Source organism: Maricaulis maris MCS10, from assembly GCF_000014745.1.
GTDB classification, from domain to species: Bacteria; Pseudomonadota; Alphaproteobacteria; order Caulobacterales; family Maricaulaceae; genus Maricaulis; species Maricaulis maris_A.
Genome location: NC_008347.1, coordinates 740,976 through 964,353, shown reverse-complemented (window position 1 = coordinate 964,353; position 223,378 = coordinate 740,976). Strand labels below are relative to the sequence as shown.

The window sequence follows — 223,378 nt, the reverse complement described above, 5'->3', positions numbered from 1 at the left end:
ACGACCTGTTGCTGCTGGATCATCTCTTCGATGACACGGCGCGGAATGAAGTCGAGTTCCGCACGGGTCGGCAGGGTCCGAGAGTTGGACAGGGTTTCCAGTGCATCGGCACGCCCCGGGAACTGACCCGAAATCAACGACTGATCGATCATGGCGGCGAATTCGCCGGCCGACTGACGCGCGGCACCGAACAGCTCACCGAACGCACCCTGGCGCTGGCGAAGCTCGGCATCGAGCTCGTCGATACGGACCTGGTTGTTCTCGAAATCAGCCGACAGCTGGGTCGCCTGACGCTCGAGCGAGGCCAGAGTACCGCGTGCGCTGTTCAGCTGGGCCTGCTGGGTGTTGGTGGAGGACTGGAACTCACGCAGGCGGGCCGCATTGTCGGCGCTCGCTTCACGGGCGTCGGAACGCACGCGATTGAGGAGTTCGTTGAGGGATCCGGCGGGCTGGGTCTGGGCCACAGCACCGGCGGAAAGAGCCACGCCAAGAGAAACGGCAGCGGCGAGCATCTTCATTGTGGTTTTCATCTTAACTCTCCGTTCCAAGCCGTTACTGGGCGACCTGCGGGCCAGGCAGCGGCACGAGGAAGATCGACGGCGTCGTCACTTCGTCGGCGATGCGGATGGCACGCGTCACATTGGCAAGATAGCTGCTCGGGAGTGCTTCCCAGTCCGACGAACCGTTGTGCAGGATCGTCATGGAGTTGTCCGGGTAGCGGCGGATCATCGCGACACGACCGATCTGCAGGACTTTCACCTGAACCGGAATGCCGTCTTCCAGCACTTCCTCGTCATACGCGTTCACACCGCGGCCGTAGGAGGCTTCGATGTCATAGGCGTTGAGGATGACGCGGTAGCGCTCAGCCGGGGAGATGTTCGGATTGTCGATCAGCTCGTAGAGACGTTCGATGCGGGCCAGACGGCCGGCTTCGCCTTCGAGGCGGAACGGCAGGTCAAGCGTCACGAACTCTTCGAGAAGCACGACCATTTCGCGCATCATCGGAGCGAGATCACGCTCGATATTGTCAACGCGACCGATCTGCTGCTCGAGCGATGCGATCTCGTTTTCCTGCGAGCGGAGGAAAACCTGCTGCTGCTCGACGAACAGGCGCTGCGACTCGATCTGCTCGAGCAATGCGCGATATTCCAGTTCGATGTCCGTGCGCTGGTCGTCCAGCTGTTCGATGCGCGACTGGGTCTGAGCCCCGTTCGCCGTATCACCACGCGCGACTTCGAGCGTTTGGTTCAGCTGCGCAACGGCGGCCCCCCCAAAGGCGCCCGCCGCCACAGTCGCCATAAGCGACGCGCGAACCAAATTCTTCAAGTTCACCATTTCTCGCCTCACAATGGTCTATGCGGGTTTGTCCCGAAAGACTCCCCGCCCCAAAAAAACTTCGATGCTGAGCCAGCAAAAACCTGCTGGCCTGGCCCCCTACCCTTGGTTCAAGCGGCCGAGCCAAGCCGCCAATGACAGCGACTTAGCGTCCCAAGTCTGCACGAGTGGTTACCGCAACTGCAGACCACCCTATCCGCGACGGTTTTTCCCGCCATCTCGTCGGCACAGGTGTGCCGCTTGAAAATCCGTTGAACGCTAACACCAGCGTTATACTACGATCAATACATCTTTGTGTCCGGAATGCGGCTGGAACTGCGAACAATAAGGCGGGATTCGCCTCTCAGGATCATCCTCGCCGCACAGTTCGCGCAAGGATGGTAATGCCGGCTCCGTAAAGTTGCGTCTGAATACCGGCGGGAAGCCCGTGCTCACGCGTCATCGCCATCCGCTCACAATCGGGTGATCACGGTGTCAGCGCGCTGGCCACAAGCCGCCATAACCGGGCGAATCAATGCGCGCCCTGGGCCGCGGCCGGGTCATGCCCGACGCATATTCCTGGAAAAGATGGCTGGGGCGCCAGGATTCGAACCTGGGAATGCCGATACCAAAAACCGGTGCCTTACCACTTGGCGACGCCCCAACCGGAGCCGTCTAAGACGGCGAGCGGCGTAAATACATAACCCCTGAGAGGGATGCAACGGCCCTGTGCGGTTCATCTCAGTTCAACCCGCAGATTTTGCAGTTGCCGGTCGCTGTCCGGGCCGCCCCCGCCTGCCCGGACAGGCTGTAGATGCAGCCCTCATGCGGCCCACTGTGGACACCTGTCTTTGGCGCGTTGCACGGGACAGAAGAGTTGGCTATAAGCCGCGCCTCGGTTCGGAGTATAGCTCAGCCTGGTAGAGCACCGTCTTCGGGAGGCGGGGGTCGCAAGTTCGAATCTTGCTACTCCGACCAATCTTTTCCCGCCTCATGATTCCCGTCATTGAAGACGTCCACGTCGCCATATATCGCGCGCGGCGGGACCGAGCGACTGCATATCCCTCGCCCCTTTTGCGATTACGCCCTACATAATGACCCGAACAGGACCGCAACTTGCAGGGCCTGCCACATGTCATGAAAGCGCGGGGCGAAAGGGCTCTTATGAAACAGTTCTGGATTACATTCTTCGGGTCCATAGTCGGCGTGGTCGTTGGATCCCTGTTGACCCTGGTACTCGGTGTCTTCCTCATTTTTGCGATGATCGGAGCCCTGGTCGAGGGCGCGCAGACCGAGACCGCCCTGCCCCAGACCGCCATGGTGCTGGAACTGGACCTGCGTGATGGTCGCCTGGACAGCCCGTCGCGATCGCCCTTTGGCTTTTCCGATCCGCTGTCCACGGTCGAACTCGTCCGCACACTCGAGCGGGCTGAGAGCGACGACCGGGTCGCCGGCCTGTTCATCCGCGCCAACGAGTTCGGCATGTCGCCGGGCGCGGCGGAAGAATTGCGCGGTGCCATCGAGGATTTCCGTGCCGCGGGCAAATTCGTCGTCACCCATGCCCAGGGGTTTGAAGGCACCAGCGTGACCGGCTATTTCGCCGTCTCCGGGTCTGACCAGATCTGGCTTCAGGACACGACCAGTTTCACCGCCGCCGGCCTCGCCTCCGAGACCATGTTCCTGGGCGGGCTGTTCGCCCATTTCGATGCCGTCCCGCAATTCGAGCAGTTCCACGAGTACAAGGGCGCCGCCAACACCTACACCCAAAGCGACTTCACCGAGGCGCACCGCGAAGCGACCGAATCCTTCCTGGGATCGATCTACGACACCGCCGTGCTGCGTATCGCCGAAGATCGCGGCCTTCAGGCAGACGCCCTGCGTGCCATGTTCGAATCGGCGCCGCACACGGCCGAGGAAGCCCAGTCGCTGGGTCTGATCGACCAGCTCGGCCAGGTCGTCGAAGCCCGCGAAGCCGTCCGCGCCCGTCTCGACGGCGAGGCCAGCTTTGTCGAGATCGCCCAATACCACGCCCAGGCCGCACCGACCTGGAACAATGGCCCGATCATCGCCCTGATCGAAGGCCAGGGCGCCATTGTCACCGGCACGCCAACGGGCAGCCCGTTCGGCGGTGAGGAAATGATCGGCGGCGACTTCATGTCCGAGGCCATCCTGGCCGCAGCCGATGACAATTCGGTCCGGGCCATTGTGATCCGGGTCGATTCCCCCGGCGGCTCCGCCATTGCCTCTGACCAGGTCTGGCACGCCATCACCCGGGCCCGCGAGGCCGGCAAGCCGGTCATCGTTTCAATGGCCTCGATGGCAGCGTCGGGCGGCTATTACATCGCTGCACCGGCCGATTATGTGCTGGCCCACGAAACCACGCTGACCGGTTCGATCGGGGTGCTCGGCGGCAAGATCGTCCTCGAGGGCACGTTTGATCTCGTCGGCCTGAACGCCGAGACCATTGCTGTCGGCGGCGAATACGCCACCGCCTTCTCGGCCCAGCAGGAATGGACTGACAGCCAACGGGCGGCCTATCGCTCGCAGATGTCGGACATTTATGACGACTTCACCCAGCGCGTGGCCGATGGCCGGGACCTGCCGCTGGAACGTGTCCTGGAAATCGCCCGCGGCCGTATCTGGACCGGGGCCCAGGCGCTGGATCTGGGTCTGGTCGACGAGATTGGTGGCCTGCGCGACGCCATTGGCGCCGCCCGCCAGTTCGCCGGCATCGACGCCGAAGCACGCATCCGCCTGCGTCGCTACCCGGCCCAGCGCTCGCCGATGGAAGCGTTCCAGGAATTGTTCGGTGTCTCCGCCGAAACGGCCCAGTCAGCGGCCCGGCTCAATGCACTGATGGACATGCCGGAAGTGCGCGCCGCCCTGCAAGCTCGTCAGGAGATGAACCAGCCCGGCATGCAGATGCGCTCAAGCACTGCCGTACCGAACTGACACGCGGCTTTGACCGAAACAGCAAAAGGGCCCGCTCCGGCGGGCCCTTTTTTTTGTGCCTGTCACCTTTGTCGCCACGCTTCACGACGTCATCACGCCGACCACAAACAGGCCGGTCAGGGCGAAGCTCAGCAGGAAGAAATAGCCGATATCCAGCATCATCACGCGCAGGATCGAGGTGAAGCGGCCGTGCGAATAGACCGTGCGGTGAAGCCGGTAGAGATACCAGTTCGACCAGATCAGCCCGATGAAAACCGCGATCCAACCCGGAATGATATAGGCGGCCAGCGACAGGCCGCTGAGCAGGAACAGCATGAAGGCGTGGAAGTGCAGCGACACCACGAGGTGGTCATAGAAGAAATAGCCGCGCTTGTAGAAATGCAGGAAGGCCAGCATCAGCGCATAGATCGGCAGCAGGAAGAACATCATCGTCGGTGCCCAGCGCTGCATCGACGCCACCAGCGTGGCGCCATCGCTGTCGATGATGCGATCAACCCTGACCACCAGGGCCTGACGGATTTCCAGCGGCAAATCGCTAATGCCGGCTGCGTCCACCATCACCCCGTCTGCCACATCAATCGGCCCCTCGGCCGGCTCTTCCTCGGCATCGCCATAGATTTCCGGCAACAAGGCGCGACGAAACTCCAGCTTCATCTCCTCGCGCCCCGCCTGGCGTTGCTGGGCCCGAGCCTCTGGCGACAGGTTGGCGTCTGCCAGGGCTTCTGCCTGGGCAAGTCCGGATTCGGCAATTGCGGCGATGCGCTCGCGGTCGACCTCTGGCATGCCCTCCGCGGCGAGGTCCTCGTCGAGCGTTGACAGTTCCGATTCCACCGCGGCCCGCTGCTCATCGGTCAGATCGGACAGGTCCGAGCCATCACCAAAACCGCCGAGCGCAAAGATCAGCAGGAAGAACAGCACACTGGCGGTCAGATAGAGCCGGAAGGGCATGACATAGCGGGCGCGAACGCCGCTGAGATAATCCGCCGTGATCTTGCCGGGCTGCAGCATCAGCGGCGGAATGGTCCGCCACAAACGCCCCTCGAGGCCCAGCAGGCCGTCGAGGACGTCCATCAGCAGATCCCAGATCGGACGGTGGTAGGTGTCGGCGGTCTGACCGCAGCTATGGCAGACCGGACCGGACAGGGGCGTCGAACAATTCGAACACACACCGGCCGGTGTCGGCGCCTCAAAGGCTGTGAATCGCTCACGCTTCTTGCGCTTGGATGCCTGGATCGAGTCGCCCAGCTCGCCACCGACACTGTCGGCGATCACGGCATCGCTGATGGGATCACTACCGGTCATGAAAAAGCCCCGCCCCTGGCATTGTGCGAACACAAGCTAGGTCGGCGGGGCCTCATCTGACAAGCGTTGCGGGTGTTTACTGTTCCGCGGCGTCGGTTTCTTCCAGATCCGCAAAGCACAGATAGCGCGAGCGGTGGATATTGGTGAGATTGTCTACCCAGCCGGTAACGCGCGGGTTCACCAGGCTTTTGTTGACGTAGAAGACGAGCGGGATGATCGGCATGTCGTCGATCAGCATCTGCTCGGCCTCGGCCAGCATCTGCCCGCGCAATTCCTGGTTCAGCTCGCCATTGGCCTCGGTGACCAGGCTGTCGAATTCCGGATTGTTGTAGCGGGCATAATTCATCGGCACCGACCGGTATTCGCCGAGGAAGAGGAAGTTGTAGGGGTCATTATAGTCGGCAATCCAGCCACCATCGGCGACCTGGAAGTCCGAGGCGCGCAGATTGTCGTAATGGATCTGGGTGTCGTTGACGATCAGCTCCGGCTGGACCCATTCGGCAATCGCCGACCAGTCATTTTGCACCACCGGTGCGATCCGCGGATTATCACCCGTGGCGCGGTAGGTGTATTCGAACTCGAACGGATTGTCGGGGCCATAACCAGCCGCCTCCAACAGGGCGCGGGCATTTTCGCGACGCTGTTCGACGGGAATGTCCGCCCATTGTGCCTCGACACCACCCGGATAATTGGCCACGCCCGGCGGGATCATCGAATAGGCCGGCTGCTGACCAGCGCGCAGGATCTCATTGGCGATGAAATCACGGTCGATTGCCATGCCCAGCGCATTGCGGACATTGGCATCGTCAAACTGTTCGAGTGTGGTGTTCACCGAGAAATAGATCGTGCCCATGAAAGGGTGGACGCGGACATAATCGGGAATTTCGCGGCGCAGGAATTCCATCTGCTGGCCGGGGAATTCCATGTTCAGGTCGAGTTCGCCATTGCGGACCCGGCGTCCGGCCGCCGAATTGTCGACGGTCGGGAAGAAGTAGACATCGTCAATGCAGACATTGGCGTTGTCGTAGAAGCGCTCATTGCGCACCAGATGGACGTAGTTGTTCGTCCGCCAGTCTTCCAGCGTGTAGGCGCCGTTGGAGACCATATTGCCCGGACGTACCCATTCATCGCCATAGACCTCAACCACATGCTGCGGCAGCGGGAAGGTGGTGTAATGGCTCAACAGGCCCGGCAGGTAGGGCGCCGGATTGACCAGCTGGATTTCCAGCGTGCTGTCATCAATGGCACGGACGCCGATAGTCGACGGATCGGCCGCTCCGGTTGCGGCTTCTTCGATACCGGCAATCGGATAAAGCAGGGAGACGTATTGCGCGCCGGTGGTCGGGGTTGCGATGCGCTGCCAGGCGAAGACGAAATCGCTCGCCTTGACCGGCTCGCCGTCAGACCAGGTCGCTTCACGCAGGGTGAAGGTCCAGGTCAGGCCGTCCTCCGAGACATCCCAGCTCTCTGCCATGCCGGGGATCGGTGCCCCATCCGGATCATCGGTGAACAGACCGAGGAACATGTCGCCGATGATATTGTTTTCCCAGGTGCCGGAGGCCTTGTGCGGATCCAGCGACAGCGGCTCCGCATTATTGCCCCGGTTCAGGAGAACCCGATCGGAATCGGCGGCGTCATTGGCGCCACAACTGGCCAGGGCCAGCGCCGAGGCTGACATGAGGATGGTATTGAAAATCTTTGTGCGGATCACGGTTTCGGTCTCCCCTCCGAAGCAGCACGACGAGTCAGTGGCCGATGTTCTAGCTGAACATCATCGGCCGGTCGACAGTGGCCGACCGGTCGCGCATAGTCGATCAAGTTATCAGATTTACACGAGTGACCATGAACGCGCGATTACTGATTCTTCTGCCCGCCGCCCTGATATCCGCTCCGGCGCTTGGTCAGGGTGACAGCTCACCGCTGGACCCGTTGTTCACCTGCCGCGACATTGTCGATGACAGCGCCCGCCTGGCCTGTCTGGATGCGGCTGTCGACGCCCTGCGCGGCGACACCGAACGCGGCGATGTGGTCGCGGTCGACCGCGAGCAGATCGAGGCCGCCGAGGAGGCGACCTACGGGCTGAGCATTCCGCAGCTGCGTCTGCCGGGCCTGTCCCTGCCCGGCGGGGGCGAAGATGTCGAGCTGGCAGCCCTGGAAGCCGAAACCGCCTCGCCGGACCGGACAATTATTCGTGATGACAACGGCCAGATCGAGCGCATTGAAGGTCTTCGCGTGGTCGAGATTTCCGAGAACCGCTCCGGCGACCTGATCGTCCGCCTCGCCAATGGCCAGGTCTGGCGCCAGACCGACAACACCCATGTCCAGCTGTCGCGCCGTCGCGGCGTAACCGAATACACAGCGACCATCTCCAACGGAGCCCTGGGCTCCCATTTCATGCGCCTGGACAATGGCGGCCGCCGTTTCCGGGCCGAACGTGTCGAGTAACCAATCGAGGGTCTCATGACAATCTCACGTCACGCGGTGATCGCCGCGCTTCTTCTTTCCACCGCGCTGCCCGCCAGCGCGCTCGGCCAGCAGGCCGATGACGCGGTGGATGGCATCCTCGCCTGCCGCGGCATCACCGAGACCGCAGCCCGGCTGGCCTGTTTCGACGGCGCCGCCGAACGCCTGGCCAGCGACCGCGACAGCGGCGAGCTGATGATGGTGACGCGCAGCGATATTGCCGCCGTCGAGGGTGACAGCTTCGGCTTCTCCATGCCGTCCCTGCCCCGCCTGCGCCTGCCGCGCCTGACAATTGCCGCCGCCGACCGCCAGCACGACGCCCTGGCCGGCGCTGACATGGTCGACCGGACGGACGACGCGCCTGCTGCTGTGGCCGATGCGACGCCGCCGGCAACCGCCCAGGCGCCCGCCTCCGCTTCTGCGTCTGATTCTGCTGCTGCTCCGACACCGGCTCCGGCCCCCGCCGCTCCCGCCGCTCCGGCCGCCGCAGCCACCGAGAGTTCGGTCGCCATCGTCGAGCGGACAGAGGACGGCGACGTCTTCCGGGTCGAGATGCAGATCGAGCGCACCCGCACGGTCGGCTACAACACCACGGTCTTCTACATGACCAATGGCCAGGTCTGGCGCCAGACCGACAGCGGCCGCGTCCGCGTGCCGCGCGGCGACAATCTCACCGCCGAAATCCGCCGCGGCGCGATGACCAGCTACCTGTTGCGCATCAATGGCCAGGGCCGCGCCATCCGGGTCGAGCGCCAACGCTGATCCGGACTACCCGACACAGTACCAACAAGGCCGCCGGAACTGATCCGGCGGCCTTTTTTGTGGGGCGCGCCCAAAAGGGGACAGGTGTAATTAACGCATCGCGACATGGACGATCAGCGCTGACGGGACAGGGCGCTAATTATACCTGTCCCCTTTTGATCACCCGCGGGGATGTAGCGGCGATTCTAAATGGTGCCTGTCACCCTGCGTTCCGTCACGGAGCGTTACCAGCCACGATTACGGCCATGTCCCTGCTTTTCTCTGTCACTTTTCCCTTTAATTTACAAAAACTGCAACACCCGCCAACAATAATACTACAGATAAGACTGCTACAATTCTCTTATCTCTACCAATATAAACGCATGCCGCTGCCCAAACGAATAACAATGAGAAAAATACGTAAGGGAAGAATGAGTTTCCAAATACACCAATTCCCAGAAAAAAAGAAAATATCATGATGAAATCCACCACGGCGAACTTTCTTTTAAAAGGAAGTAACATTATTGGTTCCCAAATTGCCAAAAACCGGTACCGAAACCGGGGACACGTACCGGTTTCTGGCCTGAAAAACGGGACAGACACAATTCCCACCTGAAAAACGGGACAGACACAATTCCCACCCCTCGACGTCCGCGCCTGACGCAAACCGCACCATAAACCGCTTGCCGAGACCTCGCCGTATCCGCTTCTTCAGGTCAAGGGCGGCGCAGCCGCCGCTTCGCGGTTTCACCCTTGAGCTGAAGAAGCGGATACGGCCTGCTGGCTGACAAGCGATCTATGGACAGCCCCGCGCGCGGCGCCCGCGTTGCAGTTGGGATTAATCGGTGCCTGGCACCATTTTTCTGTCGCATCAACGGCTCCGGCCGCCATCCGCGTCGAATGCCAGCGCCAGGGCGAATACACAGGGCAAATTGAAAGGCCGTCGGAGCGATCCGGCGGCCTTTCTTTTTTGTGTGCCTACCCAATGATTGTCATCCCTGATGGACGCCCCGCGCAGGCGGGGCGAAAGTCAGGGACCTAGCTGGTGGCGACCACATGGGTCCCCGCCCTGCGTCCGGCCTTCGCCGGACATCCCGCGGGGATGACAAAAGAGCGTAAGAGCCCTTTGATATCGCTGTCCGGCGCGCCTACCGATCCTTGGGATCGATCGCGTCGCGCAGGCCGTCGCCGATGAAGTTGAGGCAGAACAGGGTCACCATCATGGTCACGGCGGGTCCGATCAGTGTCCAGGGGGCCGGTTCCATGTCCTGGGCGCCGGCCGAGATCAGGCGACCGAGCGAGGTCAGGGGTTCCTGGACACCCAGGCCGAGGAAGCTGAGGAAGCTTTCGGCCAGGATCACGACCGGGATCATCAGCGTGACATAGACCACGACCGGGCCGAGCACGTTGGGGATGATGTGGCGCTGGATGATGTTCGGACGCGAGACACCGGCGGCATGGGCAGCCTCGACGAATTCCATCCCCTTCAGGGCAATGGTCTGGCCGCGCACGATCCGCGCCATGGTCAGCCATTCGACGGCACCGATGGCGACGAAGATGAGGACGATATTGCGCCCGAAGGTGACCATCAAGATGATCACGAAGAAGATGAAGGGCAGCGAGTAGAGGATGTCGACAAAGCGCATCATCAGCTGGTCGACGCGGCCACCGATGAAGCCCGCCGTCGCGCCCCAGGTCACACCGATCACCAGCGACACAAAGGTTGCGACAATGCCGACCATCAGCGACACGCCCAGCCCGACCAGGATGCGCGCGACCATGTCGCGGCCCTGGGCGTCGGTGCCGAGGATGTGCAGGTTTTCCATGGTCGGCCCGATCCACACGCGGTCACGGTAGATGGTGTCGTAATCATGCACCCAGAGCAGCTGGCCAACCGTGGCCAGGAAGACCAGGATGCCCAGAACGATCATCGACGCCACGGCGGCCCGGTTGCGCATCAGGCGCGCGCGCGCATCATCCCAGAGCGAACGGCCCTGGACGGCGGCTTTCTCGAGCAGCTCGGCCTTTTCCTGCGGTGTGGTGAGCATGGTCATGACTCGTATTTCACCTTCGGATTGAGCACGCCGTAAAGCAGGTCAGCGAGCAGGTTCAAAACGATGATCAGGGTCGCATAGACGATGACCACGCCCATCACGACGGTGTAATCGCGCTGCAGGGCGGCGTCGACGAAATGCCGGCCGATGCCCGGCAGCTGGAAGACCAGCTCGATCACCAGCGAGCCGGAAATCACGGCCGCCGAAGCCGGTCCGAGATAGGAGACCAGCGGCAGGATGGCCGAGCGCAGGGCGTGGCGGATGATCACCGCCGGCGCCGACAGGCCCTTGGCCCGGGCAGTGCGGATATAGTTGGAGCGGACAACCTCGATCATCGAGGCCCGCATCAGGCGGGCAATGATGGCGATCTGCGGCAGGGCCAGCGTGATGACCGGCAGGATGAGCCGGTCCGGCGTCATGCCATAGCGCGGATCGAGGCCGCCTGTGGGTACCAGTCCCAGATAGAGACCGAAGACCAGCGCCAGAATGGGACCCATCACAAAGGGCGGAATGGATATCCCGACCATGGCGAAGGTCATCACCGAGAAATCGGTGCCGGTATTCTGCTTCAGGGCGGCGATCGATCCGAGCAGGCTCCCGAGCCCGATGGCCAGCAACATCGAGCACAGGCCGATGGTGGCAGAGACCGGGAAGCCTTCCGCGATGATCTCGGCGACTTGCTTGTCGCGCAGTTTCAATGACGGTCCGAGGTCGCCCTGGAAAAGGTTCCCCATATAGTCAAAATACTGAAAAATCAGCGGCTTATCGAGGCCATAGCTGGCCATGATGACCTGGCGCGTCTCCTCCGGCATCGGACGTTCGAGATCGAACGGTCCGCCCGGGGCGACACGCATCATGAAAAAGGCGACCGTGATGATCACCAGAATCGTGGGGATGGCGACGCTGAAGCGTCTGAGTACAAATCCAAGCATAAATTGTTCGGCTCAGTCCAAGGTTCGCGCAGTTTCTATGCGAGACGCCTGATGTCAATGAAGGGTCTGTTGCTGTAATGCAGCATCATCGGCTGCCAGCGGCGGCAAGGGAGCCGTCCGCGATAGTGTGGGCTCGACTGTCGCCTCACTGATAAAAAACTGGGTCATGATCAGCGCCAACATGAGCCAACCCAGCCGCAAGATGCGCTTGCCTAGAAATCGACCGGCGTTCACATTCCCCTCCCGTGACCAAGACGACACACGCCGGTTACGCAAAATCCGCGCCGTCCGTGATCCGGAGTGAATTGCAAGTGTCCGGCGAATGCCTAGGATGCGGCGCGGTTGCGAGTAGAAAGGCCTATCCATGCACAGTGCGCTGTGGTGGCGAGATTTCGAGTTCCAGGACGGTATCGTCACCGTCAAGAAGACGGGTGCCCGCCTTCCGCTCAAACTGGGACTGATCGGCGAGGTCCTGTCCTGGTTTCCCTTCTACTTCATCGTCGAGGGCTGGCGGATCAAGTCGGCCCTGCGCACCGACGGGCCGAAGATCTGGTTCGCACCGGACCGGCCGCGGCCCTGGTACCTGATCTGGTCCGTCCTGCACGCCGCCGGCGCCCGCATCGCCCGTCAGCCAAGCGAAGCCGACGCGGTCTTCGTGTTCGATGATTCGACCACCTGCCAGCCCTGCCAGGTCCCGCCAGGCGCGCGCGTCATCAATCGCGACTGCCAGAGCATCGAGAAAAGCCATGTGGCGCGCGTGTTCGAGCAATCCTTCGGCTATTCCCTGGCGGTCGACCCGACGAGCTGGACCGGCCCGATGGTGGAGAAGTCCGAGCTCAATGGTGCCCATGACGGCCGTGTGATCCAGGGGCCGATCGAGGCCGCGCGGCCCGGCCAGGTCTACCAGCGCGTGATCGACAACACCGTGCCGGGCGGCATGGTCGAGGACCTGCGCTGCGCCACCATGGACGGTCAGATCCCCATCGTCATCCGCAAGCGCCGCAAGCTTGCCACCCGCTTTTCCAATTCCAATCACGAAATCGAATGCGCCGAGACGAATGACGTCTTCACGGCGCGCGAGCGTGATCAGCTGGCGGCCTTCACGCGCGCCATGGGGCTGGACTGGGGCGGGCTGGACGTGCTCCGCGATCGCGAGGACGGACGGCTTTATGTCGTGGATGTGAACAAAACTGATATGGGTCCGCCGGTCGCAATGCAGTTGGATGACAAGATCAAAGTCACCAGACGGCTGGCCGCGGCATTCCTGGAATTCCTCGGCCACCCCAAACCGGAACCGGCCAAGCAGATCCCATGAGTTCAATTCCCTTCGTACGCGATTTCGACTTCGAATACGGGCGTTGCGACACGCTCTCCCCGCTGATCCGGCGCGTCGTCGCGCCCAATCCCGGCCCCTTCACCTTCACGGGTACCGGTGTTTACATCATCGGGCATGGCTCAGTCGCCGTCATTGACCCCGGCCCGGTCGACCCGGACCACATCGCCGCGCTGGACGCGGCCCTCGAGGGCGAGACTGTCAGCCACGTCTTTGTCACCCATCATCATCTCGATCATTCGCCCCTCGCCCACCCGCTGGCCGAAAAACATGGGGCGAAAGTCTATGGCTTCGGTCCGCAGCAGACGGCACCGGCCGGCGGCGAGGTCCGCCTCGAGGCCGGCGATGATGTCGGTTTCCAGCCGGACATCCAGATTATCGACGGCCAGGTCTTCCAGGGCGAAGGATGGTCCTTGCAGGCCCTGCACACGCCCGGGCACACGTCCAACCATGTCTGCTACGCGCTGCTGGAGGAGAATACGCTGTTTTCCGGCGACCATGTGATGGCCTGGTCGACCAGCGTGATCAGTCCGCCGGACGGGCATATGGGCGATTATCTCTACCAGCTGGGCCGCATGCGGGACCGCGATTTCGATCGCCTTTGGCCGACCCACGGCCCGGCGATCGAGAGTCCCAGCGCCTTCATCCAGGCCTATATCGACCACCGCCTGGCCCGCGAGGACCAGATTCTCGCCTGTCTCGCCGACGGCCATACGACGATCCGCGAGATGGTCGAGGTGATGTATGTCGATGTCGACAAACGCCTCCACCCCGCCGCCGCCCATTCGGTGCTGGCGCATGTGATCCACCTCGTGGAACTGGGCAAGGTCGCCAGCGACACGGCCGACCCGATCGGCCTGACAGCGACGTTCAGATTGGCCGACGCGGCCTAGGCACACCTTGTCATCCCCGCTGGATGTCCGGCGAAGGCCGGACGCAAGGCGGGGACCTAACTGCCCGCAATCACATAGGTCCCTGACTTTTGCCCGGCCTTCGCCGGGCGTCCATCAGGGATGACAAGCGCCGAGCTACCCGGCGTCGCCCTCGCCGCCCATCACGGCCAGGAACCGCTCGACCCGGCGCGCATTGCGGCCGAGATCGTGGACGGGCTGGCGGGCCAGGGAGCGGATGTCGATCTGCGTGCGCCCGTCTTCGAGTTCGCGCACACGCACCGAGATATCGTCCCGAAAACCGTAAACCAGGCCTTCGGCGCCGGCTTCGAACATGCCGGCTGAATCCGAGGCGGTCCCGATCCGCCAGCCACTGTCGCGGGCATAGACCAGGGCTTCGCGGAAGGCGGAGCGGGCGTCCTGTTCGATGATCAGGCTGGTGAGGTGCGGATAATGCTCGGCCTGGACGACAGCCGAGTCCGGATCATAGTCCAGCGAGCGGCGGGCATCGCCGCGGCGCGACGCATAGGCGGCGGTGAAGTGCGGCGGTTCGGCAGCGTCGGTGGTCACGTCCAGCACATAGGGGCGGCTGGCGGTCAGCCCGTCGTAAACATAGCGCCCGGCATAGCCGCCGCCCGCGATCACCAGGGCCAGGATGGGCAGGCTGACCACACCGACCCAGCGCCGCGCCGCAAACCGGTGGGCGACAAGCAGGATGCCCATCAGCACGCCGGCAACAGCACAGGCCAGAACCAGATGCGGCCCGATTTCCAGCGTCATCCAGTCGAGACCGAACTCATAGCCCCAAAAGCCCAGCTTGGTGCCAAGTGCGGCGACCAGGAACCAGAGCGGCGTCGCCAGCACCAGAAGGACCAGGATCCAGCCGAGCGTCTGGATCACCAGGCGCAGAATATTCGTCAAAGCGTCCACAACTCGGGCCCCCTCAGGCATCCGGTTCAGGGATACAACCGGGTTACCGTCCAAGTCGACCCCAAATCCGGCCTGTCAAAAAACATTCTATCATGGAGACGGAAGGGCCGGTCGCGCCAGAACTCGAGGCTCAACGGGCGGATGCGAAAGCCCGACCAGTGCGGCGGCCGTGGCACCTCGCCCAGACCGAAGCGCGCCGCCTCGCGAGCAACCGACTTTTCCAGGGCGAAACGGCTTTCCAGCGGGCGCGACTGTTTCGAGGCCCAGGCGCCGATCCGGCTGTCCCGCGCCCGGGAGGCGAAATAGGCATCGGCCTCCCCGGCGCTAACCGGCTCGACCGCCCCCCTCACCCGCACCTGACGACGCAGGGACTTCCAGTGAAAGCACAGCGCCGCCTGCGGATTGTCCGCCAGCTGCCCGCCCTTGCCGCTTTCCAGATTGGTGTAGAAGACGAAACCGTCGGCATCGACATCCTTCAAAAGCACCATGCGCACATCCGGCAGGCCGGACGCATCCGCCGTCGCCAGCGCCATCGCGTTGGCGTCATTGGGCTCTTTCTTCTTCGCCTCGGTCAGCCAGTCGGCAAACAGGGCAAAGGGCTCATCCCTATCAAAGATCTCCGCGGCATTGGCGTCTGCCGTCTTGGCATAGGCGTCGGCATCGGGTGTGGCGGGAATGAGTTTGTCGTCAGACATGTCGGGCGCTCCTGGAACACGTGCGCCTAGGTAAGCCCATGGCACGCCGCGTCAAGCTTTGGCGGTGCGTCATTCGCCCGCGGACGGGCTGGTGGCTAGAACAGGAGCGCTGCGCGCAGGCCGATCCATAAATCGCTTGTCAGCCAGCAGGCCGTATCCGGTTCTTCAGCTCAAGGGTGAAACCGCGGAGCGGCGCCTGCGGCGCCCTTGACCTGAAGAACCGGATACGGCGAACTCTCGGCAAGCGGTTTATGGTGGGGTTTGCGCTGGGGGCGCGGGGGAGTAGAGGGGCGTTAGTGAAAAACGGTACGTGTCCCCGTTTATTGGAAAGGAATAACCGGGACTGGCACTAATTTCAGTTAGTACAGAAGCGTCATACAGAAGGCGGTACGACGTCAGGTCAGGCGCACCCGCGCGCCTGTTGCACCATAAATCCCTTGCCGGGAGTTCGCCGTATCGGGGTATTGAGCTCAAGGGTGAAACCGCGAAGCGGCGGCTGCGCCGCCCTTGACCTCAATACCCCGATACGGCCCGCTGGCTGACATGGGATTTATGGTTCATCGCGCGCGGGGCGCGCGTGAAATCAGTACGTGTCCCTGTTCTTTCCCGTCTATCCAGGTTTCCCGCCCGTCAACCTTTCAGGAATCTTCTCGTGTTAGATCAAGCTCATGACATCGCGTGTTGTGAGTTTGGATGCGGCTTTCGCTGTCCTGGGCGTCGCCCCGGTGGACGGTGTTGCGGCGGCGCGTGCGGCGTTTCGCAGCCGCGTCAAACGCCTGCATCCCGATGTCACGCCGCCGACTGCTGCGACGCTGGCCGAACTCGCCCGGATTGTCGCCGCCATGGACTATATCCGCGCTTCGGCGCCGGTCTGTCTGGAAATCGAGATCACGGCGGCGCAGGCAGAACGCGGTCTGACCCGCACCCTGCGCCACGGCGACAAATCCCTGCTGGTTCGCATTCCGCCCGGCACACGTGACGGGACAGACCTGGCCGCCGTCGGCGAAGAGCGCATCAGCGTGACGATCCGCGTGCAGTCCGCCGAGGAGGCGCCGGTCGATCCGCGATCCGATTTCCCCGACGCCGCCGACCTCGACGCCTTCATGCACGAATTCTCACGCCCCTCGGTGACCACCCGCCTCGCCCGCTGGGTCCGCAAAGCGCAGTCGGCGGCGTGACGTAGCCACGGCCTGTGTCTAATCTGCCCGCACTCAAGGCGGATACATCATGTCACACAACACGTTCGGACATCTTTTCCGGGTCACCACCTGGGGCGAAAGCCATGGCCCCTCCATCGGCGCGGTCGTCGATGGTTGCCCGGCCGGCATTCCGCTGACCGAAACCGATCTTCAGCCCTTCCTCGACCTGCGCCGTCCGGGCACTTCGCGCCATGTCACGCCGCGCCAGGAACCCGACCAGGTCCGCATCCTGTCCGGCACGTTCGAGGATGACCGCACGGACGGGCCGGTGACGACGGGCGCGCCGATCAGCCTGATGATCGAGAATACCGACCAGCGCTCGAAGGATTACAGCGCCATCCGCGACAAATGGCGTCCCGGCCATGCCGACTACACCTATGACATGAAATACGGCATCCGCGATTATCGCGGCGGTGGCCGTTCCTCGGCCCGTGAGACGGCCATGCGGGTCGCCGCCGGCGGCATTGCCCGCAAGGTGCTGGGCGACGGCATCTCGATCCGCGCCGCGCTGGTGCAAGTGGGTGATCGCGCCATCGACCGTAGCCGCTGGGACTGGGACGAGGTGAGCAACAACCCTTTCTTCTGCCCCGACGCCACAACCGCCGCCCTGTGGGAAGCGGACATGGACGCGCTGCGCCGGGCTGGTTCATCGACCGGCGCCATCGTCGAAGTCGTGGTCTCCGGCGTCCCGGTCGGCTGGGGTGCCCCCGTCTATGCCAAGCTCGACAGTGAGCTGGCCGCCGCCATGATGACCATCAATGCGGTCAAGGGCGTCGAGATCGGGGCCGGGTTCGGCTCGGCCGCGATGCGCGGTGAAGACGCCGCGGACGAGATGCGCATGGGCGAGGACGGGCCGGTCTTTTTGTCCAACCATAATGGCGGCGTGCTGGGCGGCATTTCGACCGGGCAGGACCTGGTGGTCCGCTTTGCCGTCAAACCGACCTCCTCGATCACGGTCGAGCGCAACACGCTGGACCGCAATTTCGAGGAGACCGTGATCGAGACCCGCGGCCGCCATGACCCCTGCGTCGGCATCCGTGCCGTCCCGGTCGGCGAGGCCATGGCAGCGCTGGTCCTGGCCGACCAGAAGCTGCGCCATGCGGGCCAATCGGCGTACTGACCCCAAAGGTGAACCCGGCGTTCATGTTCGGCTCATACGCGAATCTCTAGGCTTGCTGCAGATTGGCCGGGTCTGCCCGGCGACAGCCGGAGAACGCCCCATGCAGCTGCTCAAGCACAAATGGCTTTGCGCCTCGCTCGCCACACTCATCCTCCTGCCGACAGCTTTCGCAACGGCACCGGCCGAGGCCCAGCGCCGCGGCGGTGGCGATGAGGTCCGGCGCTCGGATGGCAATGATTCCGGTCGTGGGGCCCGTCGTGGCGGCAATCCGCAACGCGGCGAAGCGCGGACAGAGCGGACGCGACGCGATGCAGCGACGCGACGCGATGCACCACCGGTCACCCGGCCGACCTCACGCGACCGCCCGGGTCCGACATCCCGTCCGGACCGACCGCGACGCCCTGAATCACGCCCAGGTGGCCGCAGCCCCGACGCCCGTCCGGGTGGTCGCCGTCCGGACGCCCGCCCCGGTGGCCGCGGACCGGACACCCGTCCCGGTCGTCCTGCAACCCGCCCCGGCGGCACGCGCCCCGATACCCGGCCCGGACGTCCGGGTCGCCCGGTCGGTGTGAACCCGAATGACCGCCGCCCGGATGCTCGCCGCCCCGGCGGTACACGCCCCGATACCCGCCCCGGACGTCCAGGTCGCCCGGTCGGTGTGAACCCGAATGACCGCCGCCCGGATGCTCGCCGCCCCGGCGGCACACGCCCCGATACCCGCCCGGGTCGCCCCGGACGCCCCGACACACGCGGGCCCGGCGATCGCCGCCCGGACACGCGGGGCCGTGATGGCCGTCGTCCCGATACGCGGCCAGACCGGCCCCGTCGCCCAGACACCCGCCCGGGCGGCCGTCGACCTGACAGCCGGCCAGGCCGCGGCCACCGGGATACCGGTTGGGATCGTGACCGGCGCCGGCCGGACGCACACCGCCCCGGATACCGACGCGACTGGCGCGAATGGCGTGACCGGGATGACCGTCGTGACCGTCGACGCTGGGAACGCGCGCAGCGGCGTTACAACTTCTATCACGACCAACGTCGACATCAGGCCCAGCGCCGCTGGATCCGCCACATGAACCATGGCTGGTCGAACTCGCGCTATTACGGCAGCTGGGGACCGTCCAGCCGCTGGCGCTACAACACGCGCTATTATGATTACGGCTATTCCAACCGCCAGTTCGCCTATTACGACGGCATTTGCCGCTATAACAACAATGGTGACGGTGCCGTGGTCGGCGCCCTGCTGGGCGCCATCATCGGCGGCGCAGCCGCAGGCGATGACAGTGTCGGTGCCGGCATCCTGCTCGGCGCAGGCTTCGGTGCGGCCCTGGGCAGCACGGTCAGCCGTTTCGATGATTGCGATCGCGCCCAGTATCACTACGCGATGAATTACGCCTTCGAGTACGGACAACCCTATTACTGGGGCAATCCCTATTCCGGCGTGCGCGGTGCGGTGATCATCCGCGAGACCTATTACAATGCCGGCGTCGAATGTCGCTGGGGTGATGCCGAAATCTACATGCCCGACGGCACCTATAATTACGACCGGGTTCGCATGTGCCGGGACGCCTATGGCGACTGGCAGGTCTCGCAATACCAGTAGGCGCAAGCCAGACAGACCGGTGACCCTGTGTGCGTGGGGTCACGAAGGAGAAAGGCCGATCCAGCCGGGTCGGCCTTTTTCTTGCGTATTGTTCATTGTGCCGTTCATGTGCGGCTCATCGACGGCGCGCTAGACCTTGGATCAACACCGGCGACATCCGTCGGGCAGCCCCAAGTCGGAGGTAGAGATGAAACTGCTGACCCCAACGCTTCTCGCCGCAACGGCCCTGAGTGTCGCCCTGCCGTCCATGGCCCAGGCCCAGAGCTATCAGGCCCAGAATTATCAGGCCCAGAATTATCAGGACTGCGAGTCCGAACGCCAGGGCCGTCAGGTCGCCGGCGCCATCATCGGTGGCCTGCTCGGCGCCGTGATCGGTAATGAACTCGCCGATGACAGCAATAATAACCGCCATGGCCGCGACCGCCATTATGGTCGCGGTGGACGCGGTGGGCATGGCAGCTGGGGCCGCGGTCGTGGCAATCGCTATCAACACCGTGATCGCGGCAATGCCGAGGAAGTTGGCACCATTGCCGGCGCCGGTGTCGGCGCGGTGATCGGAGCCGGCATTGCCGGTGGCGGCGACTGCAATGCCGTCCGCGCCAATCCGCAAAACCCTTATCCGGGCAAGCCAGGCGGCTATTACGACAACAGCGCCTACAACCAGAATGATGCGTACTATGACGACCAGTACCAGGCCGGTTATGACGACAGCGCCTATTACGACGACAATGCCTACCACGCCGACAATTACGGCTCGTCAGGTGAATTGCTGGGTGGCGCCGAGCGCGCTGACCAGGCCCGCACCTACAATGCCTCGGCCTATGACGGCCAGTCGCAGAGCAGCGCCGGCTATCAGGTAAACTCGGCCACCGGTGCCTGTCACTGGTCGCAGACCCGCCGCATGGACGCCTACGGCCAGACCGTCACCGACCAGGTCTATATGTGTCAGGGCAACGACGGTATCTGGCGCCCGGCCGACACCTACGGTCAGTAGACCTCACGCCCCAGACAACACGTCACAGGGGATTCAGGTTTGAAGACAGCGGCTGGCGGCGATAAGGTATTCCCTGTTGCCGTCGCCGCCTTCGATCGGACTTTCCATGACCGCGTGTACCGAAAAGCCTTCCAGGCCTTCCAGGCCTGCCCGTACGGCCGCGACCGCGTCATCTCGCGCGCTGTCGCTTTTCACCAGACCGCCCTTGCCGATCAAGGCCTTGCCGACCTCGAACTGGGGTTTGACGAGCGCGATCAGATCGCTCGTCGCGGCACTCAATGCCAGGGGCCGGGCGATGACCTTGAGCAGCGAGATGAAGCTGGCATCGCAGACCACCAGCGAGGGCGGCTCGGAAAACATCTCCCCTGCCAATGACCTGGCATCGGTCGCCTCCAGCGAAGTGACCCGCCGGTCGGCCTGAAGCGAGGCGTGCAACTGGTCCCGCCCGACATCCACGGCATAGACATGCCGCGCCCCGCGCGACAGCAGGACTTCGGTAAAACCACCCGTCGATGAGCCGACATCCAGACAGACCCGGTCCGCCGGATCCACGCCAAACCCGTCCAGCCCCGCCACCAGTTTCAGCGCCGCCCGCGACACCCAGGGATGCGCCGCCTCGGCGATGATCTGCGCCCCGTCCGCGATCTTCTGCGACGGCTTGGACACCTTGATCCCATTCACCGACACCTTCCCCGCCGCAATCGCCGCCTGGGCACGGGCGCGCGTGTCGAAATGACCGTGTTCGACGAGATAGAGGTCTGCACGCATGGGCGAGGTCCGGTTGGGGTTGGTTGGGAGGCCAGTTTAGCGGGGGCCGCGAGGTGGACCAGTATGCGCCGCATGAAAGAGGTCCTTCCCCTTGATGGGGAAGGTGGGCCGGCGCATTGCGCCGGGTCGGATGAGGTGAAACGCGCAGCGTTCCGTCCCCGACCGCCCATCACCCATTCCGTCTGGCCGCTACGCGCCCAGCCACCTCGCCCATCAAGGGCGAGGACCTGTCACCTCCTCCTTCCCGGTTTGCCAAGTCCGTTGTCTGTGCTATCGCCTCGCGCACCGCTGCGGCGTGGCCCTTTGCGGGGCAGCGCTGATCTCACAACGCGTTCCGACCATTTGCGGCTTGGCCGCCAGAACACTGCGCAACGAGCACCCATTGCCCGGATGCCCGCGTGAACGAACGGACACCACCATGCGACTTCCCACACTCGACCCGGCCCTTTTCGATCAGATCCGCCGCACCTGGTTTTTCAACCTGCGCGGTGACGTGCTGGCCGGCATTGTGGTGGCGCTGGCGCTGATCCCGGAAGCGATCGCCTTTTCCATCATCGCCGGGGTCGATCCGCGGGTCGGGCTGTATGCCAGCTTCTCCATCGCGGTGATCATCGCCTTCACCGGCGGCCGTCCGGGCATGATCAGTGCGGCCACCGCGGCGACCGCCGTCCTCATGGTCACCCTGGTGCGCGAACACGGGCTGCAATACCTGCTCGCCGCGACCGTGGTCGCTGGCCTGCTGCAGATCGGCGCCGGTTTCCTCAAGCTGGGCGACCTGATGCGCTTTGTCTCGCGCTCGGTGATCACCGGCTTCGTCAATGCGCTGGCGATCCTGATCTTCATGGCGCAACTGCCGGAGCTGACCAATGTCAGCGCCTTCACCTATGTGCTGGTCGCCGCCGGCCTGGTGATCATTTACGGCTTCCCCTACATCACCAAGGCCATCCCCTCGCCGCTGGTCTGCATTATCGTCCTGACAAGCCTGGCGCTCTTCTTCGGCTGGGACAATGTGCGCACGGTCGGCGACATGGGCGAGCTGCCGACCACGCTGCCGGTCTTCCTGATCCCGGACATCCCGTTCAATCTCGAGACCTTGATGATCATCCTGCCCTACTCGGCCGCCGTGGCCGCCGTGGGTCTGCTGGAATCTCTGATGACGGCCCAGATTGTCGATGATCTCACCGACACGCCCAGCGACCGCAATCGCGAATGTATCGGTCAGGGTATCGCCAATTCGATCACCGGCTTCTTCGGGGGCATGGCCGGTTGCGCCATGATCGGGCAATCGGTGATCAATGTGAAATCAGGCGGCCGCGGTCGACTGTCGGCGCTGACCGCCGGCTCGGTGCTGCTGTTCATGATCCTGGTACTCGGCGATCTGGTCGCACAAATCCCGATGCCGGCCCTGGTGGCGATCATGATCATGGTCTCGGTCGGCACCTTCTCGTGGAGTTCGATCCGCAATCTGCGGGAACACCCCAAGAGCTCCAGCTTCGTCATGGTTGCCACCGTGATCGGCGTCGTTGCCACCCACAATCTGGCCATCGGTGTCGGTGTCGGCGTGCTGCTCAGCGGGCTGTTCTTCGCCTGGCGGATATCCCGCGCCTTCACGGTCACCAGCGAGGTGTCCGCTGACGGGCGGACCCGCACCTATCGCGTCGATGGCCAGCTCTTCTACGCCTCGACCGAGGACTTCCTGCGTGCCTTCGACTTCAAGGATGCGGTCGACACCGTGATCATTGATCTGGGACAGGCGCATGTCTGGGATCTGTCCAGCGTCGCCGCGGTCGACATGGCCGTCCTGAAATTCCGGCGCGAAGGTGCCGAGGTCCAGCTGCTGGGCATGAACGAGGCCAGCAAGACGCTGGTCGACCGCCTGGGCATCCACGATACGCCCGGCGCACTCGACAAGCTGATGGGCCATTAGGAGCGATTGCCATGACCAAACTCATCCTTCTCGTCGACGGTTCGGCCTATGGCGAAAGCGTCTGTGACCACGCCGCCTGGGTCGCCGCGACCATGGGCGCCGAGATCGAACTGCTGCATGTGCTCGGACGCCGCGACACGCAGAGCCTGCCCGCCAACCTGTCCGGATCGCTGGGCTTTGGCGCCAAGCACGACCTGCTGGACAAGCTCGCTGCCCATGACGAGGAACGCGCCAAGCTGGCCAAGGAGCGTGGCCGCGCCATTCTCGATGCGGCGGCAGCCTATCTCACCGACAAGGGCGTGACCGACATCGCCCTCCGCCTGCGGCACGGCGATCTGGTTGAGGCGCTGCAACAGGTGGAGGGTGATGCCGACCTGATCCTGATCGGCAAGCGCGGCGAAGCGGCTGACTTTGCAGCCGAGCATCTCGGCTCGAACCTGGAACGCATTGTCCGCGCCGCCCACAAGCCGGTCATGGTCGCCTCGCGCAAATACGCCCCGGTGACACGGGCGCTGATTGCCTTTGACGGCGGTGCGAGTGCACGCAAAGCCGTCAGCCACATTGCCGGCGGCCAGCTTTTCAAGGGCATCCCGCTGCACCTGCTGACGGTCGGCAAGGACGACACCACTCGCATCGACGCCCTGGAATCCGCCGCCGAGGACCTGCGCGCGGCCGGCCACACCGTCACCACCGCCATTCGCGCCGGCGATCCCGACAAGGTGATTGTCGATTATGTCGAGGACGAAGCCATCTCGCTCCTGGTCATGGGCGCCTACGGCCATTCGCGCATGCGCAACCTGGTCATCGGCTCCACCACCACCGACATGATCCGCAATTGCCACATCCCGGTGATGCTGTTCCGGTGATGCTGTTCCGGTAGGGGTGCGGCGCCGCGGCGCAAGAAAGAGATTTGGATGGCGCTGACGCGCCGCCCCTCATCGGCCCTGCGGGCCACTTCTCCCCGGAAGGGGAGAAGCTGGGTGTGAGGCCGCGCTCATCGCCGGAAACAGGTCCTTCCACTTGATGGGGAAGGTGGCCCGAAGGGCCGGAAGGGGTGAAACGCGCCAGCGTTCCGTCACTGACGGCCCGTCACCCACTCCGCCGCTTCGCGGTCCCCCGCGCCTTGTCTGGGCGAGGACCTTTGAAATCGTGCCGGGCACACAGCGCTTGTCATCCCCGTTGGATGTCCGGCGAAGGCCGGACGCAAGACGGGGACCTCACTGATGGCAACATATTGGTCCCGGACTTTCGCCCCGCCTTCGCGGGGCGTCCATCCGGGATGACAACACTGGATTGGCTGATCTGCGCGAGGCGCACGAAGCCACGGGCTGGTCGCCCCTAACCCGCAATCAACGCCGCCGCGACACGTTCCGCAGCCGCATCATCCTTGCCCATGGCTTCCAGTGCCTTGGCGGCGATGTGGCGGGCGTTGAGGCCGGCGGTTTCGTACATGTCGAACGGGGCTTCCTGGTCCTGGAAGACGTCCGGCAGGGTCAGGGTGCGGATGCGCAGGCCGCGATCAAGGGCGCCCTTGTCGGCCAGCATGTGCAGGACGAAGGCGCCGAAACCGCCGACCGCGCCCTCTTCCACCGTGATCAGGACTTCATGCTCGCGCGCCAGGCGCAGAATGAGATCCTCGTCCAGCGGCTTGGCGAAGCGGGCATCGGCGACGGTGGTCGAGAAACCCTGGGCGGCCAGCGCGTCGGCGGCCTTGAGGCTTTCCTCGAGGCGGGTGCCGAGCGACAGGATGGCGATGCGCGAGCCCTCGCGGACGATACGGCCCTTGCCGATCTCCAGCGGCTCGATCTGGTCGGGAATTTCAATGCCGGTGCCATTGCCGCGCGGATAGCGGAAGGCGGACGGGCCGTCATCGATCAGGGCGGCAGTCTTGACCATGCGCGACAATTCCAGCTCGTCGGCAGCGGCCATCAGCACCATGCCCGGCAAGGCGCCAAGATAGCCGATATCGAAACTGCCGGCATGGGTGGCACCATCGGCACCGACCAGACCGGCCCGGTCGATGGCAAAGCGGACGGGCAGTTTCTGGATCGCCACATCATGCACGACCTGGTCATAGCCGCGCTGCAGGAAGGTCGAATAGATCGCCGCGAAGGGCTTCATGCCATCGGCAGCAAGGCCGGCGGCGAAGGTGACGGCGTGCTGTTCGGCAATGCCGACATCAAACATGCGGTCCGGGAAGCGTTCCCCGAACAGGTCCAGCCCGGTACCGCCCGGCATGGCCGCGGTGACGCCGACAACGCGGCTGTCGGCCTCGGCTTCACGGATCAGCTGCTGGGCGAAGACCTTGGTGTAGGACGGTGCGGCGGCCTTGGACTTTTGCTGCTCGCCGGTGATGACGTTGAATTTGGCGACGCCATGATACTTGTCGTCGGACGCCTCGGCGGGCGCATAGCCCTTGCCCTTCTGGGTCACGACATGGATCAGGACCGGGCCGTTATCGCCATCGCGCACATTGCGCAGGACCGGGACCAGCTGGTCGAGATCATGGCCGTCGATCGGGCCGACATAGCGAAAGCCCATCTCCTCAAACAGCGTGCCGCCCATGGCCATTCCGCGCATGTATTCCTCGGCCCGGCGTGCCGCTTCTTCGACCCGAAGCGCCTTGGCGACACCCTTGCCGAGCTTGCGGATGGAGCGGTAGCGCTGCGAGGAGACCAGGCGGGCGAAATAATGGCTCATCGCGCCGACCGGCGGGGCGATGGACATGTCATTGTCGTTGAGGATGACAATCAGCCGGCCACCGATATGACCGGCATTATTCATCGCTTCATAGGCCATGCCGGCCGACATCGAGCCATCGCCGATGACCGCGATCACATTGCGGTTCTCGTCCTTGAGGTCGCGCCCCACGGCAAAGCCGAGCGCGGCCGAAATGGAGGTCGAGGCATGGGCCGCACCGAACGGGTCGTATTCGCTTTCCGAGCGCTTGGTAAAGCCGGACAGGCCGCCGGGCTGGCGCAAGGTGCGGATACGGTCGCGGCGACCGGTCAGGATCTTGTGCGGATAGCACTGGTGTCCGACATCCCAGATCAGCGTGTCGGTGGGGGTGTCGAAGACGTGGTGGAGCGCCGTGGTCAGCTCGACCACGCCGAGACCGGCACCCAGATGCCCGCCGGTGACCGAGACAGCGTCAATGGTTTCGGCCCGCACTTCATCGGCCAGCGACTTGAGCCGGTCGAGCGGCAGGTTTTTCAGGTCTGCCGGCGAATTGACGGTGTCTAGGATCGGGGTTTTCGGCGTCATGGACATGCGGCCTTTCACGAGCGCCGCGCCAGAATGAAGTCGACGGCCTCTCTCAATACATCTGCCCGCGCACCAAATGGATCAAGGTGTTCCTTGGCCTGTGCGGCCAAGTGCCGCGAACGGTCACGCGCGCCCTCAATGCCCAGAATGGTGACAAAGGTGGCTTTTCCTTGACCGGCATCCTTGCCGACCGCCTTGCCCGCCTCATCCTCATCGCCTGTGGCATCCAGGAGATCATCCGTGATCTGATAGGCCAAGCCGAGATCATGGGCAAACCCTTCCAGCGCCCGGCGTACAGGATCATCAACATCCTTGAGGATGGTGGCGGCTTCGACGGCGTAGGAAATCAGCGCCCCGGTCTTCATGCGATGCATGCGGGTGACCACGGAAATGTCGAACTGCTCGGTCTCGGCGCGGATATCGATCATCTGGCCGCCGACCATGCCATAGGGACCCGAGGCGCGAGACAGGCGCTCGACCAGACGGGCCCGCACACTGCCGCGCTGATGGGTGTCGGGATGGGCGAGGATCTCATAGGCGATCGACTGCAGACCGTCGCCGGCGAGGACCGCAGTGGCCTCGTCATAGGCCTTGTGGACGGTCGGGCGACCGCGACGCATGTCGTCATCATCCATGCAGGGCAGGTCGTCATGGATGAGCGAATAGGCATGGATGCATTCCAGCGCGCAGGCGGCCCGCAGGACGCCGCGCTCATCGGCATGGACAAGATGGCCGGCCTCGATGGTCAGGAAGGGACGCAGGCGCTTGCCCGGCCCCAGGGCCGCATAGCGCATGGCGGAATTGAGATGGGCTTCCGGTCCCTCGGCGCGCGGCAGCAACGCATCAAGCGCGACCGTGACGCGGTCGGCATGCTCATTGAGTCGCTGTTCGAAATTCTCCATTGGCCCTGCCTGTCCTGCCCTGACTGTCCTGTCCCCCGGGTCGCGCCATTGCCAGCGCGGACCCGCTTGCATGCCTAGTGCAGGCGCGAGCCATCCGGCACCGCCTGATCCGGTGCCATCAGCACGATCTCTCCCATGCCATCAGAAACGCCGAGAGTCAGCACTTCAGAGCGCATCGGGCCGATCTGGCGCGGCGGAAAATTCACCACCGCCAGCACCTGGCGGCCGATCAGCGCGTCCGGCGTATAATGAGCCGTGATCTGGGCCGAGGATTTCCTCGTCCCCAGCTCGCCACCGAAATCGATCCACAGGCGGATGGCCGGCTTGCGGGCTTCGGGGAAGTCTTCAGCCCGCACCACGGTGCCGACCCGGATGTCGAGTTTGAGAAAATCCTCGATCGACGCGGTTCCGGGCGCCGTATCCGTCATGCCGGGTCGAGCCCGGCCGGCTCCGTTGCCGGCTGGCCGTCCTCGCCGCGGACAATTTTCTCGACCTTCAGCTCGGCACTTTTCAGCTTGCTGTCGCAATAGGCCCGCAGGGCAGCGCCGCGTTCATAAATCTCGATCGAGCGTTCCAGTTCGACCTCGCCGGACTCAAGCTGGCGGACAATGCCTTCCAGCTCGGCAAGGGCATTTTCAAAGCTCAGGGTCGCAATGTCGGCATGCGGCTCGGACGCCATCCTGTCTCTCCGTCATCGGTCGGGTCGGAATTGGGGGGCCACCATAGAAAGCCCCGTCCGGCGCCGCAATCGCCCGTTCAGTCAGCGCCCCGATCGCCGCGATACTCATAGCGGCGCCAGGACCAGTAACTATCCCCGCCATCGCGCACGCAGACCCAGCCGGCCGCCTTGAGATGGGGCCGCATCATGCGGTTGAACCAGCCATGGGCGCAGCACACCACAGGTCCGCTCTCGGCAGCCTCGATCAGTCGGCCAACAGCGCGGGCGGCGCGCTGGTCGGCTTCGATGCGGCTTTCCCGGCCACGCGACTGGCCCAGCCACCAGGTACAGCGCGCAAACACGCCCCAGGTCTTGGCCATGAAACGCCCGGGCCAGGGCGGCGGCGGCAATTCGGCCTCGACAAAATCGCCCTCGATCACCAGCTCACGGCCCGGCGCGACCGCCTGGGCGGTCTCGATCGCCCGGCGCAGTGTCGAGGCGAATATCGTCCGGGCGCCGACCGCCTGGTCCTTCAGCGGCTCGGGCGCGACCTGGCCTTCAACCAGCGGAGCCGGCTGGTAGATATTGTCCCACCAGTCCTCATAGCCGCGCCAGTCCATCATCGCCTCGCGATTGGCGAGCGGCTGGCCGTGGCGGGCGATGGTGATGTAGCCGCGCCGCGCGGCGCCGGTGGTGTCGATCTCGGTCATGCAATGTCACGGTCACGCGCGGGGGCCAGCGCGGGGCAAGCTCGGCAGCCGGCACGCCCCGTCGCAGCCTGGCAGAATTCGGATCTCACGCCTGGGACAACGCGTCGACAAATGCCGCCGCCGATCGCCCCAGGGCCGGACAGTCGTAGCCACCCTCCAGCACGGAAACAAGCCGCGAGCCGCCAAAATCTCGCGCAATGCCAGCCAGTTGTCCGGCCGCCCAGGCATAGTCATTGCTGCGCAGGCCCCAGCCACCGACCGGATCGTCCGCATGCGCATCAAATCCGGCCGAGACCAGAACCAGTTGCGGCCGCGCCCGGCGCAGCGCCGGAAGGACAGCGGCCTCGAATCGCTGACGCCATTGCTGCCCCGTCACCCCATCCGGCATCGGGCAATTGAGGACATTGCCATTGAGACCGGTCTCGCCCTCGCCGCCCGTCCCGGGATAGAGCGGCGCCTGGTGCAGCGAGGCGAAAAAGACCCGCGCCTCACGCTCGGCCAGACATTGCGTGCCATTGCCGTGATGGACATCGATATCGACAATGGCGACCGAGGTCAGGTCATGCACCTCCAGCGCATGGGCAGCGGCAATGGCGATGGTGTTGAACAGGCAAAAGCCCATCGGCCGGTCAGGCTCGGCGTGGTGGCCGGGCGGACGGGCCAGCACAAAAGCCGCGCCGCCTTCATCGGCGATCACCTGATTGACCGCGGCAACAGCCGCACCGACAGCGCCCAGGGCGGCGGCCGCCGAGCGGTCACAGACCAGCGTGTCCGGGTCCAGCGCCAGCCACTGGCCGGCCGGCGCATCGGCACAGGCGGTCAGGACGCGATCAACATGGGCGGCGCTATGGAAACGGGCCACATCGGTCATCGCCGCCGTCGGCGCCTCGCGCCAGTCACAGCCTGGCAGGGCCAGCAATGCCTCACGCACCGCCTCATAGCGGCCGACATGCTCGGGATGACCGGGCGGGACGAGATGGAGACGGCTGGCGGGACTGTCAAAGATCGTGGTTTTCATGGCGGCCAGTGTGCGGCGGTCACGCCGCGCTGGCCAGTCCCGACACGGCCTGCCTGGCCCACAAATTCAGGCCGCGACAATGGCCGCGCCCGGACGGGCCGAGCTTGGCAGGAGCACGACATTCTCCATGAACTGGCTGTAGTCGCACAGGATTTCCTCTCCCGGCAGGATCTCGCGGCGGGCTTCGCCATTGCCGTCGGCCCGAAAATCGATATTCGGCTCGGCGGCATGATTGAGAAAGCGGGCATGATCGCCATCGAGCAGATAGCCGTTCAGGCTGCGGTCGAAATAGGCATAGCGCTGCATGAACTGACGGTAGATCTGCGGCCGTTCGGCCAGCTGGGCCTCGGTCAGGATCAGGTCGACGGCCGGGTCGAGCACCCAGACCAGCGTGCCGGCGGGGATGGTTTGAGAAGCAAAAACGCCCAGCCCTTCCAGGGGGCTGGGAGCCAGATAGGTGTCCACGAGAAGCATGAATGGGTCACTCCGGCCGGCCGCGTCGACGGCAGGCGAAGGATCAGCGGCAGCTCATCATGTGAGCCCGGCCGCAGAGTGCGACGCTCCAACTCCCATATTGGCGAATTTTGAAAAAGCGCAAGCGGGATTTTCGTGCCGCAATGCGACCCGCGGGTGCCCGTCAGAAACCGTAGGGCGAGCCCCCCTGTATCCAGGCGATCGCGAAGCCGATGGCCACGCCGGCTATCACCACCACACTGATCCAACCACCCCCTGATCGCGTCCGCATTGCTCCGCCCCTCACTGTCCTGTTTTGACAAGGCCGACGCTAATGGTGAATCGGATTCATACAATGTCAAAGTTGTGTTGTGCGGCAAAGACTTACACAGGGTGTGACGACCATCACACCCTGTGCAGAGGCGCCGTCAGGGAGCAGTGGCACCCTCAGTGGCGCCGGAGGACTTGCCCCACCAGTGCCGGGTGTTGATCCCTGCGAAGAGCAGCCAGAACGCCACAACCCATTCAAACAGGGCGCCCGGAATGAAGAACAACATGACGTGCTCCCTCACGGACGGGAACAGGATGATCACACCGGCCAGCGTTCCGATCACGAAATAGGTTAAAACGCCCCAGGCCGCGAGCCAGCGCGGGATGAAGCGCGCCCGGAAAAACAGGGCAAAGTAGAGGACACCGCCAACGGCCATCGGGATCAGCAGCAAATAGATCGTCGACCCGTAGACGTCGCGCAGGAGCGTCACGAGCGCTGACCGCTCCTCACCGGAAAAGCCGGGACTCAGATCGGGATTCACGACCGCCGCAAACGCGGCATATTTGAAGACGATGAAGGTTGCGCCCATCGCGCCTTCGATCAGCCGGCAAAAAGCACCGACCATGGCCGTGCCCTGGCTCACCGACCTCAGCACGGCATACATGGCGGCAGCAGAAACGACGACGAAGATATACATGACCATCTCGGCCAGAAATCCGGTCCGGAACAGGAATTCGTCGCGCTCGGGCGGCGCCTCGCCGCTCAGAAGCGTACTCAGCCCGGGTAGCGGTCCAAAGGTGATGTACAGCCCTGCGAGGGTGTAGATGAGATAGGACAAACCAGCCAGCCGTGCCATGCGGCGAGCTGATTGTTCAGAATGTTGAATTGCAGACATGGCGTGAGCGTCTCCGTCGACCAAGCAGTGAACCAAGCCGGCGCGGTCACCGGCCCCCCGTTGATGCGGGAGGTTGGCCTGCCTGTCGTCCGAATGGGGCCATTCGGACATCGACGTGTGTCAGTGGAGGGCGTTTTCCAGGTCTCGCGGCCCGGCGCTGCGCACCTCGGCCCGATACTGGCTCGGCGGTGCGCCGACATGTTTCTTGAACGCCGCGTTGAAGGTCGACCGGGAGTTGAACCCGACCTCGAAGGCGACTTCCAGCGTATTCAGCTCGGTCTCGCTCAGAAGTCGCTTGGCCTCGTCAGCCCGGTGGCTGTTCACAAAGTCAAAGAAATTGACGCCGAGATGCTGGGATAGCGTCTCGGAGATATGGTTCTTGGTGACGCCCGTGATGTCGGACAGCTTGCGCAGCGACAGATCACTGTCGGCGTAAAGCTTGTCGGCCTCCAGCGCGCCGACCAGTTTCGCGGCCGTCCGGCTCATGCGCTGTTCGGTCAGGATCGGGCGTCTGGCTGACGCGTCGGCTGTGCTCGCCCTGTCCTTGGTATTCCGCTCGGAGGGCAGCTCGGGCTGGTGCACACCGAGATAGGCAAAGGCCGCGATGGCAAGGGTTTCCGTGAAGGCCAAGGCAATGTTGAAGGCCGGGATGGACGTACCGGTGACCCACAGGACCTGCTTGATGGCGAAAAACGTCCAGGCGCCGGCGAATACCAGCAGGATGGTACGCAGCCAGTCGAGGGATTTGCGTTCGACATTCGCAAACTCTTCCAACATGCGCCGCCTGTGACGCACCTGCAGCCTCAGCGCGGCGACGAGGTAGCAACCGGTGAAGGCCAGGAAGATGACCAGCGACGCAGTGCAGGTGTAGAGCGCGATCCGGAAGTGGTCGGGATTTCGGGTCGCCGGGTCGGCCAGGGCGAGCTTCTGTTCGGCGCTCAGGCTGGCGAAGGGCAGGGTCGCGACAAGGACCAGCACCGGGCCGAGCAGCACCAGCCAGTCGAAGCCGCCAAAACGCGGCTTATCCGTCGACATCAGGGCACGGGCGAAGAAGTAGACCGCCGGGCCCAGCACCATCTTGAACACAAGGTCAGCCCCGACCAGGTGCGGCGCATAGCGGTAGGCGCCCGTGACAATGACCAGCTGGCCGAGCACATGTGCCAGCAGCGCGATCAGCGCCAGGCAAAAATACAAGGACCGGTCGCCGCGCTGACCGCCACGGGTCAGCGCGATGGCCAGCGCAAAGCCGATCGATCCGGCGGCGATGGCATAGGCCATGGTGAGGAAAGTGTCGGTCATTGCGTCCGTTTTGCGCCAAATCGGGGCCTGGAGCAATGACCGGGGATTGTCGCGAGCCGGCTCAGTGTGCCGCCGGGATCGCCATGATCTTCACGCCCGGAGGCGCAGCCGGCTCTTCCGGCACGAAGAAGTCGGGCAGGAGCTCGATCGACGGATCGTAGGAATACTTGTCGAGATCGCGCTCGCCCTCATCCCACAGGAAGCTGTCATCGATGATGAAATTGCCGGTGAAGCTCGCCGCCGGCTTGTTGAGGACGGCATAGGCGGTGTCAGCGAGAATTTCCGGCTTGCGGCAACTCTTCATCGCCTCTTCGCCGGCCAAAACGTTCGAGATCGCGGCGGTGGCGACCGCAGTACGCGGCCAGATCGCATTGGCGCCGATCTTGCCCTTGAACTCCTCGCCCCAGCCCAGGATGCACAGGCTCATCTGGTATTTCGCCGAGGTATAGGCGACGTGCGGTCCGAACCACAGGCCGCGCATGTCGAGCGGCGGCGCCAGGGCGATGATGTGCGGGTTTTCCGCCTTCATCAGATGCGGCAGGCATTTCTGCGTGGTCAGGAAAGTGCCGCGGCCATTGACCTGATGCATCAGGTCATAGCGCTTCATCGGTACGTCAGCCGTCGGCCGCGGATAGATGGCGGAGGCATTGTTGATAACGGCGTCGATACCGCCAAAGCGCTCGACCCCGGCCTCCACTGCCGCTTCGACCTGGGCTTCGTCACGGATATCACACTTGACCGCCAGCGCCTGTCCGCCGGCTGCTTCGATCGCCGCGGCGGCAGTGTGGATCGTGCCCTCGAGACGCGGATCGACCGTGTCGGACTTGGCGGCGATGATGATATTGGCGCCATCACGGGCACAGCGCTCGCCAATGGCCAGACCAATCCCGCGCGAAGCGCCGGTGATGAAAATCGTCTTTCCCTTGAGGCTCATGCGCCCTCTCCCCGATTGAGTGATTTGGGAAGAGACTAGAGCGGTGCCGGAGCTGGCGCCAGACTAGTCGCTGACACGACCCAGAATGCGCGCCAGCGGGACCATGCCCGGGCCGCCCGGAGCGCGACTGTCACGAGATTGATCCCGATTGTCGCCAAGCACGAAGACATGGCCCTCCGGCACGGTAACGGGCCAGGTCTGATCCATCGGTCCTTCATCACCCAGCTCGAAAATCTCGTGTGACATGCCACCGGGAAGCGTTTCGCGATATCGGGTCACCTGTTGTGGCCTGCCCCGGGTGACAAGCGTCTCCGGGCCGAGTGCGTCGCGTTGGACATAATCGCCATTGATGACAAGGCGCCCACCATCATAGGCGGCTTCGTCACCCGCCACGGCAGCGACGCGGCTGACAATCGTCCGCGCCGGGCTCTGCGTCGTGTCCAGGAAAACGATGATATCACCGCGCCGCGGCGCCGGTCCGGCAACCAGCCTGTTCGGATCAAGCCGGGTACCGACCAGCGGCAGGCTGACCGTGCTGTAGCCATAGGCCAGCTTGTTGACGATGAAACGCTGTCCGGGCTCGACGGCCGGCATCATGCTCATCGCCTGCGTGGAAAACAGGGCCAGGCTGGAGAACAGGCTGGAGGCTAGGCCGAAAACAATCAGACCCAGACCCGCAACCCAGCGCCACATGGCCTACAGCCCGCCCCAGACCCGGCCGCGCGGGCAATAAAGCCCCTGCTCGCGGCGACAGCTTTCCAGCGTGAACAGGACTGTCTCGGCCCGGCCGACGACATTTTCCAGCGGCACAAAGCCCGGCCCGCCGGAGGCGCGGCTGTCGCTGGAGGCGTCCCGATTGTCGCCCATCACAAAGACAGTCCCCGGACGCACCGTGACCGGCCCGAAATCGTCCAGATGATAATCGTCGGTCCGCTCATAGATCGGATGATCGCGATCGCCCGGCAGGATCTCGGTATAATGGCTTACCGTCACCGGCTGGCCAGTCCGGTCCTCGCGATAGGTGCGGATATCTTCCAGCATGCGCGGCGCGACCTCGCCATTGATGTAGAGACGGCCTTCGCGCACTTCGATCACATCACCGGCCACACCGGTGACGCGCTTGATGAGGTTTCGCGGCGGCGTCTGGTTCTCGTCGCGGAAGACCACGACATCACCACGGCGCGGCTGCGACCAGCCGATGCGGCCATTCCAGCTGTCGGGCAGCACATAGCCAATCCCCAGCGGCAGGGAGTGAACGGAATAGCCATAGGCCCATTTGGACACCAGCACCCGATCGCCGACTTCCAGCGAGGGCTGCATGCTTTCCGACGGGATGTGGAAGGCCGCAAAGCCGAAGGTCACAAGACCCAGCCAGACGGCGACGACACCGCCGATGAACCGCACGGTTTCCATGATTTCATCGGCCGCACGGCCCGCAAGACGCTTCATCAAAGGACTCATTTCAGTTTGACAGCCGTACCGTAGGCGAGGATTTCCGCGGCGCCTTCCATGACCGATGATGTGGTCAGGCGGACGGAGATGATGGCGTCGGCGCCCAGCTCTTCGGCATGTTTCGCCATGCGGTCGAGCGCCTGTTCGCGCGATTCCGAGAGAAGATTGGTGTATTCGGGGACTTCGCCGCCGACCAGATTGCGCAGTCCGGCGATGAAATCACGGCCGAAAAAGCGGGCCCGCACGACATTGCCGCGGGCCAGGCCGACCACTCGGTCGATCTCGCGACCCGGAACGGTCTCACCCATGGTGACGATCAGGCTCATGTCTCTTCCCCTTGCAGGGCAGGTCCATCCGACTGGCCCCGCCAATAAATCAATGCCACGCCCAGTGCCGGGCATCCGGTCGCCGCGAGCCACCAGAAACTGGCCGGATAGGGCAGATGCCAACCGCTCAGTAATCCGATCGCCATAAGGGCCAGATAGGCCAGCAACCCGCCCAGCAGCAAAACCGGGATCAAGATATCGAGTATTCTGCCTAACATTGGCTGAACAGGACCTGACCTGACAAACAAGCCACTTCGATACGTCGAATTCGCGCCATTACCAAGAAGCCCGCCTGCCAATGACGGAATTTTAAGCTGACAGCGTGGCACGCGGGACGCAGGGGATTGACCCGGACGGCTTCCCGCTTGGACCGCAGCTCCCGGTCTGGCAAGTTGGCCGACAAGGAGATTTGCATCATGTCAGAGACGATCATCGAACCCGGCAACAGCCACGCTTCAGACCGCGACGACAAGCTTTTCGCCGGGCTGAACTATGTCCTGTTCCTGATCGGCAACATCATCGGCATCTCCACCATCCTGGCGGTGATCATCGCCTATGCCCGCCGCGAGCGGGCGCCGCACTGGCTGCAATCGCACTACACCTATCAGATCAAGTCATTCTGGACGGCTGTGCTGGGCATCATCGTGTGCACCTTCATGATCATGACCGTGATCCTGTCACCCTTCGGCCTGATCGGCCTGGCCCTGATCTGGCTGTGGGTCCTCGTCCGCGGCGTCGTCGGCCTGATCCGCCTCCTCGACGGACGCGGCCACCCGGACGCCGACGCGATGTTTGTCTGAGGCCCAGATCAAGCTTGTCATCCCCGCTGCATGTCCGGCGAAGGCCGGACGCAAGGCGGGGGCAAGCGCTACGTTTCTCAGCCGTGCCTCTACCGCCTCCGCAATTCAAACCCGTTTTTCCCGGCCGCAGCCCCGCAAAAGCGGGGCGGAGAGCCGGGACCGACTGGCCTGTCTGGCAAGCGATGAGTCTCCCGTCGGTCCCGGATGGCGCGGCGCGCCTCCGGAAAAAATGTAGGGGGATGGAAGGCGATTTTTCTCTCCACCATGCAGGGAGGAAAAGATACGCTCCTAAAGCCCGAACCCGACCTCGTCGATCATGTCGGCGCCCATGGTGATGTCATCGACACGCGAGGGGGCCAGGGTCATCACCGCTTCGGCGTAGAAATTGGCCAGGGCGATGCGCTGGGCGGCGAAGGCCGGATCACCGACATTCTCCTTCTGGCGGCGACGGGCAGAGACGGCACCAACACACAACAGCCAACCGCCGACCGTTTCCCCGGCCAGGGTGAGGAAAGGCGTGGCGCCGGCCAGGCGGTCCTTCATGTCGGCCTCGGCCAGCCAGTCCGCCGCCTCCTGCAGGGCTTCCAGACTGTCGCGCAGACGCTCGCCGAGCGGCGGAAGGTCGGGATGGGAGGATGTCAGGCAGCTTTCGATAGTCTGGTCGATATCGGCGTATAGCTCATCGAAAGCCGCGCCATCGGCCATGGAGAGTTTGCGACCGACCAGGTCGATGGCCTGGATGGCGTTGGTGCCTTCATAGATCGGGGTGATGCGGGCATCGCGCAGGTGCTGGGCGGCGCCGGTTTCCTCGATATAGCCCATCCCGCCATGGACCTGGATATTGGCCGAGGCAACCTCGACACCGACATCCGTCGACCAGGCCTTGGCGATCGGCGTCAGGAGTTCCTCGCGCCGTTTGGCAGCAGCTTTTTCCTCGTCCTCATCGCCATGATAGGCGAGGTCGGCGGCCACCGCGCAGGAGACGCAGATGGCGCGGGCGGCAGCGATCTTGGCCTTCATCAGGGACAGGGTCCGCTTGATGTCGGGATGATGGATGATGGCGTGCGGCGCCGGTCCCTCGGCATCGATGGCACGCCCCTGCTTGCGGTCGGACGCATAGGCCAGTGCCTGCTGGTAGGCGCGCTCGGCAATGCCGACACCCTGGACACCAACATTGAGGCGGGCCGAGTTCATCATCGTGAACATGCAGCGCATGCCGGCATTCTCGCCGCCGATCAGCCAGCCGGTCGCACCGGCATATTCCATGGTGCAAGTCGGCGAACCATGAATGCCCAGCTTGTGTTCCAGGCCAATCGCCTTGAGCGAATTGGCCGAACCGTCGGGCAGGACTTTCGGCACGATGAAGAGCGAGATGCCCTTGGTGCCGTCCGGCGAGCCCGGCGTGCGGGCCAGCACCAGGTGGATGATGTTCTCGGCGCAGTCGTGATCGCCCCAGGTGATGAAGATCTTCTGGCCGGAGATGGCCCAGCTGCCATCCGGATTGGGTTCGGCCTTGGTGCGCAATGCGCCGACATCGGAACCCGCCGACGGCTCGGTCAAGTTCATTGTGCCCGACCACTCGCCGGTGATCAGCTTGGGCAGATACATCGCCTTTTGCTCATCGGTGCCGTGCTCGATCAGCGCCTCGATGGCGCCATAGGTCAGCATCGGGCCGAGGCCGAAGGACAGGTTGGATCCCTGGATCATTTCCAGCACCGTCACGCCCAGCGCCCGCGGCAAGCCCATGCCGCCATTGTCGGTCGAGAATTGCAGACCCTGCCAGCCACCTTCAACGAATTGCGCGTAGGCCTCGGGAAAGCCGGTCGGCGTGGTCACCTTGTCATCGGCCAGCTTGCAGTGTTCGGCGTCACCGACCTTGTTGAGCGGCGCCAATACATTCTCGGCCAGCTTCGCCGCTTCATCGAGGATCGCGACAGTCAGATCGGCGGAAAAATCCGGAAAGGCGCCAGTCGCCTTCAGGCCTTCAACGGCAGCCACTTCTTCCAGTGTGAAACGCATCTCATCGAGCGGGGCGCGATAGGACATGACCAACCTCCTTGTGACTGCCTGTTCGGCATTTCTTGTGCGGAGGGGAACATAGCGTCTCGCCCGCATGATGCGAATCCGGAAACAGTGAAATGCCCATCCCGGCGCAAGGTGTGGCTTTATCGCGACGGCCAATGCCGTCATATGGTGGCAATGATGACCCGTCTGCTCCGCCTCCTGGCCCCGATGACTGCCCTTTTGCTGGCATCCTGCCTGACGCCGACAACCGACCCGCAGCGCCTGCCCGCCGGGCAATGGTCGCTCGATCCGGGTCATGCCAGCCTCACCTGGCAGGTGCAGCATATGGGGCTGAGCTGGTATACGGGCCGCTTCGATGACTTCGACGCGACGCTGGATTTCGATCCGGCGGCGCCCGGGACTGCCCGGATGACGGCAATCATCGAGACGGCGTCCGTCTCCACCGGCGATCCGGACTTCGACGCCGATCTGGCGTCCGACTGGCTGAATGCCGGCCAGCATCCACAGATCCTGTTCCGCACAACGCAGATCGACGTGACGGGTGAGACTACCGGCCAGGTCACGGGTGAGCTGACCCTGAATGGGGTCACCAATCCGGTCACGCTCAACGTCACCTTCAATGGCGGGCTGACCAACTGGCTTGAAGGGCGCCCGGCTCTGGGTTTCAGCGCCGACGGACACCTGGACCGCGACATGTTCAATGTCGGCAATTTGCCACACAGCATTGTCGGCCCGACCGTGCGTATCCTGATCGAAGCCGAATTCCTGAGAGAGGAAGACTGAGATGAGCACCACCACACGCTACACAGGCGTCGCTATCGCCCTGCACTGGGTCATCGCGGCGATGTTGATCGGCATGGTCTTCTATGCCTGGCACATGGAAGATCTCAAACACGCCCTGTTTGCGGGCGAGGATGTCTCGATTGGTGAGGTCCAGTTCGCCTATAACGCCCACAAGACGACCGGCCTGTTGGTCCTGTTTCTGTCGCTGGCCCGCCTCGCCTGGCGGCTCACCCATCCGGGGCCCGGCCTGCCCGACGGCATGACGCGCTGGGAACAACTGGCCGCGACCGGGACCCATTGGGCGTTCTACGCCATCATGATCGGCATGCCGCTGGGCGGCCTGATCGCCGCCTCGGCCGCTGAGCCACCGACCCTGTTGTTCAACAATCCCGATCTCGTCCTGCCCAAACTCCCGGTCCCGCAGACCGAAGGTTTCCAGTCCATCTCCGCCAGCCTGCACGGGGCCGGTGGCTGGGCCATTTTCGTGCTGACCGGCCTGCACGTCGCCGCAGCCCTTAAGCACCAGTTCATCAACAAGGATGGATTGATGGCCCGCATGATCCCCTTCCTGAAAGGCTGACGTCCATGTTGCGTACAACCCTCATTGCCCTGACCGCGCTGGCCGCCCTCACCGTGCCGGCAATGGCCCAGGACTGGACCATCGACCCTGACGTCTCATCGGTCGGTTTCGAGACCACCGTCTCCGGCGGTTCGGTGTCAGGCGAATTCGACAGCTGGACGGCCGAGATCACGCTCGATCCGGCCGATCTCGACGCAGCCCGCATCATTGCCAGCGTGACGACGGCCAGTGGCTCGACCGGCAATCGCCAGATGGATGACAGCATGCTGTCCAATGCCGGTCTCAACCCGACCGACTACGAGACGGCGAGCTTTGTCTCCGACGATATCCGCGCCACCGATACCGGCTATGAGGCCCATGGCGTGATGACCATACGGGGCACCGAGCGTGAACTGGTGATGCCCTTCACGCTCGACATCGCCGACGGCCGCGCCGTCGCCGATGCCAGCTTCGTCATCATCCGCTCCGAGTTCGGCGTGGGTGGATCGAGCTGGGGCTCGGCCGCCGCCGAAGTTTCGATGGTTCTCCATATTGAAGCGGATGCGGCGGACTGACTTGCGGCTTGGGCTTGCATGACAGGCGAATTGGGGAGTAGCTCATCGCCATGAGCGCCCCCATGCAACCCGCCTTGAGCAAACCCGCCCCGATCAAACCGGCCAGCGATCCGGCCGTGATAGAGGAGGCCGTGGCCATCCTCAAGGCCGGCGGCCTTGTCGCCATGCCGACCGAGACGGTCTATGGCCTCGCCGCCGATGCCGGCAATGCTGATGCCGTGGCGCGCCTGTATGCAGCGAAGGGACGGCCGCGCTTCAACCCGCTGATCGCCCATGTTGCCGGCCCCAACATGGCCTGGCGGCTGGCCGGCTGGCCCGATCTGGCCGACCAGCTGGCCGAAAGCTTCTGGCCCGGCCCGCTGACCCTTGTCCTGCCCAAACGCCCGGACGCGCCGATCGCCGACATCGCCAATGCCGGCCTCGACTCGATCGCGCTGCGCGCGCCGCGCCATGCCGCCGCCCAGGCCCTGATCCGGGCCTTTGACGGCCCCCTTGTCGCCCCCAGCGCCAACCCGTCCGGCGCTGTCAGCCCGACCACCGCCGCCCATGTCGCCGAAGGCCTGGGTGACCGGATTGACCTCATCCTCGATGGCGGCGCCTGCCCGGTCGGGCTGGAATCAACCGTCATCGCCCTCCTGGGCGGCACGCCGACCTTGTTGCGGCCGGGCGGGCTGGCCCGGCGCCAGATCGAGGCCATTACCGGCCGGCTGGCCGATGCCGGCGATGGCGAGGCCCTGCTCGCCCCCGGCATGATGAAAAGCCATTACGCGCCGAATGCGGCCATGCGACTGGGCGCTGAAACGGCACAGCCCGGTGAAGTCCTGCTGGGCTTTGGCACCATTTCCGGCGACCTCAACCTGTCGGAGACCGGCGACCTCGCCGAGGCCGCGACCGGTCTTTTCGCCGCCCTGCGGACCCTCGACGCCCGCGGCGCCACACGAATTGCGGTTGCGCCCATCCCCGATGAAGGCTTGGGTGAAGCCATCAATGACCGGCTGCAACGCGCCGCCGCGCCAAAAGACGACCTGATCTGACCCATCGACCAACCGGACCTGCCCGCCATGCCTGTTACCGAAACCGTCACCGCGACCCAGACACCCGCCGCCCGAGCCCTGCCCGACAGCCTCACCGCCCAGCTCAAGCAGGTCCTCGGTCCCAAGGGCTGGTCGCAGGACGCGCATGAACTCGCCCCGCACATTGCCGACTGGCGCGGCCGCTATCAGGGCGCGACGCCGATCCTTCTGAAACCGGCCAATACCGAGGAAGTCGCCGCCTGTGTCCGCTTGTGTCACGAGGCCGGTGTCGCCATCACACCGCAGGGCGGCAATACCTCGCTGTGCGGTGCCGCGACGCCGATGGGCGAAGTGCTGCTGACGCTCAAGCGCATGACCGGCGTGCGCGAGGTCGATGTCGACAATGACTCAATGACGGTCGAGGCCGGCTGCGTGCTGGAAAACCTGCAGACCCTGGCCGCCGACCATAACCGCCTCTTCCCGCTCTCGCTGGGTTCGCAAGGCTCGGCGATGATTGGCGGGCTGATCTCGACCAATGCCGGCGGTGTGCATGTGCTGCGCTATGGCATGACCCGCGAACTGGTTCTGGGCCTGGAGGCCGTCCTGCCCGACGGCACGATCTGGTCTGGCCTCACCGGCCTGCGCAAGGACAATACCGGCTATGATCTCAAGCAATTGCTGATCGGCGCTGAAGGCACGCTGGGCATCATCACGGCGGCCACCCTGAAGCTCTTTCCGCGCCCGGCCCGCATGGAGGTCGCCTTTTGCGGTCTTGCCAGCGCCGAGGATGCGGTCAAATTCCTCGGCCTCGCCAAACAGGTCTCCGGCGGCGCCGTCACGGCGTTTGAACTGATGCCGCGCATGGCGCTGGACATGGTGCTGGAACACGTCCCCGGAACCCGCGATCCGCTGGAAGGCGAACACGCCTGGTATGTGGTGTGTGAAATGAGTTTCGGCCGCGCCAACGGCGCGCGCGAGACGCTGGAAGATGCGCTGGGTCAGGGCTTTGAGGCCGGTCTCATCGCCGATGCCGCCATCGCCGAAAATGACAGCCAGATCCATGACTTCTGGCGCTTGCGCGAGACCATCGCCGAGGCCGAACGGGCCCATGGCAAGGCGGTCAAGCACGATGTTTCGATCCCGGTTTCGAAAATGCCGGCCTTCATGGCCCAGGCGACGACAGCTGTCGAAGCGGCGTTTCCCGGCGCACTGGTCATCGCCTTTGGCCATGTCGGCGACGGCAATGTCCATTTCAACGTCGCCGCCCGCGAAACCGGTGCCGATGATGATTTCATCGCCCAGGCCGCCCCGCTCTCGCGCCTGGTCTATGACCTCGTCGACAGCTTCGGCGGCTCGATCTCGGCCGAGCACGGCATCGGCATTTTGAAACGCGCCGAACTGGCCGCCCGCAAACCGGTCGATGTCGCGGTGATGCGAGCGATCAAGACCGCGCTCGATCCGAAGGGGATCATGAATCCGCGGGTCTTGCTGTAGCGATTGCTGGGGCTGGCCCTTCAGGTATCGGTAGAGCCAACGGTTATTCGGTCATGACCGCGGCGCTCCTGCGCGGAGCTGTCCATAGATCGCTTGTCAGCCAGCAGGCCGTATCCGCTTCTTCAGCTCAAGGGTGAAACCGCGAAGCGGCCCGACGGGCCCTTGACCTGAAGACCCGGATACGGCGGTCTCTCGGCAAGCGGTTTATGGCGGGGTTTGTGCCGGAAGCGCGGGGCGTAGAGGGAGACGATTGGCGCCTGCCCCGATTATTCGTCAGCCACTGCCCGCCAGCCGGTCCAGATAGTCACGACCGAAATCAACCTTCAGCGCCGCCCAGAGCGGCAGATGGTCAGACATCTGATGGGTCCGCCAATAGGTCTTGTAATAGAGTGATTTATTGCCGCGCGGCTTGCCGGACGAGGTGGTGCCATAGGCGTCACCCATGTCGGAAATATAGGTCGCCTCATCCTCCGGGCGGTAGACATGGTCATAGAAATTGAAAGCCCCGGACGCCAGGATCTGGTCCTTGCGCAGGTTTGGCGTCATGAACGCCATCTGGTCGAAAAAGCGCTCCTCCTTGCCAACATTGGTGACCTGCTGCAGGCCTTCGGGAATGACGAAGCCGGCCTCCGTCAAGGCTTTGAAGGTGACGTCGCCGGGATCAAAAATGTTGAAATCTCCCAGCAGGATCAGGTTCTCGGCCCAGGCATGATCTTCCTTGGCGCGCGCCGCCATGAACCGGGCGATCGCCCTGATTTCCGCCTCCCGCTTGGGGTCATCCGCCTTGCTCTCGCCGTAGACGATATGGACCGTCGACAGCATGAATTTGAACCAGCCAGTCTCGAAGCCGACCAGATAGGGCGTGCGGGCCAATTGCTTTGACGGCGTATAGACCAGCTTGCGGTTTTCATCGCGGGTCTCGATCGGCGGGATCACGACCTCGCCGGCCAGCCCGCCAAAGCGCACCTTGCGGCTGTCATAGAGGAAGGCCATGCGCTCCTTGTTGCCCTCGGAGCCGCCGGTGACATCGGTCACCAGGTATTTCCACCAACGCCCGAGCAGGCGGCGCAGTTTTTCCAGCGGCTCGGTATCGCGCCGCACTTCCTGGATCGCGACGAGGTCGAAGCGGGAGATGATCTCGGCGATATAGTGATAGGGCTCGACACCGCGCAGGCCGTAGGCCGGGCTGTCGAACTCGCGGATATTCCAGGTCGCGAGCAAGAGGGTATCATCGACGGTCTTCGGGAGGGTTTCGTCGGTCAGCGCATCGCCCAACCGGACCAGATTGGCCGCCACCCGGCGCTGGACCGGATCTGACCGGTCGAGATCATAGAAGAAGGACATCACGGTCTCCCCTGCATCGCGACTGCAGGGTACAACCAAAGCGGGCGGCGGGCCACTGGCAACGCGCCCGCCCGGGCCCTATCTTTGTCGGCAAGGAGATTGTCCATGCTGATTCTGCTTTCGCCCGCCAAGAACATGAATTTCGACGCCGTCGGGCGCGACCTGCTGGCGACCACGCCGGACCTGATTGGCGAGACGCGGATCCTGTCGAAGACGACGCGTCAGCTGACGGCCCCGAAAATCAAGGCGATGATGAAGATCAATGATGATCTCGCCCGCCTCAATCGCGAACGCTTCCAGGCCTTTGACGCCGATCAGCCGGGTGTGAAACAGGCCGCCTTCGCCTTCAATGGCGAGGTCTATCGCGGGCTCGAGGCGCACACGCTCTCGGCCGAGGATCTCGACTGGGCGCAAAGCCATCTGCGCATCCTGTCGGGCATGTATGGCGCCCTGAAACCACTCGACGCCATCCACCCCTACCGCCTGGAGATGGGCCGCAAGCTGCACACACGCCGCGGCGAGAGCCTGTATGATTTCTGGGGCGACCGGATCGCCAAGGAGCTCAACGGCCTCCAGGCCGAGGCCGCCGAACCGGTCATCCTCAACCTGGCTTCGAACGAGTATTTCAAGGCCGTCGACAGGAAGGCGCTGAAGGGCCGCGTCATCACCGCAACCTTCAAGGAAGAAAAGGACGGCCAGCTGCGCGCCCTCATGGTCTTCGCCAAAAAGGCCCGCGGCATGATGGCCCGCTGGGCCATCGAAAACCGCATCACCGACCCGGCCGACCTGGTCAAGTTCGACCTCGGCGGCTACCGGTTTGAAGCGGAGGGCTCGAGCGAAGGGGATTTGCTGTTCACAAGGCCGCAGCCAGCTGCGGCGGGGAAGAAGGCGGCTTAATCTCCCCACCGTCATCCCACGGTGACCGCGCAGCGGGCATCCGGGGGACCTCGACTGGCCGGTGGGCCTTGCGCGCACGAGCTTCCCCGTTTCACCCGGCGCTCCCAGCGCTGAGGTCCCCCGGATCACGGCTTTGCCGCGACCGTGGGATGACGATCGATTGAGTGCGAACAAGTTTTGCACTACTATAAATTGCATGGAAGACCGGGAAGGCACGATTGCCGTCTACATGATGGCCAGCCGGTATGATGGGCCGCTCTATACCGGTGTGACGGCCAACCTCCTCTGGCGGGTCCGGCAGCACAAGGATGGGAGCGCTTCCGGTTTCACCCGCAAATACAAATGCACGAGCCTGGTCTGGTGGGAACCGCACGGCGTTATCGTCGAGGCCATCCGCCGCGAGAAGCGGATCAAGAAATGGCCGCGCCGCTGGAAGGTCAATCTCATAGAGGACCGCAATCCACACTGGCGTGATCTCTGGGACGAACTCTGGGCCGTACCGCCCAACCCTGGCCTCAAACTCTAACTCTCCCCACCGTCATCCCACGGTGAGCGCGCAGCGATCATCCGGGGGACCTCGACTGGCCGGTGGGCCTTGCGCACGAGCTTCCCCGTTTCACCCGGCGCCCCCAGCGCTGAGGTCCCCCGGATCGCGGCGCGCCGCGACCGTGGGATGACGGTGGATGGAGAGCGCCTTCCCATGGGGAAGAAAGCCCCCACCCCTTGACCTCCCCGCCGCCATCCCGTCTCTTGCGGCGAGCGCAAACTTGATAGGTGGTTCATGTCTTCCATTCGCACTGATCTCACGGGCCAGGTGGCCATTATTACCGGCTCGACGAGCGGGATTGGGGCGGCGATGGCGGAGGCGTTGGCGGCCAATGGCTGTCACATCATTCTCAACGGGCTGGGTGATGCGAGCGAGATCGAGAGCCTGCGAGCCAAGATCGCCAGCGATCATGGGGTCGAGGTGCGCTACCATCCGGCCAATATGCTCAAGCCGGACGAGATCGCCGACATGGTTGCCTCGGCCGAGCGTGAATTCGGGCGCCTGGACATCCTCCTGTCCAATGCCGGCATCCAGCACGTCTCGCCGGTCGAGGATTTCCCGGCCGAGAAATGGGACGCCATCATCGCCATCAACCTGACCTCGGTCTTCCATGCGGCCAAGGCGGCGATCCCGGTCATGAAGCGCCAGGGAAAAGGCCGGATCGTCAATCTCGCCTCGGCCCACGGTCTGGTCGCCTCGCCGTTCAAATCGGCCTATGTCGCGGCCAAGCATGGGGTGATGGGTTTCACCAAGACTTTGGGCCTGGAGCTGGCCGAGGATGGCATCACCTGCAATGCGATCTGTCCGGGCTATGTGAAGACGCCGCTGGTGGAAAACCAGATCGCCGACACGGCCAAGGCGCGCGGGATTACCGAGGATGAAGTCGTGCGCGATGTCATGCTGGCGGCCCAGCCGACCAAAAAATTCGTCACCTATGAGCAGCTCGCCGGCGCTTTGCTCTATCTTGTCTCCGATGCCGGGGCCAATATGAATGGTTCCTGGATCAGCGTAGACGGCGGATGGACAGCCAAGTGAACGATAACGAAGCCATTCTCAAGATCGACTATAACGAGATACCGGTCACCGACATGGAGGCCGCCAAGGCCTTCTATGCCGGCGCTTTCGGCTGGAGTTTCATCGATTTCGGACCGGCCTATGCCGCCTTCGAGAATGCCGGGCTGGATGGCGGCTTGCGGCTCGAGGACAAGCCCTTCGCAGTCGGCTGCCTGATCATCCTCAAGGCCAAGGATATCCTCGCCGCCGAAGTGCGCGTTGAAGAGGCCGGCGGAACGATCATCAATCGCGAGGACTTCCCCGGTGGCCGCCGTTTCCATTTCACCGATCCCAGCGGCAATGAGCTGGCCATCTGGTCGCCCAATGGAAAATATGATCCCGCCGCTGCCATGGACGCCGCCAACGATCCGGACGAATGACAACGTCCGGCCCTGACCTGACCCGCCGCCAGCCCGTGCCGGGCGCCGGCATGGTGGTCTTTCGCGGCGATGACGTCCTGTTGATCAGGCGCGGCAAGCCGCCCTATGAGGGCCAGTGGTCGCTGCCCGGCGGCAAGATCGAATATGGCGAGACCGCCGCCGAAGCGGCCTTGCGCGAACTGGCCGAGGAGACCGGCACCACGGCACGCATTGTCGGCCTGATCGATGTCATCGACAGTATCGGCCTGCGCGAGCCGGGCCAGCCGGGCGACTGGCATTATCTGCTGGTCGACTTCGCCGGCGTCTGGACCGGCGGCGAACCGGTCGCGGCGGATGATGTCACCGAGGCGCAATTCTTCCCCTATCACGAGGCCATCGCGCGGACCAAATGGGACCGGACCCGTGATGTGATCGGCCGGGCCCGCGACATTGTCGCCGCCTTGAGCGCGCCACAATCCGTGCCATGATGCGCGCCATGCGCGCGCTCATCTCCATGTCTGTCCTGGTGACCCTTTTGGCGGCTCCGGCCCTGGCCCAGAAGCCGCGCAGCTTTGCCCGCCCGGAACCGGTTGCTGTCGCGGAGACAAATGAAGCCGCCCGCATCCAGCCCGGCCGGGACGACGGCATCAGTGACGAGATCCGCGAGGAGCTCGATCTCGAACGGACCCTGCCCTATCTGGCCTACACGCTGGGCGAGCTGCACTATCTGGCCTTTGCCTGCGGCGGTCCGGACGACCAGCAATGGCGCGAACAGATGGTCGAGCTGCTGGCCATGGAGGCCGCCGATGACCGTCGCTGGCGCGACCGTCTGATCGAGGGTTTCAATGATGGCTACCGCGCCCAGCAACGCTATCGCACCCGCTGCGGCCTAGAAGCCGATGCCGAACGCCGCGCCCTGGCTCACCGGGGCCGGGACCTGTCGGAAATGATGCGCGCGGCCTATTTCGACTGAGCGTCGTCAGGCGTCGACGCCCGGCACCCCCGCCTCCCAATTCATCACGCCAGGACTGTTCCTGCACCTCGCATCACAGGACGATGCAGAGGATCGGGCAGCGCCGAATGCACATGTCACCTTGACTACCCTCGATGTAACGTGTAGGTAACATAGGCATCAGTCATCGAGGGAGAAAATCATGGCAGACATCAACAAGCTGATCCGACAGCGCGACCGGACACTGGGCCTGGCGGCGCTCTCCTTCCTGTTGTGGCAGGGCGCCCAGCTGGCCCAGGACATCGGGCTCGAGCTGGGCTGGAGCGACGCGCCCCAGGACCTGTTCATCCTGATCCCCCTGCTGGTCGGCGCGATCGGCTGGGCAGCGGCGTCCGTCCTGTTTCTCCTCTATGCCAGCAAGGTCAGCCGCACCAGGACCCAGTCGGTGATCCAGGACGAGCTGTTCTGCCACAACCAGCGCATCGCCATCCGCACCGGCTTCATGGTTTTGATCGGGTCCATCTCGCTGCTGCTGGCAGCCGACCTGCTCATCGATTTCTCGGCCGCGATTGCCATCCGGGCGCTGCTCATCATCGGTATCTTCACCCCGCTGGCGACTTTCGTCCTGCTGGGCCGCGGCGGCGAGGGCGATGAGGAGGAGGCGGCGTGAGCCCCTCCGCCCTCGGCAACCGGCTGAAGGAGATGCGGGCCCGCCACGGCCTGACCCAGGCGCAACTGGCCGAGGCGGTCGGGGTGACGCGCAAGTCGATCAACACGGTGGAAAACCGGGTTTTTACCCCCTCCACCGTGCTGGCTCTCAAACTGGCCGCTGCGCTGAAAGTCAGCGTCGAGGAATTGTTCTACCTCGACGAGGAGTGAGGGCTAATCCGGCACGGCCCCGTCGATGGCGGGATTGGCTCCCCATCCGTCCCGTTCCCATTGTCATGAAGTCGCGGTAAGGATGGATCGCGGGATGCATGAGGGGACAAGATGTCAGATCGCCGGTCACAACTGGAATCTTTGAGTATAGATCGTGATGGGGGCGACAGCTCCGGCGGCGGTGTGTCGATTGTCACCACGCTGGTGATCGCCCTGCTCTTCGCCGCAGTTTCGGCTGGTGCGACCTGGTATCTGACCCGCAGCACCGCGCCGGCACCGCAACCCGTCGCTGCCGTGGAAACACCCGCCCCCGCCGCCGAGACGCCGGCTGAAGCGGCTGCCACACCGGCCCGCGCCACGCCGCGCAGTTCCGGCCTGGTGGCGACCGGCTATATCGTCGCCCGGCGCCAGGCGACAGTATCGGCCGAGATCACCGGCCGGATTTCCGAACTCCTGGTCGAGGAAGGGGCCCGCGTCGAAGAGGGCCAGATCCTGGCCCGTCTGGACGATACCCGCGCCCGTATCCAGCTCGACCTCCTGATCGCCCAGCGCAATGCCGCCGCAGCGCGACCGCACTCGCTGATTGCCCAGCTGGCCGAGGCCCAGCGGGTGCTGGAACGGGCCCGCACCCTCGCCGAGCGCGAGATCGGGTCCGAAGCCGCCGTCACGGCAGCGCGCACCCAGTTTGAAAGCCTGACCGCCCAGATCGAAGCCGCCCGCGCCGACTACCAGGCCGTCGCCGCCCAGGTGCGTGCCCAGGAAGACCTGATCGACCGCCATATCGTGCGCTCGCCCTTTACCGGCATTGTCATCGCCAAGAATGCCCAGGTTGGTGAAATCCTCTTTCCCGGCTCCGCCGGTGGCGGTTTCACGCGGACCGGTGTGGCGACGCTGGTCGACATGGAGTCGCTGGAAATCGAGGTCGATGTGAATGAAGGCCAGATCGGTCGCGTGACGCCCGGCCAGCGGGTCGAGGCGCGCCTCGATGCCTATCCCGACTGGCGCATTCGCGCCCATGTCGAGGCCATCATCCCGACCGCCGACCGCGCCCGCGCCACCATCACCGTCCGCGTTGCCTTTGACGAACGCGACGGCCGCATCCTTCCGGACATGGCGTCACGCGTCATTTTCGTCGAGTAAAAGAACTTTGATTTACAAAGCAGCTTCTTTGCTGCACGCTTGAACGAGACCGCCGACGCCCCGCTACGAGCGCGACGGCCAGCCGAACGAGGAACTGCCGATGACATCGCTCTACACCCTCACCGACCTGTCCAAACGCTATACGCGCGGCAAGGAGTCGATCACGATTTTCGAGGAATTGACCATGTCGATCCCCCAGGGTGACTTCATGGCGATCATGGGTCCGTCCGGTTCCGGCAAGACCACACTTCTCAACCTTCTCGGCGGCATCGACCGGCCCTCCTCCGGATCGGTCGATTGCGAGGGCGTGCGGGTCGACAAGCTGTCCGAGGGCAAGCTGGCCAAGTGGCGTTCACAGAATGTCGGCTTCATCTTCCAGTTCTACAATCTCATGCCGACGCTGACCGCAGCGCAGAATGTCGAATTGCCGCTCCTGCTGACCAATTTGTCCGGCAAGGCGCGCAAGGAACGCGTCGCCACGGCGCTGGACATTGTTGGCCTGGCCGATCGCAAGGGCCACCGGCCGCGCCAGCTCTCCGGCGGCCAGCAACAGCGCGTTGCCATCGCCCGCGCCATTGTCGCCGATCCCAAAGTCCTGCTCTGCGACGAGCCGACCGGTGACCTCGACCGCGTCTCGGCTGATGAAATCCTGGAGACGTTGCAGCTGCTCAACAAGGAACTCGGCAAGACCATCGTGATGGTCACGCACGACCCTTCGGCTGCCAAATACGCCCGCCGCGAACTGCATCTGGACAAGGGCCGCTTCGTCGAACAGGCGCAGGAGCCGGCGCAATGAATGATCTCACGCTGATCCGGAAGAACCTCTTCCGCAAAAAGCTGAGGGCGATCCTGCTGACCCTGTCGATCCTGATCGCCTTTTTGATCTTCGGCGTGCTCGGCGCCTTCTATTCGGTCTGGACATCGGGCGGGGCCGTGGCGGCTGACAACCGGCTGATCACCGTCAACCGGATCAATTTCACGGTCTCGATGCCCTACGCCTACTGGACCCGGGTTTCGGCCCTCGATGGCGTTGACAATGTCAGCCAGGCCAACTGGTTCGGCGGTTATTACCAGGACCCCACCCAGCAGGTTCAGACCTTTGCCGTCGACCCGGAGACCTATCTGACGGCCTATCCGGAACTGACAATGCCGGCGGAGCAACGCCAGGCCTTTCTGGAGACCCGCGACTGCCTGCTGGTCGGGACCGATCTGGCCGCCATGTACGGATGGTCGGTCGGCGATACCATCCCGCTCCTGTCCAATATCTGGCAAAAGACCGATGGCTCGGCGAGCTGGGAATTCAACATCTGCGCCATCTTCGACGCCGAAGACGACAAGGTGCCGGCCAATTACGCCCTGTTCCACTACGACTATTACAACGAAGCACTGGCCTTCAACACCGACCAGGTCGGCTGGCTGATCATCAACACAACCGACGCGTCGCTGAACGAACAGGTGTCACGGGCGGTCGATGAGATGTTCGCCAACTCCCCCGCCGAGACCGAAACAACCACCGAGGCCGCCTTCAATGAGGCCTTTGCCAACCAGTTCGGCAATATCGCCCTGATCCTGCTATTCGTGGTCGGCTCGGCCTTCACCACCATCCTGATCATTGTCGGCTTCACCATGGTGACCGCGATCAATGAGCGCACCGGCGAGATTGCCGTGATGAAAACCCTCGGCTTCCCGGCGCCACGCATCTTCCGCATGGTGCTCGCCGAGTCGGTCATGCTGAGCCTGGTCGGTGGTTTGCTCGGGCTTGGCCTGGCCCATCTGTTGATCAATGCGGTCGCCGGCTTCCTGGCGGCCTTCCTGCCCGGCTTTGCCCTGTCGGCCATGGTCTTCTGGGGTGGGGTGGGACTGGCTGTCCTGCTCGGCCTGCTCACCGGGATTGTCCCGGCCATCAATGCCCAGCGCGTGAAGATCATCACCGCGCTCAGCAATCAATAGGGGACGCGTCATGTTCAACCAAATCGGCGCTGTCACCCTTTTGAACCTGCGCTCAATCCCCCAGCGCGCCGGGCTGTCTCTGGCGACCATCATCTCGATCGCGCTGGTCACAGGTGTGTTGCTGGGCTTTCTCGCCATGTCGAACGGTTTCCGGGCGACCCTGCAGGGTACCGGCTCGGAGAATGTTGCCGTCATGCTGCGTGGCGGCTCACAGGCCGAACTCAATTCCGGTCTCGCCTCCAGCCAGGTCCGCCTGATCGAGGAAGCGCCCGGCATCGCCCGCGACGCTGACGGGGTCCCGCTGGTTTCGGGTGAGCTTTTCGTCATCGTCGACGGCATCAAGCGCTCGTCACAAACCGAGGCCAACCTGCCCCTGCGCGGTGTCGGCGAGCAGGCCCTGCGTCTGCGCGAAGGCTTCGAGATGCTCGAGGGTCGCATGTTCGAGACCGGCACCAACGAGTTGGTCGTCGGCGCCGGCGTGGTCCGCGAGTTCTCCAATTTCGATCTCGGAGAAACCATCCGCCTGGGCCCGAATGAATGGGTGGTGGTCGGCATTTTCTCGACTGGTGGCTCGGTGTTCGACAGTGAGATCTGGGCCGACATCGCCGTCATCCAGAACCTCTACAATCGCGGTACAGGCGTCCAGTCCATCCGCGCCCGTCTGACTTCGCCCGACGCGATCGAGGACCTGCAGGCCTATGCGGAAAACGAGCCGCGCCTCAATCTGGACATTCAAAGCGAGACCGACTTCTTTGCCGGTCAGGCTGGCGGCACGGCCGTCCTGATCGAATTTGTGGGCTGGCCGCTCGCCATCGTCATGGCCATTGGCGCCCTCGCCGGCGCGTGGAACACCATGTACTCCTCGGTGGACACACGCATGCGGGAGATCGCCACCCTGCGCGCCATCGGTTTTTCCGGCTTTGCCGCTGCCGTCGGCACCATGGTGGAGTCGCTCGTCCTGGCCGCAATCGGCGGACTGCTCGGTGCCGGCGCGATCTATCTGGCCTTCAACGGTGTCTCGGCCTCGACGCTGGGCTCAGGTTTCACCCAGGTGGTGTTCTCCTTCGCCGTGACCGGTGGATCAGTGCTCGCCGGCATGACAATGGCCGTAATCATCGGCTTCCTCGGCGGCCTCGTCCCGGCCATCCGCTCGGCCTATGTGCCGCTGCTGACGGTGCACCGGAGCGACTAGGGTCTTTTTCCTCCCCGGCCTGCCGGGGAGGGGGACCGCGTAGCGGAGGAGGGGTGCCGCGCAAATGCGCGGCTGATAGTCAGGTTATCGCGAACGCCCCCGGCGCGCTGCGCCGGCCCCTTCGACCCGATGCTGCGCATCGGCCCACTTCCCCAACAATGTCGGGGAAGAAAACCTATCCGTACCAGTCGTCCTCGGCGGCGCGGAGTTTTTCCTCGTCCTTGTGGGGCGGCAGGATTTCCATTTTCACATGGCGGCGGCGATTGGTGGAGATGACGAAGAAGCGCTTGTCGGGATAATCCAGTTTCGCCTCAAGCATGGCCGAGGTGATCAGGTCGACATTCTTGAGATCATCATCCGACATGCCGAAGGAGTGCGGCAGGTCACGGCCATACTCGTCCAGCCCCTTTTCCACGCACTGGCGGATGGCACGGCGCTTGAGGCCGGCCGTGGTCAGGTGCGGACCCAGCTCGTCACGGATTTCCGGGTTCGAGCAGGGATAGATGGCGAGGAAATTCGGTGTCTCGGGCAAGTGTCCGGCCTCGACAATCAGCTGCAGCGCCGCCTCGATGATCTCGCGCGAATGCTGGCGCGCCGTGACGATGGCGACAGGGCGCCGCTTGAGCACGGCGTATTTGAATATCTCCCAGGACGGGCCTTTCCACCCCGAGGAATCCATGGCCCGGCGCACATCACGCAGCAGGTATTCCTCGCCATTGCGGTCCTTGCCATCGGCAAACTCGCGATAGGCACGGGCCGGCGGATCGGCCCAGTCTTCCCACAGGCCCGGCACGCCGAGATAGGCCTTGATGTCTTCATACTCGTGCTGCCGCATGGCGCGTTCTTCACCGGTCATCGTGTTGAGCAGGTGAATGCGCGTCGGCAAATGGAGGATGTTTTCGTCGATATCGAAGAAATAGAAGCTCTGGCGTTCCACGGGCAGTCCTTGTGCGGTGTCGGCAGGCGACAGGCGCCGCCGGATGCCCGCCCGCTTACAGACCCGGGCGGCTCAACTCAATAGGCGGCGTAGGATTTCTCTTCGACGATGTTGGAGCCGAGCAGGAGATTGATCTCCTTTTTCAGCGCCGCGCGCTTGTCATTGGTGACATAGACGGCGCGGGCCAGACGGATGAATTCCGGACCGAAATCGCCGGCCCGCTCGCAATCGCGGATATCATCCTCGATCACCCAGAGCTCTTCATTGACGCTCTGCAGCGCCGCGTCGAGGCGCGACAGCTCATCGCTGGCCGGCACGTCCTTCGCCAGCGTCTCGTTGAGAATGCCCAGCTCGGTACGGACATTCTTCAGCTTGGCTTCGTCCTCGATACGTTCGGACTTGATGCGCAGGATGGTAATCTTGTCGATCAGCTCGCCCGGGGCGATGGCGGTGAGGATGGTCGTGGTCATGCGTGTTTTCCTTTGTCGGGCCGTCGGTATCAGGCCATCAGTCGTGCGGCAGGGCTTCCATGAAGCGCACCGGTTCGCCCTTGCCCGATGCAACAAGCTCGCCATCACGCATCACCGAACGGCCGCGAATGATCGTGCCGACCGGCCAGCCGGTGACCGACATGCCGTCAAACGGGGTCCAGCCGGACTTCGACGCCGACCAGGCATCGGTGATGGTCTCTTTGCGCTTCATGTCGACCAGGGTGAAATCGGCATCCCAGCCGACCGCCATGCGGCCCTTGCCGGCAATGCCGAAAATGCGCTGGGCGCCGGCCGAGGTCAGGTCGACAAAGCGTTCAATGCTCAGGCGGCCGGCGTTTACATGATCGAGCATGACCGGGACCAGCGTCTGCACGCCGGGCATGCCGGACGGGCTTTGCGGATAGGGCTTGGCTTTCTCTTCCAGCGTGTGCGGCGCGTGGTCGGAGCCGATCACATCGACAATGCCGCGCTGAATGCCGCGCCACAGCCCGGCCCGGTGGCGGGCATCGCGCATGGGCGGGTTCATCTGGGCCCGGCCCTTGATGCGCTCATAGATTTCGGGGCCTTCCAAGGTGAGGTGCTGCGGTGTCGCCTCGACCGAGGCGATGTCGCGATGCTCGGCGAGGAAGTCCATTTCCTCGGCGGTCGAAATATGCAGCACGTGGATCCGCTTGCCGGTCTTGCGGGCCAGCCGCACCAGGCGCTTGGTCGACATGATGGCGGCCTCGGCATCGCGCACATGCGGGTGGCTGGTCCAGTCGCCCTCGACGGCCAGTTCGCGGCGCTCGGCGAGGCGGTACTCGTCTTCGGAATGGAAGGCGGCGCGGCGCTTGATCGCGCGCAGGACCCGTTCCACGCCCTCATCATCCGCCACCAGCAGCGAGCCGGTCGAAGCGCCCATGAAGACTTTCACACCGCAACAGCCCAGCATGCGCTCCATCTCGGGCAATATGTCGGCATTCTCATTGGTCGCGCCGGCATAAAAGGCGTGGTCGCAATGCATGCGGTTCTTCGCCCGGGCCAGCTTGTCGGTCAGCATGTCCGGCACGGTGGTGGTGGGATTGGTGTTCGGCATTTCGAACACCGCCGTGACGCCGCCCATCACCGCGCACAATGACCCCGATTGCAGGTCTTCCTTCCACTCCATGCCCGGCTCGCGGAAATGGACCTGGGTGTCGATCACGCCCGGCAGGACCATCAGGCCGGAACAGTCGACCACCTCGCCGGCCGAAGCCTGCGACAGGTCGCCGATCGCCGCGGTCTTGCCGTCAATGATGCCGATATCGGCATGGCCGCGGCCGTCATGATTGACGATCTCGCCGCCCTTGAGGATCACATCGAATGTCTGGCTCATGATCTCGCAGTCCTCTCATAAAGCGCCTTGGCGGCATCATACACGCTATCCACGCTCAGGTCCGCCAGCAGGCTGGTCGAGGCCTTGCGGCGGTCATCATGGGCGCTGTCAATTTCCTCGAACGTCGCCGGTCCGCGCACGGCATCGGTGTGCGCCCCCCAGGGCGCATAGCAGCGATCATCGGACGGGCCGAACAGGCCCAGCGTCGGTGTGCCAACCGCGGCCGACATGTGCATCAACCCGCTATCATTGCCGACATAGAGGCGGCAGCGCTCCAGACAGGCGGCGGTCTCGGGCAGGCCGAGGCCCAGCAGGTCGATGAATTCGGTCTCGGGCAGGGCATCGAAGATGGGCTGGGCGTAGAGCTCGTCTCCCGGACCGCCCAGCATCACAACCGGCGCGCCCGGCATCACTCCGTCCGGCCCGGTGAAGCGGAGGATGAATTCGGCAAATCTCTCGGCCGGCCAGACCTTGAAAATCCACGAGGCCGACGGGCAGATCGCCAGATAAGGGCCGTCGCCCGGCACGCGCGCCTCTGCTTCGGCCCGCACGGCGTCGGAGAAATGGAGCTTGGGGTCGGGCGCCGGGACCAGCTTGAGCACGCTGGCGGCTTCCTCGACCTTGGGTACCGGCACGACGCTCTGCTGGAGAATGCGGCGCTCCTTGGCGCGCAGGAACCAGGCCGTGCCGGAACAGCGCAGATCGACGACAAGGTCCCATTTCACGTCGACCGTCTCACGCCACAAATCCCACCAGTGAAGGCCGGCTTTCTTCTTGCGCATCACGATGATGCGCTCGAGGCGCGGCGTCTCGGTGAACAGCGAAGCAGCCAGCGGGCCGCAGGCAATCGTGAACTGCGCCTCGGGGCGGGTGCGCACGAGATGGTCGAGGACGCCGGAATTGATGATGGCGTCACCGATCCGGGTCGATGTGATGAAGAGGACGCGTTGCATGGACACCGCAGATAGCGCGACGCGAAGGGCTTGGCCAGAGACGGACGCAATGCCATATCGGGGCCATGAACCAGCCCGCCTCCCTGCCCTTCGCCCTGCCCGACCGCCAGATCATGTCGGTCTCCGGTCCGGATGCCCGCGACCTGCTGCAACGCCTGATCACCGCCGATGTGCAGACGCTGTCCGCCGGCACCTGTCGGCCCGGCGCCCTGTTGACCCCGCAAGGCAAGATCCTGGTCGATTTCATGATGTTTGCCGACGGCGACACGGTCTGGCTGGACGTGCCGGCCGGCGCCGCCGACGGCCTCCTGAAGCGACTGACAATGTTCAAGCTGCGGGCCAGGGCCGAGATTGTCCTCAACACCAATATCCTCGCCCTGTGGTCAACCACGCCATTTCCGGGCAGCTGCGAGGACCCGCGCCTGGGCGGACGGGTCCATCGCGGCCTCGGTGAGGCGGCCAGCGAAACGCGCGCCCTCGACATGATCGAGATCGAGGCCGGCATCCCGGCCTTTGGTCGCGATTATGGCGAGGCGGATGTCTTCCCCACCGATGTCAATCTGGACGCTTTCGGCGGTGTCGGCTGGAAGAAAGGCTGCTTCATCGGCCAGGAAGTCGTCTCGCGCATGAAGCGCCGCGGCACCATCCGCAAGCGCTCCCTGCCCGCGACCTTCGCCGCCGAAGCCCCGCCGCCCGGCACCGCCGTCATGGCCGGACCGACCACGGTCGGCGCCATCTCGTCAGCCAGCGGACACCACGCCGTCATCCTCGCCCGCCTCGACCGCCTGCGCGCCGCCGAGCATTATTGCGAAGCCGACGGCCAGGAAGCCAATATCGTCGTCCCGGACGAGTTCTGGGCCGATCTGGAAGCCGCGCCGAAAGTCTAGATCAAGCACAGGTCCTTCTGGCCGGGTCCGGGAGGTCGGAAGCTCGCACCTCAGGTCGCAACGGCACCCGAGCTATCTATAAGTATAACCTGGAGAATAACCATAAAATTAACCCTTCATTATGACCTTTAAACCTTATTCAGGCTCAAATGAATAAGCGCTAATCAACACAGGGTAGTATTGATGTTTGGTTCCATTCTGAAGAATTCATCCGAATCCCAGGCCATCATGTCTGCCCTCGATACTTCCATGGCGATCATCGAATTCCGGCCCGATGGTCACATCGTGACAGCGAACCAGAATTTTCTGGCGCTGACCGGGTATCGACTGGATGAGATCAGGGGCCAGCACCACCGCATCTTCGTTGCCCCCGAGGAGACAGCGAGCCCGGCCTACACAGCCTTCTGGGACAAGCTGGCCGCCGGTGAACACGTCTCCGACGAGTTCAAGCGCTTCGGCAAGGGCGGTTCCGAAGTCTGGATCCGCGCCACCTATAACCCGGTCTTTGCGGATGACGGCTCTGTGCGCAAGGTGATCAAGTTCGCGACCGATGTGACCGAAGAGAAAACCCGCCACTTCATCCAGCAGGGCAAGCTGGAAGCCATCAGCCGGACCCAGGCCGTCATCGAGTTCGAGCTGGACGGTACGATCATCAGCGCCAATCCCGCCTTCCTGTCGACCATGGGCTACCAGGAAGCCGAAATCATCGGCCAGAAACACGCCATGTTCGTCAAGGCCGAGATACGCGACAGCGACGAATATCGCGGTCTGTGGGCCAAGCTGAATGCGGGCGAGTTCGTGTCTGACCAGTTTCGCCGCGTGGGCAAGGGCGGCAAGTCGATCTGGATCCTGGGCAGCTACAATCCGATCCTCGACCCAACCGGCAAAATCCTGAGAGTGGTAAAATTCGCCACCGACATCACCGCCGATGTCGAACGTCGCCACGCCCGGGAAGATGCCCTGCAGGAAGTCGAACGCGACATCACCGGCATCGCGGCCAGCGTCACCCAGTCGACCAATCGTTCGACCGAAATGTCGGCAACCAGCCAGCAGGCCAGCATGGGCGTGCAGGAAATCGCAGCCGGCATCGAGGAGCTGGCCGCCGCCGCCGGCGAGATCACCCAGCAATTGGGCCGCGTCACCGAAGTCACCGCCAATGCCGTGGAAACGGCGCGTGTGACCAATGAGATCGTCAGCGGGCTGTCGGAGAGCGCCAAGTCGATCGGCGATGTTGTTGCCCTGATCAACGGTATTTCCGAGCAAACCAACCTGCTCGCCCTCAACGCCACTATTGAGGCGGCCCGGGCCGGTGAGGCGGGCAAGGGCTTCGCGGTGGTTGCCTCGGAGGTCAAGGAACTGGCCAATCAAGCCGCGTCGGCGACCGGCAAGATCTCGGACCAGATCGAGACCATGCGCAATTCGACCGCCCAGGCGGTCAGCGCGATCGACCAGATCAGCACCACAATCAGCGAGATCGATGAGGTCACCACCTCGGTCGCCGGAGCCACCGAGGAACAGACATCGGTCACCTCGGAACTGTCCGCCAGCATGCAGCAAGTCGCCAACGGCGTGGCCTCGATCAATGACGGCATCGCCGAGTTTGCAGAGACCAGCCGATCCATCGACAGCGCGACCCGCAATCTCCAGACCGCCGCCTCGGCGCTGGTCTGATACCGACTCGCGGCCAGCCTTTCCGGCCGGGCCTGCACGTCTGGCTTGGCAGGCCGCGCTAATCACGCTGGATTGTGTCCGACGACCACAAGGACCCATCCATGAACCAGCGCTGCGCCTGGGTGAATTCGCCCGATCCGATCTATGCCGAGTATCACGACACCGAATGGGGCGTGCCGGAATATGATAGCCGCGCCTTGTGGGAAAAACTGATGCTGGACGGTTTCCAGGCCGGCCTCGCCTGGATCACCATATTGCGCAAGCGCGACACGATGCGTCTCGCCTTTGACGGTTTCGACCCGGACCGTATCGCCGCCTACACCGACGCCGACCGCGAACGCCTGCTGGCCGATCCCGGCATCATCCGCTCAAAATCCAAGATCGAGGCCGCTATCGGCAATGCGCAGGCCTATATCGCCATGCGCGAAAACGGCGAGGACTTCGCCGATTATCTCTGGGCCTTTGTCGGCGGCGAGCCGATCCAGAACAGCTATGCCAGCCTGTCAGACGTGCCGACCAAGACGGCGCTGTCCGAGACGATCTCGAAAGACCTCAAGAAGCGGGGTTTCAAGTTTGTCGGGCCGACGATTGTCTATGCTTTCATGGAAGCGGTCGGGATGGTCAATGATCACGAAACCGGTTGCCCGCGGCATGCCGCGGTGAAGGCGCTGGTGCGATAGGGAATCACCTCCATTTTCCCCGGGCCCATTTTTCCCGGGCTCATTTTTCCCGGGCCCATTTTTCCCGGGCGAAGACCCGGGACCAACGCATGCTTCCGGCAGGCTCAAAGCTGACCGTCGGTCCCGGATCGCGCAGGCGCGTCCGGGAAAAATGGTGAGTGAATGGGCGCCTGTCATTCTGCTTTTCCCGTCATCCCCCGGACACCCGCTTCGCGGTCACCGTGGGATGACGGGTAAAAAAGGAGCCTCCGCCCCTACCAGCTCTCGAGCACGCGCTCGGCCGAGCAGTAGAACTGGCAGCTTGTCCGCGCCTCATTGCAGACTTCACCGCCGGCATTGCTGTCATAACTCCAGGCGGTGTTGGTGTGCAGCGGCAGGCAGTCACGGCGATTGATCGGGATGCTCACCGTGGCATGACGGCCATAACTCGCACCATCATCCAGGCTATAGCGGCAGACCAGGCTGGACGACCGCGTTTCCACGCGGACCCAGTCGAGCACGGCTATGACCGGCGGCAGGTCCCGGCTGTTCGGATCGGTGCTCTCGCGAATGCTGACCGCACGGTCATGCGTCAGCATGGGCGCAACAAGCGGCCGGTTTTCGGTCGGCGTCGAGGATTGGCCGCGCGGGCCGGTGGCGGGACGCGCCGTGATCCGTCCGGACGGGATCGGACGCCGCATCCTATCGGAGCCATCCAGATCATTGCCGCGCACCCGCGCCGCATGACGCCAGCCCGGCGCGTCCGGGAATTCGGTTTCCACAACCCAGACATCGCCCGGGTCCGGGCAATAATAGGGCTGCAGCTGCGCCTGGGCAGAGGCTGATATCAGAGCCATTAGTCCCGCCGTCAGGAATGTCCGCATCATCATCTATCCCCCAGCCTTGCAACATTCCCGATGATGCGCCGGATCGGCTCGCAGGGGAAGTTTTGCAAAGTCCAGGGAGGCATCGGCTCTTGCTTGTAGAGACTCTCGAACGCTGGCGCCCCAGGGGACGCCCGTCCAAGACACTCTTGCCCGCACCTCCCCACCCGCTAAACTCCCCCCATGCGCCGGCTGGGGAGCCCGCATTGGAGCGTTGTCATGCGCCTTGTTCTGTTTGTTCTGTCTGCCTCACTCCTGTCCGGCTGTGCCTGGTTGGAAAAGGGGCGAGATCCCAATTTGCCGTCAGCGGCGGAGATGGGTGCCGGCGAGTGTCGCCCCGCCGGCCCGCACGACCCTGCCGCGCCCGGTGAATGGATTTGCGATGACGGCGATGGCGACGAGGAAATGCGCCCGCGCCACCGCGTCGAAAACCCGGATGATTACCGTCGCGATCCGTTCTGACGGCTCAGTCGCCGACGCCCAGCGCCCTGGCGTGATGGCGCAGATGATCCTCGATGAAGCTGGCGATGAACCAGTAGGAATGGTCATAGCCGGGATGGCGGCGGACGGTGACCGGTTGGCCTGCTTCCCGGCAGGCCGCCTCGAACAGCTCGGGGCGTAATTGCTCGTCGAGGAATTGATCGGCCCCGCCCTGGTCGATCAGGATCATCTGGTCGGTCGGCTGGCGCCTGACCAGTTCGCAGGCATCATGCTCGCCCCAGGCCGGGCATTCATCGCCGAGATAGGCTTTCAGCGCCTTCTGTCCCCACGGCACTTTCGTCGGCGCAACGATGGGCGCGAAGGCCGAGACCGAGGCATAGCGGCCCGGATGGCGGAAATTGAGCGTCAGCGCACCATGTCCGCCCATGGAATGGCCCATAATGCCCTGACGCGTCATGTCGGCGGGGAAATGGGCAGCGACCAGGGCCGGAAGCTCTTGGGTGACATAGGTTTCCATTGAAAAATGCGGCGCCCAGGGCGCTTCGGTCGCGTCGAGATAAAAGCCCGCGCCCTGCCCCAGATCATAGCCCTCATCATCGGCAACATCCTGGCCGCGCGGCGAGGTGTCCGGCGCCACCACCATCAGCCCGAGCTCACTGGCGACGCGTTGCAGGCCGGACTTCTCCATCACATTGGACCAGTTGCAGGTCAGACCAGAGAGATACCAGACCACCGGCACCGGCCCGGTCCTGGCCTGGGGCGGGGTGTAGACCGCAAAACGCATCGGCCCATTGCAGGCCTCGCTGTCATGATCATGGACGGACAAGGTGCCGCCGAAAGAGGCCCAGCTTGAGATAGGGGTCAGGGTCACGAGGATGGCTCCGGGTTTATGCTGTCGAGCGGAATGGTTTCAAGGCCAAGACGGTCGCGGGCGAGAGACAGCATGCATTTGTCGGCAGACAGTATCGGGCGATGATTCCGATTGGCGAGGGCGAGATAGGTACAGTCATAGACCGGGTGGTCCAGTTCGCAGGCCATTTCCACGGCCAACGCCGCCAGGCCCGTTTCGTCGGGCTGCGCCACAAGACCGGCGAGCTTGAGCAAGGCCGTCGAGGCATCTTCGACCGTGGTCTGCTTGTGGCGGACATATTGCCAGAGCGCATTGCCCGTTTCAGCGAAAATGAGGCGCGGCGCCTGCAGCTCAAACATGTGGGCTGCGGCGATCGCCTTTTCATACCCGGGAACCGGCAGGAAGAGCTTAACAGCGACCGAGGCGTCGACAATGACGGGCCTCAATGCCCCTCATCCCTGTCCTTGCGAATGAGATCGGTCGGATCGAGATCAGACGGTGTCCCCCTTTCGCGCATGCCCTTGGCGAACTCGAAGAAACCTTCCCGGTCGCGGCGGGACGCGTCCGCGAGCACGTCACGCAGGAATTGTTCCAGCGATTTGCCATCCTTGGCTGCCAACCGCTTCAGACTCGTAACAACCGCGTCGTCGAGATTGCGAATGATCACCTGGCCCATCGGCACCTCCTGATAGCAGGATGATATCATTTTGATGGGGCGTGCGGAAGGGAGCCCCGTGACCCGCCGCGCTACGGGACGCAAAGCGCTGTCCGCAATACGTTCGTCATCCCTGATGGACGCCCGGCGAAGGCCGGGCGAAAGTCAGGGACCTATATGATTGCATGCAGTTGGGTCCCCGCCTTGCGTCCGGCCTTCGCCGGACATTCAGCGGGGATGACAAGGGTTTGGTGCCGTGCGCGCTTGCCTTAGTGCGCCGGGGCGCTTTCCCTCAACACAAACATGTTGTCATCCCTGATGGACGCCCGGCGAAGGCCGGGCGAAAGTCAGGGACCCATGTTGTTGCAAAGAGTTAGGTCCCCGCCTTGCGTCCGGCCTTCGCCGGACATTCAGCGGGGATGACAAGGGTGTGGGTGCTGTCCCACGCTTGGCTTTCTGTGCCTTTGCGCCACGCGCGCACAGAGCTGTCCATAAATCGCTTGTCAGCCAGCGGGCCGTCTCCGCTTGTTCAGGTCAAGGGCCCGAGGGGCCGCGAAGCGGGTATACCCCTTGACCTGAACAAGCGGAGACGGCGAACTCCCGGCAAGCGGTTTATGGTGGGGTGTGGGCCGGGGGCGCGAATGGCAGATCACGGACATCCCCAATCCAGCCGGGAGCCGATTTCGGTGAGCCGCCCCTCTGCCTCGATCCAGTCCACCGCAATCATGGTCAAGCAGACCCCGGAGTCCCAAACCATATTTGCTCGTCCGGGAGCCGCGATTGAAAAACCGTCCGCCTCAAGTCGCGCCACGAGATCGGCGCGTTCCAGCCCGATGGGATAACGCGCCGCAATAACGGCTTCCACGTGCTCAGCGGAAAGAGTTTCCGCGCTCGCGAACAAAGCGGGCGTCGGCTCCCGATCCATGGACGCAAACATCAACAATATGCTGTTGCCCCACATCAAGGCACCGGCGAGCACCAGGACCAGACCAATGCCGACAAGCCATCGGAAGCGCACCCCTAATACTCCACCACAGCCCGAATACTCTCCCCGGCGTGCATCAAATCAAAGCCCTTGTTGATGTCGTCCAGCTTGAGTTTGTGGGTGATCAGGCTGTCGATATCGATGCGGCCTTCCATGTACATGTCGACGATCTTGGGCACATCGGTGCGGCCCCTGGCGCCGCCGAAGGCGGAGCCGCGCCAGACGCGGCCGGTGACGAGCTGGAAGGGGCGGGTCTGGATTTCGGCGCCGGCGGGGGCGACGCCGATGATGATGCTCTCGCCCCAGCCCTTGTGGCAGCATTCCAGCGCCGCCCGCATGACCTCGACATTGCCGATGCATTCGAACGAATAATCCGCGCCGCCGCAGGTCAGCTCGACGAGATGGCCGACCAGGTCCTTATGGTCCTTCGGATTGACGAAATCGGTCATCCCGAACTGGCGGGCGATGTCCTGCTTGGCAGGATTGGTGTCGACGCCGACAATCTGTCGTGCGCCGATCAGCTTGAGGCCCTGGATCACATTGAGGCCGATCCCGCCCAGACCGAAGACGACGGCGGTGGAGTTGGGCTCGACCTTGGCGGTGAACATCACCGCGCCAATGCCGGTCGTCACGCCGCAGCCGATATAGCAGATCTTGTCGAAGGGCGCGTCCTGGCGGACTTTGGCGAGCGAGACCTCCGGCAGGACGGTGAAGTTCGAAAAGGTCGAACAGCCCATATAGTGCAGGATTTTCTCGCCCTTGTAGGAAAAGCGCGAGGTGCCGTCCGGCATCACGCCCTGGCCCTGGGTGGCGCGCACCTTCTGGCACAGATTGGTCTTGGGATTGAGGCAGTATTCGCACTCCCGGCACTCGGCCGTGTAGAGCGGGATGACATGGTCGCCGACCTTGAGATCTTTCACGCCCGGCCCGACCTCGCGGACAATGCCGGCGCCCTCATGGCCCAGAATCGCCGGAAAGGCCCCTTCCGGATCGGCACCGGAGCGGGTGAATTCATCGGTGTGGCAGATACCGGTCGCCTTGATCTCGACCAGGACTTCACCGGCCTTGGGACCCTCCAGGTCAACCTCGACAATCTCCAGCGGCTTGCCCGCTTCAAAGGCGACGGCGGCACGTGTCTTCATGGATCAATCTCCCCGAACCAATGGCTTGAAACCAAGGTCTCGCATTGCTCTGTCCCGGCGTCAAAGCCTCGCGTGACAGGCATGCGCAGCTGTGCAGGTGACGGGCCTTGGTGCAGCCACTAAGTTGCGCGCCCTGACATACCCGTTTCGGAGTGAAGTATATGAGCGCGGTAATCCGGTCGACCGGTCTTTGGACTCCTGAAGAGTCCGTCTCCAACGACGAACTCGTCGCCTGCTACAACGCTTATGTTGAGCACTACAATGCCGAGCATGCCGACGCCATCGAGCGCGGCGCAGTCGAGGCGAAAAATCCGTCCTCTTCCGGTTTCATCGAGAAGGCATCCGGAATCAAGTCGCGCTACACGATCGACAAGGAAGGCGTGCTGGACATCACCCGCATGCGTCCCCGGGCCAAGCCCCGCGCCAATGACGAACTCTCGCTGATGGCCGAAGCGGGTGTCGCCGCGGCCAAGGAGGCCCTGGAAACCGCAGGCCGCGACGCCGCCGATGTCGATGCGGTGATCTGCTCGGCCACCTCGATGCAGCGCACCTACCCGTCGATGGCGATCGAGATCCAGGATGCGCTGGGCATTGAGGGCTTCGGCTTCGACATGACCGTCGCCTGCTCCTCGGGCACGTTCGGCATCATCAATGCGGTCAACATGATCGAGACCGGCATGGCCAAATCGGTTCTCGTCGTAACGCCGGAAATCACCACGCCGCAGCTCAATTTCCGCGACCGCGACAGCCATTTCATCTTCGGTGATGTCGCCGTGGCCATGCTGATCGAGCATGAGGATGTCGCCGGCGGTCAGGGCTGGAAGATCATCGGTCGCAATCTGATGACCAAATTCTCCAACAATATCCGCTCGAATTTCGGCTTCCTGAATGCCTCGGAAGAGCCGGCGCCAGCTTTCGAGGACCGCTATTTCGTGCAGGAGGGCCGCAAGGTCTTCAAGGAAGTGTGCCCGATGGTCGCCGAGATGATTCTCTCCGACATGGGCAATTTCGGTCTCAAGCCGGACCAGATGAAACGCCTCTGGCTGCACCAGGCCAATATCAACATGAACATGATGGTGGCGAAAAAGGTCTTCGGCCGCGACTTCACGGAAGACGAAGCCCCGGTCATCCTCGACGAGTTTGCCAACACCGCCGGTGCCGGCTCCCTTGTCGCCTTCCACCGCCACCATGACGGTTTCGAGGCCGGCGAAAAGGGGCTGATCTGCTCCTTCGGGGCGGGCTATTCGGCCGGTACGGTCTTCGTCGAGAAGCTGTAGGGCTTCAGGCGGCCGACCGGCCTGGGCCAGTGTGGGCCAGGATCAGTCTGAACACGGCAAAGCCGAGACCGGTCACGGAGCTGGCCAGCAGCAGGATCACCATGTCCGGCTGATAGGGATTGATTCCCATCAGCGTGGCACCAAACAGCTTTGGCAACAGGTCCAGGAACACAAAGGCCATCGCCCCGGTCGCCAGAACCGGGAAGTACAGGCTGAAAGCCCCCAGCACCCCCGACTTCGCCCGCAGTCCGTCCCGGCGCAGCCAAGCGGTGATGATCCCGGCCAGGAAGATCACGGGCAGGACCAGCACCATGAGATAGAGGCTCTTTGGCCCCAGATGGCGACCGGCCGGTCCGGGCGCCTCGCCCAGGGCCAGGGCGCTCATGCCCGCGAGGATCTCGCCGGTCACGGCAAACCCCATGCCGCCATTGGCATTCACAAGGGCAACCCCGCCCCGCTGCCGGGATCGCGACAGGACAGCAATGGTTTCGACGCCCGGTACCAGCCCGGTATGGAAGGCCGCATCGGCCTCGGCATCGAGAAACCAGCCCAGGCCGTAATGCGGTGAGACTGCATTGGCGGGCTGCAGCATCACGGCCTTGTTCCCGGCGGTGATCAGGTCATCCTCACCATTCATCATCATCGTCAGATACCGGGCCACATCAGCGGCGCTGCCCACCACGCCTCCAGCGGGTGCCATGGCGCGTCCGGACGGCTGGTCGGAAACAGCAACCGGGCGTCGGCCGCCGAACCAGGGATTATGGCCGGTCGCGACGACACGGTGCGCCCCGCGATCGCTGCCGCCCACGAAGCTGTCGTCCATGCCCAGCGGTTCGAGGATCCGGGTTTCGACATAGGCGCCGTACTCCAGGCCACTGACGGTCTCGATCAGCGCACCGAGAATGAGGTAGTTGGCATTGGAATACTGCCAGCGGCTGCCGACAGGCCCGGCAGGGCCCGACATGGCCAGGTGGCGGACGCGGACGGAAACGTCATCGCGATCCTCGGCCAGACCCGCGTGGGACTGATTTCCCTGCAGCGTCGAGTAGCCGCTGGTATGACTCAGCAATTGCCGGATCGTGATCGCGGCGCCGGACTGCCCGGCGAACACATCCAGATAATCGGCAATGGCGCCATCCAGCTCCAGCCGGTCCGCTTCGACCAGCTGCATGATGGCAAGCGCCGTGAAACTCTTCGAGATCGAGCCGAGCGGGAAAGGCGTGTCACCGGTGACCGGTTGGCCTCGGCCCAGGACCAGCTCGCCGCGCCCGCCGCTGCGCCATTCGCCATTATCGAGAATGGCCCAGGCCACACCGGGCGCAGCCGCAGCCGGCATGGCGTCGTCGAGAAAGACCTCGACGGGGTCTGATTGTGGTTCCGCCTGCGGCTGGGCTGCCCCCGTCAGGAAAGGAATGACCAAGAGTGCCAGACAACGCCACATTTGAAGACCCCCAGATTTGCCTCACTGCCCGAATGCCCGCTGCGCCGAAACGGACCTGCGTCCCGTGACTCCGCTGCCGAGAGGTAACAGGCTCCGTCATTGACCACCAGTGCCGCCTCCCCCCATGCCGGGTTGGCTCCGGCCCGGCGACAGTTTTTGTCGCCCGGCCGCCGCATTCTGTGCACACACACAGGAGAGATATCATGCGTCGTACGGATTTATTCGAATTTGCATCCAATACCCTCGACGCGGTCGTCTGGGTCGGGTTTGTGGTCGTGCTGAGCGGCCTGTAGCCTGTACACACAGGCGAATACGAACCATACAAAAATGATAACGCCACCTAAAAAGAGGCCCGGCCCGCCAACCCCTGCGAACAGGGGCGACGGGCCGGGCCAAGTATACGTCACAGGCCGGGGAGGACAGGCCAGGACGAAAGATGTGTGTCGGCTAAGCGCTAGCCGTCAAATTCAACCAACTGACTCGCCGTGCAGCGTGGTGTCGAGGCCGGAAATCTCGCCTTCCTCGTCGACGCGCATGGGCATGATCTTGGATTGCACGAAAAGTATGACAGTTGTGACCACGCCGCAGTAAATCGCGGCAGCCAATGCACCCCAGGTCTGGGTCCAGACCTGCATCCAGTTGCCTTCGATCGCGCCGCCTGCGCCACCGATCGCTTCAGACGCGAAGACACCGGTCAGGATTGCGCCAACAAGGCCGCCCACACCGTGCAGGCCGAACGCGTCCAGCGTGTCGTCGACCTTGAGGACCTTCTTCAGTGCAGTCACACCCCAATAGGCCCCGAAAGCACCGCCGGCACCGATGATGAAAGCCGACCAGGTCGGCACGAAGCCGGCCGCCGGAGTGATGGCGACGAGGCCGGCAATGGCCCCCGATGCCGCGCCCAGAACACTGGCCTTGCCGCGCAGGATCCATTCCAGGCCGATCCAGACCAGCACAGCACTGGCGGCCGCGATCTGGGTGGTCACAAAGGCATGGGCCGCAGCGCCGTCAGCTGCCAGGGCGGAGCCGCCATTGAAGCCGAACCAGCCTACCCACAGCAGGCCGGCGCCGATCACGGTCAGGACCAGATTGTCCGGCGCCAGATTGCTGCCCGGATAGCCCTTGCGCGGCCCGAGGAATTTGGCCAGCACCAGGCCGGCCACACCGGCATTGATGTGCACGACCGCGCCGCCGGCAAAGTCGAGTACGCCCGCCTCGCCAAGGAAGCCGCCGCCCCACACCCAGTGGCAGATCGGGGCATAGACCAGGATCAGCCAGGCGGCACCAAACACCATGAAGGCCGAGAACTTGATCCGCTCGACCGCCGCACCGGCGATGATCGCGACGGTGATGATGGCAAAGGTCAGCTGGAACATCAGGAAGAGGTTTTCCGGCAGATCTCCGGACATCGTGTCGGGCAGGATCCCGGACAGGCCAAGCCGTCCGAGGCCACCGACGAAACTATTGGCCGCACCACCGTCCGAGAAGGCCAGGGAATAGCCGACAAGCGCCCACAGCACGGTCACGACCGCGGCCGCACCCAGGCTCTGCATCAGGGTCGACAGCACATTCTTGCGCCGGACCATACCGCCATAGAAGAGCGCCAGCCCCGGCAATGTCATCAACAGGACGAGGGCGGTGGATGTCAGGATCCAGGCATTATTGCCACTATCCATGGGGCTCTCCCGAAACGGCGCTTGTTGTTTGTTGCGATCGCGAAGAGCTAGGCCGGGGAATCGCCGGGAGTCGACTTTCCAGAGAGGTTTTGCCGAGATTGGCAGCAGCCCGCCACGAAATTGTGCACGCCTGCCCGTTTTCGAGGCGACCACGCATCATCCGTGCAATGACAGCGCGGATTGATCGATGGCAATCATGCTTTAGGCTGGTCACATCAAGGACAAGAACAGAGTCCAACGCCGTGAAAAACAGCCTCATCCGATCGACGGGATACTGGGTCCCCGACAATGTCATCAGCAATGACGAGCTCGTGGCCAGCTACAATGCCTGGGCGACCCGCTTCAACACTGAGCACGCGGCCGCCATTGCCGCTGGCGAGGTCGAGGAAGTTCCGCTGTCCTCCAGCGAGTTCATCAAGGGTGCGTCCGGCATCGAACGCCGGCACGTCTATGAAAAATCCGGCATTCTCGACATAGATGCGATGACACCGCGCATTCCGCCTCGCGCCATAGACGAGGTCTCGACCCAGGCCGAGTTCGCGCTCAAATCGGTTCGTATTGCACTGGACAAGGCCGGCTATGACGGCAGCGATATTGACGGTGTCATCGTCGCCTCCTCGGCCCAACAGCGAAACTTCCCGGCGGTCGCCTGTGAAATCCAGGAAGCGATCGGCGCCACAGGTTTCTCCTTCGACATGACCATGGCCTGCGCCTCGGCGCTGTACGGGCTGCATATGGCCAATGGCATGATCAGATCCGGGCAGGCCCGGCGCATCCTCGTCTGCTCGCCGGAATTGATGACCTGCATCAATGTCCATTCGCGGCGCGAGGTACACTTCATCTTTGGCGACGCTTCGGCGGCCATGATTGTCGAGGCCGATGACGGCAAGCCGGGCGGCTGGGATGTGATCGGCACCCATGCCGAAAACAAGTGGTCCTCGGCCCTGCGCTCGGATTACGGCTTCATCAATATCGCCGAACGGACCGTCGATCCCGATTTCGCGCCCCATCTCGACCAGGACGGCCACCGGGTCTTCAAGGATGTGGTCGGTTTTGCCCCGCAGGTCGCCCGCCGGATGATGGAGGGGATTGATCTCGCTCCGGCAGACGTGCGCCGCACCTGGCTGCACCAGGCCAATATCCGCATGGTCGACATGATCGCAAAACGCATCCTCGATCGCGACCGTACCGACGATAATGCGCCTGCCATCCTGCACGAATACGGCAATACGTCCTCATCGTCGGTGGTCATGAATTTCGAGATGCATTCCGACGACATGGCCGTTGGTGAAACCGGCGTCATGTGCGCCTTCGGAGCCGGATATGGAGTCGGCGCCGCTGCTGTGAGGAAACGCCCATGAAGACCTGGCTGAGTCTGATCACCATCGCCGCGCTGGCCGCCTGCTCGCCTGCCCAGGACGAAGCAATGCCGGACGCAGACCCGGCCACGCCCGATGACATGGCAGATATTGGCACCCCCGAGCAGGAGGTCGCCGAGGAAGAAGCCGCGAGCCCGCCCGGCACCGACATCTACCTGTTCGCGCTGGACTGGTCCGGTGAAGCCCCGGTTCTCGGTGCCAGCCTGGGTGGCGTGACCCGTCCCGGCTATGACAACCAGCCCTTCTTCACAGACAATGGCGGCCTGCTCTACACGGCGGACGACGAGACCGGCGAGACGGATATCTGGCACCTCGACCTGGCCAGCGGCGAAACAATGCCGGTGACGCAAACGCCCGGCGAGAGCGAGTATTCCCCCCGCATCGCGCCGGACGGACGCCTCAGCTATATCTACCAGCCGCCGGGTGGTTATGCCGGCAATGCCTATCTGGCCAATCCCGACAATAGCGACCGCGAGCCCGCCGAAGCGCTGGCACCGGTCGGCTATTACGGGTTTTCCGGTGACATGAGCGCCGTGGCGGTCTTCCACCTGGGCGAGCCAATGACGCTGCAGCTGATCGATCGGACGACGACGCCCGAAACCGTCACCCACATCGCCGACAATCCGGGACGCAGTTTTTTCCGGGCCGGTCGCGGCCCGGCGCTATATGTGACCCTGGCCGACGAGGCCGGTGTCCATACGGTCCACGCACTCAACACCCAGACCGGCGAACTGCGTGAAATGTTCGCACTGCCCGGCGCCAGCCAGGATTTCGCGGTCGCCATCCTGCCGGATGATCGCATCACCTTCATCGCCGTGCATGAAGGTCAGCTGGTCTGGCGTGCCTGGGGCGGCTGGGAGCCAATCGGCGCCATTGATTGGCTGACCGGCGTCACCCGCCTGGCTATCAGCCCGGACTTGTCGACGCTGGCGGTGGTGGCGGAGGAGTAGCGGGAACAGTCCTGTTCAACGCGCGGCACCATTGGCCGGACTGACCCAGGATGGGCGGGTTGACTATGCCTGCTCCCATTTTTTTGTGTCGTGCGCTCACTTCCTTGTCACCCCTGATGGACGCCCGGCGAAGGCCGGGCGCAAGTCAGGGGCCTAGCTGGTAGCAACATGTTGGTCCCCGCCTTGCGTCCGGCCTGCGCCGGACGTCCAGCGGGGATGACAAACGCGTGGGGGTCCTATCCCTCATCAAACCCAGGCGCTGGGCGCGCGGCTGGCGCAGGACGCCGCCTAGACCGGCAAGGCCTCGGTCACCCGATAGGTCAAATCATCGCCATCGGCTTCGTGGATGGTGAGATACTCGCCGACACGCAGGGTGTGATCGCCGAGCCGATAGACCGGCTCGTCCGGACCCTCATCCTCTTCATCATAGCGAAAGAACCAGTGACTGCCCCGGTGTGAGAGCCAGCCATCGGCCTTGTCGGCCGGGTCAGGCGAAAAGCGGTCGACGGTGCAGTCGGACTTGTTGGCGCGCCACAACTCGATATCCAGCTTGCCGTCCTTGTCGAGGGGCGCCACCACGACATAGCCATGAGTGTCATCGCCGTCAGGGAAGCCGGCTTTGGGGTTGCGGCCGAGCCGCAGGACCACACGTGTCAGACTCATCTTTTGTCTCCCTTGTTTTGATAGGGGTATTTCGCGCCGGAATTCGGCCCGGGTCAATCAAAAGCGGTGCGGCATGGCGGCACAGGAGCTGTGAACAAAGCGGCGGCAGGATTGGTCCCGGCCACGCTTCTCTGCTATCTCCCCTGCCCGCAAGATGCTGACGAGATGGATGAGACATGCCCGCTGCTGCCCAAAAGACAAAGACCAAAGAAGCCCCGCGTGCCTGGCAGCGGATGATTTCCGGACGGCGCCTGGATCTGCTGGATCCGTCACCCTTTGACGTCGAGATCGAGGATATCGCCCATGGCCTGGCCCGCGTCGCGCGCTGGAATGGTCAGACCTCTGGCGACCATGCCTTCTCGGTCGCCGAACACTCGGTCGTGGTGCTGGAGATCCTCGACTTTCTCTATCCGGGCATCGAGGACAAATGGCGCGTGGCGGCCCTGCTTCACGATGCCTCGGAATATGTGATCGGCGACATGATCAGCCCGTTCAAGGCGGCTCTGGGCGTCAATTATCGCGCCTTCGAGGACCGGCTGGAAGCCGCGATCCAGTTGCGTTTCGGCCTGCCGCCGAAACTGCCTGTAGAGGTCAAGCGCAAGATCAAGCGGGCCGATGTGATCTGTGCCTATTTCGAAGCCACCCAGATCGCCGGTTTCAGCCACGACGAATCCGTGAAATTCTTCGGCCGTCCCCCGGCCGGACTGGAGATCGCCATCAAGCCGCTGCCCGTCAAACAGGCCCAGATCCTGTTCCTCGACCGTTTCGAGGCCGTGCTGGCCTCATTTGAAGCCGGCCGCAAGTGACAGCCGGCCTCGCCCTCTCCGTCGGCCTCAACGCGGTCATCCTGGCGGTCGATGGCGATGTGCCGCAAGTCCTGATCGTGCCCCAGCCGGGCGGCGGCGAAGCCCTGCCCTTCGGTCCCTTCGACCCGACCGAGCACCGCACGCTGGAGATCGGCCTGAGACGCTGGGTCGACGAGCAGGCCCGCTTCCAGCTGGGCTATGTCGAACAGCTCTACACCTTCGGCGACCGGGGTCGCGAAGCGCCGGTGGCGGCGATGACCGGCTCGGAAGATGACCGCATCATCTCGATTGGTTATCTGGCGCTGACGCCCAATGTCTCCGACCCGCCCGAGGGTGGTGGCCAGTGGCGTGGCTGGTATCGCTTCTTTCCCTGGGAAGACTGGCGCGACGGTCGCCCCGAAATCATCGACAGCCAGATCCTGCCGCGCCTGTCGGCCTGGGCGGACGAGGCTGGCGGGCCGGGTCGCCGCGCCTCCTGTCATGACCGGATCAAGCAATGCTTCGGCCTCAATCCCGGCGGCTGGCAGGAAGGCCGGGCGCTGGACCGCTATGAGCTGCTCTATGAGGCCGGCCTGGTCGAGGAAGCCGCCCGCGATGGCCAGACCGAACAGACCCTGGTTGCGCCAGGACTGGGTCAGGCAATGGCGTCAGACCATCGCCGCATCTTGGCGACCGCAATCTCGCGCCTGCGCGGCAAGATCAAATACCGCCCGGTCGTGTTCGAGTTGATGGGCGAGGTCTTCACTCTTTCGGCGCTGCAACAAGTCGTCGAAGCGATCGTCGGTTATCGCCTGCACAAGCAGAATTTCCGCCGCGCCCTGGATCGCTCCGGCTTTGTCGACGGCACCGGCAAGGTGGAAAGCGCCACCGGTGGCCGACCAGCCGAGCTGTTCCGCTACCGCCGCGAAGCGCTCGCCGGCCTGCCCTCGCTGGGCCTGTCCGCGCCGCGCTTGCGTGATGGCTAGAATTTTCCCGCTGATTTAAGTGGATGGGAAGCTTTCCCGGCCAGTCTGAAAGAAGACACCGAGGGAAACCTTCATGACCCATGCCATCAAACTCATCCTTGCCGTGACGGCCGCGTTTGGTCTGTCCGTCGCCGCCCATGCGCAGGACAGCAACGTCAACACGCCGGTCAATTCGCAGATCACCGACAGCGTCAGCCAGGCCAATACCGAGGTTCTCGGCGAGGCGCCGGCTGTCAGCATGGGCAATCTCTATTCTGCGGACGCGATGCCTGCTGACAGCGAACCGGCACATAACGCGACCGCAGCCCAGCAGAATGCCAACACCGTCCTTCAAGCCACGACGACCCAGGGCGTGCAGCTGCTCACCGGTTTCGGTTCCGAAGCTGAAGCGGGTGAAAGCGGCGATGGTGAGGCCGATCCGGACCGCTGAGCACTAACCGCCTCTGCAGCCTGTCCGCGTCAGCCGGCGCAAATCCCTGTATGGACCCGGCCCATGCCCGGTGACACGCCCCGCCCTTTCGTCTATTCGCCGCCGCCCGCCGGCGCGCTGCCGGTTATCCATGCCGACGATCACATCCTGGTTGTCGACAAGCCGTCCGGCCTGCTCACCGTGCCCGGTAACAGGCCGGAGCGCGCTGACTGCCTGGAAGCGCGGGCCCGTGCTGAATTCCCGACCGCGCGTATCATCCACCGCCTGGACATGGACACGTCCGGGGTCATCGTGCTGGCCCTGACAACGCATGCCCAGGCACATATCGGCAAGCAGTTCGAAAAACGGATGACGTCCAAATCCTATGTCGCGCGCGTCCAGGGCGAGATGACCGGCCGGTCCGGCCGTGTTGACCAACCCATCATCACTGACTGGCCCAACCGGCCAAAACAGATGATTTGCCATGACCGTGGCCGCAACGCCGTGACCGATTGGGAGGTGATGGACATCGCCGACGGCGTGACCCGCGTGCGCCTGTGCCCGCTGACCGGACGCAGCCACCAGCTACGCGTTCACATGTTGTTTCTGGGCCACCCGATACTGGGCGACAATCTTTACGCGCCGCCCGCGGCGCTGACAGCCAGCGATCGCCTGTGCCTGCACGCGCAGCAGCTGGGTTTCCGCCATCCCGATGGTGGCGCACCGGTGAGCTTTGAAAGCCCCGCTCCGTTTTGAAGACCACGCCCCATCACCGTGTGTCGCCACTGTAGATATTGCCGTTTCGCTGGTGACAGGGTATTTGACTATCTGAGATTGGCTTCTGTGTTGTTGGGGGACAACGTGTCTGAGCGTTTGGATTTTTCTGATTTTGTGCGCGCGGGCATCCTGTGCATCGCCGTCGCTCTGGCCCTTCTCGCCATCAAGTTCTCGGTTTTCGGATGGATGGGAGCCGCTGCGGCTCTCCTCGTCATGGTCGCGTTGTTCTGCACCGGCCAGCGACGCGTACGTTGGCGCCTGATTGTGCCGGCCCTTGCACTTGGTGCGGTGGGCTATAGCGCCGCATCGGCAACAGTCGCCACCAGCTTGCTCTAGGACCTTGTACAATGCTCACAGTGAGCATATATCTGTGTCACGGTTAAGCTCATTTCGAGCATAAGCCACGTTCCGGGTGATGGCCCTCCAGCCATCGCCCCTTTTCAGACCCCAGATATGCTCGATTTGAGCAAAAGTGAGGGAAAAATGGACCGGATGAACTTTGACGGCACGCTTGCGGGCTTAGAACAGGATCGGCCCGAACTGGCGTATACGGACGAGGTGAAGGCCGCCACGGACCACCTCTACGCCAAGGTCAGCCATGTCGTGACGCCGATGGAGTGGCCCGCCAAGGCCCCCCTCATCCACGCCATCAACCAGCTGAAAAAAGAAAAAAACGCGGTCATCCTGGCCCACAACTACATGACGGCCGATATTTTCCACTGCGTTGGCGACCTGATGGGTGACAGCCTCGCCCTCGCCCGCATGGCGGCAGAGAGCGACGCCGACATCATCGTCCAGGCCGGCGTCCACTTCATGGCGGAGACCGCCAAGGTGCTGGCCCCGGAAAAGACCGTCCTCATCCCCGACACCCGCGCCGGCTGTTCGCTGGCGAGCTCGATCACGGGCGAGGATGTGCGCCGCATCAAGGCGGCCTATCCCGGCGTGCCGGTCGTGACCTATGTGAACACCTCGGCGGACGTCAAAGCTGAGTGCGATATCTGCTGCACCTCGTCGAATGCCGTGCAGGTGGTCGAGAGCCTGGGCAGCGATACCGTCATCCTCCTGCCCGACCAGTATCTGGCCAAGAATGTCGCCGCCCAGACCGATGTCAAAATCCTGACCTGGGCCGGCGCCTGCGAGGTCCATGAGCTATTCACGGCGCAGGACATCCAGGACCTGCGCGACGCCCATCCCGGCGTGGTCATCATCACCCACCCGGAAAGCCCGCTGGAGGTCGTCCAGGCCGCCGATTTCGCCGGCTCGACCGCCGCCATGGCCGACTGGGCCAAGGATTCAGGGGCCATGAAGGCCGTCCTCCTGACCGAATGCTCAATGAGCGACAATGTCGCCGCCGATGTGCCCGAGGTGGAGTTTATCCGCCCCTGCAATCTGTGCCCGCACATGAAGCGGATCACGCTGGAAAACATCTATGACTGCCTGCGTCTGGAACAGCATGAAGTCACCGTCCCCGACGATGTGATCGAAGGCGCCCGCGCCTCCGTCCAGGCCATGCTCGACCTGCCCAAGCCGGACAAGCCTGCCAGCTTTGACCCGACCAAGCCGGAAAAGCGTGTGGATCTGGTGGCGATTTAGGGGACATGACCCACCCCACCCTCATCTGTGGCGCTGGCATTGCCGGACTCTGGGCGGCTCTCAAGCTCGCCCCGCGGCCTGTGGTTCTGCTCACCGGCGCACCGCTGGGTGACGGCGCCGCGTCCGGTTGGGCGCAGGGCGGGGTGTCGGCGGCTCTGGCGGCGGATGACAGTGCTGAGCTGCATGCGCGGGACACGATTGCTGCAGGGGCTGGGCTGGTTGATCGCGAGGCCGCGCTCGCCCTTTCCGAAGGCGCAGCGGCGGAAGTGGCGGAACTGGCGGCACTCGGCGCGCCGTTTGAGCGCGAGGGCGCGGACTGGTCGCTGTCCCGCGAAGCGGCGCATTCGCGGCCCCGGGTCGCCCGGGTGAAGGGCGATGGTGCCGGCGCGGCGATCATGGCGACACTGATCAAGGCGGTACGCGCCGCCGCTCACATCGAGATCCGTGATGGCTGGAAGGCGGTCGCGCTGACCGGCGATTCCTCCGCCTGCACCGGTGCCATTGCGCAAGGCCCGGATGGCCAGATTCAATCCATCGAGGCTGGCGCCACCCTGCTTGCCATGGGCGGCGCAGGCGGCCTGTTCGCGCTGACCACCACACCGGCGATCGCGCAAGGCCAGGCCATGGCGATGGCAGCGCGTCTGGGCGCGGTGATCCGTGACCCGGAATTCGTGCAATTCCATCCGACCGCGCTCAATGCCGGCCTCGATCCGGCACCCCTGTGCACCGAAGCCCTGCGCGGTGAAGGGGCCATCCTGGTCGACCAGACCGGCCATCGTTTCATGAAAGCGATCCACGACGATGCCGAGCTGGCCCCGCGCGATGTCGTCGCCCGCGCCGTACATCGCCAGAACGCGTCAGGAAAAGGCGCTTTCCTCGATTGCCGCGAGGCGGTGGGCGAGGCCTTCCCGGAGCGCTTCCCGGCGGTCTTCGCCGCCTGCCAGCGCGCCGGCATCGATCCGCGTATCGAGCCGATCCCGGTTGCCCCGACCGCGCATTACCATATGGGCGGCGTCGCAACCGATATTGATGGCCGCACCTCGGTGCCCGGCCTGTTCGCGATCGGCGAATGCGCCGCGACAGGCTTGCACGGCGCCAATCGCCTAGCGTCCAATTCGCTGGCCGAGGGGCTGGTGAGTGCGGCCAGGTTTGCGCGTCGGCTTGCGGCACCGGACGAACACCATCCGTCATCCCCCGGCTTGTCCGGGGGACCTCGACTGGACGGTCGACAAAAGGGCCCGGACAGCCGCACCCCGAATATCATGGTCAACCCTATGGCTGAGGTCCCCCGGACAAGCCGGGGGATGACGGTGGATAGTCAGTGGGTTGCACCGAGCTTGCCTCCCCTCGCCCTCCTGCGCCTGCGCCAGGCCATGTCGCGCCATTGCGGGGTGGAGCGTAGCGAGGCCGGATTGTCCGAGTTGGCGGCGCTGATCGATGCGATGCGGCGCGAGCATGGCGAGGCGGATGCGCTGATCGCGGCGCGCTTCATCGTGACGGGCGCGCTGAAACGGCGTGAAAGCCGGGGTGGTCATTTCCGCAGCGATTGCCCACAAACACTCAAGGAGGCGCACCATAGCGCGCTGCGCCTCAACGATCTTGCCGCACCGGAGCTGGCGCCCGCCGCCCTCACCGGACCGGCTGAATAGGACGACCGCCATGCCGATCATGCCCCTGCCCCGCCATGTGGTGAATGACGCCGTGGCCCGCGCCATTGCCGAGGACCAGGGCGGTCGCGGTGATGTCACCTCGCTGGCCTGCATTCCGGCCAAGGCCGAAGCGAAATTCTACGTCAATGCGCGCGAAGCCGGGGTGGTCTGCGGTTTCCAGCCGGCGCTGGCGGCAATCTGGCAATGCGATCCCAAAGCCCTGGTCAGCCCGCAGATGGACGACGGCGACACGGTGAAGCCGGGCGATGTGCTGATCTCCGTGACCGGTCGCGCCCGCGGCCTGCTGGCCGCCGAGCGCATCCTGCTCAATTTCATGGGCCGTATGAGCGGGATTGCGACCTTCACGCGGGCTTATGTCGATGCGGTCGAGGGCACCGGCGCCCGGATCGCCCACACCCGCAAGACCACGCCGGGCTTTCGCGCTTTTGAACTACAGGCCGTGCAGGCCGGCGGCGGTGCGCTGCACCGCTTCGGCCTCGATGACGCCATCCTGATCAAGGACAATCATGTCGCCGTGTGTGGCGGTGTGCGTGAAGCCGTTGAGGCGGCGCGCAAGAGTGCCGGCCACATGACGCGGATTGCCGTCGAGGTGGACAGGCTCAGCCAGCTGGACGCCGCCATCGACGCCGGAGCGGAGAGCGTCCTGCTCGATAATTTTCCGCTGGATGATTTGCGGGCCGCCGTCGCCTCTGCGAAGGGCAAGGTGACGCTTGAAGCCTCTGGCGGGGTCAATCTCGATACCGTGCGTGGCATTGCCGAAACCGGTGTGGACGTGATCTCGGTGGGCGCACTGACCCATTCGGCACCCAATTTCGACATCGGGCTGGACGAAAACTGATCAGGTGCGCGGCGGACCCGTGTCATCGCCGCCTGCCCGTACCGGTCGCGGCAGGGCCAGGACGAGGGCAAGGAACAGGACGCCCAGATAAAAGATCACAACATAGCCGGCTGCATCCAGAAGCGTATCGCCCTGTGCCCTCGACATCACCCAGTCGAGCGTGAACCCCGTTGCGCCGGCATAATAAGCCGGCAACGCCTTGCGGCTCTTGCGTAGCAGCCATCCATAGCTGGCCAGGAAACCGACCACGCCGAACAGATAGGCAAGTTGCTGGATCGGCTCGACTGACAGGATGAAGTCAACAATCTGCGGTCCGAGCGCTGAATGGGTCTGCGGCAGGGTCCGGACGGCGACCTCGATCCCCAGCCAGCCCAGGCAATACAACACACCGATCGACATCAGGCCGATGGCGGCGCGATGGGCGGAAGTGCCTGACAGGTCCAGCGTGTGATTCTTCATGCGCGCGACCTTAGCAATACATGCCGCAAGCCGTACAGTAATAAGCGGGCCACGGTTACCCGGTTGTGGTCCCGTCAGGCAATTGCGTCGCTTCTGCCTGTGCCACAAGGTCCGCGGTGGTGGTATGGAGACCATCATGGCTCCAGCCCGGCGGCCTGACGAGGTAGTTCAACCGGGCCCGCCAATCGGGAGCCGAGCGCACGGTCTGGCGATGGACAGCGCCAGCTCATTCAAGCGTCTCACGGTATGACAACCATATCAGCAGGCCCATCAGGACTGTCTGATACATCAGGCTGACATAGCCGCTCATGGCAAAGATTTCGACGCCGCTGAAACCGGAAATCAGCCAGTCTGCCTTGGTCAGGAAGACATTGGCGCCGTAGACCGCGAGCACCCAGATCGACCGGTCAAGATACAGCCAGACCGCCGCACAGGCTGCGGCGATACCGAGGAAGAAAACCAGTTCCTGCAACCAGCTGACTGACTGGATGAAGTCCACCAGCGCCGGGTCCATGTATTGATGGCTGGCCGGGAAGGCCCGGATGATCAGGTCGATGGCGACATTCCACAAGCCATAGCCCGTTTCCAGCACCAGCAGGACGAGAGCGATCCAGTACAGGAGCGGGACGGGTCGGGTCATGATGCCGGCGCTATCCCGACCGGGGCAGGAAGAAGATCGGCCGGCAGGCCCTTGGCCGCCAGCTCCTGCGCTGTCAGGCCGCAAATTTCATGCGGGAAGACCAGCCATGCATCACTCTCGTGCACATAGTAATCCGGCGTGAGATCGGTCGTGTTGCGCAGGGGCTTGTAATAGACAGTGGCAATACGGGCATCTTCGGGAAAGTTGCGGCGGCACTTGGCGCGCAAGACCTGCAGCAGGGCCGCGATCGAGCGGCCACTGTCATAGACATCATCGACAATCAGCAGGCGGTCTTCAGCGCTCAGGGTATCGACCAGATAGCCCTCGCCATAGACCCGGACATTGCGGTCCTGCTCGTCAATCCCCGTGTAAGACGCCGTGCGGATAGCAATATGGTCGGTCTCCAGCCCGCACTGGGCGAGGTATTCCTGAACGGCGATGCCGACTGGTGCGCCGCCGCGCCAGACGCCGACGATATGTGTCGGACAAAAGCCACTGTCCAGAATCTGGCGCGCCAGTCGGAAACTGTCTTCCAGCAGGGCGTTGGCCGAGATGTAGTGCTTGGTGTCACTCATGGATGAAAGACCTGTCCGCATTGTCGTCGCAGCTCAAGCATTTGCCAGGCCCGCGACGCATCCTAGTCTGGCCGCCAATCGACCGGGGAGACTGATCATGCACAGCGACCACACCACGCCCAAGGGCCAGCTGCACACAATGTTCGTCGACAGCGAGGCAATTGCCAATAATCGGCTGGGTGAACCCCTGCGGCGGCGCGTCGATGTCTATATCCCGGACGGGCATGACGGCAGCGGCCTTCCGCTTCTGGTCGACCTGGTCGGGTTTACCGGCTCGGGTCTGGGTCATGTGGCCTGGAAGAATTTCGGCGAGAACGTGCCCGAACGGGCCGACCGCCTGATCGCGACCGGCGTGATGAAACCGGCGGTGATTGCCTTCCCCGACTGTTTCACGCGGCTTGGCGGCAACCAGTATGTCAACTCGGCCGCGATGGGAAACTGGGACGATTTCCTGGTCGAGGAAATGCTGCCGGCCATCGAGACCCGCTTCGGCTGTGGCGGCACCGGCCATCGCGGCGTGTTCGGCAAGTCATCCGGCGGTTATGGCGCCATCATGCACGCCATGATCCATCCGGACATCTGGGCCGGAGCGGTCTGCCATTCCGGCGATATGGGTTTCGAGCTCTCCTTCGCGTCGGATTTCGCCCACACCCTGCGCCGCATCGACAAGCATGGCGGCACGATCCGCAGCTTCATGGAGGCCTTCGAAGCGGCCCCGAAAGTCTCCGGCGACGACCTTCACGCGCTGATGACCCTGGCGATGGGCGCCACTTACGACCCCGACCCGCGCGGATATCTGGGCATGAGCCTGCCGGTCACCATGGACACGTGCGAAATCATCCCGGAGCGCTGGGCCGAATGGATGAAATGGGATCCGCTGGACATGGTCGAGCGTCACGGCGAAGGCCTCAAACAGCTCAAGGCGCTGATGATCGATTGCGGCGATATCGACCAGTACAACCTGCTCTACGGCGCCCGCCGCATGACGGCCAAGCTGACCGAGCTCGGCGTCGAGCACCGCTATGAGGAATTCCCCGACACCCATTCCTCGATCGATTACCGGATGGATGTCTCGCTGCCCTTCCTGGCGGAGAGACTGTCCCGCTAGGCCTGGGCCTTCGCTTTCGGGGCGACGATCTCGGGCTTGCCGCCGACCGCGCGGGTGAAGCCGGTCGCGACAATGGCGATCAACAGGCGCGCGATGATGGTGAAGAATAACAGCACGATCTTGTCGTCGGAGACCGCAAAGCGGACACCCGCCCGCCAGCGCCCACCGATCGGCAGACGGGCCAGCTGGTCCTCGACCCAGTCGGCGGCATCCAGCAGGCTTTGCAGCAGGCCTTCGGCCGCGATCGAGATCACAGCCAGCATGATGATCGCCACCACGAAGGACAGGAAGAGCGTCGCCATCATCGACGAGACCTGGCTGATCAGCCCCGGTTCCTTGACCTTGTAGCGGTCATTGCCGCCGGTCAGGGCCGTGAAGGTGCTACCGACAAGGGCCAGCAGGATACGGGCGATGACGGTGAAGATCAGCAGTACGATCTTGTCGTCACTGGCGAAGAGGCGAACGAAATTATTGTAGCGCGGCTCAAGCGGGATCGAGGCGATGAGGTCTTCGATCAGGTCGGCGCCATCCTGCACCCAGCTGAGCCAGTCAGCCGCGTAGAACCACAACACAACCAGCATGACCATGGCCATGACCATCGACACGAAAAGCGTCGCGGAAATCCTGGACAAACGCGCAATCAACATGATCTTCCCCTCATTGCCGCCCGTTTCAGGCGACCGGTGAACGGGATTTTAGCCCGAAAGAAAGTCACCGTCGCCTGCAGTCGCTTGAGGCGCGAAATGGCCGGGGTACCGGTCGCGCGTCACGACCGGCACCTTTGCCATTCAAACGGCAGTCAGACCGGCCTGTCAGCCGTCGACAATCTGCACCGTCAGCGAACGGCCATCATCTGACCAGCCATTGGTGACCCAGCTCTCTCCGGCGGCGAGGCTCTCATTCCACGGGCCACAATTTTCACTGGATCCGTTTTCGGTCGTGACCTGGATGCACAGCTGGCCCTGATAGGTCCAGGTGCCGGTGACGCCACGGGTGTCGCTATAGCTGCCATCGGCGTTGAACCAGGCATCAAAGGATTGGCCGCCATCGGTCACGCGAACGGCGTGCCCGATGGCATTGCTCATGCCCTCGGCCAGCGCCGGCGATGCCAGAAGGGTAAAGGCCAGTCCGGCCACAAGAAGGTGTTTCATATCTATTCCCCGAATTACGGATCTCGCAGATCCGACTTCGCCCCCCGGCCGAACCGGAAGCTAGCAAATTCGCCTGCTCGGGGAAACCGGAAACCGGTCAGAGGTCGTCCGGATCGTCGGCATTTTCGCCGTCGGTCGACGGAACTTCAACAATCTGGACCCAATATTCGCCGATCGAATTGACGACGCGCATCAGGCGATCCAGCGAGATCGGCTTGACGATGTAGGACGACGCACCCAGCCCGTAACTGGACAGGATGTCATCCTCGTCCTTGGACGTGGTCAGCACAATAATCGGAATGTGGCGCAGCTCTGCATCAGCCTTGATCTCCTCAAGTGCCTCGCGGCCATCCTTCAGGGGCATGTTGAGATCGAGCAGGATTATGCCCGGGAATGGTGACCCGGCCAGATCCTCATAGGCCCCACGCCGTTTGAGGTAATCAACCAGCTGTTCGCCATTCTCGAGGAAATCGAGCGGGTTGCGCAGACGCACTTCCTCACACGCTTCCTTGAACAGCAGGCGGTCATCCGGATCGTCGTCGACCATCAGAATCGTAAAAAGCCGGTTTTCGTCGCTCATGATGACAGCCTCAACCCGGTTGGAGCGTTGATTTGGGATCGTCCTGAGACAAACTCGCCTTTTGCCGCGGCAAGATCAAGGTGAAGGTCGCGCCATTTCCGGATTCTCCCTGTGCAATCAGCTGCCCGCCATGGCGTTCGGCAATCTTTCTTGCCGTGGCGAGGCCAATACCCGTTCCGGGATAGGCATCGCGCGAATGCAACCGCACCAACGGTTCGAATATGCGCTCACCATGGTCCGGATCGAACCCGATTCCGTTATCACGGATGCGAATTTCCACGCTGCCGTCCGGTCGCTCCATGCCATCAAACGCCACGGCCAAGGGGCGCGTTGCATCGGCATACTGGATCGCATTGTCGAGCAATATTTCGGCGACGAGACGGAACTGGGCCCGGTCTGCTGCGATATCCGGTAGCGTACCCAGGGTGACCGAACCACCGCAGGCCGACAGTTTCCCACCGGCACTCTCGACCATGTCCGCCAGCTCTGCGCCGGTCGAGAAGGTTTCCGTCACCAGCGGACTGTCATTGATGCGGCTGTGGACACTCAATTCGTCGAGCAGGCCCTGCATGCGCTCGGCCGCATCCGACATGCGCTCGGCATATCGATCCTGATGGGCATCCGGCACGGGCCCAAGGCTCTCCCGCAGACGTTCTCCAAATGTGATGATCTTGCGCAAGGGCTCCCGCAGGTCATGCCGTGCGGCGACCGCGAACAGGGCGACATCGTCCAATCGCCGCTCCAGAACCGCGGCAGCGCGGCGGTGACGGGTCGCCCGGCGGAGGCCCTCAGCGGCGACGGCGACCAGCGCCACCGTGGCCATCACGCCCAGACCCAGCAAAACCAGCTCCGGCAATTGCGGTGTTGGCGTTGACAAGGCGGCCACGATCAACACCAGCCCGAGCACGCCTGCCGCCAGACCGATCAGGATCGGGGCGTATCGATAGAACGCAGGGTCGCGATCACTCATCTCATGTCCCGCGTGGCTTGCATCCAGCTACATTGCACTGCCCTGCCGGACCGGCAGGAGAAGTGTGAACACGGCACCGGCATCCGGCTCGCCCCAGGCCGTCAATTCGCCGGCATGACGTTCCGCGATCTTGCGGCAGGTGGCCAGACCCACCCCGGTCCCGTCAAATTCGTCCCGACCGTGCAGACGCTCGAACATGCCGAAAATCCGTTCGGCATGGCGCGGCTCGAATCCGACACCATTGTCGGCCACGGCGATGCGCGCCATGGCGCCATTCTCGCCCACTTCAACGCTGCCTTCGATCGAGATCGATGGCAGCACGCCAGGCCTGCGAAATTTCAGGGCATTGGCCAGCAGGTTGAGGAAGAGCTGGTGCATCTGGCCCGGGTCGGCCTCGATGGCCGGCAGGTCGCTGACCCGAATCTTGGCCTCTTCAGCGTTAATCCGCGGCTCGAGGTCGGACAGGACATCGGCAACGACAGCCGACAGGTCGACTGCCAGGAAATTGGTGGTTTTCGAATTGACCCGCGAATAGCTCAACAGGTCATCGATCAGTCGCCGCATGCGGGTCGAGGCGTCGACCATGCGTTCCAGATAGTGCCGCCCTGTTTCGTCCAGCGCGTCATAGCACTTGTTGTTCAAGCGCTCGCCAAAGGCCTGGATCTTGCGCAGCGGCTCCTGGAGATCGTGTGAAGCGGCGTAGGCGAATTCCTGCAATTCGGAGTTGGAGCGCTTCAGTTCCTGGGCATAGCGGCGCAGGGCCAGCTCGTCGCGCTTGCGATTTGTGACATCCCGGAAGGTCACCACCGCACCGATGGACTTGTCGTTCGGGTCGATCGGCGAGGAGGCCGACTCGATCGGGATGGGCTGGCCATTCTTGGTCCAGAACACGTCCCCATCCGGCGATTCCGCCGGAACGCCGGCGCAATGGATCGAGCATTCTTCGCGCGGGAACAAGGAACCGTCGCGACGCGAATGATGCACGATGGCATGCATGGTCTTGCCGATAAGCTCGTCTTCTCGATAACCCAGCATCGAACAGGCACGCGGGTTGATGAATGTGACCACGCCATCGCCATCGATGCCGTAAATCCCTTCCGCGGCCGTCATCAGGATTTGCGACAGGCGCTGATTGGCCTCATGCGTCGCCAGCGCCCTGCGGCGGGTGATTGACCGATGGGCGCTGAACAGCACCGCCAGCAATATGAAGGACAGGGCCATGGCGACGGCAAAGACCCGGAGCACCGCCCGTGCCTGGTTGGCGCCAGCCATGGCCTCACCCAGTTCAACCTCGGTGATGATGCCGATATCGCGGGCCGGATCCCAATCCCAGGCGCCCATCACCAGCACACCGCGCATGTCGCGATAGCCTTGCAGGTTGTGACCCTGCCCTTCGGTTGTCACACCGAGCGCCGCTTCGGTCAGGGGCCAGTCGGCATAGGGACGGGCCGGAATGCCGCCCATGGTGACATCGACGCCCGGATCGCGGATCTCGACGTGCAGGATCGACGGATGACCGGCGACCAGGAGGTCGGCTTCGACCAATTCCTCGCCATAGCGGGTTTCGGTGAGCAGACGCCCTTCACTGTCGATGGCAAAGGTTTCGCCGGACACGCCGGTCCGGCCGACCCGGAATGTCGCCGTGTATTCGGACAGGGGATCGATCCGCAGCGCCAGATACCCCAACAACTCGTCGCCATCGCGAACCGTGGCAACGGCGTACATGAGGATTTCCTCGTCTACCGCCCTGGCGGCGGAGTCGGTGGAATCAATCACGTCGACGATATGCGGACGGGTCAAAACAACGCCGGCCGACGCCAGCCGGCTGGCATTGACCAGATCGAGCACCAATGATGGCTGGCCGAGATCGTCATCGCGCATGGAAGCCAGCGTCGACCCGTTGGGGGCCATCAGGGTGAAGCCCCGATAGCCGTATTCTGTCAGCCACGGGCCCACAGTGTCGCGCATCCACTCCTGTTGCGGAGAGGCAGCCAGCGCAGCGGGTACGGGCAGGCTCGCCAGCTCTTCAAGGGCCGCCTGCACACGACCATTCTCGGCCCAGACACGCGCATCATTCTCACGCGACTGAGCCCACAGCTCGAAGCGTTGCCGGGTATTCCGCAGAACGGTTTCCAGGGTTCGCAGATTGGTTTCGCGGGCGGACGACATCAAGCGCCCTTCCCCGGCCATGACCGCGAGGGCGACGATGAAAATGCAGGTTACAGCCACCAGGCCGGGCAGGACCTGCCCCACCCAACCATCGGTATCGGTCAGGCGCTGAAGGGCCGATTTCGGCTCGTCATCGCCCGTGGATGTCCGAAGATAGCTATCGCCGGCTGGCGTCGTGTTCATTCGAATCGGTCCGGATGGAGGCCCCTGTTGCCTTTATCCTAGTGGTTTTGCCGCACTTGTCCCCAATTGAAGCCACATCCGGGGCAAAAATGGGTCGCTGCGCGTCAGCTGGGGTTCAGGTCTGCCTGCCTAATGTCGTCAGCGTGCGCCCCGCGGTGTACCGGACAGGCAGGCCCGATTCCCCTCGCTTCGTGTCAGTCTGATCCGGTGCACCGCAACTTCCCGGATCGCGGGACTACCAGGTGTCGGCAATCCCGGCCTCACCCAGGTATTCCGCGATCCGGGCGCGGGTCGCGGCGGTGGTACCCGGCGGCAGGGCCGCCGGATCAAACCAGCCGACCTCCGCGATTTCACCGACCGAATCGCTGTCACACGCCTGCCACTCCCGCACCACACACACGACAACATGGTCGCCCCGAAACCGGCTGTGATTGGCATGGACGCCCTGGATCACCTCGACACCGCGCACCGAGACACCCGCCTCATCCCGCAATTCATGCGCCAGCGCGTCGCGAATGCTCTCGCCGCGCTCGACCCCGCCACCCGGCAGGTGCCAGCCGCCGACATAGGTGTGGCGGACGAGGACAATGTGCCCGTCCGCGCGCACGACAATGCCGCGAACGCCCATCGTCATGCCGCGTGACAGGCGCCAGAATGCCTGCATGAATGGCCGCACCATGGGCTCGAAACGCTGTCTCCAGTTCATGCCGCAACACCTGCTAGCCAGTGCCGCGTCGGCGGGTTATGTACGGGGCCATTACACGCCGTTTTGGGGAAGTTTCTCATGTACGCTCTGATCGCTCTTGGTCTCGTGGCCGGCATTTTCGGCCTGCTTAACCTCATCGAATACCGCCGCCTCGACTAGTCCGCGAACCGACAGTCCGCCAAGACATGGCAGCTCCCGCTTATATCGCGCTGATTCTGGTCGGCATCATCTTCCTGCTGTTTGGCGGGGATTTGCTGGTGCGCGGCGGTGCCGCTCTGGCCCGTTTGTGGCGCCTGCCGCCGCTGCTGGTCGGCCTGACCATCATCGCCTTTGGCACCTCGGCCCCCGAGCTCGTCGTCTCGATCCAGTCGGCCCTGTCCGGCGCACCGGGACTGGCGCTGGGCAATATCGTCGGCTCCAACATTGCCAACTTCCTGCTGATTCTCGGCCTGCCGGCTATGTTCGGTGCGATCGCGACGACCACGCCAGGCGTGCGCCGCAATGCCATCTTCGCGCTCGGCTCGGCGATCATAATGATTGCCTTCAGCTGGGACCGCAGCATTTCGGCGGCCGAAGGCTATATCCTGTTCGGACTGATCATTGCCTATATTGCACTGCTGGCCTTCCTGGCCCGGGGCAAGACCGACGATCCGTCCATCGCCGAACTGACCGACCTGGAACATATGGACGGTCTGCCCAAATCCCTGCCGACCATTCTCGGCTCGCTTCTGATCGGCCTCGTGGGTCTGCCCATCGGCGCCCAGATGATCGTCGCCGGTGGTACGGCTGCCGCCGCTGACCTCGGCGTCGACGAAGCCATCATCGGCCTGACCGCGGTCGCCTTCGGCACCTCGCTGCCGGAACTGGCCACCGTCGTCATGGCCTCGGTCCGTCGCCAGGCTGACCTGGCCATCGGCAATGTCCTCGGCTCGAACATCTTCAACGTTTTCGCCGTCGGCGGCGCGACCGGGATTGCGGCCTCACTGGCTGGCAGCGAACTGCCCGTACCCGAGGCTTTCTTCGGTCTCGACTTCTGGGTGATGCTGGGAGCCAGCGTCGTCATTGCCGGCATCATCCTTGCCAAACAACCAATCAGCCGCCTCCTCGGCGCCCTGCTGTGTGCCGGTTATATCGGCTACATCGTCGTCCTCGCCCGGGCAGCGCTGGGCGGCTAGTCGGCGTCTCGCGCGACAATCAGGCGGCGCAGGAAGTCCCGGTCCGACCAAGCCTGGTCGCGTGTCGCACGATCGTCGATGACGCCGCGGGTCATGCGGACGATCACCAGTTCCAGGTCCGGAATGACATACAGGCGCTGGCCGCCGGCTCCGGCGGCGACCGCGACGAAAGGCAGGGGCCAGTCGTCCGGGTCGGGGCGGATCAGCCACCAGCCCAGGCCATAATCCGGGTTGGCGGCGCTGGGCTCGAACATCGCGGCCCAGACCTCCTCATCACCCAGCTGGATCTCACCGAACTGTCCCCGCGCGAGCACCGCCTGTCCGAAACGTCCCCAGTCCAGCGCCGAGATGCGGGTGCCTTCCGACAGGGCCGGCTGCCCGTCAACCGCGCGCCAGCCGGCAATCCCGATCCCCAGCGGGCGCAGGAAGCGTCGCAGCAGATAGTCGGCCGGGGTCGGATCAAGCCCGTCAGCATCGAGCTGTCGCCGCAACACCTCCCCCAGCGCCTCGAAATGCACCGCCCCATAGCGGAAGCGTTCGCCAGCCTCGAACTCCTGACGGGTATCGACAGCCCGCTGATAGCCGGGCAGTCGCCGGTTGCGGGGATTGACCGCCAGGCCGCTGGACTGGTCGAGCAGATGGCGGATCGTGATGGCGGACTGATCCGGATCGTCGGCCCATTCGTCCAGTATCTGCGCAGTCGGCTGGTCCAGCTCCAGCAATCCGTCCTGGACCGCCAGGGCGACCATCACCGGCGCGAAGCTCTTGGTGCCACTGGCCAGCCACCAGCTGTCTCCGGGATCGACGCCGCGATCATATCGCTCGCACACAAGGGCGCCGCGATGGATGACGAGGAAGGCAACCCCGCGAGCCGCCACATGATGAGCCCGGCCGGCCTCGCAATCGACTTCGAGACGCGGCTGCGCCCCCGCCGGCGTGGTGATCGCCGCCAGCAAGGCAAGGCCGGCGAGGCCGGCCGAAAAATGGCGGATCGACATCGACAGACACTCCCTCCCGGCACCTGACGCAGCAGTCTGCCGGATCCGGGTCGCGACGCCAGCCCGGCACCGGTCACTTGGTCGTGAGGGTGGCGTGTCGCCGAAGCGTCAGCCGAACACGCTGCGCAGGATGGAGCTGGTCCGGTTGACCGGGTCGCGACGGATCGCCCGCTCCTCCTCGCCGACATAGTGGAAGACGCCGGCCATGGCGCGCCGCGAAACATCGTCCGTCACCTGGTCGCGCAGGGACTGCCCGTCCGACCGGCCACGCATCAGGCGGCCCAGAAACCCGCCCTGATTACCCAGTCTTTCCTCGATCGGCTGCAGCGTGCGATAGGCGCCCGATGCCTCGAGCGTGTCGGCCATGCGCGGCCGGATCAGCCCGAAAAGCGGGTCCGAGGTCCGCTGTTCCAGATAGTCCGTCGCCGAGCGGTCACCACCGCGGACAATGCCGAGCGCATCATCCAGCGTGATCGATTGCACGGCATCGATGAAGATGGTCTGCACGGCCGGCATGGCCGCCTCGGCCGACCGGTTGAGCTGCAATTCCAGATCGTCGAGCTGGCGGGACAGTCCGACCCGGCGAAGCATGGACTGCACATCACGCACGCGAGAGGGAAGCGGGATATGAACCTGCGGGTCCGCATTGAACCCGTCCCGGCGACCCAGACGGGTTGTTGCCAGCCGCGCGGCCTGGCCCAACGCCTCGCGAATCCCCGCACCGGCCTGACGTTCGGACAATCCGAACTGCGCGGCACGGGCCGGTGAAGCAAGTGCCAGCGCCGCGGCGCCCAGGCCCAGAATGAGTGTTCGACGATGCATGGGAATCTCCAATTTGAACCGTGAGTGTGCCACAGGCCGGCTGAGCGGGACATGAATGCAAGGCAGGAGGGATTGAACCGCCCCGGCATCCCGGCGACAAAGCGCAGCAGACTGGTTATGCTGCGCGCCAAATTCCAAGGGGGACACAATGTCAGCACCGAGAACCGACCGTCTGGTCTCGATTGACGCTCTTCGCGGCATCGCCGTTCTGGGCATCTTGATGATGAATGTGCAGGGCTTCGCGATGACGCCCTTCGCTTACGATGATCCAACCATGCAGATGGACCTGACCGGCGCCAACCTGGATGTCTGGGCCTTTGCCCACACCTTCTTCGCCTTCAAGTTCGTCACCCTTTTCTCGACCCTGTTCGGCGCCGGCATCGTGTTGATGGCGGGCGATGGCGAGGACACTGGCCGGCATTATCCACGCATGTTGTGGCTGCTCGCGATCGGCGCCATCCATGCCTACTTCCTGTGGTGGGGTGACATTCTCGTTCACTACGCCCTGCTCGGCATGCTGGCCGTGAAGGCCCGCCGCATGTCGCCGCTCAAGCTGGTCATCTGGGGCCTGGTGCTGATTGGCGTCACCTCGCTGATCATGGTTGGCGGCGGCTATCTTGGTGTGATGTTCGCCTCACCTGACAGCGCTGCGCAGGAAGCCGAAATGATGGCCGGATTCCAGACCGGCATGACCACCGCCTATCAGGCCGGTTTTGTCGACCGCCTGCCCTGGAATGCCGGCTTCGCATTGGTCGGACAGATCTTCTCGATGATTGCCCTGGGTCCGCGAACGCTCGGGCTGATGTTCATCGGCATGGCGCTGTTCAAGAGCGGCTTCCTGTCAGCCAGCTGGGGCTCGGTGCGCTATGGCATTCTCGCCCTGATCACCGTGCCGGTCGGCTGGTGGCTCTGCCACACATCGACCACGACCATGATCGTTGGCGAATTCAGTACCCAAGCGATGGCCGACGGCAATGCACTGACCTATGTCGGCAGCCTCGTGCTGGCGTTCGGCTATGCGTCGACCGTCATGCTGCTGGCGAAGATCGGCGTCTTCAGCCTGATCGTGAAACTGTTCGCGGCGACCGGTCGGATGGCCTTTACCAATTATCTCAGCCAGACCCTGATCATGACCTTCATCTTCGTCGGCGCCCCGGGCCTTGGCCTGTTCGGCACGGTCGAGCGGGTCGACCAGTTCAAACTGGTGCTGATTGTCTGGGCCGTCCAGCTGATCTGGTCGCCGATCTGGCTCCACTTCTTCCGCTTCGGTCCGCTGGAGTGGCTGTGGCGGTCGCTGACCTATGGCGGTCTGCAGCCGCTGTTGAAGGGAAAGCCTGCCGAAGCGGCGAGCTGAGGCTCAACTACCGCCCCTCTTCATCCCTGACGGACGCCCGGCGAAGGCCGGGCGGAAGTCAGGGGTCTGGCTGGTGGCTGACGCCTGCGACCTGGCGTCCCCGCGCCGCGCCCGCGCGCGGACTGAGCCATACATCGCTTGTCAGCCAGCAGGCCGTATCCGGTTTTCCAGCTCAAGGGTGAAACCGCGAAGCGGCGCCTGCGGCGCCCTTGACCTGGAAAACCGGATACGGCGACGTCTCGGCAAGGGATGTATGGGTGGGTGTGCGCGGGTACGCGCAGCATGGTCACCAGATCCTCGCCCAGACAAGGCGAGGTGGTTCGTCGCGCAGCGGCGAGACGGAGTGGGTGATCGGCGGCAGGTGAAGGCACGCGCACCTTCCGCCCTTCGCGGCACCTTCCCCACGATAAGGGGAAGGACCTGCTGGACCCTTTTCCTCCCCATTCATGGGGAGGTGTCGCGCCCGTCAGGGCGGGACGGAGGGGTGACGCCGGAGGCGGCATGGCCCCCCTCGCTACGCTCGGGCCCCATCGACCTCAGCTTCGCGTCGCGAAGCTGAGCCCACTTCCCCACATCGTGGGGAAGAAAGGCCGGAGACCGAACGCCCCGCCCTAAACCTTCCGCCGGAACCGCGTCAGGCCGACAGCCGCGGCATCGGCATAGGCATCGACCTTGCGCGTCGTGACCTGGGCGGCGGAGACGACGGCGGGTTCCAGGGCGATATCCAGGACCGTCCCGCACAAGGTTTCCTGGAGGTCGAACTGGCGGGTTTCCAGCGCCTTGATGCCGTGCAGGATATAGTCGTAATCGACCACGGTGCCGATATCATCCGACCCGCACCATTGCTTGGACACCAGGGTGATGACGTCGATCAGGACGCGCTGTTTGACGCCGCGCTCATAGTCATGGATGCCGATCTCGACATCCAGCTTCACGCCTTCCAGCCGATAGATGAAGACATCCTCGCCGGAGGCGCTGGCGAGTGCGTTCTCGATCACATTGTCCAGTCTCATGAGGCGTCGTCCTGCGGCGGATTGGCGGCATACATGACGTCGCGATTGCGGGCGTCGAGATGCTGGCCACCATCAATGGTGATCGTCTCGCCCGTCATCGAGGGCGTCGCAAGGATGAAGCGCACTGCGCGGATGATGTCGTCCGGCGTCGAGCCACCGCGCATCGGGTTCATCGTGTGGGCGCGTGCAAATTCCTCCGCGTTCTGACCGCCTGATGGCAGGGTGATGCCCGGCGCAATCGCATTGACGCGAACGGCGGGGGCGAAGGCCATCGCCATGGTCGTGGTCGCGCCCAGAAGCGCGTGCTTGGACAGGGTGTAGGCGAAAAAATCCGGATTGAGATTGAAGAGTTTCTGGTCGAGCAGATTGATCACGCAGCCCGAGGCGCGTTGCGTGTGATGCGCCGCCATTGCCTTGGCCAGCAGGACCGGCGCCGCCGTATTGATGCGCCAGTGATCCTCCAGCGATTGCGGGGTGACGTCTTCGGGCCGGTCCATCTCGAAGATCGAGGCCGAGTTGATCAGAACGTCGACACGCCCCACATCAGCCAGGAAAGCTTCGACAGCACCGGTATCGGCGAGGTCAAACTGAACCGCCCGGGCCGAGCCTCCTGCCGCAACGATGTCAGCAGCGACAGCCTGTGCTTCAGTCGCCGAAGCATTGTAATGAACGATCACATGCCAACCGTCCGCACCCAGGGCGCTGGCGATTTTGGCACCCAGGCGCTTGCCGCCACCGGTAACGAGCGCAATCCTGTCCGACATGACTTCGCAAACTCCTCAATCCGGTGAGATAGATGACGCTTCCGCCGCGCCGGCGCAATCTCTGGCGGGTGCGAAACTCATCGCCGACTATGTCCGCAACCTGCCGCCCAAGCCGGGCGTCTATCGCATGTTCGGGGAAGATGGGGCGGTGCTCTATGTCGGCAAGGCCCGCAATCTGAAGAACCGGGTCTCCAACTATGCCAATGGGCGCGGCCATTCCAACCGCATCGCCCTGATGATCGGCCTGACGCGCAAAATGGAGTTCGTGGTCACCCAGACCGAGACCGAAGCCCTGCTGCTGGAAGCCAACCTCATCAAGTCGCTGAAGCCGCGCTTCAACATATTGCTGCGCGACGACAAGAGCTTCCCCTATATCCTGATCCGCAAGGACCACCCCGCCGCCCAGCTGACCAAGCATCGCGGGGCGCGCAAGGCCAAGGGCGATTATTTCGGCCCCTTTGCCTCGGTCGGTGCCGTCAACCAGACCCTCAATACGCTGCAAAAGGCCTTCCTGGTCCGCACCTGCAGTGACAGCGTCTATGAGGGGCGCTCGCGGGCCTGCATGCTGCACCAGATCAAGCGCTGCGCCGGGCCTTGCGTCGATCTCATTGACCCTGCCGCCTATGACGAGCTGGTCGGCCAGGCCACCGATTTCCTGCGCGGACGCTCGAATGCCCTGCGCGAGGATTTGCAGACCCGCATGGCGCAGGCGTCCGAAGCGATGGATTTCGAGACCGCTGCCAAGCTGCGCGACCGGATCCGCGCCATCGCGGCGGTGACCACTGACCAGGGCATCAATCCGGACGGGGTGGAAGAGGCCGATGTGGTCGCCGTGCATAGCGATGGCGGCAAGTCCTGCGTCCAGGTTTTCTTCTTCCGGGCCGGCCAGAACTGGGGCAACCAGTCCTTCTTCCCGCGCCATGACATGGAGGCCGAACCGGCCGAGGTCCTCGCCGCCTTCATCGCCCAATTCTATGATGACAAGCCGGCCCCGGCACTGATCCTGCTATCGCACGAGATCGAGGAGGCCGAGCTGCTGGGCGAAGCGCTGAGCCTGCGCACCGAGCGCAAGGTCTCCCTGCACACGCCCCGTCGCGGCGAAAAGCGCAAGCTGGTCGATCGCACCCTGACCAATGCCCGCGAAGCCCTGGCCCGGCGGATGGCCGAAAGCGCCTCCCAGACCCAGCTATTGAAGGGCGTGCAGCGCGTCTTCGACCTGACCGACCTGCCCCAGCGGATCGAGGTGTATGATAACTCCCATATCCAAGGCACCAACGCGCTCGGCGCGATGATCGTCGCCGGGCCCGAGGGCTTCGAGAAAAACCATTATCGCCGCTTCAACATGAAGGGCGATGACGCCGCCACCAATGATGATTTCGCGATGATGAAGGCGATGCTCAAGCGCCGCTTCTCGCGCCTTCTGAAAGAGCGGGATGACGGCGCGCCGGTGCCCGATCTGGTGCTGATCGATGGCGGCAAGGGTCAATTGTCGAGCGTCATGGAAATCGCCGAGGAGCTGGGCATTACCGACGAGACCGGCATCACCATCGCCGCCATTGCCAAGGGACCGGAACGCGATGCCGGGCGCGAAGCCTTCTACCTGCCCGGCAAGCCGCCCTTCAAACTGCCGATGAAGGACCCGGTGCTCTACTATCTCCAGCGCCTGCGTGACGAGGCCCACCGCTTTGCCATTGGCGGCCACCGGGCCAAGCGCAAGAAGCAGATGACCGACAATCCGCTCGACGGGATTGACGGGATCGGTCCCTCTCGCAAGAAGGCGCTGCTGGCCCATTTCGGTTCGGCCAAGGCCGTGCGCAATGCGGCCCTGGCTGACCTCGAAGCGGTTGACGGGATTTCCAGGGCCATGGCCAGGAAGATCCATGACTGGTTCCAGAAATGACGGAGTGCGTGAGATGAACACCAGGATGACACCTCCGATGAAGACCGGTTTCGCCCTCATGCGGCTCGCCCTGTGCCTGACCGGGCCGGTCGCGATCTGGCTGTCCTGGCGCTGGACCGGCTCGGCCGGCGGGCTGGCCCCGTTCGACGGCTTCCTCACTGCGGCGCGGGGTCTCGCCGGCTTTGGCGCCACAGCCTTTGTGATTGCCTGCGTGATCGCCCTGATGCGGATCAGCGGCGACGGGCTTGCGGCCCGCCTCGCCCGCGCCGCCCATGCCAGCGCCTGGCTGGTCCTCTACCTCCTCATCATCGGCCCGACGGCCTATCTGATCGCGCCCGTATCCGCGATCGTGGCGACGCACGGGCATGACCTCCTGCGACCATCAACAGGAGATGCGCTTTCAGCCAGTGCCCGCCCGATGGCACTGATCGGGCAGGCTCTCGCCCTGATGGCCAGCGCCCTGCCCCTGCTCGCTGCCCCGCTGGGCTGGATCAGCAGCGACATCACGCTTTATGTCTGGATATCGCTCCTGTGGCTCGCCGCCGCATTCACACTCCATCGTTTTTTGCCTCAACCGAAAGTCGATTGACGCTTTCGACTTCCCGTCAGAACGGTATGATCAGGAAGAAACAGGGGGCGCGCGGCATCATGTTCAGGACCATTTTCTACCTTGTACTGACGTTGGCCCTTGCGGCAGCCTGGGCAGCACTCGCCCACCAGATTGCGCCGCCCGAGGTCTGCGCCGCAGCCCGCAGCTGGTCTGATTGCCGACTTTCCGAGCTCTCCGTGATGCCGAAACTGGCCACAATGATCTTCATCTACGCGATCGCTGTCGTGTTCTTCGTCATTACGGCCCGCCGCCAAAACCGCAAGATGGGCAAAGACAAGAATGGCCGGATCCGGCGATATCGCCACGCCGAAGAATACCTGGTGGAAACGGGCAAGCTCTCACATGAGGCCCTGATTGAGTATCACCGGGAATACAGGTGGGAGGCCTATTCCGGCTTCGCACTTTCCGCAGCAATCGTTGTCGCAGCCCTCGTCATCCAGGGAGACGCCACCGGAACGTCCTTGTTTGTCGACGCTGAACTTGCGTTGTGGAATGCCGGCATCCTCGCGATTGCCGGTGCCTTGATGGCAGCAGCAGAAATTGTCCACACAAACACACTGTCACCGCTGGTGCCGATCAAGACGCGCCTGAAAGTTGTCGGTCGCTCGATTGTGGTCGCAGGGATCGGGATCACGCTCGCGGTCTCGTCAGTGTTTGCCTTCATCGCCCTGGCGGCGCCCGTGGTCGCAATCGCCGGCGCCCTTGTTTTCTTCTTCCTGGTACTCTGGCTGCAATCGGCCCGCGCCATTCCGCGTGATGAGATGATAGAGCAGTTCAAACTCGATGAGGATGAGTGGGATGAGCTGGTCAGACGCGTCGACGGCGGCGGCAAACATGAGTGACACGGCACTCGCCGGTGTTCGCGCCTTTCTGTTTGACCTCGACGGCACTGTCACCCGCGATGATCGCGTACCGGCATCCAGCCTCGCTGCAATGGAACGCCTTCAGGCCGCTGGGTTTGTTACCCTCGCCGTGACCGGTCGCCCGGCCGGTTGGTGCGATCTCATCGCGCGGTGGTGGCCGATCAATGCGGTGATTGGAGAGAATGGCGCCTTCTGCTTCGCTCGCACCCGTGATGGCCGGATCGATCGCGACACATTTTTCAATTCGGGCTCCGAAACCCGTGCCCGATTGGACGAACTGGCAAGAACCGCGACAAACCTGGCCGCCGGCCTGGCACTATCGGCCGACAATGACTGGCGCATCTGTGACGTCGCTGTCGACTTTGCTGAGGACGTTCATGGCGCCTCGCTGGATGACGCCGAACGTGTGCGACGTCACTTCGAAGCGGCCGGTGCGACCGCCAAGACCAGCTCGATCCATGTCAATGCCTGGTTCGGCGACCACGACAAACAGACCACGGCGCGGCATGTTCTGGCAGAGCGTTTCGGGATCAGCACAGACGACCAGCCTGCCCGGGTCGCCTATATCGGCGACGCACCGAATGACGAACCCATGTTCGCGGCCTTCCCTTTGAGCTTCGGGGTGGCCGGTATTCGCCGCTTCCTGCCGCACATGACAGCCCATCCCGCCGTCATTGCCGAAGGCGACGGGGCTGACGGTTTTGTCGAAATTGCCGACCGCCTCCTCTGCGCGCGGGAAGGATGACCGGAATGTGGACCCTGCCTAACGTACTCACCGCCTCCCGCATTGTGCTTGTGCCGCTCCTGTTTCTCGCCCTCTCTCACGGCGGGGACCGGGCTTTGGTCTGGGCCCTTGTTGTGGCCGGGATCGCGGAAGTCACCGATCTGCTCGACGGCTTTATCGCCCGGCGCTTCAATCAAGCATCCGAGTTCGGCGCGAAATTCGACCCGCTTGCTGACAGCCTGTACAGGTTGGGAGCGTTCACCGCCCTCGCCGCAAACGGGCTGATCCCGGTATGGGCTATCGTCGTTTTCGCTTGGCGTGATGTTGTGGTGAGCTATGCCCGGTTGATGATGCAATCGAACGGTCGCGCAGTCGGCGCTCGTCTGTCAGGGAAGCTGAAAGCCATCGTGCAAGGCGTCGCCATAATCGCACTTCTGGCAGCGCCCTTGCTGCCGCCTGACTGGATCCCGGCGACGACCGCAGCCCTGATCGCGCAAACAAGCTTCTGGCTGGCCATCGTGGTCACCGCCTGGTCGGGTCTTGATTATCTGCTGGCCGGCTTGCGAAACGCTGGCGGCAAGGCTTGAATGCGGCATGTCACTACCGCCTCAAGCACTTGAAATTCTTCATCATAGATCACTGAACTCGCCGCGCGCTTTCGAGCGCGGGCTGTCGCTGGCCGATCGACTGCCTGAAGCCCGCCATGCTCACGAGGCCGATATTTGTTGGGTCGCTGACGGCGACTCGCCGCCGCTGCTCTACACCCGGCACCCGAACATGATGTTCGACCGCTTGGGTCGCAAGGCGGTCACGGCTGGCTGCAAGGCCGGGCAGATGTGGCGGCTTGAGGACGCGCTTGCGGCAGCACGCGGCCACGCCGTTGTCCTGGAGATGAAGATCGGCACGGGCGATCGAAAGGTTGCCCTTGCGGAACTGGTCCGGGTCGCCGCGCTGCACGATGCCCCCGTGCTGATCGATGCCTTCTCCCTCGACTTGCTTGAGATAGTGCGGGCGATATCGTCGTCGACGCGATTGAGCGTGCACACCGGCCGCTATGACAGGGAGCGCACGACCATCACCGCGCCCGGTTGGCCACTCGTAAAGACTGTTTCCAGCGATCACCTGCCGGTGAATGTCGTCTCGCTGCGCCTCTATGGCGGATGGCATCGCATGTGGCCCCAGATCGACGCTGTACGATCGGCCGGGCTGGTCCCGCACATGTCACGCCTGCTGACCCCGGCGGAGCTTGTGGAAGGAGCCCGCGCACCTCTCGCGGCCATCTACGCCGACCCGCAACCCTATGAGGTCGGCCTGGACGCCCTGCGCGAAGCCTGCGCCGAACGCCTGCAGGCGGGTGGATCGGTTCAGAAAGCTTCCGACAAAGCACCTTGAGCGCATCCGCCCGCCGCGTCATGATCGCGGCTCGCAATCCGGCAGGACTTCATGGCCCAGACGCACGTTGAAGACGCGCATATTCTCGTCGTTGATGATGACGACCGCATCCGCAACCTGCTCAAGCGTTTCCTGCAGGAACGCGGGTTCCGGGTTTCCACCGCACCCAATGCCGGCAAGGCCCTGTCGACCCTGAATTCGCTCGCCTTCGACCTTCTGGTTCTCGACGTGATGATGCCGGGCATGAACGGGTTCGAACTGACCGAAGCCGTCCGCAAGCGCGGCGAGACTCCGATCCTCCTGCTGACCGCGCGCGGCGATGCCGAAGACCGGATCAAGGGCCTGTCGCTGGGTGCGGACGATTATCTGCCCAAGCCCTTCGAGCCGGAAGAACTGGTGCTGCGGATCAATGCCATCCTGCGCCGCGCCAGGCCGGCCCAGGCCGCCATCCAGCGCGTCATCTTCGGACCGTGGAGTTTTGACATCGCCCGCGAGAGCCTGGCGAAGGACGGCGAGCCGGTCCGCCTGACCGGCGGCGAAGCGGCGTTGCTGGCCGCCCTCGCGGCGTCTGCCGGCCAGACAGTCTCGCGCCTGACCTTGTCGGAGCGGACCGGTGGCGGCGAACGGGCGGTCGATGTCCAGGTCACGCGCCTGCGCCGCAAGCTGGAAGCCGACCCCAAGGAGCCCATGCACCTGCAGACGGTCCGCGGCGAAGGCTATCGCCTGCTCGCCGACCCCGTATTCGAGGACTGACCCGTCGTGTCTGTCCTCAAACGCTTCCTGCCCAAGGGCCTGTTCGCACGGACGTTGCTGATCATCGTGCTGCCGGTCGGGCTGATGCAGGTCGCCGTCGCCTGGTCCTTCTTCGAGGAACACTGGGAGACAGTGACAAGCCGCCTGTCCGAAGGCGTGGCCGGCGAAATCGCCATGGCGACCCAGCTTTACGAGCAGGAGGGCGGCGAGACGCCGGCCTTCCAGCGCCATATCGAGGCAGCGCTGGGCACCACCCGCCTGTCGATCGATTTCCGGCCTGACGACACTCTGCCGACCTCGCGCCGCTCCTCCTTCTTCCGCACGCTCGACATCACCCTGCGCGAAGCCCTGTCACAGCAACTCGACAACCCGGTCTGGTTCGATACCACCCGCTATCCCAGCTATGTCGATGTGCGGGTCCAGGTCGAAGGCGGCGTGCTGCGCTTCATCACCCCGCGCGACCGGGTATTTGCCACGACCGGCCATATTTTCCTGTTGTGGATCATCGGCGCGACAACGCTGTTGACCGCCGTCTCGGTCGTTTTCATCCGCAACCAGGTCAAGCCGATCCGCCGCCTCGCCGACGCCGCCGAGCAATTCGGCCGCGGTCAGGACGTCGCCCACTTCCGTCCTGCCGGGGCCACCGAGGTGCGGCAGGCCGCCCATGCCTTCCTGGAGATGCGGGCCCGCCTGAAGCGCCATCTCGAACAGCGCACCGCACTGCTGGCCGGGGTCAGCCATGACCTGCGCACGCCGCTGACCCGGCTCAAACTCCAGCTCGCCCTGATGCCGCAAACCGGCGAGACCGCCGATGCGAGGCGCGATCTCGACGAGATGGAAGCGATGCTGGACGAGTATCTCGACTTTGCCCGCGGCGATGGCAGCGAGGAAACCCAGCGCATCGACCTGATCGGTTTGACCCGCGAAGTGGTCGAGGATGCCCGCCGTCATGGCGGCGATATCCGCTTTGACACGGAGGGCGAGCTCGATGCCGAACTGCGCCCCGGAGCCATCCGGCGGGCGCTCGCCAACCTGATCGGCAATGCCACCAGCTTCGGCGAAGTGGTCGAGGTCACGGTGGAGCCCAATGGGGCGCGGATCGAGATCCGGGTCGAGGATGATGGTCCCGGCATCCCGGAAGACCAGTATGACGAGGCCCTCAAACCCTTCAACCGCCTCGATGAAAGCCGCAACCAGAACCGCAAGGGCGTCGGCCTCGGCCTCGCCCTCGCCCGCGACGTGGCGCGGGGCCATGGCGGGGATATCCGGCTGGGCCGGTCTGAGCTGGGTGGCTTGCTGGCGGTGATCAGCCTGCCGCAGTGAGGAAAGTGGAACCCACAGGTCCTCGCCCTTGATGGGCGAAGCGGACAGACGGAGTGGGTGATGGGTGGTCAGTGACGACACGCTGGCGCGTTTCACCCTTCTGACCCGCCACTCCCTCTCTTCCATCCCCCTACATTTTTCCCGGAGGCGCGCAGCGCCATCCGGGACCTACGGGAGACTCATCGCTTGCCGGAGGAGTCAGCAGGTCCCGGCTCTCCACCCCGCTTTTGCGGGGCTCCGGCCGGGAAAAATATGATTGGGATAGCGGGGTGTGGAGGGGAATGGCTGACAGGCCCTTCCCTTGTCAGGCAAACACCTTAGCGCTTGCCCGGATCCTGACCCATCTGCCGCGAGCGTCGCTCGGCCGCGGCCACAGCCTGGCGGACCAGTTCTGGCAGACCGCCACCGGCGCCCATCAGCACGTCGACGGCCGCCTGGGTGGTGCCATTCGGGGAGGTCACGGCGCGGCGCAATTCCTGCGGTAACTTGCCGGACTTGGCCAGCAGCGCCCCGGCGCCGATGATGGTTTCACGGGCCAGCTTGTCGGCCAGCTCGCGTGGCAGGCCTTCGGCGAAAGCCGCACCGGCGAGGGCTTCGGCGAGCAGGAAGACATAGGCCGGGCCTGATCCGGAAACCGCGGTCACCGCACCGATCATGCGCTCATCCGCCACCCATTCGACAGTACCGGCGGTCTTCAAAAGGCGGGTCACCGTCTTTTCCAGCGCTTCGCCGGCCTCATTGGCCACACAGACCGAGACACCCGCGCCGACCGCTGCTGCGGTGTTCGGCATGGCACGGACAATGGCCCGCTCGCCCAAGGCCATCGTCAGACGGTTCAGGGTCACACCGGCCATGATCGAGACCACGCCGGTGCTGACCGGCAAAGCATCGGCCAGCGATGTCGCCACCTGTTCAAAAATCTGCGGCTTTACCGCCAGGACGGCTAGCTCGAGCGTCGCCGCCGCGTCGGCAGTCAACTCGGGCAGAACGGCGACACCGGACTGCGACGCCAGGTCCTGGACGACTTCACCGGGAGACGGGTCGATGACCACCAGCTCGTCAGCGGCCACCGCGCCACGCTTGGTGCGCAACCAGCCGGCGGCAAGGGCACCGCCCATATTGCCGCCGCCAATGAGTGCAATCCGAAAGTTTTGTGCCATGGCCGGGGTCAGGCCTCGCCAGCTGTTTCAAACATGGCAGCGGCAGCGGCTTCCTCGACACCCTTGCCGCCCCAGACCAGGAAGTGGAAAGCCGGATAGAAGCGCTCGCCGGCCTCGCGGGCAGCCGAGATCATGGCTGCGGCCTGCGACGGCGATACGGCCTCGCCATTGGGCAGCGACAGGGCGTGGCGATAGACGATTGAACCATCCTCGGCCCAGATGTCGAAATGGCCCATCCAGAGCTTCTCGTTGAGACGGACAACCAGCTGGCAGACATCGCCGAAGCGGTTGGCCGGGGCCTTCAGATCGAGGCTGCCACAAATGTGCAGCGCTTCCAGCTCCGGACGCCAGGCGAACCAGATCTGGTGGTCACGCCACTCACCGCTGGCCGTGAGATGGATTTCGCCATTCTCATCGCGGTCATAGGGGTATTGCTCGCCGATCACCGCCTGCTCGACCGCGTCGAGCGGGTCGGTCACAGTCGGTGAGAATTCGTCTGACAGCAGGTCCATCGAAGTGGCTCCATCGTCTGCGCGGCGACTCACACCGTGCCATGACGGTATGTCTGCGCCGCGGCAGGCGCAATAAAAAGCGCGTAGCGCGCGTGATTTCGGGATCAGGCCTTGGTGCTTTTGGCCTTGCTCGTCTGGGCCTTTGCAGCCGGGGCTTTGGCCCGACTGGTGGTTTTCGGCTTGGTCGCGGCGGCTTTTTCCAGCGCATCGAGACGCTTTGTCAGCGCGGCGACCTCATCCTGCGAGGCGTCAAGCGCAGCTTTGACAGCGTCGAACTCCTCGCGCGTGACCAGATCCATTTCAGCGACCATGCGGTCAGCGCGGGCACGGAACACCGTGCGCGCCTCTTCGCCCATCGCCTGTGCCGCGCCGAAGGCGTCGGTCATCAGATCAGCAAAATCATTCAGAAGCGGGTTGCGCGTTTGCATCAAAGAAAGCCATTAGTGGGTTCAACATTGCCTATATGCGGCTCTGACCCGAAAAGCGCAACGCGCCGTTCCGTCACAGCTGCACCTCGCCGAGCCAAGAGCCGAGTATATCATGGAATACTGTCCGCCAAGCTTTGACCTGATCGACCCCGTCCTGTTCTCGATCGGACCTGACGGGTTCGACTTCGGCAGCCAGGAGCGGGTCTGGTTCGCCCTGCGCTGGTATGCGCTGGCGTATATCGCCGGATTGATGCTGGGCTGGCGCTACATGGTCTCGCTGTCGCGGCGCCCCGGATTGTGGGCTCCCGCCGGCACCAAAAAGCCCAAAGCCCCCTTCACCGAGCCACAGGTCGACGATCTGTTGATCTGGGCGACCCTCGGCGTGATCGGCGGCGGACGGCTGGGCTTTGTCCTCTTCTACATGCCGGACATGATCTGGGAGCGGCCGCTGGACATCGTGCTGGGCATCACCGATGGCGGCATGTCCTTCCATGGCGGCCTGATCGGTGTGTCGCTGGCGCTGTGGTGGTTTGCCCGCGGCCAGAAGCTGGACCTGATGCGGATCGGCGACGCTGCCGCCGTGGTGACACCGATCGGCCTGTTCTTCGGCCGACTGGCCAATTTCATCAATGGCGAACTGTGGGGCCGTCCGACCGATGTGCCCTGGGCCATGCGCTTTGCCCATGATCCCGAATGCGCGCTGCGCCACCCAAGCCAGCTCTATGAGGCTGCGCTGGAAGGTGTCGCCCTGTTTGCCATCATCAATATTGCGACGTGGAAATTCCGCTCGCTGGAAAAACCGGGCCTCAATGCCGGTCTCTTCCTGCTGTTCTACGGCCTGTTCCGCACCTCGTTGGAAACCGTGCGGGAGCCGGACGTCTACATGCCGGAAGCCCTGCGCGGCTACATCACCATGGGCATGTTGCTGTCGATCCCGATGATCCTGGCCGGCGCCTGGCTGATCCATCGCGCCCTGAAGACGGGCACGCCTGCCAAGTCATGATTGCCGACACGCTTCGCGACCGTATCCGTTCGGGCGGGCCGATATCGATCGCCGCCTTCATGACAGAAGCCCTGTTCGATCCGCGTCACGGTTTTTATGCCACCAAGGACCCGATCGGCGCCGTGGCGGACTTCATCACTGCTCCGGAAATCAGCCAGATGTTCGGCGAGCTGATCGGGCTGGTCGCTGCCCAGACCTGGCTCGACATGGGCCGTCCGGCCGCTTTCAAGCTGATCGAGATGGGGCCTGGCCGCGGCACGATGATGAGCGACGCCTTGCGTGCTGCCCGCACGGTGCCCGGCTTCATGGATGCCACCGAAATCATGTTGATCGAGGCCAGCGCTGCCCTCAAGGCGGTGCAGGCGCAGACGCTGGGACCCAGCGGCGCCCAGATCCGCTGGATCGACCGGCTGGATGCCGCCGCGCCCGGGCCCTGCTTCATCGTCGGCAATGAGTTCCTCGACTGCCTGCCCGTGCGCCAGGCCCTTCGCCACAAGGGTGAGTGGCATGAACGGCTGGTCGGTCTCGCGCCAACATACGGGAATGACAGCGAGAGCGATTTCGTCTTCGTGCTCGGCCCGCCACTGGGCCAGGACACGGATCTCATCCCCGAGCGCCTGCGCGACGCGGAAGACGGCGCCCTGGTCGAGCTGCGACCGGGTGACCGGCAGGTCGTCGACCAGCTCGCCGAACGCTTCGCCAATCAGCCCGGTCGGGCGCTGTTTATTGACTATGGCCCGGCAACCAGCGAGATCGGCGACACCCTCCAGGCGATCCGCGCTCATAAGAAACAACCGCCGCTGCAAGACCCCGGAACAGCTGACCTGACGGCCCGGGTCGACTTCGAATCCTTAATGCAGGCAGGGCGTACAGCCGGATTGACCGCGCATGGCCCGCAAACCCAGGGTCAATGGCTGAGAGACCTCGGACTGGAGGCGCGCGCGGCCGTCCTGAGCCAGTCGCAACCCGGCAAGCGTTCGGAAATCGCGAGACAAATCTGGCGTTTGACCGATACCGAGCAGATGGGCGAGCTGTTCAAGCTGGTTTGCCTGGACAGTGCCGAATTGCCACCCCCGCCAGGTTTTTCCGCAGGCTGATCATTTCGGCTTCATTCCCCGGCGACCCGGTGCTAAGCAGCCCGCGTTTCCTAAGACGCGTTTCCAACGACTCGGGGGTCGAAACGATGAAGCTGATGTCGGGCACCGCCAATCCGGACCTGTCCCGGTCCATCGCCGACTATCTCGACGCACCGCTGACAGCCAGTCACATCGAACGATTCGCCGATGGCGAGATCTTCGTCCGGATCGACGAAAACGTGCGCGGTGAAGATGTCTTCATCCTGCAATCGACCTCACGGCCCGCCAACGACCATTTGATGGAATTGCTGATCTGCATCGATGCGCTGGTGCGAGCCAGCGCGCGGCGGATTACCGCGGTCATCCCCTATTTCGGCTATGCCCGACAGGACCGCAAAACCGGGGGCCGCACCCCGATTTCGGCCAAGCTTGTCGCCAATCTGATCGCCAAGGCGGGCGCCGACCGGGTCCTGACCGTCGACCTGCATGCCGGGCAGATCCAGGGCTTTTTCGACATTCCGACCGACAACCTCTTCGCCACCAAGGTGATGGAGGCGGATATCCGTCGTCATTACGAGACCGACAATCTGCTGATCGTATCGCCGGATGTCGGTGGTGTGGTGCGGGCCCGCGCGCTGGCCAAGCTGCTCGATGCCGAGATCGCCATCGTCGACAAGCGTCGCCCGAAAGCCGGTGTGGCTGAGGTGATGAACATCATTGGTGAGGTCGAAGGCCGGCGCTGCATCCTGTTCGACGACATGTGCGACAGTGGCGGCACGCTGGTGAATGCCGCCGACGCCCTGCTGGAAAAGGGCGCGATCGAAGTGTCCGCCTATGTCACGCACGGCGTACTGTCGAAGGATGCGCAGGGCCGGGTCGACAAGTCGCGGCTGCGCGAACTGGTTGTCACCGACTCGGTGACCGAGCCGCCCAATTCAACAGCAACGCCGAAAGTCCGCCGCCTGTCAGTGGCGCCCCTGCTCGGCGAAGCCATCCGCCGCATCGCCAATGACGAGTCGGTGTCGAAGCTGTTCGACTAGACCGAGACAGATTGACACCAACACGTCTGCCGTGCTGGCCTTCCCATCAGAACTTGGGGGGAAGCATGCGTCTTGTCGGTGTCGTCGTTGTCGGTCTGTGCGCGTCCGCCTGCGCCAGCCAAAACCTGGTCCATTTCGGCGGAATTCTCAATCCGGTCGTGCCGCCTGGCGCCACCCTGCGCTGTTCCGAAGCCCATGAGCACATGACGATTGTGGACAGACCCACTCCGGATTTCCCGGAAGAACTCGCCTATTTCATGTACATCAATCAAAGTTCCGGTCCGCGCGAAATTCACATGCTGTTCGATATCGGCCCGGACGGGACCACGAGCAACATCCGCTACGGCGCTGATATCGAGGATCTCGACCATGGCGCGACGCGGGACGCAGTCCAGCCAGCGGCCCGCGCGATCGAAACCTGGCGCTACGCCTGGAATGACACTGCCCCGGCCCGATATGCGACGGGATGCGAGACCCGCTTCGACTTTGCGATGCGTGGCTGACCAAGACAGGGCTGCCAATCGCTGACTCTTCCCGTGCAGCGCTGTTGCGTGGGGCGTTTCTATCGGCTATAGCCCGCCGCTCGAAATAACACTGTAGGCATGACGCCTGGATAGATCGCCGCCCGCACTCAATCTGCAGGAGGCGGCGTTTGCATTTAAGGATCTGGACCGATGAGCTCCAACATCGTTCTCACCGTTGACGTTCGTGAAGGCACCGGCAAGGGCGCGGCTCGCGCTGCCCGTCGGGAAGACCTCGTCCCGGGCATCGTTTATGGCGGCAAGCTGGACCCGGTTTCGGTCACCCTGCGCGGCAATGAAATCCGCAAGGCTCTGCTGGGCGGTCACTTCCTGTCCAACATGATCGAGATCGATCACAAGGGTAAGCGCCAGACGGTCATCGCCCGTGACATCCAGTTCCACCCGGTGTCCGACAAGGCGATGCACATCGACCTGTATCGCGTCGACGAAGACACCAAGATCAATGTCAATGTGGCCGTGAACTTCACCAATGAAGACGCCTGCCCGGCCCTGAAGCGCGGTGGCGTCCTCAACATCGTGCGTCACGATGTCGAGCTGCTCTGCCCGGCCGGCTCCATTCCGGAATCGGTTGAAGCCGACCTGACCGGCCTGGACATTGGCGATTCGCTGCACATTTCGGCCATCAAGCTGCCGAAGGGCGTGGTCCCGACCATCACCGATCGTGACTTCACCGTCGCGACCCTGCAGGGCTCGCGCGCAGTTCTCACGGACGCTGAAGAAGAGACGGATGAGACCCCGGAAGAGCCGGAAGCCATCCGCCAGAAGGGCGACGAGGAGTAGACCTCCCCGCTTTTCAGTACTGGTATTGAGATCAGCGAGGCCACACCATGGCTTCGCTGATTTCGTATCCGGCGGTCATTGCTCGCCCCATAAAGGAAGTCCCTGCGATGAAGATCCTGGCCGGCCTTGGCAATTACGAGCCGAAATACCTGCGCAACCGGCACAATGTCGGCTTCATGGCGCTCGACATCATCGCCCAGGCCTGGAACGCCGGTCCCTGGCGCAAACGCTTCCAGGGCCTGGCCAGTGAGGTCACGATCGGCTCCAACAAGCTGCTCCTGCTCAAGCCGCAGACCTTCTACAACAATGCCGGCAATTCCGTCGGAGCGGCGGCGGCCTTCTACCGGGTCAAGCCGGAGGACATCATCGTCTTTCATGACGAGCTCGACCTAGCGCCCGGCAAATTCCGCATGAAAATGGGTGGCGGGGCAGCCGGCAATAACGGCATCAAGTCGATCACCAGCCAGCTCGGCCCGGATTTCCGCCGCGCCCGAATCGGCATCGGCCATCCCGGCGACCGCAATCGCGTCACCGGCTATGTCCTGTCCGATTTCGCCAAGGCGGAGGAAGCCTGGCTGATCGACCTGCTGGACGCCATCGCCGGCAGCCTGGATCTGCTGGCCGCTGGCGATTACGACGCCTTCCAGACCAAAGTGACGCACAAGGCACCGGCACCGGAGGTCGTGAAGCGGGGTCCGGACGCGGATTGAACTCACATGCTTTGTCATCCCTGATGGACGCCCTGCGCAGGCGGGGCGAAAGTCAGGGACCTAATTGATGGCGACCACTTGGGTCCCCGCCTTGCGTCCGGCCTGCGCCGGACATCCAGCGGGGATGACAAGGACGAGTTGCCCACCCACTGACTCCACAGTCGACCCCGCGCTGCATTCTTCTTATAAGGCGCGCTCGAACCAATAAGGGATATCCATCATGGGTTTCAAATGCGGCATCGTCGGGCTACCGAACGTCGGCAAGTCGACCCTGTTCAATGCGCTCACCCAGACGGCAGCGGCGCAGGCAGCGAATTATCCCTTCTGCACCATCGAACCGAATGTTGGTGATGTCGCCGTGCCCGAACCGCGCCTGGCCAAGCTGGCCGAGATCGCCGGCTCCAAGGAAATCCTGCCGGCGCGGATGAATTTCGTCGATATTGCCGGTCTGGTCGAAGGCGCCTCCAAGGGCGAAGGCCTTGGCAATCAATTCCTCGCCACCATCCGCGAGACCGACGCCATCGCCTATGTGCTGCGTTGCTTCGACGATGACGACATCACCCATGTGAACAACAGGATCGACCCGCTCGCCGACCTCGAAACCGTCGAGACCGAGCTGATGCTGGCCGATCTGGAAAGCCTGGAAAAGCGCAAGTCCGGCCTCGAGAAGAAAGCCAAGTCCGGCGACAAGGAAGCCAAGGCCACCCTCGTCCTGATCGACATCGCCCTGGCCCAGCTCAATGACGGCAAGCCGGCCCGCTTTGCCGACGTGCCCAAGGATGACCGCAAGGCCTGGCGCAACCTGCAGCTCCTGACCACCAAGCCGGTCCTGTTCATCGCCAATGTCGATGAAGGCAGCGCCGGCACCGGCAATGCCTATTCCGAGATCGTGATGAAGCGGGCCGAGGAAGAAGGCGCTGAGGCCGTCGTCATCTCAGCCAAGATCGAGAGCGAGCTGGCCCTCCTCGAAAACGAGGAGCGCGACGAATACATGGAAGCGATCGGTCTGGAAGAACCCGGCCTCGATCGCCTCATCCACACCGGCTATTCGCTGCTGGGCCTGCAGACCTATTTCACCGCCGGTCCGAAAGAAGCCCGTGCCTGGACGATCCGCGAAGGCTGGACCGCACCGCAGGCCGCCGGCGTCATCCATGGTGATTTCGAAAAGGGCTTCATCCGCGCCGAGACCATCGCCTATGACGACTATGTCGCCTGCGGCGGCGAAGCCCCGGCCAAGGAAGCGGGCAAGATGCGCGCGGAAGGCAAGGAGTACATCGTCAAGGACGGCGATGTGCTGCACTTCCGCTTCAACGTCTAGGGAGCTGAAAGGCTTTCCTCCCCGCCGCGCGGGGAGGTGGATCGCCCGTCAGGGCGAGACGGAGGGGCCGCCGCAGGCGGTACGCGTCGCCCCCTCGCTGCGCTCGGCCCTATCGGCCCAATGCTGCGCATTGGCCCACTTCCCCACAGGGTGGAGAAGAAAAGCCCCCCTGCGCCAGCGCGCCGCATTGCGGCACGGGCCGCACCGTCCTACATCGCTGCCATGTCCTCACCCATCCAAGTCCGCGTCACCGAAGCCCGTCTGGCCGCCCGCGCCGAAGCGGAGGCGATGGAGATTACCCAGGGTCTCATCTCCGACCTTGTCGAGACCTTCTACGGCCATATCCGCGCCGACGACATGCTGGGCCCGGTCTTTGCCGGCGCCATTCCCGGTGAGTGGGGACCGCACCTGGCCACGATGAAATCCTTCTGGTCGGCGATCATCTTCCATGATGGCGGCTATGCCGGACGGCCGATGCCGGCCCATGTGAAGCTGAAAGAGCAGATCTCACCGGCCCATTTCGAACGCTGGCTGGGCCTGTTTGGCGAAACACTCGACGAGATCGGTGCAACGCCGGCGGCCAAGGCCGCCTTCCTGGAACGCGCCAACCGTATCGCGGCCAGCTTCCAGGCCCATCTCTTCTACGACCCCTACGAAAACGCCTGACAGCGGTTTCAACTCCGGGGTTGAATTTTACTCGCTCAGGTCGCATCTGATCGCCTTGGCATGGGCCCATGCCAGATCTCCGGAGCCGTTCATGACCCAGCCCCAAAACGCGACCGGCACAACCATGCCGATCTCGCTCACGGAACTTGTTGCGCTCCTGGTCGCCATGACGGCAGTGGTCGCGCTGGCCATCGACATGATGCTGCCGGCGCTGGACGATATCGCCGGTGATCTGGGCGTGCGGTCGGAGAATGACCAGCAATTCGTGATCGGCGTCTATCTGACCGGCTTCGGCTTTGCCCAGCTGTTCTACGGCCCGTTGTCGGACCGGTTCGGACGCAAGATTGTCATCCAGTTTGCGCTGGCCTTCTTCATCGTCACCAGCCTTGTGTGCACCCTGACGCCGACCTTCGACATGTTGCTGGTCGCCCGCTTCTTCCAGGGCGCCGCAGCCGCAGCCTGCCGGGTAATCGCAACAGCGATCGCGCGCGACCTGACGTCGGGGCGTCGCATGGCCGAAGTCATGTCGATGGTGATGACCGCCTTCATGGCGGTGCCGGTCCTGGCACCGATGATGGGGCAGGCGATCCTGACCTTTGCCCCCTGGCGCTGGATCTTCGCCTTCCTGGTCCTGTTCGGTTTGGGCCTGATGGTCTGGTTGCAGTTACGCCTGCCGGAAACCCTGCACCCGCAATTTCGCGTCCCCTTGCGCGTCAAACCGTTACTGGCGGCGTTCAGGGAGACGTTCAGCCACCGCCTGATGCTGGGCTATACACTCGCAGGCGCGCCTTTCTTCGGCGGGCTGTATGGCTTTCTGGGCAGTTCCCAGCAAATCTTCGTCGGTCATTTCGGCCTCTCCGACGACGCCTTCCCCTTTGCCTTTGCCGCCATTGCCGGCGGGATCGGTCTGTCGAGCTATGCCAATTCACGTCTGGTCATGCGGCTGGGCCAGAGACGCCTGTCACATTGGGCGCTGATCGCCTTCACGGTGATCTCCGCCATCCATGCCGGGATATTGTGGAGCGGCATCGACAATTTCGTGCTCTTCCTGGTCCTGCTCTCGGCCGCCATGGCTTTCCTTGGCCTGATTGCCGCGAATTTCTCGGCTCTGGCGCTGGAACCGGTCGGCCACATCGCCGGCACCGCCTCGGCGGTCTATGGCTTCGTCACCGGCGTGATCGGCGCAGCGATCGGCTCCTATGTCGGCCAGCTCTATGACGGCACCGCCACCCCGCTGATCGTCAGCCAGGCCCTGATGGCCGGCACCGCCCTGGCCATCGTGTTCTGGACCGAACGCGGCCAGCTGTTCCAGACCGGCGAGGATTAGGGCAAGGGCTGGCCCGACCCCTTTGTCATCCCTGATGGACGCCCCGCGGAGGCGGGGCGCAAGTCAGGGACCTATGTGATTGCAAAGCGTTAGGTCCCCGCCTTGCGCCCCGCCTACGCCGGACATCCAGCGGGGATGACAAGGGTTTGGGTGAGCAAGTCCCGTCGTGGGGAGACATCTCCCCTCTGGCCCCTTTCCCCATTCCATCCCATCATGCCGACAATACGCCGCGCTTGAGGGGAAACGCCTTGCCGTACGACACCATCAAATACGCCGTCGAAGACCAGGTCGCGACGATCACCCTGAACCGGCCACACCGGCTCAATGCCTTCACCTATGAGATGGGTGACGAGATCATCGCGGCGCTCGACCTGGCCGACGCCGATGATGATGTGAAAGCCATTATCTTCACCGGCGAGAGCCCGGCCTTTTGTGCCGGGGCGGACCTGTCGACCGGGGCCGAGACCTTCAACATGGTCGCCCAGGCCCGTGAGAGCGGCGAGTTTGACGAGACCGATCCGAAATGGCGGGACAAGGGCGGCCTGCTCAATTTACGCATCTGGAACACGTTGAAACCGGTGATCGGTGCCATCAATGGTGCCGCCGTCGGCATTGGCGCGACGATGATCCTGCCGATGGATATCCGCCTGGCCTCGATGGACGCCAAATTCGCCTACCCTTTCGCCAAGCGCGGCATTGTCTGGGATGGCTGTGCGAGCTGGTTCCTGCCGCGCGTCGTCGGCATCTCGACTGCCATGGACTGGGGCCTAACCGGGCGCACCTTCTCGGCGGCTGAAGCCTTCGAGGCCGGGCTGGTCGCCCGGGTGGTGCCGGCCGAGGACCTGATGGCCGAAGCCCGCGAGCGGGCCCGCATGATCGCCGAGCGCTGTGCCCCGGTCTCGGTCGCCATGATGCGACGCATGGCCTGGCGCATGCAGGGCGCAGCCCATCCGATGGAGGCGCACCGGGTCGAGAGCCTGGGCATTTTGCATGCCGGCATGGGCGACGACGCCAAGGAGGGTGTGATGTCCTTCCTGGAAAAACGCGCTCCGGATTTCCCGATGAAAGTGTCGAGCGACCTGCCGCCCTGGCACCCCTGGTGGGACGCCGCCGAAGACGAATACTGTTAAATTCCCGCCTTGGGTGATAATCTCCGCGCCAAAGCCCGGAGGTTGCAATGAGCGAACATGTCCTGTTGATCCATGGGTGGAGCGCGACCGACAAGTCGATGGCCAAGGTCGGCACGCTGCTGACCGGGCACGGCTATGAGACCCGGGACGTCTATCTGGGCGGCTATCCGTCGATGGATGATGATGTCCGCATCGAGGACTCCGGCCGCCGCCTGCACACGGTGATTGCCGACCTGCAGGCCGAGGGCAGCCTGCCCGCGAAATTCCATGTCGTCGTGCACTCGACCGGAGCTCTGGTCGCGCGCTGGTGGATGGCCGAATTCTATCCGCGCGGCGGTGCCCCGGTGGTCAATTTCCTGATGCTGGCCCCGGCCAATTTCGGCTCACCTCTCGCGACCATCGGCAAGTCGACACTGGGCCGCCTGACCAAGGGTTTCACCAATGGCTTCCAGACCGGCACCAATTTCCTCAACGCGCTGGAACTGGCCTCGCAATTCCAGGAAGACCTGACCCTGCGTGACCGGTTGAGCGTCGATGGCTCGACCGACAGCCCCTATTCCGATGGCGGAACCCGCCCCTTCGTGATTGTCGGCGCTGATCCGATCTTCGGGACCGGCATTCTGGGGGAAAAGGCCTGGGACGGCACGGTCCGCATCGCCACCGCCAATATCGATCCACGCGGTGTCACGGTCGACTTCACCAAGGGCTCGATCCTGGAACCGGAATTCACCGCCTGGACACGGCGCGGCCCGGAGACAACCCCCTTCGCGGTCATTCCCGATCGCAGTCATCTGAGCATTCTCAAACCGGTCGCCAAGGAGAGCGCCTCCAAGGACCCTGACATTGCGGGGCGCCTCGAAGACCTCATCCTGCAAGCCCTGTCCACCAAGACCGCCCCAGCCTACCGCAAGGTCGCCAGCGACTGGGCCGACATCTGTCTGGAAACCCGCAAGCTGGCCCAGGATGGCGATGAGGCCGATGCCCTGCGCGAACGTGTGTTCGGACGCGCCAAGGCCGACGGTAGCCGGTTCCGGGAATTCTACCAGATAGTCGTCGAAGCGGTGGATCATACCGGCCTGCCGGTCGATGATTTCTCAATCTGGCTGACAGCTCCGAAGAAGACAAAAGAGACCCAGTTCCGAGCCGGTCACAGCGTCACCCAGATCGAGATCGACGCCCAGCTCTCGCTGATCCAGGACGCCCACGAGAACACCTGCCACAAGAACCGCCTCTCTTTGCATGTGGACCGACGCGAGCTCCTGGCCAATTTTCTGCGTGACCGTATTCCGCCCAGCTATGAGGCGTCTCTGGCCGCCGGCATCACCGCGGCCTCACCGGGCAAGCGGATCGGCTATTTCGATCTTGATGGCAAGGAGCACAGCGCCCTCATCCGGTTGCGGGCCCTGGAAACCGGCGATGAGGAGAAGGGCAAGCGCTTCCTGCGTCGCTATTCGACACACTTCATCCGCGTAATCCTGCCACGCGTTGCTCGTGACGACGTCTTCACGGCGAGGCCGCTGGGCTAGCCAATATCCGCCGAATAGAGCTCGCCCTCGGCAATCTTGACTGCATCACCGCCCAGCATGAGGTCGGTCAGCTTGCCGTTCTCATGCTTCAGGCGAAGCCGAATCAGGCTGGGCCGACCCATTTCGACCCCCTGATAGATGTCGATACCATGCTCGCCCTCGCCCAGCCCGGCCTGTTCGCTGAGCAAGCCGGCAAAGGCCGCCGCTGCGCCGCCGGTGGCCGGGTCTTCGGTGATGCCCAGATGCGGGCCGAACATGCGGGCGCGCCAATCGGTGGTGTGCTCGGTCAGCGTCGCCTTGGCGACGACCAGCGCGCAAACCGGCGCCTCGCCACCAAACACGTCCTCGAAGGCGGCAAGATCCAGCTTGATGGCCGAAAGCCGGGCCGGGTCGCGGACCGGCACGACCGCAAAGGGCACACCGGCTGACCAGATGCCGCCCGTGATCGGCGTGTCGAGCAGATCGCCCGTCTGCAGTCCCAATGCCGCTGCGATGGCGGCATAGTCCGGCAGATCGCCAACCTGCTCGGGAAGCTTCGGCGCAAAGAAGCGGGCCGAGCCGTGACGCGGTCCATTGACCCGGCCATCCGCCGTGACATCGCCGACCGTCTCTTCCAGCACGAAGCGCTTGCGCTGGCCCTCGCCGGCACCGCTGGCCAGGGTCAGGGCGACCGTCGCGCCAATCGTCGGATGACCGGCGAAAGGCAGCTCCTCGCGCGGCGTGAAAATGCGCAGACCGTAATCGGCATCGCGGCCGCGTGGCTCGGTGATGAAGACCGTCTCGGACAGGTTGAACTCAGCGGCGATGGCCTGCATGGCGACATCGTCCAGATCATCCGCCCCGAACACCACGGCCAGCGGGTTTCCGGCCAGGGCCTGATCGGTGAAGACGTCGAAAATGGCATAGCGGTGGGTCACGGGGGGCGTCCTTAGGTCTTGAGACGATAGCCGGTCCTGAACATCCACCAGACAATGGCGACACAGACCGCAAAAAAGCCGGCAATGGCGGCAAGCGAGATGCCGATATCGACGTCCGACACGCCATAGAAGCTCCAGCGGAAGCCGGAGATCAGGTAGACGACCGGGTTGAACAGGGTGACGGTCTGCCAGAAAGGCGGCAGGACCGAGATCGAGTAGAAGCTGCCGCCGAGGAAGGTCAGCGGCGTCACGATCAGCATCGGCACGATGTTCAACTGTTCGAAATTATCGGCCCAGATGCCGATGATGAAGCCGAACAGCGAGAAGGTCACCGAGGTCATGATGAGAAAGGCCAGCATGGCCAGCGGGTGCTGGATTTCCATCGGCACGAAAAAGGCCGCCGTGGTCATCACCAGCGCGCCCAGGATCAAGGACTTGGTCGCCGCCGCGCCGACAAAGCCGATCACCACTTCCAGCGCCGAGATCGGGGCGGAGAGCAGCTCGTAGACAGTGCCGTTGAACTTGGGAAAATAGATGCCGATGGCGGCGTTGGAGACCGACTGCATCAGGATCATCATCATCACCAGGCCGGGCACGATGAAGGCGCCATAGCCGATGCCGTCGATTGATTCCATGCGCGAACCGATGGCCGCGCCGAAAACGACGAAATAGAGCGAGGTCGAGATGACCGGAGCGAGGATGGACTGCATCAGCGTGCGTCCGGTGCGGGCCATTTCGGCCTTGTAGATCGTTGCTGCGCCGCGCCAGTTCATGATGCACCTCCGACCAGGTCGACAAAGATTTCTTCCAGCGAGCTTTGCCGCGTCTCCAGATCGCGCACTGACACGCCGGCCGCATTGAGGCTGGCCAGCAGGGTCGTGATGCCAGGCCGGTCGGCCTTGGTGTCATAGTCGAAATGCAGGGCATCGCCGTCCGGTGCGAGTGTCAGGCCTTCGACGGTCAGTTCCGGCGGCAGACTCATGAGCGGCTCGGCCAGCTGCAGGATGAGCTGCTTGCGGCCCAGCTTGGCCATCAGCTTGGCGGTCTCCTCGACCAGAACGATCTCGCCCTGGCGGATCACCCCGACCCGGTCAGCCATTTCCTCGGCTTCCTGGATATAGTGGGTGGTCAGGATGATGGTCTTGCCGCGCTGGCGCAGTTTTTCGACCACCTGCCACATGCCCTGGCGCAACTCGACATCGACCCCGGCCGTCGGCTCGTCGAGGAAGAGAATGTCGGGGTCGTGCGACAGCGCCTTGGCGATCATTACGCGCCGTTTCATGCCGCCGGACAGGGCCCGCATCTGTGTGTCCCGCTTGTCCCACAGCGACAGGTCCCTGAGCACCTGCTCGATATAGCCAGGATCGGCCGGCTTGCCGAACAGGCCGCGCGAATAGGCCACCGCATCCTTGACCTTGGTGAACATGTCGATCGACATTTCCTGCGGCACCAGACCGATCCGCGCGCGGGTCTTGCGGTAGTCACCGTCTATGTCATGGCCGAACACCTCGACCCGACCGGCTGTGGCATTCACCAGACCGCACACAATCCCGATCAACGTCGTCTTGCCGGCCCCATTGGGTCCCAGCAGGGCGAAGATCTCGCCCTTGCGGATATCCAGATCGACGGATTTCAGCGCGGTGAAACCACCGGCATAGGTCTTGGAAAGCCCGTCAATCGACAGGACGGCCGTCTCGGCGGCGCCTGACGGCGTTTCATGCGTCATGGATGGTCTGCCTTCAGCGAGTGTCAGGCGCTCTGCCCCGCGCGAGCGCCAAAGGTGGGGACTTGGCAGGGAAATTCAACCCGTACGCGAGGAGATTGGGTGCGATGAAACGATCACCAAGGTCTCCAGCGCCACCTCTTGTCATCCCCGCCGGAAAGCCCGCGAAGGCGGGCTGCAGGGCGGGGACCCATGTGCCGGCCACCAGCTAGGTCCCTGACTTGCGCCCCGCCGTCGCGGGGCATCCATCAGGGATGACAACAAGTAGTGTGAGCGACCAGGCCCCCTACCCCTCACCCTCGTCCAGATCATCTTCCGTCAGGCCGCCATCCACCCGCCAGCCATAGCCATTGCCCTGGGCCAGGGTTTCCGCCAGCCAGGGCATGGCGTTGACCAGGGTCTCTTCCAGGGTGAAGGGCGGATTGATGATGACAACGCCGGCACCAGCCAGCTTGCCCTCGGAGGCGAGATCACGAATCCACAGATCGGCGCGCAGGATTTTCTCCGGCTCGAAATCCTTTTCAGAGATCAGCCATTCAGCGAGGCCATTGTCGAAGCGGTCAGCGGCCCAGAGATTTTTCAGGGAGCGCCAGAAGATGAAGGTGCCGGTCGGCCATTTCGCAAGCGCGCCCATCACCGCCTCGGCCATATGGGCCAGCTCGTCACGGTCCTCGAAGGGCGGATCGATCAGTACGAGGCCGCGCTTCTCCTTGGGCGGGACGAGGCTTTTGAGCGCCTTGTAGCCATCGCGGCGCTCGACCTTGATGCGGGCGTCGCGGCGATAGCGATTGTCCAGCGTGACACTGTCCGCCTCATGCAGTTCGCACAGGTGCACACGATCTTCCTCGCGGATCAGGCGGGCAGCGATCTCCGGCGAACCGGGATAGGCCTTGATGCCATCGGGGTTCATCTCGCGCACGATATCGAGCCAGGGACCGAGCATGGCCTGCACCGGCTCGGGCAGGTCGGCATCGATCAGGCGGCCGATCCCGTCCTTCCATTCCGGCGAGCGCTCGGCTTCGGACGAGGCGAGATCATAGCCGCCAATCCCGGCATGGGTGTCGATCACCCGATAGGGTTTCGGCTTGGCGTTGAGATGTTCAAGGCACAGGGCGAGCACCGAGTGCTTGAGCACATCGGCGAAGTTTCCGGCGTGAAACGCGTGGCGGTAATTCATGGCGGCGCTATAGCGCGGAGCGGCGCCGGACGCCACCACCTGCACAACCGCCCTCGCCTCCGGCGCAGGCTTGTCCTAGCTTTCGCGGGGCTCGGAACAGCATTGAGGGACGCCGCACCATGTTCGTGAAACTCTATCGCCGCATGCAGGACGAGGCCGCTCATGGCGAGCGGCGGGTGATGAAGGCGGGCTGGTTTCTCAAGGACGAGAAGTCGAGCCTGATCTGGGACGCGCCCAAGCCGGTCAGCTTTTCCCATGACAAGCCGGCGACATCGAAATCGGCGGTGTCCTGCCCGGCCGCGATCGAATTTGACCGGCGCCACTATGCCATCCCCTGCCCGATCGACCTGCACCTGCGCATGGTCAAGAACGCGCAGGGCCAGCTCCAGCTGACCAATATCGAGGGGCCTCAGGCTTCGACGCGGCCGGCCGGTCTGCAGCAGATCCTGATGATGTCGCCGCAGAATGAATGGCGCCATCCGGCCCGGCCGATGCTGCAACTGGTGACGCCTTACGTCTTCGTGTCGGATGACCCGCTCTATGTGAACCAGTTCCCGCCCTTCCTTCACTACGAAGCCAGCCAGCGCCCCGGCGTGATGATGTGCGGACGTTTTCCGGCCGATATCTGGCCGCGCGCCCACATGTGGGCTTTTGAATGGCATGACACCACGAAGGACCTGATCCTCAAGCGCGGTGAACCCTTGTTCTATGTGCGCTTTGAAGGCGGTGATCCGGCGGCGCCGCTGCGCCTGGTCGAGGCGGAGAAGACCGAGGAGCTGGTGAGTTTCATGCGCTCGCTCACCGATGTGACCAATTTCGTCAATCAGAGCTTTCAACTGTTCAAGACGGCCCGGGAGCGCCGGCCGAAGACCCTCCTCGTCGAGAAGAAGCGCCCGCGCTGATACGCCGGCCGGACTGGTTGCAAATCCGGACGTCATGCGGCCTTTGCCCGGCGCCGGATGCGCCCTAGTCTCCCCGGCAAATGCAATCGGGGAAATCCTACATGTTCCGTCTGTTCACGGCCGCGCTTGCGGTCGCCGCCCTCGCCCTGCCGGCGCTCGCGCAGGAAGCCGGTGAAACGCCGGAACCGCGCGTTTGGGCGAGTCGCGGCCAGGTCACCGTCGGTGACCAGCGCATCCGCTATACGGCCACCGCCGGTGAGACTTTCCTGCGTGACAGCGACGGCAATCCGACCGCGGCGATCTTCGCGACCAGCTATGTCGCCGACGGCACCAGCGATCCGCGCACCCGGCCGGTCGCCTTCGTCTTCAATGGCGGCCCCGGCTCAGCCAGCCTGTGGCTGCACATGGGCGTGTTCGGGCCGCAACGCCTGGTTCTGCCCGACGCAATGGATGACGGCGCCGCCCCATTTGACGTGGTCGAGAACGCCTATTCGATCCTCGACGTCGCCGACCTTGTCTTCGTCGATCCGGTGGGCACCGGCTGGTCGCGTGCCATTGGCGATAGCGAAGGCAGCGATTTCTGGGGCGTCAATGAGGATGGCGAGAGCCTGGCCCAGTTCATCCGCATCTGGCTGTCGGAAAACCAGCGCTGGAATTCGCCGAAATACCTGCTCGGCGAGAGCTATGGCACGCTGCGCATCGGCTCGCTTCTGAACCAGCTGGAAGGCAGCTACACAGATGTCTCGATCAATGGTGTCGCCCTGATCTCGACCGTGCTCGACTTCCGCTATGACGACACGTCCGACGGCAATGATGTCGGCTATGTCGGCCTGATGCCGGGCTATGCGGCAACCGCCTGGTATCATGGCAAGGTCGACCGCGCGGCCTGGGGCGGCGATATCGAAGCCTTCCTCACCGGCGCCCGCACCTTCGCGATAGAGGAATACATGCCCGCCCTGATGCATGGCGTGAACCTCCCAGCCGACCGTCGCGACCGGGTGATCGCCACACTGTCGCGCTTTACCGGCCTTTCCGAAGTCTTTCTCGATCGCGCCAACATGCGCGTCTCGCTGCAGCGTTTTCAGCGCGAGCTGCGCCGGAACGAAGGCCTGTCGGTCGGGCGCCTGGACAGTCGCTATACCGGCGTCGAGGTCGATGGTGTCGGCGAAAGACCCGAGACCGATCCCAGCTTTTACGGCATTGATGGCAGCTTCACCGCCTCCATGCTCGACTATTTCGGCCGCACACTGGGCGTCGATCTGACCGAGTATTATTCGACCATTGGCGGTGTGCGTGGCTGGAACTGGGATGCCGGCGACTCCGGCGACAATAACTACATCAATGTCGCCCCGTGGATCTCCCGCGCCATGCGTCAGAACTCCGATCTCGAAGTGCTGGTGCAGCAAGGTTATTACGACCTCGCAACGCCTTTCTTCGCGGCCGAGCTGATGTTCAACCAGCCCGGATTCGACCAGGAACGTGTCCACTTCCGCTATTATGAGGCGGGCCACATGATGTACATCCACCATCCGTCCCTGCTGACGATGACCGATGATGTGCGGGCGCTGATCGCCGATTGATCATCCGTCCCGACACGAACAAGGCCCGGTGCCATGCGCCGGGCCTTTTCATGTCTGCTGACGGTCAGCGCGTCCGCCGGGTCAGGTCACAGATCGCCGCCAGCGCGGCAATGATCAGGAAGGTGATGGTGCCCATATAGCCGGCGGTCGTGAAATCATCGGGGACCGGCGCTGTGTGGTTGGCGTATTCCGCCAGAGCCAGCAGGGCCATGAAAACCCAGGGCCAGAACCGGCCGACCAGACCCTTTGCCTCGGTCACCCGCAGGTAGAGCCCGAAACCGGCCAGCAGGACCCCGAATTCGACCGCGAGGGCGACGGGGTAGTTGTTCCACAAACCGAACCCGACCCGCAGGCCGCCGGGCCAAAGCTCGAGGTCAGGGACATGGACGATCAGATCCAGGATCCAGTGCGAGAACACCGCCAGCGCGATGGCGATGCCGCCGATCCGCTTCTGCTTCGGCGATACCAGCGCCCAGACAAGGCCCGCCAGCACCGACCAGCCCAGCGCTCCGGGCAGGGAGTGGGTGATCGGCATGTCATAGAGGTCTAGCGGGTTGGCGTCGGTGAAGCCCGGCACAATGCGGACATGCTCAATGCCGTTGGCGACAAAGATGCCCCACAGCACATCGACAAACTGCACCGCCAGAAAGAAGACCCAGAGCGGCACCGCCCTGGCGATCGTCTTGCCGGCAAGAGCCGGCCCGTAATGGCCTATGAACATTTGAATTCGCCTTCCGCGCTAGGACTGCCGCTTACGTCCCCTCATACGCCACAAGGCTCGAAACAGGCACGCCCATGGCCTCGATCCGTTCGGCGCCGCCCAGTTCGGGCAGGTCGATGATGAAGGTGGCGCCGACGACGGTGGCGCCGGCGCGCTGGAGGAGTTTGATCGAGGCTTCGGCCGTGCCGCCAGTCGCGATCAAATCGTCGACCAGCAGGACGCGGTCGCCCTCGGCGATGGCGTCAACGTGGATCTCGATCGTGTCCTGCCCGTATTCCAGCTCATAATCCTCACGCAAGGTGCGCCAGGGCAGCTTGCCGCGTTTGCGGACCGGGACGAAGCCGACCGAGAGCTGGTGGGCGACAGCGCCGCCCAGGATGAAGCCGCGCGCCTCGGTACCGGCCACCTTGTCGATCTTGGCCCCGGCCCAGGGCTGGACCATGCGGTCAATGGCCACGCGGAAAGCACGGGCATCACCGATCAGGGTTGTCACATCGCGGAACTGGATGCCCGGCTCAGGATAGTCCGGAATGGTGCGGATGGCGGATTTCAGGTCCATCGGTCTCGCCTTGGTATCGGTTCAGAGGGTGTTTTCGTACGGATTCGGGAACGTCTCGGCCTGGGCGGCATGGTGCCACAACAGATAGTCTTCATCGGCCAGCAATGTATCGCAGTAAGCTTGCGCCCCGGCATGAAGAGGAATGTCATAGGCCTGAAAGCGGGCAGCGACCGGCGTGAAGAAGGCGTCGGCAATCGACCAGTCGCCGAACAGCCACGGCCCGTCAACGCTTTTGACGTCATGCCACAGCGCCTGCATGGCGGCGATCTCGGTTCGGGTCGCGTCACTCAGCTCGATCGGCGACGGTGCACGACCCAGGTCCATCGGGCAGTTTTCGCGGATGGCCAGGAAGCCGGCATGCATCATCGAGACCGCAGCGCGGGCCCGCGCCCGCTTGCCCTCATGTGACGGCCACAGACCGGGCACATGCTCGGCCGCCCATTCACTGATCGACAGCGAATCCCAGATCACGGCACTTTCGATGTGAAGCGCCGGGACCGTTCCACCGGGCGAGATTGCCGACAGGGCTTTGCGGGTGTCGGTATTGTTCAGCGGGACCAGCCTGTCGTCGAAAGCGATCCCGGCCTTTGTCAGCACCAGCCAGGCACGCAGCGACCAACTCGAAAAGCGGCGATTGCCGATATAGAGGATCGGCGTCATGACCCTAGAGCTCCGCGAGCTCGTGCGCCCGCGACCGGGTCAGGCTGATCTGGCAGTCGAGGGTAATTTCCTCTCGCGAGTCGGCGGACAGGAACATGGTCGCAGCCCGGCGCGAGCACTCGGCATCGCGATAGGTGAGCCAGGCCGACTGGGCCGTGTCAAAGGCTGCACGGGCACCGAAGCGGCCGGCCGAATCGGCATCGACCTCATCGGCCTCCTCGCGGGCGGCATCGGCGGCATCGTCGAGCGCATCCTCGGCGGTATTGAGCAGGCCGCGCAGGCAATTGCGGCGAGCCCCCCAATTGGTCAGATGTTCAGCGCACTCAACGGCGGGGCGCGGTGTCGGCAGATCGAGTGGCTGGGCGCCGAGCGCCGCCGCGAAAATTCCGGTGATCAAGAACATGTCCCACTCCACGCTACCGGCCTTTTATGGACGAGGCCTGCGGACGGGGAAAGGGGGCAGGCGTCAGGGGACTGCGCTGGACGCGCTGTCGGGCTCGATATAGGCGACCAGCGTATCGAGAAAATCATCGGAGAGCCGCCGCGCAACACCGAGCCGCCGGCCGTCGTCCTGCAGGATGATGTATTGGCCGACATGCAGGCCGACCACATGCGGCACGCCCTTGATCAGGGTGACCATCGGCGACCCCGACAGGCCGGGACGGGCCGGACAGTCATGAACAATCAGTCGGGCATCCTCCCAGTCGGCAATATCCTCGACATGGCAGGCGCGGTTGTCGGTAACGCGGTTGACCATGGTCAGCCGCCCCTGGTCGCCGGAGCCGGCCCCTGCAGCCTGCAGGCGGGCAATATCATCGGGCAGGCGACCGGCAGTGCGCAATATGGCCCAGTCCTCACCGAACTCATTGTCTTCCAGCGGGTCCTGAGGCGCGATCACCATGTCAGCAATCCGGCCGGTTTCCACGTCCTGGCCATAGACCCGGCACTCGCGCGGCCCCGCCGTTCCGATCACGCCATGGCGCGCGGTCAGCAGGACATCATGCGAATCCTCCGTCCCGGTCACGTCCAGCAGGACCGCCCGGCTGAGATAGGAATGACCATTGCCGCCATCGACACACATCAGCCGGACAACACCATTGCGACTGTCGTCGAAACTGTCCGGATCGAGCGGCATGAAGCTCATCCGGTCAGAAGCCCCGGTCGGCCCGGACAGCAGCACCGCCGGCAGGGCGGCCACAAGGATGGCGATCAGGCGCGGGACAGATGTGATCATGACGCCATCACACCACCGGGCCGGTCGAGCGTCCAGTGAAAACCGGGTGAACCCGGCCGACAACGGGCTTCAGAGCACGCGCGCGGCAATGCTGCGCAACCGCTCGACCACCTCCGGATCCCGCGCGGCGGGCGGGGTGATGATGGCCGTATCGAGACAGGTCTCGATGCCATCGGGCGAGGCGGCCCGCGGCAAATCGGCCAGGCGTGCAGTCAAGCGGTCGAGCAGACGTCTGGCGCCCTTGGTGTTCGACTGCATGACCGCCAGAACGCTGGCCACATCCACACTCTCGCCCTCATCGCGCCAGCAATCATAATCGGTGACCATGGCGATCGAGGCGTAGGGCAACTCGGCCTCACGGGCGAGCCGGGCTTCGGGCATGTTGGTCATGCCGATCACATCCATCCCCCATTGCCGGTAGAGATCACTCTCGGCACGGGTGGAAAATTGCGGCCCCTCCATCGCCAGATAGGTGCCGCCGCGGGTCACTGGCAGGCCCTCGGCCTCACCGGCATCGGCAGCCAGGGCGGCCAGACGCGCACAGACTGGCTGCGCCAGCGGCACATGGGCGACGCAGCCCGTCCCGAAGAAGGAGCGCTCACGCCCCACCGTGCGATCGACATACTGGTCAACCATCACGAAATGCCCGGGCGGCAGGCCTTGCCGCAGCGAGCCGCAAGCCGAGATCGAAAGGATGTCGGTGCATCCCGCCTGCTTCAAGGCGGCGATATTGGCGCGGAAGGGGATGTCGGATGGCGGGATGGCGTGACCGGCGCCATGGCGCGGCAGGAAGACCAGCTCGACCCCGTTGAGCGCACCGCGAGTAAGCGGCGCCGACGGCGCGCCCCAAGGGGTCCGCACTGATTCGGTGCGGACATCCGCAAGGCCGTCCAATGCGTAAAGGCCGGAGCCACCGATTATGCCGAGTGTCCAGCGGGTCATGTGGTACTCCCAAGAAAAAGGGCCACGAACTTGGTCCGTGGCCCTCTTCAATCACATATCTGGCCGCAAAGCCTAGTGCTTCACATTGGCCCAGACCTGGCGGTAGGCCAGGTAGACCAGGATGGCGAAGATCAGCAGGAAGATGAGCACCATGGCACCCATCTGCTTGCGGGTCTCCATGTGCGGGTCACCGGCCCAGCTGAGGAAGGTGGTCACATCCTCGGCCATCTGTTCGACCGTCGCTTCAGTGCCGTCGGCATATTCGATAATGCCCTCGGCCAGCGGCGGTGCCATGGCGATGGCGCCGCCGGCGAAGTACGGGTTGTAGTACTGGCCGGCAGCCAGGTGGCTGTCTTCCGGCGCGTCTTCATAGCCGGTCAGCAGCGAATAGAGGTAGTTCTCGCCGCCGGTGCGGGCCTTGACGATCAGCGACAGGTCCGGCGGGTAGGCGCCACCATTGGAGGCGCGGGCCATCTGCTGGTTGGCAAACGGAGCCGGGAAAGCATCCGACGGCAGGCCGGCGCGTTCGACCGGATCGCCATCATCATTGACCTCGTCCTGGTTCCAGACGCGGGTATAGCTGGCCGCGATCTGCATCACGATCGGGTTGTCGTTCGGGTTCGGATACATGTCCGACGCGAACGGGCCGCCCTGCTGGGCCAGATTGCGGAAACGCATCAGGTCCATCGAGTGACAGGAGGCGCAGACTTCCTGGTAGATCTGGTAGCCACGCTGCACAGCGCTGGTGTCATAGGTGCCAAACGGGCCGTCATGATGCCAGTGGTGCTGGTGCGGCGCATGCTGGTCACCCTCGACTGCAACAGCCGTGCCGGCGAAACCCAGGGCCGCGATGGCGGCGGCGAAAATGCGGGTCATCTTCATGATCGTCGCTCCCCTCAGGCCTTGTCCGAGCCAAGAACCGCGGCTTCGATCGAGGCCGGACGCTCCTTGGGTTTTTCGATGATGCCCATCAACGGCAGGATGACGATGAAATAGGCGAAGTAGTAGGCGGTCAGGAATTGCGCCAGGTAGACGAATTTGAACCCTTCAATCCCGAGCACGAAGTCGTCCGGGTTCTTCACGCCACACCAGCCCAGCAGCAGGGCCACGATGACGAAGAAGATGAAGAACCAGCGCGTCAGCGGACGGTAGCGCATCGAGCGCACCTTGGACGTGTCCAGCCAGGGCAGGACGAACAGGATGCCGATGGCACCGAACATGGCTAGCACGCCGCCAAGCTTGGCGTCGATCGGACCGATGTCGAAAGTGACAGCCCGCAGGATCGCGTAGAAAGGCAGGTAATACCATTCCGGGACGATATGCGCCGGCGTCACCAGCGGGTCGGCCGGGATGTAGTTGTCGGCATGGCCCAGCACGTTCGGCAGGTAGAAGACGAAGGTGGCGAAGACCATCAGATAGACGACGATCGCGAAGCCGTCCTTGACCGTGTAGTACGGGTGGAAGGGCAGCGTGTCCTTCTTGTTGTCCTTGCCCTTGCGGGCCTCGAGGCCAACCGGATTGCCATTGCCCGGCACATGCAGTGCCCAGATGTGGAGGCCGACAACGGCGGCGATCACGAAAGGCAGCAGGTAGTGCAGGGAGAAGAAGCGGTTGAGCGTCGCCTGGCCGACCGAGAAGCCGCCCCACAACCACTCACGGATCGCTTCACCCACAAACGGCAGCGCGCCAATGAGGTTGGTGATCACCATCGCGCCCCAATAGGACATCTGACCCCAGGGCAGCACATAGCCCATGAAGCCGGTCGCCATCATCAGCAGGTAGATCACGACACCGAGGATCCACAGGATCTCGCGCGGCGCCTTGTAGGAACCGTAATACAGGCCCCGGAACATGTGCAGGTAGACGGCGATGAAGAAGAAGCTGGCGCCATTGGCGTGCATCGACTGGATCAGCCAGCCGAACGGCACGTCGCGGGTGATCCGCTGCACGCTGTCAAAGGCGAAATCCTCGTGCGCCACATAGTGCATGGCCAGCACGATGCCGGAGACGATCTGGATCATCAGGAAGATGGCGAGGATACCGCCGAACGTCCACCAGTAGTTCAAATTCCGCGGCGTCGGAAAGTCGACGAAGCTGTCATAGCCGAGGCGGATGATCGGGAGGCGGTCATCGAGCCATTTCTCGATGGCCGTACCCGGCTTGTAGGTCGAAGGTCCGCTCATGATACAGCCCACCCTGAGTTAGACGCCTCGTCAGGCGAAAGACCGATTTTCACGGTCGTTTCGGTCTCGAAGTAGTAGTCCGGAACCGGGAGGTTTTCCGGTGCCGGGCCGCGGCGGATACGCGCCGAGGTGTCGTAGTGCGAACCGTGGCAGGGGCAGTACCAGCCGTCATAGTCGCCGGTATTGGCAGCCAGACCCAGTGGCACGCAGCCCAGATGGGTGCAATTGCCCTTCACGATCAGGAATTCGGGACGCAGGACGCGGTTGGCGTCGGTACCCGGCACACCGGCGGGAAGATTGTCATTGCGGGCATCTTCGTCCGGCAGAGCATCAAGCTCGACCGCACGGGCCTCGGCAATCTCTTCTTCCGTGCGGTGACGGATGAAGACCGGACCACCGCGCCACATGACGGTGATTTCCGATCCCACCGGGACCACGGATACATCAACGCGGATGGACCCCAGCGCCAGCGTATCCGCTGCGGGGTTCATCTGGTCGATGAATGGCCAGGCCACGAGACCGCCACCAACAGCGGCCACACCGCCAGCAGCGATATAGATGAAGTCGCGGCGGGACGGTTCTTGTCCGTCTGCACCGGGCGCGCCGTTCTCTTCCGTCACGAGCCGACCTCTTCTCTTATCTAAACGGGACCGCGGGATGCGGGCCCTGCCCCAGAAAAACCACGTCTCACTTGACGTACCCGCATGCGCGGGGTTTGACGCGGTATAAACTACTCCCGGACGCACTGACCAGTAGGTGGCGCAATGCCGCATGCAGACAGTTGGGTCCAGTCTCAGCGCGGCTTAGAATGCGGATCGTATTTTTTCAACCGGATATTCCGCAAAACCTGGGGGCAGCGATGCGGGTCGCTGCCTGTTTCGGGGCGGAACTCGACATTATCGAACCCTGCGCCTTTCCCCTGACAGACAAGGGCATCAGGCGTGCGGCAATGGACTATCAGGCGGCCATTTCACCGCTCCGCCACGCCTCGTGGAAGGCCTACCAGGCAAGTGCAGAAGCCTCTGCCGGACGCCTCGTCCTGTTCACCACCAGGGGTGCAGGAAAGCTGTGGGATTTTTCATTCAGACCCGATGATCGCCTGCTCTTCGGCCGCGAAAGTGCCGGTGTTCCCGACGATGTCCATGACGCGGCGACATGTCGCGTCAAGATTCCGATTCGCGAGGGCATGCGCTCGCTCAATGTGACGGTGAGTGCGGGAATCGCGCTGGCGGAAGCGTCGCGGCAGTTGGGGTGACCGGTCTCAATTTGTCATCCCCGCAGTAGGTCCGGCGAAGGCCGGACGGACGGCGGGAACCTATGTGTTCGAACATCTCGGTCCCGGACCTGCGCCCGGCCTGCGCCGGGCGTCCATCCGGGATGACAACGGGTGGGGCGCCATCGGATGGGACACCGTGCGCAGGCCTCCCGTCTTGCCCTCCCCACTGACTCCGCTAAACATCGCGCCATGACACACACACCCGCCTCCGCCGCGACCGACATCCAGCGCGAATCCGCGACATGCTGGTTTGAAGACCTGCGCGACCAGATCTGCGCCGAATTCGAAAGCCTGGAACAGGAGGCCCCCGGGGCGCTCTATCCGGGCGAGGCCGGCAAGTTCGAGCGCGAGGCCTGGACCCGCGGCGACGGGTCGTCCGATGAAGGCGGCGGCACGATGGCGATGATGCGCGGCCGATTGTTCGAGAAGGTCGGCGTACATGTCTCGGCGGTCCAGGGCGAGTTTTCCGAAGCCTTCCGCCAGCAGATCCCCGGTGCCGCCGAGGATCCGCGCTTTTTCGCCACCGGGGTCTCGCTGATCGCCCATATGTGGTCGCCCCATGTGCCTGCCGTGCACATGAATACCCGCTTCATCACCACGACCCAGTGGTGGTTTGGAGGCGGCATGGACCTGACGCCAGTGCTCGACCGCGCCCGCAACCAGCGTCACCCGGACGCCATCGACTTTCACGCCGCCTGCAAGGCTGCCTGCGATGAGCACGGCGATGACTTCCATGCCCGCTTCAAGAAATGGTGCGACGAATATTTCTACCTGCCCCACCGCGACGAGCCGCGCGGCATTGGCGGAATTTTCTACGACCGTCACAATACCGGCGACTGGGATGCCGACTTTTCCTTCACCCGCGATGTCGGCCTGGCTTTCCTCGACATCTATCCGAAAATCGTCCGCCGCCGCATGGGCGAGACATGGACGCCAAAGGACCGCGAGGAACAGCTGATCCGCCGCGGTCGCTATGCCGAGTTCAACCTGCTGCATGACCGCGGCACCAAGTTCGGCCTCGAGACGGGCGGCAATGTGAAGTCGATCCTGTCGTCCATGCCGCCCGAGGCGAAGTGGCCGTGAGCCAACCGACTGCACGCAGGCTGCATCCAATCCAGGGCTGACAGGCATCCGGGTCAGGAGATGACCATGGACAAACCTGTGCCCGATACACCTTGCCAGCCCTTCCAACGCTTTCATGCCGAACTGGTGGACACCGCCTTTTCGCCGCATCGGCACGACACCTACACCTTTGCACTGACCACCCGCGGCGTTCAGGATTTTGACTATCGTGGCGAAACCCGGCGCTCCCGTCCCGGCGCGGTGGTCGTGCTTCATCCGGACGAGTTGCATGATGGCCGCCCCGGCGCTGAGGGCGGATTCGGATATGCCGGACTGACGGTGCTGCCCGAGACACTGGCCCGGCATCGCCCGGGTCAAACCCTGCCCTTCCTCGCCGGCGGTGTGAGCCGCGACCGCCATCTTCTGGTCGCCATCCGCACGGCCTTGTCGCTGGATGAACAGGCCAGCGCGCTGGAGCGTGAAAATGCCGTGATCGAGCTCGCCCAGGCCCTCGATGCCGTGAGCGATGCGCCGGCGACAATCAGCCCGGTCACCCAGGCTGTCGTGGACGCCGCCTGCGCGCTGATCCGCGAAAACCTGGAAGACGGCATCTCCCTGGCCGCGCTGGAAGCGGTCACCGGTCAGGATCGCTGGCAGCTCTGCCGGGACTTCCGCACCCTGCGCGGCACCAGCCCGGCCCGCTATCTGACCCAGCGTCGTCTGGATGTGGTGCGTGACGGCCTCACCCGTCGCCAGCCGCTGGCCGATCTGGCCGATGCCGCCGGCTTCGCCGACCAGGCCCATATGAGCCGCCAGTTCAAGGCGGCCTACGGGATTTCACCGGGCCGCTATGCCCGCACAATCGTTCAAGACCGGACCGCACGCCTGCCGCATCCTGTCCTCCACTGACCGCTCGCGCGGTTCACTTTTGAGGATAGCTGAATGACTACGACAACGCCCCGGCGCGCCACCAGCCTGATCATCGAACTCGCCATCGTGATGGCCGTTCTGGTCAGCACCAAACTCATCTTCGACCAGATCGCCTGGCGCTTCGCCGGCCCGATCTCGCTGGCCTTCACCTTGGTGACGATCGCCGGCTTCACGATCCGCCACAAGGAAAGCTGGTCGAGCTTCGGCCTGCGCCGCCTGAAGCGCTGGTGGTCGATCCCGCTTGTCCTGCCCCAGGCCCTGATCGGGGTTGGCGCCATTCTCGCGGTCGGTGTCGCCACCGCCCTCGCCGGCGACGCGCTGGGTTTCTGGTCAACCGAAGGCACCCAAGAAGGCGTCGAAGACCGGTGGGGCAATATCGTGGGCAATTTGCCGGTCTATCTGATGTGGATGGCGATCGGCTGGACCAGTGCGGCCTTTGGTGAGGAGATCTTCTTTCGCGGCTATCTGATCGACCGCATCAGCAAGCTCCTGCCCGACACCCGCTGGGCGAGCTTCGTTACCATCCTCATCCCGGCCCTGATCTTCGGCATTGCCCATGCCTATTACCAGGGTATTCGCGGCCTGATCGTCACCGGCCTGATCGGGCTGGCGCTGGGCACGCTTTATCTCGTCAACAAGCGCAATCTCTGGCCCAACATCATCGCCCATGGCTTGGTCGACAGCCTCGCCTTCACGGCCATGTATCTCGATCTGGATATTTAAGGGGGCTCAAGGCACATCCAAAAGCCCCGGCTAGACAGGCCGGGGCTTTTCTCGTTCGCCGCACCCGGAATGTCCGTTTTTGTCGGATATACGCCCTACCGGATATGTGCTGACCACCTTACCGTTGGGGGCATGAGCACAAAGCGCAAGATACGCATCGGGTTTTTGATCTTCGACGGGCTTCAGGCCCTCGACCTGTTCGGACCGCAGGAGGTGTTCGCGGAAGCGAACGCGTGTGCGGGTCGTACCAGCTGTGAGTATGACACAGTCCTGATCAGCCCGACCGGCAAGAGTGTGACGACGGAAAGCGGTATCGTGATTGGTGCTCACGCCAGCTTCGATACGTGCCCCGCACTTCACACGCTGATCATTCCCGGTGGGAGTGGGACGCGGGCGACCAAGATAACGCAGGATGTTATCGACTGGATCAATGAACAATCGGGCAGAACCGAACGTATCGGAAGCGTCTGCACAGGCCTTTTCATTCTGGCACGGACGGGCCTTTTGGACGGGCGGACTGTGACCACACACTGGAAATTCGTCGAGGAAGCGCAACAACAATTTCCAGGACTGAGCATCGAACCGGATGCGCTTTTCATTCGCGACGGCCAGATCATTACCGCCGCTGGCATCACTGCCGGGATCGACATGTCACTCGCATTGGTGGAAGAGGACTTGGGCGCCGCCACAGCCTCCGAGATCGCCCGCAATCTCGTCGTTTTTCTGCGACGGCCCGGCGGCCAGAACCAATTTTCATCCCTGCTGCGCCGGCAGAGCGTAGCAACTGACAAATTCTCCGAACTGCTGGTCTGGATTTCGGACAATCTGACCGAGGACTTGTCGGTCGAGGCTCTCGCAAATCGCGCGTGCCTGAGCGAACGCCATTTCAGGCGAAGCTTCAAAGCCATTTACAATGAAAGCCCCGCCCAGGCTGTCGAGCGCATTCGCGTGGATATTGCGAAGAATTGGCTGATGGCCAGCTCCGCCCCGATAGCAGAGGTCGCACTGCTGGTCGGATTCCAATCAGCAGACGCATTCCGACGGGTTTTCGAACGACTGACCAGCATCAACCCATCCGAATACCGGCGCCGATTCAGCCACAAACCGCACGCACGATAGCCTTGGAGCATTTCCCTTGAAAACCATCACAACACTGGTTGCGGTGATTGCCGCGACATGCGCGGTTTCCGCACAGGCCCTCACACAACAACCCCTCACACTCGCCCCGCAGCAGGTCAGGGAATGGCGCGAGGATATCACTTTCTACCGATCAGCCTTGGCCGAGCATCATATCGACCTCTACCACACGGCCAGCAAGGCACATTTTGACGAAGAGCTTGACCGGTTGGTCGCACGGTTGCCAGAGCTCAACGAATTCGAAGTCGTCTTCGAAATGATGCGGATTACCCGGCTCGTGGGAGACGGACATACGCAATTCCCAGTCATGGCCGGACCGCATCAGCACTTTCCCCTGAAATTCCGGATTGTTGATGGAGACGTACGTGTTTTCGCGGCATCTGACGCCTATGGTCAGTATCTGGGTGCGGAACTGGTTTCCATCGACGGTGTGCCAATTGACGCGGTACTCGAAACTCTTTCGCCGGCAGTTCAGCCGGCCGAAAACGAGTACGGGCTTTTGCACAGCCTCGCCTTTCACCTGACGGTCGACAATATCCTTTACGGGGCTGGCATCACCGACGAATACGGCTCAGCGCGCTTTGTTTTTGCAACGCCCGACGGCCAGATCGCTCCGGAGCAGATCAACTCTGTCTCGATGGGTGACTTCCTGTCGCAAACAACCAATGTGATCGAGCGGCGCAGTCCGTTCCCCGAGCCCGATCTTGCCCTGTCCGACAGCCTCTGGCTATCGACCGACCAGGCAAGCCGGACGGCCTATCTCTATTTTTCGAGCTATCCTGACCTGGAGGACATGACGCTTTTTGCACAGAGCGTTTCCCGGCACCTGGAAACGAACGAAATCCGAAATCTCATCATCGACCTACGCGATAATGGTGGCGGCGATTTCTATGTCGGCCTGGCGCTCTCCAGCCCGATACTGATGACGGACAGCCTGGACTGGAACCAGGGGATTTACGTTCTCACAGGCCGCGCCACCTACTCCGCAGCCATGACGAACGCCGTGCACTATCGGCAGCTGCTCAATGCGAGACTGGTCGGCGAACCAACCGGGGGCAACCCTGTCGCCTATTCCGAACTCGGTTCCTTCCACCTACCGAACTCAGGGCGGATGGTCACATTTTCAGAGCGCTATTACCGTCTCCAGACCGAGGTGACACATGGCGTTCAGCCTGACGTTTTCATTCAGCCCAGCCGCGACGACTTCCTGGCCGGGAGGGACGCTGCCCTCGATTGGGTTTTGTCTGACATCCGAGACGGCCATAATTAGTCAGGGCATCACAAGAACAGAAAAAACCCCGGCTGTGAGGCCGGGGTTTTTCAATCTCGTCGGTGTTATGATGCCTAGTGCTTGGTCAGCCTGGCGATCAGCTCTTCCTTGGTCGGCTCGAACCGGTCGGCGATCCAGAGCGCCTTGAGTTCGTCCAGCGCGTCACCCAGCATCGGGCCGGGCTCATAGCCCAGCAGGATGAGATCGCCGCCCTTGACCGGGAATTCCGGCTCTTTCCATTCGCGGGCGAATTGCGCCAGCAGGGTCCAGTCGCGCGGCGGCGGGGCTACCTCGCCAGCCGCTTCCAGCCGCACCTGGTCCTCGAAGGCCCGCGCCCCCAGCGCCATGATGGCGCGTTCGGCGGCGGCCGAGTCCGACCAGGCCTTGCGGACGTCCTCGCGGGCGACGGGATTGACCGCGCCCTCGAGCCGGCCGGCTTCTGCTTTCGACATTTTCATCTTCGCTGCCATGGTCCTGATCCTTTCCGGTCCGCCATCGGCGAGCGCCGCAAATCGCAACATCGAATCGGGCGCTAATCCGTATTCTACATCTTGCGCAATGATACCGCTCAGGACTCTTAATGATCCGTTCACTCCGAGGATCATATCCAGCAGACCGGACTCGCGCATCGCTGTAACGGCAGCGAGCGGATCCTGTGCTGCCAGCAGCTTTTTCAGCTCTGCCCAGACCCGCTCGACGGATAATTTATGCAGGCCTTCCCTGTGCTTGAGGACAGCGGCCATCGCTGCCTCGTCCGGCGCGCCCCGCCCATACCAGGCTTCAAAGCGGAACAGGCGCAGGATGCGCAAATAGTCCTCTCGAATGCGCATTTCGGGGTCTCCGACGAAGACGAAGCGCCGGTTTTCCACATCTTTCAAACCGCCGGTCGGATCAAAAACCGTCCCGTCAGCATCCGCGTAGAGGGCGTTGAGGCGAAAATCGCGACGCTTGGCGTCCTCGGCCCAGTCCCGGGTGAAGCTCACCACGGCACGACGGCCATCAGTGGCGACATCGCGGCGCAGGCTGGTGACCTCGAAGGGCTGGCCGTCACAGACCACGGTGATCGTGCCATGCGCCTTGCCAGTCGGCACCGGCTTCAGCCCGGCCGCCTTGGCAGCGGCGATGACCTGGTCGGGATCGAGCTGGGTGGCAATGTCGATATCGGCGACCGGCTCGCCCAGCAGCGCATTGCGCACGCAACCGCCAACGAAACGGGACTCGCCCTGGCCGGCAGCGGCAAGAGCGGCCATGACCCGGACCGTGGCCGGATCCGTCAACCAGCCATGCCGGGCCGGATCAAGTCTCTGCGCCGTCATTGAGGGCTTCGCCGTCATTGAGGATCGTCTGCGCCGCCACCTGTGGACGGCTCATCATCACCGCCATCACCATCGTCGCCATCGTCCTCATCGACGTCATCGTCCGCCGGGACGAAATGACCGGGGATGATGCGGCCATCGACATTTTGCGGCGGCACATAGCGCTCGCCCGCATGGCCGGCCCGGTTGGCGTCGAGCACAATCAGGACCAGCATCATGACAATCGCACTTGCCGCGCCGGCTGCCGCCAGGCGCAAGGTCGGCATGCGTCCGGCATCGGGCGCACGGCTCGACAGGCGCCGCCAGATCATGAACAGCACGAAGGGCAGAAGGAAGGAGCCGATTTCAAAAAGCGTGACGCGGATCATGATTCAACCATATAGCCGATCGTGCAGGGATTTAAGCATGCCTGCCGTTGCTCCCCAGATATAGCGCTCGTTCCAGGGCATCGCATAATAATGCCGCACATGGCCCTGCCATTCGCGCGAATGACGCTGGTGATTGGCCGGGTCCATCAGGAAATCGAACGGTGTTTCGAATACATCGGCGACTTCGCCCGGATCAGGTCGCAGCGTGTAACCGGGCCGGATGACACCGACAAAGGGTGTGACGTGATAGCCGGTCACCGTGGCATAGCTGTCAAACCGGCCGACCAGCTCGACGTGGGCCCGAGCGATGCCGACCTCTTCCTCGAGCTCACGTACCGCTGCCTCGGCCGCCGTCTCTCCACCCGGATCGATGCGCCCGCCGGGAAAGCTGATCTGGCCGGCATGGCGCGGCAGGTGCGAGGCCCGCTCGGTCAGCAGAAGGCGCGGCGGACCATCATGCAGGATCAGCGGCGCAATCACCGCGGCGGTCCGGATTTCCACACCGGCGAACTCCGGCGATGGCGGCGGTGCCTTGCCGTCCAGAAAGCCGTCGCCCTGGCGAGGCTGCAGGTCCGGTCCGTCGACCGGGTCGAGGCAATCGCGCAAACGGGCGACCAGCGCCCCGCCCTCATCCATCAGCCTGCCCCAGCGAGAAGAACAGGCCGCCACTCCACACGCCGGTAACGCCCTCATGCTCGACCGCCAGTTCGGCGAGTTCGTAAAAGACAGGCCGGGTCATCAGGGCCTGCAACCGGCCACGCACATGCACCAGCGGCGTCGGCTCGCCGCTGTCGGGATCGACCGTCACGGAGATGGGATGATCCGGACCGGCTTCGGTCAGCTCGTCCATATTGGTGCGAAATATCAGCGACTGGTCTCGGCCTTCGCCGACGGCATCGACTCGCACCGCCAGGAAGGGCGCGACCTCGACCTCGATGCCGATCTTTTCGACCGGCGTCACGAGATAATGAACGCCGTCGTCATCTTTCCGCAAGATTGTGGCAAACAGCCGTATAAGACGGTCGCGCGTGATGCGTACACCTTCATGCCACCACGACCCGTCGCGCTTGATGACGAGGTCCATCTCGCCGCAATATTCGGGATGCCAGCGCTCGACCGGCGGCAGGCCGCTGCCCGCTTCGCGGGCGGCCTTCAGCAGCGACTGCATCGGATCACGGGATTGGGACGTTCCGGGCATGGACACCTTATCTGCGCAACGCCATGCTGCGTCGCGCCAAATGGCTTTATAGATCATCTGTATCGCGGAGGAATGTAGGACGATGACCGAGATGAATGAACCCGCAGCAGAGCTGATCGCTGAAGCTGACGCCGCGACGGATCGCCTCAAGGCGGTCAAGGAGTCCATCGGCCGCGTGATCTACGGGCTGGAAAACGAGGTCGAGCTCTGCCTCACCGCCATGCTGTCGGGCGGTCACACCCTGCTCGTCGGCGCGCCCGGTCTCGCCAAGACGCGGCTGGTGGAGACCATCGCCGTGGCGACCGGTATCGACACCAAGCGCATCCAGTTCACGCCGGACCTGATGCCGGCTGACATTCTCGGCTCGGAAATCCTCGAGGAAAGCGATGACGGCAAGCGTCATTTCCGCTTCATGCCGGGGCCGATCTTCTGTCGCCTGTTGATGGCCGACGAGATCAACCGCGCCAGCCCGCGCACCCAGGCCGCCCTGCTGCAGGCCATGCAGGAAGGGCATGTCACCATTGCCGGTGAGCGTCACGACCTGCCCAAACCCTTCCATGTGCTGGCAACCCAAAACCCGATCGAGCAGGAAGGCACCTATCCGCTGCCCGAAGCCCAGCTCGACCGTTTCCTGCTGCGCGTCGACATACCCTACCCGACCCGCGAGGCCGAACGCGCCGTGCTGCTGGCCACCACCGGCGCCAATACCGCCGAGTCGGTCAGCGTGCTCGACGCCGCCGAAATCCTCAAACTGCAAGCCCTGGTTCGTCGCCTGCCGGTTGGCGAGCGGGTGCTGGAATCGATCCTCGACCTGTTGCGACTGGCGCGCCCGGAAGAGTCCGATGTCGACGCTGTGCGCGAAGGCGTGTCCTGGGGTCCCGGCCCGCGTGCCGGACAGGCGCTGATGCTGGCCTGCCGCGCCCGCGCGCTGCTGCAGGGACGCCTGGCCCCCTCGACCGAGGATGTCGCCGCTCTGGCCGAGCCGGTCCTGAAACACCGCATGGCGCTGTCTTTCGCCGCCCGTGCCGACGGCCACACGCTGGAAGGCCTGATCAAGTCGCTCGCTGACCGGGCCGCCTGATCATGAGCCAGGGTGGCGGCAATCGTCAGGACGAGGCACGTGTCGTCTCGTTGCGCCATGAGGGCGAGGATGCGGCAGCCAGCCTGCCATCACTCCTCGCCGAGGCCGATCGCATTGCCGCGACGGTCGCCCAGGGCGTGCACGGGCGTCGCCGCTCGGGCATTGGCGAAACCTTCTGGCAGTATCGTCACCACCGCCCCGAAGATGGTCGCCAGGCCATCGACTGGCGCCAGTCGGCCCGTTCCGACCAGCTGTTCGTGCGCCAGAATGAGTGGGAAGCGGCCAATACGATCTGGCTGTGGCGCGATGGCTCGGCCTCGATGCGCTATACATCCAGCCGCAATCACGGCGCCAAGGTCGACCGTGCCGCGGTCTGCCAGATCGCCGTCGCGGCCCTGCTCACCCAGGGCGGTGAGCGGGTCAGCGTGCTCGGCGAGTCGGCGATTGCCCGCACCGGCGCCCTGGGACTGGAACGCGCCTCACGCCGACTGGCACTGGGTCCCGGCGATGCGGCTTCGGTTGAAGCCCCGAATATTTCCCGCTTTGGCCGTGTCGTGCTGGCCAGCGACTTCCTCGATCCGATCGAGACCTGGACCGCCCGCCTGTCGCGCTTTGCTGCCATGGAAGCGCAAGGCGTCATGCTGCGCGTGATCGACCCGGCGGAAGAAGACTTTCCCTATGCCGGCCGCACCCGGTTCGAGCATCCAGGCGGCGGCGACAGCCTGCTGTTCGGTCGTGCCGAGGAAGCCCGCTCTGCCTACCGCCAGCGCTGGGCCGAGCATGGCGCCCGTCTCGGCGATCTGGCCCGTCAATATGGCTGGACCCTGGTGACCCATCGCACCGACCGGCCGGCGACCAGCGCCGTTCTGGCCCTCTACCGCGCCCTTGCGAGGGAAGTCTGACCTGATGTTTGCACTCGGCCCCCTTTCCTTCGGCGCTCCCTTGGCGCTGGCCGGCCTCGTCGCTCTGCCGCTGTTGTGGCTGTTGCTGCGCGCCACGCCACCAGCGCCCAAGCGGGCGATCTTTCCGCCCCTGCGACTATTGCTGGGCGCGCCGGATGATGCCGAGACCCCGCAACACGCGCCCTGGTGGCTGATCCTGTTCCGCCTGCTGATCGCCGCCCTGGTGATCATCGCCCTGGCCCGTCCCGTCTGGACGCCGCCGAATGTCGAGGAAGAAACCCGACCGGCCCTGATCGTGATGGATACTGGCTGGGCCAGCGCCGCCGCCTGGCCGGACATGCGCCAGGAAGCCGAGCGTCTGATCGATGCCGCCGATCGCGGCGGACGCGCCGTCGCGCTGGTCACGACTGCGCCCACTGGCCAGGCCGCGCCGGCCTTGCGTCTTGGCAATGCCGACGATGCCCGACGCCAGCTCGAAAGTGCCGAACCGCAAGCCTGGCCCGCCAATCGCGGCGCCACCGCCGACCGGATCGCCGACGCACGTTCCTCCGGTTCACTGGACGGGCAGATGGCCGTCACCTGGCTGAGCGATGGCGTCGACAGTCGCGATGCCGGCGAGCTGTCCCGCGCACTCTCGTCTCTGGGTGACCTGACCGTGATCGAGCCGGATTCCGGCCGTGCCCCGCTGGGTCTTGCCGCGCCACAACCCGCTGCCGACGGGCTGACCGTCTCGGTCATGCGCGCCGGACGCGACTTCCCGCGCACGGTCGCCGTCACCGCACTGGGCAATGACGGCCGGGCGATTGCCCGCAGCGATATCAGCTTTGCCGCCGGCGAGGGAGTCGCGAGCACCGACATCTCGCTGCCGCTCGACCTGCGTAACCGCATTGTCAGCCTGCGCCTCGACGGCACGGCTTCGGCCGCTTCGGTGCGCCTTCTGGGTGATCAGTGGCAGCGTCCGCGGGTCGGCCTGATCACGCTGGAAAGCGATGAGGGCCAGCCGCTCCTCTCCGACCTCCATTATGTCCGCAGCGCCCTCGGCCCGCATGCCCAATTGATCGATGGCGATCTCGACGCCCTGCTGGCCGAGAACGTCTCGGTCCTGGTGATGACGGACAGCGCCCGCTCGGACGATGAGCGTATTGCCGACTTCATCAATGAGGGCGGCGTATTGATCCGCTTTGCCGGACCACGCCTCGCAGCGCAGGGCGACGCGCTTTTGCCGGTCATCCTGCGCGAGGGTGGACGCCTGTTTGGCGGGTCGCTGAACTGGGATGAGCCGCAACGCATCGCCGCCTTCCCTGACACCTCACCCTTTGCCGGCCTGCCCGCCGACAGCACCGCCACCATCGACCGCCAGGTCCTCGCCCAACCTGGCAGCGCGACGCCGGACCGGGTCTGGGCGCGTCTTGAAGACGGCACGCCGCTGGTCACCGCCGAACGCCGCGCCCGCGGCTGGATCGTATTGTTCCATGTCACCGCCAGCCCGGACTGGTCAGACCTGCCCCTGTCGGGCCTCTTCCCGCGCATGCTGCAACGGCTGATGGGCCTGTCGCAGGGCGGCAATGCGACCGTGCCCGGCAATGGCGCCTGGGTTCTGGATCGCGCCCTCGATGCCGAGGGACAATTGGTCGCCGCACCAATCAGCGCCCGCCCGGTTCCCGCCGCCAATTTCGATACCACCGCTGCCTCACCCGTCGCGCCTGCCGGCCTCTATCGTCTCGGCTCTGCCGCCAGCGCCCTCAATGTCATCGGACCGGACACCCGTATGGATCCCCTGCCCCGCGACCTGCCCGGTGCCAGTTTTGCCGGCCTCGACGGGCCGCGCGCCCGCCATTTCGACGCTGCCCTGCTGGCTGCGGCCCTGATCATGCTGACCCTCGACGTCTTGATTGCGCTGGGTCTGGCCGGCCGCCTGCCCATGCGGCTGGGCGGCGCTGCCGCAGCAATGGTGCTGGCGCTGGGTCTCACGCCGCTGGCCTCGCCGCCAGCGCAGGCCCAGGACGTCGCGCCAGCGCCGGAGCGGGCCGCGTTGAGCGAAGAGATGATGCAAGCGGCGCTGACCCTGCGATTTGGCTATGTCACCACCGGCGATGCGACCATCGATAATCGCAGCCGGGCCGGACTGACCGGCCTGTCGCAAGAGATTTTCCGGCGCAGCGCAATGGAGCCGGAACCGCCCCTTGCCGTGAATGTGAATACTGACGAGCTGATCTTCTTTCCGATGCTGTACTGGCCGGTGACCCGTGATGCCGGCCCGTTGAGTGACCAGGCCTCCAGCCGGGTTGCCGCCTACCTGGCTGCTGGCGGGTTGATCATCTTCGACACCCAGGATGCCGATATCGCCATGTTGCGCGCCGGCACCCCTCACCCCGGACTGGTCAATGTGCTCGACAGCATCGATGTGCCCGCCCTGTCGCAGATCCCCGGCGACCATGTCCTGACCCGCGCCTTCTACCTGCTGCAGGAATTCCCCGGCCGCTATTCCGGCGCGCCGGTCTGGGTTGAGGCCAATCCGGACGGTGCCTCGCGCGATGGTACGTCCGGCGTGATCATCGGCTCGCATGACTGGGCCACGGCCTGGGCGCGTGGCGAGAGCGGCGGTGCCGCGGCACCGATCGAAGGCGGCGACCGTCAGCGCGAGCTGGCGATCCGCTTCGGCGTCAATATCGCCATGTACGCGCTGACCGGAAACTACAAGGCCGACCAGGTCCATGTCCCCGACATCCTGGAAAGGCTTGGACAATGAGTGCGCCCGTGAGCCTGCCGCTGAGTGCGACCGTTTCGGCGCTGGATTTTGCACCCTTGCTGCCCTGGACCGTGATTGGCGGCCTGACAGGCATTGCCCTGTTGGCGATTGCCGCTGGCGGCGCCCAGAAACTGTCCGGCTGGATCTGGCGCACGCTGGCCGTCGGCCTGATCGCCCTGGTGCTGGCCAATCCCTCGCTGGTCGAGGAAGAGCGTGACCCGCTGCCGGATGTCGCCGTGCTGGTCACCGACACCTCCGCGTCGATGACGGTCGGCGGTCGTCGCGAGGCGGCAGAGGAAATGGCCCAGGCACTGCGCCGCGAAGCCGAAAACGACCCCCTGCTCGATCTGATCGAGGTCGAAGCCGGCGAGACCGCCGACGGCACCATGTTGTTCGATGGCGTCAATGCCGCCCTGGCGAGCGCGCCGCCGGACCGGCTGGCCGGTGTCGTGCTGGTCACCGATGGCCAGGTGCATGACGCACCACTGGACGCCGATGCGATCAATGTCGACGCCCCGATCCACCATGTCATGACCGGTGACCGCTCTGCCGGCGACCGCCGCCTGGTGATCGAGGAAGCGCCGCGCTACGGCATTGTCGGCCAGACCGTCGCCTTCGTGATCCGGGTCGAGGATGACGCCATGCAGGGCACGGCCGCCGTCGCCTTCCGCTTTGAGGGCGGCGACCCGCAAGTCTTCCCGATCGAGATCGGTCGTTCGACACGGGTCGAGGTTCCGGTCGAGCGCCGCGGCCAGAATGTCATCGAAGCCGAGGTCGAGGCCGGACCGCAGGAATTGTCACTGATCAACAACCGCGCCGCGGTCTCGGTCAGCGGTGTGCGCGACCGTTTGCGGGTCTTGCTGGTCACCGGTGAACCCCATAACGGAGCCCGCGCCTGGCGCGACCTGTTGAAGTCCGACCCGTCGGTTGACCTGGTCCATTTCACCATTCTGAGACCACCGGACCGTCGCGACTCGACCCCGGTCGACGAGCTGGCCCTGATCGGCTTTCCGGTGCAGGAGCTGTTCGTTGAACGCCTGAGCGAGTTCGACCTGGTGATCTTCGACCGCTATCGCCGTCGCAATATCATGCCGCCGCTCTATTTCGACTATATCGCCCGCTACGTCGAAAACGGTGGCGCGCTACTGGTCACCGCCGGTCCACCCTTTGCCGGGGCACCGAGCCTTTACCGCACGCCGCTGGCGGCTGTCCTGCCGGTTCGCCCGACCGGATACATCACTGAAACCCCGTTCACGCCCGAGCCGACCGACACCGGCTTGCGTCACCCTGTGACGGCCGGCCTGGCCGGTGGTGGAGAAACGCCGCAATGGGGTCGCTGGTTGCGCCATATCCACGGCACGGCCCTTGGCGGCGAGACGCTGCTGCAAACGCCAGATGGCAATCCGCTGCTGGTCGTCCAACGCTCGGGCCAGGGACGGGCCGCGATCGTCATGTCCGACCAGACCTGGTTGTGGTCGCGCGGCTTTGAAGGCGGTGGTCCCTATGCCGAGATGTTCCGCCGGGTCGCCCATTGGTTGATGCGGGAACCGGAACTGGACGAGGAACGCCTGACGGCCTTTGCCACCGATGGCGAGCTTCAGATCAATCGCGTCACCTTGGCCGACACCCCGCCACCCTTGCAACTGACCTGGCCCGACGGTCGCCAGGACGTTGTCACAATGACCGAGGCCGAGGGTGAGCCCGGGCATTTCGCCGCCCGCGTCCCGGCCAGCGGCTCGGGCCTCGTTCGACTTCGCTCTGGTGATCTCACCACCGTGGCCGCCCTGGGTCCGATCAATCCGTTGGAATATGCCGATCTGCGACCGATAGCGGATGTGCTGGATCCCTTTGTCGAAGCAACCGGCGGCGGTCTATTCGCGATTGGTGACGGCCCGGACGCCGCCCTGCCCGGGCTGCGCCGCACCCGCGCCAGTGCCGATCAGGCCGGACGCAGCTGGCTCGGCCTGCAGCGCAATGAACGCTATGTCGTGCGCGCCTCGACGCGAATCCCGCTATTGCCGGGACTGCTGCTGGTCATGCTGATCCTGACCATGCTGGGGCTGGGCTGGTGGCGCGAAGGTCGCTGACAAACGGGATACCGCTGCGTTCACCATGCGGAAAGACCTGATGCGCCATGACAGGAACAATTGAACCGGAGACCGACATGCGCCGCATCCTGACCCTTATCGCTCTGCTCGGCCTTGCACCGGCCCTTTCCGGTTGCCTCGTGATCGGCGCAACCGCCCTGGCTGCCGATGTTGCCATCGGAACGGCTGGCGCTGCAGTCCGCACCGCCGGCGCAGTCGGTGGCGCGGCCATCGATGTCGTCACACCGGATGGTGATGACGATGACGATGGCGACGACTGATCACGGCTGATCCACCAGCCGCCAGTCGCGATTTCGTGCGATGGCACCATCTTCATTCTGTCCGATGATCCTGCTAGTCTCCGGTTGAGGGACTGCAAACCGCTGGATCAAGGAGGCGCGATATGTTGCGCACAATGACAGCCATCCTGGCACTGGGGGCCCTGTCGACCCCGTCACTGGCAGACCAACCCGTCACGATTGGCGAGATCGCCTACGGGCCGGAACTTGTCGAGCACGCTGAGGACTTTGGTGAGCGCGAGCTGGACCGTCTGGCCCGCTATCTGCGCGCCGCCCTGGAGCGCGAGCTGGCCGACGATCTGGGCGAAGGCGGCTATGTGCTGCACACGACCATACTTGACGCCCAGCCCAACCGGCCGACGATGGCGCAGATGAGCGGTACCCGCCCGCTGCATCACTCATCGATCTCCATCGGCGGCGCGGACATTGAAGCGCAACTCCTGTCCGCCGACGGCGAGGTACTCGAGACCTACTCTTATGGCTGGCGCAGCATGAACATCCGGGATGTTGTCGGCTACGGCCAATGGACCGACGCCCGACGGACCTTCTCCCGCTTCGCCGACCAGGTCTCCGACAGCCTCGATGAACGGGCCGAAACCGGCTCCTGACGAGACATGCCTGACCGAACCAGACGGGCGCGCCTTCGCAGGTGCGTCCGTCTTTTATTGTGCTGCAGCAACGAATGACGCGCTTGCCCCCTGCTCGACATCACGCCGATGTGATAGGGTCGTGACCTGCAAGGGGGACATGAACCCAGGAGAGACCGACATGCGTACTCTCGTTTGTGTACTTGCGTTGAACTGCCTGACTGCCGCGGCGCTCGCCGAGACTGACCCGGCATTCCAGGCCAATTTCCGTGGCGACGCCGCCGGCTCGATCGAGATCGGCCGGATCGCGTTTTCTGATCTGGTCCGCACCAAGGCGGACAGTCTGGGTGAAGCCGAACTGGCGCGCCTGTCCGGCTATTTGCGCGATGATCTGGAGCGATCCCTGATTGCCGCCAACTGGCACGGTGTCGCCGCGCGGGAGACCGTGCTCACCGTCACCATCATGGACGTGGTGCCCAACCGGCCAACCATGCACCAGATACAGGAGATGGACAGCGCCCACTACTCGGCCCAGGCCAATGGCGGAGCGGCACTCAGTGCCCGCCTGCTCGATTCGGATGGCGGTGTGATCGCCGAGTTCACCTATGCCTGGTTCAGCCCGGGCAGCAGCAGCGATACCAACGCCGGTGTCTGGTCGGATACACGGCTGGCATTCCAGACGTTTTCAGCCTCACTGGCGGAAAGCCTCGGCGTTGCGCCAATGCCGCACAGCTAAAGAACGCGGAACGCAGCGGATCCAGGGCTGGTCAGGGTGCGCCGATCCATTTGTGGGTCTGCAATGACAGCGACCACTGGGGGTGCGCCAGGCAATAGTCGAAGGCCGCCTGGGCGTTTTCCATCATCTGCGGCCCGTCCATGGGCTGCAGCGAGAAACGCTTGAAGTCCCAGTCCTCGAACGCCGTCGGATCGAGTTCCGGCTGCGGATAGACGAGCTTGAGCTCATGCCCGGACGTCTGGACCACGGGCGCCGTACCTTTCGGGCTGACCGTGATCCAGTCGATCCCGTCCGGCGCCCTGACCGTGCCGTTGGTTTCCACGGCGATCTCGAACCCGCGGGCGTGCAAAGCGTCGATCAACGACGTGTCGAGCTGCAATAGCGGCTCGCCACCCGTGCAGACGACGAGCGGTCGCCCGCCGCCCGGCCAGAGCTCGGCGACGGCATCAACCAGGCTGACGGCGGTCTTGAAACGACCACCGCCGGGTCCATCCATGCCGACGAAATCCGTGTCGCAGAAATTGCACACCGCCTTGTGCCGGTCCTGCTCGCGCCCGGACCAGAGATTACAGCCGGAAAAACGCAGGAAGACCGCCGGGCGGCCGGCCTGGGCGCCTTCGCCCTGCACCGTGAGGAAGCGTTCCTTGACCGAATAGCTCATGCCGGCACCGAGTTCTGCCAGGCGGCATGCCCGTTGGCGCGCAACTCACAGGCCGGACAGTCGCCGCAGCCATAGCCCCAGGCATGACGTTTACCGCGCTCACCGCGATAGCAGGTGTGACTGTCTTCCTCGATCAATCCGATCAGGGCATCGCCGCCCAATTGATGTGCCAGTGCCCAGGTCGCCGCCTTGTCGAGATGCATGAGCGGTGTTGCGATCTCCACCGCCATCTCCAGACCTAGGCCAAGGGCCGTTTGCATCGCATCGATCGTATTGCGGCGGCAATCCGGATAGCCGGAAAAATCGGTCTCGCACATCCCGCCCACAAGCACGCCATGACCGCGCCGGTAGGCCAACGCAGAGGCCACTGTGAGGAAAACCAGGTTGCGGCCCGGAACAAATGTGCTCGGCAAACCATTGGCCTGCATCTCGATGGCGCGGTCTGCGGTCAGGGCGCTGTCGGCAATGGCCCCATAGCCGGCCAGATCAATGACGAAATCCTCGCCCAGCCTGTCGCCCCAATGAGGGAAGCTCGCGGCCAGCCCTGACCGCACCCGCTCACGGGCTGTCATCTCGACATGGTGGCGCTGGCCATAGTCAAATCCCACTGTCTCGACCCGTGCATAGCGCTGCAGCGCCCAGGCGAGACAGGTGGCGGAATCCTGGCCGCCGGAAAAAAGGACCAGAGCCGTCCGGTTGGCGTGATCGGGGGTGGAGGTGTCTGTCATGCGGCGCTTATATACCGGCGAGGAGAAATTTGGCCATGCACAGCGTTTGCCTGATCTACACCTGCTGGCCCGACACCGGCAGCGCCGAAGCGGCAGCGGCCCGGCTTCTGGACGAAAACCTGTGCGCCTGCGTCAACATCCTGCCGGGAATGGTCAGCCTCTATCGCTGGCAGGGCAAAGTCGAACGGGCCGGTGAATGCGTCGCCTTGTTCAAGACCACAACCGAGGCAGCGCCAAAGCTCACGCAACGCCTTGCTGACCTCCACCCCTATGATGAACCGGCCATACTGTGTTTGCCGGTGGATGGTGAGCTGAGCGCATCCGGCTTTGTCGACTGGATCGCCACGCAAGCGGGTTCCGCGTGAAATTTTCGTGAAACCTTCGATTGTCGCTGACTGGTTTGAACGATTGGAAACCCCTCCCGAGCCACAAATTGCCCAAGCGCGCTGACGGCCCCGGACGGTCGGACGCGGAACAGGCAAAAAGGGTGTCCCATGGTTGGCTTGGTTCGAGATGTCCTTGTCGCGTCGCCGGCGGTTTCGCCGCAGGCGACCGGCGGGGAAGTTTATGAGCACTTCTCCGACGACCCAAACCTGATCGTCCTGCCTGTCGTTGAGGGCACGCAGCCTGTCGGACTGGTGACGCGCGACCAATTCTTCGTTCGCATGGCAAACCGCCATGGTCGCGCCCTGTATGAACGCCGCCCGATCACCTTCGCAATGAACAAGAACCCGCTGGTCGTCGAGACCCGAACGCCGCTGAGTGAGCTGAACTCGCAAATCCTGCGCGACTCCCCCGCAGCCTTGATGGAAGGCTTCATCGCCACGCGAAACGGTGACTATGCCGGCGTCGGGACAACGCTGGAACTGTTCCGCTTCATCGCCCAGGAAAGCGCCGACAAGAATCATCGCCTCTCGGCCCTGGCAGAACAGCTTGGCCGGGCCAGGCTTGAAGCACTTGCCGCCTCGAAGGCCAAGTCGGACTTTCTGGCCACCATGAGCCATGAAATCCGGACACCATTGAATGGCGTGCTCGGAGTGACGCAATTGCTCCAGGCGACAACACTCGATGCCGAACAAGCCGAGTTCGTCCGGGTGATCGACGACAGCGGCAAAATCCTGCTCCGGCTTCTCAACGACATTCTCGACCTGTCAAAAATTGAAGCCGGCAAGATGGAGTTGGAGGTCACCCCGTTCAGACCCTCGACACTGGTTCGCGACGCGCAGACGCTCTGGTCGGCACAGGCCCGCGAGAAGGGAATCGCGTTTTCAATCGAGGCCGACTGCGACGAGGATGCGCAATACGAGGGTGATCCCGTCCGGATCAAACAATTGCTGTTCAATCTCATCAGCAATGGAATCAAATTCACCCAGTCCGGCAGCGTCGCAGTCCGCATGCAATTCCTGCCCTTGGGCCGCCGCCGCAATGTGATGCGGGTCGAGGTGGTCGATACAGGTTGCGGAATACCGGACACGGCCCTGCGCGAATTGTTTTCCGCTTTCAAACAGGCTGATGTTGCGACCAACCGCCTGCATGGCGGAACCGGGCTTGGCCTGGCAATTTGCAGGCGCCTTGCCGAACTCATGGGAGGGTCGGTGGACGTTACCAGCCGCCCCGGTGAAGGCTCGAAATTCTGGTTCGACATTCCATTGAAATCGGTCACGACAGCGCCGCAGACAGTCTCGGCTGCGACTTGCAATACTGCGCCTGCGACCGTCCTGCCCGCCTGCAATATTCTGGTCGCCGAGGACAATCCCACAAATCAGGCGGTCGCTCGGGGCTTCCTCAAGCTGAGGGGGCTGTCTGCGGACTTCGTCGAGAACGGACAAGCCGCTATCGATGCGGTCAAGCTGCGCGATTACTCGCTGATCCTCATGGATATGGAAATGCCGGTCATGGACGGCCTGGCCGCCAGCCAGACGATCCGGTCACTCGGAAGCCCGTCCGGCCGCATTCCGATCGTCGCCCTGACGGCCAATGCCGTGGGTCAGGCCGAGCGACGTTGTATCGATGCCGGAATGGACGACTTCATCACCAAGCCGATCGTCCGCGCCGATCTTGACCGGATTCTCGACAAGTATTTGCTGCGCGGCGCGTCTACGGCGCCGGTATCAAACAAGGCGCCACAAGGCCATGCCACGCGCAGGCTGGCTTGATATCCGGATTGGGTAGGGGAATGGCCGGGCCCCTGCCCTGATTGGCGGGCCCGCCGGACAGTCTCTGCAATCGTGCGTGGAATCTGCGGCAGCAGCCGTTCAGACCTGATCATCCGACGGGGCCAGTCCACCGGCATTGTAGGCCGCCTCGTCATAGCCGCGCCGCCGGGAAATCACCAATACGGTCGTCAGGCCGGTGCCCAGCGCCAAGCTGACCACAATGCCCAGGCCCAGTGCGATCCAGCCATGCACGCTCATGGTCACTCCGGCCAGGGCTATGGTCCCGAAAACCAGAAATCCGCCACCGGCGACAAGCGCGATGATGGCGAACAGGATGGACAGGGTATTGGACCGTGACATGACCGGGAAATCCTAAAACTACCGGTCCTGTATGGACCACCTTCCAGATAGCCGACACCGGACCGACGGTCGCAGGCGCAATTGTCGCAGGTCGAGCGTCAATCGCCGCCGGACCGGGGCAGTTTGGAGTTTCGGATGTCGGTTGAAAGTGGTGGCGAGGGAGAGACTTGAACTCTCGACCTCACGATTATGAGTCGTGCGCTCTAACCAGCTGAGCTACCTCGCCACACAGGTTCCTCCGCAAGGAAGAGGGACGCCATATACGCGCAGCGCCCACAGCTGGCAAGCCGTGGGCGCTGGCGGATTTCAGTTGCGCTGCAATCAGGCTGCGCGAACTTCCGTGAGGAATTGTTCGACCGCCGATTTGAGCGTGTCAGACTGACGGGACACGGCCAGTGATGCTTCGAGAACCTCACCGGCGCTTTCACCGGTTTCCGAGGTTGCCTGGTCGACTTCCTGGATGTTGGTGAAGACCTCACTGGTGCCGTCAGCCGCTTCCTGGGCCGAGCGGGTGATCTCGCCGGCTGCCGCGCGTTGCTCTTCCATCGCGGCGGCGATGGCCGTGGCAATCTCGCTCATCTCGTGGATTGTGCCACCGATTGAGGACATCGCCTCGACAGCCTTGGCGGTTGCGCCCTGGATGCCGTTGATGTGCTCGGAGATGTTCTGCGTGGCTGCACCGGTTTGGCTGGCCAAGGCCTTCACTTCCGAGGCCACAACCGCGAAGCCCTTGCCGGCCTCCCCGGCGCGCGCCGCCTCGATGGTGGCGTTCAGGGCCAGCAGGTTTGTCTGCTCGGCAATGTCATTGATCAGGCTGACGATATTATCGATCGACTTGGCCGCATCATCGAGCCGCTGGACGTCGCCATTGGTCTGTTCGACCTGGTCGACGGCAGAATTGGCAATCTCGGTCGAGCGGGAAATCTGCTGCGAGATCTCACCGATCGAGGAGACCATTTCCTCAGCCGCAGCGGCCACGGTCTGGACGTTCTGGGACGCGCCTTCGGAGGCCTGGGCCACAGCGGCGGACTTGCCGGTGGTCGCAGCAGCCGTCGAGCTCATCGCCCGGGCCGCTGTTTCCATGCGGGTTGCCGCTTCGCCAACCTGGCCAAGGGCATCGCCCGATGCCTGTTCGAAGACCTGGATCAGGCTCTCGATGGCTGCGGACCGCTTTTCCTTCATGCGGCGCTCTTCTTCGGTCTCCGCCTCGAGGCGGGCCCGTTCAATGGCATTGGCCCGGAACACATCGACCGAGCGCGCCATGTCGCCGATCTCGTCCTTGCCTGGCGTGAAGCCGAGATTGACGTCGCTATTGCCCTCGGCCAGCGCACCCATGGTGCGAGCCATGGCGCTGAGGCGCTTGAGCAGCATGTTGTTGACGTAGAAGAAGCCGATGGCAGCAGCGACCACGAGGCCGATTGCGGCGATCGCGATGAGCAGGATGCGGCCGGTGATGACAGCTGTATCGGCCGCGGAGGTCGCATCGACGACCCGCTCGGCGACCTGTGCCTTGAAGGCCTGGACGCTGGAGAGCAGCGCTTCCGCCGACATGCGGGCTTCCTCGGCCACCACTTCAGCGGCAGCCACAGCAGCCAGTTCACTCTTGCGGAGTTCGAAGATGCCGTTATCGCCATCGCCGAAATTGATCAGGTTATCGGCCTGGGTCTGCATGACATCGGTCACGATCGATCCAAGGATGGCGAAATTGACATCCAGCTCGCCGGCTGCCTCATCCCAGCGATCGAGAATGACATCGACTTCACCAGTCGTGGCGGCGGTATCGACTTCATTGTACTGGATCAGCATTTGGTTGGCCGACAGCAAGGCACGCAGGAGGCTTTCAATGTCAGCCTCATCACTCGAGTCCAGCGCGCCTTCGACGCTGGAGGACAGGGCGGCGCGGGCATTGCGGGCATCATTGGTGGCAGCCCAGCGGCGGTCGCGGATCTGCAGGCGGCGCTCGACCACCTCATTCATGCTTTCGACGAGTTCATTGAGATCGGCGACGGCGCTGCGCAGGGCGGCGGTTTCACCGACACCGGACAGGGCTTCGAGCTGCCGGAGCTCTTCGTCAAGAGAATTGCGATAGCCGACAACGCGGTTGTAGTTGTCCAGCCGCGCTTCAACCGTGGTCGAGGCTGCGAAGACACTCAAAGCCTCGCTCAGGCCGACACTTTGTTCCGACAGGGCGTCGACTGACTGGGTTTCCGGGATGGCGCGGTCAGCGATCTGCTCAACGGCGTAATTCGCCGAATTGAAGCCGGTGACACCGACGATGGCCGCAACCAGCGTCATCACCGAAGTCAGGGCGAAAGCCGCAAGCAGCCGGACCCGGATACTGGTCGTTTTGCTGAGGATATTTCCAAGCACAGAATTCATTTCATGGCCCCTAAGGCTGATGGCCTGACCCAAAAAGATACGGCGACGCTATCGCGCCGCCGTAAATGAATTCTTATTATGGTAAACGCATTTCAGTTCTTTTGCTGAATAGCGCTTGATCTCAGGGTGTTAGCCACCGAGATTAAAGTCGAACCGCTGCTGCATACCTGCGGTTGCGGCTGCAGCCGGGGCATAAGACCAGCCTTCAATGGCGCGGATCACAGCGCGATCGAACACGCCTTCCGGCTCGGCTTCGACAACCGTGGCTTCAGCAACCGAACCGTCTTCGGCGACCGTATACTCAACCACTGCGTATCCTTCGATACCGCGACGCTCTGCGCCTCGCGGATATTCCGGCGCTTCCACACTCGTACGTTCACGGTCCTGAGCCAGAGCCGGTGCCGCTGTGAAAGCCATGGCAGACATTGCTGCCGCCAGAATCATGGTTCCCGTCTTTTTCATGACATACCCTTCATCCAATTTACAAAGTGGCGTGTCCGGGATTTTCCCCGTGTTCGAACGCCGTTGTTGATTTCCTGCGGGTCGTTTGCTGCCCGACGAGATGGATCATGCCCCATAGCGGTTGCCAAACGCTTAAATCCGGACGGAAAAGGCAGAATTCTGACGGCTTTTTTTATTTAACAAATACAACGGGTTATGACGAAAAAATCACCAACCTCTCTCGGTTGTGCCAGAATGCGACAGATTTCAATCCGATCTATGCTTAATAAAACGCTAACAGGCTGGATCAAATCTTATGCACTCGGCCATTTGACGACGGCGAGATAAAGATCAACGCATGAATACCCCCGAACGACGCCTCGACGCCCCCAACCTGACCGCATTCTGCACGGCCGTGCTTGTCCGCGCCGGCGCTCGTGTCGATGACGCCGAATGCGTTGCCCGGCACCTCGTCGAGGCCAACCTCAAGGGCCATGACAGCCACGGAGTCGGCATCCTGCCTGCTTATGCCGGCCATATCCGGCGCGGACAGGTCTGCCTTGATGCCGACGATACCGTCCTGACCGACACCACCGTCCTGCTGCGGGTTGACGCCGGCGGCGGCTGGGGCGCTCCGGCCGGCCAGCGACTGATCCACCAGGCCGGCGCCAAGGCGAAGTCCGGCGGGCTGGCGGCGGCCACTCTCGGCAATGCCCATCATCTGGGCCGCATCGGCGCCTATGCCGAACAAGCCTCCGAGGCGGGCCTGATCTCGATGCACTTCGTCAATGTCACCGATCACGCCCCGCTGGTCGCCCCTTATCGCGGTTCCGACGCCCGTTTTGGCACCAATCCCGTCTGCATCGGATTTCCGGCGACAGACACGCGCCCGGCCTTCCTGCTCGACATCGCCACTAGCCAGATCGCCCTGGGCAAGGCCCGGGTCGCCGCCAACAAGGGCCTGCCCGTACCCGCCGGGTCGCTGATTGACAAACAGGGGCGACCGACGACAGATCCGTCGGGCATGAGCGGGTTCGAAATTGAGGGGGCCCTGACCCCGCTGGGCAAGCACAAGGGCTATGGCCTGGCCTTCGCCTGCGAATTGCTGGCCGGCGTGCTGGGCGGTGCCGGGACCATCCAGCCCGACCATCCCCGCTCGGGCGGCCTGAAAAACTCGATGTTCTCCATCCTGATCGACCCGGACGCCTTCGGCGACCGCGCCTGGATGCAGGCCGAGACCGACGCCATGGCCCGCTATGCCCTCGCCTCCCCGCCGATGGACTGGGACAGCCCCGTCCTCTATCCCGGCGACCCGGAACGCGCCATCGCCGGCAAACGCGGCAAGGAAGGCATCCCGCTGGATGAGGTTACGATCGGGCAATTGAATGCGGCTGCGGAAAAGCTGGGTGTGGTTGAGCGGGTCTGAGTTACCCCAACTCAGCCCCGACCAGGCCGAACGCCGCCATCACATCCTCACCGATCCGCATCGGGCGGCGGCTGTCGCGATTGATCCGGCACCATTCCGTGGTGGCGCGAGCGGAGAAGCGTTTGGCGCTGGGCTTGCGGATATCGACATGACGGTCAAAGCGGGGACCGTGCGGTCGGCCGAGCCAGGTGCGGATTTCGGCGACCTCGCCGGGCAGGATCGGGTCGCGGTATTCAATCGTGTGTTTGAGCGCCACCCAGACCTCGCCGCCGACCATGTCGTCCGGGGCGACGGCATGCCAATGCGTAATAGCGATATCCTGGACCCAGCGCAGATAGACGACATTATTGACATGGCCGAGCTCGTCGATATCGGCCGGCCCCGGTTCGATCCGGCGCAGGAAGGCGGTCTCGAAGGAGACGCAGCCCATGCCCTCGCCCGCGACCGCCTGGTCAGCCCCGATGATGCCGGAGAGGAAACTGCCGGTGTCGTCCATGATGATCCCGCCTCTATTGCTGGGCTCTATATAGAGACGTCATCGAGGAGGTGAAGGCCGCTCCCCCTCATCCCCCCTTCGGGGACCTTCTCCCGCAAGGGGAGAAGGCGTGAAAATTCGCCGCTGGCAAGAACGCCCTCTCCCCTTGCGGGAGAGGGTGGCCGCAGGCCGGGTGAGGGGTCTACTTCTTCGGCGCCGAAATATGGATCGGGTGGCCCAGTGCCGTCAGCGCGGCTTCGGCGAAGCCTTCGGTCAGGGTCGGGTGGACGTGGATGGTGCCGGCGATGTCGTCGAGGCGGGCGCCCATCTCGACCGCCAGGGCGAACTCACCCGACAGTTCGGAGACATGGGTGCCAACCGCGTGAATGCCGAGGATGACATGGTCTTCCTTGCGCGCGGTGACGCGGACGAAACCGCCATCGAGGCCCGCTTCCATCGACAGGTATCGACCGGAGGCGGCGAGCGGGAATTTGCCGGTGATGATCTCTTCGCCCTTGGCCTTGGCCTCGTCCGGCGTCAGGCCGACGCCGACGATTTCCGGCTCGGTGAAGCAGACAGCGGCAATGGAGACTGGATCATGCTCGCGGCGATGACCGGCAATGATCTCGGCGACCATCTCGCCCTGGGCCGTTGCCTTGTGGGCCAGCAGCGGCTCGCCAACGACATCGCCGATGGCATAGACGCCGCGCATGCCGGTGCGGCACTGGCTGTCGACCTTGATGAATTTCCCGCCCTCGAGATCGAGGCCCATGTTTTCCAGGCCCCAGCCATCCAGGCAGGCCTTGCGGCCGACCGCGACGAGGATCTTGTCGGCCTCGATGGTCTGCGCCGCGCCCTTGGCGTCCTCATAGGCGAGCACGGCCTTGCCGCCTTTTTCGGTGACGCCCTTGGCCTTGCAGGACAGGTTGACCGCCACCTTGTGCTTCTTCAACCACATGGTGATCGGACGGGTGATCTCCTTGTCGTAGAGCGGCAGGATGCCGTCCGACGCCTCGATAAAGGTGACGTCCGAGCCCAGCTTGCGATAGGCGATGCCCAGTTCCAGCCCGATATAGCCGGCCCCGACCACGACCAGTTTTTCCGGCAATTCGGTCAGGTTCAGCGCTTCGGTCGAGCCGATGACCGTGTCCCCGAAGGGCAGGAAGGGCAGTTCGACCTCGACCGAACCGGTGGCGAGAATGACGTTTTCCGCCGTGATCTCGACCTTTTCGCCATTGTCCTGCGTGACGACACAGGTCTTGGCGTTGGAGAACTCGGCCCAGCCGGCAAGGTGCTCGGCGCCCGCTGCCTTGATCAGTTGGCCGACACCGCCGGTGAGCTTGGAGACGATGCCGTCCTTCCAGCCAACCAGCTTGCCCATGTCCAGCTTGGGCGCTTCGGCCAGCGAGATGCCCAGCACATCGCTATCGGCATGCTTGCCCATTTCCTCGAACTTGGTCGCCGCATGGATCATCGCCTTGGACGGGATACAGCCACGATTGAGGCAGGTGCCGCCCAGCCCGTGCTTGTCGACAATAATGGTGTCCAGACCCAGCTGGCCGGCGCGGATGGCGGCCGGATAGCCGCCCGGGCCACCTCCGACAATGAGGACTTGGCAAGACCGTGTCTGCATCACAGGCGCTCCTTGGAAGATCAAAGCACGAAAACGCGTTTTCCGGGGACGGATTTAGCGGTTCGGCGGATAAAGGGAAAGGGGCTGACTGAGGCTAGGTCGACCGGATCACGCGGCGCCAGAGCAAGGAGCCGATCGGTGCGAGGATGGCGACCAGCACAAAGCTGCCGAACACGACTTGCGGCATCCATTCCGACGGCATGCCGACTTTCTTGTGGTAGAACATCAGAACGAAGACCAGCCCCGCCCAGACGGCGGTGACCGTGACAAAATCGGACCAAGTCTGTTTCGCGATGGCTGACATGCCGGTGCTCCCCTGCCCCCGTTTTTCCGCTCACCCGACGGGCGGGTCAAGGCCTGTCTTGCGCGGAGCGGCGGCGGAAGAGTGACGGTGTCACCCCTTCCGGGACAGCCAGACCAGCCCGCCTACGCTTGTGGTGACAAGCAGGGCAATCCCGGACACTACCCAGACCAGCGGATCATTGCCGAGAAACCAGATCGCCCCGCCGAGCGCGACAAGTAGTGTGATCGCCAGGGCGATCCCGCCCAGCGTCTTCCAAAAACTGGTTTCAAGCGCATCAAGCTCAGCGCGCGGCGTCCCGTTCGGACGATCCCATTGCGCATGCCAAAATTTGTGAGTCATGGCACAATCCTAGGGCATCCCCCGGGAGCTGACAATCAAACCGGACCTCCCATTGTCGGGGAAGGATCTGACCGAGCTTTACATGAACAGCGTGGCCGGGTTCTCCAGATAGCGCTTCACGGACTGGATCAGCATCGCCGCCTCATAGCCGTCGACGATGCGGTGATCGAAACAGCTCGACAGGTTCATCAGCTTGCGCGGCACGACCAGGCCCTCGGCGTTGTAGCGCGGCAGGGTCTGCATCTTGTTGACGCCGATAATGGCGGTTTCCGGCGCGTTGAGGATGGGTGTGGTGACCAGGCCCCCAATCGCTCCCAGCGAGGTGATGGTGATGGTCGAGCCGGTCAGCTCGTCCTTGGTCGCCTTGCCATCCTTGGCCGCTCCGGCCAGACGCTTCAGCTCGGCCGCGATCTGCCAGATGTCGAGGCTTTCGGCGTGCTTGATGACCGGCACCATAAGGCCATTCGGTGTCGCCGCAGCGACCCCGCAATGGACAGCGTCATGCTTGGTCAGCAGCATCGCCTCGCCATCGAAATGGGCATTGGCCTGCGGCGTATTGGGCAGCGCCTTGGTCAGCGCCATGACCAGGAAGGGAATGAAGGTCAGCTTGGCCTGGTCATCCGACTTGCTGGCATTGAGGTGGCCGCGCAATTCTTCCAGCGCCGTAACGTCGATTTCCTCGACATAGGCAATGTCAGGGACGGTGCGCTGGACATGGGACATGTTCTCGGAGATGCGGCGACGCAGGCCGATCACCTTTTCCTCGGTCACGCCGGTGCGCGGTGCGCGGACCGAAGAACTGCCCGAGCCCGAGCGTGCGACCAAACGGCCGCCTGACTTGATGAAATCGTCCAGGTCGTCATGGGTGATGCGACCGGCCGGACCCGTGCCGGGCACATTGGCCAGCCGGATATCCGCTTCAAGCGCGCGCTTGCGAACCGCCGGGCTGGCCAGCGGGCGCTCACCGCCGGTGCGGCTGGCAATCGACGGGGCTTCGGCGGCGGCGACCGGTTCGGCGGCCTTGGGCGCTGCCGGTTTGGCCGGCTCGGCCTTGGCTTCGGCTTCGACAGGCGCTTCGGCTTCTGCGGGAACCGCGCTGTCGACGGCGATGAACATGATCTCGGTGCCGACCGCAATGACGTCACCCGGAGCGCCGACCAGCTTGGTCACCTTGCCGTTGACGGCGCAGGGAATTTCAACCGTGGCCTTGTCGGTCATCACATCAAGGACGTGCTGGTCCTCGGTGACCGTATCGCCTTCCTTGACATGCCACTCGACGATTTCCGCCTCGACAATCCCTTCGCCGACATCGGGCATCTTGTAACGGTATTCGCTCATCGATCAGGCCTCCAGAACGGTGTTCATGGCATTGATGAAACGGTCCGGCCCCGGGAAGTAGGACCATTCATGGGCGTGCGGATAAGGCGTGTCCCAGCCGGTGACGCGCTGGATCGGCGCCTCGAGCGCGAAAAAGCACTCTTCCTGGATCTGCGCCGCCAGCTCGGCGGCGAAGCCGGAAGTGCGCGGCGCTTCCTGGGCAACTATACACCGACCCGTCTTGTTCACCGAACGGGCGATCGTCTCGATATCGTAGGGAACCAGTGTCTTGAGGTCGATGATCTCGGCATCGATACCCGCCTTCTCGGCCGCTGCCTGGGCGACCAGGACAAGCGTGCCATAGGCGACAATCGTGACAGCCGAGCCTTCACGCACCACTTCGGCCTTGCCGATCGGCAGGCTGTAATGGTCCTCGGGCACTTCGCCCTTGGGGTGATTGGCCCAGCTCGACAGGGCACCGCCGGAATGTCCCTCGAAGGGGCCATTATAGAGGCGTTTCGGCTCGAAGAAGATGACCGGGTCCGGGCTTTCGATCGCAGCGATCAGCAGGCCCTTGGCGTCATAGGGGTTGGACGGCATCACCACCTGCACCCCAGGCACCTGGGTGAAGAAGGCTTCCGGGCTCATCGAATGGGTCTGGCCACCGCGGATACCACCGCCGCAGGGCGTGCGCACCACGACCGGCGTGGTGAAGGCGCCGGCGGTACGATAGCGGATGCGCGACATTTCCGAGACGATCTGGTCGAGACCGGGGAAGATATAGTCCGAGAACTGGATTTCCGCGACGGGCTTCAAACCCTTCGCCGCCATGCCGATCGCCATGCCCATGATCGCCGCCTCGTTGATCGGCGCATCGAAGGAGCGGTCGAGACCATATTTCGTCTGCAGGTTCGCGGTGACCCGGAAGACGCCGCCGAAATAGCCGGCATCCTCGCCAAAGCTGATCACGTCCGGGTCGCGTTCCATCATGTTGTCCAGGGCCGAGTTGAGGGCCTGGATCATGTTCATCTTGGCCATGATCTAAACTCCCAGATCCTGGCGCTGGCGACGCAGGCGCCAGTCCGGTTCGGCATAGACATCCTCAAAGATCGACTCGACCGGCGACAGCGGACCGTCATGCAGCGTGCCGTGGCTCTCGGCTTCCTTGTAGGAGGCGATGACCAGCTCGTTGAGTTCTTTCTCGAGCGCGGCGTGGCGTTCTTCATCCCACTCGCCCAGACCGATCAGGTGCTGTTTGAGGCGCTCGATCGGATCGCCCAGCGGCCAGATCGCATTCTCGCCCTTGGGCCGGTAGCCGGACGGGTCGTCCGAGGTGGAGTGTGCATCGGCGCGATAGGTGAAGTGCTCGATCACCGTGGCGCCATGACCGTCGCGGGCCCGCTTGGCGGCCCACTGGGTGGCGGCGTAGACGGCGAGGAAGTCATTGCCGTCAATGCGCAGGGAGGCCAGGCCATAGCCCATGCCCTTATAGGCAAAGGTCGGCGCTTCACCGGCAGCGATGCCCTGGAAGGTCGAGATCGCCCACTGGTTATTGACCACATTGACGATCACCGGCGCCCGATAGGTCGAGGCCAGCACCAAAGCGCCATGGAAATCGCCTTCGGCGGTTGAACCATCCCCGATCCAGGTCGCGGCAATCTCGCCATCACCGCGATACTCGCACGCCATGGCATAGCCGACAGCCTGCGGCAGCTGGGTCGCCAGATTGCCGGAAATCGAGAAGAACTTGCCCTCGGCCCAGGTGTAGTGGACCGGCAGCTGGCGGCCTTTGAGATTGTCACGGCTGTTGGAGATGCAGTGGCACATCATGTCGACAATGTCCCGACCGCGGGCAAACAGGATGCCCTGCTGGCGGTAGGACGGGAAGACCATGTCGTCATTGCTCATCGCCATCGCACCGGCAACGGCCACGGCCTCCTCACCGGTGGACTTCATGTAGAAGCTCATCTTGCCTTGGCGCTGCAGTTTCAGCATGCGGTCGTCATAGACGCGGGTCAGCACCATGTGGCGCAGGCCTTCGCGCAGAACGCCGGCATCCAGCTTGGGGTCCCACTCGCCGACCGCCTGGTGATTGTGGTCGAGGACGCGGACCAGGCCGAGTGCCAGGTCCTGCGTCTCCATCCCGGCAACCGAGGTGTCGGGCCGCCTGGCCTCACCGGCCGGCGGGATATGGATATGGGAAAAATCAGGCGTGTCACCGGGCCGGACATGCGGCGCAGGGACGTGGAAGCGGGGTTCAGTGTGTGCCATGAGCTCTCGCTGAAAACTTCGGCAAAACGTGCCTAAACGGGCGTCTCCGCGTGATGCAGATCCGCGACAGGCGTCTAGCGCGCAAGAGCGGGTCTTGTCCAGCATAGCAATGCGGTGCCATTTCGGGGTTCGCAAGTGCGGAAACTTGAATTAATTTCCTGCGAAACGATGATTTGAGGAAATAATGACCGTCACCCTGGACACGATTGATGTACGCATTCTCGAAGCCCTGCAGGCTGATGCGGGCCGTTCCGTCGCCGATATCGCCGAAATCGTCGGCCTGACCCCCTCGCCCTGCTGGCGCCGGATCCGTCGCCTCGAGACCGAGGGTATCATCAAACGCCGCTCGATTCAGCTCGACCGGCGCATGATCGGCTTGATGTTCACGGCCTATCTGGAGATCAAGATCCAGCCGGCCCGCAAGGCCAATTACGAGAAGTTCGAGAAGGCCATCCAGACCTTCCAGGAAATCACCGAGGCCTGCACCATGACCGGCCCCTATGACTATCTGCTCAAGATCGTCACCCCGGACATCGACGCCTATAACGAGTTCATGCAGGAACGCATGATCCCGCTGGACGTGGTCGGTGACTTCCGCACTTCGGTCCAGATCCGCAATGTCAAGGAAGGCCGTGGCCTGCCACTCGGCCATATCGACGGCTGACGGACGACCAATGGTTTCGCCAGTGCAGCATGGGCGGCCGCGTCAACGCGCCGCCAGCAAGGCACTGACGGCCATTCTGATATCAGCATCCACGCTCTCGGGGACCGCCTTTTCGGGCAGGTAAAGGCGGACGGCTCCCAGCGGGATGCCGATCAGGGCCAGACGGACACGCTCGAGCGGCACTTCCAGGTCACGGGCGAAGGCTTCCAGCCCCGCCCTCGCCTGCCCATTGAGCTGATCGAGCCGGGCCTGCATCTCCGGCGGCGCCTTGTCGGACATCATTTCCGAACGCCGCCCCGTGGTCAGGATCAGGGCCCGGGCCACGTCCTCGCGACAGAAGGCGGGCGTGGCAAGCGCCGCAGCCACCCCTGCCTCTCTTGACCCGGCCGCCAACGCCACAAGAAATCTTTCCTGAAACGCCTCCACCGCGTCCAGCCAGGCGGCGGCCATCAGCCCCTCGCGTGAGCCGAAGCGGTGATAGATCGATCCGGTCGACACGCCGGCCGTCGCGGTGACGGCCTGCAGGCGCACCTCGCCCTGCTCGACCAGGCAATTGGCCACAGCGGCAAAGACAGTTTCATCGAGAAAGCTTGACGGTCGACCCATAATAGAACATTTTTTCTAGAACATAAATTTCACAACGAGTCGATCATGAACATTCTCGCCGCCCTGGCAAGCCTGAGCGCCCTCATCACCTTCCTCATCCACACCTTTGCCGGCGGCCAGGTCGTTGCCCGGCCGCTGCTGGCAGACACCCACCTGCCGCCGGCCAGCAAGTGGCTGAACTATTATTGCTGGCACATCACCACGGTCCTGCTGGCCGCCATGGCCTTGGCCTTCGCGGCGACGGCGCTCGACGCCCGTTTCGCCGCCTTTCCCTATTTGCTGGGACCTTTGGCCCTGTGCCTGTCAGCACTGAGCGCCGCCATCGCGATCAAGGCCGGGATGCCGCCGCTGCGCCTGCCCTCGACCAGCCTGTTCGCCCTGACCGGGGCGCTGGGTATCGCGGCCCTCTTTGCCAATCCTGTCTGAGCGGAGCGGGTACATGCTGATTATAGCCGCCGTGCTGACCGTGCTGGTCGGCCTCTTTCACTCCATCGCCGGGGAGATCCGCCTGGTCCGGCCTTTGTTCAAGCGGCCCGACCTGCCGAGCCTGGGTCACGGGTCCTGGTATGTGCGCGCCCTGATCCGCACGGCCTGGCACATCACCACGCTGACCTGGTGGGGAATTGCGGCCATGCTGGTCGTCATCCACCGCGCGCCGCTTCCGGATCATGTCCCGCTGCTGTGGATCATCAGCGCTGTCTTTGCCGTGAGCGGCGTCGCGGCCCTTGTCCTGAGCCGGGCGAAGCATCCGGCCTGGCTCGCTTTCCTGCCGATCGCCGGCCTGACCGGGTTGGAGGCCTGGATGAGGGCGTCGTGAAACCGCCCAAAACACCCCTTTGCCATCAGCTGCGCTCAAACTGCGTCAGGCCTCCGGACCAAAATCGCGATCCTCGCGGCTATGCCAGACCCGCAGGATGAAAAGGGTGCCGGCGGCAATCTCATACCGCATCTCGTAGTGACCGATGATGATACGGCGAACTTCGCGCGGCTCATAAACGTCCAGTTTCTCGCCAATACGAGGATGATAGAGCAGGCGGTTCGGGGCTCGCGCGATTTCCTGGACTACCCGGACCGCCGCATCCGGAGCCACAGGTTCCAGAAAATCGAAGAGCCTCGCGAGGTCACCGCTGGCCCTGGCGGTCCATTCAATCTTCATGCGATTTTATTCGACAGGCGGCGGCAAGGGCGCGTCGGTTCCCAGACTGTCGACCCAGGCCAGCATGGCCCCGTGATCGACCACACGGCCGGCATCGACGTCCGCGAGCGCTTCAAGCGTCAGCCTATGACGCTCCTCTTCTTGGTCGACCCAGGCGGCTAGCGCCTGCTTCATCACCCATCCGCGCGAGCGATCAAGCCGCGCCGCCATGGCATCCACCTTTTCGGCCAGACCGGTCGGCACATGCGCCGTGATGACTCGCGTTGCAGCGCTCATGGTGATCACTTCCAATCAACTTGACTGATACTTAATCACTACAAATCAGATTGGCAATCTGCGGCGCTGAACGAGAAAGGGCGCAGCCATTGGCCGCGCCCTCTTCATGCCAGTCTGTACGGCAAGGCCTACATCCGCTCGACAGCAACCGCCGTGGCTTCACCGCCGCCGATACACAGCGAGGCGACGCCCTTGGTCTTGCCGGATTTTTCCAGCGCGGCGAGCAGGGTGACCATGATGCGGGCACCGGAGGCGCCTATCGGGTGACCCAGGGCGCAGGCGCCGCCATTGACGTTGATGATGTCGTGGGAAATGCCCAGCTCCTTCATCGCGATCATCGGGACGACCGCGAAGGCCTCGTTGATTTCCCACAGGTCGACATCGCCGATCTGCCATCCGGCGCGCTCGACGACCTTGCGCATGGCAGGCACCGGCGCGGTGGTGAAATAGGCCGGCTCATGGGCGTGGGCCGCAGTGGCGACGATCTTGGCGATCGGCTTCAAGCCACGACGCTCCGCTTCGGAAAGGCGCATCATGATCAGCGCTGCAGCGCCGTCTGAAATGGCCGAGGCATTGGCCGCGGTCACCGTGCCGTCCTTGGAAAAGGCCGGGCGCAGGGAGGGGATCTTCTCCGGCATCGCCTTGCGCGGCAGCTCGTCCGTGTCGACGACCGTTTCGCCCTTGCGGGTCTTGATCGTGACCGGGGTGATCTCGCGTTTGAAATCACCATCCTTGGTGGCGCGCTGGGCGCGGGCCAGGGTTTCAAGCGCGTAGGCGTCCTGCTGCTCGCGGGTGAATTGGTGCTCCTCCGCGATCATGTCGGCATAGACACCCATCGGCTTCTTCTCATAGGCGTCCTCGAGACCATCCTGGGCCATGTGGTCCTTGATGGTGTCGTGGCCGTATTTGAAGCCGCCGCGATGGGTGGGCAGCATGTGCGGCGCATTGGTCATGGATTCCATGCCGCCGGCGATGATGATGTCGGCATCGCCCGAGGCGATCGAGGCTCGCCCCATGATGGCCGCCTGCATGCCCGATCCGCACATCTTGTTGAGCGTCGTGGCTTCCACCGATTTGGGCAGGCCGGCCTTGATCGCCGCCTGGCGACCCGGCGCCTGGCCCTGACCGGCCATCAGCACATTGCCCATCAGGACCTGGTCGATGTCGTCACCGGCGATACCGGCCTCTTCCATCGCTGCCTTGACGGCAATGGCGCCGAGCTCATTGGCGGACAGGGGTGCGAGCTCACCGAGCAGGCCACCCATCGGGGTGCGGGCCATGCCGACGATGACGATGGGATCGTCCACTGCACTCATTTCATCTCTCCTCTGGGATCATTCTTGGTTAGTCTGGCGCGCATGATCGAATTATGCGGCACAGCGTCAAGTTATTTCGCAGATGCGAAACGCGCCGTACGGACCTGGCCGGGATTGTCGATTTGGTGGCAATCCATTCTAATATTTACCTTATTCATCGCCGCAACCCTCGCCATAAACAAAGTTGAATACCTGTTCAACTTTTCAGTGACCGACGACCCGATCGAGTTGTTAGCGGTAGCAGCACTGGCGATCCTCGTCCCGGCCCTGACCGAGGAGATGGTTTTCCGGGTCGGACTGGCCGGGCGCCGGGGCCGGATTCGGGCCATCCTCGCCATGGCCGCCTTCGTGCTCTGGCACCCGGTCCAGGTCTGGCTCGGCCTGCCAATGGCACAAGCCCTCTTCCTGGAACCCGGCTTCCTCGCCATCACCGCCGCCCTCGGCCTCGCCTGCACGATCGCCTACCGGAACAGTGGCTCAATCTGGCCGCCGGTGATGATGCACTGGCTGGTTGTGGTGGAATGGAAGGGGCTGACGGTTCCGGTTTGAAAGCCGCCCACGTCATCAATCATTTTCGAGGCTTTCGACGACCTGCCTCATATCATCAGCTGACATTTCAACCTCAGACCCATCCGTCACCAAGTGGGCCAGATTGCTGCAATAGTCAGGTTCGGGCCGAAAACACGTCAATAGGCGCAAGTCGGCCGCAGCCTCGGGATCAGGGTCCACACCCAGGCCTTGTTCCAGATGGATGGCCAGTCGCAAACAGGATCGCGGCTCAAAAAGGACGCACCCCAAGCGTAAATAGCGCACGGCAAGGACAGGATCGAGGTCGCGCCCCGGCACCGCCAGCCGGTGATAATAGGTATGAGACAGGTTGAAACAGGCTTCGCCACTTCCACGCTCACATCCGCTGAGCAACAGTTGGCGCGCCAGGTGATAGTTGCGGGGAAGAAGCACCCGGTTTGTGTGATATCTCGACACTTGGCTACACTGGGTCGGGTCCAGTTCGCACACCCGCTCGACCAATCGCACAATCTCGGTGTCGTCAAACCGGGGCCACCAGGCCTCGATCGTTAACGAAAGGGTCTGCGCACCACCGTCTCCCCGAATGAACACGGGCGGACCCGCGCGCTCATGGGACCTGTCGAGCAATATCCTGCAAGCCGTCGCACTGCCCATCTCACACGCCTGCGAAAGTTCGGACAGGAGTTCGGCCCTTGGCAGCACAAATTCACCGCTCTCTGTGCGATTCCGGGCCCGCCCGTACGCAAAACGGGTGCAAGAATCCGCGTGTCCCTTGTCGCAGGCTGCGGCGCATTCCGGGGCGTCATTGCCGGCGCTGCCATCGTCAGTGCAAGCGTCAATCAGCGCGCGATCCGGCTGCCCTGCCCAGCCGGCGCCGGACAGGCCAGTCGCGGCCAGCAGCAGCGGCAGTATGACGATCAATTTGCGCATGCATGCTCCTGAAGCTGGAGTGCCAAAAATCGCCGCGACCTAACGCCCGCACGCCGCCTCTTCACCCAGCTCGCAAGCCCGCGCGAACAGCTCGCGCGCCTGTCCGGCATCGCGGCGCATGGTCTGGGCGCCGTCGCGGCCGCGGTGATACATCAGGGCCAGCTCGTAGCACGCCGTCCCGTCGCCCTCGGCGCACACCACTTGGCAATCACCCAGCTTGCGCATCCGGCCGACACGATTGCCGTAGCAGGCCGCCCGTGAGGCCTCCAGTGCATTGCGGTCCAGCGAGGCCAGCAGATCGGCCTGCCGGGCACAGCCATCGGAAAAGCCGGCCTCGCAGGACTGGCGGGCCAGCGCCTCGCCGCGCTCGCGATCGGCCACACTGCCATCCTCGAAAAAGCCCGCCGCCTGCCAGCACGCCATCGAACTGCCGCGTTCACAGCCTGACAGGGCGATGGGCAGATAGCGCGCGCGGTCATAACGGATCGGCCCATACGGGTTCGGCGTGTTGATGCGCTCGAACACCCAGCAGGCCCGGTCCGACCCGACCTCGCAACCGCGCACAAACAGGGCCACGCCCTCATCGGTCAGCCAGAAACGACTGTCGGCGCGCTGCTGGACGCCATAGGCGTAAAGACAGGAAAACCCGTCACCCGCTTCGCAGGCAGCAATAAAGGGCGCCGGATCGGGGCTCTCCGGTTGCGCCCGGGCCATCGGGGCCAGCACGACGCTGAAGAAAAGGATCAGGAAAATACGCATCAGGCCTCGCCGGGTTTAAGGATCAGGATAGTCGGCGCCTGCCATCACGGGCAAGCACCCGCATCGCCACGGCGACATCGCCTGGCGTTTGGGTGGGAGGGGAACGGGATGCCGGCCAATGCCGTCAACCGGTTTGATTTGAAAAACGTGACATCGCCAACATCCCGTTCTCGGAGATTTCCCGGACGCTCTCGCCCCCGATTCCAATGCGTCAGGTAGATGGGGTCGGTCGTTTAGTGCCCCGCGACCTGGTCGCACGCCCTGCCGGAGCTTTGGAATGTCACATCCAACGCGCGGACAGGCTCCGCTCGCTTCCGGGCACAAGTGACTGAGCTCGCGCCTCCCGTCCCGAAAACCGAGGGCAGTGTCCCATGGCGGATAAGGGGGGAGGATAAGTTTTAGGGTTTTTTCTGGCAGAGCACGTTTTCCCTCTCCCTTGGGAGAGGGCCGGGGTGAGGGGTAAACCCCGGTAAAAACAGGGAGCATCCCCCCTCATCCGCGCTACGCGCACCTTCTCCCAAGGGAGAAGGAAGGTGGTGCACGGCGGGGATAAGCGTCGCTCTTCTGCCCCCGCCGCCGCAAACCCAAACCCATTTTTCCCGGCCGCAGCCCCGCAAAAGCGGGGCGGAGAGCCGGGACCTACGAACCCGTCCGGCAAGCGATGAGTCTCCCGTCGGTCCCGGATGGCGCTGCGCGCCTCCGGGAAAAATGAAAAGGGGGAGCGCCGGCGGTGGGGTCCACAACGCTCCCGCCCGGGATGACAAATGGAAGTTCGTCGAGAAAAAGCGTCCGCGACGCCGTCCTCAGCCGATCAACCGAACCCCGCTCGAACCACCACTCCCGCCGCTGGTGCTGGTGATCCAGCCACCGCCCAGCACCCGGTCCTCGTCATCAGACGAATAGAAGACGCAAGCCTGGCCCGGCGCCACGCCTTCCTCGCCCCTGGCAAGCACCACGCGGATATCATCGCCGTCGACCGACAGGGCGGCGGGAACCGGCGGGCGGGTGGAGCGGACCTTCACCCGCACGGGTGCGCCGTCCAGCGGGGCCTCATCGCCCAGCCAGTTGATGTCCTTGAGGGCGATCGTGTCGATTTCCAGCGCTTCGCGCGGGCCGACGACCACTTCGGCCTTGGCGGCATCGAGACGGACCACATAGAGCGGATCACCGACGGCGATCTTGAGGCCGCGGCGCTGGCCGACCGTGTAGCGGATCACGCCCTCATGTGTGCCCAGAACCCGGCCATCGACATGCACGATCTCGCCGGGACGCGAGGCGCCGGGGCGGACTTTCTCGACAATGTCGACATAGCGGCCATTGGGCACGAAGCAGATGTCCTGGCTGTCCGGCTTGTCGGCGACGATGAGCCCGAAGGCCTCGGCCAGTTCCCGCGTCTGGTCCTTGTTCAGATGACCCAGTGGAAAGCGCAGGAAGTCGAGCTGGTCATGCGTGGTCGCGAACAGGAAATAGGACTGGTCCTTGCCGGCATCGGCGGCGCGGCGGAGCTCTGCCCCATTGGGCCCGTCGACGCGCTGGATGTAGTGCCCCGTCGCCATGCACACCGCGCCCAATTGGCGGGCGGTGGTCAGAAGGTCGGCGAATTTGACGGTCTGGTTGCAGCGCACGCAGGGGATGGGCGTGAAGCCGGCCAGATAGGTGTCGGCAAACTCCTCGATCACCGCCTCGCGGAAGCGGCTTTCATAATCGAGCACATAATGGCGAAAGCCGCAGGCCTCGGCGACGCGCTTGGCGTCGTAAATGTCCTGGCCGGCACAACAGGCGCCCTTCTTGGCCATGGCGGCGCCGTGATCATAGAGCTGCAGCGTCACGCCGACGACGTCATAGCCGAGATGATGCAGCAGCGCCGCGGTCACCGAGCTGTCGACACCGCCGGACATGGCCACCACGACGCGATGGTCACCGGGATTGCCACCCAGCCCCAGCGGATCGCCGGCGAGTCCCAAACGTGAAATGAGATCATCGGCCTGCGCACGAGCGCGGCCGGTAAGGTCGGTCGTCATTTATCGCCTCCAGCGGGGTCAAGGCCCGCAGCAAACGGTTGAAGATGACGCCTATTACCTCAGGAAGTTCAGCAGGGAAACCTGGCTGAGCGAGGAGAAGGTCTTGGCGGAGACGTCGAGGGCTGTCTGGGCAGCCTGGAAGCGGGTGGCGGCTTCGGCCATGTCGACATCCTCGAGGTCAGACAGCATCTGCTGCAGGAAGACCTGACGGTCGCTGTGCGAATTCTTGACCGTTTCGACATTCGCCTGGGCAGCACCATTCTCACCGATCTTGGTGTAGATATTGTCCAGCGCCGTGATGACGTTCTGGATCTCGCCATTGAGGAAGGTTTCCTGGGCCGCGCTGAGCGGTCTGCCGAAAGGTCCGTTCGCACCGGCGTCGAAATCGGCGATGCGCTTGAAGCTGTCAAACACCTCACCGCCGACATCACTGGCCAGCATGCCGGTCTCGATGGTCAGATTCTGGTCGAGCTGGACCTGCGGACGGCGATCATTGTTGACGAAGGCCTCGGATGCCGAGCCCATCGCGACCAGATCGTTGAGATCATTGGTCGAAACGGGCGGCGTATCGGTGCGCGTACCACCGAACACATAGGTGCCGGCGTGCTGGGTATTGAGCGAGTTGGCGATCGCATTGAAGGCCTCGCGGACCTGATGCATCGTGTAATCGCCATCCTTCGAGGTCACGGCGAGGCGCAGGTCGGTGATCGCATCGGCCATCCGCCCCATCGCAACATCCTGGCTCTCGAGCCGGGCCTCGGTGCGGATCGCGGCCTCCTCATAGGCATCGGCGCGCTGCAGGGCGGCGCGGGTGGCGGACAGGGTCTCGGCCTGGTGACCGACGCCCTTGAGGTCGGTGGCGAGTTTGCCGGTGGTCAATTGTTTCTGCGCGTCGAACACCGCCTTCTGGGCCTTCATCAGGTCCATCAGGGCGCTCTGGTTGGCGGCGAAGGTGGAAACACGGGTCATGATTCGAATTACCTCCTAGACGATGCCCATCAGGGTATCGGTCATTTCCTTGGCCGCCTGCAGCATGCGCGCGGCGGCATTGTAGGATTGCTGGTAGAGCGTCATCGCTGCCAGTTCCTCGTCGAGGCTGACCCCCTCGACATCGGCCCGTTTCTGGGCGGCTGTTGCCTGCAGCGTCGCCGCCGAAGCGGCCTCGCTCTCGGCGCGGGCCGCGCGCGAACCGATCGTGCCGGCAATCCGGGCGGTGTAGTCGCCCAGGCTGGCGGTCGAGGTGGCCAGCGAACCGGCGGCATCAAAGGCACGCGGCGTCGACAGGGCTGCCTGCAGGGCAGAGCCGCCGCGATTGTCACCGGAAGACAGCACGTAATCACCGACCACGGTCGCGGCGTCGATGTCGAGCTTGCCCAGTGCGAGACGTGATGAGTCGGCCCGGATTTTGGTATCGACGGCGAACCCTTCAGCGCGTGAGGCCCGGGCATCCAGCCCAATGCCGAACAGGTCGGAAAAGGAGACCCCGCTCGTGCCACGAGAGGTGTCATCGCCCGTCAGCGCCAGCTCAAAACCCTCGTATCCGGGATTGGCCGTGTAATCGAGCTGGCCATCGCTATCCAGCGCAAAGGTGACGTAGCGGCCCACGCCACTGGTCGTATCATTGAGCGCCGTGATGATGTCGCCGACAGAACCGCCCGTGACCATCGGGATCGTGTAGCTCCCGGCAGTCTTGCCGTTCACCGTGTCGACCCGGAAGGAGAGCGACGTGCCGGTGGTGAAATTGTGGGGCTCTGCGGCTGACATGCCGATCTCGAAGAAGCCCGGCTTGTCGGAACGCACGAGATCATTCAGGCCGAAGAAGTGCGACAGGCCCCGCCCGCCCCGGTCGGACGGTGACACTTCATCCTGCAGGAAGGCGACGCCATTATTGGCGGAGCTGGCCGACACGGACAGCACCCCATTGGCAAAGCTCGCCGAGCCGACCCCCGCCAGGGCGGTATTCAGAGCCGCCGCGAGATCGCCAACCGTGCCGGCAAAGGCGACCGCCGCTCCGCCATCCACCGAATAGGTGGCGGCGTCGAAATCGACGTCGATGCGCCGCACCAGCTGGCCCGTGCTGTCAGCGACAGCCAGGGTGGTGGCGCCCGTGAAATTGTGGGAGTCCGTGCTTTCCAGCCCGGTATTGCGACCGGTCAGGGTCTGCGGGGCCGGATAGGCGGCGGAGTTGTTGTGGGCCGCATTGAGTGCGTCAGCGGCGCCGGCGGTCATTTCGGCCAGTTCTTCGGCGACATCCGGCAGCGTATGGTCACGCAGGTCGATCAAGGCCCGTAGCGACCCCGAGGTGATGTGGCTGTCGAGTTCCTGCGGATTACCGCCATTGGGCGATTCCGCGTAAATCTTGCCATACTCCACCCCGTAGGAACCGGAACCGGAAACCTTGTAGGTGAGGTTGGCCGGATAGTTGTCGAGCAGCAGCACACCGTCGGTGGTGCGCAGCACGACACGGCCATTGCCCTGGAAATCGGCGCGGACATCCATGTGTTGCGACAATTCGTCGAGCAGTTCGGACACCCGGTTTTCCGCCCCCGAACTGTCGCCACCACTCGATGCGACGCTCTGCACACTGGCGTTGAGATCAAACAGCTCGCGCAGGATCTCATTGGACCGCTGCAGCGTCGCATTGATCTGGGAGTCGGCCTCTTGCCGCTGCGTGCGGATTTCGCCGGACAGGCGCTCGGCCTCGGTGAAAAAGCTGTCGAGATCGGCTGCTGCCGACAGGCGCGCAACCGACAGGGTCGGATCAACACTGGCCTGGGAGAGTCCGGTGAACGACGCATTGAGACGGGCGAAAATCGAGCCGCTGTCATCGAGATTGCCGAATTGCGACTGCAGGCGGTCCAGCGCCGTGGCATTGGTCTGGGTAACACTGGCATCGGAAATGCTGCGCAGGGATGTCAGCTGGAGGTGTCGATCAACGATGCGGACAATGCCGTTGACCTGCACGCCCATGGCGACGCCACCGACATTGCGCGCCTCGACACTGGCAATGGTCCGGGCATAGCCGGGCGTGTTGACGTTGGCGACGTTGTTGGAGGACGCCCGCAATCCGGCCTGGCTGGCCTGCAAACCCGAAAGGGCGTTGCCGAGAATACCGCTCAACGACATGTGAGGCTCCCTGCACAGGCGGCAAAATCGAGGCGGTCCCGGCGGATTCTGCCGTCAAAGCGGCAAGCCTTGCCCAGCGAGGCGATCATCCCGAGGGGCGCCTCCGCAGGGCATTCCATGCCGTAACCTTCTGCCTTCATTTGCTTTTTCATGTGCTTTCCAACTTCCTGTCCCGGCTGCACCTGCCGGGGCGTGCCTTAACCATCGCAAGCGCCGGGCCAGTCGCGCAGACGCCCTGGTGCCAATCCCGAGCGAAGCCGTCTGGATCCGCCTCGCGGGCCTGCACGCGCGTGAGCTCACGCGCGGCAACACGGTCAGCCGGCCCTTCGGCTGGACGTCACGAGACCAGCGGGTCGGGTCACCCGGCAAATAGCGCCCACCGGCGGCAAGCAAGGCCGGATATTCCTGCCCAGCGCAAGGTATTACCCGCAAATTAACACATAAAATCAGCATCTTGATGGCAATTGCGATTGGCACAGCCTTTGCGATCCCGTTGTTGAAACGAGGCATTATGTGTGCCTTGCCGCAGTTGAAGAGTGTCCATGTCGCCGAATCTGACCCCTGCGAATTTGCTGACCAACCCTGGCGGTGCCGGCGGCGCTTTGGCGCAACCCGTGCCGGGGACGGCCAGTGGAAACCAGCCGGTCGGAGCCGTGACGGCGGCGTCCTCTGCCTTCGCACTCATGGTGAACGCCAATCAGGCCCAGTCTGCTGCGTCAGGGGCGGCGACGGTCCGCAGTGCGGCTGTGACAAATATTTCTCCCCTGCCGCTGGATGCGAGCGCACCTGGCGCCACAGCCCCCGTCAATGCGGCAGGTCCCGTCAATGCAGCGGGTGTCGTCCCGGCGCTCGAATCCACGAGCAATGCTTTCGCCCCATCGGCCGCCATACCCGGTCTGACCGATGACACGGCCCTGGCCGACGGCGACCTGTTGGTCGAAGACATCATTCCCGTTACGCCAGTGGCACCGATTGCCCCGACCGGCAGCAAGTCCCGCGTACAGGTCCAGGACGCGATCACTCCGGCCAACCCGACGCCGTCGGCGGCGACCGCTGCTACCGACAAGCGCGTCGCAGCGGGCAAGCCGGTCTCCGAAGACATCCTGGCAAAGCCGGGCCCGACTACACCATCGCCCGCAGCGTCAACTCCCGCTGCACAGACCCATCCGGCGGCGACCGCTCCGACGGCCAATGGTGCCACTGCTACAACGCCACCGATCGCGACCGCAGCTGGCACAGCCAGCTCCGGCAGCGCGGCTGGCGCCTCTACCGGTCAACCGATCGAGGCGGCCGTCCGCACTCCGGTTCAAGCCGCTGGCGCGACACCAACAACTGCCGCTCAGCCCGCCCCGGCTGACGTCGCGACCAGCACTGCCACGAGCAGCGCCACTGTGACGAATACGGCCACGAATACGGTCACCACAAATACAGCAGCCATGGCAGCGCCAGTGACTGCTCAACCGGCGGCTCCACCAAGAGACGGGCTGCCCAAAGCAGGGCCGGTCGAGGCCAAGCCCGCGACCGCTACTGCGGCGTCATCGGCAAGTGGCAATGCCGCGGCTCCCGCGGCAACGACCACCGTTGCCGACACGGTTCGCGGCCCCGGCGATGCCGCCGATCTGACACCATTGCGCCAGCGCGGCGCCGACACACCCGCTCTGCAGACGGCCAGCAGCCTTGCCGCACGCCCGAATCCGGGCACGCAAGGCTCGCCCCGGTCGAGCAGCAGTGTCACAAGCCCGGCAACATCCGGCAGCGCGCCCTCGAATTCATCGACCCCGACCGCCACAGTCAGCGATCCGGCAGCCGCCCTGGCTGCAACCAAGGACGCCCTGCCGACGGCTGCCCAATCCGGTTCACCGATCACACCGCTGCCTGTGGCCCTGGGCGACGCCCAGGCGCAGCAGACCGCCAGGCTGGACGGCGCAGCGCTCGATGCGGCGGTCCAGGCCGAGGCCGACTTCAATCAGTCACGCATGGAGGGTCGCCTGGCTGCCGATCGAAGCGGCAGCCAGATGCAACGCTTCACGCCGCACACCACGACACAGCTGGCGGGCCAGATCACCAAGCAGGTCGCCAACGGCAACCGTGTCTTTGACATCCGGCTAGACCCCGCCGAATTGGGCAAGGTCGATGTGCGGATCGAATTGCGCGCCGACAACCGGGTCCACGCGGTACTGACCGTCGAGCGCCCCGAAACCCTCAACGAGTTGCAACGTTCGGCGCGCGACCTCGAACGCTCACTGGCGGAGGCCGGCCTTGAACTCGATGAGAACGGGCTGAGCTTCCAGATGAATGACGGGCAGAACCCGGCTGACGACGAGGGTCGCGACAAGGGCGAGGCTCTTCCGATCTTCACCCAGACCAATGAACTGGCCCAGCGCGCAGAGGATGAATTGTCCTCCCGTCCGCGCTCAGCCTACGGCTTCCTGCTGTCCGGGCGCACCGGCGTCGACTTGCAGGTCTAGGAGCACGATATGGTAGATGCAGTCTCCGGCCTCGGTGCCACCAGCCCGTCTCTCGCGAATTCGCAGACCGGCCTGGCCGACAATTTCGAGATGTTCCTGACACTGCTCACCGAGCAGATGAAAAACCAGGATCCGCTCAACCCCTTGGACTCGACCCAGTTCGTCAACCAGCTGGTCGACTTCTCGAGCGTCGAGCAGCAGATCGCCCAGAACCAGAACCTGGAAAACCTGCTGCTGCTTCAGTCGGCCGCCGCCCAGAGTGCATCGGTCAGCTATATCGGTCGCGTCGCAACTGCGCTCACGCCGCAGGCCATGCTGGCCAATGGCGAGGCCAGCTGGGAGTACAATGTGCCGGAAGAGGCAACGACTTCTTCGATCATCATCCGCGATGAGGATGATCGCATCGTTGCCCGTCGCGACGGCGAAACCACCGCCGGCACGCACGATTTCACCTGGGATGGCCTGGGTGATGGAGGCGCGGCCCTCGATGACGGCGTCTACTCGATGGAAATCATCGCCCAGAATGCCGATGGCGACGATCTGCCTGTCACCATTCGCGCCGCCGCCCAGGTTACCGGTGTCGACCTGTCCGGGTCCGAAGTCATCGTGGAAATGGGCGGCATTCGCGTCCCGCTTTCCTCTGTCATGTCCATCAAGGACGCCAATACCACCTAATGCCAGGCCGCCGGCCTGATCCGGACCGCCAGAATGGCGTACCGGCCAACCTGACCAGCAGAAAGCTCCATAAAACCAACCAAAACGCCAGGAGCACGCATCATGAGTATCAATTCAGCGCTTTTGGCCGGCGCATCCGGCCTGATCTCGAACTCGAACGCCCTCGCCTCGATTTCGGACAATATCGCGAACGTCAACACGGTGGGCTACAAGCGCGCCTCGGCCGTCTTCACGCCGCTCTATGACAGCGATAGCTCGACCAAGGGCTACTCCGCTGCCGGTGTGAATTCGGTTGCCCGTCTTGCCATCGGTGAGAGCGGCCTGCTGACGGCCGGCTCCTCGCCAACCGACCTGGCCATCTCCGGCCGCGGCTTCTTCGTGGTCCGCGACGATGCCAACGTCAATTCGTCCGATCCGGTCTCCTTCACCCGTGCCGGCCGCTTCACGCCGGACACGAATGGCTATCTGCGCAATGACGCCGGCAAGTACCTGTCTGGCTGGCCGGTCGCGGCTGACGGTTCCGTGCCGCAAAACCCGTCCGACCTCAACGCGCTCGAAACCATCAACCTGTCCTCGATCGGTGGCGCTGCTGAAGCGACAACGATCATGGGCATCAATGCCAACCTGCAGCAAAGCCAGGCGATCTCGGCCGACGAGGCCACCTATGATGCGACTGCTTCCGCCACCAACATGTCGTCGGGCACGGTCACGCCGGACTTCCAGCGCTCGATCCCGTTCTATGACAGTGTCGGCGGTGTCCGCACCCTGACCATCTCGATGCTCAAGAGCTCGACGCCAAACCAGTGGCACGCTGAAGTCCACATGGTCCCCGCCACCGATCTCACGACCGGGGCTGGCCTGGTCGACGGCCAGATGCTGACGGGTACGGTCGCCTTTGACGCCCAGGGCCGTATTGACAGCGCCAATACCACGCTGCCGACCCAGCTCGACTTCCTGTCATCGACCAATGCCGCCGCGCTCGGTGCCACAGAATTCCAGTGGGCGGCCGCAACCGGCATCGATGCCCAGTCAATCGCCCTGGACTTCGGCTCGCCCAACGCACCGGGCGGCTTCACGCAGTATGACAGCCCGTCGGCCCTGCTCTCGACCAATGTGAACGGATCGGCTTTCGGTAACTTCTCGAGCGTCGATGTTGATGATGACGGCTTCGTCTTCGCCAAGTTCAACAATGGCATCGTCCGCAAAATCTACCAGATCCCGGTCGCGACCTTCGTCAATCCGGATGGCCTGGAAGCCCAGTCGGGCGGTACCTTCACAGTGACGCCGGAATCGGGTGCCTACACGCTCAACCCGCCGGGACTGGGTTCGTCCGGCCAGATCGCTGCCTCGACGCTGGAAAGCTCGAATGTCGATCTCGCCAATGAATTCACCAGCCTGATCACCACACAGAGGGCCTACTCTGCCTCGTCGAAGATCATCACCACCGCTGATGAAATGCTCGACGAAGCCATCCGAATGAAGCGCTAACCATCACCCAACCGCTTCTTGAACTGGGCCCTGCCATTTGGCGGGGCCCATTTTTTTTGACCGGATGCCCATATTATATGACCGGGAAATGAGCCTGATCGGAACATTTAGAGCGGGATTTTACCGACCCCATTAAATGTAAATTTACCCAGCAGTTTAGGGCGATGTTAAAGGGCTGCGTGTAGGTTGATCCTACAAACAAAAAAAGAACGGGGATCGGACATGCAACCGCGCCTTAAAAAAGAAAATTATGTCATTGGACCGGATGGTAGCCCGCTGACACTTGGTGACCTGCCCAACCCGAGCACCCAGCGTTGGGTGGTTCGGCGCAAGGCTGAAGTCGTCGCCGCGGTACGGGGTGGTCTACTCACTCTTGAACAGGCGTGTCAGCGATATTCGCTGACGGTCGAAGAGTTCCTCGGTTGGCAACGCTCGATCGACCGGCATGGCCTGGCCGGACTTCGCACGACGCGAATTCAACAATACCGCTAGCTCCCCCTACTAGCGCATGATGAACGGCGACCGCGCCCCCTCGGTCGTCGTTCTCGCGCGCCAGCGATGGATTGCCGGCTGACGCTGCAGAAAGATTGCGTGCCCTGATTGGTTAATCGGGCGCCACTCATCACGTATGCAAGCGTCTTAAAGTCTCGTTTACCCGACAGGTAGGAAAATTCTGCCCAGTGCTTCGCTGATGAAGCGCAAACTCTGAGGCAGGGAATTCCAGGTGAACGCGCTTTTTGAACAGTTCAGGGCTTTCGGGGCCGGGCGGCTGACCGCGATCTTCGGTCTGGCCGTCGGTGTTGCCGCCGCGCTCATGTATTTTTCCGGCGCGATGGGCGGTGCCAGCCAGTCCCTGCTCTATTCCGGGCTGGACCCGTCGGAAGCAGTCGCGACCTCGCAACTGCTGGACCAGGCGAACATCCCCTATGAAATCCGCGAAGGCGGGACGGCCATCTATGTCAACCGTGACCAGGTTGATGAAGCGCGCGTGCGGGTGGCCTCGAACGGCCCGCTCAGCGGCGCGTCGGTCGGCTATGAAATCTTCGACCGCCAGGACAGCTTCGGCCAGAACAGCTTCGTCCAGAACCTCAATGCCAAGCGCGCCACGGAAGGCGAGTTGGCGCGGACAATCCAGTCCCTCAACTATGTCAATTCCGCCCGCGTCCACCTGAACCTGCCCGAGCGCCGCCTGTTTTCGCGCGACCAGCAGTCGCCGACCGCCGCCGTCACCATCTCGACCGCCGGTCGCCTGAACTCCGAGCAGGTCCGGGTGATTCGCAATATCGTCGCTTCCTCCTCCGGGATCGCGCCGACCGGCGTCTCGATTGCCGATGATCGCGGTCGCCAGCTGGCCAGCGGGTCGGATGGCCAGTCGGCCGGGTCGATGATCATGGATGAACGCCGCGGTGAGATCGAAGCCCAGCTGCGCCAGAATATTCTCGATATCGTCGAAGGTGTCGTCGGCGCCGGCGCGGCCCGGGTCCAGGTCAATGCCGAGCTGGACCGCCAGAGCATCACGCAAAGCTCTGAAACCTATGACCCGAATGGGGCCGTTATCCGCTCTCGTGAACGCGGCGAAGACCTCTCCAACGATCAGGACGGCGCCAATCAGAACCGCGTCTCGGCATCGGAAAACCTGCCGGATGCCGGTGACGGCGCGGGGGCTGAAGGGTCGGGCAGCCGCTCCAATCGCGAGAGCACGAGCGAGCGGGTCAATTACGAGATTTCCTCGACCACCCGCACCGAGATCATCGAGGCCGGCGCCATCAATCGCCTGTCGGTTGCCGTCGCTGTCGATGGCGTACTGGAAACAGCCGAGGACGGCACGGTTACCTGGCGTGAACGGCCGCAGTCCGAGATCGACCGCATCGAAGCATTGGTCCGCTCTGCCATGGGTTTTGTCAGTGAGCCGGGTGTCCGCCAGGATCTGCTGACCGTCAGCCAGATCGAATTCGCCCGCACCGACCCGCTGCTGGGAACGGCCGCTGCAAGTGGCATGTCCTTCTCGAAGAGCGACATCATGCGGGCTGCCGAGATCGGCGTCATGTTTGTCACGGCGTTGCTGATCATCTTCCTGGTCGCCCGTCCGCTGGTCAAAGGCGCGAGCGGCATGGCCATGCCACAGGGCCTCGCCCTGGCTGGCGCCGGCATGGATGGCGCAGTTGCCGGGGCCCCGGCTCCCACTGCCCTGCCAAGCCAGCCCAATCGTCCCGTCGCCCTGCCGTCGGCCGGTGGCGCGGGCGGGCGCGAGGACTCCATCGACATCGAGAAGATCGATGGCCAGGTGAAAGCGTCGTCGCTGAAGAAAGTCGCCAATATCGTTGAATCCCATCCGGAAGAATCGATCTCGATCCTCCGGACCTGGCTGCACGAGAGCTGAGCCCGAACATGGCTGAAAAGCGCGCCATCGAAGATCCGACCCGCCTGACCGGCCCTGAAAAGGCCGCGGTCATGCTGCTCGCCCTGGGTGATGAGGGCGAGAGCATGTGGCAGCACCTGGACGAGGAGGAGATCCGTGAAGTCTCCCAGGCCATGTCCAATCTGGGCACAGTGACGTCCTCGGCTGTCGAAAAGCTGATCGTCGACTTCGTCGGTCAGATGTCCTCGACCGGCTCCCTGATGGGTTCCTTCGAAGCGACCCAGCGTCTGCTCGGCTCCTTCCTGCCCGGCGAGAAGGTCGAGTCGATCATGGAAGAGCTGCGCGGACCCGCCGGCCGGACCATGTGGGACAAGCTGGGCAATGTGAACGAGGTCGTGCTCGCCAACTATCTCAAGAATGAATATCCGCAGACCGTCGCCGTGGTCCTGTCCAAGGTGAAGCCGGAGCATGCCAGCCGCGTGCTGGGTGCCCTGCCCGAGGATTTCGCCCTGGAAGTGGTCACCCGGATGCTGCGCATGGAGCCCGTTCAGCGCGAGATCCTGGATCGCATCGAAGAGACGCTGCGCACCGAGTTCATGTCGAACCTCGCGCGCACCTCCAAGCATGACAGCCACGAGATGATGGCCTCGATCTTCAACAATTTCGACCGCCAGACCGAGAACCGCTTCCTGGCGGCCCTGGAAGAACGCAACCGCGAGAGCGCCGAGAAGATCCGCTCCTTGATGTTTGTTTTCGAAGACCTGTCCAAGCTGGACCCGGGCGGCATACAGACGCTGATGCGCTCGATCGACAAGGACCAGATGGGCCTCGCCATGAAGGGCGCGTCCGACAGCCTGCGCGATCTCTTCTTCTCCAACATGTCCGAACGCGCCGCCAAGATCATGCGCGAGGACATGGCATCTCTCGGGCCGGTGCGCCTGAAAGACGTCGACCAGGCACAACAATCAATCGTTGCCATGGCCAAGGATCTCGCCGCCAAGGGCGAGATCATGCTGGCCGATGGCGGTGCCGACGATGAACTCATCTACTAGGGAGGTTGAACGATGAATCCGATCAAATTCGATTTCGATACAGAGTTCGACCATGACGGTCAGATCCTGCGCGAGGGGGAGAGCTACAAGCGCTTCTTCACCCAGGATGATGTCGACGCCGCACGCATGTGGGGTGTCGAGGAAGGCCGTGAGATGGAAGAGGGTCGCTGCGCGCAGTCGCTGCAGGCCATCGCCTCGCAAATGCAGCTCATCCTGTCGCGCCTCGCTGCCGAATCCGATGGCCTGCGCCAGGAAGCCGCCGGTCTCGCCATCGCCGCCGCCCGCAAGATTGCCGGCGAGGCACTCGCCGCCTACCCGATCGACACCATCGAACAGGTGGCACTGGAAGCGGTGAAGGATTTGCGGTCGGAGCCGCGCCTGTCAGTGCGCTGCAACCCGGAACTGGTTGAAGCCCTGGCCGAACGGCTCGAGAAGACCGCCCGCGATGCCGGGTTTGACGGTGCCATCATGGTGCGCGGCGATGACGCCCTGCCCGGTGCCGATGTCCGCCTGGAATGGGGTGCCGGTGCCGTCCAGCGCAGCGCCGATGAAATCGAAACCCGACTGAATGATGTCGTCGCACGCTGGCTGGCTTCGCCGCCAAGCGACGAGGAAACCCAATCTGACGCGCCCGGCGACCACTCCGCCAGTGCAAGCGCGGCTTAAGGAGGCCTGACATGGCTGACGACAATCTCGACCTTCCCGATCTGGGCGATGACGGCACTCAGGTGCCGGTCGAAGCGCCGCAGCGCGGCCAGCAGATGATGGACGAGGAAGAAAAGAGCGCCGCCGACCTGGCGCCGGTCTTCGACGTTCCCGTCAACATCTCCGCGGTCCTCGGCAAGGCTCATATCGACGTGAACTCACTGCTCAAGCTGACCTCCGGGTCGGTGGTCGAGCTGGACCGCAAGATCGGCGAAGCGATCGACATCTATGTGAACAACCGGCTCGTCGCGCGCGGCGAAGTCGTGGTGGTCGACGACCGACTGGGCGTCACCATGACGGAAATCATCAAGGACGGGGACGCGGGCTAAGGCCCAGCGGAGAGGACGGAGCACATCATGCGAATTTTGATAGTCGGCAGCCTGGGCGGGCAACTTCATACCGCCACCAAGATCGCCCTCGACCGCGGCGCGAAAGTCTCGCACGTGGACACGATCGAGCAAGCCACCGCCCATTTGCGGGCCGGGCGCGGCGCCGACCTGTTGATGGTCGACCTGCACCTGGACGTGCAGTCCCTGATCGCAGCGAATGACGCCGAGCGGATCTCCGTTCCGGTCGTTGCCTGCGGCGTCAATGTCCGTCCCGAAGCGGCGGCAGCGGCCATCCGGGCCGGGGCCAAGGAATTCATCCCGATGCCGCCGGATGCCGACCTGATTGCTGCCGTCCTGGCCGCGATTGCCGACGACGAACGCCCGATGATTGCCCGCGACCCGTCCATGCAGGCCGTCATCCACCTCGCCGATCGCATCGCCGGCTCCGATGCCTCCGTCCTGATCACCGGTGAAAGTGGCTCCGGCAAGGAAGTCATGGCCCGCTATGTCCACACCAAGTCCAAGCGCGCCCAGGCTCCCTTCATCTCCGTCAACTGTGCCGCTATCCCGGAAAACCTGCTGGAATCGGAACTCTTCGGTCACGAGAAGGGCGCCTTTACCGGCGCCATCGCCCGCCGCGTCGGCAAGTTTGAAGAGGCCGATGGCGGTACGCTGCTGCTCGACGAGATCTCGGAAATGGATGTCCGCCTGCAGGCCAAGTTGCTGCGTGCCATCCAGGAACGTGAAATCGACCGGGTCGGCGGCACCAAGCCGGTCAAGGTCAATATCCGCATCCTCGCGACCTCGAACCGCGACCTGCGCAAGGCCGTCGCCGATGGCAGCTTCCGCGAAGACCTGTTGTTCCGCCTGAATGTGGTCAATCTGGCCCTGCCGCCATTGCGCGAGCGCCCGGCCGACATCGTCGCCCTGTCCGAGCATTTCGTGAAGAAATACTCGGCCGCCAATGCTGTCGATGTCCGCCCGATCTCCGACGCCGCCCGCACCTCGCTGCTGGCCCGTGAATGGACAGGCAATGTCCGCGAACTGGAAAATGCCATGCACCGCGCGGTGCTGCTGGCCACCGGCCGCGACATCACGCCGGAGGCGATCCGCATGCCGGACGGCTCCGCCTTCACCGGCTCGGGCAGCAATGTGGTCCGCCAGGCCGCTGATGCCGCGCAATCCGTGCAGGCCGACATGATCGGCCGTACCGTCGCCGAAGTCGAACAGGACCTGATCCTGAACACGCTCGATCATTGCTTCGGCAACCGGACCCATGCCGCCAACATTCTCGGCATCTCGATCCGCACGCTGCGCAACAAGCTGAAACTCTATTCGGACCAGGGCCTGGACATTCCCGCGCCCAACCAACCCGCCCAGGGTGTTTCCGTAGCCTGATTGGACTGAACCGTGGCCGATACCTCAGCCTCTCCGACCGCCGCGCCCGCGACCGGTGGATTTGACATCCGCGCCTTCCTGAACCGCACACTGCGCGGTGATGTGGCGTTGGCTGTCGGCATTCTCGCCATCCTGGTGATGCTGATGCTGCCCATGCCCAGCTTCCTGCTGGACATGTCCCTGGCCATTTCAATCTCGATGTCGGTGCTGGTCCTGATGACCGCGCTCTTCATCAAGAAGCCGCTGGAATTTTCGGCCTTTCCGGCCCTGTTGCTGATCACCACCCTGCTCCGGCTCGGCCTCAACATCGCCTCGACCCGCCTGATCCTGTCCAAGGGCCATGAAGGCACGGATGCGGCCGGTGAGGTCATCGAGGCCTTCGGCTCCTTTGTCATGCAGGGCAATGTGGTCATCGGCATCATTGTCTTTGCCATCCTGGTGATCGTGAACTTTGTTGTCATCACCAAGGGTTCCGGCCGGATCGCGGAAGTCGCGGCGCGCTTCACCCTCGATGCCATGCCCGGCAAGCAGATGGCGATCGATGCCGACCTCTCCGCCGGCCTGATCACCGAGGACGATGCCCGCAAGCGCCGCACCGAGCTGGAAGGCGAGAGCAATTTCTTCGGCGCCATGGATGGTGCCTCCAAATTCGTGCGCGGCGATGCGATGGCCGGCCTGATGATCACCGCCATCAACCTGGTCGGCGGCATCATCATCGGCGTGGTCCAGTCGGGCATGCCCTTTGCCGAAGCCGCGCAGGCCTATTCCTCGCTGACCATCGGTGACGGCCTGGTCTCGCAAATCCCCGCCCTGATCATCTCGGTCGGTGCCGGCCTGCTGGTCTCCAAGGCCGGCGTCAATGGTCAGGCCGACAAGGCCCTGTTCGGTCAGCTGACCGCCAACCCGCAAGGCCTGGGACTGGTGTCCGGCGTTGCCCTGATGGTCGGCCTGCTGCCCGGCATGCCGCTGGTGCCCTTCGCCCTGATGTCGGCCGGCGCCGGCGCCCTCGCCTGGATGAACCGCGACATCGCCGAACGAACGGCGCAGGCCGAGCTGGACGCCAAGGCCGAACAGGAAGCCGAAGCGCAGGAAAGCCAGGCTGAAACCGAAGCGCCGATCGAGGACAGCCTCGCCATTGACGAGCTGAAGATCGAGCTGGGCTATGGCCTCTTGCCCCTGATCAATGATGTCGACGGCCGCAAGCTGACCGACCAGATCCGCGCCCTTCGCCGTTCGCTGGCCGAGGAAATGGGCTTCATCACCCCGGCCGTGCGCATCATCGACAACATGGCGCTGGGCAATAACGAGTACACGATCCGCATCAAGGAACTGGAAGCCGGTCGCGGCGACCTTGAGCTGCACAAGCTGCTGGTCATGGATCCGGCCGGCATGCCGATCGACATGCCGGGAACCCACGTCAAGGAACCGACTTTCGGCCTGCCCGCGACCTGGATCGACGAAGGCCTGCGCGAGGAAGCCTCCTTCCGCGGCTACACGATCGTCGAACCCGCCGCCGTGCTGGTCACCCACCTGACCGAACTCTTGCGCGAGAACATGGCCGACCTCCTCTCCTACGCCGAGGTCGAGAAGCTGATCGCCAAGCTCTCCAAGGAACACAAGGCGCTGGTCGATGACATCACACCGGGCCAGATCAGCCGCGCCGGCATCCAGCGGGTGTTGCAGTCCCTGATCAAGGAGCGCATTTCGATCCGCGACCTGCCGACAATCCTCGAGGGCATCGCCGAAGCCAGCGCCACGACGCAAAATCTCGACGCCATTGTCGAGCATGTCCGCACCCGCCTCGCGCGCCAGATCTGCCACGCCAACAAGGCCCATGACGGCGTCCTGCCGGTGCTGGCGATGGGCCCGCAATGGGAGCAGGCCTTCATGGAGTCGCTGGTCGGTGAAGGCGATCGTCGCCAGCTCGCCCTGGCTCCGTCCAAACTGCATGATTTTGTCGCCGCCATTCGAAACTCTTTTGAAACCGCATCAGCTCAGGGTCATGTGCCTGTACTGCTGACGAGCCCACTGATTCGTCCGTATGTGCGTTCGCTGGTTGAGCGTTTTCGCCCGCAGACCGTGGTGATGTCGCAAAATGAAATCCATCCGAGCGCACGTCTCCAGACAATGGGCCATGTCGGCTGACCGACTGTTTTTGACCTGTGATATGATGCGAGCCCATGCACCTTAAAACCTTTGCAGCCCCGTCCCTGACCCAGGCCATGGCCGATGTCCGCCGTGAAATGGGTCCCGACGCCGTCATTATCGCCACCGGCGATGCGCCAGACGGTGGCGTCCAGGTGCGCGCGGCCAGTGACATGGCCCGTGTCACCGAACCGGCCGAACAGGTCCGCGACCGCTCGGTCCGTCTGGCGGGTGAAGCCGATATCGAACGCGGCCTGCGCGAAGACAACGAGCTGGACCGGGTGATCCGGGCGCTCGGCTTCCACCGCGCGCCGGGTTCGGCCGCCCAGGCCCTGATCCGCTCGGCCCATGACCTGTCCGACGGCCAGGCTGTGGCCCGTCTCGCCCACGCCATCGAGAGCCGCTACACTTTCCAGCCTCTGCCCGCCGTGCCGGAACATGCTGTTCTGTTCGCCGGGACGCCGGGGGTCGGCAAGACATCGGCGCTGGCCAAGACCGCAGCCCGCGCCATAACCGCGGGAGCCGTCCCGACCCTGATTTCCTGCGATGGCGAACGCGCTGGCGCATCCGACCGGCTGCAGGAACTGGCCCGCCGCATGGGGGCCGGTTTCCGCGTCGTCGACGATCCGCGCGAAATGATCGACGCGGTCGACGATATCGACGGACCAGTCCTGATCGACAGTCCCGCGATCAATCCGTTTGAACTCGATGATCTGGACATGACCCTGGCGTTTGCCGACAGCGCCAATGCCGAGATCATCTATGTCTTTGACGCCGGCCTGACGCCGGAAGATGCCGAGGACGCCGCCTCGCTGTTCGCCTCGATCGGCGCCAGCCGCTGCATTCCGGTCAAGCTTGACTGTGCCCGCCGCCTTGGCGCCATTCTCGGTGTCGGTGAAACCGGACTGGCCTTTGCCCAGATCTCCTCGACCCCCTTCATCGGCGGCGGCCTGGCACCGGCCACCCCACTGCGCATGGCGCGGGTCCTTGTCGAGGACCGCAACACCCCGTTCGAGGAAGACGACTGATGAAAATCGCCTCCGCGCCCCAGGACCGCTCCGCCGGCCGCATCCTCGCCATCGCCTCGGGCAAGGGCGGCGTCGGCAAGACCATGTTGTCGATCGGCATGGCCCGGGCCTTCTCGCAGATGGGCGAACGCTGCCTGCTGATGGATGGCGATCTGGGCATGGCCAATATCGACGTGCAGCTGGGGCTGCAGCCCAATTCCGACATATCCAGCGTCATCAATGGCCGTATCGCCATCGCCGACGCCACCTGCCCGGCCATGGGCGGCGCCACACAAAAAGGCGGTTTTGACGTTATTTCCGGCCGCTCCGGGTCCGGTGCCCTCGCCAATCTGTCCGGCCCCGGCCTGACCAAGCTGGCAACCGGTGTCGCCGCCCTGTCGCTGTCCTATGACCGCGCCATCCTCGACCTGGCCGCCGGTGCCGATCGAGCCACAATCCGCCTCGCACTGACCGCCGATGATGTGGTGATCGTGCTCAATGACGAGCCGACCTCGCTGACCGACGCCTATGCCTTCGTCAAGACGCTGCGCCTGCACGATGACGGCGCTTCGCCGCTCGTGGTGATCAATAATGCGCCCGACATGAATGCCGCCAACGAGGCCTTCGGAGCGTTCCGCAAGACCTGCGAGGCGTTTTTGAGCTTCACGCCGACACTCGCCGGCATCATCCGCCGGGATCCGACCGTGCCTGCCGCTATCCGGGCCCAGACCGCCGTGTCGCTGCGTGCACCGCAATGCGAAGCGGCCAAGGATATACAGAGCCTGGCCGGCTCGCTGGCACGTGGTAAACAGGCCGCCTGACCGCGCTTTGGGGAGCACCGACACATGTATGACAGTCTCGCAGATCGCCTGAGTGCCGGCTTCACCCCGTTTGACTGGTGGTTGATCATTGTCCTGTCGCTGGTTGCTGCCCTGATCATGCGCAAATGGCCGCAATGGCCGGCCGCTGCCTCGATCGCCTTCATGCTCGATGCCTGCGCCCCCTTCTTCTACCGCTGGTCGACCGGCATCCCGCCCGACTTCGCCTTCGACTTCGCCTTCTCGCGCCTCGATGAGCGCGGCGGCATCGTCGTGATCATGCGCCTGGTCATCTACCTGATCACCATCGGCGGAATTTTCTGGGCGAAACGGCGCTACGGGCGCTAGGACACGGTCTTCCCCGTCCCGGTATTCATTTCCCGAATGAACGATATTCGCCTCATCGATTGGCGGAATGTGCCCCCATGCCCCACTTTAGGCGCGGTTCGCTGTCTGGCGACCGCAAGGAGGGACTCACATGACATACGCAACCGCGCCCTGATCGCGCGACGCCCCTGACACGGGCCATACCGACCACACCTGAAGTCTGACGCACCCGAAGGGGTTGCGCACCGAATGCCGCCGGAAACCCGTTTCCGGTGCTGCAATCCGTATTGCCTGAAAGGACCCGTCATGGGCGCAATCAGAAACCGCACGGACATGTTTGCCACGGCGCTCGCCGAGGCCATGATCCGCTGGCGCTGGCTGGTAATCCTCGCCACGCTTGTCGCCACCTTCGGCTTTGCCACCGGCATGCCGAACCTGTCATTCGACACCAATTACCGAGCCTTCTTCTCGGACGAGAATCCCGAACTTGCCGCCTTCGAGACCTTCCAGGCGACCTACACCAAGAACGACAATGTGTTGATTGTGGTGCGTCCTGCAGACGGCAATGTCTTTTCCGCCGACACCCTGGCCGTGGTCGAGGAGATCACCGAGGCCAGCTGGCAGGTCCCCTACGCCATCCGCGTCGATTCCCTCACCAATTTCCAGCACACCTGGTCCGAGGGCGATAATCTGATCGTCGAGGACCTGGTCCGTGACGCCCGCTCGCTGGACCGCGGTGATCTTTTGGAACGCCGCGCCATCGCGCTCAACGAACCGCTGCTGCGCAACCAGCTGGTGACACCGGACGGGGCCGTCACGGCGGTCAATATCGTGCTGCAATACCCGGAACTCCACTCCATGGAAGTGCCGGAATCGGTGGCAGTGGTGCGCGCCCTGCGTGACCGGATCGAAGCGGAATATCCCGATATCGACATCGTCCTGTCGGGCATTTCGATGATGAACAATGCTTTCATGGAAAGCGGCATGGGTGACATGGCGAAGCTCATTCCGCTCATGTATCTCGTCCTGCTGGTCATCATGATGATCGCCATCCGCTCCTGGAGCGGCACGCTGGCAACCCTTTTCCTGATCCTGTTCTCGACCATCGTCGCGATGGGATCGGCCGGCTTCCTCGCCATCGGGCTGACCCCGGTCTCGGCCTCGGCCCCGACCATTGTCCTGACCCTGGCCATCGCCGACTCGATCCATGTCCTGATGTCGATGCGACAGCGTATGCGCGACGGGCTGACCAAGCGTGAGGCCATCATCGATGCGGTGCGGATCAATTTCCTCGCCGTCTCGATCACCTCGCTGACCACGGTCATCGGCTTCATGGCGCTGAACCTGTCGGACTCCCCGCCCTTCGGCCATCTGGGCACCATGACCGCCATCGGCATCATCGCCGCCTGGCTGCTCTCGATCACCTTCCTGCCGGCCATCGTCTCGCTGCTGCCCATGAAGGCGTCGCCGCGCAAGTCGGATGGCAAGGACGCCACCGCCCGCATGGGCCAGCTGGCTGGTTGGGTGACCCGCAACAGCCGCCCGGTCCTGGTCGCCACCGTTGCGGGCAGTGCGGCCCTGATCGCGCTCATCCCGACCATCGATTTCAACGACCAGTGGGTGAATTATTTCGACACCTCGCTGGAAGTGCGGCGCGACAATGACCTGGCCCTGCAGGATTTCGGTCTCTACCCGATCGAGTTCTCTGTGCCGGCGCAAAGCTCGGGCGGGATCGCCGAGCCGGAATACCTGCAGAATCTCGATGCCTTCGCGGCCTGGGCCCGCTCGCAGGACAATGTGACCCATGTCTATTCGGTCACCGACATCATGCGGCGCCTCAATCGCAACCTGCATGGCGATGATCCGGACTATTACACCCTGCCGGATGATCGCGGTCTGGCGGCGCAATACCTGCTGCTCTACGAGCTCTCATTGCCCTATGGCCTCGATCTCAATGACCGCATCAATATCGACAAGTCGGCCTCGCGCCTGACCGTCACACTGGACAATGTCACGACCGAGGAGACGAAAGCCTTTCTCGACGCGGCAGAGGCCTGGCTGGCGGACAACACGCCGGACTACATGCACACATCGGCCACCGGCGCCCAGGTGATGTTCGCCTATGTCGCCGAGCGCAATGTGAACTCGATGATCTCGGGCAATATCATCGCCGTGCTGGCCATCGGCCTGGTCATGATCCTGGCCCTGCGCTCCCTGCGTCTCGGCGCCTTGAGCCTGATCCCGAACACACTGCCCATCCTGACCACTTTCGGGGTCTGGGCCCTGCTGGTCGGCACGGTCGGTTTCTCGGTCGCTGCGGTGGGTGCGGTCTCGCTCGGCATTGTCGTCGATGACACGGTCCACTTCCTGACCAAATACCGCCGGGCCCGCGTCGAGCGCGGCGCCGATACCGCCGGCGCCATTCGCTATGCCTTCGAGACCGTCGGCATGGCGATCGTGATCAACACCATCATCCTGGCCGCCGGCTTCGCCGTGCTTGCCCTCTCAACCTTCAAACTCAATGCCGACATGGGTCTTCTGACCGCCCTGGCGATCGTCTTCGCCCTGGTGCTCGATTTCCTGCTCCTGCCGGCCCTCCTCGTCGAGCTCAACAAGCTCACCTCCCGCAAAACGCAATCCGGAGAAAACCGTGATGAAGACCAAAGCTACCAACCCGCTCAGTAAATCGCTGCTGGCCATGGCGAGCCTGCTCGCCCTGGCCGGCCCGGTGCCTGCCTTCGCCCAGGAGGCCGAGCTGCCGGCATGGATCGACACGGACAGCGAGCGCCGCGGCTATGACATCGCCATCCGTTCGGACAATTCCGACAATGGCTTCGGCGACAGCCGGGTCGAGGCGACCATGACGCTGCGCAATGCGGCCGGTCAGGAAACCTCGCGCCAGCTGAGCTTCCAGACCCTGGAACGAGCTGACAATACGGTTGGCGACAAGTCAGTGGTGGTCTTCCACACCCCGGCTGATGTCGAGGGCACCGCCCTCTTGTCGCACGCCCACATCCTGGAGCCGGACGATCAATGGCTCTACCTGCCGGCCCTCGCCCGGGTGCGCCGCATCTCCTCGGCCAACAAGTCCGGCCCCTTCGTGGGCTCGGAATTTGCCTTCGAGGATTTCACGGCGGTCGAACTCAACAAGTATGAGCACAACTACCTGACCACCGAAGCGATCACAGTGGGTGGCGAAACCCTGCCCACGGACGTGGTCGAGCGTTTTCCCCGCTACGAGAACTCCGGCTATTCACGCCAGGTCTCCTATATCGACCAGACCATCCACCAGGTCCGGCGCATCGAATTCTTCGACCGTCGCGGCGATCACCTCAAGACGCTCGATCTGGGCGATTACCGTGAATATGGCGACGGGATCTGGCGCGCCCACCGCCTGGTCATGACCAATCACCAGACCGGCAAGTCCACCGATCTTGTCTATGGCGACTTCGAGTTCGGGGTCGGGCTGACCGACAACGACTTCGTGCGCGGCGTGCTTGAACGCCAGTACTAGCCCCTCGGTAGCCCGGCATCCGCTCCTGCCCGACGGAGGCCGGGCTGCCGTCCGCCGCGGTTGCACATCTCCCCCGGCCGTGCAGCCGCGGCGGCTTGTTTCCGACGAGGCCAATCATGAGGTCCCTGATGCGTACCCTGAAATCCCTGATCATGCCCCTGCTCGTCCTGGCGGCCGTGATCTTCGGCGCTTCCACCGCCCTGTCCCAGGGCTGGGATGCCGGCGGCTCGATCGGCGCCGAAGCGCGCATTTTCTCCGACGATCCGGCCTTCGCCGCCCAAGAGGACGGTGTTCAGACATCCATCATCCTGGAGGGCGATTTTCGCTGGCGCAGCGCCGATCGCCGACACCAGTTCGTCCTGGTTCCATGGGCACGAATCGACGCCGTCGATGATGCGCGCAGCCATGCCGATTTGCGCGAAGGCTTTTACCGCTTTGTCGGCGACGAGCTGACTGTCGAGGCCGGTTTGATCAAGGTGTTCTGGGGCGTCACCGAGTCCCGACATCTGGTCGACATCATCAACCAGACCGACGGGGTCGAAGACAGCGATGGCGAGGACAAGCTGGGCCAGCCGGCCATCCGCCTGACCCGGCAGACCGGATGGGGACGGCTGGAAGCCTATCTCCTGCCCGGCTTTCGCGAACGCACCTTCCCCGGCATCGAGGGCCGGCTGCGCGGCCCGCTCATCGTCGACACGGATGCCCCGCTCTACGAACATGCCGACGAGGAACGCCATGTCGATTTCGCTGCCCGCTGGAGCCACTATCTCGGCGATTGGGATCTCGGACTGGCGGCCTTTCACGGTACCAGCCGCGAACCCTTTTTCGTGCCCTCCACCGACGGGCAAAGCCTGCGGCCGGTCTACACCATCATTTCCCAGCTCTCGGCCGATGTGCAGCTGACCCGTGGCGCCTGGCTGTGGAAGGGCGAGGCCATTGTGCGCGAAGGACAGGGCGATACCTTTGCCGCCTTCACCGGCGGGCTGGAATACACCTTCTATGGCGTCACCGCGTCCGGTGCCGATCTCGGCCTGCTGGTCGAATACCATTCCGATGGCCGCGACAATGATCCATCGGTCGCGCCGCCGACCGCCTTCGATAATGATGTCTTTCTGGGAGGTCGCTTTGCTTTCAATGACATGAATGACACCTCCCTGCTCGGTGGCGCGATCATCGACGTGGAAAATGGATCAAGCGCAGTCCTGATTGAAGCAGAACGGCGCCTGGGCACCCATATCTTCGTGGAAATCGAGGGGCGTTTCACCGCCAATATCGACCCCGCCGACGCTCTGGCCGCCGTGCAGGACGATAATGCCGTCTCCCTTCGGATCACCCGGCATTTCTGAGCCGGACCGGTTGGAGCGTGCGAAAAGGATGAGCCTGATGAGCCTCAAACATGTCGACCTGAACCTGTTGATCACGTTCGACGCGCTCTGGCACGAACGCAATGTGACCCGGGCCGCGCGGCGATTGAACGTGTCGCAACCGACCGTCTCGAACGCCCTCTCGCGCCTGCGCCTTGCATTCGGCGACCAGCTTTTCCTGCGGGCACCACGCGGCATTGAACCGACCGAACGCTGCAGCGAGATCATCAAGGATGTCCGCGAGGCCCTGCGCCATATCGAACAGGCTCTGGACAGTGGCCCGGCCTTCGATGCCAAGCAGTGTCGGCGGGAATTTCATATCGGATGCGCCGATTATTTTGACCTCTTCGTGCTGCCGGACCTGCTCGCCTATATGGCCGAGCATGCACCGATGATCGATCTGCGTCTTCGCTCGGTTGATATTGAAGAGGGCATGGACCTGCTTGATGCCGGCGAGCTGGATTTCATGATGCACATGGAATTTCCCGCCGCTAAGCGCTTCGGCGTTCGCCCTGTCCTGCACGAACGACACGTCTTCGCGACCCGGGCCGGTCATCCGCTGGTCAGGGAGGCGCCGGACATTGCAACCTTCGCCAGCCTGTCGCACGTCAATTTCTCGCAGCGCGGCGACTCCGAGTCCCCCGTGGATGAAGTCTTGGCCAGACTGGGTTATCGCCGCCGCGTCGCGATCACCACCCAGCACATGACTACCGTCGCGCATCTGGTAAAAACGACCGACCTGGTGGCCTCGGTCCCTTCCCGCATGGCGGCCAGGATGGTCGAGGAAGGCGGTTTCGCCGTCTATCCCATTCCCTTCCAGATCGAAAAAGCCCCGGTCGCGGTCTACTGGAATCGCCGCTTCGAACTGGATGGTGCCATGCGCTGGATGCGCGATGCGATCATCGAGTTCTGCGAGGTCCTGGAACCGGTCACCCTGCCTTTTGACACACCCGCCGCAACAAAAATGGCGACGGCCAGCCAGCCGTCGCCATTCGGTTTCGTTGATCGGGCCTGACCCTATTCGATGATGGTGATCTGGCTGTCCAGATAGGTCGCCGCATCCTCGAACGCAGTTTCCGCATCGCTCAGACCGAAGAGGACGCGCTGACCGGCTTCCAGGACCGGGCCATAGAGCAGCGTGCCCTCGGCATCATCCTCGATGTGGAAACGGCGTGTGCCGTCAGTTTCCAGCGCTTCAAAGCGGGCGCGGACCAGGGCCCAGTATTCGTGCGTGGCGTCCCAGTAGTCCAGCGCTGCCTGGCCGTTGGACAGATCGGTATTGCGATAGGTGTTGACGCCGACTTCGCGGACCAGCTCATGGGCGACACCGTCTTCCAGTGCCAGCTTGGAATTGTCCTGCTCGTGGATCCAGCCCCAGGACGTGACCGTGTGGCGGTTGACGGCGGCGATGACGTCATAGTCGTCGCGCGTGGTGTCGTCGCGGCGCGGCAGCGGACGCCAGGAGACCGGCGGTTCCCAGGTTGCATTGCCATCAGCGTCATGGGTCCAGGGCGCGACCGCCGCATAGCGCGGGCTGTCGTCGACCTGATAGACCGTCTGGGACCAGGCACCGGCGCGATCAGCTGCGGCAACGTCCTCGACGGTCCAGTCATCAAATCCCCGGAAAGCCAGCACGGTGGCCGGCTCATAGCGCCAGTCCTGGCGCCAATGCTTGACGATGAAGGGATTGTCGCCCTCACCCGCGATCAGCAAGTGCTGCAGCATGATGAAATCGCCCGTGTCCTTGACCACGACAACCACTTCGCGGGCCGGGGTGAGCTTCGGTTCTGCCAGCTCGTAACCCTCGGCAATCGGAACCATTTCCCGGAAGTCGAACGTGACAGCGTACTCGCCCTGCATGGCGAGGATCGCCTGCCGGTCACGCTCATAGGCTTCGGCGGAATGAACGGTGACCGGTGCGACCGGTGCGGTCGCCGTTTCGGTCGAAGTGGTGGCACAACCGGCCAGTGTCAGCGCGGCGACGGCGAGATAAGCGAGTTTCATGAGCCCCTCGGTGGAATTGGAATAACCCGGAAGAAATTGACGTGTTGTTGAGTTAGATTCTCACTTGCATTCGCAGAAATCAAGCGGCAGAACACAGGTAATGCAATTCATTCGCAATTAGGACACATCATGAAACGCGTATTTCTGGCCTCGACGGCCCTGTTCGCCCTTGCCACCCCGGCCTTCGCCCAGACCGCCAGCGAAGAGACGTCCGAAGACGTGATCATCGTCGAGACCACCTATACCGAGCTGGACCGCTTTGTTTATCCAGGCGCCACGGCCACGGTTGATGCCGAGGCCCTCGACCTGTCCCGCCCCTCCGATCTGGATGACCTTCTGCGCCAGCTTCCGGGCGTCGACGTGTCCGGCGGCCCGCGCCGTACCGGCCAGACGATCTCCCTGCGCGGTCAGGGTCGCGAGAACACCACCCTCCTGCTGGATGGTGCCCGCCAGAATTTCGGCTCGGCCCATGACGGTGTCTTCTTCGTCGATCCGGCCCTGCTGGTCGGAGTCGAAGCCGTGCGCGGGCCGGCCTCGGCCCTGTTCGGTTCCGGCGCCTCGGGCGGCGTCATCGCCTTCCGCACCGCCAGCGCCGATGACCTTCTGGGTAATGGCGAGAGCTGGGGCTATGGCCTCGGTGCCGGCTACCGCTCGGTGGATGAGGAGCAGCGCGGCTCGGTCAGCCTGTATGGCCGCACCGGCCAGTTCGACGTCCTCGCCTCGATCTCCTCGCGCCGCTCCGGTGATATCGCGCTGGGTTCGGGCAATGACCTGCCCGCCGATGATGAGAGCATTTCCGGCCTGTTCAAGCTGGGCGCCGATCTCGCTGATGGTATCCGGGCCGAGCTGAGCTGGCAGACCTTCGAGGGCAGCGCCATCGAACCCAATAACGGCCAAGGCGCCGGCGCGGTCGGGGCCTTCAACGCCCTCGTCGACAAGGACATTACCTCCGACGCGATCACCCTCAACACCACCATCGCCCCGTCCACGATCAGCTGGCTCGATCTCGATGTCACCGTTTATCGCAACGAAACCGGCGTCGATGAGACCGAGACCGGCACCGGCCGCGAACTGCGTCGCGATCTGGAAACCAATGGCATCCGTCTCGACCAACGGTTTGACTTCACTCTCGGTGCCTTTGATGCCGGCCTGACAATGGGCGGTGAATATTATGAGGATACGCAAGACGGCTATGACAGCGCCGACACGAGCGGCGTGCGCGGCGGTGCACCCGATGCGGCCAGCCGGTTCACTGCCGGCTGGATGCAGCTGGAGCTGGACGGACCGGCTCCGCTGGGTTTGCCAGGCCGGCTGATCCTGCTTCCGGGCGTGCGCCAGGACAGCTTCGAGACCTCAACCCCGACCACGGCGACCGTCTCCAATGACGCCACGTCCAGCCGTCTCGCCGCGACCTATGCGCCGATCAATGACCTCAATGTCTTCGTCAGCTGGGGCGAGGCTTTCCGGGCACCGTCGATCAACGAGCTTTATCTGGACGGCACGCACTTCTCGCTGCCGCACATCATCCTCGGGCCGCCGACCTTCATCTCGAACGAGTTTATCGCCAATCCGGACCTGCTGCCGGAGGAAACCGAGACACTGGAGATCGGCGTCCGTATCGACCTCTCCGACCGGGTCGATCTGGACCGGCTCGACATGAGCGCGTCCTGGTACCAGACCGATGCGGAAAACCTGATCGACCTGTTCGTCGATTTCGCCTTCGACCCGACCTGTTTCGCACCGCCCTTCTTCGCCCCCTGCTCGGCCGGCACGACGCAGAGCCGCAATGTCGGCGCGGCGGAGCTGGAAGGCTATGAAATCCAGCTTGGCCTCGCCGAAGGCCCATTCTCGCTGGACGCCTCACTCACAGGCATTGACGGCAAGGACGTCGCCACCGGCGATCCGCTCGGCTCGCTCGCTCCGACCCGTCTTTTCCTCGATGGCCGCTGGCGTTTCGACGAGACCCGCCTGACCCTCGGTGGCCGCATCGAGGCCGCCGGCGAGTATGACGAACCACTCGCAACCAGCGAACACCGGCCCGGATACATTGTCGCCGACGCCTATGCCCGCTGGCAGCCCATCGCCGATAGCGGCTTGCGGATCAATGCCGGCGTCGAAAACCTGTTCGACCACGACTATGACCGCGTCTTTGCCGGTGTCAGTGAACCGGGCCGCTCGGTGCGCCTTGATGTGAGCTGGTCTCAGAACTTCTGATCAGCGCCTCTCCTTGTCATCCCAGATGGACGCCCGGCGCAGGCCGGGCGAAAGTCAGGGACCTAGCTGGTTGCAGGCATGTAGGTCCCTGTCCTGCGTCCGGCTTTCGCCGGACATCCGACAGGGATGACAATTAGTTACACGGAGCCCCACCCCCAAACACAAAAGGCCCCGAACCAGCTGGTCCGGGGCCTTTTTGTTGTCACAGAATTCGCGCGGTCAGTGCGACGCGCGCCCGTGCCTGATCTGGGCGATCTCGTCGAGCTCGTCCTGTTCGGCAGCGCGCACGGATTGTTCGATCCGGGCCAGACGTCGTTCTTCCAGGAGCTCGTATTTCTTGAGATCTGTGAAGGCTTCCGACAACCGGTCACGCAGGGCATTGGCCTGGACATCGACCTCATCGAGCGAGACGCGGATGTTTTCCTTCCGCTTGATCACCGCCTGGGCATAGGAGCCGTAGGCGACATAGCCCTCCTTGGACTGGGCGGCCGCGGCCTGTTCCTCGGGCACGGAGGCCTCGAGACGCTCGATCTGTCCGATCAGCGCGGCGCGCGAGCGGTCCAGCTCGGCCATCTGCTTTTGCAATTCTTCGACCTTGAACCGGGCCAGCCGGATCAAGGGTTCATGTGAGCGTGTCATTGCCGCCCTCCTTCACCACCACCCAAAATCTCCGACAGCATCGTGAATGTCGACGGAATGTCCGCCGCATCATCTTTTGACTGCCCGAGGAACGCTTCCAGCGGTTCATTGAGCTCTATCGCCCGATCCACTGCCGGATTGGATCCCTGGGTATAGGCACCCAGACGGATCAATTCTTCCATGTCGGCATAGGCCGACAAATGCTTGCGCGCTTCCGCGACCAGGGGCCGCTCGGCTGCGTCATAGACTTCAGGCGCGGTCCGGCTGACCGACTTGAGAACGTCGATGGCGGGGTAGCGCCCCCGTTCAGCAATGGCTCGGCTCATGACCACATGTCCATCCAGGATGCCGCGTACGGCATCGGCTATGGGTTCGTTATGATCATCACCATCCACCAAAACAGTGAAAAGACCGGTAATGGACCCTGATTTTTTGCCGTCCTTGCGCTGCGGACCCGGTCCGGCGCGCTCAAGTAGCCGTGGCAATTCAGCAAATACCGATGGCGTATAACCGCGCGTGGTCGGTGGTTCGCCGGCAGCGAGGCCGATTTCGCGCTGGGCAAGGGCAAAACGGGTGACACTGTCCATCAGGCACAGCACGTCGAGACCCTGATCGCGGAAGTATTCTGCAGCGGTCAGTGTCAGGTGCGCCGCCTGCCGCCGGGCCAGGGCCGGTGCATCGGAGGTCTCGGTGATCACGACCGAACGCTTGCGACCTTCCGGGCCGAGTACGTCGTCGACGAATTCGCGGGCCTCCCGGCCCCGTTCGCCGATCAGGCCGATGACAATGACGTCGGCATCGCAGGCGCGGGCCAGCATCGACATCAGCACCGACTTGCCGACGCCGGAACCCGCGAAGATGCCCAGCCGCTGTCCGCGGCGCATGGGAACAAAACTGTTGAGGACCCGCACCCCCATATCCATGCGCTCGCCCAGACGGGCGCGAGCATGGGCGCTGGGTGGATTGCCCTTGAGCGGATAGGGCGTCCCCCCTTCGGTGAGCGGCACCCCGTCATCGAGCGGTCGGCCAAAGCCATCGAGCACACGGCCCAGCCAGGCCCGGCTCGGGCGGACACGGGCCGCTTCCGGCTGCAACAGGGCCCGAGCGCCCGGGCGGATGCCTTCCAGCGGTCCGAACGGCATCATCAGGGCGGTCTCGCCGCGAAAGCCGACGACTTCGCATTCGGCGATGCCATTACCGGTCTCGATTTTCGCATGGGCGCCCAGCGACAGGCCTGCCTTGGGTCCCTCTGCCTCGACCAGAAGGCCGTTGAGCGCGGTCACCCGGCCCTCCAGGACCCGGTCATCCAGTCGCCCGACGCGGTCGATCAGGGATTGCATCATACGGGTCAACCCGCCTTTTTCATGCGTGACTGAAAAGCCACTTCTTCCACACTATATCGTCCGCGCCTTGCCCCGGCGTAAACACCCGGCAGTAATTGCAGCCTGCCCGGTCACCCGATTCTGTCTGCGCAGGACTCCGATTCCAATCCGGAGTCCTCTGTGTGTTGAATTAGGTTGTGGATAACTCAAGTGCGGTCAATGCGCCCATGATTGTCCCGATTTGGTCGCAATTGCAGGGAATTACGGAGCTGCATCAGGAATACTTTATGCTGCGCATATTTGATCAATTTGATGAAATTTCTGACGACCCGCCTCGGAAGCCTCCCGTTAACCCTTGAATGGTTAACGTGAAATCCGAATCAAGCGTAACCCGACACGTTTCGAAAATCTGCGATTCCGAAATTCGGTCAAGACGCAGTTAACTTTCGTTAAGGGTTTCCGCCTAGCGTCCAAATAAGGTTAATCACGAGATGAGGCCGGGCGAAGGTGATTCGCCCCGCGTAGCAAAAACCGGAGGCGAACCATATGCGGGTTCTTCTTATTGAGGACGATCGGGCAACGTCCCAGTCCATCGAATTGATGCTGAAGTCAGAAGGCTTCAACATCTACACAACCGACCTCGGCGAAGAAGGCGTGGATCTGGGCAAGCTGTATGATTACGACATCATCCTGCTCGACCTGAACCTGCCGGACATGCCGGGCTTTGACGTCCTGAAGACATTGCGCGTGGCCAAGGTCGACACCCCGATCCTGATCCTCACCGGCAATGCCGACATCGACAACAAGGTGCGTGGTCTCGGCTGTGGCGCCGACGATTACATGACCAAGCCCTTCCACAAGGACGAGATGGTCGCCCGCATCCACGCGATCGTGCGTCGCTCAAAGGGTCATTCCCAGTCGATCATCAAGACCGGCTCGATCGGCGTGAACCTCGATGCCAAGACGGTTGAGGTCGAAGGCCAGCGCGTGCACCTGACGGGCAAGGAATACCAGATGCTCGAGCTGCTCTCCCTGCGCAAGGGAACGACGCTCACCAAGGAAATGTTCCTGAACCATCTATATGGCGGCATGGACGAGCCCGAGCTGAAGATCATCGACGTCTTCATCTGCAAGCTTCGCAAGAAGCTCGCGGCAGCCACCCATGGCGAACACCATATCGAGACGGTCTGGGGTCGCGGCTATGTGCTGCGTGACCCGGTTGAGGAGAAGGCGTCAGCCTGACCCCGGTCTCTGTTGTGATTTGAAAAGGCCCGGGCTGCCCGCCCGGGCCTTTTTGCTTGCGCGATAGCCGGATCCGGCCGGATCAGGGGGCTGCCGTGCAGCTTGGCAAGGATTGGCGTTCGAGGAAGTGGTCGATTTCCTCAACTGCCGACAGGGCCGCACGGGCATCGTACTGGAAGGTTGCGCTGGGTCCGATGAAGGGAAACAGGCGGACGGTCCTGCTTTCCTCGAGGCTGGCGATGTCGAACCCGTGACGGGCATCCTCGAAAACAACCACGTCGAGAAAGCTGTTTGATGCTGCGGCGGTGGAAATCTCCCGCGGCGGTGTCACATCGTCCAGCATGCCGACCATCGCCAGCGACGGGAATGCGGGTGCAATGTTCAAATCATCCTGATTGGACGGATAAAAGAGGATCGCAGCATCCCAGTCGTTGACGCCTTCGCCTTGCTCACTCAAGGCCCAGATCCCTTCACCGCCCACCGACCAGGCCGCCAGAAGATTGGTGTGACCTGCCAACAGCCCCAACCCGTCGACATAGGTCCGCGCCTGCTCAGCTGCCCAGGCAATCCTGTGGCCGGTCTCACCGACCCGGGGCCGCCCGGCGGCGATGTAGGCCGCGCGATAGTCGAGCATCACGACATCATAGCAACGCCGCCCCCAATCGCCGGCGGCCCGGCGGTAGTGTCCGGTATCTCCAAAGATCTCGAAACCTGACGAACCGGGCAGGATATAGACGGTGCCCGCTGGTGCGCGGGCCTGCGTCGGGACAATCCGGAGGAAATCCGAAATGTCGAACCCCTCCGGCGGTTTGGCCCGGGTCGAGCCAGGCAAGACCATGGAGATCACCGACACCATAGCGCAGATAGCCAAAGGCAAGGCCGGGTCCGGGCGGCCAGAGCGATCGAAAACGCGCATGCTTTACCCCTCTCGCCGCCCGTCAGCACAGGGCTGCAAGGATCGTCTAGTCATTGGCCGATACACGGCCGGTGTCGCCGAGATACTCGACCTCGCTGAATGTCATCTCGGTCACCTCATCGAGGTCCTGGAACGCCGCGCTCCCTTCGATCCGACTCGACAGGCGCCTCAGGACGGGCGCCGCCAGACCATCCAGGCGTTGGAATTCCATGACGAGATCAAAGGAGTCGATACGGACGACGAGGTGCGGGCGGAATCGCTCCGGCGCATGCAAGCGGATGCTGGCCAGACCGGACCCGTCGCGCCGAACCGACACTTGTCCGATCAGGTTCCGGGCAATGGCGACGTCCATCTCTTCCGGCCCCAGATAGGGTGTGAATGTGTAGGTTAGCGCGGTGTCGGTTTCCGCCAGCAAACGGACCTCACCGCCGATCAGTTCCGCTGCATCCGTGGCCAGGAACAGGCCGCCGGCGTCGTCCTCATCCTCATCAGGCGAGATAATCTCGGCATAGGCCGTCCGTTGGGCAGCGGTCAGCCCGTCCATGGATGGGCTGACAAGACTCCAACCGTTTTCGACATCCAGGTGCTCGCCATCGAAACGCAGGGCCAGGGGACCATCGACCGTGTAGGCATCGGCCAGAAACCGCCAGTTCTCGCGACGGTCGGCTTCAGTCTCAACGGCAGACGCAAAAGCTGTTGCAAGTGGTGCAGGCCAGGCATCCTGTTCCGCCAGGGCCAAACCGTGAAAGGCGGACCACAGCGCCACGATGGCGGCAAGGCCTGCCCATGGCTTCGAAGACGGCCGTGTTTTCGAACGGCGGTGATCGGCGGGCTTTGCGACTACCGACATTCGATCATCAGTTCGCGGCTGACGATGGTCTGGAGATCCCAATCGCCATCGGTTTCAGAAATCATCGTGTCCGTGTCGCCGACGCGGTCGATCACGATATAGCCCTGCGGGCACAGTTGGCTCGCCTCTTCATAACAGCCACTCCAGCGACTGCCCGAACAGTCGATCGAGAAGCCCGGGAGACCGTTCGGGGAGGTGAGCGGCTCGGACGTCGTGCAGCTGCTCACGAGAAGTCCGGTGGCGAGAATGGCCGGCCAGATCCCGGCCGAGCGGATGATTGCTTTGATTTGTATGGGCATGGGGGCTCCGGTTTTGATCGTGAGCGGACCTTGTCACCCCGGGCTGGTTACGGCGTCCGAGCCGAACGGCTTGGCCCTCGCTGACAGCGCCGACAGTCCGGCCCGGATGGCTCGGACGTCACGACCGGCAGGCACCGCTACCAAGGCGCATCAGCCGGGTCTGAGCAACGGTTTCTCCCCGCTCACATCCGGCTGGGAGTCCAATGGGTGGCCGCCCCCCCCGGGCGACCAGGCGCTCAAACAATACTGCGTCAAGGTCGAGGCCGCCCGTTTGCAAATCCGTGTTCAAATCCAGTTTCGGGAAAAACAATGAAACATCTGATCCTGACAACGGCTCTGGTCGCCGCTTTCTCAGCAAATGCCCATGCGCAAGACTCGCGCTTCACCCTCTCCGAGGGCTATGCCTACCAACAATTTGACGAATTCAACGCCCACTCCCTCAATAGTCGGCTGGGCTACAACCTCACTGACTTCATCCGCGTCGAGGCCAATGCGGTGTCGGGTCTGAGCGGATCCTCGGGGATTGATTGCCCGGTCGGCGCGGATTGCTCGTCCGTCGAGCCACGGGCCCGTTTCCGCTACGGATATGGCGTGTCGGTCGCCGGCGAGTTTCCGGTGTCCGAACACCTCTCCATGTTCGCCCGCGTCGGCTATGACATCGCCAATTTCAAGGCCACAGCCGGTCCGTCCGGCAATGATTCAGGCCTGGCCCTTGGCGCCGGCGCTGATTTCTTCTTCAACGATGCGCACGGCGTCCGGCTCGAATACTCACGGACCAATTTCGACGATCGGGACGATGCGTCGAGCTGGGGTATTTCCTACGTTCGCCGATTCTAGCAGGCAGACTCTGTACGCCCTCGCCTAGCCCCTTTGGCGAGCGGATGTCAGCCGGCGGCGGAGTTGCGGTGCCCACCGAGACTTCGCCGCCATTCCGTCGGGGTCGTACCACTCACGCGTTTGAACGCAGAATTGAAGGTCGACTTGGTATTGAAACCAACCGCCAGGGCAATCGACAGCACAGACTCCGAATTGCCGGGATCTGCCAGCATGTCCATCGCCGCGCGGACACGGGCCTGGGCGATAAAGTCGTAGAACGTACTGCCGATCTGCTGGGTCAGTGTCTGGGACACATAGGGCGCCTGGACACCGATGCACTTCGACAACTGGGTCAGTGACAGATCACTGTTGCGATAAATGCCGTCGGTATGGACAGCCTGCCGGATCTTTGCGGCGATGCGATCCATATCCCGCTGGGTCAGGCCGGATTTGGAATATTTCTGCTCCACCTCATGCCGGCCAACCGAGGGGGCCGGACCGGAATCGGGTTCGTGCGGGGCCCCAACCGGCGGCACAGGCGCTACAGGCGCGGGCGGCGAGGGTTGAGGTCCGAAAATGACGCCCTGACGCAGTCCGAGGATCGCCATCACATAGAAGCTCAGCAATTCCCAAACGCTCAGCGCGATGAAGCCGGCCGATGCCTCCGACCAGTCGGTCCAGTCAGCCGCCATCGTCACCACCCACAGCAGCGAGATGTTGATCAACGACACTTTCAGCCATCTCAATCGCTTGCGATCCAGATTGGAAAACTCGTCGCGAATGCTGGCCGCGCTCCTGTTCAGAAGCGCATACCCCTTGATGATGTAGATCAAGGTGATGATGAAGGTGACCAGCAAGACAACGGCCAGCATCAACACGATTAGCAGGTCAACCGGGGTGGTGGGCTCCACGTCCTGAGTGATGAAGCTGCCAAACGCGTCGGGTGGCACAAAAAACAGTCCCGACGTGAAAGCCGCCCCGATAGCGGGCGCAATGAAGTGTTGCCGGTTGACCGGGGCCGAAAGAACACCCTCGCGATTAACGACTTTGGTGATGTACAGATAAAGAAGCGGGCCCAGCAACATCGGCGCGGCTATGAGCGGCACGGCGAGGCCGGGCGCCGCTGCCAGGACGCCTGTCATGGACGTGATTTCGGCCAGGAATGTCAAACCGTAAAGACCGACGAAGACGCCCAGGTAGAAGCGGGGTTCCGCCTTGCTGCGCGCATAGGCAATCAGCATCACGGCCACGAGCAGCGATTGCGAGAACCCGGCGGTAAGAAGCGCCAATTTGAGCTGTTCCAATGGATAATCCCGGAAACCTGAAACCCAATCCATCATGGCCACCTTCGAGTCCGATACCAATAAGGTCAATGCTGGTAATTGGCCCCTCCGCCGCAGGTTGGCACCGCGGGCGGAGGGGCCGTCGCACACCCGGTTCCGGTCTGTGAAGGCGGGGGGCCTTCAAACGGCGGCGTTCGGGCCGCACCAGCCGATCGCAAAGGGGGAGCGTGGGCCGGTTCGCGGTCAGTGCGACTTCTGGAAAACAGGTTTGGCGGCTATGGCGCGCCCCTGGCCCGCTCGATCATGGCAAGTATCTCGTCAATGACGAGATCCGGCTGGTCGCGCTGGATGTAGTGGCGGGACTGTGTAGCCTCCAAGTAGCGCGCATTCCGGGCTGCCGCCGCAAAACGCTGTTGTTCGTCGATCCCAACTTGCTGGAATTGCGAGGAAACGCCCATGGATGGCCGGGTCGCCGTGATCACGGTGATCGGCATCTCCCCCAGCTGGGCCGGGTCGGACAGGTCGGTCATGGGGAGGGCGATTGCGGCTGCGGCAAGAATTCTGTCAATCATGAAGCATCCCGTCTCTCGGCTCGAGCGTCAGGCCGAAGCCTCGGCGTCCTTGAAGAGAGCGGAAGATTGGTCATGAGGGGGCCGATGCCGACCGGCCCGAACGGGCCGGTCGGCATCGGCACAGAAAACCCCGCAGCGACCGCTGCGGGGTTTTCTCAATCTCGGTGCGGACCCGTGATGGTCAGGCAGCGGCAGATTTGGCCGCGACCTTGCGGCCATAGAGGCCACGGCGACCTTCGACCGGCGAGAAGTCACCGGACAGGCCGACAACGGTTTCGGCAGCCCCCATGATCAGATAGCCGTCCTGGGCCGTCTGGGTGGCGATGCGCGAGAGCACCTTCTTCTTGGTGTCCGCGTCAAAGTAGATCAGCACGTTGCGGCACAGGATCAGATCAAACGTGCCGAGCGTGGCAAAGCTCTCCAGCAGGTTTTGTTTCTGGAAGGTCACCATCGAGCGAATGTTCGACTTGATGCGCCACTGCTCGCCCTGCTGGTCGAAATGCTGAACCAGGCGCTGTACGGCAAGGCCGCGCTGGACCTCGAACTGCGAATAGACACCGGCCTTGGCCTTCTCGAGAACGCGCGGCGCCATGTCGGTTGCCACGATTTCGACGCGCAGGTTTCCGAGGCGGGCGCGCTCTTCCTCAAGCAACATGGCCAGTGAATAAGGCTCCTGCCCCGACGAACAGGCAGCGCACCAAATGCGGATGGCGCCGTTATTGCCGCGGGCACGGGCAAGGACCGGCAACACATCCTGTTTGAACAGGTCGAACGGCGTGTTGTCGCGGAAGAAAAACGTCTCGTGCGTCGCCAGCGCTTCGGTGATCGCCCAAAGGAGGCGGCCGGTATTGTCGCGGCGTGCAGCGGTGATCAGGGCTTCGATCGAGGGATAGCCCTCAGCCCGGGCCAATGGCGCCAGGCGGCTTTCGAGGAGATAGCCCTTGTCGGCTGAAAGTACGAGGCCGGAACGCTTGAACGCTTCAGCGGCAACGAAAAGGATGTCGTCGTGTTTTATCATTTTTAGTTTCCACCTTTCGCGCGCCGGACAATGCCCGGCCCCATGTCCGCGAGGGACAGGATTTCATCGGCCAGGCCCGCTTCTGCGACGGCTCCCGGCATGCCCCAGACAACGCTTGTCGCCTCGTCCTGGGCGAGGATGGTGCCGCCGACACTGCGCAACATGCGCGCGCCTTCGCGGCCATCATGGCCCATGCCGGTCAGCACGATGCCCAGGGCGGCACCCCGTGTGACTTCCGCCACCGACTGGAACAGCGGGTCAACGGCCGGACGGCAAAAGTTGATCGGCGGCGTCTGATCGAGCACCGCATAGAAACCGGCCGCGTCCTTGCGGATGGTCATGTGGAAGTCACCCGGAGCGATATAGACGCAGCCCGGCTTCAGTCGTTCATTGTCTTCCGCTTCCTTGCAGACCAGCTTGCCAGCCTTGGTCAGGTGTTCGGCCAGGATCTTGGTGAACAGCGCCGGCATGTGCTGGGCGATCACGATCGGCGAACGGACGTCGGCAGGAAAGGCGGCAATCACATCACGCAAGGCCTGCGGTCCACCGGTCGACGAGCCGATCGCGATGATCTCGGGTCGGGCCGTGTTTCGCGGCGTGCCGCGACCCTGCGGCGGCTGTGCCACAGGCGCGAAGGCCTTCTTCGCAGGCGCAGACGAGGAAGGTGGCGGTGGCGGCGTGATCGACCGGGCAACCGGTGCTCCCGGCGCAGCCGGTGTTGCTGGTGCGGGAGATGGCGCCATGTCTCGCTGTGTCGGCACCGGCGGAATCGGGCGCGGAGCCAGGGCTTTCAGCTTCAACAGCAGGTCGCGGCGGAACTCCTCGGCACCAGCCAGGCGTCCGGCCTGCGGCTTGGAGGCATAGTCGGCCGCGCCCATCGACAGGGCACGGATCGTCACTTCACCGCCGCGGCGGGTCAGCGTCGAGGCCATGACGATCTTGCAACCGGGCACAGCCTTGAGCAGCAGCGGCAACGCCGCCAGCCCGTCCATCTTCGGCATTTCGACGTCGAGAACGATCAGGTCCGGCTTGAGCTCTTCGGCTTTCCTCAGGCCTTGCTCGCCGTCAACGGCCGAGCCGATGAGGGTGAGATCGGAATCCTCTTCCACCCAGCGCGTCATGAGACCGCGGGCGACAGCCGAGTCATCGATCACCAGGACCCGGGCTATAGAGTGGGCGGGAGACGCCTTGGGGGCGAGTTCCGTCATGGGAAGCTCCCTCAAGAGGCGCGCAGCAAACCCGTTTGCTGGAATTTGGACTCGATGATGTCGCCATCAAAGGGCTTCATGACGTACTCGTCAGCACCGGCCCGCAGGGCCTCGGTGATGTGAGCCATGTCATTTTCGGTAGTGCAGAACACGACGACCGGCTGGTCCCCGGTTTCCTCACGCCGCAGCGCCTTGACGAAATCGAGCCCGTTCATGACCGGCATGTTCCAATCCAGCAGGATGGCATCCGGCATCTGTTTGCGGCAGGCTTCCAGGGCTTCCGACCCGTCACCGGCTTCAACGCATTCGAAGTCGAGCTCTTCGAGAATTTTCCGGGCGACTTTCCGGATCACCCGGGAGTCGTCTACGATCAGACAAGTTTTCATCCCAACACCCTCCGCTAGGCAGCTTCTTTGCTGGCGCCGGCCGATCCGATTACGGCCGAGACATCCAGAACTGCGAGCAATTCTTTTTCCAGGCGGTGCACACCCTTGACCATCGAACGCCAGGTCGGATCGACATGAGCGGGCACCGGTTCCAGCTCCGCCCTCGGTCGACGAAGCACCTCACCGACACTGTCCACGATAAGTCCAAAAATTTCGCTACCACGCTCGACACCAAGTGCCATTCCCGCATCATCGGCTTCCCGCGGCGGCAATCCGAGGCGACGACGGGCATCGATTGCGGTCACGATACGGCCCCGCAGGTTCAACAGTCCGGCCACTTCGCTCGGCGCGAGCGGGACCGAGGTGACCGACTGCGGCGCGAAAACCTCACGGATCGCATCGACCGGGGCCCCGAACAGCTGGTCGCCAATGCGGACCGACACATATTCATTCATGGACTCGGCACTCAGCTCGGAATTGTCACTGTGATGCGTGGTCATGCCACCTTCTCCTCTTGAGACACCGAGTCGAGCGCGGCGATCAGGGCGCCACGGTCAGATCTCGGCAGCACGGCCGTCAGGCCTTCAGCCTGGGCATCTTCCGGCCAATCGGTTACGGCCAGGGTCGGCAGGTCAGGCCACAGGCCTTCCTGTCTAATGCGTGACAGCGCACTGGGATCACCCACCATGGCATCGAATTTCTCGCCGGCTTCGGCGATGGCGAGCACTTCGTGCATGCCGCCGGTCGGCGTGACGTCATATCCGGCAGCTGCCAGCAGCGGTGCGATCATCCGGCGCGCGAAGGCGTCGGCATCGACCAGCAGGATGCGGCGACGGCGATTGCTGGACCGGCGCTGGATATTGCCGGCGCGCGACTGATCGAGATACCAGGCAATGTCGACCACATCGGTCGCCTTGCCCTTGATGATGGCCGAGCCGATGACACCAGGCTTGTCGGACGACATCTGCAGATCGACACGCTCTTCGACAACATCGACGATCTCGTCGACAGCGAGGCCGATCGAAGTGTGGTTCTCGGCAAACACCAGCACCGGCTGGCGCTGGCCTTCGACGGTGCGGATTTCCGAACCGATCGGGACGATAGGCATCAGGCGACCACGATACTGCACCACGAGGCGACCATTGGTGCTCTCGATCGTGCTCGGATCGAACTCTTCCAGACGCGTGACCAGGGCCAGCGGAACGGCTTTCGGTTCGGCGCCACCGGCGCGGACCAGGAGCAGTCGTTGGGTATTGGCCATTTCAGCAGCTTTCGCGGACCCGACACCCTCGGAAGCATCTTCTTCCATGGCCGTGACGATTTCGCCGGCCAGGCCATTGGGATCGAGGATCATGATGACCGAGCCATCGCCCAGGATGGTGGCGCCGGAATAGGCGTGGACGCCGCGCAGGGAGTCCGACAGCGGCTTGACGACGATTTCCTCGGTGTCCAGGACGTTGTCGACGACCAGGCCGACATTGCGGCCACCGGCATCGAGGACGACCACGAAACCGGTCTCGTCCTTGTTTCCGTTATAGGCTTCGCCGACGCCCAGCACGTCGTGCAGGTCAACCAGCGGCATGAGCCGGTCACGCAGTCGCATGACACGGGCACCGTTGAGGTTTTCAACCGTATGCTCCGACCCGGCACCGACCCGGACCAACTCGCGGACGGCGAGCTGCGGAATGGCGAAACGCTGTTCGTCGCAACCGACGATCAGCGCCGACACGATGGCCAGGGTGAGCGGGATCTTGATCGAGAAATGTGAGCCCTTGCCGGCCGTGGACGTCACATCGATGACGCCGCCGATCTGCTCGATATTGGTGCGCACCACATCCATGCCGACACCGCGGCCAGACAGGTTTGTGACTTTCTCGGCAGTCGAGAAACCCGGCGCGAAGATGAAGCGATGGATCTGCTGATCCGTCATCCGCTCCAGCTCGTCATGCGTGGTCAGACCCTTTTCCAGGGCCTTCTCGCCAATGCGCGCCGTGTTGAGGCCCATGCCATCATCAGAGATGGCAATGATGATATGGCCGCCCTCATGATAGGCAGAGAGCTTGATCGTGCCCTTTTCCGACTTGCCCGCCTTGAGGCGGTCGGCCGGCATTTCCAGGCCGTGATCCGCCGAGTTGCGGACCATGTGGGTGAGCGGATCCTTGATCAGTTCAAGAACCTGACGGTCGAGTTCGGTCTCGTTGCCGTCCATCACCAGTTCGATCTTCTTGCCCAGATCCGTGGAGACGTCGCGGATGATCCGCGGCAGTTTGCGCCAGGCATCGCCGATCGGCTGCATGCGGGTCTTCATGACACCGTCCTGCAACTCACCGGTCACTGCTGACAGGCGCTGCAGCGGCCCCTTGAGATCATCATCTTCCAGACCGCGCACGGTCTGCATCAGCTGGTTCCGGGTCAGAACGAGTTCAGACACCGTCGTCATCAGCGCTTCAAGCACGTCGACGCCGACGCGGACCGTCGCCATGACCTTCACACCGCCCTCGCCAGCAACCTGCTCGTCGGCACCCTTGAGTTCCGCCATCGCGGTCTGCAGGGCTTCTTCGCGGCTCATATCCTTGGTGATGACCTCGGCGACTGCCGGCGGTGCAACAGCCGGATCGGCTTCGGCATCGGCAAATGCCGCTTCAAGCTCGGCAGCCGACACTTCGCCCGGGCGCAGCTCGCGGCCGAGATCGGGATCAAATTCACCCACGCCGATATGTTCGACCGGAGCAGGCGCTGCGTCGGCGGCAGACGGCTCGGCGCCCGTCTCGACTTCGGCCTCGGCGCCATTGAACGCCGCTTCCAGATCAGCCAGTGAAACTTCGCCCGGACGCAGCTCGCGACCCAGGTCACTGTCCCAGTTTTCGGGCTGCTGCTGGGCTTCCTCGGCCGGTTGCTCGGCCAGGCGCCCCATCGCGGCATCTTCCAGGCGGGCAATCAGTTCGGCGTCATCGCCGGCCGGCTCGACACCGGATTGTTCAAGGGAATCCAGAACCACCTTGATCTGGTCAATCGCCTGCAGAACCAGGGTCACCATCGGCGGTGTCACACTCAGCTCACCGTCGCGGAACTTGCCAAGCAAGGTCTCGCCGGCGTGGGCGACGGCCTCCAGGCGCGGCAGGCCCAGGAAACCACAGGTTCCCTTGATCGTGTGCAGCAGGCGGAAAATATTATCGAGGATCGCCCGGTCTTCCGGGTTGTTCTCGAAGCGCACCAGTTCAGAATCGATGACGTCGAGGCTTTCCGCCGTTTCCATCAAGAATTCGCTGATAAGATCGTCCATTGCAGGCCCCGTACGGTTCTGATTTCACAGTAACCTGACAGGGCTTGGTTAACGGACTCTTGGCTCCCGTCGGATCAGGCCCGCCAAACTGCTCATACGATATGAGGTTGGCAGACCGGATCGGGAATGATCAGCCGATCATGCCTTCGGGGCCTTTGACCAGGGCAATGAATTCGACCCGGTTCTCATTGGCTTGGGCACTGACACGCCCGCCATTGCTGCGCGCGATCAGGCCTGTGTAGTAGGGCTGGATCGAGCGACCGTCATAGCCATTCTCCGGTGCCAGCGCTTCCAGGGCGCGGGCGGTTCCCGGTTCGAGACGAGCCCGCGGACCCTCCGAAATCACGCGCAGGCGCGCGCCGCCGCCAGTCTCGGCACCTTCAATGGTGACAGTGCCGCCGCGCGGCGCCGCATCGACACCGAGCAGGCACATGTTCAGGAGGAGACGGGCGGCCTGTTTTTCCAGACCGGCGGACTCAACCTTCCAGACGATCTCCGGCTTGACCGAAGAGAACATGGCCTCGGTCAGGCGCTGCAATTCGCGGCTGTCCATGATCCCGGGCGCGGAACCGCCGGCACCGAAAGCGAGCCGGCAGAACTCCAGCTTGGCCTGGGCCTGGCGGGAGCTTTCCCGCACCAGTTCCATCGCATCCTCATGCATGTCCGCGCTGTCGGGATCATCGAATACACTGAGCGCAGCGCCCAGCGCCGAAACCGGGCTGACGAGGTCATGACAGAGCCGTGCACAGAGCAGGGCGGCGAGTTGGTCGGCCGGGAGTTCGGCGGGAAGATCGTCTTGCATGTATTTTTCCATACATGATTCTTTCGCCTCGGGGCCGGTTTTCGCACTGCAACTGCTATCCTGGCGATGGAAAGGTCTTGGCAACCGGATCAGTCCAAGACATGATTCGTTTCCGGGCTGTGGGGACAGGTTTCGCAAGGCTCCCGTAAGGAAAACGGGAACGGTGCGGGATTTGCTTGGTGGACCAGACACAGGTTCGCGTCCGGACTTTGCAGTTCCGTGCGCACGCATGTGTCGTTTTGAGCAGACCGGAGTTTTGGCAGTGTCAGAGTTCGACGTAACCCGTGCTGATACCCGTCGCACACGCGGCCTTGTAGCCCTTGCCAGCCTGACGCTGTCCGCCGGACTGCTGACAGCCTTGATGCTGACCGGCGAGCCGAGCAGTGAAGCCGCGAGCGGCGAAGCCATCAGCCTCGCCATGATCGCCCCCAACGACGTGGCCGGCACGATCGAGAACAGCGTCCCGCTTCAGGACGGGGCGGCAACCGACCCGACACCGGTTGTGCTGGAACCCGCTGATCTGCTCCACATCAATGACGCCGCCTTCACCCAGTGCGCCAGCTGCCCGACCCGTGTCCAGGTCGAACGCACCGTTCCGCGCGGCGGCACCATGGCCGGCCTGCTTGACGATGCCGGTGTTGATCGCGTCGAGGCGGCCCGCGCCATCGCCGCGCTTGGCACTGTCTTCGACCTGCGCTACCTGCGCGCCGGCGAGCGCATCAATCTTTATCTGGATGTCGAGACGCCTGCTGATGGCGCTGATGCCGTGACCCGTCTGAACGGGCTGTCCTTCCGCCCCGACATCGAACGTTCGATCACCGTCGCGCGGACCTTTGACGACCGATTTCGGGCCCGCGAGACCATCGCCCAGTTCGACCGTGAGATGGTCCGGGCGTCCGGCTCCATCACGGCCTCGCTCTATGTCGACGCCCTCGCCGCTGGCGCCACCGACCGCGTCGTGGTCGAACTGGCCGGCGTCCTCGCCTATGCCATCGACTTCCAGCGCTCAATCCAGCCGGGCGATGATTTCGACATCCTGTTCGAACGCTTTGTCGACGAAGAGGGCAATACTGCGCGCACCGGCGACATCCTCTATGCCATGTATGACGGACGCGGTGACCCCAAGGAATTCTACCGCTACGAGACCGAGGACGGGATTGTCGGCTATTACAGCCCCGAAGGCGCCAGCGCCCAACGCCTGTTGATGCTGACCCCGGTCAATGGCGCCCGCCTCTCCTCCTCCTTCTCGCGCGCCCGGCGTCACCCGATCCTGGGCTATACGCGCCGCCATAACGGCACTGACTTCGCTGCCCCGCGCGGCACCCCGGTCATGGCCGCCGGCAATGGCGTCGTCGAACGCGCTGACCGCTACGGCAGTTTCGGCAATTATGTCCGCATCCGCCACGCCAATGGCTATCAGACCGCCTATGCCCACCTGAACGGCTTTGCCCGTGGCATCCGCGCCGGCAGCCGCGTCACCCAGGGTCAGGTCATCGCCTATGTCGGCACCACCGGCCGCTCGACCGGCCCGCATCTGCATTACGAAGTCCACCACAATGGTACGGCCCGCAATCCGATGACGCTGGACCTGCCGACAGGCCGTCAGCTGTCGGAAGACGAGATCCCGCTCTTTGAAGCCGAACGCGACCGCATCATCGCCATCCGCGAAGCCGCCCGCCCGGCCGCCGAGGACGAGACGCCGGTAGTGGCTGATGCGGGGAATGGCGCGCAGTAGGGGCTGGGGTTTCTTCCAACGTGATCGACCTCGAGTCCAGCTGCCGCGAATTGATCGACTGTCAGGTTGAACTTGTGAGGGAATGGGGCCGCCTGTTCGGCCTCGACATAGTCCTGACCGACGCTCCGCCGACAGGCAGTATTAAGGTGGCCTCCGGCGATTGGACATTTCGACGCCACGGCTCGGGAGTGTGTTTCACCCACGAGCCAAGTACCCGCCGCGTCGATGTCCATGACAACTTCGACAAGCCTGAACTGTTCGATGCTTGGCGACTCGAACTGTTTCTGGAGAGTCAGGGAATTTTGTTCCGCGGCAGAAAACTTGCTGAAGCGCTCAATGACGTGCCAGTCATCAAGCCAGTCGGCCGACACTTTAAATTCACAAGCGAAAACAATAGCAATCATTCGCGGCCGTCGCCTGGGACCGCGCGCGACGCGCGGAGCGGTCCATAGATCACTTGTTAGCTAGCGAGCCGTAACCGGTTCTTGAGGTCAAGGGCGCCGCAGGCGCCGCTCCGCGGGCATGCCCCTTGAGCTCAAGAACCGGTTACGGCTGTCTCTCGGCAAGTGATGTATGACCGAATATGCGCCGCGGGCGCGGTAACTTCACCTGTTTCCTCCCTAAGCCAGCCACGTCTCGGGAGGCGAATGGTCAGTGCATCAGGGACAACGGTATGTGTCCCCGGCCGGCCGCGGTCGCCGCCTGTCATGGGCGCCAAGCGGGATTGCGACGCGTCTGATCTCGCTATTGCCAAGCTGTCCGGCTTGTTAGTGACAGGCCGATCCGAGACGCGTCGAGACCGGGAGATACACATGATGCAAAGCTTCAAATCCGCTTGCCTTCTCATCGGAATGGGCTTGATTGGCTGTGCCGGGACTGCGTCTGCCCAACAAGCCGCCCCGCCTGTTTGCGGTCAGGACGTCGCACCGTATTCGGATTTCGATTTCGTGATCGGCGAGTGGGACTTCTTTGCCGCCGACGGACAGCAGATCGGCACCCAGACCTATTCCCGGCGGGAGGCTGGCTGTCTGGTGGTTGAAGACTGGTCGACCTTCGATGGCGGAACAGGAACAGGAATGACCTTTGTCGACCCGGCCACCGGGCTTTGGCGGCAGGTCTGGATGAGCCCGCGCTTTCATATCGACTATTCAGGCGGACTCGACGAAACGGGTGCGATGGTCCTGGAGGGCCGGTTGCACAGCAATGCGGACGGCAGCGAAATGCAGGTCCGTGGCGTTTGGGCTCCGCAGGAGGACGGCAGCGTCCGACAGGAATTCTGGGTCCGCCCGGACGACACGTCTGATTGGGCCCCCCTCTTTGTCGGATACACCCGACGCCGGTAACGCGACTGGCGAGATCGGCGTGGTTGAAAACGCGGACACACAGCATTTATCTGATCTCCGCCCCACTTTCGCGGGGCGTCCGACAGGGAAGACGACCGGCATCGACGCCAAGCATTGACGCGCCGCCGCGAAAACCGTACCAGCACCACAGGCATGGAGGTGCCCGCCGCTCGCAGGTTTTTGGCCTTGGTGAAATCTCCCTTTGATCCGACATTTCCCTCATCGTCATTGCGACATGCGGCGGGATGGCAAGGCGAGCCCCATCATCCGATCCGCATGCCAATACGAAAGGGCTTGTCATGACCCCGAACCAACCGCTTTCGCGCGACGCGCTGAAAGCCCAGGCCCGGCGCTTGCGAAAAGCGCTCGAAGCCGAAGGCAATTTTGTTTCGCACAGCGAGGCACTGGAATTGCTCGCCCATCAGATGGGCTATCGCGACTGGAATACCTTGAGTGCCGCGGCCGGAAACCGGCCCGACACACCGCTCGCCGTCGGCGGACGCGTCTCGGGCCACTATCTCGGCCAGGCTTTCGAGGCCGATATTCTCAGCCTCACCGCCCTTGCCGGCGGCGCCTCAGGCTGGCGGGTGACGCTGGATCTGGACGAGGCCGTCGATGTGGTGACCTTCGACAGTTTCTCGGCTTTCCGGCGCCGGATCAGTGCCACGATCGGCCGCAATGGCCGCTCGCCGGCGCACACCTCGGACGGGCGTCCGCATCTGGAACTGGCCCTTCGCTGAATCGCGAAATGAAATTCGGTTGAACCTTGACCGAACTGCGCTTACGACCCCGCCTGACGTCAAAGAAGCGGGCGGGGTCGCATGCTCAATATCCTGGTTTTGTGCACGGGAAATTCCGCGCGCTCCATCCTGGGCGAAGCCCTGATCAATGCCCGTGGCGAAGGCCGGGTCGCCGGCTATTCCGCCGGATCGACACCGACCGGGCAGCCCAATCCCCTGGCTCTCGAAACCCTCGCCGCCCACGGCCTGCCCGCCACTGGTTACAGCTCGAAAAGCTGGGACGTGTTCTCGGCGCCGGACGCGCCCGTCCTCGACGCTGTCATCACCGTCTGCGACAGCGCCGCGGCCGAAGTCTGTCCGATCTGGCCCGGCGCCCCGGTCAAGGCCCATTGGGGCCTGCCCGACCCGGCTGCCATTGCCGATGCCGAGACCGCCCGAAAAGCCTTCCACGACACGTTCAACGCCCTGGACGCCCGCATCACGGCCTTGATGGCCGCGCTTGACGGCGATGATCGCGACGCGCTCAAACGCGCTTTCGACACACTCAACGCCCAACCGAACGACACCCGACAGGACACCTCCGCATGACCGACACGACCCCTCAGGACGCCGCCCCGGGCGGCATCGGCTTTTTCGAAAAATGGCTGTCGGTCTGGGTCGCCATGGGCATGGCCGGCGGCATCGCGCTGGGTGTGATCGTGCCGGACCTGTTCGCCTGGCTGGCCGGTTTTGAATACGCCTCGGTCAATCTCGCCATCGCGGTGCTGATCTGGGCCATGGTCTGGCCGATGATGATCCAGATCGACTTTGCCTCGCTGGCCCGCGTCGGCGAGCGTCCCAAAGGCCTGATCATCACCCTGGTGGTCAACTGGCTGATCAAACCCTTCTCGATGGCGCTCCTGGGTGTCTTGTTCTTCGAGCATGTCTTCGCGCCCTGGCTGCAGCCGGAAGACGCCCAGCAATACCTCGCCGGCGTTATCATCCTCGGCGCCGCACCGTGCACGGCGATGGTTTTCGTCTGGTCACAGCTGACCAAGGGCGACGCCAACTACACCCTGGTCCAGGTCGCCGCCAATGACCTGATCATGGTCGTCGCCTTTGCCCCGATTGTTGCCCTCTTGCTGGGCGTCACCGACATCACCGTGCCCTGGGACACTTTGCTCCTGTCGGTTGGCTTGTATGTCGTGATCCCGCTGATCGCTGGCTGGCTAGCCCGCAAGGCGCTGTCGCGCGGCAAGACGGCCGCAGCAGCGGACAAGGCGGTTGGTGATTTCACGGCGCTGATCAAGCCGGCCTCGATCATCGGCCTGATCGGCACGGTCATCATCCTGTTCGGCTTCCAGGGCGAGACCATCCTGACCCAGCCCATCACCATCGCCATTATCGCCACGCCGCTCCTGATCCAGACCTATGGCATTTTCGCCATCGCCTATGGCGTCGCCTGGCTGTGGAAGACCCCCTTCAACATCGCCGCCCCCTGCGCGCTGATCGGCACCTCGAACTTTTTCGAGCTGGCGGTCGCAGTGGCCATCAGCCTGTTCGGCCTCAATTCAGGCGCCGCATTGGCGACCGTGGTCGGAGTGCTGGTCGAGGTTCCGGTGATGCTGTCGCTGGTGGCGTTCGCCAACCGGACGCAGGGCTGGTTTGCCGGGCGGTAGGGAGCCGACGTTTCTACGGATTGCGCTGGGTCTCGGTGTCATAGTGTCGGCGACGCCTGAGAAAATGAAGATTGAACATAACCAGCAGCGCGACCAGCAAGAGCAATCCATCCCGCTGGAAGTCCTGTAGCCAGATCACGGTGCACATCGGCACGAGCCCGGGCAGGTTGTAAAACAGGTCGAAGGCATCGGTGTTCCAACGAAGGTTAGACTTCATCATGGCGCTCCACCGAAACCGAACAGCGACACAAAACAGGCCATCAGAAGTAGCGGGCCCGCGAGAGACAGCCGCGAGAATTCAATCTCCGGATTGAGAAGATAAAGCCAGCCAGTCCCGATGTAGAAAAATCCGACCAGGAAATTCAGACCGAACAGGTTCGGGTCCGCAGTGTTGGCCAATTCCAGTATAACCGCCAAAACAAACAGCGCCGTCGCCAAGCTGTGCACCAGCACGTGTATGCGTTCTGATTTCGTGCCCATACAGAGTCCCTGATACGCCGCCTAGCTGCTGCGCGGATCGCTGATCCGACCTGATTGATCAACACAGGCCGATTCATCACACAAAGGCCAGTCCCGGTTTTCTAGGTGCATCAGCAAGCTGCCGTCCGTTCTTCCGGGGCGCTGAGCAAGCCCGCACTGTGCGGGGTGATATTCATTCTTGGCTTGTCAGCCAATTGCCAAGCGAGGTTCAGCCGGTCAAGGGCGGCAGAGCCGCCGCGCAGCGGTTTCACCCTTGACCGGCTGAACCTCGCTTGGCCCCATCTCGGCAAGCCAAGATTGATGGATTGGGCAGACGAGCTGCCCTCTCACAAAAGAAAACTGGACGGCCTTCGCGACCGCCCAGCTTCGTCGCATGCGCCCGGCGAGCAGTCCTAATTCACCACTTCCAGCGTCGGTTTTTTCACACCGACGGCAACCCCATTCACCGTCAGCACGCCGGCTTCGGTGGAGACCTGGATGGTGTCGCCATCCTTGATGCCGCCTTCCAGCAGGAGGCGGGCCAGAGGGTCCTGGAGCTCCTTCTGGATGACGCGCTTCAAGGGACGCGCGCCATAGGCCGGGTCATAGCCCTTGGCCGCAAGCCAGGCGCGGGCGCCGGCATCGATCTCGACGGTCATGCGACGGTCGGCCAGCAGGCGGTCGAGATAGCCCAGCTGGATGTCGACAATGGCACCCATATGCTCTTCCGCCAGTTTGCGGAACAGGATGATCTCGTCGATCCGGTTGAGGAATTCCGGACGGAAATGCCCGCGCACCGAAGCCATAACGCTGTCGCGCGCATCCTCGGCATCATCGACCAGTTGCAGGTGTTCGGACCCCAGATTGGAGGTCATGATGATGATCGTATTGCGGAAGTCGACGGTGCGCCCCTGACCATCGGTCAGGCGGCCATCATCGAGGACTTGCAGCAACACGTTGAAGACATCCGGATGCGCCTTCTCGATCTCGTCCAGAAGGACGACCTGATAGGGACGCCGCCGCACGGCTTCGGTCAGGGCACCGCCCTCCTCATAGCCGACATAGCCCGGCGGGGCACCGATCATGCGGGCGACCGAATGCTTCTCCATGTATTCCGACATGTCGAGGCGGGAGACGGCGTGTTCGTCGTCGAACAGGAATTCGGCCAGCGCCTTGGTCAGCTCGGTCTTGCCGACACCGGTCGGTCCCAAAAAGAGGAAGGAGCCGATCGGACGAGCCGGGTCCTTGAGACCGGCACGGGCCCGGCGCACGGCGTCGGACACGGCTTCCAGGGCCGGATCCTGACCGATCACGCGGCCGCGCAGCGCATCTTCCATGCGCAGCAGCTTGTCGCGTTCACCTTCGAGCATCTTGTCGACGGGCACACCGGTCCAGCGCGAGACGATCTGGGCGATCTGCTCGTCATCGACCACTTCCTGCTTGGCGGCGCCGTCATCGCCATCGGCTTCCGCCGCTGCGAGCTTGGTTTCGAGGTCCGGCAGCTGGCCGTACTTGATCTCCGAGGCACGACCGAGATCGCCGCGACGTTCGGCGTCGGCGAGATCGGAGCGAGCCCGGTCAATGGCTTCCTTGAGCGTGGTGGCGGATGCCAGCTTGTCCTTCTCTGCCCGCCAGGTGGCGGTCAGCTCGGCCGAGCGCGATTCCAGTTCGGCGATCTCCTTGGAGATCGTCGCCAGACGCTCCTTGGAGGCATCGTCCTTTTCCTTTTTCAGCGCTTCCGCCTCGATCTTGAGCTGGATGGCGCGACGGTCGATCTCGTCGAGTTCCTCGGGTTTCGAGTCGATCTGCATGCGCAAACGGGCCGAGGCCTCATCCATCAGGTCGATGGCCTTGTCGGGCAGAAAGCGGTCGGTGATGTAGCGATTGGACAGGTTGGCGGCCGAGACAATGGCGCTGTCAGCGATGCGCACGCCATGGTGCACCTCGTATTTTTCCTTCAGGCCGCGCAGGATGGAGACCGTGTCCTGCACGGTCGGCTCTTCGATCATGACCGGCTGGAAGCGCCGTGCCAGGGCGGCGTCCTTTTCGACATGCTTGCGGTACTCGTCCAGCGTCGTGGCGCCCACACAATGAAGCTCACCGCGGGCCAGGGCGGGTTTCAGGAGATTGGAGGCATCCATCGCGCCGTCGGTCTTGCCGGCGCCGACAAGCGTGTGCATCTCGTCGATGAAAAGGATGATCTGGCCGTTTGCGTTCTCGACCTCGGACAGGACTGCCTTCAGGCGTTCCTCGAACTCGCCGCGATATTTCGCACCGGCGATCAGGGAGCCCATGTCAAGCGCCAGCAGACGCTTTTCCTTCAGGCTTTCGGGCACATCACCATTGACGATGCGCAGGGCCAGGCCTTCGGCGATGGCCGTCTTGCCGACGCCCGGCTCACCGATCAGGACGGGATTATTCTTGGTCCGGCGCGACAGGACCTGGATGGCACGGCGAATTTCCTCGTCGCGGCCGATGACCGGGTCGAGCTTGCCCTCGCGGGCCACTTCGGTCAGGTCGCGCGCATATTTCTTCAGCGCCTCATAGCCGTCTTCCGCCGACTGGCTGTCGGCGGTCTTGCCCTGGCGCAGATCATTGATGGCGGTATTGAGCGCCTGCGGTGTCACGCCGGCCGCCTTGAGAATGTCGGCAACCTTGGTGCCGCTGGCCAGTGCCATGGCGAGCAGGATGCGCTCAGCGGTGACGAACTGGTCCCCGGCCTTGGTAGAGGCTTCCTCTGCCGCGCCGAACAGCTTGGCCGTCTCAGGCGCGAGATAGAGCTTGGCGTCGGCGGCATCGACACGCGGAATGGCGGCCAGGGCCTGGTCGACCCCGTCCTGGACCTGCCGCAGGCGACCGCCCGCCGCCTTGATGAGATTGCCGGCCAGACCGGCATTGTCGTCCATCAGCGCCTTGAGCAGGTGCACGGGCGCGAATTGCTGATGGCTGGATTTGAGCGCCAGACCCTGTGCGGCCTGGATAATCGACCGCGCGCGGTCTGTATAAGTATCGAATTCCATGTCGATCCCCCGGAAAAGGCGAGATAGGTTGCGTTTCGCCGCCTTGATCAAGCACGGCCAAATCGCGTTTCAGACCGCATGTAGGTGTTGCATATGCACAACACAAGAGGTCGACCCGCGACATTCTGACCACGGTTTCGAGCGGAACCCACGGAGCGACTCAATCCCATGCCCCAGCTTACAGCCATCACACGGTTTCCCGTCAAAGGACTTGGCCCCGAGCAGTTACCGCACGTCGAACTGACGGCCAATGCCACCCTGCCGCATGACCGGGCCTGGGCGATCGAGAATGGCCCCTCGCCCTTTGATGACAGGGCGCCAGGGCATGTGAAGAAGAAACATTTCCTGATGCTGGCCGGACAAGCGGAACTGGCGCGTCTCGACTGCCGATACGCAGAAGACGGGCGCACGGTCACGGCCAGCCTCGATGGCGGGGCGCCGATTGATGTCCAGCTGGACAATGCGGCCTCACACCCGCCCCTGTTCGACCGGCTTCGCACCCTGCTCGGCGACGGGGTGCGCGGCCCGCTGCGTCTGGTCCATGCGCCGGGACAGGCCATGACCGACATTGCCATGCCGCAGATTTCCCTGATCAATGCCGCTTCGGTCCGCGACCTTGCCGACAAGATGGGCCAACCGCTCGATCCCATCCGGTTTCGCGGCAATCTGCTGATCGACGGGCTGGCAGCCTGGGAAGAGTTCGGGCTGGTCGGGCAGAATATCCGCATCGGCGGGGTCGAGCTTCGCGTCGAGTCGCGCATCCGGCGCTGCGCCGCGACCAGCGTCAATCCGGACACCGGGGAGCGTAATACAGATGTGCCCGCAGCGCTGTTCGAGCACTACGGGCACATGGATTGTGGTCTCTACCTGACCGTCCTTGAGGACGGGGTGATCGCGCTGGGCGACCCGGTCAGCCTGGCCTAGGCGGCCTGGGTTTCGGGACCGTCGCCGCCAGACTTGTCGTCACTATTGCTGCTGTTGGCGTCGCTGTCGGCGGCGTCGGACGCCGTCTTCAGCGCAGCCTCGGCGGCGCGGGCCGCTTCCATTTCCGCCTTGGTGCGGCGGGGACGGCGGGTGCGACGCGGGGCCTCTTCAGCCGGCGCAGACGTTTCGGCGGCCGGGGTCGACGCAGAATTGTCGCCTTCCGGGGTCACCACACCGAGCGGATCCGCGTCCGGCTCGCGATTGCCGTCGCGATCCTGCGACCGGTCCTGGTCGCGACCGTTCGAGCGATTTCGATTATTGCGACCGCGACGCGGCTCACGGCCATCGCCCTGGTCGTTGCGATCATTGCGCTCACGCCGCTCGCGCGGCTGACGATCCTGACGATCCTGACGATCCTGGTTATTGCCCTGGTTATTGCCCTGATGGCCACCGAACTGCTGACCGTCATCCTCGTCATCGAGGCTGTCATTACCGTTATTGTCGTCATCCTGGTTGGGATCACGCTTGGGCTGGTTGAGCTGGACAATGCGCAGATAGTGTTCGGCGTGCTGGAAAAGGTTTTCCGCCCGCACCCGGTCACCGGCCAGAGACGCATCACGCGCCAGCTGCATGTATTTGTCATAGATCTGGGACGCATTGCCGCGGATCTTTACTTCCGGGCCATTGCTCTCATAGCTCCGGTTTGCGGAATTGCCGGGCTTACGTCCTCGACCACGTTGACGCTTCATATCGCGTTATCCTGTTCAACAGCGATGCTAATCTGACTTCGGGCTTGGCGGTGCATTCGCAGGTGCAAGCCTGTGCGCCGATACCATGGGGATCCAACTGTTTGACCGGATAATGGCAAGTGGGTCATCCGGCCGCGCGAGACCCCCGTACTGGCGCGATCCACCTGCCTTGGTCCGGACCCTAGCCCGCAAGACCAGTCATTCCAAGCCCTTTTAGCCGTCGGTCTGGTTGGCTGCGCCAACCCGCCGGCCAAGGACAACGCGATCATTGCCGGCCAGATCCGGCAGGACCCGAATGTCGACCAGCCCGGCCTCGCGTGCGAGCGCGCTCACCGTCACACCCTGGTCATGGCCGATTTCCAGTGCAAACAGACCATTTGACACCAGAAGACGAGGCAGGTCGGCAATGATTTCACGGTAAGCATCCAGCCCGTCCACCCCGCCATCCAGCGCCAGTGCCGGCTCGTGGTCGCGCACTTCCGGCTCGAGTCCGGCCAGGATATCGGAGACGATATAGGGCGGGTTGGAGACCAGAATATCGACAGATCCGTCGGCCAGCCCGGCGCCCCAGCGTCCCTGCATAAACTCGGCCCGATTCGCCAGGCCGCAGCGGTCCGCATTGGCTGTCGCGATGGCCAGAGCCGGTGCCGACAGGTCAACACCGAGCCCGCTCCAGCCCGGTCGTTCACTCAGCAAGGCGAGCAGGATGGCACCGGAGCCGGTCCCAAGGTCGACCAGCCGAGCCGATGCCTCTCCCGCTTCGGCCAGAACGGCCTCAACCAGGGCTTCGGTATCCGCTCGAGGCGTCAGAACATCGGAGGAAACAGCAAGATCGAGGGTCCAGAATGGCTGGCTTCCCAGCACTTGCGACAACGGTACACGCGCCAGCCGGCGCCAGGCGAGGGCAGCCAGCTCGTCCGCCGCCTGCCAGGAAAACAGCGCCGGGTCGGCCAGCGCATCGGCGAGACGGACCGGCGCCAGCACGTGATTGATCAGGAAACGGCTCTCGTCTGGGCCTTCTTCGATCCCCGCCGCGATCAGCCGGGTCGCCAGATCTGCCCGGATTTCCGCCAGGCCCAGGCCCTGCCAGGCCTCGAGCAGCGGTTTGTGGCTCGCGGCATCAAACACCGACTTCGCGGTGTCCACCAACGTGTCGAAGGGTTCGCCCGACATGGTGTCTATGCGTCGTCTTCGAGGGCCGCCAAACGAGCTGCCTGGTCTTCTGCGATCAACGCGGCAACCACCTCGTCCAGCCCGTCACCGGCGACAATGTCGTCGAGCTTGTAGAGGGTCAGGTTGATGCGGTGATCGGACACCCGGCCCTGAGGGTAATTATAGGTGCGGATACGCTCGGAGCGGTCGCCCGAGCCGATCTGCCCCTTGCGCTCGGCGGCGCGCTCGGCATTGGCCGCCTCGCGCTGCATGTCATAGAGCTTGGCCTTGAGGATTTCCTGCGCCCGCGCCCGGTTCTGGTGCTGGGATTTTTCCTGGCAGACCACGACAAGCCCGGTCGGGATATGGGTCATGCGCACGGCACTGTCGGTCTTGTTGACGTGCTGGCCGCCGGCGCCAGAGGCGCGCATCGTGTCGACCCGGACATCGCCCATGTCGAGCTCGATATCGATGTCTTCCGGCTGCGGCATGATCGCCACCGTCGCGGCAGACGTATGGATGCGGCCCTGGCTTTCGGTCGCCGGAACCCGCTGGACCCTGTGCACGCCGCTTTCGAATTTCAGCCGCCCGAACACTCCATTGCCGGAGATCGCGGCGACCACTTCCTTATAACCGCCATGCTCACCTTCCGAAGCCGAAACCAGTTCCCAGCTCCAGCCCTGCAGCTGGGCGTAACGCTGGTACATGCCATAGAGATTGCCAGCGAAAATGGCGGCCTCGTCGCCGCCTGTGCCGGCCCGGATCTCGATCATGGCATTGGCGCTGTCGTCCTTGTCTTTCGGCAACAGCATCAAGCTCATCGCGTGCTCGAGTTCGGGAAGACGCTCCTTCAGCGCGTAGAATTCCTCCCGCGCCATCTCGGCCATTTCCGCGTCATCGCCCTCCATCATCTCGGCGAGCTCGGCCAGCTCGGCGCGGGCCGACTTCAGCGCATTGGCCTTTTCGGCCACGGGCTTGAGCTCGGCATGCTCCTTGGAGAGCTTGACGATTTCATCGGCATCACCGGCGGCGCCCAGGCGGGCTTCCACCTGGTCGAACCGGTCGATGACTTGGGCGAGTCTGGCTTCAGGTGCGTGCATGCTGCTCCGTTAGCACCTCATGCAAGCGATGAAAATCCTGTGCCGCTGTCGGACCCCGGGACAAGGCCCGGGGCAGACAGGCCTCAGGTCAGCACCGCCATAACATTGCGCACCGCCATGATGACCAGCACGATCGAGCCGAGGCAGAAGACCAGGAAACGCATCGGGATGAAGTTCCACAGGCACTGGATCAGTGAGTGGACCACCCGGATCAACACATAGGCCCAGGCCAGCATGATGTTGAATTCGTCCGACACGCCGCCGCCGAGCGCCGAATACACGACCAGGGCATAGAAGATCACCGGTTGTTCGTGCAGGTGATTGTAATTGTCCGCGATGCGCCGCACCTCGATGGGCAAGCGGTCCATGGCGGACTTGTCTTTCACCGTCGCCGGATCAATCCCGGCCTTGCGCATCGCAGGAATGCGGGTGGCATACATCCACACCCACATGATCAGGGTCCAGCACACCAGCGCCAAAATCGGCGTCATCATTGATTGAAACATCTCGCAGCCCTCCCCGGCCATTTTCCGGCACGGTAAGCCGAGTTGGGGGCGATTGGCGAGAGGGGCTCATGGAGAAATCGCCAGCCCCATTTCCGCCGCGATCCCTGCCAAATCCCGCCTTGCACTGGGTCTAGCCTCTTGCAGGACCGGGCGAGACCGCGTTTTATGGGATTTAATTCGAACATGCCGGATTCAACGATGGAATTTCACCGCACCAAGCGCCTGCCGCCTTATGTTTTCGAAGAAGTCAATCGCCTGAAGGCCAAATTGCGGGCAGATGGCGCGGACATCATCGATTTCGGCATGGGCAATCCGGACCTGCCGACACCGCCGCACATCCTCGCAAAGCTGCGCGAGGCGACCGAAAATCCACGCACCAACGGCTATTCCGCCTCTCGCGGCATTCCCGGACTGCGCAAGGCCCAGGCGCGCTATTACAAGCGCCGCTTCGATGTCGATCTTGACCCGGACAGCGAAGTCATCGTCACGCTGGGCTCCAAGGAAGGCTTCGCCAACCTGGCCCAGGCGATCACG

General features: G+C 63.6%; 230 protein-coding genes and 3 tRNA genes (2 of these 233 only partly in view). 117 read left to right on the top strand and 116 right to left on the bottom strand.

The genetic code is table 11. The features are described 5' to 3' along the window. The 3 genes from MMAR10_RS04515 to MMAR10_RS04505 form a co-directional block, all read right to left on the bottom strand. Positions 1–530: the start of a MotA/TolQ/ExbB proton channel family protein gene (locus MMAR10_RS04515; protein ID WP_011642809.1), read on the bottom strand. The gene continues 859 nt to the left of window position 1, outside the view; only the first 530 of its 1,389 coding nucleotides appear in the window; its start codon is at positions 528–530; the stop codon falls past the left edge of the window. A gap of 22 nt (positions 531–552) precedes the next feature. After that, positions 553–1,335 carry a DUF3450 domain-containing protein gene (locus MMAR10_RS04510; protein WP_011642808.1) on the bottom strand — a complete coding sequence of 261 codons (783 nt, stop codon included), beginning with the start codon at positions 1,333–1,335 and terminating at the stop codon, positions 553–555. A 568-nt stretch (positions 1,336–1,903) separates the two neighbouring features. Further along, a tRNA-Gln gene (locus MMAR10_RS04505) sits at positions 1,904–1,978 on the bottom strand. Between the two features lie 237 nt (positions 1,979–2,215). On the opposite strand from MMAR10_RS04505, the gene MMAR10_RS04500 reads away from it, so the two are divergent. Further along, positions 2,216–2,292, top strand: a tRNA-Pro gene (locus MMAR10_RS04500). A gap of 186 nt (positions 2,293–2,478) precedes the next feature. Beyond that, positions 2,479–4,266, top strand: a complete 1,788-nt coding sequence (sppA, locus tag MMAR10_RS04495) for a signal peptide peptidase SppA (RefSeq protein WP_011642807.1) — start codon at positions 2,479–2,481, stop codon at positions 4,264–4,266. 81 nt (positions 4,267–4,347) lie between these two features. On the opposite strand, the gene MMAR10_RS16030 is transcribed toward sppA, so the two are convergent. Together MMAR10_RS16030 and MMAR10_RS04485 are read right to left on the bottom strand one after the other, a co-directional pair. After that, positions 4,348–5,568, bottom strand: a complete 1,221-nt coding sequence (locus MMAR10_RS16030) for a DUF3667 domain-containing protein (RefSeq protein WP_011642806.1) — start codon at positions 5,566–5,568, stop codon at positions 4,348–4,350. Between the two features lie 76 nt (positions 5,569–5,644). Next, positions 5,645–7,279 (bottom strand): peptide ABC transporter substrate-binding protein, encoded by a 1,635-nt coding sequence (locus tag MMAR10_RS04485; RefSeq protein ID WP_011642805.1) that lies wholly within the window; start codon positions 7,277–7,279, stop codon positions 5,645–5,647. 131 nt (positions 7,280–7,410) lie between these two features. Here MMAR10_RS04485 and MMAR10_RS04480 point away from each other — a divergent pair, with 131 nt between their 5' ends. Next, positions 7,411–8,013 carry a hypothetical protein gene (locus MMAR10_RS04480; protein ID WP_011642804.1) on the top strand — a complete coding sequence of 201 codons (603 nt, stop codon included), beginning with the start codon at positions 7,411–7,413 and terminating at the stop codon, positions 8,011–8,013. Positions 8,014–8,028: 15 nt separating this feature from the next. Beyond that, positions 8,029–8,793 carry a hypothetical protein gene (locus tag MMAR10_RS16025; RefSeq protein ID WP_011642803.1) on the top strand — a complete coding sequence of 255 codons (765 nt, stop codon included), beginning with the start codon at positions 8,029–8,031 and terminating at the stop codon, positions 8,791–8,793. Positions 8,794–9,920: 1,127 nt separating this feature from the next. Here MMAR10_RS16025 and MMAR10_RS04470 read toward each other — a convergent pair. Next, positions 9,921–10,826: an ABC transporter permease subunit gene (locus tag MMAR10_RS04470; protein WP_011642802.1), complete on the bottom strand. Its 906-nt coding sequence runs from the start codon at positions 10,824–10,826 to the stop codon at positions 9,921–9,923. Continuing rightward, positions 10,823–11,758 carry an ABC transporter permease gene (locus tag MMAR10_RS04465; RefSeq protein WP_011642801.1) on the bottom strand — a complete coding sequence of 312 codons (936 nt, stop codon included), beginning with the start codon at positions 11,756–11,758 and terminating at the stop codon, positions 10,823–10,825. The genes MMAR10_RS04470 and MMAR10_RS04465 overlap by 4 nt, the downstream gene beginning before the upstream one ends. 364 nt (positions 11,759–12,122) lie before the next feature. Between MMAR10_RS04465 and MMAR10_RS04460 the strand changes: the two genes are divergently transcribed. Both MMAR10_RS04460 and MMAR10_RS04455 read left to right on the top strand, forming a co-directional pair. Beyond that, positions 12,123–13,073 carry a hypothetical protein gene (locus tag MMAR10_RS04460; protein WP_011642800.1) on the top strand — a complete coding sequence of 317 codons (951 nt, stop codon included), beginning with the start codon at positions 12,123–12,125 and terminating at the stop codon, positions 13,071–13,073. Next, positions 13,070–13,984, top strand: a complete 915-nt coding sequence (locus MMAR10_RS04455; protein WP_011642799.1) for an MBL fold metallo-hydrolase — start codon at positions 13,070–13,072, stop codon at positions 13,982–13,984. Before MMAR10_RS04460 ends, MMAR10_RS04455 begins: the two co-directional genes overlap by 4 nt. Positions 13,985–14,119: 135 nt before the next feature. Here the strand turns inward: MMAR10_RS04455 and MMAR10_RS04450 are convergent, their stop codons facing one another. After that, positions 14,120–14,911 carry a DUF1499 domain-containing protein gene (locus tag MMAR10_RS04450; RefSeq protein ID WP_011642798.1) on the bottom strand — a complete coding sequence of 264 codons (792 nt, stop codon included), beginning with the start codon at positions 14,909–14,911 and terminating at the stop codon, positions 14,120–14,122. Positions 14,912–14,937: 26 nt separating this feature from the next. Then, positions 14,938–15,606 carry a pyridoxamine 5'-phosphate oxidase gene (gene pdxH, locus MMAR10_RS04445; RefSeq protein ID WP_011642797.1) on the bottom strand — a complete coding sequence of 223 codons (669 nt, stop codon included), beginning with the start codon at positions 15,604–15,606 and terminating at the stop codon, positions 14,938–14,940. A 668-nt stretch (positions 15,607–16,274) separates the two neighbouring features. On the opposite strand from pdxH, the gene MMAR10_RS04440 reads away from it, so the two are divergent. From MMAR10_RS04440 to MMAR10_RS04415, 4 genes are all read left to right on the top strand, one after another. Further along, positions 16,275–16,784: a hypothetical protein gene (locus tag MMAR10_RS04440; RefSeq protein WP_011642796.1), complete on the top strand. Its 510-nt coding sequence runs from the start codon at positions 16,275–16,277 to the stop codon at positions 16,782–16,784. A gap of 49 nt (positions 16,785–16,833) precedes the next feature. Continuing rightward, the gene (aroC, locus tag MMAR10_RS04435) at positions 16,834–17,925 is read left to right on the top strand and encodes a chorismate synthase (protein WP_011642795.1); all 1,092 of its coding nucleotides are present in this window, start codon (positions 16,834–16,836) and stop codon (positions 17,923–17,925) included. Between the two features lie 100 nt (positions 17,926–18,025). Continuing rightward, positions 18,026–19,528: a glycine zipper domain-containing protein gene (locus tag MMAR10_RS16870; RefSeq protein ID WP_011642794.1), complete on the top strand. Its 1,503-nt coding sequence runs from the start codon at positions 18,026–18,028 to the stop codon at positions 19,526–19,528. 187 nt (positions 19,529–19,715) lie between these two features. Then, on the top strand, positions 19,716–20,522 hold the full coding sequence (locus tag MMAR10_RS04415; RefSeq protein WP_011642793.1) for a hypothetical protein: 807 nt from the start codon (positions 19,716–19,718) through the stop codon (positions 20,520–20,522). Between the two features lie 33 nt (positions 20,523–20,555). Here the strand turns inward: MMAR10_RS04415 and MMAR10_RS04410 are convergent, their stop codons facing one another. Continuing rightward, positions 20,556–21,290 carry a TlyA family RNA methyltransferase gene (locus tag MMAR10_RS04410; protein ID WP_011642792.1) on the bottom strand — a complete coding sequence of 245 codons (735 nt, stop codon included), beginning with the start codon at positions 21,288–21,290 and terminating at the stop codon, positions 20,556–20,558. Positions 21,291–21,708: 418 nt separating this feature from the next. On the opposite strand from MMAR10_RS04410, the gene MMAR10_RS04405 reads away from it, so the two are divergent. After that, a complete protein-coding gene (locus tag MMAR10_RS04405) occupies positions 21,709–23,217 on the top strand; it encodes a SulP family inorganic anion transporter (RefSeq protein WP_011642791.1) in 1,509 nt (502 codons plus the stop codon). 11 nt (positions 23,218–23,228) lie between these two features. Beyond that, complete coding sequence (locus tag MMAR10_RS04400) at positions 23,229–24,083, top strand: universal stress protein (protein WP_011642790.1); 855 nt, start codon at positions 23,229–23,231, stop codon at positions 24,081–24,083. Between the two features lie 472 nt (positions 24,084–24,555). On the opposite strand, the gene dxs is transcribed toward MMAR10_RS04400, so the two are convergent. From dxs to MMAR10_RS04330, 14 genes are all read right to left on the bottom strand, one after another. Continuing rightward, positions 24,556–26,481 (bottom strand): 1-deoxy-D-xylulose-5-phosphate synthase, encoded by a 1,926-nt coding sequence (gene dxs, locus MMAR10_RS04395; protein ID WP_041637274.1) that lies wholly within the window; start codon positions 26,479–26,481, stop codon positions 24,556–24,558. Between the two features lie 14 nt (positions 26,482–26,495). Beyond that, complete coding sequence (locus tag MMAR10_RS04390) at positions 26,496–27,383, bottom strand: polyprenyl synthetase family protein (RefSeq protein WP_011642788.1); 888 nt, start codon at positions 27,381–27,383, stop codon at positions 26,496–26,498. Positions 27,384–27,457: 74 nt separating this feature from the next. Continuing rightward, on the bottom strand, positions 27,458–27,811 hold the full coding sequence (locus MMAR10_RS04385) for a tRNA-binding protein (protein ID WP_011642787.1): 354 nt from the start codon (positions 27,809–27,811) through the stop codon (positions 27,458–27,460). Continuing rightward, a complete protein-coding gene (locus MMAR10_RS04380) occupies positions 27,808–28,062 on the bottom strand; it encodes an exodeoxyribonuclease VII small subunit (RefSeq protein ID WP_011642786.1) in 255 nt (84 codons plus the stop codon). Before MMAR10_RS04380 ends, MMAR10_RS04385 begins: the two co-directional genes overlap by 4 nt. A 77-nt stretch (positions 28,063–28,139) precedes the next feature. Continuing rightward, positions 28,140–28,751 carry a histidine phosphatase family protein gene (locus tag MMAR10_RS04375; RefSeq protein ID WP_011642785.1) on the bottom strand — a complete coding sequence of 204 codons (612 nt, stop codon included), beginning with the start codon at positions 28,749–28,751 and terminating at the stop codon, positions 28,140–28,142. A gap of 85 nt (positions 28,752–28,836) precedes the next feature. After that, the gene (locus MMAR10_RS04370; protein WP_011642784.1) at positions 28,837–29,769 is read right to left on the bottom strand and encodes a histone deacetylase family protein; all 933 of its coding nucleotides are present in this window, start codon (positions 29,767–29,769) and stop codon (positions 28,837–28,839) included. 66 nt (positions 29,770–29,835) lie between these two features. After that, positions 29,836–30,243, bottom strand: a complete 408-nt coding sequence (locus MMAR10_RS04365; RefSeq protein WP_011642783.1) for an SET domain-containing protein — start codon at positions 30,241–30,243, stop codon at positions 29,836–29,838. 407 nt (positions 30,244–30,650) lie between these two features. Then, a complete protein-coding gene (locus MMAR10_RS04360) occupies positions 30,651–31,388 on the bottom strand; it encodes a DUF4386 domain-containing protein (protein WP_011642782.1) in 738 nt (245 codons plus the stop codon). Between the two features lie 120 nt (positions 31,389–31,508). Continuing rightward, on the bottom strand, positions 31,509–32,687 hold the full coding sequence (locus tag MMAR10_RS04355; protein WP_011642781.1) for a helix-turn-helix domain-containing protein: 1,179 nt from the start codon (positions 32,685–32,687) through the stop codon (positions 31,509–31,511). A gap of 61 nt (positions 32,688–32,748) precedes the next feature. Continuing rightward, positions 32,749–33,621 (bottom strand): SDR family oxidoreductase, encoded by an 873-nt coding sequence (locus MMAR10_RS04350; RefSeq protein WP_011642780.1) that lies wholly within the window; start codon positions 33,619–33,621, stop codon positions 32,749–32,751. Positions 33,622–33,684: 63 nt separating this feature from the next. After that, entirely contained in the window at positions 33,685–34,314 is a 630-nt protein-coding gene (gene lepB / locus MMAR10_RS04345; protein ID WP_011642779.1) for a signal peptidase I, read from the bottom strand. A gap of 3 nt (positions 34,315–34,317) precedes the next feature. Further along, complete coding sequence (gene lepB, locus MMAR10_RS04340; protein WP_233353865.1) at positions 34,318–35,070, bottom strand: signal peptidase I; 753 nt, start codon at positions 35,068–35,070, stop codon at positions 34,318–34,320. 8 nt (positions 35,071–35,078) lie between these two features. Then, complete coding sequence (locus MMAR10_RS04335) at positions 35,079–35,399, bottom strand: YbjQ family protein (protein ID WP_011642777.1); 321 nt, start codon at positions 35,397–35,399, stop codon at positions 35,079–35,081. After that, positions 35,396–35,593, bottom strand: a complete 198-nt coding sequence (locus tag MMAR10_RS04330) for a hypothetical protein (RefSeq protein WP_041636776.1) — start codon at positions 35,591–35,593, stop codon at positions 35,396–35,398. Before MMAR10_RS04330 ends, MMAR10_RS04335 begins: the two co-directional genes overlap by 4 nt. A gap of 222 nt (positions 35,594–35,815) precedes the next feature. On the opposite strand from MMAR10_RS04330, the gene MMAR10_RS04325 reads away from it, so the two are divergent. Beyond that, the gene (locus MMAR10_RS04325) at positions 35,816–36,199 is read left to right on the top strand and encodes a DUF4870 family protein (protein WP_011642776.1); all 384 of its coding nucleotides are present in this window, start codon (positions 35,816–35,818) and stop codon (positions 36,197–36,199) included. Positions 36,200–36,487: 288 nt separating this feature from the next. On the opposite strand, the gene MMAR10_RS04320 is transcribed toward MMAR10_RS04325, so the two are convergent. After that, positions 36,488–38,245: an acyl-CoA dehydrogenase gene (locus MMAR10_RS04320; RefSeq protein ID WP_011642775.1), complete on the bottom strand. Its 1,758-nt coding sequence runs from the start codon at positions 38,243–38,245 to the stop codon at positions 36,488–36,490. Positions 38,246–38,401: 156 nt separating this feature from the next. Between MMAR10_RS04320 and MMAR10_RS04315 the strand changes: the two genes are divergently transcribed. The 5 genes from MMAR10_RS04315 to MMAR10_RS04295 are packed head-to-tail and all read left to right on the top strand — an operon-like array spanning position 38,402 to position 42,648. Continuing rightward, on the top strand, positions 38,402–39,007 hold the full coding sequence (locus MMAR10_RS04315; RefSeq protein ID WP_011642774.1) for a YceI family protein: 606 nt from the start codon (positions 38,402–38,404) through the stop codon (positions 39,005–39,007). Position 39,008: 1 nt separating this feature from the next. Beyond that, entirely contained in the window at positions 39,009–39,587 is a 579-nt protein-coding gene (locus MMAR10_RS04310) for a cytochrome b (protein ID WP_011642773.1), read from the top strand. A gap of 5 nt (positions 39,588–39,592) precedes the next feature. Further along, positions 39,593–40,141, top strand: a complete 549-nt coding sequence (locus MMAR10_RS16020) for a YceI family protein (RefSeq protein ID WP_011642772.1) — start codon at positions 39,593–39,595, stop codon at positions 40,139–40,141. 50 nt (positions 40,142–40,191) lie between these two features. After that, positions 40,192–41,175, top strand: coding sequence for an L-threonylcarbamoyladenylate synthase (locus MMAR10_RS04300; protein WP_011642771.1), 984 nt, complete (start codon positions 40,192–40,194; stop codon positions 41,173–41,175). A 27-nt stretch (positions 41,176–41,202) separates the two neighbouring features. After that, positions 41,203–42,648, top strand: a complete 1,446-nt coding sequence (locus MMAR10_RS04295) for an FAD-binding oxidoreductase (protein WP_011642770.1) — start codon at positions 41,203–41,205, stop codon at positions 42,646–42,648. Between the two features lie 273 nt (positions 42,649–42,921). Here the strand turns inward: MMAR10_RS04295 and MMAR10_RS04290 are convergent, their stop codons facing one another. After that, entirely contained in the window at positions 42,922–43,992 is a 1,071-nt protein-coding gene (locus MMAR10_RS04290; protein ID WP_011642769.1) for an endonuclease/exonuclease/phosphatase family protein, read from the bottom strand. Positions 43,993–44,097: 105 nt separating this feature from the next. Here MMAR10_RS04290 and yaaA point away from each other — a divergent pair, with 105 nt between their 5' ends. The 12 genes from yaaA to MMAR10_RS04230 all read left to right on the top strand — a co-directional run bounded on the left by yaaA (position 44,098) and on the right by MMAR10_RS04230 (position 52,961). Then, positions 44,098–44,889, top strand: coding sequence for a peroxide stress protein YaaA (yaaA, locus tag MMAR10_RS04285; RefSeq protein WP_011642768.1), 792 nt, complete (start codon positions 44,098–44,100; stop codon positions 44,887–44,889). Between the two features lie 196 nt (positions 44,890–45,085). Next, complete coding sequence (locus tag MMAR10_RS04280; RefSeq protein ID WP_041636774.1) at positions 45,086–45,415, top strand: GIY-YIG nuclease family protein; 330 nt, start codon at positions 45,086–45,088, stop codon at positions 45,413–45,415. Positions 45,416–45,670: 255 nt separating this feature from the next. Further along, positions 45,671–46,471 (top strand): 3-hydroxybutyrate dehydrogenase, encoded by an 801-nt coding sequence (locus MMAR10_RS04275; RefSeq protein ID WP_011642766.1) that lies wholly within the window; start codon positions 45,671–45,673, stop codon positions 46,469–46,471. Next, complete coding sequence (locus MMAR10_RS04270) at positions 46,468–46,869, top strand: VOC family protein (protein ID WP_011642765.1); 402 nt, start codon at positions 46,468–46,470, stop codon at positions 46,867–46,869. The genes MMAR10_RS04275 and MMAR10_RS04270 overlap by 4 nt, the downstream gene beginning before the upstream one ends. Next, positions 46,866–47,336, top strand: coding sequence for an NUDIX hydrolase (locus tag MMAR10_RS04265; protein ID WP_011642764.1), 471 nt, complete (start codon positions 46,866–46,868; stop codon positions 47,334–47,336). Before MMAR10_RS04270 ends, MMAR10_RS04265 begins: the two co-directional genes overlap by 4 nt. 8 nt (positions 47,337–47,344) lie before the next feature. Beyond that, positions 47,345–47,821: a TIGR02301 family protein gene (locus MMAR10_RS16015; RefSeq protein WP_190273956.1), complete on the top strand. Its 477-nt coding sequence runs from the start codon at positions 47,345–47,347 to the stop codon at positions 47,819–47,821. 181 nt (positions 47,822–48,002) lie between these two features. Then, positions 48,003–48,470, top strand: coding sequence for a hypothetical protein (locus MMAR10_RS04255; RefSeq protein ID WP_011642762.1), 468 nt, complete (start codon positions 48,003–48,005; stop codon positions 48,468–48,470). After that, the gene (locus MMAR10_RS04250; RefSeq protein WP_011642761.1) at positions 48,467–48,679 is read left to right on the top strand and encodes a helix-turn-helix transcriptional regulator; all 213 of its coding nucleotides are present in this window, start codon (positions 48,467–48,469) and stop codon (positions 48,677–48,679) included. The genes MMAR10_RS04255 and MMAR10_RS04250 overlap by 4 nt, the downstream gene beginning before the upstream one ends. Before the next feature lie 111 nt (positions 48,680–48,790). Beyond that, positions 48,791–49,819 (top strand): efflux RND transporter periplasmic adaptor subunit, encoded by a 1,029-nt coding sequence (locus MMAR10_RS04245; RefSeq protein WP_011642760.1) that lies wholly within the window; start codon positions 48,791–48,793, stop codon positions 49,817–49,819. 100 nt (positions 49,820–49,919) lie between these two features. Further along, the gene (locus tag MMAR10_RS04240; protein ID WP_011642759.1) at positions 49,920–50,615 is read left to right on the top strand and encodes an ABC transporter ATP-binding protein; all 696 of its coding nucleotides are present in this window, start codon (positions 49,920–49,922) and stop codon (positions 50,613–50,615) included. Beyond that, the gene (locus tag MMAR10_RS04235) at positions 50,612–51,769 is read left to right on the top strand and encodes an ABC transporter permease (RefSeq protein WP_011642758.1); all 1,158 of its coding nucleotides are present in this window, start codon (positions 50,612–50,614) and stop codon (positions 51,767–51,769) included. The genes MMAR10_RS04240 and MMAR10_RS04235 overlap by 4 nt, the downstream gene beginning before the upstream one ends. A gap of 10 nt (positions 51,770–51,779) precedes the next feature. Continuing rightward, complete coding sequence (locus MMAR10_RS04230; RefSeq protein WP_011642757.1) at positions 51,780–52,961, top strand: ABC transporter permease; 1,182 nt, start codon at positions 51,780–51,782, stop codon at positions 52,959–52,961. A gap of 175 nt (positions 52,962–53,136) precedes the next feature. Here the strand turns inward: MMAR10_RS04230 and MMAR10_RS04225 are convergent, their stop codons facing one another. From MMAR10_RS04225 to MMAR10_RS04210, 4 genes are all read right to left on the bottom strand, one after another. Further along, the gene (locus MMAR10_RS04225) at positions 53,137–53,898 is read right to left on the bottom strand and encodes a hypothetical protein (RefSeq protein WP_011642756.1); all 762 of its coding nucleotides are present in this window, start codon (positions 53,896–53,898) and stop codon (positions 53,137–53,139) included. A 77-nt stretch (positions 53,899–53,975) separates the two neighbouring features. Next, entirely contained in the window at positions 53,976–54,368 is a 393-nt protein-coding gene (locus MMAR10_RS04220; protein WP_011642755.1) for a DUF6165 family protein, read from the bottom strand. 37 nt (positions 54,369–54,405) lie between these two features. Then, positions 54,406–55,743 (bottom strand): dihydroorotase, encoded by a 1,338-nt coding sequence (locus MMAR10_RS04215; protein WP_011642754.1) that lies wholly within the window; start codon positions 55,741–55,743, stop codon positions 54,406–54,408. Then, positions 55,740–56,696: a glycosyltransferase family 9 protein gene (locus MMAR10_RS04210; RefSeq protein ID WP_011642753.1), complete on the bottom strand. Its 957-nt coding sequence runs from the start codon at positions 56,694–56,696 to the stop codon at positions 55,740–55,742. The genes MMAR10_RS04215 and MMAR10_RS04210 overlap by 4 nt, the downstream gene beginning before the upstream one ends. 65 nt (positions 56,697–56,761) lie before the next feature. Between MMAR10_RS04210 and MMAR10_RS04205 the strand changes: the two genes are divergently transcribed. The 3 genes from MMAR10_RS04205 (at position 56,762) to MMAR10_RS04195 (ending at position 59,934) form a co-directional block, all read left to right on the top strand. After that, positions 56,762–57,583: a YgfZ/GcvT domain-containing protein gene (locus MMAR10_RS04205; RefSeq protein ID WP_011642752.1), complete on the top strand. Its 822-nt coding sequence runs from the start codon at positions 56,762–56,764 to the stop codon at positions 57,581–57,583. Positions 57,584–57,766: 183 nt separating this feature from the next. Further along, positions 57,767–59,254, top strand: a complete 1,488-nt coding sequence (locus tag MMAR10_RS04200) for a methyl-accepting chemotaxis protein (RefSeq protein WP_011642751.1) — start codon at positions 57,767–57,769, stop codon at positions 59,252–59,254. Between the two features lie 101 nt (positions 59,255–59,355). Next, complete coding sequence (locus tag MMAR10_RS04195) at positions 59,356–59,934, top strand: DNA-3-methyladenine glycosylase I (protein ID WP_011642750.1); 579 nt, start codon at positions 59,356–59,358, stop codon at positions 59,932–59,934. A 254-nt stretch (positions 59,935–60,188) separates the two neighbouring features. Here MMAR10_RS04195 and MMAR10_RS04190 read toward each other — a convergent pair whose 3' ends face one another. After that, the gene (locus MMAR10_RS04190; protein WP_041636772.1) at positions 60,189–60,770 is read right to left on the bottom strand and encodes a hypothetical protein; all 582 of its coding nucleotides are present in this window, start codon (positions 60,768–60,770) and stop codon (positions 60,189–60,191) included. Positions 60,771–61,016: 246 nt separating this feature from the next. Between MMAR10_RS04190 and MMAR10_RS04185 the strand changes: the two genes are divergently transcribed. Then, positions 61,017–61,259 (top strand): hypothetical protein, encoded by a 243-nt coding sequence (locus MMAR10_RS04185; protein WP_041636771.1) that lies wholly within the window; start codon positions 61,017–61,019, stop codon positions 61,257–61,259. A 4-nt stretch (positions 61,260–61,263) separates the two neighbouring features. Here the strand turns inward: MMAR10_RS04185 and fghA are convergent, their stop codons facing one another. The 5 genes from fghA to MMAR10_RS04160 form a co-directional block, all read right to left on the bottom strand. Next, a complete protein-coding gene (fghA, locus tag MMAR10_RS04180) occupies positions 61,264–62,109 on the bottom strand; it encodes an S-formylglutathione hydrolase (protein WP_011642747.1) in 846 nt (281 codons plus the stop codon). After that, positions 62,106–62,534, bottom strand: a complete 429-nt coding sequence (locus tag MMAR10_RS04175; RefSeq protein WP_011642746.1) for a type II toxin-antitoxin system VapC family toxin — start codon at positions 62,532–62,534, stop codon at positions 62,106–62,108. The genes fghA and MMAR10_RS04175 overlap by 4 nt, the downstream gene beginning before the upstream one ends. After that, positions 62,531–62,764 carry a FitA-like ribbon-helix-helix domain-containing protein gene (locus MMAR10_RS04170; protein WP_041636770.1) on the bottom strand — a complete coding sequence of 78 codons (234 nt, stop codon included), beginning with the start codon at positions 62,762–62,764 and terminating at the stop codon, positions 62,531–62,533. Before MMAR10_RS04170 ends, MMAR10_RS04175 begins: the two co-directional genes overlap by 4 nt. A 628-nt stretch (positions 62,765–63,392) precedes the next feature. Next, positions 63,393–63,761 carry a hypothetical protein gene (locus tag MMAR10_RS04165; RefSeq protein WP_011642744.1) on the bottom strand — a complete coding sequence of 123 codons (369 nt, stop codon included), beginning with the start codon at positions 63,759–63,761 and terminating at the stop codon, positions 63,393–63,395. Positions 63,762–63,763: 2 nt separating this feature from the next. Next, positions 63,764–64,870 (bottom strand): S-(hydroxymethyl)glutathione dehydrogenase/class III alcohol dehydrogenase, encoded by a 1,107-nt coding sequence (locus MMAR10_RS04160; protein WP_011642743.1) that lies wholly within the window; start codon positions 64,868–64,870, stop codon positions 63,764–63,766. A gap of 161 nt (positions 64,871–65,031) precedes the next feature. On the opposite strand from MMAR10_RS04160, the gene MMAR10_RS04155 reads away from it, so the two are divergent. Next, complete coding sequence (locus MMAR10_RS04155; RefSeq protein WP_011642742.1) at positions 65,032–66,147, top strand: beta-ketoacyl-ACP synthase III; 1,116 nt, start codon at positions 65,032–65,034, stop codon at positions 66,145–66,147. Between the two features lie 4 nt (positions 66,148–66,151). Here MMAR10_RS04155 and MMAR10_RS04150 read toward each other — a convergent pair whose 3' ends face one another. Both MMAR10_RS04150 and MMAR10_RS04145 read right to left on the bottom strand, forming a co-directional pair. Then, positions 66,152–67,588 carry a serine hydrolase domain-containing protein gene (locus tag MMAR10_RS04150; RefSeq protein WP_011642741.1) on the bottom strand — a complete coding sequence of 479 codons (1,437 nt, stop codon included), beginning with the start codon at positions 67,586–67,588 and terminating at the stop codon, positions 66,152–66,154. Between the two features lie 467 nt (positions 67,589–68,055). Beyond that, positions 68,056–69,264, bottom strand: coding sequence for an ammonium transporter (locus MMAR10_RS04145; RefSeq protein WP_011642740.1), 1,209 nt, complete (start codon positions 69,262–69,264; stop codon positions 68,056–68,058). Between the two features lie 242 nt (positions 69,265–69,506). Here MMAR10_RS04145 and MMAR10_RS04140 point away from each other — a divergent pair, with 242 nt between their 5' ends. Then, positions 69,507–70,625 (top strand): beta-ketoacyl-ACP synthase III, encoded by a 1,119-nt coding sequence (locus MMAR10_RS04140; RefSeq protein ID WP_011642739.1) that lies wholly within the window; start codon positions 69,507–69,509, stop codon positions 70,623–70,625. After that, positions 70,622–71,593 carry a TolB family protein gene (locus MMAR10_RS04135; RefSeq protein WP_011642738.1) on the top strand — a complete coding sequence of 324 codons (972 nt, stop codon included), beginning with the start codon at positions 70,622–70,624 and terminating at the stop codon, positions 71,591–71,593. The genes MMAR10_RS04140 and MMAR10_RS04135 overlap by 4 nt, the downstream gene beginning before the upstream one ends. Positions 71,594–71,881: 288 nt before the next feature. On the opposite strand, the gene MMAR10_RS04130 is transcribed toward MMAR10_RS04135, so the two are convergent. Further along, complete coding sequence (locus MMAR10_RS04130) at positions 71,882–72,256, bottom strand: hypothetical protein (protein ID WP_011642737.1); 375 nt, start codon at positions 72,254–72,256, stop codon at positions 71,882–71,884. A gap of 176 nt (positions 72,257–72,432) precedes the next feature. On the opposite strand from MMAR10_RS04130, the gene MMAR10_RS04125 reads away from it, so the two are divergent. The 8 genes from MMAR10_RS04125 (at position 72,433) to nadC (ending at position 79,314) form a co-directional block, all read left to right on the top strand. After that, positions 72,433–73,062, top strand: coding sequence for an HD domain-containing protein (locus tag MMAR10_RS04125; RefSeq protein ID WP_011642736.1), 630 nt, complete (start codon positions 72,433–72,435; stop codon positions 73,060–73,062). After that, on the top strand, positions 73,059–74,027 hold the full coding sequence (locus MMAR10_RS04120; protein ID WP_011642735.1) for an NUDIX hydrolase: 969 nt from the start codon (positions 73,059–73,061) through the stop codon (positions 74,025–74,027). Before MMAR10_RS04125 ends, MMAR10_RS04120 begins: the two co-directional genes overlap by 4 nt. Before the next feature lie 73 nt (positions 74,028–74,100). Next, entirely contained in the window at positions 74,101–74,457 is a 357-nt protein-coding gene (locus MMAR10_RS04115; RefSeq protein WP_011642734.1) for a RebB family R body protein, read from the top strand. Between the two features lie 63 nt (positions 74,458–74,520). Beyond that, entirely contained in the window at positions 74,521–75,192 is a 672-nt protein-coding gene (locus tag MMAR10_RS04110) for an RluA family pseudouridine synthase (protein ID WP_011642733.1), read from the top strand. Between the two features lie 105 nt (positions 75,193–75,297). Next, positions 75,298–75,549 (top strand): hypothetical protein, encoded by a 252-nt coding sequence (locus MMAR10_RS04105; protein ID WP_150099702.1) that lies wholly within the window; start codon positions 75,298–75,300, stop codon positions 75,547–75,549. Between the two features lie 117 nt (positions 75,550–75,666). Further along, the gene (gene nadA / locus MMAR10_RS04100) at positions 75,667–76,806 is read left to right on the top strand and encodes a quinolinate synthase NadA (protein ID WP_041636768.1); all 1,140 of its coding nucleotides are present in this window, start codon (positions 75,667–75,669) and stop codon (positions 76,804–76,806) included. Positions 76,807–76,811: 5 nt separating this feature from the next. Next, complete coding sequence (locus MMAR10_RS04095; RefSeq protein WP_011642730.1) at positions 76,812–78,455, top strand: L-aspartate oxidase; 1,644 nt, start codon at positions 76,812–76,814, stop codon at positions 78,453–78,455. A gap of 10 nt (positions 78,456–78,465) precedes the next feature. Further along, the gene (gene nadC / locus MMAR10_RS04090) at positions 78,466–79,314 is read left to right on the top strand and encodes a carboxylating nicotinate-nucleotide diphosphorylase (protein WP_011642729.1); all 849 of its coding nucleotides are present in this window, start codon (positions 78,466–78,468) and stop codon (positions 79,312–79,314) included. On the opposite strand, the gene MMAR10_RS04085 is transcribed toward nadC, so the two are convergent. From MMAR10_RS04085 to MMAR10_RS04075, 3 genes are all read right to left on the bottom strand, one after another. Next, positions 79,315–79,773 (bottom strand): hypothetical protein, encoded by a 459-nt coding sequence (locus tag MMAR10_RS04085; RefSeq protein WP_041636766.1) that lies wholly within the window; start codon positions 79,771–79,773, stop codon positions 79,315–79,317. It lies immediately after the preceding gene. Between the two features lie 226 nt (positions 79,774–79,999). Further along, positions 80,000–80,413, bottom strand: a complete 414-nt coding sequence (locus MMAR10_RS04080; protein ID WP_011642727.1) for a hypothetical protein — start codon at positions 80,411–80,413, stop codon at positions 80,000–80,002. Then, positions 80,410–80,988, bottom strand: a complete 579-nt coding sequence (locus tag MMAR10_RS04075) for a phosphoribosyltransferase (RefSeq protein WP_011642726.1) — start codon at positions 80,986–80,988, stop codon at positions 80,410–80,412. Before MMAR10_RS04075 ends, MMAR10_RS04080 begins: the two co-directional genes overlap by 4 nt. Positions 80,989–81,085: 97 nt before the next feature. On the opposite strand from MMAR10_RS04075, the gene MMAR10_RS04070 reads away from it, so the two are divergent. Continuing rightward, the gene (locus tag MMAR10_RS04070) at positions 81,086–82,096 is read left to right on the top strand and encodes an alpha/beta hydrolase (RefSeq protein WP_011642725.1); all 1,011 of its coding nucleotides are present in this window, start codon (positions 81,086–81,088) and stop codon (positions 82,094–82,096) included. Here the strand turns inward: MMAR10_RS04070 and MMAR10_RS04065 are convergent. The 6 genes from MMAR10_RS04065 to MMAR10_RS04040 form a co-directional block, all read right to left on the bottom strand. Then, on the bottom strand, positions 82,093–82,743 hold the full coding sequence (locus tag MMAR10_RS04065; RefSeq protein ID WP_011642724.1) for a hypothetical protein: 651 nt from the start codon (positions 82,741–82,743) through the stop codon (positions 82,093–82,095). The two genes, MMAR10_RS04070 and MMAR10_RS04065, sit on opposite strands and share 4 nt — an antisense overlap. A 165-nt stretch (positions 82,744–82,908) precedes the next feature. After that, positions 82,909–83,247, bottom strand: a complete 339-nt coding sequence (locus MMAR10_RS04060; RefSeq protein ID WP_011642723.1) for a hypothetical protein — start codon at positions 83,245–83,247, stop codon at positions 82,909–82,911. A 97-nt stretch (positions 83,248–83,344) separates the two neighbouring features. Next, positions 83,345–83,827, bottom strand: a complete 483-nt coding sequence (locus MMAR10_RS04055; protein WP_011642722.1) for a response regulator — start codon at positions 83,825–83,827, stop codon at positions 83,345–83,347. Positions 83,828–83,837: 10 nt separating this feature from the next. Then, complete coding sequence (locus tag MMAR10_RS04050) at positions 83,838–84,797, bottom strand: sensor histidine kinase (protein ID WP_011642721.1); 960 nt, start codon at positions 84,795–84,797, stop codon at positions 83,838–83,840. A gap of 27 nt (positions 84,798–84,824) precedes the next feature. Further along, positions 84,825–87,149 carry an ATP-binding protein gene (locus tag MMAR10_RS16010; protein WP_011642720.1) on the bottom strand — a complete coding sequence of 775 codons (2,325 nt, stop codon included), beginning with the start codon at positions 87,147–87,149 and terminating at the stop codon, positions 84,825–84,827. Between the two features lie 235 nt (positions 87,150–87,384). Beyond that, complete coding sequence (locus MMAR10_RS04040) at positions 87,385–87,855, bottom strand: NUDIX domain-containing protein (RefSeq protein WP_011642719.1); 471 nt, start codon at positions 87,853–87,855, stop codon at positions 87,385–87,387. A gap of 185 nt (positions 87,856–88,040) precedes the next feature. Here MMAR10_RS04040 and MMAR10_RS04035 point away from each other — a divergent pair, with 185 nt between their 5' ends. After that, complete coding sequence (locus MMAR10_RS04035; RefSeq protein ID WP_011642718.1) at positions 88,041–89,030, top strand: calcium/sodium antiporter; 990 nt, start codon at positions 88,041–88,043, stop codon at positions 89,028–89,030. Here the strand turns inward: MMAR10_RS04035 and MMAR10_RS04030 are convergent. Together MMAR10_RS04030 and MMAR10_RS04025 are read right to left on the bottom strand one after the other, a co-directional pair. Then, a complete protein-coding gene (locus MMAR10_RS04030) occupies positions 89,027–90,028 on the bottom strand; it encodes a serine hydrolase domain-containing protein (protein WP_011642717.1) in 1,002 nt (333 codons plus the stop codon). The genes MMAR10_RS04035 and MMAR10_RS04030 overlap by 4 nt on opposite strands. 108 nt (positions 90,029–90,136) lie before the next feature. After that, a complete protein-coding gene (locus tag MMAR10_RS04025; protein ID WP_011642716.1) occupies positions 90,137–90,850 on the bottom strand; it encodes a DUF4197 domain-containing protein in 714 nt (237 codons plus the stop codon). 148 nt (positions 90,851–90,998) lie between these two features. Here MMAR10_RS04025 and MMAR10_RS04020 point away from each other — a divergent pair, with 148 nt between their 5' ends. Beyond that, complete coding sequence (locus tag MMAR10_RS04020; protein ID WP_011642715.1) at positions 90,999–92,204, top strand: DUF418 domain-containing protein; 1,206 nt, start codon at positions 90,999–91,001, stop codon at positions 92,202–92,204. A gap of 611 nt (positions 92,205–92,815) precedes the next feature. Here MMAR10_RS04020 and MMAR10_RS04015 read toward each other — a convergent pair. Together MMAR10_RS04015 and MMAR10_RS04010 are read right to left on the bottom strand one after the other, a co-directional pair. Further along, the gene (locus tag MMAR10_RS04015) at positions 92,816–93,217 is read right to left on the bottom strand and encodes a dihydroneopterin aldolase (protein WP_011642714.1); all 402 of its coding nucleotides are present in this window, start codon (positions 93,215–93,217) and stop codon (positions 92,816–92,818) included. Next, positions 93,214–93,981: an SDR family oxidoreductase gene (locus MMAR10_RS04010; RefSeq protein WP_011642713.1), complete on the bottom strand. Its 768-nt coding sequence runs from the start codon at positions 93,979–93,981 to the stop codon at positions 93,214–93,216. Before MMAR10_RS04010 ends, MMAR10_RS04015 begins: the two co-directional genes overlap by 4 nt. Here MMAR10_RS04010 and uvrC point away from each other — a divergent pair. From uvrC to MMAR10_RS03970, 8 genes are read left to right on the top strand one after another with little or no spacing between them, the layout of a single operon-like run. Next, complete coding sequence (uvrC, locus tag MMAR10_RS04005; RefSeq protein WP_011642712.1) at positions 93,980–95,881, top strand: excinuclease ABC subunit UvrC; 1,902 nt, start codon at positions 93,980–93,982, stop codon at positions 95,879–95,881. The two genes, MMAR10_RS04010 and uvrC, sit on opposite strands and share 2 nt — an antisense overlap. A 13-nt stretch (positions 95,882–95,894) precedes the next feature. Beyond that, on the top strand, positions 95,895–96,470 hold the full coding sequence (locus MMAR10_RS04000; RefSeq protein ID WP_011642711.1) for a hypothetical protein: 576 nt from the start codon (positions 95,895–95,897) through the stop codon (positions 96,468–96,470). 59 nt (positions 96,471–96,529) lie between these two features. Next, a complete protein-coding gene (locus tag MMAR10_RS03995) occupies positions 96,530–97,333 on the top strand; it encodes a hypothetical protein (protein WP_011642710.1) in 804 nt (267 codons plus the stop codon). Beyond that, positions 97,326–98,099, top strand: coding sequence for an HAD family hydrolase (locus MMAR10_RS03990; RefSeq protein ID WP_011642709.1), 774 nt, complete (start codon positions 97,326–97,328; stop codon positions 98,097–98,099). Before MMAR10_RS03995 ends, MMAR10_RS03990 begins: the two co-directional genes overlap by 8 nt. A gap of 5 nt (positions 98,100–98,104) precedes the next feature. Beyond that, positions 98,105–98,665 (top strand): CDP-diacylglycerol--glycerol-3-phosphate 3-phosphatidyltransferase, encoded by a 561-nt coding sequence (pgsA, locus tag MMAR10_RS03985; protein ID WP_011642708.1) that lies wholly within the window; start codon positions 98,105–98,107, stop codon positions 98,663–98,665. A gap of 7 nt (positions 98,666–98,672) precedes the next feature. Next, positions 98,673–99,470, top strand: a complete 798-nt coding sequence (locus tag MMAR10_RS03980; RefSeq protein ID WP_011642707.1) for a hypothetical protein — start codon at positions 98,673–98,675, stop codon at positions 99,468–99,470. A 51-nt stretch (positions 99,471–99,521) separates the two neighbouring features. After that, complete coding sequence (locus MMAR10_RS03975) at positions 99,522–100,223, top strand: response regulator (RefSeq protein WP_011642706.1); 702 nt, start codon at positions 99,522–99,524, stop codon at positions 100,221–100,223. A gap of 6 nt (positions 100,224–100,229) precedes the next feature. Beyond that, a complete protein-coding gene (locus MMAR10_RS03970) occupies positions 100,230–101,546 on the top strand; it encodes an ATP-binding protein (RefSeq protein WP_011642705.1) in 1,317 nt (438 codons plus the stop codon). Positions 101,547–101,863: 317 nt separating this feature from the next. Here the strand turns inward: MMAR10_RS03970 and proC are convergent, their stop codons facing one another. The 3 genes from proC to MMAR10_RS03955 form a co-directional block, all read right to left on the bottom strand. Further along, on the bottom strand, positions 101,864–102,706 hold the full coding sequence (gene proC / locus MMAR10_RS03965) for a pyrroline-5-carboxylate reductase (protein WP_011642704.1): 843 nt from the start codon (positions 102,704–102,706) through the stop codon (positions 101,864–101,866). Between the two features lie 8 nt (positions 102,707–102,714). After that, positions 102,715–103,218 carry a YbjN domain-containing protein gene (locus tag MMAR10_RS03960; RefSeq protein ID WP_011642703.1) on the bottom strand — a complete coding sequence of 168 codons (504 nt, stop codon included), beginning with the start codon at positions 103,216–103,218 and terminating at the stop codon, positions 102,715–102,717. A 104-nt stretch (positions 103,219–103,322) separates the two neighbouring features. Beyond that, on the bottom strand, positions 103,323–103,646 hold the full coding sequence (locus tag MMAR10_RS03955) for an accessory factor UbiK family protein (RefSeq protein ID WP_011642702.1): 324 nt from the start codon (positions 103,644–103,646) through the stop codon (positions 103,323–103,325). Positions 103,647–103,758: 112 nt separating this feature from the next. Between MMAR10_RS03955 and lgt the strand changes: the two genes are divergently transcribed. The 11 genes from lgt to MMAR10_RS03900 all read left to right on the top strand — a co-directional run bounded on the left by lgt (position 103,759) and on the right by MMAR10_RS03900 (position 114,764). Further along, positions 103,759–104,649 carry a prolipoprotein diacylglyceryl transferase gene (gene lgt, locus MMAR10_RS03950; RefSeq protein ID WP_011642701.1) on the top strand — a complete coding sequence of 297 codons (891 nt, stop codon included), beginning with the start codon at positions 103,759–103,761 and terminating at the stop codon, positions 104,647–104,649. Then, a complete protein-coding gene (locus MMAR10_RS03945; protein ID WP_011642700.1) occupies positions 104,646–105,746 on the top strand; it encodes a class I SAM-dependent methyltransferase in 1,101 nt (366 codons plus the stop codon). The genes lgt and MMAR10_RS03945 overlap by 4 nt, the downstream gene beginning before the upstream one ends. Positions 105,747–105,832: 86 nt before the next feature. Next, the gene (locus MMAR10_RS03940; RefSeq protein ID WP_011642699.1) at positions 105,833–106,765 is read left to right on the top strand and encodes a ribose-phosphate pyrophosphokinase; all 933 of its coding nucleotides are present in this window, start codon (positions 105,833–105,835) and stop codon (positions 106,763–106,765) included. A 65-nt stretch (positions 106,766–106,830) separates the two neighbouring features. After that, positions 106,831–107,268, top strand: coding sequence for a hypothetical protein (locus MMAR10_RS03935; RefSeq protein ID WP_011642698.1), 438 nt, complete (start codon positions 106,831–106,833; stop codon positions 107,266–107,268). A gap of 171 nt (positions 107,269–107,439) precedes the next feature. Beyond that, the gene (locus MMAR10_RS03930; RefSeq protein ID WP_011642697.1) at positions 107,440–108,087 is read left to right on the top strand and encodes a 50S ribosomal protein L25/general stress protein Ctc; all 648 of its coding nucleotides are present in this window, start codon (positions 107,440–107,442) and stop codon (positions 108,085–108,087) included. 107 nt (positions 108,088–108,194) lie between these two features. Next, positions 108,195–108,797, top strand: coding sequence for an aminoacyl-tRNA hydrolase (pth, locus tag MMAR10_RS03925; protein WP_041637257.1), 603 nt, complete (start codon positions 108,195–108,197; stop codon positions 108,795–108,797). Positions 108,798–109,017: 220 nt separating this feature from the next. Then, a complete protein-coding gene (gene ychF, locus MMAR10_RS03920; RefSeq protein WP_011642695.1) occupies positions 109,018–110,115 on the top strand; it encodes a redox-regulated ATPase YchF in 1,098 nt (365 codons plus the stop codon). A 222-nt stretch (positions 110,116–110,337) separates the two neighbouring features. Then, positions 110,338–110,781 (top strand): group III truncated hemoglobin, encoded by a 444-nt coding sequence (locus tag MMAR10_RS03915; protein WP_011642694.1) that lies wholly within the window; start codon positions 110,338–110,340, stop codon positions 110,779–110,781. A gap of 91 nt (positions 110,782–110,872) precedes the next feature. Further along, complete coding sequence (locus MMAR10_RS03910; RefSeq protein WP_011642693.1) at positions 110,873–112,108, top strand: multidrug effflux MFS transporter; 1,236 nt, start codon at positions 110,873–110,875, stop codon at positions 112,106–112,108. Positions 112,109–112,356: 248 nt separating this feature from the next. Further along, on the top strand, positions 112,357–113,238 hold the full coding sequence (locus MMAR10_RS03905) for an enoyl-CoA hydratase-related protein (RefSeq protein ID WP_041636760.1): 882 nt from the start codon (positions 112,357–112,359) through the stop codon (positions 113,236–113,238). 47 nt (positions 113,239–113,285) lie between these two features. Then, the gene (locus MMAR10_RS03900; RefSeq protein WP_011642691.1) at positions 113,286–114,764 is read left to right on the top strand and encodes an esterase/lipase family protein; all 1,479 of its coding nucleotides are present in this window, start codon (positions 113,286–113,288) and stop codon (positions 114,762–114,764) included. Here the strand turns inward: MMAR10_RS03900 and MMAR10_RS03895 are convergent. The 4 genes from MMAR10_RS03895 to MMAR10_RS03880 all read right to left on the bottom strand — a co-directional run bounded on the left by MMAR10_RS03895 (position 114,761) and on the right by MMAR10_RS03880 (position 118,626). Beyond that, positions 114,761–115,681, bottom strand: coding sequence for a PhzF family phenazine biosynthesis protein (locus MMAR10_RS03895; protein ID WP_011642690.1), 921 nt, complete (start codon positions 115,679–115,681; stop codon positions 114,761–114,763). The two genes, MMAR10_RS03900 and MMAR10_RS03895, sit on opposite strands and share 4 nt — an antisense overlap. Before the next feature lie 11 nt (positions 115,682–115,692). Next, positions 115,693–116,454: an ABC transporter permease gene (locus tag MMAR10_RS03890; protein ID WP_011642689.1), complete on the bottom strand. Its 762-nt coding sequence runs from the start codon at positions 116,452–116,454 to the stop codon at positions 115,693–115,695. Further along, a complete protein-coding gene (locus MMAR10_RS03885; protein WP_011642688.1) occupies positions 116,451–117,407 on the bottom strand; it encodes an ABC transporter ATP-binding protein in 957 nt (318 codons plus the stop codon). Before MMAR10_RS03885 ends, MMAR10_RS03890 begins: the two co-directional genes overlap by 4 nt. Positions 117,408–117,690: 283 nt before the next feature. Beyond that, the gene (locus MMAR10_RS03880) at positions 117,691–118,626 is read right to left on the bottom strand and encodes a 23S rRNA (adenine(2030)-N(6))-methyltransferase RlmJ (RefSeq protein ID WP_011642687.1); all 936 of its coding nucleotides are present in this window, start codon (positions 118,624–118,626) and stop codon (positions 117,691–117,693) included. Positions 118,627–118,700: 74 nt separating this feature from the next. Here MMAR10_RS03880 and MMAR10_RS03875 point away from each other — a divergent pair, with 74 nt between their 5' ends. Both MMAR10_RS03875 and MMAR10_RS03870 read left to right on the top strand, forming a co-directional pair. Next, a complete protein-coding gene (locus tag MMAR10_RS03875) occupies positions 118,701–119,483 on the top strand; it encodes a hypothetical protein (RefSeq protein ID WP_011642686.1) in 783 nt (260 codons plus the stop codon). A gap of 101 nt (positions 119,484–119,584) precedes the next feature. Beyond that, on the top strand, positions 119,585–121,063 hold the full coding sequence (locus tag MMAR10_RS03870; protein ID WP_041636758.1) for a S10 family peptidase: 1,479 nt from the start codon (positions 119,585–119,587) through the stop codon (positions 121,061–121,063). 64 nt (positions 121,064–121,127) lie between these two features. On the opposite strand, the gene MMAR10_RS03865 is transcribed toward MMAR10_RS03870, so the two are convergent. From MMAR10_RS03865 to petA, 9 genes are all read right to left on the bottom strand, one after another. Continuing rightward, a complete protein-coding gene (locus MMAR10_RS03865) occupies positions 121,128–121,784 on the bottom strand; it encodes a hypothetical protein (protein ID WP_011642684.1) in 657 nt (218 codons plus the stop codon). Positions 121,785–121,815: 31 nt separating this feature from the next. After that, positions 121,816–122,343, bottom strand: coding sequence for an adenine phosphoribosyltransferase (locus MMAR10_RS03860; RefSeq protein WP_011642683.1), 528 nt, complete (start codon positions 122,341–122,343; stop codon positions 121,816–121,818). A gap of 21 nt (positions 122,344–122,364) precedes the next feature. Then, positions 122,365–123,003: a glutathione S-transferase family protein gene (locus MMAR10_RS03855; protein ID WP_011642682.1), complete on the bottom strand. Its 639-nt coding sequence runs from the start codon at positions 123,001–123,003 to the stop codon at positions 122,365–122,367. 4 nt (positions 123,004–123,007) lie between these two features. Continuing rightward, positions 123,008–123,406 carry a lysozyme inhibitor LprI family protein gene (locus MMAR10_RS16005; protein WP_011642681.1) on the bottom strand — a complete coding sequence of 133 codons (399 nt, stop codon included), beginning with the start codon at positions 123,404–123,406 and terminating at the stop codon, positions 123,008–123,010. A 63-nt stretch (positions 123,407–123,469) separates the two neighbouring features. Next, positions 123,470–124,237 carry a trypsin-like serine peptidase gene (locus MMAR10_RS03845; protein WP_011642680.1) on the bottom strand — a complete coding sequence of 256 codons (768 nt, stop codon included), beginning with the start codon at positions 124,235–124,237 and terminating at the stop codon, positions 123,470–123,472. Positions 124,238–124,306: 69 nt separating this feature from the next. Beyond that, the gene (locus tag MMAR10_RS03840) at positions 124,307–125,179 is read right to left on the bottom strand and encodes an S-methyl-5'-thioadenosine phosphorylase (RefSeq protein ID WP_011642679.1); all 873 of its coding nucleotides are present in this window, start codon (positions 125,177–125,179) and stop codon (positions 124,307–124,309) included. 72 nt (positions 125,180–125,251) lie between these two features. Next, positions 125,252–126,061 (bottom strand): cytochrome c1, encoded by an 810-nt coding sequence (locus MMAR10_RS03835; protein ID WP_011642678.1) that lies wholly within the window; start codon positions 126,059–126,061, stop codon positions 125,252–125,254. 14 nt (positions 126,062–126,075) lie between these two features. Next, a complete protein-coding gene (locus MMAR10_RS03830) occupies positions 126,076–127,362 on the bottom strand; it encodes a cytochrome b (RefSeq protein ID WP_011642677.1) in 1,287 nt (428 codons plus the stop codon). Further along, the gene (gene petA / locus MMAR10_RS03825) at positions 127,359–127,982 is read right to left on the bottom strand and encodes a ubiquinol-cytochrome c reductase iron-sulfur subunit (RefSeq protein ID WP_011642676.1); all 624 of its coding nucleotides are present in this window, start codon (positions 127,980–127,982) and stop codon (positions 127,359–127,361) included. Before petA ends, MMAR10_RS03830 begins: the two co-directional genes overlap by 4 nt. 188 nt (positions 127,983–128,170) lie before the next feature. Between petA and MMAR10_RS03820 the strand changes: the two genes are divergently transcribed. From MMAR10_RS03820 to MMAR10_RS03795, 6 genes are all read left to right on the top strand, one after another. Continuing rightward, a complete protein-coding gene (locus tag MMAR10_RS03820) occupies positions 128,171–128,617 on the top strand; it encodes a tRNA (cytidine(34)-2'-O)-methyltransferase (RefSeq protein ID WP_011642675.1) in 447 nt (148 codons plus the stop codon). Between the two features lie 210 nt (positions 128,618–128,827). Next, entirely contained in the window at positions 128,828–129,721 is an 894-nt protein-coding gene (gene hemF / locus MMAR10_RS03815) for an oxygen-dependent coproporphyrinogen oxidase (RefSeq protein ID WP_041636755.1), read from the top strand. A 66-nt stretch (positions 129,722–129,787) separates the two neighbouring features. After that, positions 129,788–130,609: an AraC family transcriptional regulator gene (locus MMAR10_RS03810; RefSeq protein WP_049755652.1), complete on the top strand. Its 822-nt coding sequence runs from the start codon at positions 129,788–129,790 to the stop codon at positions 130,607–130,609. Between the two features lie 33 nt (positions 130,610–130,642). Next, positions 130,643–131,353: a CPBP family intramembrane glutamic endopeptidase gene (locus MMAR10_RS03805; protein ID WP_011642672.1), complete on the top strand. Its 711-nt coding sequence runs from the start codon at positions 130,643–130,645 to the stop codon at positions 131,351–131,353. A gap of 132 nt (positions 131,354–131,485) precedes the next feature. Beyond that, complete coding sequence (locus MMAR10_RS03800; protein WP_041636754.1) at positions 131,486–132,472, top strand: GlxA family transcriptional regulator; 987 nt, start codon at positions 131,486–131,488, stop codon at positions 132,470–132,472. A gap of 16 nt (positions 132,473–132,488) precedes the next feature. After that, positions 132,489–133,760 carry a S41 family peptidase gene (locus MMAR10_RS03795; RefSeq protein ID WP_011642670.1) on the top strand — a complete coding sequence of 424 codons (1,272 nt, stop codon included), beginning with the start codon at positions 132,489–132,491 and terminating at the stop codon, positions 133,758–133,760. 74 nt (positions 133,761–133,834) lie between these two features. On the opposite strand, the gene MMAR10_RS03790 is transcribed toward MMAR10_RS03795, so the two are convergent. From MMAR10_RS03790 to MMAR10_RS03775, 4 genes are read right to left on the bottom strand one after another with little or no spacing between them, the layout of a single operon-like run. Then, positions 133,835–135,076, bottom strand: coding sequence for a CCA tRNA nucleotidyltransferase (locus MMAR10_RS03790; RefSeq protein ID WP_049755789.1), 1,242 nt, complete (start codon positions 135,074–135,076; stop codon positions 133,835–133,837). 14 nt (positions 135,077–135,090) lie between these two features. Further along, positions 135,091–135,444 (bottom strand): DUF6111 family protein, encoded by a 354-nt coding sequence (locus tag MMAR10_RS03785; RefSeq protein WP_011642668.1) that lies wholly within the window; start codon positions 135,442–135,444, stop codon positions 135,091–135,093. A 3-nt stretch (positions 135,445–135,447) separates the two neighbouring features. Beyond that, a complete protein-coding gene (locus MMAR10_RS03780) occupies positions 135,448–136,080 on the bottom strand; it encodes an NUDIX hydrolase (protein WP_011642667.1) in 633 nt (210 codons plus the stop codon). Then, positions 136,073–136,642, bottom strand: a complete 570-nt coding sequence (locus tag MMAR10_RS03775) for a DUF1285 domain-containing protein (RefSeq protein WP_041637249.1) — start codon at positions 136,640–136,642, stop codon at positions 136,073–136,075. The genes MMAR10_RS03780 and MMAR10_RS03775 overlap by 8 nt, the downstream gene beginning before the upstream one ends. A gap of 82 nt (positions 136,643–136,724) precedes the next feature. Between MMAR10_RS03775 and MMAR10_RS03770 the strand changes: the two genes are divergently transcribed. The 7 genes from MMAR10_RS03770 (at position 136,725) to MMAR10_RS03735 (ending at position 145,083) form a co-directional block, all read left to right on the top strand. After that, the gene (locus tag MMAR10_RS03770; RefSeq protein WP_011642665.1) at positions 136,725–137,723 is read left to right on the top strand and encodes an AAA family ATPase; all 999 of its coding nucleotides are present in this window, start codon (positions 136,725–136,727) and stop codon (positions 137,721–137,723) included. A gap of 2 nt (positions 137,724–137,725) precedes the next feature. Next, the gene (locus tag MMAR10_RS03765) at positions 137,726–138,625 is read left to right on the top strand and encodes a DUF58 domain-containing protein (RefSeq protein WP_011642664.1); all 900 of its coding nucleotides are present in this window, start codon (positions 137,726–137,728) and stop codon (positions 138,623–138,625) included. 4 nt (positions 138,626–138,629) lie between these two features. Next, positions 138,630–141,374 (top strand): DUF4159 domain-containing protein, encoded by a 2,745-nt coding sequence (locus MMAR10_RS03760; protein WP_011642663.1) that lies wholly within the window; start codon positions 138,630–138,632, stop codon positions 141,372–141,374. Beyond that, entirely contained in the window at positions 141,371–143,461 is a 2,091-nt protein-coding gene (locus tag MMAR10_RS03755; protein WP_011642662.1) for a glutamine amidotransferase, read from the top strand. The genes MMAR10_RS03760 and MMAR10_RS03755 overlap by 4 nt, the downstream gene beginning before the upstream one ends. Before the next feature lie 47 nt (positions 143,462–143,508). Next, positions 143,509–143,742 carry a hypothetical protein gene (locus MMAR10_RS03750; RefSeq protein ID WP_041636752.1) on the top strand — a complete coding sequence of 78 codons (234 nt, stop codon included), beginning with the start codon at positions 143,509–143,511 and terminating at the stop codon, positions 143,740–143,742. Positions 143,743–143,864: 122 nt separating this feature from the next. Then, positions 143,865–144,368, top strand: a complete 504-nt coding sequence (locus MMAR10_RS16000) for a hypothetical protein (protein ID WP_011642660.1) — start codon at positions 143,865–143,867, stop codon at positions 144,366–144,368. 160 nt (positions 144,369–144,528) lie between these two features. Beyond that, on the top strand, positions 144,529–145,083 hold the full coding sequence (locus MMAR10_RS03735) for a hypothetical protein (protein WP_011642659.1): 555 nt from the start codon (positions 144,529–144,531) through the stop codon (positions 145,081–145,083). A gap of 31 nt (positions 145,084–145,114) precedes the next feature. Here the strand turns inward: MMAR10_RS03735 and queE are convergent, their stop codons facing one another. Then, positions 145,115–145,744 carry a 7-carboxy-7-deazaguanine synthase gene (gene queE, locus MMAR10_RS03730; RefSeq protein WP_011642658.1) on the bottom strand — a complete coding sequence of 210 codons (630 nt, stop codon included), beginning with the start codon at positions 145,742–145,744 and terminating at the stop codon, positions 145,115–145,117. Beyond that, positions 145,741–146,472, bottom strand: a complete 732-nt coding sequence (gene queC, locus MMAR10_RS03725) for a 7-cyano-7-deazaguanine synthase QueC (RefSeq protein ID WP_011642657.1) — start codon at positions 146,470–146,472, stop codon at positions 145,741–145,743. The genes queE and queC overlap by 4 nt, the downstream gene beginning before the upstream one ends. Before the next feature lie 35 nt (positions 146,473–146,507). On the opposite strand from queC, the gene cutA reads away from it, so the two are divergent. Beyond that, the gene (cutA, locus tag MMAR10_RS03720) at positions 146,508–146,837 is read left to right on the top strand and encodes a divalent-cation tolerance protein CutA (protein ID WP_011642656.1); all 330 of its coding nucleotides are present in this window, start codon (positions 146,508–146,510) and stop codon (positions 146,835–146,837) included. Positions 146,838–146,966: 129 nt separating this feature from the next. Beyond that, entirely contained in the window at positions 146,967–148,628 is a 1,662-nt protein-coding gene (locus MMAR10_RS03715; RefSeq protein ID WP_011642655.1) for an ATP-binding protein, read from the top strand. Between the two features lie 99 nt (positions 148,629–148,727). Here MMAR10_RS03715 and MMAR10_RS03710 read toward each other — a convergent pair whose 3' ends face one another. The 4 genes from MMAR10_RS03710 to MMAR10_RS03695 all read right to left on the bottom strand — a co-directional run bounded on the left by MMAR10_RS03710 (position 148,728) and on the right by MMAR10_RS03695 (position 151,829). Next, the gene (locus MMAR10_RS03710; protein WP_011642654.1) at positions 148,728–148,988 is read right to left on the bottom strand and encodes a hypothetical protein; all 261 of its coding nucleotides are present in this window, start codon (positions 148,986–148,988) and stop codon (positions 148,728–148,730) included. 149 nt (positions 148,989–149,137) lie between these two features. After that, positions 149,138–149,214, bottom strand: a tRNA-Met gene (locus MMAR10_RS03705). 95 nt (positions 149,215–149,309) lie between these two features. Then, on the bottom strand, positions 149,310–151,367 hold the full coding sequence (locus MMAR10_RS03700; RefSeq protein ID WP_011642653.1) for a methyl-accepting chemotaxis protein: 2,058 nt from the start codon (positions 151,365–151,367) through the stop codon (positions 149,310–149,312). Between the two features lie 129 nt (positions 151,368–151,496). Further along, the gene (locus tag MMAR10_RS03695; protein WP_011642652.1) at positions 151,497–151,829 is read right to left on the bottom strand and encodes an energy transducer TonB; all 333 of its coding nucleotides are present in this window, start codon (positions 151,827–151,829) and stop codon (positions 151,497–151,499) included. A gap of 337 nt (positions 151,830–152,166) precedes the next feature. On the opposite strand from MMAR10_RS03695, the gene MMAR10_RS03690 reads away from it, so the two are divergent. Continuing rightward, positions 152,167–153,234 (top strand): malate/lactate/ureidoglycolate dehydrogenase, encoded by a 1,068-nt coding sequence (locus MMAR10_RS03690; RefSeq protein ID WP_011642651.1) that lies wholly within the window; start codon positions 152,167–152,169, stop codon positions 153,232–153,234. A gap of 1 nt (position 153,235) precedes the next feature. Here MMAR10_RS03690 and MMAR10_RS03685 read toward each other — a convergent pair whose 3' ends face one another. From MMAR10_RS03685 to MMAR10_RS03655, 7 genes are all read right to left on the bottom strand, one after another. After that, the gene (locus tag MMAR10_RS03685) at positions 153,236–153,730 is read right to left on the bottom strand and encodes an acyl-CoA thioesterase (protein WP_011642650.1); all 495 of its coding nucleotides are present in this window, start codon (positions 153,728–153,730) and stop codon (positions 153,236–153,238) included. 181 nt (positions 153,731–153,911) lie between these two features. Further along, positions 153,912–155,345, bottom strand: a complete 1,434-nt coding sequence (gene lpdA, locus MMAR10_RS03680) for a dihydrolipoyl dehydrogenase (RefSeq protein ID WP_041636747.1) — start codon at positions 155,343–155,345, stop codon at positions 153,912–153,914. Between the two features lie 91 nt (positions 155,346–155,436). Further along, positions 155,437–155,646, bottom strand: a complete 210-nt coding sequence (locus tag MMAR10_RS03675) for a hypothetical protein (protein ID WP_011642648.1) — start codon at positions 155,644–155,646, stop codon at positions 155,437–155,439. Between the two features lie 90 nt (positions 155,647–155,736). Continuing rightward, positions 155,737–155,985 (bottom strand): hypothetical protein, encoded by a 249-nt coding sequence (locus tag MMAR10_RS03670; RefSeq protein ID WP_011642647.1) that lies wholly within the window; start codon positions 155,983–155,985, stop codon positions 155,737–155,739. Positions 155,986–156,063: 78 nt separating this feature from the next. After that, positions 156,064–157,323, bottom strand: a complete 1,260-nt coding sequence (locus tag MMAR10_RS03665; protein ID WP_011642646.1) for a dihydrolipoamide acetyltransferase family protein — start codon at positions 157,321–157,323, stop codon at positions 156,064–156,066. Between the two features lie 3 nt (positions 157,324–157,326). Beyond that, a complete protein-coding gene (locus MMAR10_RS03660; protein ID WP_011642645.1) occupies positions 157,327–158,340 on the bottom strand; it encodes an alpha-ketoacid dehydrogenase subunit beta in 1,014 nt (337 codons plus the stop codon). Between the two features lie 3 nt (positions 158,341–158,343). Further along, the gene (locus MMAR10_RS03655; protein ID WP_011642644.1) at positions 158,344–159,573 is read right to left on the bottom strand and encodes a 3-methyl-2-oxobutanoate dehydrogenase (2-methylpropanoyl-transferring) subunit alpha; all 1,230 of its coding nucleotides are present in this window, start codon (positions 159,571–159,573) and stop codon (positions 158,344–158,346) included. A 184-nt stretch (positions 159,574–159,757) separates the two neighbouring features. Between MMAR10_RS03655 and MMAR10_RS03650 the strand changes: the two genes are divergently transcribed. Further along, on the top strand, positions 159,758–160,237 hold the full coding sequence (locus MMAR10_RS03650) for an Lrp/AsnC family transcriptional regulator (protein ID WP_011642643.1): 480 nt from the start codon (positions 159,758–159,760) through the stop codon (positions 160,235–160,237). 42 nt (positions 160,238–160,279) lie between these two features. Here the strand turns inward: MMAR10_RS03650 and MMAR10_RS03645 are convergent, their stop codons facing one another. Continuing rightward, a complete protein-coding gene (locus MMAR10_RS03645) occupies positions 160,280–160,843 on the bottom strand; it encodes a TetR/AcrR family transcriptional regulator (protein WP_011642642.1) in 564 nt (187 codons plus the stop codon). A 45-nt stretch (positions 160,844–160,888) separates the two neighbouring features. Between MMAR10_RS03645 and MMAR10_RS15995 the strand changes: the two genes are divergently transcribed. Then, positions 160,889–161,269: a hypothetical protein gene (locus tag MMAR10_RS15995; RefSeq protein ID WP_011642641.1), complete on the top strand. Its 381-nt coding sequence runs from the start codon at positions 160,889–160,891 to the stop codon at positions 161,267–161,269. Positions 161,270–161,282: 13 nt separating this feature from the next. Further along, positions 161,283–161,660 carry a hypothetical protein gene (locus MMAR10_RS03635; protein WP_011642640.1) on the top strand — a complete coding sequence of 126 codons (378 nt, stop codon included), beginning with the start codon at positions 161,283–161,285 and terminating at the stop codon, positions 161,658–161,660. Between the two features lie 45 nt (positions 161,661–161,705). Here the strand turns inward: MMAR10_RS03635 and MMAR10_RS03630 are convergent, their stop codons facing one another. The 3 genes from MMAR10_RS03630 to MMAR10_RS03620 form a co-directional block, all read right to left on the bottom strand. Further along, the gene (locus MMAR10_RS03630) at positions 161,706–161,999 is read right to left on the bottom strand and encodes a type II toxin-antitoxin system RelE/ParE family toxin (protein ID WP_011642639.1); all 294 of its coding nucleotides are present in this window, start codon (positions 161,997–161,999) and stop codon (positions 161,706–161,708) included. Positions 162,000–162,005: 6 nt separating this feature from the next. Continuing rightward, positions 162,006–162,275 (bottom strand): CopG family ribbon-helix-helix protein, encoded by a 270-nt coding sequence (locus tag MMAR10_RS03625; protein ID WP_011642638.1) that lies wholly within the window; start codon positions 162,273–162,275, stop codon positions 162,006–162,008. 128 nt (positions 162,276–162,403) lie between these two features. Next, on the bottom strand, positions 162,404–163,591 hold the full coding sequence (locus MMAR10_RS03620; protein WP_011642637.1) for a thiolase family protein: 1,188 nt from the start codon (positions 163,589–163,591) through the stop codon (positions 162,404–162,406). 207 nt (positions 163,592–163,798) lie between these two features. Between MMAR10_RS03620 and MMAR10_RS15990 the strand changes: the two genes are divergently transcribed. Beyond that, positions 163,799–164,140 carry a type II CAAX prenyl endopeptidase Rce1 family protein gene (locus MMAR10_RS15990; protein WP_190273955.1) on the top strand — a complete coding sequence of 114 codons (342 nt, stop codon included), beginning with the start codon at positions 163,799–163,801 and terminating at the stop codon, positions 164,138–164,140. A gap of 15 nt (positions 164,141–164,155) precedes the next feature. Here MMAR10_RS15990 and MMAR10_RS03610 read toward each other — a convergent pair whose 3' ends face one another. From MMAR10_RS03610 to MMAR10_RS17025, 6 genes are all read right to left on the bottom strand, one after another. Then, positions 164,156–165,049: a tetratricopeptide repeat protein gene (locus MMAR10_RS03610; protein ID WP_011642635.1), complete on the bottom strand. Its 894-nt coding sequence runs from the start codon at positions 165,047–165,049 to the stop codon at positions 164,156–164,158. A gap of 39 nt (positions 165,050–165,088) precedes the next feature. Then, positions 165,089–165,808 (bottom strand): sel1 repeat family protein, encoded by a 720-nt coding sequence (locus MMAR10_RS03605; protein ID WP_011642634.1) that lies wholly within the window; start codon positions 165,806–165,808, stop codon positions 165,089–165,091. A gap of 803 nt (positions 165,809–166,611) precedes the next feature. Then, positions 166,612–167,829 carry a tRNA 2-thiouridine(34) synthase MnmA gene (mnmA, locus tag MMAR10_RS03600; RefSeq protein WP_011642633.1) on the bottom strand — a complete coding sequence of 406 codons (1,218 nt, stop codon included), beginning with the start codon at positions 167,827–167,829 and terminating at the stop codon, positions 166,612–166,614. 54 nt (positions 167,830–167,883) lie between these two features. Then, entirely contained in the window at positions 167,884–168,798 is a 915-nt protein-coding gene (locus tag MMAR10_RS03595) for a flagellin (RefSeq protein WP_011642632.1), read from the bottom strand. A 15-nt stretch (positions 168,799–168,813) separates the two neighbouring features. Next, positions 168,814–170,955, bottom strand: coding sequence for a flagellar hook-associated protein FlgK (gene flgK, locus MMAR10_RS03590; protein ID WP_011642631.1), 2,142 nt, complete (start codon positions 170,953–170,955; stop codon positions 168,814–168,816). After that, positions 170,946–171,107, bottom strand: a complete 162-nt coding sequence (locus MMAR10_RS17025) for a hypothetical protein (protein WP_190273954.1) — start codon at positions 171,105–171,107, stop codon at positions 170,946–170,948. Before MMAR10_RS17025 ends, flgK begins: the two co-directional genes overlap by 10 nt. A 390-nt stretch (positions 171,108–171,497) precedes the next feature. Between MMAR10_RS17025 and MMAR10_RS03585 the strand changes: the two genes are divergently transcribed. From MMAR10_RS03585 to MMAR10_RS03510, 17 genes are all read left to right on the top strand, one after another. Continuing rightward, positions 171,498–173,423: a flagellar hook-length control protein FliK gene (locus tag MMAR10_RS03585; RefSeq protein ID WP_011642630.1), complete on the top strand. Its 1,926-nt coding sequence runs from the start codon at positions 171,498–171,500 to the stop codon at positions 173,421–173,423. A gap of 9 nt (positions 173,424–173,432) precedes the next feature. Next, a complete protein-coding gene (locus tag MMAR10_RS03580) occupies positions 173,433–174,098 on the top strand; it encodes a flagellar hook assembly protein FlgD (protein ID WP_011642629.1) in 666 nt (221 codons plus the stop codon). A gap of 102 nt (positions 174,099–174,200) precedes the next feature. Continuing rightward, entirely contained in the window at positions 174,201–175,586 is a 1,386-nt protein-coding gene (locus MMAR10_RS03575; RefSeq protein WP_011642628.1) for a flagellar hook protein FlgE, read from the top strand. A gap of 222 nt (positions 175,587–175,808) precedes the next feature. Continuing rightward, positions 175,809–176,078, top strand: coding sequence for a DUF1153 domain-containing protein (locus tag MMAR10_RS16650; protein WP_011642627.1), 270 nt, complete (start codon positions 175,809–175,811; stop codon positions 176,076–176,078). Between the two features lie 232 nt (positions 176,079–176,310). Beyond that, positions 176,311–177,966 carry a flagellar basal-body MS-ring/collar protein FliF gene (gene fliF / locus MMAR10_RS03570; RefSeq protein WP_011642626.1) on the top strand — a complete coding sequence of 552 codons (1,656 nt, stop codon included), beginning with the start codon at positions 176,311–176,313 and terminating at the stop codon, positions 177,964–177,966. Between the two features lie 8 nt (positions 177,967–177,974). Next, complete coding sequence (gene fliG / locus MMAR10_RS03565; protein WP_011642625.1) at positions 177,975–178,997, top strand: flagellar motor switch protein FliG; 1,023 nt, start codon at positions 177,975–177,977, stop codon at positions 178,995–178,997. A gap of 12 nt (positions 178,998–179,009) precedes the next feature. Beyond that, positions 179,010–179,663 carry a FliH/SctL family protein gene (locus MMAR10_RS15985; protein ID WP_011642624.1) on the top strand — a complete coding sequence of 218 codons (654 nt, stop codon included), beginning with the start codon at positions 179,010–179,012 and terminating at the stop codon, positions 179,661–179,663. Positions 179,664–179,758: 95 nt separating this feature from the next. Further along, positions 179,759–180,031: a flagellar motor switch protein FliN gene (fliN, locus tag MMAR10_RS03555; protein WP_366511510.1), complete on the top strand. Its 273-nt coding sequence runs from the start codon at positions 179,759–179,761 to the stop codon at positions 180,029–180,031. Positions 180,032–180,058: 27 nt separating this feature from the next. Continuing rightward, on the top strand, positions 180,059–181,429 hold the full coding sequence (locus tag MMAR10_RS03550; RefSeq protein WP_011642622.1) for a sigma-54 interaction domain-containing protein: 1,371 nt from the start codon (positions 180,059–180,061) through the stop codon (positions 181,427–181,429). Positions 181,430–181,441: 12 nt separating this feature from the next. Further along, positions 181,442–183,574, top strand: a complete 2,133-nt coding sequence (gene flhA, locus MMAR10_RS03545; protein ID WP_011642621.1) for a flagellar biosynthesis protein FlhA — start codon at positions 181,442–181,444, stop codon at positions 183,572–183,574. A 35-nt stretch (positions 183,575–183,609) separates the two neighbouring features. Next, positions 183,610–184,602, top strand: coding sequence for a GTP-binding signal recognition particle (locus MMAR10_RS03540; protein ID WP_011642620.1), 993 nt, complete (start codon positions 183,610–183,612; stop codon positions 184,600–184,602). Beyond that, positions 184,602–185,402 (top strand): AAA family ATPase, encoded by an 801-nt coding sequence (locus MMAR10_RS03535; RefSeq protein WP_011642619.1) that lies wholly within the window; start codon positions 184,602–184,604, stop codon positions 185,400–185,402. Before MMAR10_RS03540 ends, MMAR10_RS03535 begins: the two co-directional genes overlap by 1 nt. 24 nt (positions 185,403–185,426) lie before the next feature. Then, positions 185,427–185,747 carry a hypothetical protein gene (locus MMAR10_RS03530; RefSeq protein WP_011642618.1) on the top strand — a complete coding sequence of 107 codons (321 nt, stop codon included), beginning with the start codon at positions 185,427–185,429 and terminating at the stop codon, positions 185,745–185,747. A gap of 285 nt (positions 185,748–186,032) precedes the next feature. After that, entirely contained in the window at positions 186,033–188,411 is a 2,379-nt protein-coding gene (locus MMAR10_RS03525; RefSeq protein ID WP_041636746.1) for an efflux RND transporter permease subunit, read from the top strand. Beyond that, positions 188,380–189,240: an outer membrane lipoprotein-sorting protein gene (locus MMAR10_RS03520; RefSeq protein ID WP_233353864.1), complete on the top strand. Its 861-nt coding sequence runs from the start codon at positions 188,380–188,382 to the stop codon at positions 189,238–189,240. Before MMAR10_RS03525 ends, MMAR10_RS03520 begins: the two co-directional genes overlap by 32 nt. Before the next feature lie 128 nt (positions 189,241–189,368). Beyond that, positions 189,369–190,586: a hypothetical protein gene (locus tag MMAR10_RS03515; protein WP_233353863.1), complete on the top strand. Its 1,218-nt coding sequence runs from the start codon at positions 189,369–189,371 to the stop codon at positions 190,584–190,586. A gap of 37 nt (positions 190,587–190,623) precedes the next feature. Continuing rightward, positions 190,624–191,619, top strand: a complete 996-nt coding sequence (locus tag MMAR10_RS03510; protein WP_190273953.1) for a LysR family transcriptional regulator — start codon at positions 190,624–190,626, stop codon at positions 191,617–191,619. Between the two features lie 2 nt (positions 191,620–191,621). Here the strand turns inward: MMAR10_RS03510 and MMAR10_RS03505 are convergent, their stop codons facing one another. Beyond that, positions 191,622–192,608, bottom strand: coding sequence for a DUF6607 family protein (locus MMAR10_RS03505; RefSeq protein ID WP_011642613.1), 987 nt, complete (start codon positions 192,606–192,608; stop codon positions 191,622–191,624). Between the two features lie 129 nt (positions 192,609–192,737). Here MMAR10_RS03505 and MMAR10_RS03500 point away from each other — a divergent pair, with 129 nt between their 5' ends. Next, positions 192,738–194,822: a TonB-dependent receptor domain-containing protein gene (locus tag MMAR10_RS03500; RefSeq protein WP_011642612.1), complete on the top strand. Its 2,085-nt coding sequence runs from the start codon at positions 192,738–192,740 to the stop codon at positions 194,820–194,822. 219 nt (positions 194,823–195,041) lie between these two features. Here MMAR10_RS03500 and MMAR10_RS03495 read toward each other — a convergent pair whose 3' ends face one another. Both MMAR10_RS03495 and fliI read right to left on the bottom strand, forming a co-directional pair. Next, on the bottom strand, positions 195,042–195,461 hold the full coding sequence (locus tag MMAR10_RS03495; protein ID WP_011642611.1) for a flagellar FliJ family protein: 420 nt from the start codon (positions 195,459–195,461) through the stop codon (positions 195,042–195,044). Then, entirely contained in the window at positions 195,458–196,801 is a 1,344-nt protein-coding gene (gene fliI, locus MMAR10_RS03490; protein WP_041637239.1) for a flagellar protein export ATPase FliI, read from the bottom strand. The genes MMAR10_RS03495 and fliI overlap by 4 nt, the downstream gene beginning before the upstream one ends. A gap of 528 nt (positions 196,802–197,329) precedes the next feature. Here fliI and ctrA point away from each other — a divergent pair. Further along, a complete protein-coding gene (gene ctrA, locus MMAR10_RS03485; protein ID WP_011642609.1) occupies positions 197,330–198,025 on the top strand; it encodes a response regulator transcription factor CtrA in 696 nt (231 codons plus the stop codon). Positions 198,026–198,107: 82 nt separating this feature from the next. Here the strand turns inward: ctrA and MMAR10_RS03480 are convergent, their stop codons facing one another. Genes MMAR10_RS03480 through MMAR10_RS03470 form a run of 3 tightly spaced genes read right to left on the bottom strand, consistent with a single transcriptional unit; the run spans position 198,108 to position 200,090 of the window. Further along, on the bottom strand, positions 198,108–198,941 hold the full coding sequence (locus tag MMAR10_RS03480) for a dienelactone hydrolase family protein (protein ID WP_011642608.1): 834 nt from the start codon (positions 198,939–198,941) through the stop codon (positions 198,108–198,110). 46 nt (positions 198,942–198,987) lie between these two features. Then, positions 198,988–199,791, bottom strand: coding sequence for a hypothetical protein (locus MMAR10_RS03475; RefSeq protein ID WP_011642607.1), 804 nt, complete (start codon positions 199,789–199,791; stop codon positions 198,988–198,990). After that, positions 199,782–200,090: a hypothetical protein gene (locus tag MMAR10_RS03470; protein ID WP_011642606.1), complete on the bottom strand. Its 309-nt coding sequence runs from the start codon at positions 200,088–200,090 to the stop codon at positions 199,782–199,784. Before MMAR10_RS03470 ends, MMAR10_RS03475 begins: the two co-directional genes overlap by 10 nt. 309 nt (positions 200,091–200,399) lie before the next feature. Between MMAR10_RS03470 and MMAR10_RS03460 the strand changes: the two genes are divergently transcribed. Further along, entirely contained in the window at positions 200,400–200,927 is a 528-nt protein-coding gene (locus tag MMAR10_RS03460) for a porin family protein (RefSeq protein WP_011642605.1), read from the top strand. Between the two features lie 47 nt (positions 200,928–200,974). On the opposite strand, the gene MMAR10_RS03455 is transcribed toward MMAR10_RS03460, so the two are convergent. The 8 genes from MMAR10_RS03455 to chpT all read right to left on the bottom strand — a co-directional run bounded on the left by MMAR10_RS03455 (position 200,975) and on the right by chpT (position 209,458). Further along, entirely contained in the window at positions 200,975–202,210 is a 1,236-nt protein-coding gene (locus MMAR10_RS03455; RefSeq protein WP_190273952.1) for a helix-turn-helix domain-containing protein, read from the bottom strand. Between the two features lie 254 nt (positions 202,211–202,464). Beyond that, positions 202,465–202,761: a hypothetical protein gene (locus MMAR10_RS03450; RefSeq protein ID WP_011642603.1), complete on the bottom strand. Its 297-nt coding sequence runs from the start codon at positions 202,759–202,761 to the stop codon at positions 202,465–202,467. Between the two features lie 181 nt (positions 202,762–202,942). Further along, complete coding sequence (locus MMAR10_RS03445; protein ID WP_011642602.1) at positions 202,943–203,779, bottom strand: CheR family methyltransferase; 837 nt, start codon at positions 203,777–203,779, stop codon at positions 202,943–202,945. 2 nt (positions 203,780–203,781) lie between these two features. Then, positions 203,782–204,987 carry a protein-glutamate methylesterase/protein-glutamine glutaminase gene (locus MMAR10_RS03440; RefSeq protein WP_011642601.1) on the bottom strand — a complete coding sequence of 402 codons (1,206 nt, stop codon included), beginning with the start codon at positions 204,985–204,987 and terminating at the stop codon, positions 203,782–203,784. Positions 204,988–204,998: 11 nt separating this feature from the next. Next, complete coding sequence (locus tag MMAR10_RS03435; protein ID WP_011642600.1) at positions 204,999–205,373, bottom strand: response regulator; 375 nt, start codon at positions 205,371–205,373, stop codon at positions 204,999–205,001. 14 nt (positions 205,374–205,387) lie between these two features. Next, positions 205,388–205,873, bottom strand: a complete 486-nt coding sequence (locus tag MMAR10_RS03430; protein WP_011642599.1) for a chemotaxis protein CheW — start codon at positions 205,871–205,873, stop codon at positions 205,388–205,390. Next, positions 205,870–208,656: a chemotaxis protein CheW gene (locus MMAR10_RS03425; RefSeq protein ID WP_011642598.1), complete on the bottom strand. Its 2,787-nt coding sequence runs from the start codon at positions 208,654–208,656 to the stop codon at positions 205,870–205,872. Before MMAR10_RS03425 ends, MMAR10_RS03430 begins: the two co-directional genes overlap by 4 nt. A gap of 130 nt (positions 208,657–208,786) precedes the next feature. Next, complete coding sequence (gene chpT, locus MMAR10_RS03420; RefSeq protein WP_041637236.1) at positions 208,787–209,458, bottom strand: histidine phosphotransferase ChpT; 672 nt, start codon at positions 209,456–209,458, stop codon at positions 208,787–208,789. Between the two features lie 262 nt (positions 209,459–209,720). On the opposite strand from chpT, the gene MMAR10_RS03415 reads away from it, so the two are divergent. From MMAR10_RS03415 to arsB, 6 genes are all read left to right on the top strand, one after another. After that, complete coding sequence (locus MMAR10_RS03415; protein ID WP_011642596.1) at positions 209,721–211,193, top strand: M23 family metallopeptidase; 1,473 nt, start codon at positions 209,721–209,723, stop codon at positions 211,191–211,193. Between the two features lie 20 nt (positions 211,194–211,213). Continuing rightward, a complete protein-coding gene (locus tag MMAR10_RS03410; protein ID WP_041636741.1) occupies positions 211,214–211,645 on the top strand; it encodes a DUF6896 domain-containing protein in 432 nt (143 codons plus the stop codon). A 360-nt stretch (positions 211,646–212,005) separates the two neighbouring features. Then, positions 212,006–212,536 carry a hypothetical protein gene (locus MMAR10_RS03405; protein WP_011642595.1) on the top strand — a complete coding sequence of 177 codons (531 nt, stop codon included), beginning with the start codon at positions 212,006–212,008 and terminating at the stop codon, positions 212,534–212,536. A 299-nt stretch (positions 212,537–212,835) separates the two neighbouring features. Next, on the top strand, positions 212,836–213,276 hold the full coding sequence (locus tag MMAR10_RS03400; RefSeq protein ID WP_011642594.1) for a glyoxalase superfamily protein: 441 nt from the start codon (positions 212,836–212,838) through the stop codon (positions 213,274–213,276). A gap of 81 nt (positions 213,277–213,357) precedes the next feature. Next, positions 213,358–213,864 carry an arsenate reductase ArsC gene (locus MMAR10_RS03395; protein WP_011642593.1) on the top strand — a complete coding sequence of 169 codons (507 nt, stop codon included), beginning with the start codon at positions 213,358–213,360 and terminating at the stop codon, positions 213,862–213,864. Further along, positions 213,861–214,934, top strand: coding sequence for an ACR3 family arsenite efflux transporter (gene arsB, locus MMAR10_RS03390; protein ID WP_011642592.1), 1,074 nt, complete (start codon positions 213,861–213,863; stop codon positions 214,932–214,934). Before MMAR10_RS03395 ends, arsB begins: the two co-directional genes overlap by 4 nt. Positions 214,935–214,947: 13 nt before the next feature. Here the strand turns inward: arsB and MMAR10_RS03385 are convergent, their stop codons facing one another. The 3 genes from MMAR10_RS03385 to clpB form a co-directional block, all read right to left on the bottom strand. Continuing rightward, entirely contained in the window at positions 214,948–215,154 is a 207-nt protein-coding gene (locus tag MMAR10_RS03385; RefSeq protein WP_190273951.1) for a hypothetical protein, read from the bottom strand. After that, a complete protein-coding gene (locus MMAR10_RS03380) occupies positions 215,151–215,414 on the bottom strand; it encodes a hypothetical protein (protein ID WP_011642591.1) in 264 nt (87 codons plus the stop codon). The genes MMAR10_RS03385 and MMAR10_RS03380 overlap by 4 nt, the downstream gene beginning before the upstream one ends. Before the next feature lie 392 nt (positions 215,415–215,806). Then, positions 215,807–218,413 carry an ATP-dependent chaperone ClpB gene (gene clpB / locus MMAR10_RS03375; protein ID WP_011642590.1) on the bottom strand — a complete coding sequence of 869 codons (2,607 nt, stop codon included), beginning with the start codon at positions 218,411–218,413 and terminating at the stop codon, positions 215,807–215,809. A gap of 168 nt (positions 218,414–218,581) precedes the next feature. Between clpB and MMAR10_RS03370 the strand changes: the two genes are divergently transcribed. Continuing rightward, the gene (locus tag MMAR10_RS03370) at positions 218,582–219,337 is read left to right on the top strand and encodes an MOSC domain-containing protein (protein ID WP_011642589.1); all 756 of its coding nucleotides are present in this window, start codon (positions 218,582–218,584) and stop codon (positions 219,335–219,337) included. Here MMAR10_RS03370 and MMAR10_RS17135 read toward each other — a convergent pair. The 4 genes from MMAR10_RS17135 to MMAR10_RS03350 form a co-directional block, all read right to left on the bottom strand. After that, positions 219,334–220,086, bottom strand: coding sequence for a DUF4167 domain-containing protein (locus MMAR10_RS17135; RefSeq protein WP_011642588.1), 753 nt, complete (start codon positions 220,084–220,086; stop codon positions 219,334–219,336). The two genes, MMAR10_RS03370 and MMAR10_RS17135, sit on opposite strands and share 4 nt — an antisense overlap. Positions 220,087–220,299: 213 nt before the next feature. Beyond that, positions 220,300–221,259 carry a peptide chain release factor N(5)-glutamine methyltransferase gene (gene prmC / locus MMAR10_RS03360; protein WP_011642587.1) on the bottom strand — a complete coding sequence of 320 codons (960 nt, stop codon included), beginning with the start codon at positions 221,257–221,259 and terminating at the stop codon, positions 220,300–220,302. Positions 221,260–221,264: 5 nt separating this feature from the next. Then, positions 221,265–222,338: a peptide chain release factor 1 gene (gene prfA, locus MMAR10_RS03355; protein WP_011642586.1), complete on the bottom strand. Its 1,074-nt coding sequence runs from the start codon at positions 222,336–222,338 to the stop codon at positions 221,265–221,267. An 83-nt stretch (positions 222,339–222,421) separates the two neighbouring features. Next, positions 222,422–222,844: an MAPEG family protein gene (locus MMAR10_RS03350; protein WP_011642585.1), complete on the bottom strand. Its 423-nt coding sequence runs from the start codon at positions 222,842–222,844 to the stop codon at positions 222,422–222,424. A gap of 198 nt (positions 222,845–223,042) precedes the next feature. Here MMAR10_RS03350 and MMAR10_RS03345 point away from each other — a divergent pair, with 198 nt between their 5' ends. Next, on the top strand, positions 223,043–223,378 hold the start of the coding sequence (locus tag MMAR10_RS03345; protein WP_233353862.1) for an LL-diaminopimelate aminotransferase. Its footprint extends 858 nt past the window's final position; only the first 336 of its 1,194 coding nucleotides appear in the window; the start codon lies at positions 223,043–223,045; its stop codon lies beyond the right edge, outside the window.

What these genes read in the sequence shown, in the direction of transcription:
- MMAR10_RS04510 (WP_011642808.1), bottom strand. Translation starts at nt 1,335, where the DNA reads ATGGTGAACTTGAAGAATTTGGTTCGCGCGTCGCTTATGGCGACTGTG.
- sppA (WP_011642807.1), top strand. Translation starts at nt 2,479, where the DNA reads ATGAAACAGTTCTGGATTACATTCTTCGGGTCCATAGTCGGCGTGGTC.
- MMAR10_RS16030 (WP_011642806.1), bottom strand. Translation starts at nt 5,568, where the DNA reads ATGACCGGTAGTGATCCCATCAGCGATGCCGTGATCGCCGACAGTGTC.
- MMAR10_RS04480 (WP_011642804.1), top strand. Translation starts at nt 7,411, where the DNA reads ATGAACGCGCGATTACTGATTCTTCTGCCCGCCGCCCTGATATCCGCT.
- MMAR10_RS16025 (WP_011642803.1), top strand. Translation starts at nt 8,029, where the DNA reads ATGACAATCTCACGTCACGCGGTGATCGCCGCGCTTCTTCTTTCCACC.
- MMAR10_RS04470 (WP_011642802.1), bottom strand. Translation starts at nt 10,826, where the DNA reads ATGACCATGCTCACCACACCGCAGGAAAAGGCCGAGCTGCTCGAGAAA.
- MMAR10_RS04465 (WP_011642801.1), bottom strand. Translation starts at nt 11,758, where the DNA reads ATGCTTGGATTTGTACTCAGACGCTTCAGCGTCGCCATCCCCACGATT.
- MMAR10_RS04460 (WP_011642800.1), top strand. Translation starts at nt 12,123, where the DNA reads ATGCACAGTGCGCTGTGGTGGCGAGATTTCGAGTTCCAGGACGGTATC.
- MMAR10_RS04455 (WP_011642799.1), top strand. Translation starts at nt 13,070, where the DNA reads ATGAGTTCAATTCCCTTCGTACGCGATTTCGACTTCGAATACGGGCGT.
- pdxH (WP_011642797.1), bottom strand. Translation starts at nt 15,606, where the DNA reads ATGTCTGACGACAAACTCATTCCCGCCACACCCGATGCCGACGCCTAT.
- MMAR10_RS04440 (WP_011642796.1), top strand. Translation starts at nt 16,275, where the DNA reads ATGACATCGCGTGTTGTGAGTTTGGATGCGGCTTTCGCTGTCCTGGGC.
- aroC (WP_011642795.1), top strand. Translation starts at nt 16,834, where the DNA reads ATGTCACACAACACGTTCGGACATCTTTTCCGGGTCACCACCTGGGGC.
- MMAR10_RS16870 (WP_011642794.1), top strand. Translation starts at nt 18,026, where the DNA reads ATGCAGCTGCTCAAGCACAAATGGCTTTGCGCCTCGCTCGCCACACTC.
- MMAR10_RS04415 (WP_011642793.1), top strand. Translation starts at nt 19,716, where the DNA reads ATGAAACTGCTGACCCCAACGCTTCTCGCCGCAACGGCCCTGAGTGTC.
- MMAR10_RS04410 (WP_011642792.1), bottom strand. Translation starts at nt 21,290, where the DNA reads ATGCGTGCAGACCTCTATCTCGTCGAACACGGTCATTTCGACACGCGC.
- MMAR10_RS04405 (WP_011642791.1), top strand. Translation starts at nt 21,709, where the DNA reads ATGCGACTTCCCACACTCGACCCGGCCCTTTTCGATCAGATCCGCCGC.
- MMAR10_RS04400 (WP_011642790.1), top strand. Translation starts at nt 23,229, where the DNA reads ATGACCAAACTCATCCTTCTCGTCGACGGTTCGGCCTATGGCGAAAGC.
- dxs (WP_041637274.1), bottom strand. Translation starts at nt 26,481, where the DNA reads ATGACGCCGAAAACCCCGATCCTAGACACCGTCAATTCGCCGGCAGAC.
- MMAR10_RS04390 (WP_011642788.1), bottom strand. Translation starts at nt 27,383, where the DNA reads ATGGAGAATTTCGAACAGCGACTCAATGAGCATGCCGACCGCGTCACG.
- MMAR10_RS04385 (WP_011642787.1), bottom strand. Translation starts at nt 27,811, where the DNA reads ATGACGGATACGGCGCCCGGAACCGCGTCGATCGAGGATTTTCTCAAA.
- MMAR10_RS04380 (WP_011642786.1), bottom strand. Translation starts at nt 28,062, where the DNA reads ATGGCGTCCGAGCCGCATGCCGACATTGCGACCCTGAGCTTTGAAAAT.
- MMAR10_RS04375 (WP_011642785.1), bottom strand. Translation starts at nt 28,751, where the DNA reads ATGACCGAGATCGACACCACCGGCGCCGCGCGGCGCGGCTACATCACC.
- MMAR10_RS04370 (WP_011642784.1), bottom strand. Translation starts at nt 29,769, where the DNA reads ATGAAAACCACGATCTTTGACAGTCCCGCCAGCCGTCTCCATCTCGTC.
- MMAR10_RS04365 (WP_011642783.1), bottom strand. Translation starts at nt 30,243, where the DNA reads ATGCTTCTCGTGGACACCTATCTGGCTCCCAGCCCCCTGGAAGGGCTG.
- MMAR10_RS04360 (WP_011642782.1), bottom strand. Translation starts at nt 31,388, where the DNA reads ATGTCTGCAATTCAACATTCTGAACAATCAGCTCGCCGCATGGCACGG.
- MMAR10_RS04355 (WP_011642781.1), bottom strand. Translation starts at nt 32,687, where the DNA reads ATGACCGACACTTTCCTCACCATGGCCTATGCCATCGCCGCCGGATCG.
- MMAR10_RS04350 (WP_011642780.1), bottom strand. Translation starts at nt 33,621, where the DNA reads ATGAGCCTCAAGGGAAAGACGATTTTCATCACCGGCGCTTCGCGCGGG.
- lepB (WP_011642779.1), bottom strand. Translation starts at nt 34,314, where the DNA reads ATGTGGCGCTGGGTTGCGGGTCTGGGTCTGATTGTTTTCGGCCTAGCC.
- lepB (WP_233353865.1), bottom strand. Translation starts at nt 35,070, where the DNA reads ATGAAGCGTCTTGCGGGCCGTGCGGCCGATGAAATCATGGAAACCGTG.
- MMAR10_RS04335 (WP_011642777.1), bottom strand. Translation starts at nt 35,399, where the DNA reads ATGAGCCTGATCGTCACCATGGGTGAGACCGTTCCGGGTCGCGAGATC.
- MMAR10_RS04325 (WP_011642776.1), top strand. Translation starts at nt 35,816, where the DNA reads ATGTCAGAGACGATCATCGAACCCGGCAACAGCCACGCTTCAGACCGC.
- MMAR10_RS04320 (WP_011642775.1), bottom strand. Translation starts at nt 38,245, where the DNA reads ATGTCCTATCGCGCCCCGCTCGATGAGATGCGTTTCACACTGGAAGAA.
- MMAR10_RS04315 (WP_011642774.1), top strand. Translation starts at nt 38,402, where the DNA reads ATGACCCGTCTGCTCCGCCTCCTGGCCCCGATGACTGCCCTTTTGCTG.
- MMAR10_RS04310 (WP_011642773.1), top strand. Translation starts at nt 39,009, where the DNA reads ATGAGCACCACCACACGCTACACAGGCGTCGCTATCGCCCTGCACTGG.
- MMAR10_RS16020 (WP_011642772.1), top strand. Translation starts at nt 39,593, where the DNA reads ATGTTGCGTACAACCCTCATTGCCCTGACCGCGCTGGCCGCCCTCACC.
- MMAR10_RS04300 (WP_011642771.1), top strand. Translation starts at nt 40,192, where the DNA reads ATGAGCGCCCCCATGCAACCCGCCTTGAGCAAACCCGCCCCGATCAAA.
- MMAR10_RS04295 (WP_011642770.1), top strand. Translation starts at nt 41,203, where the DNA reads ATGCCTGTTACCGAAACCGTCACCGCGACCCAGACACCCGCCGCCCGA.
- MMAR10_RS04290 (WP_011642769.1), bottom strand. Translation starts at nt 43,992, where the DNA reads ATGTCCTTCTTCTATGATCTCGACCGGTCAGATCCGGTCCAGCGCCGG.
- yaaA (WP_011642768.1), top strand. Translation starts at nt 44,098, where the DNA reads ATGCTGATTCTGCTTTCGCCCGCCAAGAACATGAATTTCGACGCCGTC.
- MMAR10_RS04280 (WP_041636774.1), top strand. Translation starts at nt 45,086, where the DNA reads ATGGAAGACCGGGAAGGCACGATTGCCGTCTACATGATGGCCAGCCGG.
- MMAR10_RS04275 (WP_011642766.1), top strand. Translation starts at nt 45,671, where the DNA reads ATGTCTTCCATTCGCACTGATCTCACGGGCCAGGTGGCCATTATTACC.
- MMAR10_RS04265 (WP_011642764.1), top strand. Translation starts at nt 46,866, where the DNA reads ATGACAACGTCCGGCCCTGACCTGACCCGCCGCCAGCCCGTGCCGGGC.
- MMAR10_RS16015 (WP_190273956.1), top strand. Translation starts at nt 47,345, where the DNA reads ATGCGCGCGCTCATCTCCATGTCTGTCCTGGTGACCCTTTTGGCGGCT.
- MMAR10_RS04255 (WP_011642762.1), top strand. Translation starts at nt 48,003, where the DNA reads ATGGCAGACATCAACAAGCTGATCCGACAGCGCGACCGGACACTGGGC.
- MMAR10_RS04245 (WP_011642760.1), top strand. Translation starts at nt 48,791, where the DNA reads ATGTCAGATCGCCGGTCACAACTGGAATCTTTGAGTATAGATCGTGAT.
- MMAR10_RS04240 (WP_011642759.1), top strand. Translation starts at nt 49,920, where the DNA reads ATGACATCGCTCTACACCCTCACCGACCTGTCCAAACGCTATACGCGC.
- MMAR10_RS04235 (WP_011642758.1), top strand. Translation starts at nt 50,612, where the DNA reads ATGAATGATCTCACGCTGATCCGGAAGAACCTCTTCCGCAAAAAGCTG.
- MMAR10_RS04230 (WP_011642757.1), top strand. Translation starts at nt 51,780, where the DNA reads ATGTTCAACCAAATCGGCGCTGTCACCCTTTTGAACCTGCGCTCAATC.
- MMAR10_RS04220 (WP_011642755.1), bottom strand. Translation starts at nt 54,368, where the DNA reads ATGACCACGACCATCCTCACCGCCATCGCCCCGGGCGAGCTGATCGAC.
- MMAR10_RS04215 (WP_011642754.1), bottom strand. Translation starts at nt 55,743, where the DNA reads ATGAGCCAGACATTCGATGTGATCCTCAAGGGCGGCGAGATCGTCAAT.
- MMAR10_RS04210 (WP_011642753.1), bottom strand. Translation starts at nt 56,696, where the DNA reads ATGCAACGCGTCCTCTTCATCACATCGACCCGGATCGGTGACGCCATC.
- MMAR10_RS04205 (WP_011642752.1), top strand. Translation starts at nt 56,762, where the DNA reads ATGAACCAGCCCGCCTCCCTGCCCTTCGCCCTGCCCGACCGCCAGATC.
- MMAR10_RS04200 (WP_011642751.1), top strand. Translation starts at nt 57,767, where the DNA reads ATGTTTGGTTCCATTCTGAAGAATTCATCCGAATCCCAGGCCATCATG.
- MMAR10_RS04195 (WP_011642750.1), top strand. Translation starts at nt 59,356, where the DNA reads ATGAACCAGCGCTGCGCCTGGGTGAATTCGCCCGATCCGATCTATGCC.
- MMAR10_RS04190 (WP_041636772.1), bottom strand. Translation starts at nt 60,770, where the DNA reads ATGGCTCTGATATCAGCCTCTGCCCAGGCGCAGCTGCAGCCCTATTAT.
- MMAR10_RS04185 (WP_041636771.1), top strand. Translation starts at nt 61,017, where the DNA reads ATGCGCCTTGTTCTGTTTGTTCTGTCTGCCTCACTCCTGTCCGGCTGT.
- MMAR10_RS04170 (WP_041636770.1), bottom strand. Translation starts at nt 62,764, where the DNA reads ATGGGCCAGGTGATCATTCGCAATCTCGACGACGCGGTTGTTACGAGT.
- MMAR10_RS04160 (WP_011642743.1), bottom strand. Translation starts at nt 64,870, where the DNA reads ATGAAGACACGTGCCGCCGTCGCCTTTGAAGCGGGCAAGCCGCTGGAG.
- MMAR10_RS04155 (WP_011642742.1), top strand. Translation starts at nt 65,032, where the DNA reads ATGAGCGCGGTAATCCGGTCGACCGGTCTTTGGACTCCTGAAGAGTCC.
- MMAR10_RS04150 (WP_011642741.1), bottom strand. Translation starts at nt 67,588, where the DNA reads ATGTGGCGTTGTCTGGCACTCTTGGTCATTCCTTTCCTGACGGGGGCA.
- MMAR10_RS04145 (WP_011642740.1), bottom strand. Translation starts at nt 69,264, where the DNA reads ATGGATAGTGGCAATAATGCCTGGATCCTGACATCCACCGCCCTCGTC.
- MMAR10_RS04135 (WP_011642738.1), top strand. Translation starts at nt 70,622, where the DNA reads ATGAAGACCTGGCTGAGTCTGATCACCATCGCCGCGCTGGCCGCCTGC.
- MMAR10_RS04130 (WP_011642737.1), bottom strand. Translation starts at nt 72,256, where the DNA reads ATGAGTCTGACACGTGTGGTCCTGCGGCTCGGCCGCAACCCCAAAGCC.
- MMAR10_RS04125 (WP_011642736.1), top strand. Translation starts at nt 72,433, where the DNA reads ATGCCCGCTGCTGCCCAAAAGACAAAGACCAAAGAAGCCCCGCGTGCC.
- MMAR10_RS04115 (WP_011642734.1), top strand. Translation starts at nt 74,101, where the DNA reads ATGACCCATGCCATCAAACTCATCCTTGCCGTGACGGCCGCGTTTGGT.
- MMAR10_RS04110 (WP_011642733.1), top strand. Translation starts at nt 74,521, where the DNA reads ATGCCCGGTGACACGCCCCGCCCTTTCGTCTATTCGCCGCCGCCCGCC.
- nadA (WP_041636768.1), top strand. Translation starts at nt 75,667, where the DNA reads ATGCTCGATTTGAGCAAAAGTGAGGGAAAAATGGACCGGATGAACTTT.
- MMAR10_RS04095 (WP_011642730.1), top strand. Translation starts at nt 76,812, where the DNA reads ATGACCCACCCCACCCTCATCTGTGGCGCTGGCATTGCCGGACTCTGG.
- nadC (WP_011642729.1), top strand. Translation starts at nt 78,466, where the DNA reads ATGCCGATCATGCCCCTGCCCCGCCATGTGGTGAATGACGCCGTGGCC.
- MMAR10_RS04085 (WP_041636766.1), bottom strand. Translation starts at nt 79,773, where the DNA reads ATGAAGAATCACACGCTGGACCTGTCAGGCACTTCCGCCCATCGCGCC.
- MMAR10_RS04080 (WP_011642727.1), bottom strand. Translation starts at nt 80,413, where the DNA reads ATGACCCGACCCGTCCCGCTCCTGTACTGGATCGCTCTCGTCCTGCTG.
- MMAR10_RS04075 (WP_011642726.1), bottom strand. Translation starts at nt 80,988, where the DNA reads ATGAGTGACACCAAGCACTACATCTCGGCCAACGCCCTGCTGGAAGAC.
- MMAR10_RS04070 (WP_011642725.1), top strand. Translation starts at nt 81,086, where the DNA reads ATGCACAGCGACCACACCACGCCCAAGGGCCAGCTGCACACAATGTTC.
- MMAR10_RS04065 (WP_011642724.1), bottom strand. Translation starts at nt 82,743, where the DNA reads ATGTTGATTGCGCGTTTGTCCAGGATTTCCGCGACGCTTTTCGTGTCG.
- MMAR10_RS04060 (WP_011642723.1), bottom strand. Translation starts at nt 83,247, where the DNA reads ATGAAACACCTTCTTGTGGCCGGACTGGCCTTTACCCTTCTGGCATCG.
- MMAR10_RS04055 (WP_011642722.1), bottom strand. Translation starts at nt 83,827, where the DNA reads ATGAGCGACGAAAACCGGCTTTTTACGATTCTGATGGTCGACGACGAT.
- MMAR10_RS04050 (WP_011642721.1), bottom strand. Translation starts at nt 84,797, where the DNA reads ATGAGTGATCGCGACCCTGCGTTCTATCGATACGCCCCGATCCTGATC.
- MMAR10_RS16010 (WP_011642720.1), bottom strand. Translation starts at nt 87,149, where the DNA reads ATGAACACGACGCCAGCCGGCGATAGCTATCTTCGGACATCCACGGGC.
- MMAR10_RS04040 (WP_011642719.1), bottom strand. Translation starts at nt 87,855, where the DNA reads ATGAACTGGAGACAGCGTTTCGAGCCCATGGTGCGGCCATTCATGCAG.
- MMAR10_RS04035 (WP_011642718.1), top strand. Translation starts at nt 88,041, where the DNA reads ATGGCAGCTCCCGCTTATATCGCGCTGATTCTGGTCGGCATCATCTTC.
- MMAR10_RS04030 (WP_011642717.1), bottom strand. Translation starts at nt 90,028, where the DNA reads ATGTCGATCCGCCATTTTTCGGCCGGCCTCGCCGGCCTTGCCTTGCTG.
- MMAR10_RS04025 (WP_011642716.1), bottom strand. Translation starts at nt 90,850, where the DNA reads ATGCATCGTCGAACACTCATTCTGGGCCTGGGCGCCGCGGCGCTGGCA.
- MMAR10_RS04020 (WP_011642715.1), top strand. Translation starts at nt 90,999, where the DNA reads ATGTCAGCACCGAGAACCGACCGTCTGGTCTCGATTGACGCTCTTCGC.
- MMAR10_RS04015 (WP_011642714.1), bottom strand. Translation starts at nt 93,217, where the DNA reads ATGAGACTGGACAATGTGATCGAGAACGCACTCGCCAGCGCCTCCGGC.
- uvrC (WP_011642712.1), top strand. Translation starts at nt 93,980, where the DNA reads ATGACTTCGCAAACTCCTCAATCCGGTGAGATAGATGACGCTTCCGCC.
- MMAR10_RS04010 (WP_011642713.1), bottom strand. Translation starts at nt 93,981, where the DNA reads ATGTCGGACAGGATTGCGCTCGTTACCGGTGGCGGCAAGCGCCTGGGT.
- MMAR10_RS04000 (WP_011642711.1), top strand. Translation starts at nt 95,895, where the DNA reads ATGAACACCAGGATGACACCTCCGATGAAGACCGGTTTCGCCCTCATG.
- MMAR10_RS03995 (WP_011642710.1), top strand. Translation starts at nt 96,530, where the DNA reads ATGTTCAGGACCATTTTCTACCTTGTACTGACGTTGGCCCTTGCGGCA.
- MMAR10_RS03990 (WP_011642709.1), top strand. Translation starts at nt 97,326, where the DNA reads ATGAGTGACACGGCACTCGCCGGTGTTCGCGCCTTTCTGTTTGACCTC.
- pgsA (WP_011642708.1), top strand. Translation starts at nt 98,105, where the DNA reads ATGTGGACCCTGCCTAACGTACTCACCGCCTCCCGCATTGTGCTTGTG.
- MMAR10_RS03980 (WP_011642707.1), top strand. Translation starts at nt 98,673, where the DNA reads ATGTCACTACCGCCTCAAGCACTTGAAATTCTTCATCATAGATCACTG.
- MMAR10_RS03975 (WP_011642706.1), top strand. Translation starts at nt 99,522, where the DNA reads ATGGCCCAGACGCACGTTGAAGACGCGCATATTCTCGTCGTTGATGAT.
- proC (WP_011642704.1), bottom strand. Translation starts at nt 102,706, where the DNA reads ATGGCACAAAACTTTCGGATTGCACTCATTGGCGGCGGCAATATGGGC.
- MMAR10_RS03960 (WP_011642703.1), bottom strand. Translation starts at nt 103,218, where the DNA reads ATGGACCTGCTGTCAGACGAATTCTCACCGACTGTGACCGACCCGCTC.
- MMAR10_RS03955 (WP_011642702.1), bottom strand. Translation starts at nt 103,646, where the DNA reads ATGCAAACGCGCAACCCGCTTCTGAATGATTTTGCTGATCTGATGACC.
- lgt (WP_011642701.1), top strand. Translation starts at nt 103,759, where the DNA reads ATGGAATACTGTCCGCCAAGCTTTGACCTGATCGACCCCGTCCTGTTC.
- MMAR10_RS03945 (WP_011642700.1), top strand. Translation starts at nt 104,646, where the DNA reads ATGATTGCCGACACGCTTCGCGACCGTATCCGTTCGGGCGGGCCGATA.
- MMAR10_RS03940 (WP_011642699.1), top strand. Translation starts at nt 105,833, where the DNA reads ATGAAGCTGATGTCGGGCACCGCCAATCCGGACCTGTCCCGGTCCATC.
- MMAR10_RS03935 (WP_011642698.1), top strand. Translation starts at nt 106,831, where the DNA reads ATGCGTCTTGTCGGTGTCGTCGTTGTCGGTCTGTGCGCGTCCGCCTGC.
- MMAR10_RS03930 (WP_011642697.1), top strand. Translation starts at nt 107,440, where the DNA reads ATGAGCTCCAACATCGTTCTCACCGTTGACGTTCGTGAAGGCACCGGC.
- pth (WP_041637257.1), top strand. Translation starts at nt 108,195, where the DNA reads ATGAAGATCCTGGCCGGCCTTGGCAATTACGAGCCGAAATACCTGCGC.
- ychF (WP_011642695.1), top strand. Translation starts at nt 109,018, where the DNA reads ATGGGTTTCAAATGCGGCATCGTCGGGCTACCGAACGTCGGCAAGTCG.
- MMAR10_RS03915 (WP_011642694.1), top strand. Translation starts at nt 110,338, where the DNA reads ATGTCCTCACCCATCCAAGTCCGCGTCACCGAAGCCCGTCTGGCCGCC.
- MMAR10_RS03910 (WP_011642693.1), top strand. Translation starts at nt 110,873, where the DNA reads ATGACCCAGCCCCAAAACGCGACCGGCACAACCATGCCGATCTCGCTC.
- MMAR10_RS03900 (WP_011642691.1), top strand. Translation starts at nt 113,286, where the DNA reads ATGAGCGAACATGTCCTGTTGATCCATGGGTGGAGCGCGACCGACAAG.
- MMAR10_RS03890 (WP_011642689.1), bottom strand. Translation starts at nt 116,454, where the DNA reads ATGAACTGGCGCGGCGCAGCAACGATCTACAAGGCCGAAATGGCCCGC.
- MMAR10_RS03885 (WP_011642688.1), bottom strand. Translation starts at nt 117,407, where the DNA reads ATGACGCATGAAACGCCGTCAGGCGCCGCCGAGACGGCCGTCCTGTCG.
- MMAR10_RS03875 (WP_011642686.1), top strand. Translation starts at nt 118,701, where the DNA reads ATGTTCGTGAAACTCTATCGCCGCATGCAGGACGAGGCCGCTCATGGC.
- MMAR10_RS03870 (WP_041636758.1), top strand. Translation starts at nt 119,585, where the DNA reads ATGTTCCGTCTGTTCACGGCCGCGCTTGCGGTCGCCGCCCTCGCCCTG.
- MMAR10_RS03865 (WP_011642684.1), bottom strand. Translation starts at nt 121,784, where the DNA reads ATGTTCATAGGCCATTACGGGCCGGCTCTTGCCGGCAAGACGATCGCC.
- MMAR10_RS03860 (WP_011642683.1), bottom strand. Translation starts at nt 122,343, where the DNA reads ATGGACCTGAAATCCGCCATCCGCACCATTCCGGACTATCCTGAGCCG.
- MMAR10_RS03855 (WP_011642682.1), bottom strand. Translation starts at nt 123,003, where the DNA reads ATGACGCCGATCCTCTATATCGGCAATCGCCGCTTTTCGAGTTGGTCG.
- MMAR10_RS16005 (WP_011642681.1), bottom strand. Translation starts at nt 123,406, where the DNA reads ATGTTCTTGATCACCGGAATTTTCGCGGCGGCGCTCGGCGCCCAGCCA.
- MMAR10_RS03845 (WP_011642680.1), bottom strand. Translation starts at nt 124,237, where the DNA reads ATGATCACATCTGTCCCGCGCCTGATCGCCATCCTTGTGGCCGCCCTG.
- MMAR10_RS03840 (WP_011642679.1), bottom strand. Translation starts at nt 125,179, where the DNA reads ATGACCCGCTGGACACTCGGCATAATCGGTGGCTCCGGCCTTTACGCA.
- MMAR10_RS03835 (WP_011642678.1), bottom strand. Translation starts at nt 126,061, where the DNA reads ATGAAGATGACCCGCATTTTCGCCGCCGCCATCGCGGCCCTGGGTTTC.
- MMAR10_RS03830 (WP_011642677.1), bottom strand. Translation starts at nt 127,362, where the DNA reads ATGAGCGGACCTTCGACCTACAAGCCGGGTACGGCCATCGAGAAATGG.
- MMAR10_RS03820 (WP_011642675.1), top strand. Translation starts at nt 128,171, where the DNA reads ATGCGGATCGTATTTTTTCAACCGGATATTCCGCAAAACCTGGGGGCA.
- hemF (WP_041636755.1), top strand. Translation starts at nt 128,828, where the DNA reads ATGACACACACACCCGCCTCCGCCGCGACCGACATCCAGCGCGAATCC.
- MMAR10_RS03810 (WP_049755652.1), top strand. Translation starts at nt 129,788, where the DNA reads ATGGACAAACCTGTGCCCGATACACCTTGCCAGCCCTTCCAACGCTTT.
- MMAR10_RS03805 (WP_011642672.1), top strand. Translation starts at nt 130,643, where the DNA reads ATGACTACGACAACGCCCCGGCGCGCCACCAGCCTGATCATCGAACTC.
- MMAR10_RS03800 (WP_041636754.1), top strand. Translation starts at nt 131,486, where the DNA reads ATGAGCACAAAGCGCAAGATACGCATCGGGTTTTTGATCTTCGACGGG.
- MMAR10_RS03790 (WP_049755789.1), bottom strand. Translation starts at nt 135,076, where the DNA reads ATGACGGCGCAGAGACTTGATCCGGCCCGGCATGGCTGGTTGACGGAT.
- MMAR10_RS03785 (WP_011642668.1), bottom strand. Translation starts at nt 135,444, where the DNA reads ATGATCCGCGTCACGCTTTTTGAAATCGGCTCCTTCCTTCTGCCCTTC.
- MMAR10_RS03780 (WP_011642667.1), bottom strand. Translation starts at nt 136,080, where the DNA reads ATGGATGAGGGCGGGGCGCTGGTCGCCCGTTTGCGCGATTGCCTCGAC.
- MMAR10_RS03775 (WP_041637249.1), bottom strand. Translation starts at nt 136,642, where the DNA reads ATGCCCGGAACGTCCCAATCCCGTGATCCGATGCAGTCGCTGCTGAAG.
- MMAR10_RS03770 (WP_011642665.1), top strand. Translation starts at nt 136,725, where the DNA reads ATGACCGAGATGAATGAACCCGCAGCAGAGCTGATCGCTGAAGCTGAC.
- MMAR10_RS03765 (WP_011642664.1), top strand. Translation starts at nt 137,726, where the DNA reads ATGAGCCAGGGTGGCGGCAATCGTCAGGACGAGGCACGTGTCGTCTCG.
- MMAR10_RS03760 (WP_011642663.1), top strand. Translation starts at nt 138,630, where the DNA reads ATGTTTGCACTCGGCCCCCTTTCCTTCGGCGCTCCCTTGGCGCTGGCC.
- MMAR10_RS03755 (WP_011642662.1), top strand. Translation starts at nt 141,371, where the DNA reads ATGAGTGCGCCCGTGAGCCTGCCGCTGAGTGCGACCGTTTCGGCGCTG.
- MMAR10_RS03750 (WP_041636752.1), top strand. Translation starts at nt 143,509, where the DNA reads ATGACAGGAACAATTGAACCGGAGACCGACATGCGCCGCATCCTGACC.
- MMAR10_RS16000 (WP_011642660.1), top strand. Translation starts at nt 143,865, where the DNA reads ATGTTGCGCACAATGACAGCCATCCTGGCACTGGGGGCCCTGTCGACC.
- MMAR10_RS03735 (WP_011642659.1), top strand. Translation starts at nt 144,529, where the DNA reads ATGCGTACTCTCGTTTGTGTACTTGCGTTGAACTGCCTGACTGCCGCG.
- queE (WP_011642658.1), bottom strand. Translation starts at nt 145,744, where the DNA reads ATGAGCTATTCGGTCAAGGAACGCTTCCTCACGGTGCAGGGCGAAGGC.
- queC (WP_011642657.1), bottom strand. Translation starts at nt 146,472, where the DNA reads ATGACAGACACCTCCACCCCCGATCACGCCAACCGGACGGCTCTGGTC.
- cutA (WP_011642656.1), top strand. Translation starts at nt 146,508, where the DNA reads ATGCACAGCGTTTGCCTGATCTACACCTGCTGGCCCGACACCGGCAGC.
- MMAR10_RS03715 (WP_011642655.1), top strand. Translation starts at nt 146,967, where the DNA reads ATGGTTGGCTTGGTTCGAGATGTCCTTGTCGCGTCGCCGGCGGTTTCG.
- MMAR10_RS03710 (WP_011642654.1), bottom strand. Translation starts at nt 148,988, where the DNA reads ATGTCACGGTCCAATACCCTGTCCATCCTGTTCGCCATCATCGCGCTT.
- MMAR10_RS03700 (WP_011642653.1), bottom strand. Translation starts at nt 151,367, where the DNA reads ATGAATTCTGTGCTTGGAAATATCCTCAGCAAAACGACCAGTATCCGG.
- MMAR10_RS03695 (WP_011642652.1), bottom strand. Translation starts at nt 151,829, where the DNA reads ATGAAAAAGACGGGAACCATGATTCTGGCGGCAGCAATGTCTGCCATG.
- MMAR10_RS03690 (WP_011642651.1), top strand. Translation starts at nt 152,167, where the DNA reads ATGAATACCCCCGAACGACGCCTCGACGCCCCCAACCTGACCGCATTC.
- MMAR10_RS03685 (WP_011642650.1), bottom strand. Translation starts at nt 153,730, where the DNA reads ATGGACGACACCGGCAGTTTCCTCTCCGGCATCATCGGGGCTGACCAG.
- MMAR10_RS03675 (WP_011642648.1), bottom strand. Translation starts at nt 155,646, where the DNA reads ATGTCAGCCATCGCGAAACAGACTTGGTCCGATTTTGTCACGGTCACC.
- MMAR10_RS03670 (WP_011642647.1), bottom strand. Translation starts at nt 155,985, where the DNA reads ATGACTCACAAATTTTGGCATGCGCAATGGGATCGTCCGAACGGGACG.
- MMAR10_RS03665 (WP_011642646.1), bottom strand. Translation starts at nt 157,323, where the DNA reads ATGAGCGAATACCGTTACAAGATGCCCGATGTCGGCGAAGGGATTGTC.
- MMAR10_RS03660 (WP_011642645.1), bottom strand. Translation starts at nt 158,340, where the DNA reads ATGGCCAAGATGAACATGATCCAGGCCCTCAACTCGGCCCTGGACAAC.
- MMAR10_RS03655 (WP_011642644.1), bottom strand. Translation starts at nt 159,573, where the DNA reads ATGGCACACACTGAACCCCGCTTCCACGTCCCTGCGCCGCATGTCCGG.
- MMAR10_RS03650 (WP_011642643.1), top strand. Translation starts at nt 159,758, where the DNA reads ATGACCGTCACCCTGGACACGATTGATGTACGCATTCTCGAAGCCCTG.
- MMAR10_RS03645 (WP_011642642.1), bottom strand. Translation starts at nt 160,843, where the DNA reads ATGGGTCGACCGTCAAGCTTTCTCGATGAAACTGTCTTTGCCGCTGTG.
- MMAR10_RS15995 (WP_011642641.1), top strand. Translation starts at nt 160,889, where the DNA reads ATGAACATTCTCGCCGCCCTGGCAAGCCTGAGCGCCCTCATCACCTTC.
- MMAR10_RS03635 (WP_011642640.1), top strand. Translation starts at nt 161,283, where the DNA reads ATGCTGATTATAGCCGCCGTGCTGACCGTGCTGGTCGGCCTCTTTCAC.
- MMAR10_RS03630 (WP_011642639.1), bottom strand. Translation starts at nt 161,999, where the DNA reads ATGAAGATTGAATGGACCGCCAGGGCCAGCGGTGACCTCGCGAGGCTC.
- MMAR10_RS03625 (WP_011642638.1), bottom strand. Translation starts at nt 162,275, where the DNA reads ATGAGCGCTGCAACGCGAGTCATCACGGCGCATGTGCCGACCGGTCTG.
- MMAR10_RS03620 (WP_011642637.1), bottom strand. Translation starts at nt 163,591, where the DNA reads ATGAGTGCAGTGGACGATCCCATCGTCATCGTCGGCATGGCCCGCACC.
- MMAR10_RS03610 (WP_011642635.1), bottom strand. Translation starts at nt 165,049, where the DNA reads ATGCGCAAATTGATCGTCATACTGCCGCTGCTGCTGGCCGCGACTGGC.
- MMAR10_RS03605 (WP_011642634.1), bottom strand. Translation starts at nt 165,808, where the DNA reads ATGCGTATTTTCCTGATCCTTTTCTTCAGCGTCGTGCTGGCCCCGATG.
- mnmA (WP_011642633.1), bottom strand. Translation starts at nt 167,829, where the DNA reads ATGACGACCGACCTTACCGGCCGCGCTCGTGCGCAGGCCGATGATCTC.
- MMAR10_RS03595 (WP_011642632.1), bottom strand. Translation starts at nt 168,798, where the DNA reads ATGACCCGTGTTTCCACCTTCGCCGCCAACCAGAGCGCCCTGATGGAC.
- flgK (WP_011642631.1), bottom strand. Translation starts at nt 170,955, where the DNA reads ATGTCGTTGAGCGGTATTCTCGGCAACGCCCTTTCGGGTTTGCAGGCC.
- MMAR10_RS17025 (WP_190273954.1), bottom strand. Translation starts at nt 171,107, where the DNA reads ATGAAAAAGCAAATGAAGGCAGAAGGTTACGGCATGGAATGCCCTGCG.
- MMAR10_RS03585 (WP_011642630.1), top strand. Translation starts at nt 171,498, where the DNA reads ATGTCGCCGAATCTGACCCCTGCGAATTTGCTGACCAACCCTGGCGGT.
- MMAR10_RS03580 (WP_011642629.1), top strand. Translation starts at nt 173,433, where the DNA reads ATGGTAGATGCAGTCTCCGGCCTCGGTGCCACCAGCCCGTCTCTCGCG.
- MMAR10_RS03575 (WP_011642628.1), top strand. Translation starts at nt 174,201, where the DNA reads ATGAGTATCAATTCAGCGCTTTTGGCCGGCGCATCCGGCCTGATCTCG.
- MMAR10_RS16650 (WP_011642627.1), top strand. Translation starts at nt 175,809, where the DNA reads ATGCAACCGCGCCTTAAAAAAGAAAATTATGTCATTGGACCGGATGGT.
- fliG (WP_011642625.1), top strand. Translation starts at nt 177,975, where the DNA reads ATGGCTGAAAAGCGCGCCATCGAAGATCCGACCCGCCTGACCGGCCCT.
- MMAR10_RS15985 (WP_011642624.1), top strand. Translation starts at nt 179,010, where the DNA reads ATGAATCCGATCAAATTCGATTTCGATACAGAGTTCGACCATGACGGT.
- fliN (WP_366511510.1), top strand. Translation starts at nt 179,759, where the DNA reads ATGATGGACGAGGAAGAAAAGAGCGCCGCCGACCTGGCGCCGGTCTTC.
- MMAR10_RS03550 (WP_011642622.1), top strand. Translation starts at nt 180,059, where the DNA reads ATGCGAATTTTGATAGTCGGCAGCCTGGGCGGGCAACTTCATACCGCC.
- MMAR10_RS03540 (WP_011642620.1), top strand. Translation starts at nt 183,610, where the DNA reads ATGCACCTTAAAACCTTTGCAGCCCCGTCCCTGACCCAGGCCATGGCC.
- MMAR10_RS03535 (WP_011642619.1), top strand. Translation starts at nt 184,602, where the DNA reads ATGAAAATCGCCTCCGCGCCCCAGGACCGCTCCGCCGGCCGCATCCTC.
- MMAR10_RS03530 (WP_011642618.1), top strand. Translation starts at nt 185,427, where the DNA reads ATGTATGACAGTCTCGCAGATCGCCTGAGTGCCGGCTTCACCCCGTTT.
- MMAR10_RS03525 (WP_041636746.1), top strand. Translation starts at nt 186,033, where the DNA reads ATGGGCGCAATCAGAAACCGCACGGACATGTTTGCCACGGCGCTCGCC.
- MMAR10_RS03520 (WP_233353864.1), top strand. Translation starts at nt 188,380, where the DNA reads ATGAAGACCAAAGCTACCAACCCGCTCAGTAAATCGCTGCTGGCCATG.
- MMAR10_RS03515 (WP_233353863.1), top strand. Translation starts at nt 189,369, where the DNA reads ATGCGTACCCTGAAATCCCTGATCATGCCCCTGCTCGTCCTGGCGGCC.
- MMAR10_RS03510 (WP_190273953.1), top strand. Translation starts at nt 190,624, where the DNA reads ATGAGCCTCAAACATGTCGACCTGAACCTGTTGATCACGTTCGACGCG.
- MMAR10_RS03505 (WP_011642613.1), bottom strand. Translation starts at nt 192,608, where the DNA reads ATGAAACTCGCTTATCTCGCCGTCGCCGCGCTGACACTGGCCGGTTGT.
- MMAR10_RS03500 (WP_011642612.1), top strand. Translation starts at nt 192,738, where the DNA reads ATGAAACGCGTATTTCTGGCCTCGACGGCCCTGTTCGCCCTTGCCACC.
- MMAR10_RS03495 (WP_011642611.1), bottom strand. Translation starts at nt 195,461, where the DNA reads ATGACACGCTCACATGAACCCTTGATCCGGCTGGCCCGGTTCAAGGTC.
- fliI (WP_041637239.1), bottom strand. Translation starts at nt 196,801, where the DNA reads ATGCAATCCCTGATCGACCGCGTCGGGCGACTGGATGACCGGGTCCTG.
- ctrA (WP_011642609.1), top strand. Translation starts at nt 197,330, where the DNA reads ATGCGGGTTCTTCTTATTGAGGACGATCGGGCAACGTCCCAGTCCATC.
- MMAR10_RS03480 (WP_011642608.1), bottom strand. Translation starts at nt 198,941, where the DNA reads ATGCGCGTTTTCGATCGCTCTGGCCGCCCGGACCCGGCCTTGCCTTTG.
- MMAR10_RS03475 (WP_011642607.1), bottom strand. Translation starts at nt 199,791, where the DNA reads ATGTCGGTAGTCGCAAAGCCCGCCGATCACCGCCGTTCGAAAACACGG.
- MMAR10_RS03470 (WP_011642606.1), bottom strand. Translation starts at nt 200,090, where the DNA reads ATGCCCATACAAATCAAAGCAATCATCCGCTCGGCCGGGATCTGGCCG.
- MMAR10_RS03460 (WP_011642605.1), top strand. Translation starts at nt 200,400, where the DNA reads ATGAAACATCTGATCCTGACAACGGCTCTGGTCGCCGCTTTCTCAGCA.
- MMAR10_RS03450 (WP_011642603.1), bottom strand. Translation starts at nt 202,761, where the DNA reads ATGATTGACAGAATTCTTGCCGCAGCCGCAATCGCCCTCCCCATGACC.
- MMAR10_RS03445 (WP_011642602.1), bottom strand. Translation starts at nt 203,779, where the DNA reads ATGATAAAACACGACGACATCCTTTTCGTTGCCGCTGAAGCGTTCAAG.
- MMAR10_RS03440 (WP_011642601.1), bottom strand. Translation starts at nt 204,987, where the DNA reads ATGACGGAACTCGCCCCCAAGGCGTCTCCCGCCCACTCTATAGCCCGG.
- MMAR10_RS03435 (WP_011642600.1), bottom strand. Translation starts at nt 205,373, where the DNA reads ATGAAAACTTGTCTGATCGTAGACGACTCCCGGGTGATCCGGAAAGTC.
- MMAR10_RS03430 (WP_011642599.1), bottom strand. Translation starts at nt 205,873, where the DNA reads ATGACCACGCATCACAGTGACAATTCCGAGCTGAGTGCCGAGTCCATG.
- MMAR10_RS03425 (WP_011642598.1), bottom strand. Translation starts at nt 208,656, where the DNA reads ATGGACGATCTTATCAGCGAATTCTTGATGGAAACGGCGGAAAGCCTC.
- chpT (WP_041637236.1), bottom strand. Translation starts at nt 209,458, where the DNA reads ATGCAAGACGATCTTCCCGCCGAACTCCCGGCCGACCAACTCGCCGCC.
- MMAR10_RS03405 (WP_011642595.1), top strand. Translation starts at nt 212,006, where the DNA reads ATGATGCAAAGCTTCAAATCCGCTTGCCTTCTCATCGGAATGGGCTTG.
- MMAR10_RS03400 (WP_011642594.1), top strand. Translation starts at nt 212,836, where the DNA reads ATGACCCCGAACCAACCGCTTTCGCGCGACGCGCTGAAAGCCCAGGCC.
- MMAR10_RS03395 (WP_011642593.1), top strand. Translation starts at nt 213,358, where the DNA reads ATGCTCAATATCCTGGTTTTGTGCACGGGAAATTCCGCGCGCTCCATC.
- arsB (WP_011642592.1), top strand. Translation starts at nt 213,861, where the DNA reads ATGACCGACACGACCCCTCAGGACGCCGCCCCGGGCGGCATCGGCTTT.
- MMAR10_RS03385 (WP_190273951.1), bottom strand. Translation starts at nt 215,154, where the DNA reads ATGATGAAGTCTAACCTTCGTTGGAACACCGATGCCTTCGACCTGTTT.
- MMAR10_RS03380 (WP_011642591.1), bottom strand. Translation starts at nt 215,414, where the DNA reads ATGGGCACGAAATCAGAACGCATACACGTGCTGGTGCACAGCTTGGCG.
- clpB (WP_011642590.1), bottom strand. Translation starts at nt 218,413, where the DNA reads ATGGAATTCGATACTTATACAGACCGCGCGCGGTCGATTATCCAGGCC.
- MMAR10_RS03370 (WP_011642589.1), top strand. Translation starts at nt 218,582, where the DNA reads ATGCCCCAGCTTACAGCCATCACACGGTTTCCCGTCAAAGGACTTGGC.
- MMAR10_RS17135 (WP_011642588.1), bottom strand. Translation starts at nt 220,086, where the DNA reads ATGAAGCGTCAACGTGGTCGAGGACGTAAGCCCGGCAATTCCGCAAAC.
- prmC (WP_011642587.1), bottom strand. Translation starts at nt 221,259, where the DNA reads ATGTCGGGCGAACCCTTCGACACGTTGGTGGACACCGCGAAGTCGGTG.
- prfA (WP_011642586.1), bottom strand. Translation starts at nt 222,338, where the DNA reads ATGCACGCACCTGAAGCCAGACTCGCCCAAGTCATCGACCGGTTCGAC.
- MMAR10_RS03350 (WP_011642585.1), bottom strand. Translation starts at nt 222,844, where the DNA reads ATGTTTCAATCAATGATGACGCCGATTTTGGCGCTGGTGTGCTGGACC.